Source organism: Synechococcus sp. A15-44, from assembly GCF_014280115.1.
Taxonomy (GTDB): Bacteria; Cyanobacteriota; Cyanobacteriia; order PCC-6307; family Cyanobiaceae; genus Parasynechococcus.
In genome coordinates, this window is record NZ_CP047938.1 from 2,240,507 (window position 1) to 2,465,304 (window position 224,798).

Here is a 224,798-nt window from a genome sequence, read left to right on the forward strand (position 1 = left end):
CGATTCCGGCTGGGACCAAAACGAAGAGCGCTCCCGCCGCATGGCTCGTTTCCGTGCCGGCGAAGCCAGGGATGAGCGACGCCCCGACTTTGGCTCCAGACGGACGGATCGAGAGGAACAACGCCGTGGCAGCCGTCCCATGGGGCGGCCTGAGCGTCCTTCAGACGAACGCGCTCCTTCAGGAGCCGAGGATGCCGCCTTCGCCCCCAGCCGCAGTTCAGCGCCGAGCAGTTCGGCCCCGAACCGGGGACGCCCCAGCGCCAACCCGAACGCCGCGAGCGACTCCAGGCGATCAGCTGAGCCGCCCCTGGCGTCGAACCGGCCCAGCAGCAACCGCCAACCCCCCCGCAGCTTGCGGCCCTCGTCCGGCAGACCACGGGACAACAGCTCACGCTTCGACGACTGAGCCAGTTGCCTCGCTCGCTGCTGATCCTGCTCGCCAGCCTGGCGCTGGTGGGCTGCAACGGTCGTAGTGAACGGGCGGGTGGTGGCTTGCTCGCCACCAGTCAGCAGGCCCCAGCCCTGAGTGGCAGTGGTGAGTGGCTGGCGGTCGTCAGCGATCGCGGCGGCCGACCCACGGTGCAGCTGCGCCGCCTGAGCGACGGATCGGTTGTCTCCGTTCCCCAGCTGAGCCGACATCAGCCCCACAGCTCGCCCTCCCTGAGCTGGAACGGCCGTTACCTAGCAGCGATCACCCAGCGGGGGCGCCGCCGACTCGCGGTGGTGACCGACCGCATGAACGGACGCATGCATCCCCTGCCGCTGCCGGGGGGGAGAGACCCGGTGCAGCTCAGTCTGGCGCCGGATGCCCAGCAGATCGCCCTGCAGGTGACGGATCAGGGGAGGTGGCGCGTGGAACTGCTGGATCTGAGTGATCTGCTCGAGCCGGACCGTCCTCCGGGACAGAGCCTCTCCACACCGGCGCTGTCGTCAGAGCCATGATCCGCGTCGCTCTGCTTTTCAGCCTGGTGTTGGTGAGCGGGTGCAGCAGCCCCAGGCCCACTCCCCGGCCCGACCTCAACGGCCTGCTGCGTCAATCCGTGAACAGCCGGCGGGGTCCCTCCCTGGGGGGACGCTGGCTGGCCAGCCTGGGCCAACGCAATGGGCGGGAGCGGGTCGAACTGATCGACCTGCGCAGCCGCAGCCCCGTCCCGTTGCCGGGCCTCAGCCGTGCTGATGCCCAACCGATCAGCGTCAGCGTCAGTGCCGATGGACAACGCCTGGCCGTGGTCCAGCAACGGGAGGACCGCACGGAACTGGTGCTCTACCGGCGCAACGTCGGGGCGACGCAACGGCTGCCCCTGGACCCACCGGGTGTACCCCGCAGCGTCAGCCTGGATGGCTCGGGCCGGCGGCTGGCGGTGCAGGTGAGCCGCAACGGACGCTGGGATGTGGATCTGATCCGCCTGCCCTGATCAGGGCAGCAGCCCTGCCCAGTGCAGAAAGGTGTCACCGCTGAGCACCTCGATCAGCAGCACCGCCACAAAGCCCACCATGGCGAAGCGTCCATTCACCCGCTCGGCATAGCCACTCCAGCCGAAGGCAGGCACATCGTTGGTGGTGGCGGACGTCTCCGGAACGAACGTGGTGTCAGGGGTCTCGCTGGTGGAGGTCATCCGGCCGGTTCAAGAACGCCCGAAGTCATAGCTGGTCGCCGGGATCAGCCGCCAGTCGTGATCACCGCTGAGCTCCAGAACGGTGTCATGGAAGTCCTTCAGGGTTGGCCGGTGACCCACGCTGATGAACGCCACCTCCCGATCCCGCAAAAGGGAATAAAGGCGGGATTCGGTCTCGACATCCAGGGCACTGGTGGCTTCATCAAGCACCACGACCTTGGGCGAATTGAGCAGCAGCCGCGCAAAGGCCAGTCGCTGCTGTTCACCCAGAGAGAGCAGCCGCGGCCAGTCCTGCTTGATGTCGAGGTCGGGATAGCGCTGCAGAAGTTTGCCCAACATCACCTGATCCAAAACAGCCCGTAGCTGTTCATCGCTGAAACGGGCCTGATCGAGGGGATAACAAAGCTGTTCGCGCAGAGATCCCAGTGCCATGTAGGGCTTCTGAGGGATGAAAAGAAGATCGCCCTGCCCCGGGGAATAAACGGTGCCCGTCGGCGAGCCCCACAGACCACTCACCACCCGCAGCAGAGACGTCTTGCCACAGCCAGAGGGTCCCACCACCAACAGCCCCTCAGCGTTGCCCAGGGAAAAACTGAGGTCGCGCACCAGCACGTTGTCGGTACGCGGTGTTTTGACCGTCACCCCCTGCAGCGCCAGGCGCTCAGAGGGCACGATCCGCGGCACGTAATCACTCCACTCCTCCGGATCGAGGTTGGAGATGTTGGATTGAAAGCCTTCAAGCCGGTTGATGGATGCCGAGAACCGGGCCAGGGCTTCGATGTTGTAAATGATGAAAAACAACGATCCCTCAACCAGGTTGTAGGCGACGTTCGCCTGGGCGAAGCCGCCGTAATCCATCTCACCGGCGAGAATCGGTGCAGCAAGGATCAGATAGGGGATGAAATTGCTGGCGTAAATGCTGGAGCGCTGCAGCACCCGCAGCAGCACTTCCCAGACAATCAGCAGATTGAAGTTTTCAACGACGGTGGCCAGGCGACGCGTCACCTCCTTGGCTTCCTGCTGCTCACCGGCGTAGAAGGCAATCGACTCGGCGTTGTCACGCACCCGTACGAGGCCATAGCGGTAATCCGCTTCAAAACGCAGTTGGAAATTGTTCAACCGCACCAACTTGCGGCCAGCCACAATCATCAGGACAGACACCCCGGATGCATAGGCCAGAAGGGCAAAGGTGAGCCCCTCACTCACCGAATAAAGGATGAGGATGTTGAGGGAAAAGGTGAGGATCGAATCAAAAATATTCAGCGCAAAACCAAGGGCCTGTGCCGTGAAATCACGCACATCCTCGGAAATACGTTGATCGGGGTTATCAACATTGGTGGCCGCTTCATCATTGGGATTGAGCACGTAATAGGCCCGATCCCGCAGGTAATCGTCCACCAGGCTCAGCGACAACCATTCGCGCCAGAACAGCCCAAGTTTCTGGGTGAAATAAAACTGCAGGCTGCGAATCGGCAGTGCCACAGCAAAACAGGCGCCGTAGATCCAAAGGTTGCGATACGACGCATCGCCATCCCTGGCGATCAACGCATTGGTCAGATCCCTGGCGAGGAATGTGATGCCGGCGTTGATGCCATTCACGCTCAACAGCATCAGGATGATCAGGCCGAGAAACAGCCAAGGCAACCAGCGTCGATGCCTGAGTTGGCCCCGCACGGAGGCAAACACCACAGCTCCCAGCACGAACAGGGCACTGATGCCCGCCCCCCATCCACGGGACCAGAGCATGGCCAGGGACGACTGGACGCCCCCGAGGTACTGGCCGGACAACTCCGGAAACAGCCAAGACAGGCCGTTCATCAAGCCGGTGACCAGGAACAGCACGATCCCGGCCACACAGAAGAGCAGGCTCACCAGCAGTCCAAGGAACTGCCAGCCGTTGTCTTCGGTGTAGGGGAAGAAGTAGGGCTGCGAAAGCCGACGCAGCTTGGCGGCCTGATTGCGCAGGTTCTGAAGCTGGTTGGTCATACCACTGCTGAACTGTGCTCAGTCTGGCTGCCACCGCGCCGCTTCGCCGCTGACCTCAACCGGGAGGCCACGCCAGAGGACGTCCACCGATCACGTGCACATGGAGGTGAAAGACCGTCTGGCCAGCACCGGCGCCACTGTTGATCACCGTGCGGAAATCGTCCAGACCCTCCTGTTTGGCCACGCGGGCAGCAACCAGCAAGAGGTGGCCCAGCAGGGCCGCATCCTCAGCAGCACCGGAGCGCAGACTCTCGATCGGCTTGCGCGGAATCACCAGCACATGAACGGGTGCCTGGGGCGCGACATCGCGAAAGGCCAGACACTGCTCATCGCTGTAGACCTCATCGCACGGGATCTCTCCACGAAGGATCTTCCCGAAGATCGTGTCGTCTGCCATGGGGCTTGAGAACGAAGGAACAGCCGGACCGGTGTGACAGCAGGGGCATGAATCTCCTGCATCACCCTCCACAGAATGCTGGCACGTTGTCTCAGTGCATCCCTGCAAGGCCTGGAGGCCAGACCGGTGGTGGTTGAGGTGGATCTGGCCCCAGGACTGCCGGGCGTCCAGCTGGTGGGTCTGCCGGACAAGGCCATTCAGGAATCACGGGAGCGGGTGCGCTCCGCCCTGCGCAACAGCGGCTTCCGCGGCCCCCTGGTCCGCGTGGTGATCAACCTGGCGCCCGCCGATCTACGCAAGGAAGGTCCCTCTTTTGATCTGCCGATCGCCCTGGGCCTTTTGGCGGCCAGCGGGCAGCTCGACCGCCCCCAGTTGGAGGGCCTCTGGTGTGCGGGTGAACTGGGCCTCGACGGCAGCCTCAGACCCTGTCGCGGGGTGATCGCCCTCGCCGACCAGGCCAATCAGCAACAGGCCCGGGCCCTTGTGGTCCCTCCCGACAATGCCCGTGAAGCCAGCCTGATTGGGGGGCTGCCGATCCGCACCGCACCCAACCTGCGGGCGCTGGTTCAGCAACTCAAAGGCGAGAAACCCTGGCCTGTGATCGCTGGCAACAGCTCCCGATCAAGCAAGCGCATCGTCAACCCGGAGCCCTGGGCCTGCCTGGACAACAACCTGGCCTCAAGGGCCCTGGCCCTCTCGGCCGCAGGCGGACACCATCTCCTGCTCGTGGGTCCCCCAGGCTGCGGCAAGACCCGCCTGGCCCATCAACTGCCCCGCCTACTGCCGGCTCTGAACCGAAAGGAAGCGCTCACCATCACGCGCATCCACTCCGTCGCCGGCCATCTGCGTGGCATCGAGCAACTCCAACGGCAGCGCCCCTTTCGATCACCGCACCACAGCTGCTCAGCAGCCGCCTTGCTGGGGGGTGGACGCTCGCCCCGTCCTGGGGAACTCAGCCTGGCCCACGGGGGTGTGCTCTTTCTCGATGAACTGGCGGAATTTCCGCGAACGGTGCTGGATCAGTTGCGGCAGCCGCTCGAGGACGGCGCTGTGCAGATCAGCCGTGCCCAACAAAGCACGATCTTCCCAGCCTTGATCACCTTGGTGGCCGCCACCAATCCCTGCCCCTGCGGCTGGCATGGCGACCGCGACCATGGCTGTCGCTGCAGCATCAGCCAGCGTCAGCGCTACTGGCAGCGACTCTCCGGCCCGCTCTTGGATCGGCTCGATCTACAACTGCGGCTGGAACGGCGCTCCGCCAAGGAGTTGGCAGCGGTGCTGAAGCAGCCCAGCCCAACGCAAGCTTCAGCGTCCTGGTGCACCCCCGCACAAATTGAACGAGCCCGGCAGCGGATGCAGAGGCGCAATCCCGGTGGAGACAGCAACGGGCGGCTCTCGGCAGCAGCGCTACGGCAGAGCGGAGCCATCGAAGCGGCGGCACTCGAGCTCTGGGAACAGCTGATCAACCAGCGCGGCTTGAGCACGCGCAGCAGCCTTCAACTGTTGCGCGTGGCGCGCACCATTGCCGATCTCAACGACCGGGCCAGCGTCGATCGAAACGCCGTGGCGGAAGCAAGTTGCTTCCGCTGCACAGATCTGCTCAAGCAGCCTGGTGCTCAGTAGTCGCGAGCACGCTTGTCGGGCGTATCCCGGTAGGGCTGGGTGCCGATCGGCGGGGGCTGGAGATGGCGGTCGTTGAACGAACCCAGGGCATGGGTCATCGCTTCACCGAACCACTGGAACCACTGAACGACCGTTGTTTTCATCACATCCTCCGGGATCTGTCTTCAGTGTGAAATCACTGACAGAGGACGACAACAGGTGTTTTCACCGGTTCTGCGCCAACTCAGTAAGAAGGAGCCACGGAACTCTCAGGCTGTTCAGAGACCGCCGGTGCAGGGCTCGGGCTGGAACCCGCCCCTGGTGCACTAGCCCGATAAACGTAGAGATGGCCGAGGCTCTTCTTGCCATAGGCCCGTCGCTTCAAGGTCCAGCCCGGCTCAAGCTTGAGCTGAACAAAGCCGCTGGCGGCACCACCGGCCCGGGCCACGAGCATGGTCGGTTGGGAGGGATTCTTGGTGGGCGTGGCCAGCAACTCAATATCCCGACCGGTGTTCACAACGCTGAGCCGGTAGCGGGTGCCAAGGTCGTCACCACCGATCCGCAGGGAATAGCCGTTGCCGTCGATGTAGCGGTTGCAGACTCCAGTGAAGTCAAACGTGGACAACAAGGGATCCACCATCGCCGGTGATCCCGCGGCCACAGCGAAGCAGGGGCGTTTTGTGGTGCGCTGCTCGTAGATGTTCAACTGCGAACGCTCGCCCTGACCGATCGGGGCTGACACCAAGACGAAATTGCTCAACTCCACGGGCACCGCGGTGAACAGCGAACCCTGGGCCAGGGCCACAGGTGCAGAGGTCGCTGCGAGAGCGAGGCCGGCAGCAGCCACGGTTCGAAAGCGTGCCATCACGTCCATGGAGGAACTGAGCGGATCGTAAAAGTGATGCCTGAATCGGTCGCCCCCGATCAGGCCGGTTTGTTCAGGCGAATGGCGAACAGAAGGGTCCCCACAGTGCCAGGGGCCGCCAAGGCCAGGATCCAGCTGGTGGTTTTGACCCCGAGGTCGGGATCGCCGTAGGCCAGTTCAAAGACACAACCGGTGCTAGCGATACCCAGAACACAGGCGAGGGCCAGAAAGACGCCGGCCAGGGGTTTCATCGGCATAACTCAGGCGACGCTCCGCACATCTTGGCGCTCGAAGCCCTTCTCCTTGAGCTCCTTCTGCAGACCGTCTTCATCGGTGACGCGATCGACGAACAACACGCCATTGAGATGATCCATCTCGTGCTGAATGCAACGGGCCATCAGGCCATCGGCCTTCATCTTGCGGGGCCGACCCATCTCATCGCGGAAGCTCAGTTCAATCGCGGTGGGGCGCACCACATCGAGATACACCCCAGGGATGCTGAGACAGCCCTCTTCGTAGGTGTCGAGCCCGGCGCTGGCCGCCGTGATCTCCGGATTGATCAGCACCAGGGGTGGCGTGGCTGCATTTTCAAGGTCGAGATCAATCACCAGCAGCTGCTGGTGAATCCCCACCTGGGGAGCCGCCAGGCCAATGCCCTTGGCGGTGTACATGCTGCGGAGCATGTCGCGGGCCAGCTCCCGCACCTGCTCGTTCACCTTGCCGATACGGCGCGCGGGCTGCCGCAACACCTCATCGCCCAGGGTGTGAATCTCCAGCGGCGGGGTTTCCAGGGCCGTCTTGGGCACCAGCATCGTGTCCCGCGACTTATCGGCCTGACGGGCCAACTCTGCAAAGCTTCCTGCCAAGACCAACGCCGCGTTGATACAGCATGGTAAGCGGCCTGAATCAGCCGTTATGGGAGCCGCTCCGTTATCCGCGCAACATGCCGTCGGCCGTTTGCCGGGTCTCAAGGAACCGGCCCTGGTCAGTGGCCCCGATGCAACACTGTGGCTGATCTGGCTGGAACAGCGCCCCCAGGAGCGCGGCCGCACCACTGCCTTGATCCGGCGTTTCGGTGATTCCGAGGCAGAACCACAGGAACTGACGCCGGCCCCCAGCAACCTGCGCAGCCGCGTGCATGACTACGGCGGCGGGGTGCTCGCCACCGCGGTGGAGCAGGACAGGCTGATCCTGGCCTGGATCGAGCGCGGCTGCCTCTGGCGTCAGGACTGGCGCCTGCCGCAGACCAGCCCCCAGCAACCCACCCCCCTGGCTGCACCCCAACGGCTCAGCAGGGAAGGGGACTGGGAGCTGGCGGATGGCGTGCTCGATCTGCCCAGGCAGCGCTGGATCGGCATCCGTGAAATCGAAGGCCGTGACGAGCTGGTGAGCCTGACGCTGAACGCAACGGATCAAACGCCGCTGCTGCTGCACCAGCCGACGGACTTTGCCGGCTATGGCTGCTTGAGCCCCGATGGCCAGCGCTTCGCCTGGGTGGAGTGGCAGCAACCCGCCATGCCCTGGGACAGCAGCCGTCTCTGGTGCGCGGAGTTCAGCGACACGGGCGGGCTGGTCGAGCCCCGTCAGCTGGCCGGAGGCGATGGCATCTCAGTGTTTCAACCCCAATGGCTGCCCGACGGGCAGTTGCTTGTGGCGGAGGACAGCTCCGGTTGGTGGAACCTGATGCTCCAGCCCAGTGCCGACGCCGCCTGGGAGAGGCCCTGGCCGATGGCTGCCGAAACGGCCATGCCCCAGTGGATCTATGGGATGAGCACCACGGCCTGGGATGGCGAGCAACTGGTCGCCGCCGTCTGCAGCCGCGGGGCGTGGTCGTTGCAACGGCTCAGCTTGGATGGAGCGGTGCAGCCGTTGCCGCAACCGTTTGATGACCTTGCGGGATTAAGCGCCTGCAATGGCCGCGCCGTGGCCGTGGCCAGCAACAGCACCAGCGTGGCCGGGCTGCTGGAAATCGATTTGCGGCCGGCCACCCCGATCTGGAGCCATAGCCCCGCCACCACGTCACCGTTGTCGGTTGAGGCGATCAGCGTGGCCGAACCGCTGTGGTTCAACGGGCACCAGGGTGAACGCACCCATGCCTGGTACTACCCCCCCAGCGGCAAACCACCAGGGCCGGCGCCGCTGCTGGTGAAAAGCCACAGCGGACCAACGGCCATGGCTCGCCGCGGCCTCAGCCTGGCGATTCAGTACTGGACCTCCCGGGGTTGGGGCGTGGTGGATGTGAATTACGGCGGCTCAACGGGGTTTGGCCGGGACTACCGGGAGCGCCTCAACGGGGGCTGGGGCCTGGTGGATGTGGCCGACTGCGCCGCCGCAGCGCAGGCCCTGATCGAGGCCGGTCGCGCCAATCCCGGCCAGATCGCCATCGAAGGCGGCAGTGCCGGCGGCTTCACCACCCTGGCGGCACTTTGCTTCACCGAGGTGTTCAGGGCGGGCGCCTGCCGCTATGCGGTGTGTGATCTCACCGCCATGGCTGAAGACACGCACAGATTCGAAGCGCGCTACCTGGATGGCTTGGTGGGGGAATGGCCCGCAGCGCGTGCGTTGTATGAGCAGCGGTCGCCGCTGCTGCATGCCGATCAAATCCGCTGTCCGGTGCTGTTCTTCCAGGGTTTGCAAGACAAGGTGGTGCCTCCAGAGCAGACCGAACGCATGGCCGAGGCCCTGCGCAGCAACGGCATCCCGGTGGAGGTGCGGCTGTTCGAGGAGGAAGGCCACGGCTTCCGCAGCCAAGCCACCCAGATCGAGGTGCTCAAGCAAACCGAGGCCTTTTTCAGGCGGAAATTGGGGTTAACAGACGGTTACAAAGCACACAACCCCGTTCAGCAGATGTGATGGATTGAGCGAGCAGCCAGCAGGAACCATCAACCTGTGCTCCACGGAACCCATCAAGAAGCGGTAAGCCTGAAAAGCTGACCGCTGTTTCGAAGCACTGATGCGGATCCTGCGTTATCGCGGGTTGTTCCCCTGCGGCAACGCGAGGCCGCAGCAAGCAACGATCAGCTGGCGGCCTGAGCCAGCTCAGCTGTGCTCGCGCAGGAAGGAGACCGTGGAAGCGAGCTCTTCGCTGAAGCGGTCGATCTCTTCAAAAGTGCTGGTGAAGCTCAGGCTGGCCCGCGCTGAAGCCGTCACGTCGTACATGCGGTGCAGGGGCTGACAGCAGTGGTGACCACTGCGGATGCAGATTCCGGAGGCATCGATCAGAGCGGCAATGTCGTTGGCATGGACGCCGTCCACGAGGAATGTGGCCAGGGCACCACGCTCAGGCTGCTGATCCGGCGTCGGGCCCAGGACCCGCACACCATCAATGGCCTGCAACCGGGTGAACAGATGCCGGGTGAGCTGCGCCTCCCAGGCCTGAATCGCCTCCAGACCCACTGCCTGCAGGTAGCGGATCGCAGCACCCATGCCCACCGCCTCACCAATGGCGGGGGTTCCCGCTTCGAACTTGTGGGGCAACACCGCCCAGGTGCTGTGATCCAGGTAAACGTCCTGAATCATCTCCCCGCCTCCCAGGAAGGGAGGCATCGCCTCCAGCAGCGACTCCCGCGCCCAAAGGAAACCCATGCCGGTGGGGCCACAGAGCTTGTGGGAGGAGCCGACGAGAAAGTCGGCGTCTATGGCCGCCACATCAATCGGCTTGTGGGCCAGGCTCTGGCAGGCATCCACGAGCACACAGGCGCCAACGGCATGGGCTGCGGGGATCACCTGATCCAAGGGATTGCAGCAACCGAGGGAATTGCTGATGTGCACCAGGCTCACCAGTCGGGTGCGCTCGTTGAGCTGGGCCCGGAAATCCTCCAGATCCAGCTCACCGGATTCGGTGATGCCCACATGGCGAAGCACGCAGCCGGTGCGCTGCGCCAACAGCTGCCAGGGCACCAGGTTGCTGTGGTGCTCCATCACCGTGAGGAGAATTTCGTCCCCCTCCTTGAGGCTGGCGTCCCCCCAGGTGCGCGCCACCAGATTGATGGCTTCGCTGGCATTGCGGGTGAAGACAATCTCGCGGGAACTGGCCGCACCCACGAAGGCCGCCGTCGTGCTGCGGGCCGCCTCAAAGGCATCGGTGGCACGGGCACTGAGCTGGTGCGCACCGCGATGCACGTTGGCGTTGTCGCAGCTGTAGTACTGCTGCAGCGCTTCGAGCACCTGACGGGGCTTCTGGCTGGTGGCAGCGTGATCGAGATAAATCAGCGGGTGGCCATCCGGAGCCAACTGCTCGAGAATCGGGAAATCAGCACGATATCGAGACGATAAATCCACGAAATCAGCACTGGATCGTGCTTCGGCGATCGTCATGGGGCGAGGCTCTCCATCACGCGCTCCAGGGGGCGCCACGCCTGCGCGGCAGCAGGTAGCTGGGCGATCACCTCCTGGCAGGCCCCGCGCAGCAGCAGCGCCGTTGCATCCGCCGCAGCGATGCCCCGGCTCTGGAGATAGAACAGCTCATCGTCCTGAAGCTGCGACACGGTGGCGCCGTGGGCGCAGCGCACATCGTCCGCCACGATCTCCAGCTCGGGCTTGGTGTCCACCCGGGCCCGATCAGACAGCAGCAGGTTGCGGCTCAATTGGGCGGCGTTGGTGCGCTGAGCATCGCGGGGAACACTGATGGCGCCGTTAAAAATTGCGTGGGACTGGCCGCCGGCCAGGCATTTCTGCAACTGATCCAGCTCCCCCTCCGGCCCGTCGAAGCGCACCGCGGTGTGGGTGGCCAGCTGCTGCTCGGCGCCAGTGACGGCCAGAGCTTTAAGCACGGTCTCTGCCTGGCCATCCACCTGCACCACCCGGGGCTCCACCCGTCCCAGATTCCAGCCCTGAACCACCGAAGTGAGGGCATAGGAGCTGCGGGGCTCCTGCTCCACAGCCAAATGGGCCATCAGCGATGACGCGCCATCCGCCGTCGCCAGCACGCCATGGCGCAGTTGGGCCTCCTGCCCCAGATGCACTTCCAGCACATGGCTGTGGGCCGACGCCCCCTCAGCCAGCAGCACCTGCATCAACTCAAGCTCAGCTTTTTCCTCCAACAGCAGCAGCACCCGCGTGGCGTTCAACCCCGCACCCGCCGCCAGCACCAGCTCCAACGGGCCAACCCGTCCCCGCACCCTGAGGGCCAGGATCTGTTGGGCTTTGGCATGGTTGAACTCCACGGGCCAGACCTGGGCACAACCGCAGCGATCCAGGGTGTGGCCAAGGGCTTGCTCCAGCTCTTCGGCATTCAGCGCCGTGATTCCTTCCGGAAGCATCTGGCCGGCCAGGGGATCATCAAAACCATTGAGCACCAGACGGGTCACCCCGTCCAGGCTGGCCGGCAAAGATGTGGACAGTGGCGAGGCACTGGCCGGCAATTCGGAGACCTCCGCAAGCCGTTTGAGGTCGGTGAGGCGCCAGGGCTCCTGGCGGCGATTGGGCAGACCAAGCTGTTCAAGCGCGGCTCGACCGCGCTCCTGCACTGGCGCCAGCACACTGCTCGCCATGGTCAAGCGGCTCCTTGAGCGGCCAGCTCCTGATCCACCCAGTCGTATCCCGTCTGCTCCAGCTCAAGGGCCAGCTCCCGTCCACCGGTGCGCAGGATCCGGCCTGCCGCCATCACATGCACATAGTCCGGGGTGATCTCGTCGAGAAGACGTTGGTAATGGGTGATCAGCAGCGTGGCGTTGTCTTCCGTCGCCAGCTGGTTCACACCACCGGCCACGATGCGCAGGGCATCGATATCCAGGCCGGAATCGGTTTCATCCAGGATCGCCACCACGGGCTCCAGCAGCGCCATCTGCAGAATCTCGTTGCGCTTTTTCTCGCCCCCGGAGAAGCCTTCATTCACGCTGCGCTCAAGGAAGGCAGGGTCCATCTGCACCACCTTGAGCTTGTCGTGCACGTGATCCTCAAAGGCAAAGGTGTCGAGTTCCTCTTCCCCCTGTTTTTCGCGCCGGGCGTTGGTGGACACCCGCAGGAATTCCAGGTTGCTGACGCCAGGGATTTCAACGGGGTACTGGAATCCGAGGAACACCCCCAGACGGGCCCGCTCTTCAGGCTCCAGCTCAAACAGATCCTGGCCGCGATAACGAACGCTGCCGCCCGTGACCCGGTAGGCCGGATGCCCGGCCAACACCTTGGAGAGCGTGCTCTTTCCACTGCCATTGCGACCCATCACGGCATGGACTTCACCAGCCCTCACCTGCAGATTCACGCCCTTGAGGATGGGCTTGTCCTCGACGGAGGCATGCAGGTCTTGGATGTCGAGCAGCAGCTCAGCGTCAGGGCGAATCACGGAAGGCGTCGTTAAAAAACAGAGACAAGGTGGGGGAGGGAATCAGCCCACGGACCCCTCAAGTTTGAGAGCCAGCAATTTGTCGGCCTCAGCGGCAAACTCCATCGGCAGCTGATTGAAAACGTCACGGCAGAAGCCGCTGACCATCATTGAGACGGCCTCTTCAAACCCGATGCCACGGCTCTGCAGGTAGAAGAGCTGGTCTTCGGAGATGCGACAGGTGCTGGCCTCGTGCTCGATGGCTGCCTGCGGCTGCTGAGAACGGATGTAGGGATAGGTGTTCGCGGCGGCTTGATCGCCGATCAGCATCGAATCGCACTGGCTGTAGTTGCGGGCGCCCTTGGCATTGGGCCCCATCTGCACAAGACCGCGGTAGCTGTTGCTGGATCGGCCTGCACTGATGCCCTTGCTCACAATCGTGGAGCGGGTGCGCGGTCCGACATGGACCATCTTGGTGCCGGTGTCGGCCTGCTGGCAGTTGTTGGTGAGGGCAACGGAATAGAACTCACCCACCGAGTCAGCACCCTGGAGCACGCAACTGGGGTACTTCCAGGTGATGGCAGAACCGGTCTCCACCTGGGTCCAGCTGATGCGGCTGCGATCACCGCGGCACTGACCGCGCTTGGTGACGAAGTTGTAGATGCCGCCGACGCCGTTTTCATCACCGGCATACCAGTTCTGAACCGTGGAATATTTGATTGAGGCGTCGTCGAGGGCCACCAGTTCCACCACCGCCGCATGCAGCTGGTTGGTGTCGAACATCGGTGCCGTGCAGCCTTCGAGATAACTCACCGAGGCACCCTCTTCAGCCACGATCAAGGTGCGCTCGAACTGTCCGGTGTCGCCGGAATTGATCCGGAAGTAGGTGGAGAGCTCCATCGGGCACTCAACGCCCTTCGGAATGAAGACGAAGGATCCGTCGCTGAACACCGCTGAGTTCAGAGCGGCGAAATAGTTGTCGTTGCTGGAGACAACCGTGCCGAGGTAGCGCTCGATCAGCTCGGGATGCTCCTTGACCGCCTCACTGAAGGAGCAGAACACCACCCCGTGTTCGGCCAGCTTTTCCTTGTAGGTGGTGGCAATCGAAACGCTGTCGAAAACAGCGTCCACCGCCACGTTGCTGAGGCGCTTCTGCTCGCTCAGCGGGATGCCGAGCTTGTCGAAGGTCTCCAGCAGCTTCGGATCCACCTCATCGAGGCTGGCCTTCTTCTCCTGCTGCTTGGGAGCCGCGTAATAAACGATGTCTTGGTAATCGATCTCGGGATAACCCAGAGCAGCCCAGTCGGGCTCTTCGAGGGTGAGCCAGTGGCGAAACGCCTTGAGCCGGAACTGCAGCAGGAAATCCGGCTCCTCTTTCTTGGCCGAGATCAGGCGAACGACCTCTTCACTGAGACCCTTGGCGATCTTGTCGGTCTCGATCTCGGTGACGAAGCCGTACTTGTACGGCTGGCTAACGAGATCCCGTGTGGAGGTACTGGTCATTCAGCTCAGCCGGCGGTGGCGTTAATCGTTTCGGTGGTGATGGTCTGCGTCTTCTCAGGGCAAGCGAAGGGGTTGTCCTCGGTGAGGAAGAGCATGCAGTGGCATTCCTTGCGCTCGCGCATCGGAACGCAGGGGCAGTTCCAGAAGGCCTGGGAGACCTCGGCCTCCTTGTCTTCGTAATGGCGGCAAGGGCACAGCGCTCCGCCCAGATCGTCCTTGTGACGCGCCAGACCCTTCAGAACAACAGCGGTGACGCTGGGGTCAGCACAGAAATACGTGCCGGTGCGCTGGGCGTAGGTTTCAGCGAACTTGCGGATGACCTCCAGGCTTTCTGCTGTCGGCTCTTGAGGGGCGTCGGACATGGAAGTGGAGGGAGCGGCGAATTACGAAACCCCGCGGTTTCCTTTCTGGAAGCCTAAGCCAACAGGCCTCCGGTCAGCGGGCTCCCCATTGTGACCCTCAACACGGCCAACATGACGTGGCAATTCGATGGCATCGTGTGGGGAGGTTTCGCCTCCTCATGAGCGCCTCGGCCCCCGCCAGCACCCGCGACGCCGTGCTCTCCCTGCTGCTGGAGCGCGGGGAGGAGGACGCTGGCACCCTTGCCGATGCCGTGGGCATTTCGGTTCAGGCCATGCGGCGGCACCTGCGCTCCCTCGCCGGCAGCGGCCTGGTCTGCGCCAGCAGCAATGCCAGCGGCCCAGGTCGACCCAGCAACCGCTGGTGCCTCACCGACGAAGGACGGGCCCAGTTCCCCGACGGCAGCGGCCGCTTCGCCCTTGGCCTGCTGGATTCGATGCGCAGCCATCTCCCCGAAGCGACCGTGCGCCAGCTGCTCAATCAGCAGGCGGAGTCGAAGGCCAGCCAGTACCGGCAAAGCCTTGGCGAAGCCTCCCTGGAGGCTCGCCTCGAACACCTGGCACGGCTGCGGCGCGACGAGGGCTATGTGACCGTCTGCAGCCGGGACGACGACGGCGTGAGTTGGCGGCTCGAGGAGGCCCACTGTTCGGTGCAGCGCATTGCTGAAGAATTTCCTGCGGTCTGCGACCAGGAATTGCTGCTGATTCGCCGCACCCTGCCGGACTGCCGGGTGGAACGGGTGCATTGGCGGCTCGAGGGCGGCCACGCCTGCGGCTTCCGCATCACTCCCTTGGCGCAGGGCTGATGGCCATCGACCGCGCCGCGATTGAACGCATCGACTCCACCCTGCTGCCCCAGCTCGATCGCCATCACCTGCGGGTGCTGAGCCACTGCCTGGACAGCTTTCAATCCATGGCCGCTCCAGGGAGCACTGGAGCAATCCCCGACGAAAATCAACGGCGCCGCTGGTGCCAGCAGCAACCCGTGGTCGCTGACGATCCGGCATTCCTCGACACCTTGCTGCTGCAGCTCAATGCTGCCGCCGATCAGCTGGAACAACTGGCGCTTGAGCTGGGCAAGCCTCCATTGGCGCTGACCCTCGACGATCTGATCAGCGCCGCCGAAGCCCGCTGCCGTGGCTGACATGACCGTCGGGGGTGGCCTGGCTGCCGTGACTGACCTGGTCGGGCTGCCATCATCACTTCACTTCCTCAACGCCGGCAATGCTTGAGATCTCGGACGCCCTCAGCTTCTTTCGTCTGAGCTGTGGCCGCTGGACCTCACAGCGCAGCCAGCACCACCTGCTGCATCGCCGCGCCGAAGCCGGCGCCTCCTTCATCGTTGTGGAGGAACTGCTCAAGGGCGACGAACGCCTTGCGGAGATCGCCGAACGCAACAACGCCAGCGTTGAGCAGATCGTGGGGGGCTGCTGGGTGCGCTGGAGCGGATCGATGGCCTGGGATCGGGCCGGTGAATCCCACGAAGACCAGACCATGTTCGGACTGATCCCCGAAGACGAAACGGGACGACGGGGACTGCTGCTGCGGGATCGCGGTTACGCCGAGAAAGCGCCGGTGGCGGGTCAGTTCCGCATGGATGACGAAAACGGCCTGATCCTCACGACCGACTACGAAATGATGAGCTCCCTGGAGCGCTTCTGGTTCGCCAGCGAGAACGTGCGGCTGCGCACCAGCACGGTGCAGGGGCTCTCCAACAACGCCTCCTTCTGCATCGAGACCCGGCAGCTGGACGATGTTGATCAGCCCAGCCCAGCCATAGCTACGAGTGGGGCCGCCCTCGCTCCCTTCGGCTGGTAAGCGGAAGTACTTAGAGAAAGTATTACGGCATGTAATCGCTGCAACAGCAGCTGAAGAGCACAAGACCCATCACTTCTACGATCGCGGGCAGTGGATGCTGTAGCTCGCGTGGCCATTCCTCTTCTGGAGTACGCACCGACCACCCAAAACGCTCGGGTGGCCGCGCTGCGGATCAAGTCCGACGACTCACCTCGGGCCAACTCCATGGACATCGCCATGGATCCGGACAACCTGAGGACGGCGATCGAAAGTGCGTATCGCCAGATCTATTTCCATGCTTTCAAGTCCGACCGGGACGTGAACCTGGAATCCCAGCTCAAGAACGGTCAGATCACCGTTCGCGACTTCGTGCGTGGCCTCTGCCTGTCGGACACCTTCAAGCGCAGCTTCTATGGCATGAACAGCAACTACAAGGTGGTGCGCCACCTTGTGGAGAAGCTGCTGGGCCGCAAGAGCAACAAGTCTGAGGAGATCGCCTGGTCGATCGTGATTGCAACCAAGGGCGTTGAAGGCCTCGTGGATGTCCTGCTGGACAGCAGCGAGTACCTCGATGCCTTCGGCTACGACACGGTTCCCTCGCAGCGCAACCGGGTCCTGCCTGGTCGTGACCTGGGAGACACTCCCTTCAACATCACGAGCCCCCGCTACGACGAGTACTACCGCGGCATCCTGGGCTTCCCCCAGATCGTTTACGCCGGTGGCCCCGCCAAGAAGGTTCCCGCCCGTGCCAAGCGCATGCGTGGCGGCTTCCCTCAGGATTACCTCCCCTGGGTGGCAGAAATGGCCAATGCCCGTGGCTCCGCACCCAGCGGCAACGCCGACATGGACTACATGTCGAAGGTGCCCTACCGCAGCATCGGTCGCTGAATCCGGCCCCAAACAACTTCAAAAAAGCGGGGCTTCGGCTCCGCTTTTTTTGTTTCTCTGACTGTGATCCCCGGGATCGACGTACGCCCAGTGGTCAGCATCCACTGACCCTTGGCCGCTTCACGCTTCGAAAAGGAATTTTTCGGATCACAATGATCCCGAACGAAACCTGGAGTTTTTAGACGTGTCCCAAACCCTGTCATCCCTGGCACGTCTCACCCTTCGTCAACTGCGTCAGATCGCCAGCGACCTAGGGGTGCCGCTCTACAGCCGCAAAAGCAAGGAGACCCTGGTCGACGAGGTTGCCCAGCGTCAGCAAAAGCGTGGTGGAGATCTGAAGGCCATCGAGGCGGAACTCAACGCGCCGGCCATGGGCAGCAGCGACACCCGCGTGGTGTTCCTGCCTCGCGACCCCCAGTGGGCCTACGTGTTCTGGGAAATTTCCGACGCCGATCGCAAGGTGGCCCAGAAGGACGGCGCCAGCCGACTTTGCCTGCGCCTGGCTGACGTAACCGGCATGCAAGACGGCCATGCCCATCCCCACACCCTCCAGGAAGTCCCCGTCGACAGTCACAGCACCGAGTGGTATCTGCCCGTACCCCTCTGTGACAGGGATTACCGGGTGGAGTTGGGCTATCGCATCGGCGCCAGCTGGATGTCTCTGGCCTTCTCTTCCGTGGCCCGCGTGCCCGCTCTTCACCCGAGCGAGCAGATCCTTGATCAGTTCGTGCCCTTCAGCCTCGATGCAGCACCGGCTGAATCCGCTCCAGCTCCCGTCGCGCCGATCGAGTCGAGCAACAGTGGCCTGCACGAGCGGCTCTACCAAAGCGCCACGGTTCAGTTCCGCCGCCGTCGGGTTGGCTCGGAAGAATTCCAGGAGGGCTTTGACGTTTCCGGCGACAGCAGTGGCTTGAACGACTCGGGGGCTGGCCTCTGGGCCAGCGGCCGCAACGAGTCTGGCCTTGGTGGCGTGGCTCCCCGCCAACGCTCCTTCTGGCTGGTGGCTGACGCCCAACTGATCGTCTACGGCGCCACCGACCCTTCCGCTCGCCTGACCATCGGTGGCGAAGAAGTGCCTCTCTCCACCGACGGTACTTTCCGAATTCAGGTGCCGTTCAGGGATGGCGAGCAGATGTATGCCATCGAAGCCACGGCCTCCGATGGAGAGCAGAAGCGCAACATCACGCTCAACTTCAAGCGTGAGACCCCTGAAGACAACAGCAACCCTGCCAGCGAAGCCCGCGCCGAGTGGTTCTGAACCCTTCCGATTCCAAAGCACCAGCAACCCTGCGCTGGTTCGTGGCCATCACCCCCCTCGCGGGGGCGATGGTCTTTCCATTGGTGGTGCCTTTGGTGATGGCCCGGGTGGGCATCGGAGCCGGTGTGGGCGTCGCCCTTGTTCTGAGTGGACTTTGGTTTGTGGCGATGCTGAAGACATCGGAGATGCCCCACTGACGATCGGGGAACTCTGATCAAGGCAGGCTCTTGGTCTCGATGCTGAAGAACACGCTGGGATGGGTAGCTGCGGCACTTGTCTGCGGTGGCTGCAGCCAGGCGGGCATGGTCGTGGGCACAGCTCCGGCAGGGCTGGCAATGCCCGAGCAGATCAATGTGGTCTTCAATCACAACCCCAGATCGCGTTACCGCTCACCCCTGACAGGGGAATGGCGCGATGGTGACGACATGGAGGCATGGCTGATTGAAGCCATTGATGGCGCCAACGAGGAAGTTCTGGTGGCTGTTCAAGAGCTCAGTCTTCCAAAGATTGCCCAAGCGTTGATCGCTGCACAACAGCGAGGCGTTCACGTTGCCGTGGTGCTGGAAAACAATTACCGCCAGGCCTGGAGTGAGCAACGACCCAGCCGGTTGAACAAACGGGAACGACAGCGCTGGCATCAGTTGAACCGCTTGGCCGACAGCGATCGCAACGGCACCACCACTGCGGACGAAGCAGTCCAAGGTGATGCCGTAGCGCTACTCCAAGCAGCGAACATTCCACTGATTGACGACACCGAAGACGGCAGCAGCGGCAGCGGCCTGATGCACCACAAGTTTCTGGTGATCGACCAAACCACAGTGATTACAGGCAGCGCCAATCTCACCAGTTCTGGCCTTCATGGTGATGCGGGCCGGCCATCCAGCCGCGGCAATGTGAATCACCTTCTGCGGATCAGCAGCCCTGAGCTGGCCCTGGTGTTCCGCCAGGAATTCGTCCAGATGTGGGGCGATGGCCCCGGCGGCAAGCAGGACAGTCGCTTTGGCCTGCAGAAGGCAAAAGGGAGCGTGCAAACCGTGCAGGTAGGCAACATCCACGTGGATGTGCTGTTTTCACCCCATCCCAGGAGGGATAGCAATCACGGGCTCAACTTGTTGGCAGAGCAGCTGAAAGCCGCAAAAAAGAGCCTTGATATGGCCCTGTTTGTGTTTTCCGCGCAGCAACTCACCAACGTGCTGCAGGAGAAGGTCGAACAAGGCGTGGAGATCCGGCTGGTCGCCGATCCTGGGTTTGCGAGCCGCCCCTTCTCTGAGGTGCTCGATCTGCTGGGGGTGAGCCTTCCAGATCACACCTGCAAGGTGGAAGCGGGTAATCAGCCGTTGGATCAAGCCCTCAAAGGCGTCGGCACTCCCCGGCTTGCCCGTGGCGACAAACTGCACCACAAGTTCGCTGTGATCGATAACAAGACCGTGATCACGGGATCATTCAATTGGTCGCCTTCAGCAGCACACACCAACGATGAAACCCTGCTGGTGATCCACTCACCGCAACTCGCCAAACACTTCACCCGTGAGATGGATCGACTTTGGGAGAGCGCTGAACTGGGGATCACACCACACATCCAACGCAAACTTGAGCGTCAAAAGATTCGATGCGGAGACGGAGCAACGAGACGGTAAGGAGAACTGGCTTAGCCTTAAACTCAAGCAAGCGCAAGAACATGTAGTGGCTGGTTTTGGAGGCGCAGCAGATGGCAAAGCAGGAAAATCAACTAAAAAGCCGCAACTGAACTTTCAGAAATGGTTCAACCAAGCCATTTATTCTCACAAGACAGGCCGGCTCAGAGAAGCCGAAGTGATTTACAAAAAAATGATCACCGCAGGAACATCTGATCCTGCAGTTTTTTGCAATCTTGGAATCCTTTGCAAGAACAGCGGCCGAATTAACGAAGCCCTGGAACACTATGAACAAGCTCTGAAATTCGAGCCTGAAGACCCCCAAATTTACAGCAACATCGGAAATCTATACCGGGACATCGGAAAGCTTGATCAAGCCCTGAAATTCACACTGAAATCACTCGACCTTGATCACGAGTCATCTACTGTCCAGATGAATCTCGGCAGTATTTACAGAGACCTCGGAGAAACAGACGAAGCGCTAACAGCCACCATCAAGGCCATTGAATGCGATGAAGGCAACATCGAAGCGCTGCAGAACCTGAAAAACCTTGCCAGTGACATCAAGGTCAACATATTCAACAGAGACTCCGCCAAACAAGCCTACGGAAAGCTTCTCAAGTGCAATGACTTTTCCCATCGCAAAATCGGCCAACTCTTTATACAAGTCCACCTCGAAGACATCCAATCGGCCGCAGGTTCAAACCCAATCATCTCAGACCAAAATCAGGCCTTTCATCGCCTCGCATCAGACTGGAGGTTCAGAACAGCGCTGACCTTACTGATCCCAACCCACAAGGAGACAGAGGAATTCCTCACACGCCTAAGAAAAGAATTCCTGGCGCACATCAAAAACCACAGCTCCACACCCCCAGAGCTCAAACCCCTGCTGGAGGCGCTTGCGACACAATGCTTCCTCAACGAATACGTCTATTGGCAATCAGATGAGGAGCGACAATGGATCGATGATCTGATTAAAGACACAAGGAAAAGCAAAAAAGCCTTCAATCAAACCTTGCCCATGATTGGCTGTTATCGACCTATCCACGGCATCACCACAAAAGAAGCAATCAACTCATATCCCATCAACAGCGATGAGAGCGAAGCCTTCATCAACACCCAATTCAATGAGTTCGAAACAGAGCAGGACATCAAAGCCCGCCTCGGCCGTAGCCAGACAATAACCAATGAGGTATCACTCAACGTACAACAGATGTACGAAGAAAATCCCTACCCTCGATACAAACACGCAGACCATACTCACCCGCTTTTTGCAAAACCAACAGCTCAGTTCATCTCCTTAGAGACAACCATTGAAAATCCCTCCTTCTGCAATGAACTCTCAAAACCCAACTCCAGCCCAAAGATCTTGATCGCCGGATGCGGAACGGGCAACCAAATCATTAACGCCAGTCGCTATAAAAATGCGCAAATCACGGCAATTGATATCAGCACCAACAGCCTGGCCTACGCAGCAAGAAAAGTTCAGGAGGCCAACATGCGTAATGCTCGGCTCCAGCAACTGGACATCCTGGATGCCAATCAGCTTCAAGACATCTACGACGTGATTGAGTGCAGCGGGGTGCTGCATCACATGCAAAACCCCGCCGAGGGCCTAGCAGCACTGAACAGCAAACTCAAGCCGGGAGGCTATTTCAAGATTGGTCTATACAGCAAACTTGCCAGACAGAAAGTCTCTGCAGCACGAAAACTGATCAAAAACCTGGGCATTCAAAGCACACCAGAAGGCATCAGAGATTTTCGCAAGCAAGTGTTTGACGATGATCAGCACGAACTAAAAGATTTATCTGAACTTGCGAGTGACTTCTATTCGCTCTCCGAGTGTCGCGACCTTTGCTTTCACGTTCAGGAGCATCAGTTCACCACCGAGACCCTGGAAAAACTTTTAGAGGCCGAGCACTTGGCATTTTGCGGATTCATGCTTCCGAAATCCATCAAAGCTGCTTACCAGCACTGCTTCCCCGAAGACTCCAATGGCACCTCACTCAGCAACTGGGGTGAATTCGAGAGCAACAATCCATCAACTTTTCAAAGCATGTATCAATTCTGGGCCTACAAACCTTTGTAGGAAGATTCGCGAAGGCAAACGAAGACCAAAGCAACCAATGACAAAACCACCTATTGCTATCAACGAACTGAAACGAATGATTTTTCTGGCCTGAGACGAGCAGATCATTCGGAGGCTTTCATCATCAAGGCATCGTCCAGTACTTCGCTGATTGATCGTCCAAACGATTGATTGGCTCAACTGCACAAAAGAACGCCAGACTGGTTTCATGACATCCACGATCACGCGCGTCCTGCTGCTGCTCGCCATGGCCAGTCCCGCGACCGCGGCTGAGCCCTACGAGCCCTGGCCCACCAAGGATCAACTCAGCAGCATTGAACAGGCCGCCTATGCCTGCTCCCGCGACAACTCAACGCAAGCCTGCAGGCTGGTGCGTCAGCTCGCTGACCCTTTGATGGATCACTCCAGGTTGCCGGGGCTCTGCAAAGACGTGCTGTGGTCCCTGATGGATGAAGCCAAGGTTGCCAACAGCAACGACTTTCGCCGTAAGGACGCCATCACAAACACCGCCCGGCGGATCCCAAGGGTTTGCGCCGAGCCGGTAATGAAAAAGGGAAAGCCCAAATCGCGTCAGGCCTGAGCCTGACGGGCATCAATCAAAGTCGAAACTGAACCGCTGGCCCTGCATCAGGGTGGCCACCTCACCGCGAACGGCATCCAAGAGCGCAACGCTGACGTCGGGGTGCTTCTTGATTTCGTCCACAAACATCTGCACGTCGGCAGCGGTCAGTCCGTGGTTTGTGATTCTGGAATCCACCTTGCCGCGAAACGTCTCGAGAAGACTGAGTTGATCAGCGTCGAGTGGCTTGGAACCGGGATGGGTGACGTCCATCGAAGAAACAGAAGCGATCAGTGGGATGTCTCCGAATCGCCGAGCAGGTCGAGCAGGGTCTCGGATGTGGCGATCATGTCGCCCATGCTGAGTTCGCTTTCCTGACCAGCAATTTCGGAGGCCAACTCACACGCGGTGGAGGAGTAGCCCGAGACATCACAACTGTTGGACAATCTCAAGATGGCATTGGAAAACTTGCCGCGCAGGCATTCTTCCGAACCTGACTGATTGATTACAGCATTGGCAGCAGTCACAGCCTCCTGAGAGGCCTCCGGCAGGGGAAGGGCCCGTTTCCAGCTTTGCGATGCGTCCACTGAGGTGGATGTGCAAGCTGTGCCGACGATCAACAGCAGCAGCAGGCGATGCATGGTCGTCGCAATAGGTGCGGGTCAGAGGGTAGCGGCGTCAACTGGTCGCGACCGACGCCATGCAAATGGATTTCCATGTTTAGGTTCCGCATACAGACCCCTCCGTCGTGATGACCACCTCGGCCCCTGCGGAATCGACCCAACGCCAGGTGCCCCTGGCCACCCCTTTCACCGACCAAAAGCCAGGGACCTCCGGCCTGCGCAAGAGCAGTCGCCAGTTCGAGGAGCCCCATTACCTGGAGAGTTTCATTGAGGCGTCGCTTCGCACGCTGCCGGGCGTGCAGGGCGGCACCTTGGTGGTGGGGGGAGACGGCCGTTACGGCAACCGCCGTGCCATCGACGTGATCCTGCGGATGGGCGCGGCCCACGGCCTCAGCAAGGTGATCGTCACCACCAGCGGAATCCTCTCCACGCCTGCCGCCTCCAATCTGATCCGGCAGCGCCAGGCCATCGGCGGCATCATCCTTTCCGCCAGCCACAACCCGGGTGGTGAGAACGGTGACTTCGGCGTCAAGGTCAACGGCGCCAACGGTGGCCCCACCCCCGCCGCCTTCACCGATGCGGTCTTCGAGTGCACCAAGACCCTGGAGCAATACACGATTGTTGAGGCTCCAGAAATCCCACTGGATGCCCCTGGTCTGCACAGCATCGGCGCGATGCAGGTGGAGGTGATCGACGGCGTCGACGATTTCGTCGACTTGATGCAGGAGCTGTTCAACTTCGATCAGATCCGCGATCTGCTTCGCAGCGACTTCACCCTGGCCTTTGACGCCATGCATGCCGTCACCGGGCCCTATGCCACTCGCTTGTTCGAGGGGCTGCTGGGGGCACCGGCGGGGAGCGTGCGCAATGGCACGCCTTTGGAAGACTTCGGCAACGGTCACCCCGACCCCAACCTCACCTACGCCCACGAGCTGGCGGAGCTGCTGCTCGAGAGCGACGACTACCGCTTCGGGGCTGCCTGCGACGGCGATGGGGATCGCAACATGATCCTGGGCCAGCGCTGTTTCGTGAATCCCAGCGACAGCCTGGCGGTGCTGACCGCCAACGCCACGCTGGCTCCGGCTTATGCCGACGGCCTGGCAGGGGTGGCCCGATCGATGCCGACCAGCGCTGCTGTGGATGTGGTGGCCAAGGAACTGGGCATGGACTGCTTCGAAACGCCCACGGGCTGGAAGTTCTTCGGCAACCTGCTGGACGCCGGCAAGATCACCCTCTGCGGGGAAGAGAGCTTCGGCACCGGCAGCAACCACGTGCGGGAAAAGGACGGGCTCTGGGCCGTGCTGTTCTGGCTGCAGATCCTGGCCGTGCGCCGCTGCAGCGTGGCCGAGATCATGGAGGAGCACTGGAAGCGCTTCGGACGCCACTACTACTCGCGGCACGACTACGAAGCCGTCGCCAGCGACGCCGCCCATGGCCTCTACGACCGCCTCGAATCCATGCTGCCCAGCCTGGTGGGCCAAGCCTTTGCCGGACGCAAGATCAGCACAGCGGATAACTTCAGCTACACCGATCCGGTTGATGGTTCCGTGACAACAGGCCAGGGTCTGCGCATTCTTTTGGACGACGGCAGCCGGGTGGTGGTGCGCCTCTCTGGCACAGGCACCAAAGGCGCCACAATTCGCGTCTACCTGGAGAGCTACGTGCCCAGCAGCGGTGACCTGAACCAGGATCCCCAGGTCGCCCTGGCGGACATGATCAGTGCCATCAACGACCTGGCGGAGATCAAGCAACGCACGGGCATGGACCAACCCACCGTGATCACCTGAACCCGGACCATCACGTCTGACATGCCAAAGCCACCCCTCGGGGTGGCTTTTTGCTGGCTCTTGTGGATCCCTCAGGGACGACGGCCGCGGTGAGCCTTGCTGTGCCGATAGGCAGGATCGGTGGCCTCCTCCTGCAGCTGGCGCATCGTCTCAATCGCAAAGCCCCCCAGGCCTCCCGAGCTGATCACCATCAGATAAAAGAGGCGCAAACGGCCCAGCGCGATCTCGGCCGGGCTGTTGTCAATCAGCACCTTGAGGAAATAGGCCACAGCAAGACCAAGACCGGCACCTATGGCCACTGCAATCAACACACGCATGCCACTGAAGGGCTTGCGCTGATTCACCTCAGAGTTCAACTCAACCATCAGCTCGGTTGCGGGGTGGGGGTAGGACCGTCCTCAGGAGGCTTGGCATCGGCCTCGCCCAGCAACGTCTTCATCACCACGTAGAAGACAGGCACCACAAGGGTGGAGAGGAAGGTAGCCACCAACAGACCACCGAACACCACCAGACCCAGGGACGACTGACTCTGGGCACCCGCACCACTGGCCAGCATCAGCGGCAGGAAGCCGGTGAGGGAGGAGATCGCCGTCATCAGAATCGGCCGCAAACGCGACTTGGCGGAGAACTTGGCGGCCTCAAGGGCCGACTCCCCTTCGCCCATCTTCTGGTTGGCCAGGTCGACGATCAGAATCGCGTTGCCGCCCGCCAGACCGATCAGCATCACAAGACCCACCTGGGCGTAGATGTTGAGCACCTGACCGGCCGCCCCAAGGAACACCAGGGCGCCAAGCAGGGCCGTTGGCACCGTCAACAGGATGATGATCGGATCGGTGTAGCTCTCGTACTGAGCCGACAGCACCAGGAACACCGCCAAGATGCCAAGGGCAAAGATCACCACCGCCAGGGATCCAGCTTTCACTTCTTCGCGGGAGATACCGGTCCAGTCGAAACCAAGACCCTGGTAACTACCAGCGTTGAAGATCTGCTTCATCGCCCCGATTGCCTGTCCTGAGCTGTTGCCCTCCTTGGGAGTGCCCTCGATCTTGATCGAGCGGTAAAGGTTGAAGTGAGGGATGACGCTGGGGCCCACCGTTTGCCTCACGGTGAAGAATTCCGAGAGGGGAATCTGTTCACCCTTGGCATTGGCCACATAAATGGCTGACAGCCGCTGTGGGGTGGCCCGGCTCACCTCATCGGCCTGCACATAAACCCTGCGCACCTTGCCCTCCTGGAAGGTGTCGTTGACGTAAGCACCACCGAAGTTGACGCTGAAGGCCGACATGGCTGAGCCGAAATCAACCCCGAGCGATGCCATCTGCTCCCGGTCGACATCGATCTTGTACTGAGGCGCCTGGGGCGAGAACAGCGAATACACCCGATTGAGGATGGGATCGCTGTTGCCGGCCTGCATGATCTGCTGGGCCGTGCCGAAGAACTCATTCAGCGAATAGACACCGCTGCTCTGATCCAGCAGTTGGAACTCAAAACCACCACCGGTGCCGTAGCCGGGAATCGACGGGGGCTCAACCACGAAGACCCGACCGGCATCAATGGCGCCGTACATCTTGGCGTTGAGACGCTTCACCACAGCACCCACCGTGTGGTCCTTGCCGGGACGTTCGTCCCAGTGCTTCATGCCGATGAAGAACAGGCCCTTGTTGGGCGCGTTGCCATCAAGGCTGGCACCGCTGAACAGGGCCGCTGATGCGATGTCCTCCTCCGAGCGCAACACCTCAGCCACCTGACGGTTGATCGCCAGGGTTTTCTCGTTGGAGACGCCGTCAGGAGCCTGCACGAAACCAATGGCATAGCCCTGGTCTTCGATCGGCACGAATCCACCGGGAATTCTGGTGAAGGCGAATCCCGTCAGCAGAATGCCGGCCGCCAGGGCCGCCATCACGATTGGACGGGCTTTGAGCACGGCGTCGAGGATCGACGCGTAGCGCTTCTCAAAGCCGCCATACAAACGGTTGAAGTTGGTGAAGATCACCGGAGTGAAGAAGCCAACACCACCTCCGATGGCGGTGAACAACACCACCGGGATCGGATTGGAAACGATCACGCCTGTGGTGATCACACCCACCGCAGCACCACCGGCGGTGAAGGGTAGACGCAAGGGCAGGCCAGTGATCTTGCCGGCGATGAAGCCGATCACTGCGCCGATCACAGTTGGAATCAACGCTGCTGCGGCTCCATTGCCGGCACTGAGCAGGCCATAGATGAAACCAAGCACCACACCGGCGGTGGCGTACTGGTTGCGGCTGAGCTCCTTGGTCTCGCGAGACAACAGCAGGGCCGAGAGCATCGGCGAGAAGGTGAGGGCGTTGAAGGTGGAGATGCCGATCGAGAAAAGAATCGTGGCGGCGAACTGCTTGTAAATCGTTCCGGTGGCTCCCGGGAAGAACAGCACCGGCAGGAACACCGCCATCTTCACCAGGGAGGTGGCGATCACAGCGCCGAACAACTCGTCCATGGTTTCCATGGCCGCCTGCACCGACGTCATCCCCTCCGCCTTCTTGGCGGAGGTGTCTTCCACCACCGTGATGGCGTCGTCCACCACCAGACCGGTGGCCAGCACAAGACCGAACAGGGTGAGCTGGTTGAGCGAGAAACCGAAGGCCAGCACCAGGGCGAAGGTGCCGATCAAGGCCACCGGAATCGCAATGGCCGGAACCAACGTGGCTTTCCAGTTCTGTAGGAACAGGAAGAGGATCAGCACCACCAGAATCACTGCGTCCCGAAGGGAGTTGGTCACCCCTTTGATCGACTGGTTGATGAAGTCGGTGGTGTCGTAAATCTTCTGGACCCCGAGGCCCACCGGCAGGGTTTGCTCGAACTCATTCAGCACCTCCTTGACGCCATTGGAGACCTCGATGGCATTACTTCCGGAGAGCTGGTAGATCGCGATGCCGACCGATGGTGTGCCTTTGAGATCCATGGCATCAATGCCGTAGGTCTCACCACCGAGCTCAACGCGGCCCACATCCTTGAGCCGCACCAAGCCACCGGCATCAGTGGTTCTGAGAATGATCTTCTCGAACTCCTGGGTGCTGGTCAGACGACCCTGCAGCTGCACCGTGAAGGTGTATTCCTGACCCTCAGGGGCAGGGGCGCCGCCGATCTTGCCGGCAGGCACCAGACGGTTCTGACTGCGCAGCTGATTGACCACATCGGTGGCCGTGAGGTTGTTGGCGGTCAGCTTCTCGGGATCCAGCCAGAGGCGGAAGGCGATCTTGCGGTTACCGAAGTAGGTGACATCGCCGACGCCCTTCACCCGTTTGACGTTGTCGGTGAGGTTCTTGTCGAGATAACCGCTGATCGTCTCCACCGAGTATTCGGTTTTGGCGGGGTCTTCGTTGACGAAGTTGTAAACGAGCAGGATCGAGTTGGAGGCCTTGTTCACCGTCACACCCGACTTACGCACCTCCTCCGGCAGCTGAGGTTCCGCCAGGGAAACGCGGTTCTGCACGTTCACCTGGTTGATGTTGCCGTCGGTGCCACTGTCGAACGACACCGAGATCGAGCTCACACCATCCGACGAGCTGTTGGAGGTGATGAAGTCCATGTTCTCCACCCCGTTGATCTGCTGCTCGAGCACGGAGGTGACCCCCTGCTCAACGGCAACGGCGTCAGCGCCCACGTAGGTGGCCTGCACCTTCACCGTTGGAGGTGCAATGTCGGGAAGGTTTTCAATCGGAAGGATCGGAATCGCGATCAAACCAACGATCACGATCAGCAGGCTGCAGACCGTGCTGAGAACCGGCCGGGTGATGAAGTTATTGGAAGCAGACATCGATCAACCTCAATTCGCCTGGGCGGGCTGCACCTGAACGGGCATGCCGTGTTTCAGGTTGAGCAGATTGGTGGTGGCCACCATCTGATTGGCTTCGAGGCCTTTGGTGATCGGATACAGCTGGTTCTCCAATTCGCCCACCGTGACCGGCGTCTGCAGGGCGAACTTGGCATCTGCTGGCAATTTGCCAGCCTTGATTCCCTTCTCCAGCTTCTCGAGATCAGCCTTGCCCGGATTTTCTTTGAGCTCCTCAAAGCTGCCGAGGCGGAAGACGAAGCTCTGACCCGAGGTCTGAGTGACTGCGGCGAAGGGAACGGCCAGTTGTTGTTCAGCCTTGATCTGCACCCGCGTGCGCAGACGCTGGCCATCCATCAGTTGACCATCGGTGTTCTGGAAGACCGCCTTCACCAACAATCCCTGGGTCTGCTTGTTGATCCGGGGATCAATCGAGCCGACTTGCCCGGTAGCGATCACATCCTCACTGCCTGGAGCACTGAGCAACACCGGCTGCCCCAGGGCCAGACGCGTTGAGAACACCGCCGGCACCTCCACACGGGCCTCCAGTTCGTTGTTCTGCACCAGGCTGGTGAACACCTGGCCCTGCCGAATCACATCGCCCACCTTCACATTCACGTCAGCGACCGTGCCGGCAGAAGGTGAGGTGAGATTGCTGTAGTCCAGCTCCGCCTTGGCGGAGATGTATTGGGTGCGGTAGCGATCCAATTCCTTCTGTGACGCAGCTCCGGTCTCGGCCAGGTAGACGTAACGCTCGTAATTGGCTTTGGCGGTGTCAGCTTTGGCTTTTTTCTCAACCTGATCGAGCACCACCAACAGCTGACCGGGCGCAACTTCATCACCCTGGCTGATCTTGAGTTGCTCAATTCGACCCCCGGATTGAGCAGCGAGCTCGACCAGGTTGCTGGCCTCCAAGGTGCTGACTGTGTCGACACCCTCAGTGAATTCAGCCAACTGGGTGGAGACGGCCTGCACCTTCGGCGGCGGCGGCTTCGGTGCTTCGCTCTTGCAGGAACTGACCGTGATCAGAGCCGCGAGGGTGAGCAGGAGTCGCTGCGGATGACGCACGGCAAAAAGGCTTTTGCGGGATTATGCAGTGTTCGTGAAAGCCTTGCCGCGAAGGTTGGCAAGTCTGAAAGCAGGCACGCCTAAAAACGTTCGATTCGGACCAGCTCCAGCGCCACGTCGCCAGGTCAGGGACACTGGGTCAACGCCAATTGTTCGTTGAGCCAGGACCTCTTCGCTTTTCACGGTGAGCAGCAACGGCGGCGGCTGGCCCCCCTGGCCGATCGCATGCGCCCGCGAACGCTGGAGGAATTTGAAGGGCAGAGCGGGATCCTGGCCGACGGACGGCTCCTGCGCCGTGCCATCAAGGCCGATCGGGTCGGCAACTTGATCCTGCATGGCCCACCCGGGGTCGGCAAAACCACCCTCGCGCGGATCATTGCCAACCACACCCGCGCTCATTTCAGCAGCCTCAATGCCGTACTGGCGGGCGTGAAGGATCTACGAATCGAAGTGGATGCTGCACGCCAACGCCTTGAACGGCATGGCTTGCGCACGATCCTGTTCATCGACGAGGTGCACCGCTTCAACAGCGCTCAGCAGGATGCGCTGTTGCCTTGGGTGGAAAACGGCACCGTCACCCTGATCGGTGCCACCACAGAAAACCCCTACTTCGAAGTCAACAAGGCGCTGGTCAGCCGCTCACGGCTCTTTCGTTTACTGCCACTGGAGCCGGAGGATTTGCAACGGCTGCTGCAACGCGCCCTTGCAGACGACGAGCGGGGCTACGGCGACCGCGCCATCGCCATCAGCAGGGATGCCGCCAACCACCTCGTTGATGTGGCGGGAGGAGACGCCCGCAGCCTGCTCAATGCCCTTGAGCTGGCGGTGGAGAGTTCGGAGCCCGATGGCGACGGCGTGATTCAGATCAACCTGGCCATCGCCGAGGAATCCATCCAGCAACGGGCTGTGCTCTACGACAAGCACGGCGATGCCCACTACGACACAATCAGCGCCTTCATCAAATCGCTGCGGGGCTCCGATGCCGATGCGGCGCTGTTCTGGCTGGCGCGGATGGTGGAAGCCGGTGAGAACCCCCGCTTCATTTTTCGGCGCATGCTGATTGCCGCGGGGGAAGACATCGGCCTCGCCGACCCGCAGGCCATCGTTGTGGTTGAAGCCTGTGCCGCGGCCTTCGAACGGGTGGGGCTGCCCGAGGGCCTCTATCCCTTGGCCCAGGCCGCGTTGTACCTGGCGGGCACCGAAAAGAGCAACAGCGTTCTGGGCTTCTTTGATGCCCTCAAAACCGTGCGCGATGCGCAAAAACAGGACGTGCCCGGGCATTTGCGCGATGCCAACCGGGATGGAGCCGCCTTCGGCGATGGTGTGGGCTACCGCTACCCCCATGCCTACGCCGAACACTGGGTGGAGCAGCAATACCTCCCCACACCCCTGCAAGGCGAGGTGTTCTGGCAGCCCGGCCAGCTCGGTTGGGAAGGCGAACGGCGCGAGCGGATGGCCGAACGCCGGGCGGCCCAACTCGCCGCAGCCGCAGAACTGGCGGCCGACCAGCCCTTGCTGCTCAGCAGCGGACCCGATCGTCCCGGCGTAGACCGATGGGTGCAGCGCCAACTGGGGCAGGAAGGAGAACGGCTGCAGCGCCTGCGCGAGCGACTCTGGCGAGAGATCCCCTGGACCCGTCGAGATCGAGTGCTGCTGCTGGGGATGCGCTCGCTGATCTGGGCCCTCGATCCATTGAGGGCCGCCCCGGAAGGAGGCGTCACCGTGCTTTGCGACAACGAAGCCGACCGGCGCCGGCTGGCAGCACAGATGGATCTGCTCGAGCCGGAGCATCGGCCAGAGCTGCTGACCGGCAACCTCGACGCACTGCCCGCACTCCAGGCCTTCGATTGGATCGCAGGACGCCTCGCCGCTGCCGACCTGCAAGGGAAGAACTGGACAGGACTGCTGGAGGCCATCAACCAACATTCCGAGCCGACAACAGGCTTACGGCTGCTGGTCAGCCGCGCCGAACTGGGGCCCGCTGGTGCATTGCGACAAGACGGCGATCCCAAAGAGCTGTTCAGCGATCTTGTGGCTCAGGAACAGCAGTGGCTTGAGCGGCAGCAGCGGCCGGAGGAATTATTGAAGAACGCCGGCTGGCAGCTCCGTTGTGAGGAGTGGCTGGAACATCTCACGCTTCCAGGGGGCACGGAACTGGCTGAGCGATGGCTGACCGAAGGTTCGCCCTACCGGCAGGCCATGGGGGAGATCAGCACGGACGTGATGAAGGAATTGCGCCGGTCACTGAACAGCCTTGGAGAGGGTGGTTTACGACTGCCAATGCGCCATCAATTGATCATTGGCGAGCGAAACACGCCATAAAAAAGCCCCGGCCGTAGCCGGGGCTGAGGCGCAGAGCTCAGGAGCTGATCACCAGAGGGGACGGGCGGGAGCGACGCGAGGTGCGGGCTCGGGCAGCGCGGAGTTGGCCTGAACGCAGGCGGGCAGGAACACGTACCAGGACAACAGGGAGGTGCACTGGGCGTCGCCTTCACACTTGTCGGGAGCACAGACGTTCTGGATGCCGTCGTAGGTGCCGCAGGTATCAGCCAGGCGGAAGTCCACGGGCAGCTCGGCCATGATGCCGGCGGAAGAGATTTCACCGTCGATGGAGTCGGCGATGATCGCGGAACGCAAGGCCACCACAGAGGTGGACTTCATCTTCCAGTAAGGGAAGTAGGAGCGGGTCTGGTCCTTCAGGAACTTGACGCCGTCGTCGGAGTACAGGAAGCGGTGCACGCCGATGATGTCAACGGCGTAGGTCTTGGTCATGCCTTCCTGGATCTCTTCAGCGGTCCAGCCGGAGTTGTTGATGCCTTCCAGCAGGGCACGATCGGTGATGTCACCGGTGCTGAGGAAGGTTTTGAATTCAGAAGAAGTGGTGGTCCACACGGCGCCGCCGGTGTTCCAGCGAACGGGGCGGGAGGTGCCTGCTTCAGCAGGAACGGCCAGAGCGGCGAGGGATGCACCAGCCAGCAGGCCAGCAGCGAGACGAGAAAACACGGGACGAAAATAAGCACGTCAATAAAAAATTAGCCCCCTCAATAAGGAACGCCGACATCACTCAATTGCTTAAGAATTGGGAAACATTGGGAGAACTAGCTTCCGACAAAAGAGACGCGTGAGACTCGACAATTCAACTCGATCTGGACCAGCTCGAAACAAAAAACCAGGGAGTTTTAACCGAACTGGGCCACCTACAAAGCATGGATAGGCTGAAAAGCATCTCGCCGGGGAGGGCCACCTGAAACCCAGCACTTGAGATCAGTTCGTCCTAACGAGGAATCAAAAGCAGAACGCTCTGATCACTTCAAAGAGATGCGTTGCCAGCCATCTGGGCAATGGCCGGTCTCGGCCTGGCCTGCTGATTTCCGATCACCTCGGCAGTGGTGCATCCGCAGCCGACCACGGGAGCGCTCCACCTCCGCCAGATAGGCCTCTGTGCCGTGATGGGGATCAAGCCACAGCCGGGTCCGAACAGCATCGCGATTCACCGTTGCCTGGAACTGCGACCCGGACGACAGGCCCAAATCCTGAAGCGAGCCTGCGAATTCACCCCAGTAATGGCGCGTCATCTGCGCAAGGGCGAACTCTTTCAGCAGGGTTTCGGCCTCGCTGCGTTGATGCAGGGTGACCTCGCGCTGCATCAGCCGCCGGCTGAGATTCGCCTGCGATGACTGAGGAACAGCGTGATCCAACGAGAAACCATCTCGCGGAGCAACAAGTGCGCTCAAGCCCATGACCAAAAGGCCGAGAGCCGCCAGGGAGCGTGCGATTTGCTCGACCTGGATCCGCAACGCCATACCCCAACAGCTGCTGGTTGATTGCAACGTAGGCCGCACGGACAGTCTTGTCCTGAGGGCCGTACGCTGCCGCTACTGACCAAACCCTTTTCGTGAGCCTGCAAATCGGCGACGCCGCCCCCGACTTCACCCTTCCCGATCAAAACGGTGATTCCATCAGCCTCGCTTCACTGCGCGGAAAGAAGGTTGTTCTGTACTTCTATCCCAAGGACGACACCCCGGGCTGCACCAAAGAAGCCTGCAACTTCCGCGATCGCTGGGAGCAACTGAAAGCCAACAACATCACCGTTCTGGGCATCAGCAAGGACGGAGCCACATCCCACAACAAATTCATCAACAAGCACGAACTTCCCTTCACCCTGCTCACCGATGAGGAGCCCTGTGCTGTGGCCAGCCTCTATGAAAGCTATGGGCTGAAGAAGTTCATGGGGCGCGAATACATGGGCATGATGCGCCACACCTTCCTGATCGATGAAGAAGGAAAACTCGAGCGTATTTATCTCAAAGTTAAAGCGGCCACCATGGCCGACACGCTGATCAGCGATCTCGGGCTGAGCTGAGCCCAGCACCAAGGCTCAGCAGTGCTTGCAATTGAAGATCACCCTCCAGCTGCAACAAATCAGTTGCACCGGACCAGTGTTTCTTCAACAGGGCAGCGTCACCACCGCAGATCCACAGCAAGCCTTGGGCATGCTGCTGAGCCGCCGCAATGGAGGCCAACATCGCCTCAAGCACACCGCGCTGCATGGCGGCCACGGTTTGTGTTGGGAAAACCTCTTGCAGAGCGGCGTTGTCGAGGTCATCAGGGGTTGATGGCAAGCCAAGAGTTCCCTCGGCCATGGCCTGGAGCTGGAGCCGATAGCCCGGGATCAGCTGGCCGCCTCCAAAACAACCGTCCGCCGTTACCCGGGTGAGGCTCAACACGGTGCCGGCATCCACCAACAGCAAGCCCCTGGAACAGTCGAGCTGTTGCTCCTGACTGCAGCGCCAGGCCATCCAAGCCCCGAGAGCTCGGTCCACCCCCAACCAAGGAGGAGCCTTGGGCAAGGGCACATCCTCCAAACAAATGCGCAGATCCTGATAGGCCATGAGCGACTCGGGGACCGGCCCCACCGCCGCCCAGACCGGAGGCTCAGTCCCGATGCGACCAGGGTCGGGAGGACCGTGCTCAATGCGGACAGTGTTGCCCTGCCGCTGCGCCCAATGCCAACGGCTGTTGCCGATCAGCAGGGCGCGGCCGACGTCCCGTGCAGACCCCGTCACTCAGATGCCTTCACCCATCAGCCCTTCGTTGGCCTCCTGGGGCACATGAATTCCACATTCCTGCTTCAACCCACCGAAGCGGGTGTCGCGGCCACTCAGATCTCCCACATCAGGGCCACTGGAATGCCAGTCACCAACGGTGGAATAGCCCTGCTCGAACAACGGATGCTGGGGGAGATTGTTGGATTGCATGTAGTAGTAGACATCCCGCTGCGTCCACTCGAGCAAAGGCCTGAGAGACCAACGCTCCCGAATCGGATCCAACGCGGTCATCGAGCGGCGGTGATCGGTCTGGCCACGCCGCACGCCGCTAGCCCAGCAGCGCGTCTCCAGGTCGTTGAGGACTCGCTCCAGGGGTTCAACTTTGCGGATCCGGTGATAAGTCTCCAGATCGTCCACATGACCGGATTCCCAAAGCCGCCCGTGCAGGGCCTCCATTCGAGCCGGAGACATCTCGCTCTGACTCACCACCAGACGAATCCTGAGCTGCTGGGTGAGTTGATCGGCGTAGGCGTAGGTCTCGGGAGGCAGATAACCGGTATCGATCCAGATCACCGGCACAGCATCACCGCCGGGGAGGGAGCTAAGCATGTGCAGCAGCACCGCCGATTGAATTCCGAAACTCGTCGTGAGGGCAAAGTGCTCACCGAACTGATCCAGTCCCCAGGCCAGACGCTGCTGCGGCTCCATCGACTCCAGCAGCTTGCGCCCTTCGAGCAACTCGTTTTGCACCGCCATGGGCACCATTGCGTCGGTAGCCTCCGTCATCAAGACATCCTCCCCTGTCATGGGACCGGGCGTGCTTCCTATCGTCTGAAGATCAGCAGACCCTTTCATGCGTTCACCCTCGTCCCCGTCGGATGCCGCGGTGATCGTTGGCGGTGGATTCGGAGGACTGTTCACTGCACTCGCACTCCAGCGACGACAGCCCAGCTGCCCCATCGTTCTGATCGAACCGCGGGATCACTTCCTCTTCCAACCGCTGCTGTACGAACTGCTCAGCGATGAACTTCAAAGCTGGGAGGTGGCACCTCGCTATGCCCAACTGCTGAACAACGGCATCTGCTGGATCCAAGACAGCGTTGCTGGCGTCGATCAAACCAGCCAAAGCATCGAACTGGCCTCAGGAGACCGCTTGGGATGGTCACAACTGGTGCTGGCGACGGGCTCGAAAGCCAATGATTTCGGCATTCCAGGCGTCAAGGAACACAGCTCCGGCTTCCGTGACCTCAGCGATGTGAGCCGCCTCAAGCAATGGCTCAACACCCTGCACCAGCAACGGGGTGAAACGGCCGGGCTGATCATTGTTGGCGCGGGACCCACCGGCGTGGAACTGGCCTGCAAGCTGGCGGATCTGATCGACGGTGCCGCCAGCGTTCGCCTGGTGGAGATGGGCGATGAAATCCTTCCCGGCAGCACAGCGTTCAATCGCGAGCGGGCCCAGGCAGCACTGGAACGCAAAGGTGTGGCGGTCCAGCTGAACACCAGCGTGCGAGAGGTGACCTCCAGCACTGCTGTTCTTGCCGACGGTGCTGTTCTGCCTCACGCAGGACTGATCTGGACCGCAGGAAGCAGTCCCACCATCCCCGCCATCTCACCCACACCTGTGCTGGAACGGGGGCGCCTGGCCGTTGACGACGACCTGCGCCTGGTGGGCAGCGACAACATCTTTGCTCTGGGGGACCTCTCCGCCCGGCCAGGCAGCCCATGGCCCGCCAGCGCCCAGGTGGCGATGCAACAGGGCGATGCCACTGCCGCAGCCATCGCGCAGCTGCGGATGGAGCAAGAGCCACAACCCTTCCAGTTCGAGGACCGCGGCGAAATGCTCAGCCTTGGTGTCGGTGAGGCCACCCTCACCGGCATGGGACTCACCCTGGCTGGCCCCTTGGCCTTCCAGCTGCGACGAGCCACCTATCTCACTCGCCTGCCAGGCCTCTCTCTGGGTCTGCGCTCAGCAGGCGCCTGGTTGTTGAACCGTTGAAGCAATCCCACCTCGGCGGGCGTTGCCGTGGTCTGCGCCCCAGCCAGCAACGCCAGCTGGACCGCTTGAGCCATCGCCGTCATCCCGAAGACTGCGGCGCCGATCTGCTGAGCCTCGAACGCTTGGCCCACCTGGTGCTGGATCTGGAGATGGCATTGCACCTGGTGCTGGACGGCCGTGGCCTCTGCCGCCTGCTCTGGCTGGGGCCTCTCACCGGCAGCGATTCGCTGTTGCAGCACCTACCGGCGACGCCGCGGCGGAGCAGCGGGGGATGGCGACTGATCAGCTGCCCCTTCGCCCGCAAAGGGCTGCACTCAGATCCCCGCGACGCCGTGGTCGCCCTCGACATCGCCCCTCGACACTGGCTGCGCTTTGCACCGTGCCCAGCCGCGGATGGAGCTCGCCCTGCCGAGCTGTTGATCCCGGACCCGACGCAAGCCAATGGCTGGAGGGAGTTTGAACAGGGGGACCTGCGGGACCTTTGCACCCTCACACCGGACGAACCCCATCACCAAAGCATCAACGCCGCGGCCGGAGACGAGCGGGTGCTTCTGCTCACCCTCACCAGCGGTGATCAGCAGCGCGACCAGCGGGATCTGGCCGAGCTGGAAGGCCTGGTGCGCAGTGCCGGTGCCGAGCCAGTGGCCCGGACCAGCCAGCGCCGTGGCCAAACCAATCCCCAGACGCTCTGGGGTTCCGGAAAACTGCAGGAAGCTGCCCTCGAGATCCGCCGCTGCCAGGCCTCCCTTGTCATTACCGACAGGGAGCTCACCCCCGTGCAGGCCCGCAATCTGGAACGGCTGCTCAGCTGCCCGGTCTCCGACCGCAGTGAGCTGATCCTCGACATCTTTGCCCAGCGGGCCGGCAGTGCTGCAGGGCGACTTCAGGTGGAACTGGCTCAGCTGCGCTACCGGCTGCCGCGCCTGCTGGGACGGGGCAGCAGCCTGTCGCGACAGGGCGGCGGCATCGGCACGCGCGGCCCGGGGGAAACACAACTGGAAAAGGACCGTCGGGCCATCAGCCGACGCATCGAACGGCTGCTGCGGGATCAACGCCAACTGCAATCCCACCGCAGCCGCTTGCGGGATCAGCGGCGTGGTCTGCCGCGGGTGGCGCTTGTGGGTTACACCAACGCGGGCAAATCCAGCCTGCTCAATGCCTTGTGCGGCAAACGGGCCAGTGATCGCGTCCTGGCGGAGAACAAACTGTTCGCAACCCTGGACCCCACCACCCGAAAACTCGACCTGCCCTGCCCTGGGGCACGCCCCGAACGGTTGCTGCTCACTGACACGGTGGGCTTCATCCGCGATCTCCCCGCCCCATTGGTGGAAGCCTTCCGCGCCACGCTGGAGGAGGCGCTGGATGCCGATGTGCTGCTGTTGGTGGTCGACCTTGCGGACCCCGACTGGCAAGGCCACCTGGACACCGTGCATCGCCTACTCGATGAGCTCAGCAGCACCGCTCTGCGCCGGGTGATCGCCAATCAGATCGACCGTTGTGAGGCGTCTGAGATCGAGATGATTCATCAGCGGGAACCCGATGCCCTGTTTCTCTCAGCGGTGCGGGGGGATGGGCTGCAGGGCCTCAAGCAATGGCTGCGCGAGCAATTTTTTGATCCCGGGTCAGAATCGCCGCAATTAAGAACCGGCGACTCGCCGCCATGGCCGAGCTGAGCAGCGCTCTTCAGAATCCTCAGGCGTTGATCACCATGGCCGTGCTGGGGCTGGCGGTGGTGCTGTTCATCACTGGAGTCATTGCCCCGGAGCTCACGGGCCTGCTGAGCCTGAGCCTGCTGATCGCCACCGGGGTGCTCAATCCCCAGGAGGCTTTGGCGGGGTTCGGGAGTCCGGCACTGATCACCCTGCTGGGCCTGTTCCCGGTCTCCGCTGCACTGTTCAAAAGCGGTGCCCTGGATCGCCTCAGGGCTTTGATCGCCTCGGAGCGGATCCGCTCCTCGCGCCGTCTGATCGCCCTGATGGCCTTCGTGATCGCCCCCGTATCGGGGGTTGTTCCCAACACACCCGTGGTGGCATCGCTGCTGCCCGTGGTCGAGGGCTGGTGCCAAAGGCGCGGCATTTCGCCATCCCGGGTGCTGTTGCCCTTGTCCTTTTCAACGGTTCTGGGGGGCACCCTGACCCTGCTGGGCAGCTCGGTGAACCTTTTGGTGAGCGACATCAGCCAACAACTGGGCTATGGCTCCCTTGATCTGTTCAGCTTCACCCTGATCAGCCTGCCGGTCTGGCTGGCTGGGGCCATTTACCTGGTGATGGCTCCCCGCGTCCTATTACCGGACCGTGGTGCCAGCAGTGACGACCTCGGAGGCAACCCCAGGGACAGCAGCTACTGCACGGAAGTACGCATCCCTTCAAACTCTGAATTGGTGGGCCGCTCTCTCCGGAACAGTCGACTGCAACGTCGCTTTGATGTTGACGTGCTGGAGCTGCAGCGTGGAGGGGAACGGCTGCTCCCCCCCCTGGCGGACCGTCGGCTTGAGGCTGGCGATCATCTGCTCTTGCGTGTCACCCGCCCAGATCTGCTGCGTCTCCAGCAAGATCACACGGTTCAACTCACCACCCAGGGCCAGAACGCGGGTTTCAGCTTGAACAGCGAAGAGGCCAGCGGTCAGAAAACCGTGGAGGTGTTGTTGCCGGCTGGCTCCACCCTGGCCGGCGCCAGCCTGCGGGAATTGCGGTTCCGGCAACGCCACAACGCCACGGTTCTCGCCCTTCGCCGCGGCCAGGAAACGGTCCAGGAACGCCTGGGCCAGGTGATCCTGCGAGAGGGCGATGTGCTCCTGCTGCAGGCACCGATCGATTCCATCCGCGGCCTGCAAGCCAGCAACGATCTTCTAGTGCTGGATCGGCTTGAGGATGATCTCCCCACAGTGCGGCGCAAGCCCGTGGCCATCAGCATCGCGATCGCCATGCTGGTGCTGCCAAGCCTGACCCCCATCCCCCTGGTAGCGGCGGTGCTCCTTGCCACGGTGAGCGTGGTCGCCACCGGCTGCCTTCGCCTTGGTGAACTGCAGCGTTCGATCCGGCTGGACGTGATTCTGTTGCTGGGATCCCTCACCAGTTTCAGCGTTGCCATGCAGAGCACAGGCCTCGCCGATGCCCTCGCCCTGGTGCTCCAGCAGGGGCTGGCGGGCTGGCCGAGCTATGCCGCTTTGATGGTGGTCTTCATCGGCACCACGCTGCTCACCCAGGTGATGAGCAATGCCGCCTCGGTGGCCCTGCTGGCGCCTGTCGCGGTGCAACTGGCCCCGTCCCTGCAGCTGTCTCCCACCGCCCTGCTGATCACAGTGCTGTTCGGTGCCAGTCAGTCGTTTCTCACCCCAGTGGGATATCAAACCAATCTGATGGTGTTTGGTCCAGGCCGTTATCGCTTTCTCGACGTCACCCGCTACGGAATTGGCCTGACGCTGATCATGACCATCCTCGTGCCGGCCTTGATCCTCTGGCATTACGGCGGATCCTGAACAACACTGGTCAGATCTCGCGCGCTCCTGTGCCGATCGGAAGGGCCATCGAACGCAGCCAGGGCTGGCATCGTCGGCTCACGGTTCCCCAGTTCACCGTGGTGACTGGATTGCTGGTGGTGCTGATCGGCACACTGCTGCTGGCCACTCCGCTGTGCTCCTCCAGCCGCGTGGGGCTTTGGGAAGCTCTGTTCACGGCCACATCAGCCATCACCGTGACGGGCCTGTCGATCATCGACATCGGCACCGATCTCACGACCTTTGGCCAGGTGGTGCTGGCCCTGATGATCCTGGCGGGGGGCCTTGGCTTGATGGCCATCACCACGTTTCTCCAGGGCTTTGTGGTGCAGGGAACAGCCCTGCGCCGCCGACTGGATCGGGGTCAGGCCCTGGATGAATTCGGCGTTGGCGGCGTCGGGCGCACGTTTCGTGGCATTGCCCTGACGGCGACGCTGGTGATCCTTGTGGGGGCTGTGATCCTGTATCACTTCGGCTTCGATGACATCCCCAACCAGGGCGAACGCCTCTGGGCTGCGGTGTTTCACAGCATCTCGGCCTACAACAACGCTGGATTCGGACTCTGGAGCGACAGCCTCGAGCGCTACCGCAGCAATGGGGTTGTGAATGCCGTGGTGATGCTGCTGATCGTGGCCGGCGGCCTGGGGTGGCGGGTCACCAGCGATCTGACCACGCAACTGCTGCGCAGACGGCGAAGCCGGCGGCGGCTGAGCCTACACTCCCGCCTGGTGCTGCGCACCACCCTGCTCTTAATCGTCTTCGGGGCAGGGGGGCTGGCCCTGACGGAATGGTTGAACCAGGGGGAGATCTTCGCGGGCATGCCCTGGTCTGAACGCTGGCTCACAGCCCTGTTCAAATCCGTCACGGCACGCACAGCCGGCTTCAGCACCCTTCCGCTCTCGCTCGACACCGTCACCGAATCGAGCCTGCTGTTGCTGATGGTGCTGATGTTCATCGGGGCCAGCCCAGGCGGCACAGGTGGCGGGATCAAAACCACCACCGTGGCCGCCTTGATGGCGGCCACCCGCTCCACCCTGCGGGGCCGGGAGGTGGTGGTGATCCGCAACAGAAGCATCAGCGACAAGGTCGTGCTGAGGGCCGTGGGCATCACGGTGGGCTCCCTGCTGTTCGTGATGGCCATGGCAATGCTGATCAGCATCGCCAGCAATTTGAACGGGAAGGATTCATTCACCTTTATGGAAATGCTGTTCACCTGCATCTCCGCTTTTGCCACGGTGGGGCTTGATCTGGGAGTCACCGTCGAACTCCCCCGTTTCGGCCAGGCGGTGCTGATGGTGGGAATGTTTGTGGGACGGCTGGGGATCCTGTTGCTGCTGAGTGCGATCTGGGAAGCGATGACGCAGGAACAAATCCAGATGAATCGCCAGAATCGAGTCGGTTACCCCAGCGAGGATCTGTATGTCTGAGCGCGATCAGCGGGGGAGGCAGGGATGAAGGAGTGGTGGCAGTGGAGCCCGGCCCAGGGCAGCGAAAGACTCGGCTTCGCGATCATCGGCGTGGGCCGTTTCGGCATCGCCGTTTGCCGGGAACTGCTTCAGAACGGAGCGGATGTGCTGGCCGTTGACCGCTCTGAGCGGGCGGTAGATGAACTGCGTCAGGTGGAGCCCAGCGTGGAGGCCCGCGTCGTGGACTGCACCGACGAAGAGGCCCTGCGCGAGGCCGGCGTGCTCGACATGGGCACCGTGGTGGTGGCGATCAGCGAACCGATCGAGGCCAGCATCACCGCCACCTTGATCGCCAAAGACAGCGAAGGCAGCCGCGTGCGACAAGTGATCGCGAGGGCAACGAGCGATCTCCACGAAAAAATGCTGAAACGGGTGGGGGCCGACCGGGTGATCTTCCCCTCGCGCATGCAGGGCGAGCGCCTCGGCCTTGAACTGGTGCGCCCCAACCTGATGGAGCGGCTGGCCCTGGATGAACAGCACTGCATCGAGGAGATCAAGGTTCCGGAACCCTTTGTGGGGCGGTCGCTCCGGGATCTGAATCTGCGCAAGAACTTCAGGGTGAACGTGCTGGCGGCAGGAGCGCAAAGCAGCCTGATGGTGAATCCACCGGCATCCCACGTGCTGGAGGAGGGGCACCTGCTGGTGGTGATGGGACTGGTGGACGACCTGCAACGGCTCCCCAAAAACTGAGCCGATGCACTGCCTAGGGCTCATGAGCGGAACCAGCGCTGACGGTGTTGATGCCGTGCTGGCGCGCTTCGATGGCTCACTTCAACATCCGAAGTGGGCCCTGCTTCGCCACCACCATCAGCCCTATCCAGCTCAACTGCAGCGGCAGGTGGTGGCCGCCGGCCAGGGCGCACCGATGCCGGCAGCCCTCTGGCTGGAGCTAGCGGAAGCCATCACTGAGGTGCAAGCCGAGGCGGCCCTAGCCTGCGACCCCGATGCCAAAGCTGAGCTGATCGGCTGCCATGGCCAGACCGTCTGGCACCGTCCGCCGGCCCGAGGAGCACGGGGGGCCAGCTGGCAAATGCTGCAGGCACCGCTGCTCGCCCAGCTCCTGCAACGCCCAATCATCCATGACTTCCGCGCTGCTGATCTGGCCCTTGGGGGGCAGGGAGCACCGCTCGTGCCTCGGGCCGATGCGGCACTGCTGGGGAACACGCAGGGCTGGCGGGCACTGCTGAACCTGGGCGGCATTGCCAACCTCACCCTCATCCCCCCCTGCGGTGGAGTGGATCGGCATGCCGCGATCTTGGGATGGGACTGCGGCCCCGCCAACAGCCTGATTGACCTGGGCATGCGCCAGTTCACCAATGGCGCCCAAAGCTTCGACAAGGGTGGAGCGATGGCAGCTCAGGGCCATGCGGATGAGGGCTGGATCCAGCGCTGGCTCCAGGAGGAGTACTTCCAGCTGGCACCACCGAAATCCACGGGACGGGAGTGTTTCGGACAGGACGACCTCAACCGGCGGCTACTTCAGCTCTGTGGAGCCTCAGCGGCAGATGCAATCGCCACCCTGACGGCCTTTTCCGCCGCTGTGGTTGCCCAGGATCTGACACGTCTGCGCCAGAGCGTTGGGATCGCACCGATCGAACTGATCACAGCCGGAGGTGGCAGCCAAAACCCAGTGTTGATCGATGAGCTGCGGCGGCGCTGCCGAGGCGCACAAATCGATGCGAGCAGCAGTCTGGGGGTGCCGACGGAAGCCAGAGAAGCGCTGGTCTTCGCGTTGCTGGCCTGGTGGCACCACAGGGGGCATCCCGGCAATGTGCCAGCCGTCACCGGAGCCTCTCGGGAGACCGTGCTCGGCACGCGGGTGGAGCCGGCCTAACCGGGCCGGTGCAGGCGCAGGCGCCGGGGGGCGCCCCGCAGACGGCGGGGCTGCTGTGATTCCAGGGCAGACCGCAGGCGCTCCTCGCGGGTCGGCGCCGGTGCGGACGCCTCCAACTCCTGCTCGTGGCGCTGAACTCCCTGCTGAATCAGCACCCTCGCCATGTTGCTCACCGTGCGGGATTCCAGCTCCGCCATCGCCGTGAGACGCGCGCAGAGATCCTCAGGCAGAACCACCTGAATTCTCGGGGACTTGGGCTTCCCGCTGGATGAGGTCTGACGGGTGGGCACGACCGGATCCCCTGGAAGAGGCTCTGCTACTAAAAAGTGTACAGAGATGGTCAAGGGTAGTATCCATGACTATGGTGGGGGCATTGGTCCTCCTCGGAGTACCCCATGACCCAAGCCACACCTCGCTCCCGTCGCAGCCCAGCCGGCACCCGCGCTCGGTCCCGACGCCCCCGTCGCAGCGCTGAAAACAGCGACGTGCTGGTGTCAGCCGTCATCAGCACCTATCTGCTCACCCACCTGCACCACGTGTTGCAACGGGCCGAATACGGCGCTTCCCAGGAAGGGCGCAGCACCCAGGCCGCCAACTACGCCCAACTGCGCAAGGTGCTCTGCATGGACGCCCGCAGCATGAAGGACGCCTCGGCCCTGGGGCAGCACGATGACGGCATCGAACAAGCTGCCTGACAAGACTCCCGGTGCTGAATAGCGTTTGAGCAGTTGCTCAGATCGCGATGGCTTCCAACGCTGCATCGCTGTACGCCCGAATCAGCAGCAATCCGGAGCAGACCCAGGCCCTGTTCCGTCAGGCGCTGCAGGATCCCAACGGCGCCATGGCCAGCATCTGCAGTCTGGGCGACCAGCTGGGGCTACCCGTCACGGCCCAGGAGGTGCGCGAGCATCTGGCCAGCCTCGACGATGAAGAAAGCCAGCGCTGGCTGGTTAAGGCGAGAGGCGGTCTTTGAACTCGAGAGCGTCAGACGTCAGAGATGCCTGGGGCTCGGCGCGCTCCCGACGTTCATAACCACCACCACCGGCCCAACTGAAGAAAAGCAGATAACTCACGATCGCCAGGCCTGCGGCCACCACAAGCGCGGCCAACTGCTCCAGTTTCAGCATGGCGACCAGCCTCCGGAAACCTTCACCAGTTTGCCGACAGGGATGATGGGGGGCATCATGCCTTCGGCCGGTGCTGCGACTCGAAAACGTCAGCAAGATCTACCCCACGGGGGAAGTGCTCCGTGCCGTCACCTGGGAGGTGAAGCCCGGTGACAGGATCGGGCTGGTGGGGGTGAACGGCGCCGGCAAGTCCACCCAGATGCGTCTGATCGCCGGACACGAAGAGCCCACCAGCGGCCAGGTGGTTCGGCAGGGGGAGCCCCGCATCGCCTATCTCCAGCAGGAATTCGATGTGGACCTGGAGCGCACCGTGCGCCAGGAACTGTTTCAAGCCTTCGGCGAAGCAGCCGAGGTCATGAACCAGCAGCAGCAGGTGGAAGAGGCGATGGGCTCCGAACGGGCTGCGGAGGATCCCGACCATCTGGACCAGCTGATCCAAGAACTTGGAAAGCTGCAAAGCCGTTTCGAAGCACTGCATGGCTACGAACTCGATGCCCGCATCGACAAGCTCCTGCCCACGATCGGCTTCACCCCGGAGGGCGCTGAGCTGCAGGTGAAGGACTATTCCGGGGGCTGGCAGATGCGGATCGCCCTGGGAAAAATCCTGCTGCAGGAACCGGATCTTCTGCTGCTCGACGAACCCACCAACCATCTGGATGTCGAGACCATCCAGTGGCTGGAGAACTACCTGCTGGAGCAGAGCGCAGCCCTTGTGGTGATCAGCCACGACCGCACCTTCCTCGACCGGGTCTGCAATCAGATCGTCTCCACCGAACGGGGGGTGTCCCGCAGCTACCTCGGCAACTACACCGCCCACCTGGAGCAGAAGCAACTGGAGCGGGAGGCCACACAGTCGGCCTTCGAACGGCAGCAGAAGGAAATCGCCACGCAACAGGCCTACATCGATCGCTTCCGCGCCAGTGCTACCCGCAGCACCCAGGCCAAAAGCCGTGAGAAGCAGCTGGACAAGGTGGAACGGGTGGAGGCACCGATCGAATCCGTGGCCGGGCCGAGTTTTCAGTTCCCGCCTGCCCCGCGTTCCGGAGCGCAGGTTGCCCTGATCGACAACGTCACCCACAGCTATGGAGACAAAATCCTGTTCCTGGGGGCTGAGCTGGAGGTGGAGCGGGGTGACCGCATTGCCTTCGTCGGCCCCAATGGTGCGGGCAAGTCCACCCTGCTGCGCCTGGTGATGGGGGTTGAAACCCCCGATGAAGGCAGTGCCCGGCTTGGGGAGCACAACGTGATTGCGGGGTACTTCGAACAGAACCAGGCCGAAGCCCTGGATCTGTCCAAAACCGTGATCGACACGATGTACGAAGCGGTTCCCGACTGGACCCAGACTCAGGTTCGTTCGCTACTGGGCAGTTTCTGCTTCAGCAACGACACGGTGTTCAAGGAAGTCGGGAAGCTCAGCGGCGGCGAGAAAGCCCGCCTGGCCCTGGCCCTGATGCTGCTCACCCCCTGCAATCTGCTGGTCCTGGATGAGCCCACCAATCACCTCGACATCCCCGCCAAACAGATGCTCGAGGATGCCTTGATGGCCTACGAGGGAGCAGCGCTGCTGGTCTCCCACGACCGCTATTTCATCTCCCGCGTCGCCAACCGCATCGTGGAACTGCGGGACGGAGAGCTGGTGATGTATCGGGGGGATTACAGCTATTACCTCGAGAAAAAAGAGGAAGAAAGCGCAGCTGCCAAGGAGAAAGAACTGGCTGCAGAACGGGAAGCCAAGCGGAAGGCCAACAAGGAGAAGCAGAAGGCACGCGACGCCCGCCGTAAAAAGGCGGCCTGACTGGCATCAGACGACGGCAACCAAAACTTCACACAGGTTTAGGCAGGAAGACTTATTTCTCTTTACCTGCTGTTTTCATCTGCATAGGCTGACAAAACCGACCCTCCAGCCCCGATGAGCATGGTTCCCGGCCCCGGCAACAGCGAACCCGTTGGCGGTTCAACAGCACCCGGTCCGGCACCCCATGAACAGACCTGGGACGCCGTGGAAACCTATTTCCAGTGCATCACCACCTGTTCGCTCGACGATGGAGACTGCATCACCCAATGCGTCGAACAACTGAGGGACGCCGACGACGCCTGAGCCGAAAGCTTCAGCCAGGGGCCAAGGCCGACAAATCCACGGGCTTGACGTTGATCGAGACCCGCTCCTGAGCTCGCTGCACCTCAAGCACAACCGTGGCACCGACACCACGGCGTTCAATGGCACTGACCACCGCAGCTGGGCCAGCAACCGTCTGGCCATCGAAGCGAAGAATCACATCATCCACCTTGAGCCCGGCGCGGTCCGCCGGCCCCCCAGGTTGAACAGCGCGAATCACCGCACCTGGCGGCACCGGGGAGGTGGGGGTGGGCCGGGGCACCGGCGACAGACGGATGCCGATCACCGGATGACGGGCCTTGCCACTGGCCACCAGCTGCTGGGCAATGGTTCGAGCCCGATTGATCGGAATGGCAAAACCCAGACCCGCCCCAGGCCCTGAGCGCACCAAGGTGTTGATGCCGATCACCTCACCGTCGGCATTGAGCAGCGGCCCACCCGAATTACCAGGATTGATGGCCGCGTCGGTCTGAATCAGGTCAAGACGTTTGCCAGAAATTCCCAACTGAGCAACGTTGCGGTTGAGGTTGCTGATGATTCCCAGAGTCACTGTGCTGTCCAGGCCAAAGGGATTGCCCACGGCAATCGCCCAGTCGCCCACGCTGAGCCGGTCGGAATCCCCCAGATCTGCCACCGGCCAGGGCCCGGAGCCCTCCAGGCGCACCACCGCGAGATCGGTGAGGCTGTCTTTGCCCACCACTCGGGCAGGCACCCTCCTGCCATCGGAGAGGTCCACGGTGAGTTGATCCGCCCCCTCCACCACATGGGCATTGGTGAGCAACAGGCCCTTGGCATCGAAGATCACTCCACTGCCTTGGCCACGGTGCACCCTGGAGCGCGGGGCTGTGGCGCGTGGGATGCCGAAGAAGTGGCGAAACAAAGGGTCCTGCATCAAGGCCGGCGGCACACCCGCAACACTGGACTGATTGACAGTCCGCGCTGTCTCCAAGCTCACCACTGCCGGACCACTGCGCTTCACAGCGGCAGCCACAAACGAGCCGCGACGGATCTCCGGGCGCGCCACGGCTTGCTGAGAGCCAACGATCAAGGGAAGCGACGACACGCCGGCCACCAGCAATCCCCCCGCCAGAGCAGAGGCGACAAGCGAGCGGGACGGGGAGTTGACCACAGCTTCAGGGCGATCGGCTGCTTCAACGCTACGCAGAGCAGATCCGAAAACAGCCACGTTCCGTGTCAAAGCTGTGACCACATGCGACCGGGGTCCCGATAGCGTGAGAATGCAGATATTCAGATGGGTCGGAGGGTCATGCTCGGTTCGCTGTTTCCCCTCATCTACGGAGCGCTGTTCGTAGCCCTGTTGTGGCAGGCCTTCCGCGTGATGAGCAAGGGTTTCCGCGCTGCCAGCGGTCCGATCAACAGCGCGCCCAGCAAAGCTTCGAACGACCGCACAGGCCAGGTCACCGTCCACCCAGAACTTCTGGACAGCGAGGGACGGATCACGGAAGAGGCCCTACTGACGGTGCGCTTCGGCGGTGACGATGACGAAGCCTCGACGGCCGCGGGACCCGGCACTGAATAAATTGGGCGCTTGAAGTCGACAGGGGTCGCCTGAGTGGATCAGAGAACACGCATCGTTGCCGCGGTCATCAAAGGCCTCAAGCTGCCCCCACGGTTTCGGCTTCGGCTGATGAAGGAAGACCCCGTCCGCCTGGAATTGAGCCTGACTCCGGCCTACGGCAAGGACCCCATCACCGTGGGACTTGTGGAATCTCTTGATCTGGTGGCCCGGCGTGACCGGGAAGGCCGGATCCCCCGCGACCTTCAGGGCACCTGGGACTGGACCGTCCGCCACGGTCAGGTGAGCACCGGAGGCTGGAATCCTTATCTCAAGGAAGCCCTGCAGACCATGTTCGAAACCGGTCTCCCGGCCATCGTGTTTGAAGAACTCACCGGCGAGGAGTACCACCCCGTGGATGGGACCCGCCACGTGCGCTGATCCGGCACGGGTTTTCTGTAAAGGCGTGCGAATGAATGCAGCAATGCCAATGGCAAGGGGGCTAGACCGGAATAACTCCGGCCTTTAAGAAAGTCTTTATGGCCTCCCTTGTCGTTTCCATCGGCCCGCTGGTGCGGCTGTTGGCGGCCGTCGGCGCCATCAGCAGCCTGGTGCTGTTCGGCCTGATGAATCTCATCCCGTGAATCGAGCGGCAACACCGCGTTGAGCCAGTTCCCGATCGACACCCTGTTGGAGCAGATCTGTTCTGCGGTCCGCCCAGGGGAAACGGTTCTGCTCCAGGCACCGCCCGGGGCGGGCAAGACCACACGGGTACCCCTGGCGCTGATCGGAGCCCTGACGGAAGGCCAGGGCGTTCTTGAAGAACATCAGAAAATCTGGATGATCGAGCCTCGGAGACTGGCCACCAAAGCGGCCGCTGCCCGTCTTGCCGAAAGCCTTGGAGAAGACATCGGCGCGCGCATCGGTTATGCCGTGCGCGGGGAACAGAAGCGATCCAATCGCACCAGGTGGAGGTGATCACCGACGGCCTCTTCATGCGGCGCTTGCAGAGCGATCCGTCGCTCGATGGGGTGGGGTGCGTGATCTTCGATGAATTTCATGAGCGGGGGCGGGACGCGGACCTATCCCTCGCCTTGCTGCGCGAGGCGAGGCCTCTACTGAATCCAGATCTCGCCGTGATCTTGATGTCGGCCACGCTGGATCTATCCGATCTGAGGGAACGGCTGCCCGAAGCGACGGTGCTGGAAAGCCCGGGCCGCTGCTACCCGGTGGACACGCACCACCAACCACCACGGCCGGACGAACCCCTGCCAAAGCAGGTGCTGCGCGCCATCGAGCAACACGCCCTCGACCAACCGCAGGGCAGCGGTGTGCTGGTCTTCTTGCCGGGGCTGGCGGAGATTGAACGCTGCAGGAAGATCCTGACAGCCGCCCCGTCCCTGCAGAACTGGAAGATTCAGGCGCTGCACGGTCAACTGCCCTTGCAGCAGCAGAGTTCAGCCCTGCAGCGCTGCGACCCCAACCAGGACGGAAGCATCATCCTGGCCAGCGCCATTGCCGAGAGCTCCCTCACGATTGATGGGGTGCGCCTGGTGATTGACAGCGGCCTCAGCCGTCAACTGCGCTACGACCCCAACACCCGCATGGAGGGCCTGGAGACCACCGTCTCCAGCCTGGCCAGTGCAGAGCAGCGCCGGGGCCGGGCAGGCCGGCAATGCCCAGGCCGCTGCATCCGCCTCTGGTCACCAGCAGAGCAACAGCGGCGCCCCTCCTTTCACCCCCCTGAACTGCTGCTGGCAGATCCCCAACCCGTGCTGATGGAACTGGCCCAATGGGGGGCTGGACTGGGGGAACAGCTGCCGTGGCTGGACCCTCCCCCCTCAGCAGCCATGCAAGAGGGACAGCACGGCCTGCAACAGCTCGGCCTGCTGGAGCACGACGGCCGGATCAGCGAGCGGGGGCGGCTGATCGGCGGCCTCGGCGTTCACCCTCGTCTCGGCATGCTGCTACTGGAGGCCCATGAACAGGGCGCCCCCCAGCTGGGCTGTGACCTGGCGGCCATCCTCAGCGAACGGGATCCCTTTGATCGCCGCCAGATCGGCAGCGATCTCGAGGCCCGGCTCAACAGCATCCAGCGCCATCCATCTCTGCGAACGCTCAGCCAGCAGCTTCGCCGCCAACTGAAGCGACTGGGGGCCTCACCCCAGGAGCGAGACGCCTCCGTCAATGCGGGCGATCTGATCCTGGCGGCCTTTCCGGAATGGCTGGCGCAACAGCGTCCAGGCCAGGTCGGTCGCTATCAGCTGCGTCAGGGCCGCGGAGCCACCCTACTGCCCTGGGATCCGCTCCAGGGCAGTCCAGCCCTGGCCGTCGCCAAGGTCGACATGGGCGGCCGGGACACGCAGATCCAGATGGCCGTGGCCCTGAGCCAAAGCACCCTGGAGAGCATCGCTGAGCGGGACGGCCACTGGCAGGACGAGGCCAGCTGGGATCCCGAACGCCAGCGGGTCCGTGCCGAACGCCAGCTCAAACTGGGGGGCATTGGTGGTGCGCCGAACGCCACAACCTTCGCCAGCTGCAGCGCTGTGCCGCACCCTGCTGATCGAGCAGCTGAAGAAGGATGCCAGCCTTGATGCCCTGCCCTGGACGGGCAATAGCGATCAGCTGCGCCAACGGCTGGCATGGATGCACCAACAAGTGGGCGTCCCCTGGCCTGATCGCGATCTAACAACCCTGCTGGAGCAAGCCGACACCTGGCTGGGTCCAAGCCTGGAGGGCTGCCTGGGCTGGAGCGACATCACCGCAACAGCCTTGGAAGAAGCACTCTGGGGCGATCTGGATTGGAGCTTTAGGCAACAGCTTGATGAACTGCTGCCGCGCCGCATCCCGATCGCCTCCGGCCGGCAAGCCACGCTGCTTTACACCGCCGACGAAGTGATCCTCGCCGTGAAATTGCAGGAGATGTTCGGATCTGACGACGGTCCTCACGTGCTGAATGGCCGAATCCCCGTCACGCTGGAGCTGCTCTCACCAGCCGGACGCCCCCTGCAACGCACCCGCGACCTCAAAGGCTTCTGGGAAGGCAGCTACAAGGAGGTGCGCCGGGACATGCGAGGCCGCTACCCCAAGCACCCCTGGCCCGAAGACCCCCGCCAGGCGCTGCCGACGGCCCGGACCAAGCGCAAATCAAATGCTCAGCAATCCTGACCAGAAAAAGCCCGGCGCGTAGCCGTTAACACACTCAACAAAACTCCAACCTTTGTTACATTGGCCCCACAACCAACCGGTTCAACCCATGTCTGACAACGCACGCTTCGGTTTCGTCAACTTCGCTGAGACCTGGAACGGTCGTCTGGCCATGCTGGGCATCGTGATCGGCCTCGGCACCGAGCTCCTGACCGGCCAAGGCATCCTGTCCCAGATCGGCCTCGGCTGATTTCCGCTCCGCGGATTCGCAGAACCCCTCGGCTCGCCCGGGGGGTTTTTTGTTGCCTCTCCACCAGCCACCGCTGATGCAGCACAGTGAGGGGGATTCCGCTGTGGCAGTCGTTGGCACCGCTTTACGTTCAGAACAGACGTGATGGATCAAGGCTGCTCAGCAGCGCCTTGGTGATCTGCACGATTGGTGCCACCCAGATCCACCAGCACTGGGGCGTTCTGCTGACCAGCATCTCGGCCGTTGTCTGCATCTACTGGGGTTACGCCTACAGCCGCCTTGAGCGTTGATCGTCTTCCGACCTATTCCGTTGCTGAGCTGAACACAGCCATCGGCAGCCTGCTGGAACGCGGCTTTGCGCCGCGTTTTTTGCTGGAGGCCACGGTCTCCCGGCCTCAACTCAAAAAGGGCCACCTCTGGCTCACCCTCACCGACGGCTCCGCCAGCATTTCCGGTGTGGTGTGGGCTTCGAAGCTGGCCCAATTGAGCTATCAACCCAAAGACGGTGACGGCGTCACCGTGGTGGGCAAGCTCAATTTCTGGGCAGCACGAGCCAGCCTCACCGTTCAGGCGCTGGATATCCGGCCAAGCCTCAGCACGGTGCTGCGCGACTTTGAACGGGTGCGGCAACTGCTGGAACAGGAGGGGTTGATCGACCCAAGCCATCAGAGGCCGCTTCCGAGACAACCCGCCTCGATCGCGGTGCTCACCAGCGTGCCCAGTTCCGCCCTGGCCGACATGCTCCGCACTGCGGCGGAACGCTGGCCCATGACGCAGCTGATCGTGGTGCCAATTCCAGTGCAGGGTTCCGTGGCACCGACGATCATCAGCACCCTGGAAGCCTTGGCCGAGCGCACAGATGAGTTGGGACTGGACGCTTTGGTGCTCGCCCGCGGCGGTGGCAGCCGGGAAGACCTGGCGGTGTTCGACAACGAAGCGCTTTGTCGCCTCCTGGCGAACTACCCCATACCGGTGGTGACAGGCCTGGGACATGAGGATGATCTCACCGTCGCCGATCTGGTGGCAGACCATCGTGCAGCCACGCCCACGGCAGCGATCGTGGCCTTGCTGCCCGACCGCGAGGCGGAACGCCAGGGACTGGCGCAGCGGCAAAGCCGATTGAAAGACGCGCTGCTGGGGAGAATCTTTCGCGAACGTCAGCGCCTTCAGGATCGAGACGTAGCCCTTCAGCAACAGTCTCCACTGGAAAAGATCAAACGCCAACGCCAGGCACTGGCTCAAAGGCACCAATTGCTCAAGGCACTATCACCGGAACGCTGGCTGAAACGCGGCTTGGCTCTGATCAGCAACAGCGCAGGCGACCCCATTTCAGACCTGGAATCCGTCAAGATCGGTGATCAGCTCAACATTCGAATGAGCAACGGAAGCCTTGAAGCTCGAGTCGATCAGATCCAGCCCAGTGCACCCACCACCTCCTCCTGATGAGCAAGCGCCAAGTCAAGAAAGAGCAACGCGATCGCATCGAAGCGTGGCGAAAGGATGCCGAGACACTGAGCTACGAAGAAGCCATGCAGGCTTTGGACCTGCTGCTTGCTGAACTACAGAACGACAGTGTTCCGTTGGCGGACTTGCAGCAAAAAGTGCTCCATGGCGAGGTGTATCTGAACCGATGTCAGAGCCTGCTCGAAAGCGTGGAGCAGTCGATTGTCGAGCTTGATCCCACAACTCTCAAAGCCACAACCGATGCGTAAAGCCCTGCCTTGGATCTATCTGCTTCTGGCTGTGTTGGGAGCGATCCTGCCCTGGAAGGCCAACCTGGAATTCATCGCCGAAAGCGGTGGACAGGCCTTTGATTTGGCACGATTCATCGCCGATGCCAGCAGCACAGCCGCATCACGCTCCTTAAGCGCTGATCTGCTGGTAGGGGCCAGTGCCGTCACGCTGTGGATCTGCGTGGAAGGACCACGTCAGAAGATCAAAGGCTGGTGGCTGGCCATCCCCCTGAGCTTCGGTGTGGCCTTTGCCTGCGCTGCTCCGTTTTTCTTGTTCCTGCGGGAACGACAGCTTCAGGCTCAGGAATCGGAATCCACATCCTGAGCCACCACGTCAATGATGAGATCACTAGCAGGTGCAGACGGGGCTGCCGCACTGGCCGGGCTGGCTCCCGCACTGGCGTAGGGCGTGCCGCAGACGGCACAGACTGCAGCCCCCTTCAGACCCGTGGCACCGCAGGCAGTACAGCTGATCATCCGGGACTGCAAAAGCTTCCAACCAATCCAACCAAGACCGGAAAGGATCAAAGGAAGCGCCAAAAGAGCCAGCAACACGCCACCGGCGAGATCAAGCAAGAGACGACCTGCAGCGGTTGGCAGCAGCAGGAGCAACACAACTCCGATCCACAACACTGCTGGTGATCGATTCATGGGCTTCAACGGAAGAGGTCCGTTGAATCAGCTTCGCAGAGTTAAATCAAAGTTCAAGGCGCCGCGCTGTTCGGTTCCCCGAGCTGGTGTTTCGCAAAACGAACTGCGGCCAATTCCACACTCAAGCACTGGCCAAAATAAAGAATCACACCCACCAACCAAACCCAAAGCGTTAACACCAAAACGCCACCAATCACGCCATAGGCCTGATAGCGATTACCCAGAGAAACAATACTCAAACTCAGAATTTTATTGAGAAAGGCGAGACCGAATCCAATCAACAACGCGCCAGGAATGAGTGGAATTGCAGGAACACGACGACTGGGCAACACCACCTGAAGCAACCAAGCCATAAAGGACAAGATCAACGCGGGAACAAGAATCCGCCCGAGAGGAAGAATGGGACTGGAGCGCACGATCCCCATTAAGCCAGGAACGACGCCATCCAATAAGCCAAGAATGCCCTCAGGAAGCTGCCCAATGCTGAGCACCAACTGTTGAAAAACGATCAAAACAGATATGGCAAAAACCGTCAGGAAGGCTTCAACACGTGCTCTACAAAACTGTCCAACCTGTTGCCTCCAAGACAAACCGATTGATGGCTCGGGCAGAATCTCAGACCACAAGCGATCAGCTCCACGCTGGAGCGTTAAATAAGCATTACTGGCCGTTAGAAGCAAAACGACAACACCGAGGATTCCAGCGCCAAAGCCTTGATCCACCAACCCACGCAAGGTGGAATCCACGAGGCTGGTTGCTGACGGTGGTAAGACCTGCGTCACCGAGGCCAACACATTATCCACACTATCCGTTTTGCCAAACACCCTTGCGGCAACAGACAACGCAATCAGAAGCAGCGGAAAGAACGACTGAAGAACGAAATATGCAAAAGCAGCACTTAAATCAACACACTCAGCATTATTCCAACGCTGACAAGCCTTCCAAATCTGGCCACTTAAACGTCGAACTAGTGAACGTCTTGGCACAGATGAGCGCAAAAGACTACTAAAACCTTACAACAAAAAAGCCACCTCCTGGAGAGGTGGCTTCTTCGTGGGTGGTGATGGTGATCGCTTCAGCAATCAGCACATCATCAACCTATTTGGAGAATGTTTTACCTGGCATCGAGCTATTTTCTCAGGGGGCTACCCCCCAAATATCGTCGCCGCTGATGCGTTTCACAACCGAGTTCGGGATGGATCGGAGTGGGACCACACCGCCATGGACACCAGGATAGATCAACATTCTCAAGGGATGAACCCTGAGAACTGCATAGGATCTGCAACTAAAGCTGCACGTCTGAATCAAACAAAGAAATGAGTCTTCAGGCAAGAACCAAAATGTTGGTCAAGCCCTCGGTCTATTAGTACTCCTCCGCTGCATCCATTACTGGACTTCCACGTAGAGCCTATCAACGGGTGTTCTTCCCGTGACCTTACTGGGTTACCCCATGGGAACACTCATCTTGAGGTGGGCTTCCCACTTAGATGCTTTCAGCGGTTATCCACTCCGCACATGGCTACCCAGCGTTTACCGTTGGCACGATAACTGGTACACCAGAGGTGCGTTCCTCCCGGTCCTCTCGTACTAGGGAGAAATCCTCTCAATGTTCCTGCGCGTACACCGGATATGGACCGAACTGTCTCACGACGTTCTGAACCCAGCTCGCGTACCGCTTTAATGGGCGAACAGCCCAACCCTTGGGACCGACTTCAGCCCCAGGTTGCGATGAGCCGACATCGAGGTGCCAAACCTCCCCGTCGATGTGAACTCTTGGGGGAGATCAGCCTGTTATCCCTAGAGTAACTTTTATCCGTTGAGCGACGGCCCTTCCACTCAGAACCGTCGGATCACTAAAACCGACTTTCGTCCCTGTTCGACTTGTAGGTCTCACAGTCAAGCTTCCTTCTGCTTTTGCACTCGTCAGCTGATTTCCAACCAGCCTGAGGAAACCTTTGTGCGCCTCCGTTACCTTTTAGGAGGCGACCGCCCCAGTCAAACTGCCCACCTGATACTGTCCGCTCCCCGGATAACGGGTGAACGTTAGAACCCTAGCTCTGAAAGAGTGGTATCTCACCAGTGACTAACTCATAGCCGCAACCATGAGATCAACGTCTCCCACCTATCCTGCGCATTCAGAGCCCGGGCACAATACCAAGCTACAGTAAAGCTTCATAGGGTCTTTCTGTCCAGGTGTACGTAGTCCGCATCTTCACAGACAATTCTATTTCGCCGAGCCTCTCTCCGAGACAGCGCCCTGATCGTTACGCCTTTCGTGCGGGTCGGAACTTACCCGACAAGGAATTTCGCTACCTTAGGACCGTTATAGTTACGGCCGCCGTTCACCGGGGCTTCAGTCGCCAGCTTCGCTTACGCTGACCGGCTTCCTTAACCTTCCGGCACTGGGCAGGCGTCAGCCCCCATACATCGTCTTGCGACTTAGCGGAGACCTGTGTTTTTGGTAAACAGTCGCCAGGGCCTCTTCACTGCGACCACCTTGCGGTGGCACCCCTTCTCCCGAAGTTACGGGGCCATTTTGCCGAGTTCCTTAGAGAGAGTTACCTCGCGCACCTCGGTATTCTCTACCACCCCACCTGTGTCGGTTTCGGGTACTGGCAGTCATGCCTTAACGGGTGTAGAGCTTTTCTTGGAAGCTTGACGTCACCAACTTCGCTGCCGTAGCAGCTCGTACTCACGCCTCAGCTCGGAACGTTTTCACCGCTCCTCAACGCCTCGAACGCTTGAACCAGTAACCAACATCTGGCTTGGCTAGCCTTCTCCGTCCCTCTTCCCAAAACATGACCGGTACAGGAATGTTGACCTGTTATCCATCGACTACGCCTTTCGGCCTCGCCTTAGGTCCAGACTAACCCTCCGCGGACGAGCCTGCCGGAGGAACCCTTAGGGTTTCGGTGCATGGGATTCTCACCCATGTTTTCGCTACTCAAGCCGACATTCTCACTTCTATGCAGTCCACGCCCGCTCACGCTAACGCTTCGCCCCACATAGAACGCTCCCCTACCATAAAAATCCGCAGCTTCGGTACAACACTTAGCCCCGTTCATTTTCGGCGCAGGATCGCTCGACCAGTGAGCTATTACGCACTCCTTTGAGGATGGCTGCTTCTAGGCAAACCTCCTGGTTGTCTATGCAATCCCACCTCCTTTATCACTTAGTGTTGATTTGGGGACCTTAGCTGGCGGTCTGGGCTGTTTCCCTCTCGACCATGGAGCTTATCCCCCACAGTCTGACTGCCTCGCTACACACAGGGTATTCAGAGTTCATCTCGATTTGGTACCGCTCTCGCAGCCCGCACCGAAATGGTGGCTTTACCCCCCTGCTGGAGCACGAGACGCTACGCCTCAACGTATTTCGGGGAGAACCAGCTAGCTCCGGGTTCGATTGGCATTTCACCCCTAACCACAGCTCATCCGCTGACTTTTCAACGTCAGTCGGTTCGGACCTCCACTTGGTATCACCCAAGCTTCATCCTGGCCATGGTTAGATCACCCGGGTTCGGGTCTATAAACACTGACAAACGCCCTATTCAGACTCGCTTTCGCTATGGCTCCACCATTTCCGGTTTAACCCGCCAGTGCCTATAAGTCGCCGGCTCATTCTTCAACAGGCACACGGTCACCCTATAAGTAGGGCTCCCATTGCTTGTAGGCTCACGGTTTCATGTTCTATTTCACTCCCCTCCCGGGGTTCTTTTCACCTTTCCCTCGCGGTACTGTTTCGCTATCGGTCACACAGTAGTACTTAGCCTTACGAGGTGGTCCTCGCGGATTCACACGGAATTTCACGTGCTCCGTGCTACTCGGGATACAGCTAGCTCAGTTCAGTTTTCGGTTACGGGGCTTTCACCCTCTGTGGCGTGCCATTCAAGCACTTCTCCTAACTTCCCTGATACACGTTGCTGTCCCACAACCCCGATACTCGAAAGTATCGGTTTAGGCTCTTCCCCGTTCGCTCGCCGCTACTTAGGGAGTCGTTTTTACTTTCCTTTCCTCCAGCTACTAAGATGTTTCAGTTCGCTGGGTTGGCTCGTGCCAGCCTATGGATTCAGCTGGCCGTATTAAGGGTTGCCCCATTCGGAAATTCCCGGATCAAAGCGTGCTTCCAGCTCCCCGAGACTTATCGCAGGTAACCACGTCCTTCATCGCCTCTGTGTGCCAAGGTATCCACCGTGAGCCCTTTGTAGCTTGACCAATTAACCTCTTGAACGCTTACCGCCGTTGAAAGCAGATTTTCAAGTTTTTATTGCTAAAAACAAGATCAAACTCTGATTGGCTCGACACCAATCAAAGAACGCTCAAGAGTCTCGGCTCTTGCTCAAAAGAATTTTCATTGTTCTAGATCCAATCTCCCTTTCAGAAGATCAGATTCAAAACAATGCATCTGTAAGATGCTTTGTTTTTCCAGACTCACCTATGCAGTTGTCAAGGTTCTGCTAGAACTTCAAATCAAATCATCAATTGCTTGATCATTTGATCCGAGCCCAGCATCTTATCAACCAAATTCAAGGCTTTAACCTAAAACTTGGAATGACAGGAAGCTGGGGTCATCCAGCGGACACATCTAAATCACACTCCAATCGAGCTCAACTCCAAAAAATTGGAGATGGGAATCAAGTTCGGTCAGTGGAGGTTAGGAGACTCGAACTCCTGACATCCTGCTTGCAAAGCAGGCGCTCTACCAACTGAGCTAAACCCCCAACACCGAATGGGCCATCCTGGACTTGAACCAGGGACCTCACCCTTATCAGGGGTGCGCTCTAACCACCTGAGCTAATGGCCCAGGAGTCTCATCCCTTTTGGGGTGTGACCTAGACAAAGTTTAGGAACTGAAAATCTCCATCAAGCAATCAACATTGCTGCTGATCCATGACTTCAAAGCTGAGGTACCGATCGACCTAAGGTGACAGGATTTCGGCCTAAGAATAAAAGCACTCAGGCATCAAAATCATTGTGTTGTCTCCCTGTTAGGAGGTGATCCATCCGCACCTTCCGGTACGGATACCTTGTTACGACTTCACCCCAGTCATCAGCCCCACCTTCGACGTCCTCCTCCACAAGGGTTGGAGTAACGGCTTCGGGCGTGGCCAACTTCCATGGTGTGACGGGCGGTGTGTACAAGGCCCGGGAACGTATTCACCGCAGTATGCTGACCTGCGATTACTAGCGATTCCGCCTTCACGTAGGCGAGTTGCAGCCTACGATCTGAACTGAGCCACGGTTTATGGGATTTGCTTGTCCTCGCGAACTTGCTGCCCTTTGTCCGTAGCATTGTAGTACGTGTGTAGCCCAGGATGTAAGGGGCATGATGACTTGACGTCATCCACACCTTCCTCCGGTTTATCACCGGCAGTCTCTCTAGAGTGCCCAACTAAATGCTGGCAACTAAAGACGTGGGTTGCGCTCGTTGCGGGACTTAACCCAACATCTCACGACACGAGCTGACGACAGCCATGCACCACCTGTCACTGCGTTCCCGAAGGCACTCTCCTGTTTCCAAGAGATTCGCAGGATGTCAAACCCTGGTAAGGTTCTTCGCGTTGCATCGAATTAAACCACATACTCCACCGCTTGTGCGGGCCCCCGTCAATTCCTTTGAGTTTCACACTTGCGTGCGTACTCCCCAGGCGGAACACTTAACGCGTTGGCTACGACACCGAGGGGGTCGATTCCCCCGACACCTAGTGTTCATCGTTTACGGCCAGGACTACAGGGGTATCTAATCCCTTTCGCTCCCCTGGCTTTCGTCCATGAGCGTCAGTGATGGCCCAGCAGAGCGCCTTCGCCACTGGTGTTCTTCCCGATATCTACGCATTTCACCGCTACACCGGGAATTCCCTCTGCCCCTACCACACTCAAGCCCAACAGTTTCCACTGCCATGATGGAGTTAAGCTCCACTTTTTAACAGCAGACTTGAAGGGCCGCCTGCGGACGCTTTACGCCCAATAATTCCGGATAACGCTTGCCACTCCCGTATTACCGCGGCTGCTGGCACGGAATTAGCCGTGGCTTATTCATCAAGTACCGTCAGATCTTCTTCCTTGATAAAAGAGGTTTACAGCCCAGAGGCCTTCATCCCTCACGCGGCGTTGCTCCGTCAGGCTTTCGCCCATTGCGGAAAATTCCCCACTGCTGCCTCCCGTAGGAGTCTGGGCCGTGTCTCAGTCCCAGTGTGGCTGATCATCCTCTCAGACCAGCTACTGATCGATGCCTTGGTGAGCCATTACCTACACCAACTAGCTAATCAGACGCGAGCTCATCCTCAGGCGAAATTCATTTCACCTCGCGGCATATGGGGTATTAGCAGCCGTTTCCAGCTGTTGTCCCCCTCCTGAGGGCAGATTCTCACGCGTTACTCACCCGTCCGCCACTAACCCGAAGGTTCGTTCGACTTGCATGTGTTAAGCACGCCGCCAGCGTTCATCCTGAGCCAGGATCAAACTCTCCGTTGTAGATCATTTCCTCTTAGACGTTCTCACGTCCTCAAAATGATTTGCGTCACCCATTACTCAGTGAAAACTGGCAACAGTTGAGGCCTCCTTTCGCTGACACAAAAGGGTTCTTAAGAGTGCATCTCTAGATTTCTCTGTCAATGACTTTCCGGGATCTCAGATCCGGTTGTTGCTCCACAATTCGCACACCGGCAACAAGAGAGCTCGTGAAAACCCTCCCGTTGCAGCGAATTGCTTCTTCGCAACGAAATTTTTTGACGGGACCTCACACCTTCATCGCTCTTTCATTCGAACCCTCACCTCACCTCGCGGTTCGGCTCAGATCCAAACGCGATAAAAGCGTCAGTTCCTAAACTTTTCAATTGTCCAGGTGCGACCAAACCTCTCTTCACTCCCTCTCAGGAGATCGGTTGGTTGGTCATCGCGGCCTCTCGCGACCGCTTGATGAACTTACAACACCGTGGGATCGCTCCCTTCTGGTCTCGTAAGTCGCCTCAGACACATCAAGACTTTCGCCTCAAGCGCTTCAGCCTGCACAGCAGCCTCTCGGCTCCCGCGCAGTCCAAAAACATAACCCACTGAGCCCTCTTCTCGCAATAGCAACGCTTCAGGGCTGCAACAGGGCTTCCCCCCAAGGAAGGAAACGGGCGAGTTGAGCCCATGAACCGGCCGCCAGCATGGGAAAACCCACGTCGGCCACGTCCTGTCCGGGCGAGAGCTGGGCTGGATCCTCCGCCAACCAACGAATCGGACAACCGAGTTCGTCGAGCACCAACCAGGCTGCTGCCAAATCCCAAATCTTGGGTGTGGCTTCCAAAGCAGCGATGGTCTGCCCCATCGCCACGCTCACCAAATTGAGGCTGGCGACGCCAAGCAACCGAATCTTCCCGGGAAACCGCTGATCGGGCTTGCGTTGCAACACGCGAATCGAGCGGCTGCACAACGACACGCAGGCACTGGTGGCCATCGCGCGGGTCTCCGCCGTGAGCGGTTCGTTGTTGCGGGTCGCGCCGCGACCCCTGAGGGCGACAAAGCGTTGCCCCAGTGCTGGCACATCCAAAAACACCTCGCTGGGACGGCCGTCCACAAAGCGGGCCACGGAAATGGCCCAGTAGGGAATGCCAGCCGAAAAGTTGGTGGTCCCATCCAGGGGGTCCACCACCCAATAGGCCCGCGTGGTCGGGATTGTTTTGGATCCCTCCTCGCTCAGAACCCCCTCCCCCGGAGCAATGCTGGCGAAACCTTCGACGAGAGCCGCATCACTCCAACGATCACAGTCGGTGATCAAGGAACCATCCGGCTTCACATCGGAGCTGATCTGACCAAAATCCTGGAGTTGGCGGGCTCGAATGCGATCGAGCAACACATGGACGGAGCTCAGCTGTTCGTCACTGAGCACCAACGTCACCACAGAGGCTGAACAGGACTGGTCTCAGTCTGATCTATCGCGGCCCCTTGGGCGACGACGGCGGGACATGCGCTCTTGAGCGGCGTTGGCTCGATAGGAATGGGTTGCTGTTCTGGTTCCGGCTTGGTGGAGGGCAGCGATCCCGCATTGCACGCAACCAGAGCATCCAGCCCCGTCCGACGCCTCAACTCAAACAAGCTGATGTTGTAATCGCGAATCGACCTGGCATAACTCAACTCGGCATTAGTGAGATCGCGCTGGTTCTCGACCACCTCCCGCTGCGTGGTCACACCCGCCTGCACCCGCAGATTCGCCAGGCGCAAGGATTCCCGCGAGGACAACACCTCGCTGGCATTGGTTTCGATGTTCTGAATGGCTGTGCGCTGCTGGATAAAACTTTGCTCGACCCCAAAGCGGATTTGATCGCGCAGGGTGGCGAAGTTGAAGCGGCCCTCGTCCGCCGCTTGCTTGGAGCGACGGTATTCAGCCCGGGCACGACCGCCATCAAACAGGCGCCAGCTGGCTGTCAAGGCGGTGCTGTTCTGAACGCCGTAGCGGAAATCGCCCATATCGATATCACCGATGGAGGGCTGACCGCTCTGACCCTCGGTGCGCGACGCCGTCGTGGAATTGACGAAACTAAGCACCGGCTGTACCGCAGCCAACGATGCATTGGCCTGGCTGTTGCGAATGGAGATTTCAAGGATCAGCTGGTCCAACTCCTCGCGGAAGTTGTAAGCAGCCACGATGCTCTCCTCCAAGGAGGGTTCCCAGAGACCCAAGGGACGCGCTGGAGTCGCCGCCGTCGGGGTCACGTCTTGGGGCAAATCGAGCAACTGAGCCAATTGGCGTCGTGCCGTGCTCTGCTCGCCGAGACCGGAGGTGAGCAGGTTGCGGTCGCGAGCGAGCTGGGTTTCCTGCTCGAGCACATCCAGCTTGGTGTTCACACCGGCGTTGAAGCGAGCCCTGGCATCCCGGAGGCTCACCAGGGAAGCCTGAACCCCGGCCTGGCCAACCCGCACCACTTCATCGGCTTGCTGAAGATCGAAATAAGCCCTGGCTGCGTTCAGCCGAAGATCGCGCAGGGCAATCAAATAGGAATCGCGTGCCTGTTCAAATTGATCCCGAGCAATGGCGATCTGAGGGACACGGGATGGATTGATCAGATCCCAGCGCACCTGAAGGCTCACATTCGCGCGCCATTCACGGCCATAGCTCTCGTTGAAGCCATCGCGGCGCACCGGGCGGGTGATCTCTTGACCGGTAAGAGGGTTGGTTTGCCCCGTTGACTTTTGAACGATTCGGTCGGGAACGAAATCGGGGTTTTGGTAGGTGTAGGACTTGAAGTATTCCGGCAACCCGCTGGCCGACAGATCAACGGTGGGGTACCAGGAAGCGATCGCTGCTCTCAGGGTGGACTTGGCCTGATCCACCTGGCTTGCCGCCGCCTTGAGCGAGGGACTGTTGAACTCCGCCAGCTGCAGTGCCTCCTCCAGGGTGAGCGGCCGCAGCTCATGAATCCGCACCTGAGAAGGTGCGTCGGGCAGGGCCAGGCTTGGGGGAGCCGTCAAGGGAACCAGAACGGGCGGCAAGGCGTCGATGGCCGGAGGCAGGACGGATGGATCCGCTTGGGGTCGCGCCCCCTTTAACTCGATCGCGTCAGGAAGAGTGGTTTGGTCCACCAGGGCTGATTCAGGCGCCGCTGCGTCCCGACTCAGGGCTGGGGAGACACCGGCGGAGGCAACGCCCGCAACGAGACAGATACCCGCGGTGATCCGACGCACAGCAAAACAAGGCTTTGGCGGAGCTTAGGGAGTTTTTCCTACGACACCAAGAACAGAGGCCACGATGTCAGCCGCCCCATGCACGATCCGAATAGGGACCGGCAACTGCGCGGCCAGGGCTTCCAGGGTCATGTCATCGAGAAAGACGGGCTGCCCCTGACGGAGCATCACCGAGGGCAGCAGAAGCTCATCGCCCAACGCTTGGTCCTGCAGTCCACTGAGCAGATCCTGCCCTGTCAGCAGACCTGTCACCACCTGCTCCTGGCCCCAGTAGGGACTCGGCAGCCCGATCAGGTGAAAGTCGACGCCATCGACGGCATTGAGCCGATCAGCCACCGGCTGCAACGCCTGCGCCACGATCTGACCCACCACCCAGCTGCATCGGCGTGGTTGAGGAATGGAGTCGGGCAAAGCTTGGGTGGCGGCATCCAGGGATTCGAGAAAGGCTCGGATGCTGCCGACGCCGTTTTCCTGTTGCGGCAGATCCTCGTAATCGTCCCGTGGGGGCAACGGCAGCCCCGCCATCAAATACCACTCATCGGAAAGCCAGGCGAAGCGCGTGCCCAAGGACGCCTGGAAGCGTTCTTGCATCGGTTCCACCTGGGCAATCACCCGCTGGGCACAGGCAGGATCCACCGGCACAAGCCCGTCATCAGCGGGCCGGAACCGGGTTAAGCCAACGGGAACGACGGCCGCCGACAACACAGCAGGCCAGGAACCGCCCGCAAAGCTGGCCAGGTCGGAGAGGGTTCGCTCCAAGGCCGGGCCGTCATTGAGCCCCGGGCACACCACCACCTGGGCATGGATCTGCAGATCGCGCTGATCAAACCAGGCGAGCTGATCCATCACCTGGGCAGCACGGGGATTCACCAGCAGACGGGAGCGCAGCTCGGGATCCGTGGCATGCACCGAGACAAACAAGGGAGACAAGCGCTGCTCCTCAATCCGCTGCCAGTCGGCCTCGCCCAGGTTGGTGAGGGTCAGATAAGAGCCATAGAGAAAGCTGAGCCGGTAGTCGTCGTCCTTCAGATAGAGGCTGTCGCGCCGCCCTGGGGGCTGCTGATCGATGAAACAGAAGGGACAGTTGTTGTTGCACTGGCGCAAGCCATCAAACAGAGCCTCGGTGAAAGCCAGCCCAAGGCCGTCATCGGCATCTTTTTCCAGCTCCACCCGATGCAGCGCACCCTTGGCATCACGCACCTCAAGGCAAAGCTCCTCCTCCACGCACAAATAGCGGTAATCGATCAGGTCGCGTGGGCGAATGCCATTGATGCTGAGCAACTGATCGCCCGGCTCAAAACCCAGCTCCTCCCCAATCGAGCCAGCCTCGACCGACGCCACCACCGCCGGCTGCGGCTGACGACCACTGCTATTTGGATCCAGGGCTGCAACAGCAACCCCTGCGGATGGCTCATTCCACACAAGCCGGCTTCATCTGAACTCAGTGTGCGCCGTGAACGCCCCACCAGACCAGGAGAAGCAGACCAAACAGCATCCGGTAAGCGACGAAGACCCAGGTGCTATTGCGCTGCAGGAACTTCAGCAACCAATCGATCGCCAGCCACGACACCACTGCAGCCGAACCAATTCCGACCAGCAACGGCAGGGGACCGTTGCCAGAGCTAGCGGCCAGAGCGTCCTTGAGCTCCACCACACCCGCGATGGTGATGGCGGGAATGCCCAAAAGAAAGGAAAAGCGGGCCGCATCAGCACGCTGCCAACCGTCGAACAGGGCCGCCGTGAGGGTGCTGCCGGAACGCGAGACCCCCGGGATCAAAGCGAGGGCCTGGGCCAGCCCCACCAGCAGGCCATCGCGGCCTGAAACCCCTGGAAGCTGCTTGCGCCGTGCGCCGACCCGTTCAGCCAAGGCCAGCAGCAACGCCATCACAATTGAAACGATGGCAATCGAAGGAACACTGCGCAGGGGTGACTGCTCGTAGCCCTGGGCCCAGGCGAACTTGATCCCTAATCCGATCAGCAAGATCGGCAAAGTGCCCACCACAATGGCGAAGCCGAGACGCGCCTCGGGTTCACGCCACTGGCCATTGCGAAAAGCGCGGCTGATGCCCCGCAGCACCTGGCTGAGATCAGTGCGGAAATAGGCAATAACGGCAACGATGCTTCCCAGCTGAATGGCGGCGGTCACGGAGACACCCGGATCGCCCCAACCCAAGAGCTCAGGAACCACCTTCAGGTGGGCGGTGCTGCTGATTGGCAGAAATTCAGTGAGTCCCTGGACCACCCCCAACACCAGATCACGCCAGCAGGCCTCAAGCAGGGTGAGGGATGCAGAGGGTTCCGCCATCAACGTGGAAGTATCGCCCCGACGGTATCCCAGGCAAGCAAAGCGGGCATGTCAGCCGCGTCACTTGATGATGTCTTCTAAGGTTCCGTGACTTTCTTCACAAAGGGCATTTGATCGGCGGCACCTGGCAAACATCAGCCCCCGATCGGTCGTGGTCCTTTCCCGTGGCCCGCATCGCCGCAGCCATGGTGGTGCTTCCGGTGTTCCTGCAAGCCCCCTGGGTGAGGCTGGATCCGTTCTCAGCCACCTTGTTCACTGGAGTTCTGATTGCAGCCGGACTGGTGATGCATCAGAGCCGCTCCCAGGCAACATCCGACCTGGGTTCCCTGCTGGTGGGTTTCAGTGGCAGCTGGCTGGCAGGGTGCATTTTCTGGGGTTGGCTGCGGGCCCATCCCGTTCTGCACTTGCCGGTGGAAGCCTTCGCCGTGCCCGTGGCCTTGGGCGGCCTGCAGGGGCGCTGGCGCCTGGCGGCCACGTTCTATTTGTCATCCCTGGTGGGCACAGCTTGCACCGACCTAGCCATGGCAGCCACCGGCGTGATGCAGTTCTGGCCCGCAGTGGTGACGGCTTCCCTCGATCAAGCACCGCTTCTGCTGCATCAAGCGGGAACCCATCTGCTCCAGCCGCTGCCTTTGTTCACCCTTGTGATCTCAGCGATCCTCGTTCTTTTGGCTGGACGTCGCCTGAGCAGGAACAGCGGCGGTTTCACCGGTGATGCAGGATCCATGGCCGCTGCCGTTTTGATCACCACCCTTTGGGTGGATGGCTTGTTCTTGCTCTCAGCCTTGCTGCAGCCCGGGCTGAGTGGCCTGATCGAGTGAAACGAACTGCAAAAGCTGCCCCGGTTCAAGGGCTTGAACGGCTCAACGACTTGTAGTCTTCCTGAGCCGGCACTGCCGGTCGACCCGTTCCGACCCCTGATCGAGAGTTGAGATGAAGCGGCTTCTGAGCTGGCTGACCGGCGCACTGGTGATGGCAAGCCTGATGGCAGGTCTCGTGCTTCCGAGCAGCGTCTACGCCGACGACGACCTTCGCAACAAGTATTCCGGCAATGAGATCCGCAACATTGCGGACGACAAGATTGCCGCACGGGACGGCAAGGTGGATTTGAACAATTCCTCCGTGCGCCGTTTCCAGCAGTTCCCCGGGATGTACCCGACCATGGCCGGCAAGATCGTGCTGGGTGGCCCTTACGACAGCGTTGACGACGTGCTGTCTCTTGATCTGACTGAGCGTCAGCAGGAGCTGTTCGCGAAGTACCGCGACAACTTCACCGTCACCCCTCCCTCCATTGCTCTGAACGAGGGCGACGACCGCATCAACGACGGCCAATACCGCTGATTCCTGATCCCGTCACACTGGTTGTGACTGCTTGAACCGCCGGACCACCGGCGGTTTTTTTGTCCCCGTGATGACCCAGCCCCGCAGCTCTGATCCCATCCCCTCAGGTCCCTGGGACGTGGTGGTGATCGGTGCCGGGGCTGCTGGCTTGATGACCTGCCTTGATCTGCCGCCAGAGTTGAAGGTGTTGCTGCTCAACCGCAACACGGGACGGCGTTCCTCCAGCCGCTGGGCCCAGGGGGGCATCGCCGCGGTGACCCGCAAGGAGGACAGCGCCGACAGCCATGCGGAGGACACCGTTCTGGCTGGAGCCGGCCTTTGCGATGGCGATGCGGTGCGGCTGTTGGTGCAGGAGGCACCCCATTGCGTGGAGCGCCTGGAGCAACTGGGCATGGCCTTCGACCGGGATCACGACGGCCTGGCAACCACCCTGGAAGCAGCCCACAGCCACAGACGAGTGCTGCATGTGCAGGACCGCACGGGGCGAGCCCTGGTGGATGTGCTGCGAGATCGTGTAGAGCAACGGCCAGGCTTGCTGCACCGCCGCGGCGTGCGCGTAACGCAGCTGCTGGTGCGCGATGGGCGCTGTTGCGGCGTGCAGGTGCTGGATGGGGCGCATCTTCACGGCATCGAAGCCCGCGCCGTGGTGCTGGCCAGCGGCGGCGGGGGCCATCTCTTCGCCAACACCACCAACCCAGCCCAGGCCTGTGGCGAAGGCATCGCCCTCGCCTGGCAGGCGGGCGCAGCCGTGGAGGATCTGGAATTTGTTCAGTTCCATCCAACGGCCATCCGCCTGGATGACGCCCCCTGCTTCCTGATCTCCGAAGCCGTTCGCGGAGAGGGGGGCGTGCTGGTGGATGCCCTCGGGGGGAGCCCTGTGGCCCACCTGCCCCAACGCGACCTCTCACCGCGGGACCAGGTGAGCCGGGCCTTGATGCAGGCCATGCAGCGGCAGCAGGTGAAACAGATGTGGCTCGACTTTGCCGCCATCCCGCGGGAGCAAGCGGAGCGACGCTTCCCAACAATCCTGGACCGCTGCGACGAACTCGGACTGAATCCATTGGAACGGCCCATCCCCGTGGCCCCAGCCGCCCACTACTGGATGGGAGGGGTGGCCACAGACCTGCAGGCCGCCACCACACTGCCGGGGCTCTATGCCGTGGGAGAAGTGGCCTGCACAGGCCTACACGGCGCCAACCGACTGGCCAGCAACTCCCTGATGGAATGCCTGGTGTTCGCCCATCGCCTCAAAGAGATCGAGCTCGGCCCCGTCCCAGCGACCCTCGCCAGCGACACAACACAACCGCTTGCCTTGGACCTCGACGGCTGCAGCAGTTCGCACTTGATCGACGCCATCGAGCAGCTGCGGCAGCTCTGCTGGCGACGGGCGGGGGTGGAACGATCCGCCGCCGGACTGCGCCGGGCCATCGGCAACGTGAAAGCCGACGAACAACATCTGGAGCAGCAGGCACTGCTCCAGGCCCTGCTACGGCAAGACCCCTGTGCCCCCAGGCTGTTGGCCGAAAGCAGCCGACGCGATCTGAACCTGTTGCTGGATCTCCACCACAGGTTGTTGACCAGCCGTCTGATGCTGGAGGCCTGCCTGTTTCGCGGAGAAAGCCGGGGGGGCCACTTCCGCAGTGATGCACCGGCGCCCCTGCCGCAATGGCGCCAGCATTCGCGGCAGCAGCGGCAGCGGGGCATCCTCACCCGCGCCGTGCGCCCCTAAGGGCGCTCTGGATTCAGAAATCGGTGTCGCCCTTGTAGCCGCTGAGCTCAGCAAGGGTGTCGAGCCCTTTCACTCCAGAATCGATGCTGCCGTTGATCTCCCAGCTGGGGAATCCCTCCAATCCCTTGCTGCGGCAGAGATCAGCCTGGTTGTTCTCACCGTCCGGCGCACACTCCACCACATTCAGCTGATCCGAGGCCTGCTTGCCGAACAGCTCCTTCTGTTCGTGGCAGTGGGGGCACCAGTAGGCGGAATACATCACGGCGCCGCTGCTGGTGAGGTGCTCAGCCAAGGCGATCGCCGCTGGACTGCTTTCGGTGGTGACGACGGGTGCAACGCCGGATCCGCTGGCCACAGCGTCGGGCCGGTTTGGATCCACCACCGACGCCCAAATCAAGCCCCCCAGTAGCACCGCCAGGGCCAGAAGCACGCCGCGGAACAGCAGCTGACCGAAGTCGTCCCAACCACCACCAACGACGGACAGCACAAACAGGGCGAGGGACAGCGCAGCGGAAAGAACGCAGAAAAAACAGAAAGCCTGGATTTTGAGCAGCATCACCCCCAACAGCACACCGCTGAAGACGGCCATACCGAGGGACACGGTGAACAGCCCCCACCAGGTGCGACGGGACAAGTCACCCTTGTTCTCTTGCAGCCCTGGCAACAGGGGCAGCAGCGCCATCAGCAGCACAGCGCCATAGGCCAGCACCCCCACCAACGAGAGCGGAATCCCGGCGAACACCGTGCCCCAGGCGCTGTTAAGCACCTTGTCGCAACCGTCGGCTCCCATCGGACAGGTGAGGTTGCCGAGCAGACCCCAGCGCTTCAGCGTGATCGAACCGGTGTCGATCAGCCCAGCGGTGGCCAGCACCGCCATGGCGATGCGGGCCCACTTAGCGCCGGAATCCTGACGGCGACGGCTGACGAGACGGGTGGTGCCCATCCTTGAACTTCAAGTGATCGGATTCTGTCAGTTCCGGCGTGATCAGGCCGCTTCGTAGGCTGATCTTTGGCCTGACGGCGACGTGATGACAAGCACCCCGACGAAACCGACGGTCGCCTTCGCCCACCTGGGCTGCGAGAAGAATCGGGTGGACACCGAACACATGGTGGGGCTGCTGGCGGAAGCGGGCTACGGCGTCAGCACCGATGAACGGGATGCCGCCGTGGTGGTGGTGAACACCTGCAGCTTCATCCAGGACGCCCGCGAAGAATCGGTGCGCACCCTGGTGGGACTGGCGGAACAGGGCAAGGAATTGATCATCGCGGGATGCCTGGCCCAACATTTCCAGGAGGAGTTGCTGGAATCGATCCCCGAGGCCAAAGCCATCGTGGGAACCGGCGACTACCAGCACATCGTGGATGTGTTGCAGCGGGTGGAAGCGGGGGAGCGGGTGAACCAGGTCAGCGCCGTTCCCACCTTTGTGGGTGACGAACACCTTCCACGCCAACGCACCACCGACCAGGCGGTGGCCTTCCTCAAGGTGGCTGAAGGCTGCGACTACCGCTGCGCCTTCTGCATCATTCCGAAACTGCGAGGTGATCAGCGCAGTCGACCGATCGAATCCATCGTGGCCGAAGCCCACCAACTGGCGGAACAGGGGGTGCAGGAGCTGATCCTGATCAGCCAGATCACCACCAACTACGGCCTTGACCTCTACGGCAAACCCAAGCTGGCGGAACTGCTACGAGCCCTTGGCGACGTGGAGATCCCCTGGATCCGGGTGCATTACGCCTATCCCACCGGGCTGACCCCTGATGTTCTGGCGGCCTACCGGGAGGTGCCCAATGTGGTGCCTTATCTGGATCTGCCGTTGCAGCACAGCCATCCGGAGGTGCTGCGGGCGATGAACCGCCCCTGGCAGGCGGATGTGAACGACCGCCTGCTGGATCAGATCCGCGACCAACTCCCCGATGCGGTGCTACGCACCACGTTGATCGTGGGGTTCCCCGGCGAAACCGAAGAGCACTTCCAGCACCTGATGGGCTTCCTCGAGCGCCAACGCTTCGATCATGTGGGGGTGTTCACCTTCTCTCCGGAGGACGGCACAGCAGCGGCGGACCTGCCCGATCGCGTCGATCCCGAGGTAGCCCAAGCCCGCAAGGATGCCCTGATGGCTCTGCAACAACCCATTTCGGAGGAACGCAACAGCCGCTGGGTGGGGCGCACTGTTGACGTGCTGATCGAACAACACAGCCCGCAAACCGGCGAGATGATCGGGCGCTGCGCCCGCTTTGCGCCCGAAGTGGATGGTGAAGTGCGGGTGCAACCCGGCGCCGATGGTCAACAGGCAGCGCCGGGCAGCCTGGTGCCGGTGGAGATCACCGGGGCTGACATTTACGACCTCAGCGGGAGGATTGTTGGTGCCCGCGCCATGGTGGCCGCAGCGAGACGCCAGGGTTGACCCTTCTCAAACTGCGGGCCGAACAGCAACGCCAGCTTTTTCTGATCGCCTCCGGCGTGAGCACGGCGGGGTCTTTTGCCGGCATCACCGCCAAGGGCTGGATTCTGATGAAAGGGGGTGTGGACCCTTTCGTGTTGGCATTGAACTTCGCCGCGCTTTCACTTCCAACCTTGCTGGTGAGTGGTCCAGCGGGGGTGCGCACCGACCGGGTGGGTTGTGAACGGGTGCTGGTGCAGGCGCAATGGGCACTGCTGACTGCCTCTGGCCTGGGGGCCCTGGCGATTCCCCTCTTGGAGGGCACAGCCCAGGTGCTGCTGCTGCTCTGCAGCACCCTGCTGGTGGGCATCGCCGGTGCCTATGAGTTGACGGCACGCAACAAGTACTGCTCGATCCTGGTGGAGCGGCCGGAACAGCTGGCGGGCTACCTCACCAGCTTTTCGGTGGTCTTCAACGTTGGCAAGCTGGTCGGCCCCCCCATCGGCGGGTTGTTGCTGGCGGCCACTGGCCCGGCCTGGGCTCTGGGCATTGATGCGGCCAGCTATTTGCTGCCAATCGCCAGTGTGATTTTCTTGCTCAACCCGAATCGGGATCGGGAAGTGCGCAGCAGCAGCGAGCAAGACGCCAGCCTGCTCAACGCCTGGCAGCACTGCGGTGGCACCCTTCAAGGGGTTCTCAGCTTCACCGCTGTGCTGTGTCTGATCGGGTTCTATCACCCGGGACTGGCCCCATTGATCGCCTTCGATCAACTGGGGCCCAATCCCACGGATCTGGGGCTGTTCACCAGCGTGCTGGCGGGCGGCAGCATCGTGGGAGGGCTAGTGCTGCAACGCAACAGCCAGCGTTTCTGCCGGCGACCTTTCCTCACTCTCGGGGGTTTTGGCTTGATTACCGCAGTGGCCCAGATGGGAATGGCCCGTACTCCAGGGCCTGTGTTCAGTCTGGCCATGGCCTTTCTGATCGGCGCCGGCACAGCCGGACTGCTGAGCAGCTGCAACCTGATCAGTCAGATCGGATCACCGCAAGTGATGCGAGGCCGGATGGCTGGGCTCAGCCAGATCGCCTTCTTGGGCGGAGGCGGGCTCAGTGGGTTAATCGTTGCCCTGATGGTGATGTTCACCAATCTCTCCACTGCTTTCGCCGTCACGGGTGGCCTCAGCGCTGCTGTGGCTGTGCTCTGGATACGAAAGCGAGGAGCGAAGAGGTTGGAACCGCTCAGATGAGCTTGATTCCCTTCAGCAGCTTGGTGAGCACAAAAGCCGTCACTAGACCGGAACCAACCAGGCCGAGATAGATGCCGACGCCCATGTGCAAGTACGGAGGTGACCACCATTAGATCAGACACCGGCCTGAGTTCAGGCCATTGCGCTTAGGGTTTGTGAACAGCTGATACCGATTGAGAGGTATCTCCAGCCGGGCTGACCGGACGTCCATCCATCAACGCCCGACGCCATGCGCACGCTTTTCATTTATCCCGAGTTCCCAAAGACCTTCTGGAGTTACGAAAAGATTCTCGAACTGGTGAATCGCAAAGTGCTGCTGCCTCCATTGGGGATGGTCACCGTGGCAGCACTTCTCCCTCAGGACTGGGAGATGAAGCTGGTGGACCGGAACGTGCGGGAGGTGACGGACGAGGAGTGGAACTGGGCCGAGCTGATCATTATTTCGGGAATGATCGTCCAGAAGGACGACATGGCTGTGCAGATCAGTAAGGCCAAGCAGAGAGGCCTTGCTGTGGCCGTTGGTGGCCCCTTCGCAAGCTCCACACCGGATGCACCGGAACTGGATCTGGCGGATTTCAAGATCCTTGATGAAGGGGAAATCACCCTGCCGATGTTCCTTGATGCCCTGGAACGGGGAGAGACCTCTGGTCGCTTCACCGCCGAGGGAGACAAGCCAGACGTCACCGCCACCCCGATTCCACGCTTCGATCTGCTGCAACTCGAGGCCTATGACTCGATGAGCGTGCAGTTCTCACGGGGCTGCCCCTTCAACTGCGAGTTCTGCGACATCATCGTTCTCTACGGCCGCAAGCCCCGCACCAAGACCCCCGAACAGCTGGTGGCAGAGCTGCAATATCTGCACGACCTGGGCTGGCGGCGCTCGATCTTTCTGGTGGACGACAACTTCATCGGCAACAAGCGCAACGCCAAGTTGCTGCTGCCGCAGATCCGCACCTGGCAGGAGGAGAGGGGCTACCCCTTCAGCTTCTCCACTGAAGCCTCCGTGGATCTGGCCGACGACGAGGAAATGATGCGGATGATGCACGACGCGCGCTTCGAAAGCGTCTTTCTGGGCATCGAAACCCCGGACGAAGCGAGTTTGGAAACGGCTCGCAAAGTGCAGAACACGCGCAACCCACTGGATGCCGCCGTGGATCGGATCACCGCCAACGGAATCCGCGTGATGGCGGGTTTCATTATCGGTTTCGACGGCGAGAAGGATGGCGCAGGCCACCGCATCGTGGACTTTGTCACCCGCACCGGTATCCCCGCCGCGATGATGGGCATGTTGCAGGCCCTGCCCAAAACAGCCCTTTGGGCACGGCTGGAGCGGGAAGGTCGCTTGATTCAGGGGGAAGACGCCGCCAAGGGCGTGAACCAGACCAACCTGCTCAACTTCAAACCCACCCGACCGATCCGCGACATCGCCAACGAGTACGTGGACGCGTTCTGCGCGCTGTACGAACCCAACGCCTACATGGACCGGGTTTACAGCTATTACCTGAAGATGGGCGCACCCCGCTGGAAAGCCGCGGCCAAACTGCCGAGCCTGGTGGACCTCAAGGCGCTGAGCATCGTGGTGTGGCGGCAGGGCATCAAGCGCAACACCCGCACCCGTTTCTGGCGTTACCTGTTTGGCATGGCCCGCAACAACCCCGCCCTGGTTGAACAGTTCCTATCGGTGCTGGCCCACAACGAGCACTTCCTCGAATACCGCTCGATCGTTCAGCAGGAAATCCGCGAACAGCTGGAATCACTGCCCCCCGAAGAACCCACAGCAGCCAAAGAACTGCAGCCGGCCTGATCCTCAGTCCTGCACATATAACGTGCCGTCACGCAGGCACTGCTCAGCCTTCTGCAACTCCCGCCCCAAATAAAGGGCATGGTCGAGGCGACTGACTGGGTGTGGGGCTTCCCCTTCCGTGAGCTGGATGCCCATCTGTTTGGCCGTACTGCCGCGGTAAACCGCTGAAGGGCGCCGAGGAGCATTGCCCCCGTCGCACCGCAACACCTCACCGGTCTCGGAATCTCGGGCCAACCCCTTGTCATCAATGGTGTTGCCGTAGTGCTCAAGCACCAGTTCGGCCGCATCACGATCCAGCTTGATCAAGAAATAGCCACTGGGATCCAGAGCGATGAACCGCTGGGACAGGCGCTGATCAAGAGCATCCATCGCCGCAGCGGTGGATGCCGGTGCTTCCGGGGTTGTGGTCATGCCTTCAACCTACAAAGCCAAGGCCGGAGGTTCTGCTTTGAAGGGCAGCTCCGCGTTGATCGCCTCGATTTCCTCCAGCATCAAGCCATTCACCTTGGGCAACCAGGCGCGGATCAACTGATCCATCTGAGGCTGATACCAGCGGTGCAGGCTGGCGTGGGGACGGGCCACAAAGCCTCTCCGGCGTTTGTGGCTGCCACCAGCTCCAGGGTCAAAGCTGACGATGCCGTTGGCCAGGGCCCATTCGATCGGAGCGTAATAACAGACTTCGAAGTGAAGACAATCGATCTCCTCGTGGCTGCCCCAGTAGCGGCCCCAGAGCTGTCGGCCGTCCTGCACGCACATCGACATCGCCACCGGATCTCGCGGGTCACCTCGATGGGCAGAAAAAAGCACCAGCTGATCGCGGTGCAGCTGTGCCAAGGCTTCAAAGAAGCCCTCTTCCAGATACTTGCTGCCCCACGGTCCCCAGCGAGCACAGTGCTGCTCGTAGAAACGATGCATGGATTGCAACAGCGGCAGATCCAGCTGATCGCCGCTGAGGGGGGTCACGGTGATCCCGGCCTTGGCCACAGCCTTGCGTTCCCGCTTGATGTTGCGGCGCTGGTTGGCATTGAAACCCTTGAGATAATCCTCAAACGTCTGGTCGTCGCCGCGGCTCCACAGGCTCTGCTGGTTCAGCCAGGTGGCACAGCCGGCGGCCTCCGCCAGAGGCCGCCACTGCGGATCCACGTAGAGGAAATTGCAGCTGAGGATCCCGTTCTGTTCGCAGAAGCGATCGATCGCCCGCAGCAACTCCCGGGTGAGCAGAGCTTCATCTTCGCCAGATCGCACATGGAAGCGGTAGCCCAGCACTGGGCTGACCGGACTCATGCCCAGGAGCTTGGGGTAGTAGAGCAGCCCCAGATCCGCCGCCAGACGGGCAAAGGTCTGGTCGAACACAAACTCGCCATAGCTGTGGCCCTTCAGGAACAGCGGAGCCACCGCAATCGGGATGTCATCACGCCAGAGGGCCAGATGCAGGGGCTGCCAGCCCTGCTCGGGAATGATGCTGCCAGAGCTTTCCAAGGCCTCCAGCCAGCTCCACCGGTAAAAGGGGATCGCTGCGTCTCCGACCAGGCTGTTCCACTGCTGCTCCGGGATTTCTCTGATGGAGCGATGCCAGCGGGCCGTGAGTGACGTCATTGCGACGGTGCCTTTGGCCTAGGTGCGACGACCTTAACCAGATCGGATCCGTCGGTAGCGAACCAGCCACTCACCGTCCCCGAGATCCTCAGCGCCATCGGACTGCCAAGCACCCGGTTGCGCCAAGGCAGCTGGCAACGGCACATCGGTGCAAGGCAACCAACTGAAGCGGCCGCCCAAAAGCTGGGGCACCAAGGTGAGCTGGAGGGCATCGACGCAATCGGCTTGCAACAGATCGGCGCTGAGCTGGGCGCCACCCAGAAGCACCAGACGCTGAATCCCAGCCGCTCCAAGCGCCTTGAGCCGCTCCGGCCAGGTTGGTGCCAAAGGGAACCAACGATCAAAACCTTGATCCACAGGTTCAGGAGCCAGCAGCCAACGTTGAAGCGGCTGATCAAAAAACCGCCAGGTGCTTGAGAACTCGGGGGATCGGCTCACCACCACAGCGGCCGGCTGCTCTGCGCGCCCCTCGCTTCGGCGTTGCTCAAGCAGCTGAGGGCTGCGGATCAGGCAGGTGCACTGATGGGCCCGCAGGGTTCCGGCACCGATCAAGCAGGCATCCCCCCAGGCGAGCGCCTGCTCCAGGGCACGCCGATCTCCCTCACCCCCCAGCTGGGCGGCACCGCCTTCATGGGGAGCAAGGCGGCCATCGAGACTGATGGCCAACACCAGCCGCACGAAGGGTCGAGAAGGAGTGGGGCGTGTGGGAGTGGGGCGGTGGGGCATCAAGCCGTCGATCAGACGGCAGCCACGGCATCAAGGGCAGCTGGGGACATCTCCAGTTGCGGTGCTTCGGCGTAAACCTCGGCCGCATTGTTCGGGCTCTCCTGCAGCCGCACCTTGTGCAAGCTGGCGCCGATGGCCTTGATCGGGCTGGAGAGACGATCAGCGATGTGCAAGGCAATGTTCTCAGCCGTGGGCACGCACTCCTCGAAAAAGGGCACGTCCTTGTTGAGGAAGGTGTGGTCGAAGGGCTCAACCACCAGATCATCCACGAGGCGCTGCAGCGCGGAGAGGTCGCAGACCATCCCGGTGCGGGGATCAATCTCACCACGCACGGTCACGTCCACCAGGTAGTTGTGGCCATGGCCGTGGGGACGTGCGCACTTGCCGTAGATCGCTTCGTTCTCTTCCTGACTGAGTTCCGGACGGGCCAGTCGGTGAGCGGCGGCGAAGTGAGTGCGGATGGTGAGGAAGGCGTCCATGGGATGTCCGAGATAGTCGGCCCAAAGGCCCGGTTGTTCGTAGAGGCGCAGCGCCGTGATCGGCAGATGAGGGCTGAGGCGCTGCCAGATCACCCGCACCAGGGCCTCGGTGGTGGGGAGGCACCCTTCAGGGGTGGCAACGTCAAATTCCGGCCAGGCCTCATTGAGGAAGCGGAAATCGAGCTGGCCCGTCACCTCGTTGCGGATGGCGTGCTTCACCTCCGAGAGGTTGAGCACCATGCCGTCGGCGTCCAGACCACCAGCCATGGAGACAATCAACTCATAGTTGTGCCCATGGCCAGGAGCCAAAGCGCAGGGCCCGAAACGGGCGGCATTGTCATCGGCGGACAGTTCTGGCAGCCAATAGCGATGGCTGGCACTAAAACAGGCCCTCCGGGTGATGACACAACCACGACCTTGGCCGTGCCGTGCTTGTGACTTCGTTTCAGTCATGTGACGTTCCGGCCGCGAGGCATCCTAATGAGCTAATGCCGTTTCCGAGTCATGGCGGATTCCACCCCCACCCTCAAGCAGCGTCTTGCCGGGCGCAGCCTCTATCTGGTGGGAATGATGGGCAGCGGCAAGACGAGCACGGGCCGCCCCCTGGCCGAACGCCTGGGCTACGGCTTTGTGGATGCCGATGCCGTGATCGAACAGGCGGCGGGCTGCAGCATCCCGGACATCTTTGATCGGGATGGCGAAGCGGGCTTCCGCAGCCTGGAAAGCCAGGTGCTCAGTGCGATCAGTCAGCGCCACTCGCTGGTGGTGGCCACAGGTGGCGGTGTGGTGACCCAGCCGGAGAACTGGGGAATGCTCCACAGCGGCATCGTGATCTGGCTCGATGTGGTGCCCGATCAGTTGCTGCAGCGGCTGAACGCTGACAGCACCGTGCGCCCGTTGCTGCAAACCGCCGATCCAGAGGCGGCTCTGAACGCGCTGTTGAACGAGCGTCGTCCCCTCTATGCCGAGGCCGATCTGACGGTGGTGATCAACGACGAAACCCCAGAGGCCGTGGCCGACGGAATCCTGCAACTGGTGCCAAGCCTGCTGAAGGATCCGACCCAACGCCGAAACGACTGAATCTCAAGCGGTGGGCGGCTCCAACCGCACCGCAAACCACTGCAAGGTCACCCCGGGGCTGATCTCCAGATCACAGGCCGTATCGATCAACCGCTGCGCCGCTGCATCGACATCCGGTTGATCTGCCAGATCGGCCGGCAACTGATCGAGGCTGCGCAACCAACCGCTCAGCCATGTCAACGTGTCGGCAGCGCTGAGCAGCTGCTCCGGCTTGCCGGGCTCCAGCACCACATAGTCATCAAGGGCACGGATCAGGGGATCAGACATGGAACGGCGGTTGTGGATGCTGCTGATCAGCCTCACCATCCTGCTCAGTGGCGGCCCCGCCGGGGCCCAGACAGGTCTTGAGCAGCGGTTGAACAGTTGGCCCGACTGGAGCCTGCCGGCACCATTGCCGCGGCCCTCAAATCGGGACGACCTGATTTACCCCGACTGGTTTGCCGGGCTTTGGCAGGTGGAGAGCATTGATCTCGATGCCCCAAACGATCCACCGCTGCTGCATCAAGCACGATTTCAAGCCGACCGGCGCGGTCGACTGGTCGGCGATCGCAGCTTCAACGCCACAGCCATCGGTCGAGCCCTGCTTGGCGAGCAACTGCTGAAGGTGGAAGAAGACCCCGACTCCGCCAACCGCCAGATTGCCCGACTCAAGGGAGATCTCTATCTCGAGACCACGGTGACGGGCCGCCGCCAGGAGAGCCCGAGCACCGACACCTTCCTGGCCGATGAATTGGTGCTGCAGATCCTGCATGCGCCCGGACCGCCGCGGCTGAGCCGGATCGAAACCCTGAGCCGCTACAACCGCTGCGGCAAGGACATCTGCGCCGAGCAATGGCAAGGGCGCTACGCCTCGCCGGGCGAGAGCCTGCGGGATCAGGCCATCGCCCAGCACCACTACCGATTGCGCTTCACACCTCTTCCAGGGTCCGCTCCATCAATTTGAGTTCGATCTGGTCGCGCCACTGGAACAGGGGCTGCAGTTTGGGGTGATCGCTCAGCCCAGGCACGCCCTTGCCGGCCAGGGCCGAACCCGCAGAAGAGGGGAAGCGAAGCAGCGACAACTGAGCGGCAACGGCAATGTCGGCCAGGGTCATGCTGTCGCCCACCAACCAAGGGCTGGTCTGCACGGATGAGGCCAACTGCTCCAGGCTGGCCAGCAGCTCGGTGCGCTCCTTCTGGTTGACCAGTTCAGTGATATTGCTGACCCAACCGCCAGGGATCACGCCCATCACCGAACGCACGGGGTCGGGCAGATCGTCGGGCAGCAGAGCAACCCGAAGCTCGGGGTCCAGTGCCGCGGCCTGCACCAAAGAGGAGCGACCCGCCATGGCCAGGGTGGTGTCGGCCCAATCCTCCAGCAGATGCACCTGGGCAGCCTGGCGCGGATCGGTGGGAATCAGGGCAGGATCCGGCTCCCGCTGATCCAGATGCAGCGCAATGGCGCTGGAGTCGGCAATGACCTGATCCCCATCCACCAGCACGGGCACCTGCCGTTGGCCGGACAGCCGGAACACAGCCACCTGGCCGACACCGGGGGTCACCTCCACGGTGCGGAAACTCAGCCCCTTGGCCTGCAACACCATCCGCACCTTGAGACAAAACGCGGAATGGCGGAATTGATGCAGCTCCAACATGTCCAAAACAGCCATGGGCCCGGCAGAGTAGCCAGCAGATTTGCAAGCACGCCAGAACCATGCGGGAGTTTTTCCTCAACGTCTCCCGTTACCCCCGTTACTTGATCGCCTTCACCCTCGGGGTGATGAACTCCGTCGCCGAACCCCTGGCCGCACGCCGGAGCAATCCCGTCACGGCCGTGGCCTTGATCGGCGCCTTGATCAGCGGTGGAATCAGCCTCACCTTGGTGCTGCGTGCCATGGTGAATTCAGCACCGATGGCGTGATGGCACAGGGGCGTCGAGTGGAGCGGGTGGCAGCCCTGATCCGCAAAGAAGTCAGCGAACTGATGATCAACGGCATCCGTGATGAACGGGTGCACCAAGGCATGGTGAGCATCACCGAAGTGGAGGTGTCCGGCGATCTGCAGCACTGCAAGATCTTCGTGAGCGTGTTTGGGGAAGCTCAGGAGCGCGACCAGGTGCTCGAGGGGCTCCAGGCCGCCAGCGGCTTCCTGCGGGGAGAACTGGGGCGGCGGCTGCAGATGCGACGCGCCCCCGAAGTGGTGTTCCAGCTGGATCGGGGTCTGGAACGCGGCACCTCCGTTCTGGGACTGCTGAATCGCCTCGAAGACGAGCGGCAGCAGCGGGGCGAGATTCCACCCGGGAGTGATCAACAGCCAGGCAGTGATGAACAGCCGGCCCGCTAACAGCCTGCGGCGCCGCGTAGCGGAACTGCTGGTGGTGCGGGCCAGTGGTCATCTGAGCGACCAACAGCGTCGCTACCCGCAGTGGGAGCTTCCAAACAGCGAACTGCAGCGCCTGCTGCGGGATGGTGTTGGTGGAGTGATCCTGCTAGGGGGCAGCGCTGTTGAGCTGCAACAACGCACCCAGCAACTGCAGGGCTGGAGTGAGCAGCGGTTGCTGGTCTGCGCGGACGTTGAAGAGGGCGTTGGCCAGCGCTTCGAAGGGGCCAGCTGGCTGGTGCCGCCCCTGGCCCTCGGGCGACTCCACCAGCGGGAGCCCGAGCTGGCCCTGGATTTGAGTGAGCGCTATGGCCGCTGCACCGGCGAACAGGCCCGCCGCTGTGGCCTGAACTGGGTGTTGGGGCCGGTGTGCGACGTCAACAACAACCCCGCCAACCCTGTGATCAATGTGCGGGCTTGGGGCGAAGATCCCAACACTGCCAGTGCCCTGGCGGTGGCGTTCCAGCGGGGGCTCAAGAAAGCGGGGGTGCTCGGATGCGCCAAGCACTTTCCCGGCCACGGCGACACCAGCAGCGACTCCCATCTGGACCTGCCGGTGCTGCCCCACAGCCGCGAACGGCTGGCGCAGATCGAACTTCCGCCCTTTCAGGCCGCCATTACCGCCGGCGTGGAGAGCGTGATGACGGCCCATCTGGTGCTGCCGGAATTGGATCCGCAGCAGCCCGCCACCCTCTCCAAAGCCGTGCTCACCGATTTGCTGCGGCGCCAGATGAGGTTCAACGGGCTGGTGGTAACCGATGCCCTTGTGATGGAAGCGATCAGCGCACGGCACGGCGCCGCCGAAGCAGCTGTGCTGGCCTTTGAAGCAGGGGCCGACCTGATCCTGATGCCGGCCGATGCGGATGCCGCCATCGATGGTCTCTGCGACGGTTTCAGCAGTGGAAGGCTGTGCCTCGAGAGGTTGGACGAGAGCCTGCAGCGCCGGGCCCACGCCCTGGCATCGATCCCCACCAGCACAGCTTCAAGTCCGATCGTCAGCGCAGACGAGCAAGCCCTTGAGGCTGATCTGGTGCGTCACAGCATCACGGTCGGCGAAGCAAAGGTTCTTCCACAAGCAGGAATCAACCTGGTGCGCGTGGATGCCATGGTGCCCAGCGCAGCCGCCCTCAGCGGCTGGTCCCCGGCCTTGCGCACTCCTGAAGCACAAGGATTTCGCTCAATCGTGCTTCATGGCGAAGGGCTATCGCCCTGGAGCGGCCAAGCGGACGCGCCCCTGGCGATGGACCGCCTCGGCGATGGAGCGGTGCTGCTGCAGCTGTTCCTGCGGGGTAACCCCTTCCGCGCCGGACGGGATGCCCAAGAACCCTGGGCCGCAGCGATCCAGCAACTGATCGCCCTCAACCGGCTGGCCGGAGTCGTGGTCTACGGCAGCCCTTACCTCTGGGACAGCCTGAAGCCCCTTCTGCCCGGCAGCTGCCCTGCCGCCTATTCCGCCGGCCAAATGCAGGAAGCCCAACGCCAGGTGCTCACCGAACTGTTCCCCAACGCGACGCCGACCGGCAACAGCGGTGCGTTCACCGACTGACCACCACCAACCAACCGCACTGGCCAACCGCACTTAACCTCGCGCCAACCTCAAGCCGGCCGGCCATGCTCAGCCTCTCGATGATCGTGCGGGATGAAGAGGCGCGTCTCGGGGAGTGCCTACGCTCCGTACAGGGCTTCGCCGACGAGATGGTGGTGGTGGACACCGGCTCCACCGATGCCACGGTGGCCATCGCCGAAGCGGCCGGAACCCGGGTTGAGCAGATTCCCTGGCCGGGGGACTTCGCCCCAGCCCGCAACCAGGCCCTGGAGTTTCTCAAGGGCGACTGGGTGCTGGTGCTGGACGCCGATGAACAACTGCGCCCCGAGGCCATCCCCGCACTCAAAGCCCTGATGGCCCAGCCCGATGTGCTGGTGATCAACCTGCTGCGTTACGAGGTGGGGGCTGCCATGGCTCCCTATTCCAGCGTCAGTCGTCTGTTCCGCCGCCACCCCTCGATCCGGTGGAGCCGGCCATACCACTCGATGATCGATGACAGCGTTCGCACCCTGCTGGACGCCGAACCCCAATGGCGCATCGCCGATTGCAGTGAGCCGGCAATCCTCCATGACGGCTACCGACCGGAACTACTGGCGGGCAGCGACAAGGCCGATCGGCTGCGGCAGGCCATGGAGGCTGATCTGCAGGAGCGTCCCGGTGATCCCTACGCCAGCGCCAAGCTCGGGGGGCTGTTGATCAGTGAGGGCAAGAACGAAGACGCCATTCCCTTGCTGCAAACCGGCCTGAAGCAGTGCAGTTCAGCCGGTGCCGAACGCTATGAACTGCTGCTGCACCTGGGATTGGCCCTGACCCCCAGTGATCCCGACAAGGCGGTGAGCTGCTACCGGCAGGCCCTGGAGATTCCGCTGGACACTCGGGTGAGTCTTGGAGCCCGCCTCAACCTGGCGGCTCGACTGATGGACCAGGGCAACCTGGAAGAAGCGATCAGCCTCACCCAAACCGCCGCCCAGCGGGCGCCGGAAGTGGCCCTCGCCTGGTACAACCTGGGGCTGATGCAACGGCGCCGCGGCGACCTCGCCGCGGCCCTGGAGGCGTACGGGCGCGCCCTCACCCTGGATCCCAACAACGCTGAGTGCCATCAGAACAATGCCGTGGCCCAGTTGTTGGGCGGCAACATCGACGCAGCTCGCGGCAGCTTCATCCGCGCCATCAACCTGCTTCAGGCTCAGGGAAACGCTGACGCTGCTCAGCAGCTGCGCGAAAGGGTGGAGGGGGTGGTGAAGCTGGACGGGGAGGCTGTCGCTTGAGCCAGCCCTTGCAAAGCCGAACGGTGGTCGTCACCCGCGCGGCCGACCAGCAGGGAGCCGCGCGCCAGCTGCTGGAGCAGCGGGGGGCGACGGTGCTGGATCTCCCTGCCCTGGTGATCGGACCACCCGACCACTGGGGTCCTCTGGATGACGCCCTCGAGGACTTGGAGAGCTTTCACTGGCTGGTGTTCTCCAGCGCCAATGGCGTGCAGGCCGTGGAACAGAGGCTGCAACGCCTCGGCCGTTGCCTGGCCAGACGCCCCGCCAGTCTCAAGATTGCCGCGGTGGGCCGCAAAACGGCGCAGGTGCTGGACGACCTTGGGGCGGCCGCTGATTTCGTGCCTCCGAGCTTCGTGGCCGATAGCTTGATCGATCACTTCCCGGTGTCGGGCTGGGGTCTCAAGATGCTCCTTCCACGGGTGCAGAGCGGTGGTCGCACCCTGCTGGCGGACGCCTTCGGTGAAGCCGGGGTGCGTGTGGTGGAAGTGGCGGCCTATGAGTCCGGCTGCCCCGCCACGATGCCGGAGCCCACAGCGACCGCCCTGGAGGGAGGTGACGTTGATGCCATCGCCTTCAGCAGCGGCAAGACAGCGGAGCACACCGCGCAGCTGCTGGAACAGCGCTTCGGTCCAGGCTGGGCTGAACGGTTGGAGGGGGTGAAGCTGGTTTCAATCGGCCCCCAGACCAGTCGCAGCTGCCGCCAATGCTTCGGCCGGGTGGATGCTGAGGCCGACCCCCACGATCTCGAAGGGTTAGCCGAAGCCTGCGCTCAGGCGATGCAGAAGGGATCCTGAGGCTCATCGTTCAGCGCGAAGCGAATGCAACCGCGCTCCACATCAATACTGAGCACCGACCATCCAGTCGGCAGCAACAGCGGAGCATCCGCACCGCAGCGGCCCTCTGCGCCCACACAGATCACACCGCTGCCGTTGGGGGTGGTCACGATGGCTCGTTTCTGATCTCCCACCAACAAAACGCCAGTCAGGGCAAGGCCAGTCGTGGGGTCCTGAGCATCCGCAGCCTCCACACCAACAAGAGGAGCAAAGGGATCCGCCCGGCCGCCGGGGGCAGCCTGCTGCACCTCCTCAGCCGAAGGCAGAGGGGTCAGGCCAATCGGCGGGGCCTGAACCTCTGAGGTTTCCGGAAGCGGCTCAGGTTTCACTGGAACCGATGGCAGCGCCGTGGCCGTTGGCGTTTCGCCACCACAGCCCCCCACGACCACCAACACGGCAACGGGGGCAAGCCAATGCTTAGCCGCCTGCTTCCACCAGGTCACGGAAACGGTCAAGATTCGCCTGAAGCTCCTTGGTCACGATGCCCCCCAGGATGCTGGGTTCCATAAGCGGTGCCAAGACCCTCGGCAATTCGTAGGTCACGCTCAACTTGACCACAGTGCGGTCGTCGGCTTCGGGATAAAAGCGAACGGCACCCTTGGTGGGCAGGCCACCCACTGATTCCCAGTGCAGTTGTTGGGCTTCAACCCGCTGGGTGATCCGGGCCTTCCAGCTGAAGCGAAAGCCCTGTGCCGCCAAAGTCCAATCGGTGAGATCAGGGTCGTCGAGGGGTTTGACCGACTCAATCCAGCGCATCCAACGGGGCATCGCTTCGAGATCACTCCAGACCTCCCAGACCTTGGCGGCCGGGGCCTGCACCTCGGAGGTGACCGTGTGTTCGAGCCAGCGTCCCATCAGGCCACCGCCGCATTGGTGGCCAGCTTCACCGGCTGATCGAGGATGGCCGCCGCCGCCAGATGACCGCTCATCGTGGCCCCCTCCATCGAATCGATGTAGTCCTGACGGGTGTAGCTGCCGGCCAGGAAGAAATTACGGATCGGCGTGCGCTGCTCCGGGCGGTAGGGCTCCATGCCCGGGGCTTCGCGGTACAACGACTGCGCCAGTTTCACCACGTTGCTCCAAGTGAGCTTGAGATTGCGGGCCGAGGGGAACAGCTCGCGCACCTGACGGTCGGTGTGGGCCACGATCTCATCAACCGACTTGGGAATCCAGGGATCACCAGGGGTGAGCACGCATTGGAGCAAAGAGCCCTCTCCCTCCTTGCGGTAATCCTCCGGACTGGCCAGGGCGAGATCGGCAAAACAGCTGAAATCGGCATCAGCCGTGTACAGCAGGTTGTTGAGCCCCGTGGGTGTCGCCACATCCCGGCGCTGGGCGTCCTGGGCATCTCCCAGCTCGGTCACCCAGCCGTCGTAGCGGAGCTGAACCGTGGCCACGGGTACAGCCTCCAGCTGATGAATCGCCTTGAACTGGGGGTAACGGTTCCAGGCCTCGGGCAGCAGTTTCTGAATCCCGGGCACGTCACAGGCGGCCAGGTAGGCGTCAGCCTCAACACGAATGTCTCCTTCGGGCGTTCCCAGCTGCAGGCCAGTGATCTCAGGGGTGTCACCCTCGCTGTAGTCCACCTGCTTCACCCGATGACGCAGATGCAACTTGCCTCCACGCTGCTGGATGTAGTCGAGGATCGGACCCGTGAGCCAGCGATGGGGTGATCCCTTCAGCAGATTGAGCTTGGAGGCTTCCGTCTTGGCCGCAAACATCATGAAGATGGTGAGCATGCAGCGGGCGGAGATGGCCTCGCAGTCGATGAAGCCCAGGGCATAGGCAATGGGATTCCACATCCGCCGGATGCTTTCGGGGCTGCCGCCATGGCCCACAAACCAGTCCTGGAAACTGACGGAGTCGAGGGCTCGGATGGTGTGCATCGCCCCCTCGTAATCCACCAGACCCCGCACGATCGGACTCGTGCCCAGGGCCAGGGCATTGCGCAGCTTGTCGATCCAGCTGAGCTGCGGTGTGGTGAAGAAGGCCTTGAGGCCGTTGAAGGGTGCGCCGATGGGGAAGCGGAAATCCAGCTCCCGCAGATCGCCCCCCTTGTTCACGAACAGGTGCGTGTGCTGCTTGGGCAGAAGGTTCTCGAACGCTCCCACCTTGCGCATCAGAGCGAAGAGGTTGGCGTAATTGAAGAAGAAGACGTGCAACCCCATCTCGATGTGGTTACCGCCCTCATCCACCCAGCTGCCCACCTTGCCGCCCATAAAGGGACGGGCTTCGTAGAGATTCACCTCATGGCCCGCATCCACGAGGTCCACTGCAGCGGAGAGGCCGGCGAGGCCGGAACCAACGATCGCGACCCGCACATGATCTGGTCAACTAAGGCGACTCTATGTATGAGCGTTCATAGAGTGAGAGCGCGAGCCTGCGTTGACCATGACTTCCACCCCCGATACCTCGCCGGCCCATACCGCCAAAGACGGCAAGGGCATCCTGATCACCGAACCGGCGATGCAGCAGCTGGCGAAGCTGTGTGGCGAACAGGGTGAGAACCAGGTGCTGCGCGTCGGGGTGAGGTCCGGGGGTTGCAGCGGCATGAGCTACACGATGGATTTCGTGCCCGCCTCAGACACCCTCGACGACGACGAGACCTACGAATACATGGCGGCTGATGGTCAGAGCTTCCGGGTGATCTGTGATCCCAAAAGCCTGCTCTACATCTACGGAATGCAGCTGGACTTCAGCACGGCTCTGATCGGTGGTGGCTTCAACTTCACCAACCCCAACGCCAGCCAGACCTGTGGCTGCGGCAGTTCCTTCGCCGTGTGAGCGAAGCCACGTGGGAATCTGAGGGGAGATCACTGCCCTCTCCCTAATTGATGGAGACTTCCCAGGACAGCCTGTTTGAGCAGGCCATGGCCCGATATCAGGCCGGCGCCGCGGCCGAAGAGGTTCTCCCTGATTTCGCCCGCATCGTTGAAGCCGCTCCTCGCCAGTCGGCGGGCTGGACCTGCCTGGCCTGGCTGCAGCTTCTTTGCGACCAACCAGAGGAGGCGCTGCGGTCGGCACGTTTCGCTGTGAGACTCAACGGCCAGGACCCCCAGGCCAGGATCAACCTGAGCCTGGCGTTGCTGGAAACCCAATCCAAGGGCGTGCGTGACCACATCCAGGTGGTCCAGCAGGTGATGACCCTGGCCCCAGAGGTGTCCGGCGAACTCAAGGCCTCGATCGCCGACGGGCTTGAACGCAAACCCGGCTGGAAGGCCCTCGAGAAAGTGAAAGCCTGGCTTGAGCTCTGATCACAACGGACGCGCTGCATGACAGCCACCTGGACCATCACCCGTCTGCCGTCCCAGGTTCGCGTGCGGCCTCCAGCGGATCGTTCGGCTCAATTGCGGCAGGAACGCCTGGCCAGCGAAGCGCGACGCTTGCAACTGGCCAGACGCGCCAACGGCATTCCGGATCCGAGCACCTGGATGTGGTGATGGGCAGCCCAGCAATGGCACGCATCCTGCTGCTGAGCAATGGCCACGGTGAAGACCTCTCCGGCGCCCTGCTGGCCCAGGAGCTTCAGCAGCAGGGCCACAACGTGCAGGCGCTTCCGCTGGTGGGCCTTGGCAGCGCCTACCAAAAAGCCGGGGTGCCGCTGCTGGGACGCAGCCATGAATTCAGCACCGGCGGTATTGGCTACACCAGCCTTCGCGGCCGCCTCACCGAGATCGCTCAAGGGCAAGTGCTGTATCTGCTCCGACGCCTGATGCGTCTGATGCGGTACCGGCGTCGCTTCGATCTGATCCTGGTGGTGGGAGATGTGATCCCTGTGATCGCGGCATGGCTCAGCCAACGCCCGGTGGCGACCTACCTAGTGGCCTACTCCAGCCACTACGAAGGGAGGCTGCGCCTGCCCTGGCCCTGCGCCGCTCTATTGAAAAACCAGCGATTTAAAGCGGTGTACAGCCGCGATCAATGCACCGCCGAAGACCTCAGCAGACAACTGCAACGGCCGGTGACCTTCCTGGGCAATCCGTTCATGGATTCGGTGCTCACAGCGGCCACCCCACCGCCCAGCAGCACGCCACGCATCGGTCTGCTGCCCGGCAGCCGCCGACCGGAACTGGAACAGAACCTGCAGCTGTTGCTGCGGCTGATCGAGCTGCTGCCCAGCACAGTTCGCTGCAACGTGGATCTGGCCTTGGTGCCCAGCCTCGATGACGACAGCTTGCGGCGGCTGAGCGAACGATGCGGTTGGCACTTGAAAAACAGCGTGCTACAGCGTGAGGGAGCCCGGGGGATCAACGTTCGCCGCGGGGCCTTCCGAGCTGTGCTGCAGCACAGTGATCTGGTGATCGGCATGGCAGGTACGGCCATCGAGCAGGCCGTTGGCCTGGCCAAACCGGTGCTGCAGCTGCCGGGACAAGGCCCACAATTCACAGCTGCATTCGCTGAAGCCCAACGGCGCCTGCTCGGGCCCACTGTGTTCTGCGCCCACGGGGAGAGTGGCAGCCATGAGGCTTTGAAAGGAACAGCGGAGCTGGCCATGGCTCTGCTTGAACGTGCGCGACGGGATCCTGACTTGCAACAGCAATGCCGAGAGGAGGCCAAATGGCGCCTCGGAGAAGCGGGCGGTGGCCTGAGAATGGCGGCAGCCATTTGCTCACTTCTTGCATGAGTGCGCCGCCTGAACCGGCCTGGAAACGCTGGCTTGACCGCCTGCTGATGGTGAACGTGCTGCTGGTGTTTATCGGCGCAGGGGTCTTCGCCGTTGCCGTGGTGCAACAGGGCCAAGGCCATGACTGGCTGATGGACCAGGTTCAGCTGCTGTGGCAACCCCTGTTCGCCCCAGCCATCAGCCTGCTGATCATGGCGGCCCTGGTGAGCGGCATCTTCAGCTGGTGGCAGCGGCGAGTGCTGAAGCCAGATCGGGGTAGCGGAAGCTGAAGTTCAGGGCGTCAAGCCGCTCCGAAGCAACCTGCTGGCCCTCCAACACCACCTTGGCGCCGTCCCCCAGAAGCACCTGAAGTACTGGAGCAGGCACCGGCAACAAACTCGGACGGCCCAGGCTCCGGCCAAGCTGCTTGCAGAAGGCCGTCATCGAGACGGGCTCGGGAGCCACGGCATTGATCACGCCACTCCAGCTCTCGTCGGTGAGGGATTGAAGGATCAGGGCACAGAGGTCAGTGCGGTGGATCCAACTCATCCACTGCCGGCCACTGCCGATCGGACCGCCAAACCCTGTGCGAAACACCGGAAGCATTTTTCCGAGTGCGCCGCCGTCGGCAGCCAGCACGATACCGATCCGCAGGGTGACCTTCCGAACCGCAGACGGCACCGCCTCAGCCGCCGCTTCCCAGCGCTCACACAAGCTCGCAAGGAAGTCGTCGCCAGGGGTGCTCGATTCAAGAAAACGCTTGTCCAGGCTGGAGCCATAGAAGCCGATGGCCGAGGCATTCACCAGCAGCTTCGGTGGCGTTGAACAGGCATCAATCGCCTTCACCAACTGAGAGGTCGTCTCCAGACGGCTGGTTTCAAGCAGCTGCCGGTGGGTCGGGGTCCAACGCTTCTCGGCAATCGGTTCGCCCGCCAGGTTGACCACCGCATCGGCCTGGTTCAGGGCGTCCAACAGGCCGGCGTCGGTCCAGGTGCTGCTGCTGGCAGGGTCGAACTGCATCCAGATCAGTCGCCCATCCGCCCGTTCAGCGTCGTAGCCGCGGGCCAAGCGGCGGCTCACCACTGTGAGCTGGTGCCCGGCCTGAAGCAGGAGCGGCAGGAGCTCACGGCCAACAAAACCTGTGCAGCCAAACAGCAGCAGACGCATGAAAGCGGGGGTGGTGCGGCTGGGAGGCTAAGGGGGTTCGTGGGCGATTGGTTTTAGCCTGGTGCCATCACCGTCCCCTGTCATGGCCGAATCCGACGCCGCTGCCCCCGCCAAGGCCAAGCCTGCTGCGCTGCGCAAAGGTGCCTTGGTCAAGGTGAACAGAGCCGCCTACAGCTCCAGCCTTGAGGCTGGAGCCAGCGATCCCACAGCACCCGACTACATCTTTGAAGGTCCCGGCGAGCTGCTGGTGGTGAAGGGGGACTACGGCCAGGTGCGCTGGAACCGTCCGGTGCCCGATGTGTGGCTGCGGATGGATCAGCTGGAAGCCTGCTCCTGATCCTGATCTTGGCTGGAGGCAGGCTCCAGGGCCTCCTCCACGGCTGTGACGGCCGCTGGAACTGACGTGATGGCGGCGGGGATGCGCCAAACAGCCCCAGAGAGCACACCGCTGAGATCCCCCAGCGCCGCCAACACAGGATTTGAAACGCTGGCCCCATCAGCAGCGGCGGCGGCCTGCCAGGGGTTCCACCCCGCCAGGTTGACCACACTGCGGTAGGCCGCTGGCCAGGGGTTATCGGGCAACAGCCGTTGCAGCGCCTCGAACTGCTCCGCTGCCTGCGCCGGACGGTTGTCCAGCACCGCCAGCAGGGCAAGGGTCCAACGCGGTTTCACGGCCTGGGGATCCTGCGCCAAGGCCGCCAAGGCCTCAGAACGCACCGGATCCCGGTAGCTGAAATGGCCATCGAGCATGTGCTCCTGCCCCACCGCAGCAAACACCGGATCCAGCCCCACCGGCCCTGCCGCCAGGCCAGCGGCAAGATCGGGGAAGCGCTGCGCGAAGGAAGGGCCTGCAATCGGATGAGTAGCGCGGCGGCGCCAGAGGGAATAACTCCCGCCCTTGGGGCGCTCAAATTGATGCACCGGCTCGAACACACCGCTGCTGCGCACGGCTTGATCCAACCGTCGCGCCGCTTTGCGCACCGATCCCTGGTTCCCTTCCGCCAACACCACCCATTCCGTCCGTGCCAGCACAGGCCCACGGTCCTGTTGGCTGCCCCCCAGCTGCCGGCCAACGGTCTGCCCCCCGTGGCGACGGCCATAGAAGCTGACGTTGTGCTGGTTGAGATCGGAGGTGCTGGGCACCACGATCAACGTGGCAGGAGGACTGCTGGGATCCGCACCGCCGGCGGCCTCCACCAGCGCCTCCACCGGGCCACGGGGCCGGTCGTCAAAGCGATGCAGCTGATGGGCCCAGCCCGCCGGCACACAGGCCAACAGACCAGCACCGAAAAGGGGCCACACCAGCCTCGAACGCCTGGCCTCGAACCAATGGCCCCATTGCCACCAGCCTCGGGCCAGGAGCAACAGCAGGGAGGGCAGCAGGGGAGAGATGTAGCGGTCGCCTTTGTTGGGGCTCAGCGTGGTGAGCACCCAGGCCGCCACCAGATTGAGCAGGAGCCAGCGCCAGGACCAGGCGTGGTCGCTGGAGGGCTGCCGGCGCTGCCAGCACCAAAGCAGCAGCCCGGACAAGCCCACCACCAGAAGTACCGTGCCGAGCTGCTCCGGCAACAGGCGGGGGTACCACAGCCAACTGGCCAGGCTGAAGACCCCAGGATCGCCTTCCCGGGCCGCCGACTCGAACACGGCTCGGTTGGTGCCGCCGAGGCTGGTAATCCAGTTGTGACGCAACCAGGGGCCGATCAGGACCGCCGTGAGCAGGGGCAGCAGCGAAGCCTGACGCAACCAAGGACCACCCCGTTGCAACGCGATTCCCGCAGCCCAGAGTCCCGCAGGAACCAGCACCAGCAGGGCGCTCTGCTTGACCAGCACCGCAGCGATGGCTGCCAGGGTGCAACCCCAGGCCTGCCCCCAGCGTCCTCCGGTCTGAGGGTCACACCAGACCCCGAGACGCCAGATCGCCAGGCTGCAACTGGCCACCAGGGCCATCTCCAGCACGTAATCCGTGCGCAGATCCAGAAAGGCCGGCGTCAATGCCGCCAACAGGCAGGCGATCAAGGCAAGGCCATCCCCCTGCAGCCGCCGCCCCCAACCCGCCATCACCACCAGGAGCAACCCGTGCCAGACACTCAGGCTCCAGGCCGCTTGCTCCGGGGCATCACCACTCAGGGCCATCACGCTGCCGTTCACCAGCGAGGCCAGGGGCGGAATCTTCGGCGACAGATCCAGCAGCGCCTGCCAACCCTGCCACCCGCCACCGGGAAGCAAGCCCAAGGCGCGGCCATGATCCATGGCGCTGTTGAGGTAATCAGCCTGATCCCAGGCGGGGACGCCGGTCTGGAGCGTCCACCAGAGCCGATCCACCAGGGTTGAGAGCACCCAGATCAGGGCAACCGAAGCCCAGAAACGCCAGCGCTGCTTCACACGATCTCCAAGCGACGCCGTTCATCCTGGAGCCGCTTGCGTCGCTGCTTGGCCTCCCGCAGCATCTCGCGACCATCGTGGAGATATCCATCCACGTAACCCATGGTGTAGCGCTCCAGTTCGGCCAGAGCGTCTTCCACTTCGGAAAGACAGTGATACAGGCTCAGCCCGAAGCCACGGGCCGAGGCCGGTGTGGGCACCGACTGGAACAGTTGCTTGACCTTGTCCATCCGACGTCCACTCGCCTCGAGATAACTGCAGAACGCCTCCATCAGCTCGTCGTCGTAGGGGTCTGCTGACAGTGCCTTGAGTTGCTTGGGGAAGGGATTGATCACCTCACCGAGCATGCGATCGATCGGGGCATAAACCCGCCGCAGCCACTCCACCAGGGCATCGTCAGCGGCCACAGCACGATCGTGGGCACGGCTGGCCCGGCGCAGGTCCGTCGGCGATGCCGCTCGGCCCGGCTGTGGCCGCGTGCGATCGAATGCCTTACGGCGCTCGGTATCCCCGAGAACTTCCCAAGCGGCATTGAGGGCCAGCATCTGCTGGTCGTCGCCACCGGCATCGGGATGGTGCTGCTTCACCAGCTGGCGGTAGGCCGCCTTGATCTCAGCATTGCTGGCGGTGCTGCTGACACCGAGCACGGCGTAGGGGTCGCTCACAGCTGACCATCCCTCCGGGCGGGAAGCTGCGAAGCAGCACTGAACATCGGGGTTGAGAGGTAGCGCTCGCCATAACTAGCCAGCATCACCACCAGGCGTTTGCCCGCCATCGCGGAGTCTTGGCCCACCCGCAGGGCCGCCGCCATGGCCGCACCACTGCTGATGCCGCAGAGCAGACCTTCCTCACGGGCCAGGCGCCGGCCCACCTGCATCGCCTCCTCATCGCTCACCGTGAGGATCGAATCAATCCGATCGAGTTCCAGCACCGCAGGAACAAAACCAGCTCCAATCCCCTGGATGCGATGGGCCCCCGGGGGCTTTCCAGACAGCACAGCACTGGCCTCGGGCTCAACGGCAATCACCTGAAGCTGCGGCTGGCGTTGTTTCAAAAGACGGGCACAGCCGGTGATGGTGCCGCCGGTGCCCACCCCCGCCACAAAGGCATCGATCTGACCCTCGGTATCGCGCCAGATCTCCTCGGCGGTGGTGCGTTCATGCACGGCTGGATTGGCGGGGTTATCGAACTGCTGAAGCAGATAGGCGTTGGGAATCTCCGCCACCAACTCCTTGGCCAGCGCGATGGCCCCATTCATCCCCTGGGCACCATCGGTGAGCTGCAACTCGGCGCCGTAGGCCCGCAGCATCGCGCGACGCTCGGTGCTCATCGTGTCCGGCATGGTGAGAATCAGCCGGTAGCCCCGGGCCGCCGCCACCATGGCCAAGGCAATTCCGGTGTTGCCACTGGTGGGTTCCACCAGCACGGTTTGCCCAGGAACAATCGTGCCCGCCTGCTCCGCCTCTAGCACCATCGCGCTGGCGATGCGATCTTTCACCGAGGCGGATGGATTGAAGCTCTCCAACTTGGCCAGGATCTCGGCCTGGCAGCCGCAGGCCTGGGGCAATCGGTTCAACCGCACGAGGGGCGTGCCACCGATCAAGGCCGTGATGTCAGGAGCAATGCTCATGGCTGCAGCTTGCCCGCAGATCGACCATAAAAAAAGCCCTCCGCAAAGGAGGGCTTGGTGTGTGAGGAAGGTTGTTCTGAAGGCCCAACCGAAGTCGGGGCAAATGATCAGAACTTGAAGGTGGTCTGAACCAGGCCACCGAGGACGCCAAGGGACTTGTAGTTGCCGTTGTCAGCCTGGGTGTCGTCACCGAAGGGACGGCTCAGCCAGTACACAGCAGGGGTGATCTGGATGTTGTCAGTCACCTGGAAGCTGTACCAGAGCTCCATGGCGTAACCGCCGTCAGCAACGAAGCCGTCTTCGACCTCGTAGACGAACTGGGGCTGACCCACGGCATAACCCAGGGCGTTGCCTTCGAGGAAGACATCGTTCCAGGTCAGACCCACCATCCAGCTGGCCATGGACCGCTTGTTGGTGTTGTCATCCCAGGCATCGTTGCCAGTCAGGTAGGAGCTACCGACACCAGCGCTGATGGAAGGCATCCAGCCGGACTCTTCAGGACGCCAGAAGGCATGGGCAGACCAGCTGTGGCTGTCGGCGTTGGTGCGCTCGCCGTCAGCGACGGTGCAAGGGGTGCCGAACTTGCCGCCAGCGGCGTACTCAGTTGCGGTACGGAACTTGGCACCGCACTGGCCGTAGCGATAACCGGCGGCCAAGCCCCACTGCTTGTTGCCGTAGGCAATCTGCGTGGTGATATTGCCTTCCGAGTTGTCGGTCATGAAGCCACCCGTGTTGGGGTTGCTGTCATTGGCCTCACCGGAGTCGGCAACATAGTTAGCAGCCACGGTGAAGTAGGGGTTGCCCTTCTCCACTTGCTTCTTGTTGCTGTAGATGGCACCGAAGCCACCGCCGGTCTCCTTGTTCCAGACGCCGGGGGTACCCAGGGAACCACCGAAGAAATCAAGGATCTTGCTACCGCCCTTGCCGTAAGCACTGGCCTTGTAGCCCATCATCTCGGTGTTCCGGGTCAGAGGACCGACCTGGACTTTGAAGCTGTCGCCGAGGGGGAAGCGATAGTAGAGACGATCAATCTCGACGCTGTTGCCACCGGGGGCAGCGGTGTCGAGCTTGTTCATGGGAACGCCGTTGCCGTCCCACACGCTGCTGTCGCCCATGTTGCCGGCGCGCAGACGGGTGTACAGCAGGTCCTTGCCGCTGAAGGAGGTCTTCAGGCCAAGACGCAGGTCGTAGCTGAAGGAGAAGGCGCCGTAACGAGCGTTGTAATCAGAACGCTTGCGATTGCGGACCCGATCCTCATCAGAGGTGTCTCTGTAGTTATCGCCAATCGCGTTGGTAGCACCAGCGACCCAGACGGTTTTGGCCTTGAGCTTGGTGGTGGTGGAGAACTGGGTGGCTTCCAGTTCGCCCACGCGGGCCTCGAGGCCGTCAACGCGACCCTTGAGGATGGCCAGCTCGGTTTCGAATTCCTTGAGCAGACGACGCAGCTCGTCGGTCACTTCAGTGATCCGGTCGAGGCAAGCGTTCAGCAGGGCGGCCGCTTCATAGCGGGTCATGGCACGGTTGCCACGGAAGGTGCCGTTGGGGTAACCGGCGACGCAGCCGTAGGTCTCCACCAGGTTGGCCAAAGCCTGATAGGCCCAGTCGGTGGGGTAGACGTCAGAGAACTGGGTGACGCTGGTGACCTGATCAGCGGAAGCCGCGTAATCAGAGACGCCGTTGATGTTCAGCTCGGCGGCATTGGCGCCGGTGGCCAGAAGGCCAAGGGCGGCAGGAGCCACCAGCAGTTGCTGGAAAAGCTTCATTTTGGGTTCTCACACCAAGAGAAATTGCCGGCAAGACATGCCAGCGGACCAACGCTATTGGCACGAGATCACCATGCCGATAACAGCAACCCAAGGGTTGTTTATGTATCGGTTAAGACCATTCATCTCTCGCTTGAGTCCAATAAAAAAGCTCTCCACCGAGGTGGAGAGCCGAAGGATCTGAAGAGGATGAAACCCCAGAAGGGGCCTCAAACCAAGAATCAGAACTTGAACTGGGTCTTGATCAGACCGCTCATGGCGTTGAGGCCATCGGAGTCCTGGGAAGGGAAGGGCTTCGCCAGGTAGGTGATGGCAGGAGTCACGCTGATGTTGTCGGTGACCTGGAACTTGTAGAAGAACTCCCAGGCGTAGCCGGCACCATCGCCATCGGTGTCGAAGGTGGGCTGACCAACAGCCATGCCGAGGGAGTTGCCTTCCAGGAAGGCATCAGCCCACTCGAGGCCCACATACCAGGAGGCGCTGTCGTAGTCATCGCCACCTGCTTCGGCGTAGGTAGCACCAACGCCAGCGCTGACGGAAGGAATGAAGCCTGACTCTTCAGGCATCCACCAGGCGCTCAGGCCCCAGGAGTTGGTTTGACCACCAAGACCTGAGATCAGGACGCCAGCAGGGTTGGCGTTGCCGATGTAGAGCTTGTCAGAGTTGCCGGAAGCCTTGGTGTAGGCAGCAGCGATACCCCAGTTCTCAGGTGCGTAAGCGATCTGAGTGGTGGCGCTGAAGTCAGCAGCGTCGGTGCCGATACCGCCACCGATCAGCTCACCGTCGTCGTTGACACAAGTGCTGGAGTTGGGGCAGCTCTTGTTGCCGTTGATCGACAGGTAGCTGGTGGAGATGCTGAAGTCATCAGACTTCCAGTACACACCAGCACCAGCGCCGAGAGCCAGGTTGTAAGCACCAGGGGCGCCGGCGTAGGTGAAGAAGTCGTACGTCATGGCAGACGGGTAGGCGCTAGGCCACACCGGCAGCATGTCGTCCATACGAACAACGGGGCCACCAACCACGGTGAAGTTCTCACCGATGGGGAAGCTGTAGTACAGGCGGTTGACCTTGACGTCGTTCTCGGAGTTGAAGCCGTACTCCTGAGCGAACAGGCCGTAGGTGCCGGCTCCACCGAACACGTTGTCCATGTTGCCCGCACGCAGACGGGTGTAGAGCAGGTCCTTACCGGTGAAGCTGGTCTCCAGGTTCAGCGCCAGGTTGTAGCTGAAGGAGGTACCGCCGCTAGCAGCTGCGGCCGCATCGCTGCCTTCACCGTGAAACTTGGCTGCGCCGAAGACCCAGTCAGCCTTACCTTTCAGCTTGGTGGTGGTGGAGAACTGGGTGGCTTCCAGTTCGCCCACGCGGGCCTCGAGGCCGTCAACGCGACCCTTGAGGATGGCCAGCTCGGTTTCGAATTCCTTGAGCAGACGACGCAGCTCGTCGGTCACTTCAGTGATCCGGTCGAGGCAAGCGTTCAGCAGGGCGGCCGCTTCATAGCGGGTCATGGCACGGTTGCCACGGAAGGTGCCGTTGGGGTAACCGGCGACGCAGCCGTAGGTCTCCACCAGGTTGGCCAAAGCCTGATAGGCCCAGTCGGTGGGGTAGACGTCAGAGAACTGGGTGACGCTGGTGACCTGATCAGCGGAAGCCGCGTAATCAGAGACGCCGTTGATGTTCAGCTCGGCGGCATTGGCGCCGGTGGCCAGAAGGCCAAGGGCGGCAGGAGCCACCAGCAGTTGCTGGAAAAGCTTCATGGGATTCCTCACACAGGAAATAGGCGCAACTACGCCATTTCCAAATTTTGCGGGCTGCTCATCGGCCCACCAACGCCGCGTGTGCCGGTCCCTACATCGACATGTATCAGTGGATACCGTTTCGGGGGCGAGGCACTCCCAAATAAACGATGCCCCCGCCCGGACATCCGGGCGGGGGCTCTCGCCGGGTCCGCTTTTGCCGCGGAACCGGATGATCAGTCAGAAGGCGCCGTTCAGCCGGCGTTCTCCGCGATCAGCAGACCCTGGATCAAACAACTGGGAATCATGGACACCTCCTCCTGAAGGGTTGTGAATGCCGGCAACGCCTTCGGAGTTGTGCCCACTTCCCGAAGGAAGCACTCACTTCTCCACGCCGCTGCATCCTGAACACCAGGACCATACTCAGTTTTTGATGTGAAGAGGGGCCCCCATGCGCTCCGGCTCAGCTCCTGACGCAGCACCCTGGATCGCATTGGTGGCGCTCGGCATAGTCGCTGCCGTGCTGGCCCTGATCGGCCTCGGCGATCTCCCCTTGCGGGACTTCGATGAAGCCACCGTGGCCCAGGTGGCCCTCGAACTTCGCCACGGCCTCGGGGAAGCCCCGTTGCTACCCACCCTCTGGGACAAGCCCTATCTCAACAAGGCACCTGGTCTGCACAGCCTGATCGCCCTCGTGATCGGCGCCACAACGCAGCCCGACCAGCTCCCCTCGGAGTGGACGATCCGTCTGGCACCCGCCTTGCTGTCGTGCCTGGTGGTGCCCCTTGGAGGCTGGCTGCAATGGACGCTGCGGCCGGGAGATCGCTCCAGCGCCCTCGCCACCAGCGTGATTCTGCTGACACTGTTGCCGGTGGCCCGGCACGGACGTCTGGCCATGCTGGATGGAACCCAGCTGTCGGCCATGGCTTTGCTTTGGCTGGCCCTGATGAAGCTCAACGGCAGCCGAACCAGTGCACTCTGGGGGGGCGTCGCCGGCCTGATGGCCAGCGCCATGCTGCTGCTCAAAGCCCCGTTGCTGGTGCCCGCGGCGGTGGCCGCTGTTGTGGCCCTGGCCTGGAGCCAGGAATGGAAATCCTGGCCCAACAAGTCGGCAGCCCTGATCGGGATGCTGCTGGGCCTGGCGCCGGGAATCGGCTGGCATCTCTGGCATGCCCACATCCGAGGCAGCGAAGCGCTCTGGCTCTGGGGCGGCGATGGCGCTGGGCGGGTTCTTCTGGATGCTGGCGAAGGCAGTGATCTGGGCTGGAGGGTCCCGCTGATCGAAGTGCTGGAGGGGGGCTGGCCCTGGCTGCCGCTGCTGCCCTTCGCCCTGGCCTGGGCCTGGCGATGGCGTCAAAGCCGCTGGGGCCGCTGGTCCTTGGCCTCCCTGCTCACCCTGGCCGGGGCCATTCTTCCGCTGCGCACCCAGCTCCCCTGGTACAGCCACCCGCTCTGGCTGCCGATTGCTCTTCTTTGTGCTCCGCTGCTGGCCTGGCTGGTGGAGCAACCCTTGTCATCCAAACGTGCACCTGAGAGCCCCAATCCCCCCTGCCGCTGGCTGCTGTCGCGGCTTCCAATGTTCTGGTGCGGGCTCGGACTGCTGCTCCTGCTGCTTTGGCTGAGCAGCTTCACCAGCATCGGCAGCAGCCTTGTGCCCTACCGCGACCTGGCGGTTGTGCTGGGCCTTGGCTGGTGTGGCGGCGGATGGTGGCTGCGCTCTGGCGCACCACAGCGACGACGCCTGGGGGTGATCAGCCTCAGCTGCGGCAATGTGGCAGCGCTGGCCCTGCTGTTTCACTCCCCCCTGTGGTTGTGGGAGCTCAACGAAACCTGGCCCGTGCAACCGGTGGCAGCCCTGGCCAGAGCCAACCCTGGAGGCGAGATCAGGCTGAAGGGTTACGACGAGCGTCCCAGTCTCAACTGGTATGCCGAACAACGCATTCAGCGCTACGAAGGTGGCGCGGGTCTCCGTCTCAGCGACAAACCGCAGGAGAACTGCGTCACCGAAGGCCAAGCGGGGCGATGGACCCTGGCCAACTGTCGGTAGCCTGAGCCCGACTGGAGCGCACTGTGTCGTCCACCGCGGAACGTGAAGGACCGACAAGCCACAGCGGCCTGTCCATCGTGCTGCCCACATTCAATGAGGGTGGTTCCATCCGCCAGGTGATCGAGTCCCTGCTGCACCTGGGGACGGATCATCCGCTCGAAATCCTGATCGTCGATGACGATTCCCGCGATGGCACCCCTGATCTGGTTCGTGCCCTGGCCCGCCAGGACCCCAGGATCCGGATCATCCAACGGGTGGGACGCTCCGGACTGGCCAGCGCCATCAAAGAAGGGCTGATCGCAGCCCTGTATCCCACCGCTGTTGTGATGGACAGCGATGGCCAGCACGAACCGACCTCCGTGGGCGAAGCCGTGCAGCTCCTGGATCACGAGGGACTGGACCTTGTGGCCGGGAGCCGCTTCCTCGACCGCTCCGAAATCCGAGGCCTCAGTGATCGACGCACCGATGGCTCCACCCTCGCCAACCGTCTCGCCCGTTGGAGCCTCCCAAGCTCCTACCGGCACCTGACCGATTGCATGAGTGGCTTCATCGTGCTGCGCCTCAACCACTGCCTGCCGCTGGTGCGGCAAGTGGACGTCAACGGCTTCAAATTTTTCTACGAACTCCTGGCCATCAGCCGCGGCCGCCTGCAGGTGGGAGAAATTCCGCTGAGCTTTCAGCCGCGGCTGCATGGCAGCTCCAAGCTCGATCTCGCCATCCTTTGGGACTTCATCGTGTCCCTGATTCACACCGCAACCCTGCGGCTGTTGCCGCGTCGGGCCATCAGCTTCGGGCTTGTGGGCGCCTCAGGCGTGGTGGTGCAGCTGCTGTCCACAGCACTGCTGATGGGCCTGTTCAACCTGGCGTTTCAGCAAGCGCTTCCGGTGGCCGTGATCACAGCAGCAAGCTCGAACTATCTGGTGAACAACGCCCTCACCTTCCGAGACCGACGCCAAAGCGGTCGACAGTTGATCCGAGGGTTACTGAAATTCCTGCTGGTGGCTTCCCTGCCGGCCCTTGCCAACGTTGGCCTTGCAACCAGTTTTTACACCCTGATCCAGGCCCATGCGCTCTGGGCCCAGCTGGCGGGCATTGTTGTCGTCTACGTCTGGAACTATGCGGCGTCATCCCGCTTTGTCTGGAACAGTCCTTAAGCTGACCTGGCTGCCGATCGGCGTGGGAATCCTGCTGCGGCTGGTGCAGGTTTGGATGCCGGTGCTGGGGGTTCACAGCTGGCGGCAGGCCGACACCGCGGCCATGGCGAGGCATTTCCTCCAGGAAGGCACACCGATCTGGCTGCCGCAGGTCGACTGGGGCGGTGCGAGTGCCGGCTTCGTGGAGTCGGAATTTCCCCTCTACCCCTTTCTGGTAAGCCGCCTCTACGGCCTGATCGGCGTGCAGGAGTGGCTGGGCCGCGGTCTGTCGGTGTTCTGCAGCGCCTTGACCATCTGGCTGGTGATGCGCCTGGGCCGGCGTTGGTTCAACCCCGAAGCCGGCTGGTGGGCGGGCCTGGCCTTTGCCATCGCACCTTTGGGGGTGTATTTCGGGCGCGCCTTTCAGGCCGAAGCCCTGTTGCTGCTCTGTGCCGCAGGGGCCCTGGAGAGCCTGAGCCTCTGGCGTGAGCGACGCTTGCCCTGGGCCCTTGCCCTGAGCTGGGTGTGCCTCACCAGTGCTGGCCTGATCAAGGTAATTCCACTGCTCTGGTTGGGGCTACCGCTGCTGATGGTGCAGCTCAGCTCCAACCCTCAAGGCCAGGCCCCAGCCCTGCAGACCCTGCCGAGCCGCGTGCTTCGTCAGCTGGGGCGTCCGGGCTTCTGGCTTTACATCGGCAGCAGCCTGATGGCGATCGCCGGCTGGTACTGGCATGCCCATCAACTGGGACAGGCCAGTGGACTGAGCTTCGGGTTCTGGGGCTCGGGCGCCGATCGCAGCAGCCTCAGTCTTCTGCTGGACCTCAACGGCTGGATCAACCTGCTGGTGCGGGTGAGCCTGCGTCTCCTGGCGCTGGTGGGAGTGCCGTTTCTGCTGATCGGTCTCAGGGCGAGCTGGCGCAGCGGCGGCGGGCAGATCGCGATCAGCGGCTTGGTGGGGGTGCTGCTCTGCACAATCGCCACCATGCGCTCGAGCACGATTCACGAGTACTACCAGCTGCCGCTGCTGCTGTTCAGTTCCCCACTGATCGGCTTGGGCTGGCAGACCTGGCACCAGCGGCGGCCCCGCTGGCAGCCTCGGCTGTTGATCGGCCTTGCCCTGGTGGTGAGCCTCACGGTGCTCTCCCTGGATTACTGGGCGGTGGAGCATCGCCAGCGAGACGCATGGATGCCATTGGCCCTCACCATCCGCAGGGATCTGCCCGGCGAGGCTCGGATTGTGAGTGTCACCAGCACCGACCCAACCCTGCTCAACCTGGCCCGCCGTCAGGGCTGGCTGATCTCCAGCAAACAACTGACGCCGGAGCGACTGCAGCGCTGGAAACGGGCTGGAGCCAGCCATCTGGCCGGCAGCTTCCTATGGGACAAGACCTACCGGCCAATGCCGAAGCGGCGGCAACTGCGTCTGCGGGAGATGGTGGAGGCAAGCCCCCGTGCCTGGGTGGACGCTGGCAGCCAGACCTATCTGATTCCGATCGATGACCTCCAGCCTCAGCGCTGACGCCCGGCCATCTCAGCCGCGGGGCTGTCCTCCGCTGCTGCTGGCGCTTTGCGCAGGGCTGGGCCTGCTGCTCTGGGGCGTTGCGGCGACACGCCATGGCCTGCTCCAGAGCAATGCCTACGACCTGGGGCTGTTCGATCAATGGGCCTGGCTGATCGGATCGGGAATGGCACCGATCTCCTCGATGGAGCAGGTGCATGTGCTGGCCGACCATGGGGCCTGGATGCTCTATCTGGCCGGTGCGGCCTATCGGATCCTGCCCAGCATCCATTGGCTCCTGGCCAGTCAGGCCCTGGCGCTGAGTTGCACCGCACTGCCGGTTTGGTGGCTTGCGAAGCAGGCTGGCTTGGGCGCTCGGCAGTGCTGGCTGGCCTGCGGCCTCTGGTGGCTGCAGCCGGTGGTGTTCAACGCCGCACTGTTCGATTTCCACCCCGAGACCTGGGTGATGCCGGCCTTCGCCCTGGCGCTCTGGGCCGAGCGCGCAGGCCGCCCCCGGCTCTGGTTTGGCTTGCTGCTGCTGATGCTGGGCTGCCGCGATGGCTTGCTGCTGATCACAGCGGGCATGGCCGTCGATCTTGCCTGGCGGCGGCGGTGGCGGTGGAGTCTTGCTGCGGGCGGCCTCAGCATTGGCTGGCTGCTGATGCTCAGCCGTTGGCTTTATCCACTGCTCCGGGATGGTGAAGGCCCCAAGGCCGCATCGCGAATGTTCAACCATTTGAACGGCGATCCCCTAACGGTTCTCAGTGGCCTGGATTGGGCCGGAGGAGCGGAATATCTGCTGCTGCTTTGCCTGCCCTGCATCGCGCTGTGGCGTCGGGCCTCCCTCAGCACGTTGCTGATCGGACTGCCGTTGGTGCTGGTGAATCTGCTCTCGGCATCCACCAGCTACCGCACCCTGGTGCATCACTACAGCCTGCCCCTGGCGTTGGTGGCCGTGGTGGCCTGCATTGATGCCCTGCGGGGGCAACCCCAACCCCAGCGGGGCTTTCCCTGGATGCTGTGCTGGGCCATGGCCTGTTGGCTGGCGCTGGCCAAGCCCTGGTTCTTCTCCGGGCCCTACCTGACCCGAGTGCCCCAGCTGCAAGAGGTTAATGAGGCCCAGGCTCTGATCCAACCGCAAGACGCCGTGCTCACCACCAGTTACCTGGTGCCACAGCTCAGCCAGCGCACCAGCATCGGCTTTCCCAAGAACAAGCAGAGTCCAACCCACAAGACTGGGCCATGGAACGTGCTGCTGCTCAATCCCAATGACCCGGGCTGGGGGTCAAGCCAACGGGTTCAGGAGAGGTTGCTTATTCAAGCCAAGGACAGGAACTGGAACTGCCAGAGCTGGCCGTCGGGTCTGGAGCTGTGTCGGGCACCTGCCGCTGCAGAACAACAGCCCCGCCGTGGCAATGCACCAAGCGATAGTCGCCCGACGCCTTGAGCTTCCGCAGTTCCCGCTGAATGCGCTGCTGTTTGTTGCGGGATCCCTTGAACACTGGAGCCAACGGAGTGTGATAGCCGGGCAGGGCCACCACCCAATCCACGGGTTGGATATCTCCATCGCGATCGCGGTATTGAACATGCCGAGGGAAACGAATCGCCGCCTCCCGTTGGGCCAACAACGGCAGCAAAGGCGTGTCGGCAGCAACGCTGGCATCCGATGGAATCAGCGCCACGGCCTGTGAAGCCGCCTTTCGGCGGTTCAGCATTTGCTGAGGAGACACGTACGCCCAAGGGGAAAAGCTGTCGGGGATGACGGCCGAGAGGGTGCGGTGGGGGTTCCCCACCAGCGTGAGCACAAGGCCAAGCGACAGGGCCGCGGTCCAACAACGGCGCAGCCAGGGCTTCGACCAGGCCTCCGGGTGGCGTTGCCACCAGAGCACAGCACCGAGATAGAGCCCGGGCACCAGAGCCAGCACGTAGCGCAGGGTGACGGACAAGGCCGATCGCCCTTGGGAGAGCAAAGCAATCAACAGCGGTGCCAGCATCAGCAAAGCGGCATCCACCGAGAACAGGGGCACCAGCACCAGCGGCAGGCTCAACGCCAGCACAAAGCCGAGGGTTGCCCCCGGCGGCGACACCAATGCTTCGAGCAACGCCAAAGGCTGGCGCAGCATGGCCCAAAGCACAGAAACCGTTCCCCCCGACGGGTCATCCACCAGATGGCCGAACTTCTCCTTGAGAAAGCGATCCGACAACGAGGAGTCCACCATCGGCTGAATCCAACCGGTGACCAACACGACCCAGGCGAAGGACACCCCCATCAGCAAGGCGCCGGTGATGCGTTGGTCGGGACGGCGCACCAAGGCCCAGAGGCCAAGGGAAAACAACAGCAAGCCACTGTCTTCTCGCACCAACAGCAACAGAGCGCCGAACAGCCACACCCGCCAACGGCAGCCATCGAGGAGCCCTCCCACCACGAGAAAGGCCAACAGGGGCAGCCAAACCAGATCATGAAAGTTCTCGAGAGCCGGGCCAATCACCGCACCACTGAGGAAGTAGGCCAGGGTGATCCGTTCAGCCAGGGGCCGCGGAAGGCGGGAGTCAGCCAATCGCCACAGCACCAGACCTGCGGCAGTGAGCAAGCCCACCTGAAGCAACGGCAGCGCCCACATCCCGAACACAGCCACAAGGGGGGCCATCAGCACGGTTAAGACGTTGGCGTGCTGCCCCAGGTGCAAGTAATCGATGGACGGGAGACCATCGCCGACCACCACCGCCCCCGACAACACCGATGAGAGGCTGCTTTCAAAGGGGCGACCCTGCGCTGTCGCCCAGAGCTCCTGCAGAAACAGGGCTTGGTCATAGGTGGCGCTGAGGCTGAACAGCCGCCAGGCCTGCAGCCCAAAACAGATCAGGACAAACAGACCTGCCATCGCCAACACCTTGCGTGGCCAACGGGTTGGGGAGGACGCATCTATGCCGCTGGGTCGACGCATGCAGCCGTCCTTGAAGGATTTTGGGCAGGTTACGGAGCGTGCTGCACGGGGCCAAGCAGCACGCGCGTGCGCAACAACAACAGATAAATGGAGGCGTAGAGCACCAGCTCACCCCACTCCTGATCCCGATTGAGGATCAACTCGGAGAAAGTGCGCGTCGCAATGCAGAACGCCAGCGCAGAAACCGCCAGAAACAGCGGCCAGCTGTAGACAGCGGGAGTGAGGGCCCGAACCACGGGCGCCATCGATTCAGAACAGTGTTTTGTGAGCGCTTGCATCCAGCGCGGCGCCAGAACCACAACAGCCAAAACCCCAAGGGTCGCCAGGAAGGTGCCCAGATCCAGTCGTTCCTGAAACCAGCCGATGTTGTGCAGAGTCGTCTCGTTCTGCGCGTTGATCTCGTTCAACAAGGGCGGGGTCCGCCAGCTGAAGATCACCTGGCCCCAGGCGAGCTCCTCCATCAAGACCAGGGCCAGACATACCGCGCCGCCCTGGAACAGCCGACCGGGGCTGCATTCCTGCAAACGCGCATTCAAGTCGGAGCCGATCAACCAGGCCGTCCGGCTGGCGAGCACCAGCACCAGCACCTGGCTCCACTCCACCAGGCCACCCTCGCCAAACACCAGATTTTTGTAGGCGTCACGGTCCGGCGAGCCGGTCTTCAAACCGACGACCAGCAGAACCACAAGGATCAGCAGGCCCCACACCGCACGGGTGCGGCTCTGATGGGCCCTCGGATCGGCAACCGACAGCAACCGCAACAGCGCCTGAGAACGGGTGGCCCAGACCGCCAGTCCCGTGCTCACCCCCGCCACAACACCCCAACCGAGATCAGGTTGGGAACCACCAGAGGCAGACATCACCAGCTGCACGGCCACCGTCAACAGCGACGCACCCGCCACCACCAGGAACAATGCAGCGATGGCTGTCTTGAGGGCGCGACCCCGTGTGTAGATCACAGCCACCAGCCCATCCCTTGCGCGAAGCGCAGGTTAAGCAGAGGTTTAGAACCGAACTCTGAGACCGGGGTTCACCCTCCGCACGAGCCAACCGTGATTCAGCAACCCAATGCAGCGGATCCAGGCCAGATCGGAATCATTCCGCTGACGCCACGATCGATCCGAACACTGCTGATGGCCATCACCGCATTTTTTTTGGTGGCCCACAGCGTCGTGCAAGTGGGCATTTACGGCTTCGGGGCGGAGAAGCATTGGCTCGACAGCCTCAACATGGACCGCGAACTCAACCTGCCCACCCTGTTCAGCAGCGCGCTGTTGCTGATGGCGGCCCTGTTGATGCAACGACTGGGGCAGAGCAGCGATCGCATCGCTGCCCAGGACTGGCGTTTGCTGTCGAAGATTTTCATCTTTCTGGCACTCGACGAAGCCCTTCAGATCCACGAGATCCTGATCATTCCAGGGCTCAGGCGCCAGGTGCACCCCGCTCTGGCATCCACCTGGGTGGTGCCCTACGCCGTGCTCGCCCTCATCCTGCTGTGGCGCTTTCGCCGCTTCCTCGGCTCAATCTCCCGAGCAACGGCATCACGGTTGCTGCGATCAGGGGCCGTCTACATCGGCGGTGCCATCGGCATAGAGATGATCGGCAGCTTCGCCGTTCGATCGAATCTGATCCGACTGCATAGCCCCTGGTATGGCGCCATTACAGGCCTGGAGGAAGCGTTGGAACTGCTTGGCATCGTTCTGCTCATCGATGCACTGTTGCGAGCGCTGCTCGATCAACGCAACGGCCTCGATCTCACCTTGCGTCTGGGACCTGATTCAGACAGCAACTGAACCAAAAAAAAACCGCCCTGTTGGGCGGTTGAAGGAACAATCGGCCTTGCGATCAGAGGGCGTTACCACGGGGCAGAACCTCTTCAGGGAAGACGAAGTTTTCGTGCGGCTGGTCAGCCGGTGCCATCCAGGCACGCAGACCTTCATTCAGAAGGATGTTCTTGGTGTAGAAGGTCTCGAATTCGGGATCTTCTGCAGCGCGGATTTCCTGAGACACGAAGTCGTAGGCGCGCAGGTTGAGGGCCAGGCCGATGATGCCGATGGAGCTGGTCCACAGGCCCATCACAGGCACGAACAGCATGAAGAAGTGCAGCCAGCGCTTGTTGGAGAAGGCGATACCGAAGATCTGACTCCAGAAGCGGTTGGCGGTGACCATGGAATAGGTCTCTTCTTCCTGAGTGGGCTCGAACGCCTTGAAGGTGTTGGCCTGCTCACCGTCCTCAAACAGGGTGTTTTCCACGGTGGCGCCGTGAATGGCGCAGAGGAGTGCACCGCCGAGGATGCCGGCGACGCCCATCATATGGAAGGGGTTCAGGGTCCAGTTGTGGAAGCCCTGGAGGAAGAGAAGGAAGCGGAAGATCGCAGCCACACCGAAGGAGGGCGCGAAGAACCAGCTGCTCTGGCCGAGGGGGTACATCAGGAAGACGCTGACGAACACCGCGATCGGACCGGAGAAGGCGATGGCGTTGTAGGGGCGGATGCCGACCAGACGAGCGATCTCGAACTGACGGAGCATGAAGCCGATCAGTGCGAAGGCGCCGTGCAGGGCCACGAAGGCCCAGAGGCCGCCGAGCTGACACCAGCGAACGAAGTCGCCCTGGGCTTCAGGGCCCCAGAGCAGCAGCAGGCTGTGACCCATCGCATCAGCGGGGGTGGACACAGCAGCGGTCAGGAAGTTGCAACCTTCCAGGTACGAGGAGGCAATGCCGTGGGTGTACCAGGAGGTGACAAAGGTGGTGCCTGTCAGCCAGCCACCGATGGCCAGGTAGGCCGTTGGGAGGAGAAGGATGCCGGACCAGCCGACAAAAACGAAGCGGTCGCGCTTGAGCCAGTCATCGAGGACGTCAAACCATCCCCGCTGTGGCGCGCGTCCTACAGCGATCGTCATGAGAGGTGCTTCATGATCCGTTACACGGCCGAGCCTAGGGGGGTGATCACCGAAATGGGGCGGCTCCCCACACCCTTTTCGAGGGGATGAGTAGAAATGCGCATTTTTGGACCGACGGGATGCCGGTCCCTCCGCGAAGATGACGCATCGCTTCTTTCCAACGCTGTGTACGTCATCGAACTGGCCCTGCGCATGAGTCCTGTCCCGGTGTCTGTTCAGCGCAAGGAGCATGCAGATGCCGATGCGCTGTATCAGCAGATCCGTCAGGCCCTCGAGAACGGCCAACCGCGGCTGCTGGAGCTCACCTGCGAGAAAGTGGAAGGCAAGAAAGTAACGCTGCTGGTCAGTGAGGTTCTTGCCGTTCAGCTTTATGAGAAAGCTTCGGCAGCGGGTGGCAGCAAGCGTCCCGGCTTTTCCTTTGATTCCTGACACCTCGACCGCCGAACTGAGCGTTGAGGCCGTTAACCACCGCTGGCCGAACGGCCAACAGGCCCTCAACTGCTGCAACCTGGTCATTCCGGGCCCAGGCCTCTGGATGCTGGTGGGCAGCAACGGCAGCGGCAAAAGCACCCTGTTCCGCCTGATTGCAGGACTGCTCGAACCTCAGAGCGGACGCATCGCCTGCCGCACCAAAACGGCCCTGGTGTTTCAGAACCCAGACCATCAGCTGCTGCTCCCCAGTTGCGGCAGCGATCTGATGCTGGGCATGGACCCTGAAGGGCCCCAGCAGCACCGCCTAAGCACCGTGCGCGACCTGCTGAGCCAGCTTGGCCTCGCCCAACTGGAGAAGCGGCCAATTCACAGCCTCAGCGGCGGCCAGAAACAACGCCTGGCCATTGCCGGAGCCCTGGCCAGTGACGCCGGGCTCCTGCTGCTCGATGAGCCGACCGCCCTGCTGGACCCTGAGAGCCAGACAACGGTGCTGACCACCGTGCAACGGCTTTGCAAAGACCCCGTGAAGCCGATCACGGCGCTGTGGATCACCCACAGGCTTGGGGAATTGGCCTTCGCCGATGGCGCCGCTCGCATGCAAAACGGTCGGATTGGACCATGGACCCGAGGGCCAGAACTGCAACGGCGCTTGCAGGCGGGCACATTCGAGGGGTAAGTTCTTCGGGTCTCATTCCTCGGTAGCTCAGCGGTAGAGCGGTCGACTGTTAATCGATTGGTCGCAGGTTCGAATCCCGCCCGGGGAGCTTTAAAGCCACAGCTCACGCTGTGGCTTTTTTATTGACGAAAAGAGGAATTTCGTGACGGGTGATTGCCCGAAGCGGAAGACTTCCTAAACAGACACGGGCGGAAGACAAGCAAAAAAACCTCCAGATCGCTGCTCCTGCAAGCGATCTGCGACAACCAAGCCCCTAACGATCTCTTTGCTGAAAATCTGCAGACAGTTGAAAAGCTTGAGAGAATCCGTTCAGCGTTAATCCCTGCAGACAAGCGCTCGTTATTTCTCCAGCCGAATTGCCGCCGAACCGATGAAGCCCTGCATCCTGCTAATCGAAGATGACCAGGACATGCGCGACCTGGTCAGCGGCCATCTGGAGCACAGCGGCTTCGATGTGCAGCGCGCCGACGATGGCATCAAAGGCCAGGCCCTCGCGCTGCAATACACCCCGGATCTGATCCTGCTGGATCTGATGCTGCCAAAAGTGGATGGCCTCACCCTGTGTCAGCGCCTGCGGCGCGACGACCGCACCGCCGGGATTCCGATCCTGATGCTCACGGCTCTCGGCGGCACCAAAGACAAGGTGAGCGGTTTCAATTCCGGTGCAGACGATTACCTGACCAAACCCTTCGACCTTGAGGAGCTTCAGGCGAGGGTCAAAGCCAAAGCTCTGCTGCGTCGCAGTGACCGAGCTCCCGTTGGATCCACCAACCACAACGAAATCCTCAGCTACGGGCCTCTCACCCTGGTGCCAGAGCGCTTTGAAGCCATCTGGTTCGATGAACCCGTGCGGCTCACGCATCTGGAGTTCGAACTGCTCCATTGCCTGCTGCAGCGTCATGGTCAGACCGTTGCTCCCTCGTTGATCCTCAAAGAGGTGTGGGGCTACGAACCCGATGACGACATCGAGACCATTCGCGTGCACGTCAGGCACCTGCGCACCAAATTGGAACCCGATCCGCGCAAGCCACGCTTCATCAAGACGGTGTACGGAGCGGGCTACTGCCTCGAGCTGCCCACCAGCGCCCAGATGGATGGTCTGGAGGACGTGGTGGCCATGGCCCGAGAAGAGCGCAAGCAGCAAGGCGATCGAGCCTCGGCCTGATCGCCGCAGACGGCCTAGGAGGCTGCTGAAAAAGCCAGCCGGCTGCGAGAGGATGGAGCAACGGCATTGATTTGATGCGCGGCCAGCAGGAACGCACCGGTCCCCTGTTCTCGTACATCTCCACAGAAGACCGGATCCCGGCCTCTCATCCGTTGCGCCAAGTGCGGCGGCTGGCGGATCAGGCCCTCGATCGGCTCAACCCCACCTTCTGCCAGCTCTACCCAGAGGGTGGTCGCCCGTCGATTCCCCCGGAGCAGCAGCTTCTCGCCCTGTTGCTACAGGCGATCTACGGCATTCGCTCTGAGCGGATGCTGATGGAGCAGCTCGACTACAACCTGCTGTTCCGCTGGTTTGTGGGGCTCAACCCGGACGATCCGGTCTGGCACCCGACCACATTCACCCTTACATCGGCCGCAGGCCGATCGTGCCGGAGGCACTAGAACCGCGACCGGCTGCTCAATGAGGAGCTGATGGCCAAGTTTTTGGAGCTGTTGCTGGCTGCACCTGAGGTCAAGCCATTACTGAGTTTGGAGCACTTCTCAGTGGATGGCACCTTGCTGAGAGCCTGGGCGTCTCACAGCTCGTTAGAGCGGATCGATGGTCTTGACGACGGGCCGCCGCCACCCAGTGGTGGCAATGGTTTTGGTGGTGCTCCAACCACTGGCAAGAAGCGCGCCAAAGGCGACTTCCGCGGCCTGCTGCTCTCCAACCAAACCCACCGCTCCGCAAGCGACGACGAGGCCCGGTTGTTCAAGAAAGCCCCGGGCGTCGGCGCTTTCCTGAGCTTCATGGGCCATTGCGTCATGGAGAACCGCAACGGCCTGGTGGTCGCCAGTGAAGTCAGCCAGGCCACAGGCAGAGCGGAGCGTGAGGCAGCGCTGCGCATGGCCCGTTCGCTCCGTGGTGCGCACCAGAAAACCTTGGGTGCCGACAAGGGTTACGACACCAGGGAGTTCGTGGCCGATCTGCGCATCAACGGCATCACTCCGCACGTTGCCCAGAACATCACTCGCAGCGGTGGATCGGCGATCGATGGCCGCACGTCCCGCCACCAGGGGTACGCCCAATCGATCAACTCCCGCAAGCGAATCGAGCAGGTGTTTGGCTGGATCAAACAGTCAGCAGGGTTGAGGCAACTCAAAGCTCGCGGCCGATCAAAGGTGGGAGCGGTGTTCCGGTTGCATGTCGTGGCCTACAACCTGATCCGCATCAGCAATCTGCTCAGAACCCAGACGGTGATGGCATGAGGGTGGCAACAGGAGACAAAAGGCACCGTCCACCAGTCTCCGAACCCTGTCTTGATGGCTCTCCAAGCAACGGGTCAGCCCATTGCTGGCCATCAACCTGATTGATGCCGTGGAAAAGGATCACGAATCGACCAAGACCAAGAGGACTGCTTCTCCTCGCTTTTTCAGCAGCCTCCTAGGAGACGGATGGCGTGAGGTCGAGCAACGCCACCTCCCATGCCAAACGGGGCTGAACGAAACAAAGCAGTTGGCCGCGCAACGTGTCCAAGCGCTTGAGCCTTGCCGCGGAACTGCCGGAGCGCCAGAGCCGGTGTTGCCACCAGCCAATCAGCCACAGCTGCTGCTCGCCATCGAGGGCTTCGCAGAGATCGCGTGCCAAGGCAAGTGCCTCCATGGGAGTGGCGGGAAGCGAATCGAGGCGCTGAACCAACTCCTCAGGCAGACCAGCCAGGCTGCGGCGATGGTCGATCAGGGCGCCTGGAGACCCGGCAGCCAAGGCCAGAAGTTCCGGAGCATCTTGAGAGGTTGCACCGGTGCGCTCGAGCACCTGAGCCATGGCCTCGGGGTTGAGCCGAAGGAAACGGATCAACTGACAGCGGGAGCGAATTGTGCTGAGCAACCGCTCGGGGGCTGAGGTCAACAGAATCAGCACCCCATGGCCGGGTTCCTCCAGCGTTTTCAACAGGGCATTGGCCGCCGCTTCCGCCATCGCCTCAGCAGCCTCAATCACAACCATCCCGCGCTTCGCCTCCACCGGCTGCCGGGCCAGACAGCGTCCGATGTCGCGGATCTGCTCCAAGCGCAACTGGGGCGGAGTGCGGCGGCTGAGCCCCGCCTCCTCGGCTTCGGCGCGGGTCAGCAAACGGCCCTGATGCTGATAAGTGGGTTCCACCCAGAGCAGGTCGGGGTGATTGCGTTCCAGCAGGCGTCGGCGTTCCCGGGCCGAGGGCTGACCATCGGCGAGCAGTCCCTCCAGAAAACGCACCGCCGCCAACTGACGCCCCACCCCTTCAGGGCCGGCAAAGAGATAGGCCGGGGCCACACGGCCCTGGGCCAGGGCCGCCGAAAGCAGATCAACGGCGAGGGGCTGGCCGATCAGATCCCCAAACAGAGCGCTCAAGCCAGATGCTCCTGAAGCTGACGTTCCAGAGCAGCACGAACGGCGCTGGCTGACTGATCTGCAGCGACGGCGCACCAGGAGCGCTGCTGGGCCAACGCGGCAAAACCCTGTGCAACCCGCTCCAGAAATGCGGCGCCCTCGGCTTCGATGCGGTCCTCTTTGTCCCCGAGACGGCGCTGCAGGCTCTCTTGAACGGAAAGGCGCAGCCAGAGGGTGAGATCGGGCTGCAGCCCCGTGGTGGCGATCCGTTCGAGCCGCTGAATCAAGTCCTGATCCAACCCACGGCCATAGCCTTGATAGGCAAGGGTTGATCCCGAGAAACGATCGCTGATCACCCAATCACCACGTTCCAGCGCAGGACGGATCAGCGTTTCAACATGCTGAGCCCGATCGGCGGCATACAGCAACAATTCAGCGGTGGGAGCTGGTGCCTCCTGGTCTGCCGTGTGCAGCAGGAGTTCACGGATCGAGCGCCCCAGAGGAGTGCCTCCGGGCTCACGGGTGCAGACCACAGCAGCACCCTTCGGCATCAGACCGCTGTTGGGCAACCACTCGACCAGATGCTGGATCTGCGTGGTCTTGCCGCAGCCATCGATGCCCTCCAGAACAATGAAGCGACCTGTCATGGCAAGCGAAGAGCCAGGGCATTGAGCACCACCGTGATCGAACTCAGGGCCATCAACAGCGCCGCCAACGGGGGCGACAGCAGCACCCCATGGCTGGGGAGCAAGGCACCGGCGGCCACCGGAAGAACAATCAGGTTGTAACCGAAGGCCCAGAACAGGTTCTGCCGCACCTTCACCAGGGTGCGGCGCGCCAGGCTGAGGGCTTCGGGCAAGTTGTCGAGCCGATCGCCTAGCAACACCAGACCAGCGGAGTCCTGCGCAATCTGGGTTCCAGTGCCAATGGCAATCCCAAGATCAGCCGCGGCCAGGGCCGGCGCATCATTGATGCCATCGCCCACCATGGCCACCCGCTCGGCCTGCCGCAGCTGCTCGAGGCGCTGCAGCTTCTGCTCCGGCAGCATCTGCCAGCCCAGATCCTTGGCGGCAAAGCCCAGCTGCTGACCAAGGCGCTGCACAGCCGCCTGCCGATCACCACTGAACACCGAAAGCGCCAGACCGTGAGAACGCAGGCGTTGCAACGCCGGGGCAACATCCGGGCGCAGCTGATCCTCGATCTGCACCAGGCCCACCAGGACAGCTCCCACAGCAACAGCCACCACCGAGCCTTCAGCGGTAGAGAGCCAGTCCTGGGCGGCGGGGGCGATGGCAACACCCTGCTCCTCCAACCAGTCGGGCTTGCCAGCACGCACCTGAGCCGATGCACCGTCCACGTGGCCCTCTAGGCCCTGGCCGGAGACGGTGCGAACGTCCTCACAGTCCAGAAGCGCGAGCTCCCGGCGCTGGGCCTCCTGCAGCAGGGCGTAGGCCAAGGGATGGCGGCTGCTTTGCTCCAGGCTGGCCGCGAGCTGCAACAAATGATCCGGGTCATTCCCGTACACATCGGTCACGAGGGGACGACCCAAGGTGAGGGTGCCGGTCTTGTCGAAGACCACATGGTCCAAACCGGCGGCTGTTTCGATCACATCACCACCGCGGAACAGCCAGCCGCGCCGTGCTGCCAAGCCGGTGGCCACCGTGATCACAGTGGGGGTCGCCAGACCCAGGGCACAGGGACAGGCGACCACCAGAACGGCGATTGACAGTTGCAGGGCCAGACCCATCGGGGTGCTGGCTCCACTGCCCAAGCCGCCGTGATGCATCCCATGGCCATGGTCCATCCCATGGGACATCGCATGGGTCATGGGCATCCCAGGGGCTGACGCCTGCAGAACCTCAGGCCAGTGTTCAGCGCCGAACAACCACCAGAACAGAAAGGTGGCGAGGGCCAGGCCGATCACGCCATAGCAAAAACGGCCTGCCACACGATCGGCCAGGCCCTGGATGGGGGCCCGACGGGCCTGGGCCTGTTCCACCAGGCGAATGATCCGGGCCAGGGCGGTTTCGGTACCGACACGGGTGACCTTCAGCACCAGGGTTGACTCCAGATTGAGGCTGCCGGAGGACAACTCCGTGCCGGGCTCCGCCTGCAGTGGCAAGGGCTCACCGGTGAGGCTGGACACATCAACGGCCGAGGCCCCCTCCAGCACCACCCCATCCACCGGAATGCGGTCACCGGCCAGCAACTGCACGGTTTCACCGGGCCTGAGAGCACCAACGCGCACCTCACGAATCGCCCCGTCGCTCAACAGCAGGCGCGCCGTGTCCGGCTGGAGCTCAGCCAGTTGCTGCAGGGCCTGACCGGTCCGGAAACGGGCCCGTTCCTCGAGGAAACGTCCCAGCAGGACGAATCCCAGCAACATCACCGGTTCATTGAAAAAGCAGGGCCAACCCACCTGGGGCCAAACCAAGGCCACCAGGCTGGCCACATAGGCACTGCTCACCCCCAGGCCCACGAGGGAATCCATGCTGGGGGCCCCTGCGCGAGCAGCCGCAACACCACCCACCAGGATCGGACGGCCCGGCCCCAGCAGAGCCACCGTGGCCAACGTGGCATGGAAAGGCAGGCTGCCGATCAGAGGCAGCGACAAATGCCCTGCCTCGCTGACATGCCCCAGCACCGACAGCAACAGCAGCACCAGGGCCACCATCAGCTGTCGCCATTGCTGCCACCAGCCCGGCAGCGCCTGCCCGGCAGCCGCCGCTCCGATCGGGGCATCCAGGGAACGCTCCTTGGCCGGAAAGCCTCTGTCTGCCAGGGCTTTCAAGACACCATCCACATCACTCTCACCGGCAGTGAGATCGAGCCAGGCCGAGCGGCTGACCAGATTCACATCGGCGCGCTGAACACCGGGCTGATCCAGCAGGGTGGTTTCCACAGCGCGGACGCAACCGCCGCATTTCATCCCTTCCACATCCAGGACGACGGTCTGAACCGAAGGGCTCACAGGTGTTTACGCAACAGGGATCTTTACGAGCAGGCTAGGTCGGGCTCCGGTCCCGTCAGGATGGGGGTCCGTCCGCCGGAGCGCCGTGCCCCGCAGCAACCGCAACGACAACTTCATTGACAAGAGCTTCACGGTGATGGCGGACCTGATCGTCAAGCTGTTGCCGATCAATGCCCGCTCCAAGGAGGCCTACGTCTATTACCGGGATGGCCTCTCCGCCCAGAACGATGGCGACTATGCCGAAGCGCTGGAGAACTACGAGGAGGCCCTGAAGCTTGAGGAGAACTCCACCGACCGGAGCGAAACCCTCAAGAACATGGCCATCATCTACATGTCCAACGGCGAGGAGGAGCGGGCGATCGAGACCTACCGCAAGGCACTCGAGGAAAACCCGAACCAGCCCTCCTGCCTGAAGAACATGGGACTGATCTACGAGAAGTGGGGCCGCATCGCTGAGGAAGGCGGTGAGCAGGACGCAGCGGATCGCTGGTTTGACCAGGCCGCTGACGTCTGGACCCAGGCCGTGCGCCTCAATCCCGGCGGTTATCTCGATATCGAGAACTGGCTGAAGTCCACGGGCCGCAGCAACGTGGACGTTTACTTCTGAATCAGTCCTGGTCGGGCTGCACGGCATCACCGAGCCCCAGCACTAGGGCCTCGGTGACGCTGTCGGCCTCCAGAAGAGCAAGATCCAAACCCGAAGCCAGATCGCCCAGGCCACTGCCCCGGGGGACGACGGCCCGCTGGAAGCCCAGCCGGGCCGCTTCCTGCAGCCGAAGCTCCAGCTGACCCACAGGGCGCAACTGCCCCCCCAACCCAAGCTCGCCAATCAAGACCGTGCCCGCAGGCAGGGTGAGATCTCTGAAGCTGGCAACTACCGCTGCAGCGACCCCCAGATCCGCCGCAGGCTCCTCCACCTCTAGGCCACCGGCCACGGCCAGATAGCAGTCGAAGCGGGAGAGCGGCAGTCCCATGTGCTTCTCCAGCACCGCGAGGATCTGGTGCAGACGGTTGGTGCCGATCCCAGTCGCCGTGCGTCGCGGACTGGCATAGCTGGTGACGTTCACCAAGGCCTGCAGATCCACCACCAACGAGCGCGTGCCCTCACAGGCCACGATTGTGGCGACACCGGAGGCGCGGGCATCGCTGAGGAACAGCTCACTGGGGTTGCCCACCTCGGCCAAGCCACCGCTTTGCATCTCAAACAAACCCAACTCATGGGTGGCACCGAAGCGGTTCTTGACGGCCCGCAGCAGGCGATGACTGGCGAAGCGGTCTCCCTCGAAGGTGAGCACCGCATCCACGAGGTGTTCCAACACCTTCGGGCCGGCCAACATGCCTTCTTTGGTGACGTGGCCCACCAACAACAACGAGATGTTCTGGCGTTTCGCCAGCCGTTGCAGGGCAGCCGCACATTCACGCACCTGACCGACGGACCCCGGCGCACTGGTGAGGTTGGCGTCATGCAACGCCTGAATGCTGTCGATGATCGCCACAGCGGGGCGCAGGGCCTCCAGCTCCTCCAGCACCAGTTCCAGATCGGTTTCGGCCAGCAACTGCAGCTCCGAAGCCCCCCCGGCAAGCCGCTGCCAGCGCAGCTTCACCTGCTGGGCTGATTCCTCAGCACTCACATAGAGCACGGATGCACTGGCCGCCATCGCTGAGGCGCTCTGCAGCAGCAATGTGCTCTTGCCAATGCCCGGATCGCCCCCCACGAGCACCAGCGAACCGGGGACCAGACCACCACCCAGAACGCGGTCAAATTCCGCCGACCCGGTGGCCAGACGCTGCAGCGGCTGATCCTCCAGCGAAGCCATGGCCGTGGAGCGTCGCGGGGCAGCGGCCTGCTCCGGATCTGGAGCACTGCGGCGGCGACGGCCATCGTCGGCGGGCTGGGATTGCTCCACCAGCGAATTCCAGCTTCCGCACTCCGGGCAACGGCCGAAAAACTGTCGGGCACGGGCTCCACAGACCTGACAGATGAAAACAGCGGTGGATTTGGGCACTGCGAACTGTGAAGAAAGTTGCCGTTGAATGAACAGACCGGGGGGCTGCCCTTTTATTTGTGGCGAGAATTGACTAACGCCTCGGTGCCCATGACGGCCACGGCTCCCACCAAGGAAACGATCCTCGTGGTCGACGACGAGGCATCAATCCGACGGATCCTGGAAACCCGTCTATCCATGATCGGATACAACGTCGTAACCGCCTGCGACGGCACCGAAGCCCTGGAATTGTTCCCCACCTGCACGCCCGATCTGGTGGTGCTGGACGTGATGATGCCAAAGCTGGACGGCTATGGCGTCTGCCAGGAGCTGCGCAAGGAATCCGACGTTCCCATCGTGATGCTGACGGCCCTCGGCGACGTGGCTGACCGCATCACCGGGCTTGAGCTCGGTGCCGATGACTATGTGGTGAAGCCCTTCAGCCCGAAGGAGCTGGAAGCCCGCATCCGCTGCGTGCTGCGCCGGGTCGAGAAGGAGCAGGTGGCGGGCATTCCCAACTCCGGCGTCATCCAGGTCAGCGACCTGCGCATCGACACCAACAAACGCCAGGTGTTCCGCGGCGATGAACGCATCCGCCTAACGGGGATGGAATTCAGCCTGTTGGAACTGCTGGTGAGCCGTTCCGGCGAGCCGTTCAACCGCGGCGAAATCCTCAAAGAGGTGTGGGGCTACACCCCGGAGCGCCATGTGGACACCCGGGTGGTGGATGTTCATATCTCCCGTCTGCGCTCCAAATTGGAGGATGATCCTGCCAATCCCGAGTTGATCCTCACAGCTCGGGGCACCGGCTACCTGTTCCAGCGCATCGTCGATTCCGTTGCCTCCGAAGGACCCTGATCCCACCCCGGCCCCTCAGCCGCGGCATAAAACAAACCGTCCTCGGGCGATCCGTCGCCTGGTGATTTGGTATCGGCGCAATGCCGCCGTCACAACCATCGTTGATGGCGCTGCCAGCTCAGCAACGGCCGCGGGTTCGATGGCCGGCAACGTGGCCGAAACCGTTGTCTCCGGAGCAGGCACGGTGGCCAGCAGCGTGCTCCAACCGCTGGGGTTTGATCCCCTGCGCTGGCTGCAGGGGGGCACCGATGCCGATGAGATCGACGATGCAGAGCGGCTCTGGGTGGCCGTGGATGGCATGGGCGGTGACCATGCGCCGGGGCCGATCCTGGAGGGATGCCTGGACGCCATTGACCGGCTGCCGCTGAAGATCCGCTTCGTGGGGGAGATCGACCGGGTGATGGCTGCCGCCACCAGCCTCGGGCTACGCGAAGCCTTGGAAATTGCGCGTGCGGCAGGACATCTGGACCTGGTGGCCAGTGGGCCCTCCATCGGCATGGATGACGAAGCCACGGCGGTGCGGCGCAAACGGGACGCCAGCATCAATGTGGCCATGGACCTCGTGAAGAAAGGCGAGGCCGAGGCGGTGTACTCCGCCGGCAATTCCGGGGCGGTGATGGCCTCGGCGATTTTTCGGCTGGGACGGCTCAAGGGCATCGACCGCCCCGCCATCGGCGCCCTGTTCCCCACCAAGGATCCAGGCAAGCCGGTGTTGGTGCTCGATGTGGGCGCCAACATGGACTGCAAGCCCACCTACTTGCACCAGTTCGCCCTGCTGGGGAACATCTACAGCCGGGATGTGCTGCAGGTGAAACGGCCACGCATCGGCCTGCTGAACATTGGCGAGGAGGAGTGCAAAGGGAACGATCTCTCCTTGAAGACCCACGAATTGCTGCGGGACGAATCCAGGCTCCACTTCGCCGGCAACTGCGAAGGCCGGGATGTGCTTTCGGGCGACTTCGATGTGGTGGTCTGTGATGGATTCACCGGGAATGTGCTGCTGAAATTCCTGGAGTCCGTGGGCAGTGTTCTGCTGGGGGTGCTGCGGGCGGAATTGCCCCGGGGACGTCGAGGCAAGGTGGGATCCGCGTTTCTGCGCAGCAACCTGAAACGCATCAAAAAGCGGCTCGACCATGCCGAACACGGTGGTGCCCTGCTTCTGGGCGTGAACGGCATTTCCGTGATCGGCCACGGCAGCAGCAAGGCCCTCTCGGTGGTCAGCGCCCTGCGCATTGCCCACTCCGCAGCAAGCCATGGGGTGATGGACGATCTCGCCACGCTGCAACAGGGTTGTGATTGACTGACGCGACGTCAATCAACCTCCGTCTTGGTCGAGCCGCTCAGCACAACCAGGGGGGTGTTGTTCCGAGGGTCTGGCAGCGCGACGCCCAGCCGTTCGATCAGCAACGCCGAGCTCGGCGAGAGGGTGGAAACCAGCGACGAATGGATTCGGACGCGCACCGGGATTGCCGCGCGACGGGTGGTCAACAGCGATGAATCCCTCGCCGAACTCAGCGGACTAGCGGCTGAACGGGCACTGGACATGGCCGGTTGGTCTGCCGACAGCCTGGATCTGATCCTGTTGGCCACCTCCACCCCAGACGACCTGTTCGGTTCGGCGCCACGCCTGCAGGCTCGTCTCGGTGCCACCAATGCCGTGGCCTTTGATCTCACCGCTGCCTGCAGTGGATTTCTGTTCGCCGTTGTCACCGCTGCCCAGTACCTGCGCAGTGGGGCGATGCGCCGGGTCCTCGTGGTGGGGGCCGATCAACTGAGTCGCTGGGTGAACTGGGACGATCGACGCTCCTGTGTTTTGTTCGGTGATGCGGCCGGCGCCGTGGTGCTGGAGGCTTCAGAGAATGGCCAGGACCATCTCGAAGGCTTCCTGCTGCGCTCCGATGGCAGCCGCGGCGGGGTGCTGCAGCTGCCCCAGGTGAACCAACGCCAGCCCCTTGTGGGAGATGCCAGCCATCAGTGCGGCGGCTTCGAGCCGATTCAGATGAACGGGCAGGAGGTTTACAAATTCGCAGTGCGCGAAGTGCCGGCCATTCTCGAGAAACTGCTTGCCCAGGGGGGCATCAATGCAGATGCACTCGACTGGCTGCTGCTGCATCAGGCCAACCAACGCATCCTCGATGCGGTGGGGGATCGCTTCTCGGTGCCCTCCGAGAAGGTGCTCAGCAACCTGGCCCACTACGGAAACACATCGGCAGCCACCATCCCCCTGATGCTGGATGAAGCCGTGCGCGATGGACGCATCCAACCCGGCCACCGCATCGCCAGCAGTGGATTCGGTGCAGGATTGAGCTGGGGTGCAGCCCTCTTCCGCTGGAGCGGGCCCGCCTAATCTCCGGCACGGTCTGCAGAACACAGCAATGGCGATCGCCTGGGTCTTTCCCGGTCAGGGCTCTCAAAAGGTGGGCATGGCAGAAGCGCTGCTCAGCGTCGAAGGCAGCCGAGAGCGTTTCGCCATGGCCTCCGAGCTGCTCGGGCGCGACCTGCTGGCGATCTGCCAGGGGGAAAGCGGCGGAGGTGATGGGCCGGATGACCTCAACGACACCCGCAACACCCAGCCCGCCCTGTTCGTGATCGAATCGGTGCTGGCCGACAACCTTCAGCAGCAGGGCCGCGAGCCTGCGCTGGTGGCCGGCCACAGCCTGGGCGAGCTGGTTGCTCTGTACAGCGCAGGGGTGTTTGGGCTGGAGATCGGTCTGCAGTTGATGAAAACCCGCTCAGAACTGATGGCAAACGCCGGGGGCGGCGCAATGACTGCCGTGATCGGCTTCGATCGCGCTCAACTGGACGACCTGGTGGCCGCCACGGACGGCGTCAGCATCGCCAACGACAACAGCGATGCCCAGGTGGTGATCTCTGGCTCTCCAGAGGCCGTGGAACGCGTGAGTGGAGCCCTGAAATGCAAGCGCGCCATCCCTCTGGCCGTCTCCGGAGCCTTCCACTCCCCGTTCATGGCGGAGGCGGCTGAGCGCTTCGCCGCCGCGCTGGACAACGTGCCCTTCCTGGATGCCCGCGTTCCGGTGCTCAGCAACAGCGCCGCCAGCGCCAGCACCAGCGCGGAGGAGCTCAAACTGCGCCTGAAGCAGCAGATGACCACCGGCGTGCGCTGGCGCGAAACCATGGCGGCCATGACCGACAGCGGGGTGGACACCCTGGTGGAAATCGGTCCGGGCAACGTGCTCGGTGGCCTGGCCAAACGCAACATGAGCGGTGTCACCACCGCCCAGATCTCCGGGGCTGGAGACCTCGGACAGTGAGTCAGTCCAGCCTCGTCCGCACCCCCAAGCCCAGCCTCACCTACCGGCTGGTCAGCAGCCTTCTGGTGTTCCCGGTCTTCCGCTTGCTGTTCCGCGGATCGACCTCCGGCAACAACCGAGTGCCCATGCAAGGGCCCCTTGTGGTGGTGGCCAACCATGGTTCGCACCTGGACCCGCCCTTGCTGGGCCATGCCCTGGGGCGCCCCGTGGCCTTCATGGCCAAGGCGGAACTGTTCAGCATCCCGCTGCTGGGGCGTTTGATCCGGGCCTGTGGTGCTTACCCCGTGCGGCGGGGTGCCAGCGATCGCGAAGCGATCCGCACCGCAACGGCTCGACTCGAAGAAGGCTGGGCAACGGGGGTGTTTCTGGACGGCACCCGACAGAACGACGGCCGGATCAACAACCCACTCCCCGGAGCGGCCCTGCTCGCGGCTCGCACGGGAGCCCCGCTGCTGCCGGTGGCCATCTGCAACAGCCACCGCGCCTTGGGCAGCGGGCGCAGCTGGCCGCGCCTGGTGCCGATTCAGCTTCGCATCGGCGACCCCATCCCAGCCCCGGCCAGTCGCCGCAGGCCTGATCTGGATGCCACCACTGCTCTGCTACAGGAACGCATCAACGCTCTGCTGGATCAGGGTCCGCAGCATCCCTGAGGTCGCGACCGGTCATCACCCACGCCACCGCACGAAGCCAATCACTCCATTGCTTGAGGCGTCCCTCCTGGGTGCAGTCCTCGCGGCAGGCGACGGGAACGCCGGTGAGCTGAATTCCGCGGCTGCCGGCCACCACCTGGCCCACCGCCATGGAGCGGGGCAGGTGGTCTTCGCTGGTCACGAGCAGAACATGGCGGACACCATCCGCCTGCAGCTCATCCACCACAGACGTGAAATTGCTGAGGGTGTCACGGGCCCGGTAATCCAGGGTGACGCGGGCGGGATTGAAACGCTCCTCACTGAGCATCCATTCGGCGTACTCACGGTTGCTGCCCCCGCTCACCAGCAGGGGTAGGTCGAGCTGACGTGCCAACCGGGCACCCATTCGTTCCCGGTCCACATCTCCCCCGAGCACCAGCACCAGCTGGGGGGGGCTGCGAACCAACAGAGCCCGCCGATAGGGCGACAGCGGGCCGGGCCCCAACAGCCAGGCCATCAAACCAGCTCCCAGCAGTAGCCCTGTACGCACGCCCGCCATCAGACCTGTCCAACAGGTGAGGTGGGGTAGATCGGCAGCACCTCAGCCCAGGGCATCGCTGCGCAGGCAGCATGGCTGCGCTGCAACAGCTGCAGGAGCCGCGCCACATCCGCTTCCACGTCCAGCTGCACCTCAACAGCAGGCTGGGGCGATGCCCCCTGAGGCAGCAAGGTCGGCAGGCTGAGTTCGTGCACCTGCCCGGTCGTGATCTGGTACTGACCACCCACCACCCCGCGCCGGGGCAACTCCTGGGTGATCCAGAACGGTTCCCCCTGCATGGCTTGGGGCAGTTGCCGCTCCAGGCGTGGGGCCATCAGGGCATAGCTGCTCACCCCAAGCAGGGGGCAATCCAGCTGTTGCGCCAGGGTGCGAGCCATCACCACCGTGAGGCGGGTGCCGGTGAAGCCGCCGGGTCCCGTCGCGACGGCAAGGCCCTGCAACTGGGGCCAACGCTCCGGCGGGAGGAGCCCCTGAACCCGCGAAATCAAGCTGTTGGAGAGGCCCCGGCCATCCGGATGGACCTGCACCAAGGGCTCTGGCCCAGGCTGCTGGTGATCCAGCAGCGCCATGCCGAAGCAGTCGGAACAGCTGTGCAGGGCGAGCAGCAGCGGCGGAGCCGTCATCGGGGCAGCTCCTGTCCAGGACGGCAACGCTGCCACCGGCCTGGATCCGCCTTGAAGCTGGAGCAGGAGCGCACATCCCACTCAATCCCGGCCTGGCCATCGGGGAGATCCATCACCGACACGTGGATACGGGGCGCGTCTGGCTCAAAATCCGGGGCCTGGGCTAGATGCGGAACACCATGCTGACGCTCAACTGCGTGATAGGCCTGACAACGGTCGACCCAGCTGCAATCCACGCAGATGCACATGCCTCCCAAGGCCGTTCACTCCCCCCATTCTGATGGCCCAAGGCTCCGGCAACGCATTGCTTGACCAGCTGCGAGAGCGACTGGCGCCAGACCAGTGGCCTCTCCCCCTGGCACGGCTTCCGGAGGGCACGGCGCTGGTGGGCGGCGCCGTGCGGGATGGCTTGCTGGACCGTCTCCAGGAACAGCCGGATCTTGACCTGGTGGTCCCATCGGATGCCATCGCTCTGACCAAGGCCCTGGCCCAGGAGCTCCATGGCACGTGTGTGGTGCTGGACGCGGAACGGAGCATTGCTCGGCTGGTGCTTGGGGGCTGGACGGTCGACATCGCCCGACAGGACGGAGACCGCATCGAAGACGACCTCTGGCGGCGCGACTACCGGCTCAATGCCATCGCCGTGTCGCTCCAGCCCTGGGGAGAGCTGTGGGACCCCACAGGGGGACTGAGCGACCTCCAGCAGGGCTGCCTGACCGCCGTCTCGGAAGCCAACCTCATCGACGACCCTCTGCGGTTGCTGAGGGGATTGCGGCTGATGGCGGAAATCCCTCTCACCATCTCCAACCAGACCATGGCTTGGATTGAGCGCCACGCTGCACGGCTTCCGGAAGCGGCACCGGAGCGGATCCTGGCGGAGCTGCAGCGCCTGGTGCGGGGCGAACACGCTGACGCCGCGATGGCAGCCCTCACAAGCCTGCCGTTGCTGCATCCCTGGGCGGCCGGAGGCCAACCTCCCACGCCCGGCAACATCGATGGCCTGACCAGCGAGGAAGCCGCAGCAGGAGTGCCCTTGGCTCGACTGACGGCCCTGGTGAGCGATGAGGGGCTCAGCCAACTCCGCGCCAGTCGCGCCCTGCGCCAGCGCTGCAAACGGCTGCGGAGCTGGCAGCACCGCACCGGCCAGGCACCGGACGCGCTACCCGAGAGCGATCGACTGCAATTGCACGAGGAGCTGGAGGGGGATCTCCCCGCCCTGGCCCTGCAACTGCCCATGCCCGAAAAAGAAATCTGGCTGCGTCGGTGGCGCAACGCCGAGGACCCTCTGTTCCACCCCAGAACCCCGGTCGACGGCAATGGCCTGCTCACGGCCCTGGAGATCGAACCCGGCCCCCGTCTCGGACGCCTGCTGCATCATCTGAAGCTTGAACATGCCTTTGGACGCATCCAGACCCCAAGCGAGGCACTGAAGGAGGCCCAACATTTCTTGACCCGTAAAGCGAGGCTCTGTGATTAACTTTCTTGGTGTCAATGATGACGGTCAGACACCGACAGATCGCATTTCCTTTCCTTCATGAGCATCCGCCTGTACATCGGCAACCTGCCGCAGACCTTTGAAGAACAGGAGCTGGTGGCTCTGCTCAAGTCGGTGGGAGAAGGGATTCGGTTCAAGTCGGTTCTCGACCGCGAAACCGGTGCATGCCGCGGTTTCGGCTTCGCCAACGTGGACGATCCGAAACTGGCCGACGCCGTGATCGAAGCTCTCAACGGCAAGGAGTTCGGTGGCAGTGCCCTGCGGGTCGAGCGCTCCGAGCGTCGCGACAACAATGCTGGCGGCAACCGTCGTGGAGCCCCCAATGCAGCCGGCCAGCCTCAAGTGGCCCGCAAGGCTGTGAACAAGGTGGTCCACAGCGATGCGAAGAGCGAAGGCGCTCCTGACCCCCGCTGGGCCGGCGAACTGTCCAAACTCAAGGATCTGCTGGCCAACCAGAAGACGGCGGTTTGATCCGTCGATGATCTGATCGAGGGATAAAGAAGTTCAACTTCACCCCTGCCGGTCATACCGGCAGGGATTTTTAACGTGACTGAGCCAACAGGAATGAACGGGGCAGATCAAGCAGCTTGTTCACCTTGGCCACATAGGCACGGTGATTGAACACGTCGTAATCGACCCGTTCAATTTCATCCAGGATGCCGCGGTACAACCGCAACGACGTCCACACCGGCCAGCGCGCATCGGCGGACAGCCAACGGACCCCGGCTTCGGAGCGAGCAAACCAATCGCGAGCCCGCTCCAGCTGGAAGCGCATCAGCGCACGCCAGGCGTTATTAAGGGTTCCGGCCATCAACTCCTCCTCGGAATAACCGAACCGCTCGAGATCTTCCTGGGGCAGATAGATACGGCCACGGCCCCGGTCTTCCCCCACATCCCGAAGGATGTTGGTGAGTTGGTTTGCGATCCCAAGGGCGACGGCGGCATCGGACGTGTCCGGACAGTCGCTCCAGGGGGCTGAGGTGTAGGCCTGGTCGACGCCCATCACCCCCTGGGTCATCAGGCCAACGGTGCCTGCCACGCGATAGCAGTAGAGCTTGAGGTCTTCAAAGCGGGGGTAGCGGGTCCAGGTGAGGTCCATCCGCTGGCCCTCGATCATGTCGAGGTAAGGCTGAATGCCCTGGGGGAAGCGCTCCAGGGTGTCGACCATCACCGCATCCAGGTCGTCCTCCACCCGACCATCAAAGAGAGCACGGGTCTTTTCCTCCCAACGGTCGAGCCGCTCTGCAAGCTCCTCCACCGGACGCGCCTGAGCCTCCGGGCTGTCCATCAACTCATCCGTGCGCCGGCACCACACATAGATCGCCCAGATGGCACGCCGCTTCTCCGGAGGGAGAAGCAAAGTGCCGATATAGAACGTCTTGGCCCACTCGGCGGTCTCCCGACGGCAAGCCTCAAAGGCTGCGTCGAGATCCGGGGAGGCGAGGGGCATGGCTCAGGCCGTCACAGGCTCACTGGAAGAGGTCGATGATGCCAGCTGACCTGTCTTGCGGTCCACCGCACCGGCGCAGAGCTTGCCACTAAGAACAGCACCCTCCATCGAGGCGAGATAGCGCTGCATCGTGTAGTCGCCCGCGAGGAAGAAGTTCTTGATCGGGGTGGTTTGATCCGGACGCAGCTCCTGGCAGCCGGGCGTCGTCTTGTAGACGGACAAGGGCGTCTTCACGACCTTGTATTTGCGCAGGGTGGCGGGGTTGTCGCCACTGAAGTGCAACGGGAACAGCTTCTTGAGCTCGCCCATGGTGGCCTCAATGATCTCCTCATCGGGGCGGCCGATCCAGTCTTTGGCAGGAGCAAAAACCAGCTCAAGCATCGACTTGTCGGGGTCTTCGTACTCCTTGCAGGTGATGCTCATATCGGCATACACGCTGAGCAGGGGGGAGCGGCTGAACAGCAGATGGTCGATATCGGTGAGCTTGCGATCGAACCAAAGGTGCAGGTTGATCACAGGGACACCCCGGAGGCCATCCAACTTCTGGAACACCTCCATCTGCTTCCAGGGCTCGGGCAGCAGCAGCTTGAAGGGATCCACCGGCAAGGCACTGACGTAGGCATCAGCGGTGAGATCGAAGCTCTCCTTGCCCTTCACGCCACCGATGTGGAAGGCCGCCACCGAACCATCGGCATTGAGCTTGATCTCACGCAGGGGGCTGTCGAGGTGCACTTCACCTCCCAGTGATTCGATGTGCTCAACCACCGGCTGGCAGAGGCGCTCCGGCGGTGCACCATCCAGGAACGCCATCTTGGAGCCGTTCTTCTCCTGCAGGAAGCGGTTCAGGGCCGTGAGCACCACGGTGGCGGAGATCTCATCGGGATCGATGAAATTCAGCGCCTTGCTCATCGCCAAGAACACTTCATCGTTCACCCGTTCGGGAATGTTGTGGACCCGCAGCCACTCGGTCCAGGAGTATTTGTCGCACTCCTCGACGTACCCCTGACCCCGGAGCATGGCGGGGAGCAGTCCCAGGCCGAAGCTGATCTTTTCCGGCCAGGTGAGCATGTCGTTGTTGCCCAGAATCGCCGCCACACCGTTCACGGGTGCCGGCAGGTCGGGGAAATCAAAGCGGCTGTAGGTGCCTGGTTCGTCCTGCTGGTTGAAGATCATCGAATGGCTCTTCCACTGCAGCCTGTCTTCGATGTTCAGCTCTTTAAATAGCTGCAGCATGTTCGGGTAGGCCCCGAAGAAAATGTGCAGGCCGGTCTCATACCAGTCGCCGTCCTCGTCTTTCCAGGCCGCCACCTTGCCGCCGAGAACATCCCTTGCTTCCACAACGATGGGGGTGTGGCCGGCATCCGCCAGGTATTTGGCACAGGAGAGTCCAGCAAGACCAGCTCCGGCAATAGCGACGCGCATGCGGCCGTCTCAAAAGTGAAACCAACCTTAAAAGGGCTTGACCCCCGTTCGCTTCTTAAAGTCGTGTCAGCTTTCCCGTGGGCGCGTCTTGGCTGACACCCTTCTCAAGTGCACCACCCGCCACGTGCGCCTGTTCACAGCAGCACTTCAAGAGGAGGATCTGGTTCCTTCGGATGACCAACTGACCTTGGATCTGGATCCCGACAACGAATTTCTCTGGGATGCCGCCAGCCTCGCCAAGGTGCAGGGACGCTTCGAGGAACTGGTGGATGCCGCAGCCGGTGGCGAACTGAGTGACTACACCCTGCGCCGCATCGGTACAGACCTGGAGGGATTCATCCGGCAACTGCTCCAGGCCGGAGAACTCAGCTACAACCCGGATGGCCGCGTGCAGAACTTCTCCATGGGCCTGCCCCGCACTCCAGAACTGTTGTGACCGGCTCGCGCTACGACCGCGGCGGCCGCCGACCGCGTGATGGCCGCTACGACCGCGGTGAGCGGGACCTCTATGACGCTCCACCCCGAGGCGGATACGGCCGTCCTCCCGGCCCGCCACCAGGTGGTGGAGGCGGCCAGGGCGGCTTTCAATTCAGCACCCTCACCGTGGCCGTCTTGGCAGGAGTTCTCGTGGTGGGAATCGGTATCGGCAGCGCTGTCACCAGCACCACCACGGGAGACCAGGGAAACATCGCCAGCTCCCAGCAACTGGACATGGCCGTTCCCGACCCGGAGTTCTGCCGCCAGTGGGGGGCGAGCGCCTTCGTCATGGACATCGAGATGTACACGACGCTCAACCCCTCCAGCAGCTTTGTGACCCAGCCAACCCTGCAACCGGGTTGTGTGATCCGTCGGGAGAACTGGTCTGTGCTGCGCAAGGAGGGGGCCATCACCGCCGAGCAGGAGCGTGAGTGCAAACAGCGGATGAACACTTTTGCCTACATCGGCTCCGTTCGGGACAAGCCCGTGGTGCGCTGCGTCTACCAAACCGATATCAGTGAGAACAAATTCCTCACCCGAGGCGTCGCCGACGACACGGTGGGCGTGACACCCGAGGCCGATCAGTTCTGAACCAGTTGCTCCCCGATCGCTTCAGGCACGACCTTCGCTGCCTGACGAATCGGGCTGTCAGCGCTGGCAAAGACGGGCAGAACGTCATTGCGGAAGGCCACCGAGGCGCGTGAGCAGTAGCGGGCGGGATGGGTGATCAACTTGAGCTGGCGTCTCACCTGCAGATCAGCCACCTGGGGCCGGTGAATCGTTCCCGCCGATAACTCCCGCTCGATCGACACCACGGGAACAAAGGCGGCTCCCAGGCCCGCCTGAACGGCATTCTTGATGGCTTCCAGCGAATTCAGCTCCATGTCGATGCGCAGGCGCTGCACATCCAGGCCGGAGCGCGCCAGAAGCTGGTCGACCATCTTCCGGGTGGTGGATTGCGCATCGAGGCAGACGAAGCCCAGGCGATACAGGTCTTCCTTGGTGAGTTCAGCCAGTCGGGCCAAGGGGTGCTTCACCGGCAGCACCAGCGCCAGCTCATCACTGGCGTAGGGCACCACCTGCAGCAGTTCATTGAGTTCCGCCGGCAATTCACCACCGATGATCGCCAGGTCGATCTGACCGTTGGCCACACTCCAGCCCGTGCGTCTGGTGCTGTGGACCTGGAGCTGCACGGAAACGTCCGGATATTTCTGGCGGAACAGACCGATCATCCGGGGCATCAAATAGGTGCCGGTGGTCTGGCTTGCCCCCACGATCAGGGATCCACCTTTGAGGTTGTGGAGATCATCCAGGGCCCGACAGGCTTCATGGCACTGGCTGAGGATCCGGTCGCAGTAACTCAGCAGCAGATGACCGGCCTCAGTGAGCTGCGCCTTGCGCCCGCCGCGATCAAACAGCGAAACCTCCAACTGCTTCTCCAGGTTCTGGATCTGAAGGCTGACGGCGGGCTGGGTGACGTAAAGACTGTCGGCGGCTTTCTTGAAGCTGCCCTCACTGACAATCGCGCGAAGGATCCGCAGCTGGTCGAGGGTGAACGGCAGATCTGCCACCGCGGAACACCCGGAGGAACACCAGAAATTTAGGACCGCCACGTCCGACAGCCAGAATCACGCCCTTCCAACGCAGCCGCCATGGCCTCCACCCACCACAGCAGCGTCGTGATGCTGGTGCTGCTGATCCTGTTTGCCGTAATTCACAGCGGTGGTGCTGCCCTGCGCAGCCGGGCTGAGGCCGTGATCGGAGCACGGGCCTGGCGCCTGATCTTCGCGGCAGCCAGCATTCCCTCGGCCGTGGTGGTGATCGGATGGTTCCTGGCCCATCGCTACGACGGGATGCGGCTGTGGAATCTCCAGGGCGTGCCTGGGGTGATTCCGCTCGTGTGGATCGGAACCGCCATCAGTTTTCTCTTCCTCTATCCAGCCACCTACAACCTGCTGGAGATCCCGGCGGTGCTGAAACCGCAGGTGCGTCTTTACGCCACGGGGATCATCCGTATCAGCCGCCATCCCCAGGCCATCGGGCAAATCCTCTGGTGCCTCACCCATGCCCTCTGGATCGGCAGCAGCTTCATGCTGGTGACCTGCGTGGGCCTGATCGGCCATCACCTCTTCGCCGTCTGGCATGGCGACCGGCGCCTGAAGGCCCGCTTCGGCGAAGCCTTTGACGAGCTCAAGGCCAGCACCTCAATCGTGCCTTTCGCAGCGGTGCTGGATGGACGCCAGCAGTTGCAGTGGCAGGAATTCGTTCGACCGGCACAACTGGGCATCGCCATCGCCGTCGGCGTGTTCTGGTGGGCCCATCGCTTCATTCCGACGGCTGCCGAGTTGATGCGCAATTCAGCACTCCAGAACCTGCTGGGCTGAGCTGCCTACACTCGCTTCAACCTCCTTTTTGCGGATGCCCTCGGCCGAGGAACTCGCCTGGCTCATTCCGGTTCTGCCCCTGTTCGGCGCAGTGCTGACCGGGTTGGGATTGATCAGCTTCAACCGCACGATCAATCGGTTGCGCAAACCCGTTGCGCTGCTGTTGATCTCCTGCGTTGGCGCAGCTGCGGCCCTCAGCTACAGCATCCTGTTCAACCAGCTCAATGGCGCCCCGCCCGTTGAGCATCTGTTCGTATGGGCCAGCGCAGGCAACTTCGTTCTGCCGATGGGCTACGTGGTGGATCCACTCGGGGCGGTGATGCTGGCGCTGGTCACCACCATCGCCCTGCTGGTGCTGGTGTATTCCCACGGCTACATGGCCCATGACAAGGGCTATGTGCGCTTTTTCACGTACCTGGCGCTGTTCAGCAGCTCCATGCTGGGTCTGATCATCAGCCCCAATCTTCTGGAGATCTACGTCTTCTGGGAGCTGGTGGGCATGTGTTCCTACCTGCTGGTGGGCTTCTGGTACGACCGCGACGGTGCCGCCCACGCCGCTCAGAAGGCTTTTGTGGTGAACCGGGTTGGTGACTTCGGCCTGCTGCTGGGCATCCTTGGCCTGTTCTGGGCCACCGGAAGCTTCGATTTCCAGGGAATCGCCGATGGTCTGCAGAACGGCCTGGCCGCCGGAACGGTGGCCCCATGGGCAGCGCTGCTGCTCTGCCTGCTGGTGTTCATGGGTCCGATGGCCAAGTCGGCCCAGTTCCCTCTCCACGTTTGGCTGCCCGATGCCATGGAGGGCCCGACGCCGATTTCAGCGCTGATTCACGCCGCAACGATGGTGGCCGCAGGGGTGTTCCTGGTGGCCCGCCTTGATCCCCTCTACGCCCAGTTCCCCATCGTTCAAACCGTGATCGCCGTCGTTGGCACGATCACCTGCTTCCTGGGGGCTTCCATTGCCCTCACCCAGATGGACCTCAAGAAGGGTCTGGCCTACAGCACCGTCTCCCAGCTCGGCTACATGATGCTGGCGATGGGTTGCGGTGCCCCGGTTGCCGGCATCTTCCACCTGGTGACCCATGCCTTCTTCAAGGCCATGCTGTTCCTGGGATCGGGCTCCGTCATCCATGCCATGGAAGAGGTAGTGGGTCACGAGCCCGTGCTTGCCCAGGACATGCGCCTGATGGGCGGCCTGCGCAAAAAGATGCCCGTCACCTCGATCACCTTCTTCATCGGCTGCATCGCCATCAGTGGCATTCCGCCCCTGGCCGGCTTCTGGAGCAAGGACGAAATTCTTGGCCAGGCCTTCAACAGCTACCCACTGCTCTGGGTGGTGGGCTTCCTGACGGCGGGGATGACGGCCTTCTACATGTTCCGGCTCTACTTCCTCACCTTTGAAGGGGAATTCCGTGGCAATGACACCGCCATGCAGGCCCAGCTGCTGACCGCCGCTGGCAAGGATCCTTCCGAGCACCACGCCCATGGCGGCAGCGTGCACGAATCGGCCTGGCCGATGGCGGCCCCCTTGGCGGTGCTGGCGGTGCCATCGGTGCTGATCGGTCTGCTGGGAACGCCCTGGAACAGCCGTTTTGCGGGCCTTCTCAATCCGGAAGAAGCCCTCGAGATGGCCGAACAGTTCAGCTGGGGCGAGTTTCTCCCCCTGGCGGGCGCCTCCGTGGCCATCTCCGTTGCCGGCATCAGCCTGGCTGTTCTGGCCTATGCCCTGCGTCGGATTGATCTGGGGCAGCTGGTGGCCGGCCGCTTCCCGGCGGTCAATGCCTTCCTCGCCAACAAGTGGTATCTCGATGTGTTGAACGAAAAGCTGTTCGTTCGCGGCAGCCGCAAACTGGCACGGGAGGTGCTCGAGGTGGACGCCAAAGTGGTGGATGGCGTGGTCAACCTCACCGGACTGCTCACCCTGGGCAGCGGCGAAGGTCTCAAATATCTCGAGACCGGACGGGCCCAGTTCTATGCCCTGATTGTGTTTGCCGGCGTGATCGGCCTGGTGCTGCTATTCGGCGTGATCGGCGGACCAATCGCATAGGCCCATCGCCCATGTGTGTCATCGCCTATCGAGGTGATGACACAGCGGCCATGATTTCTACGATCCATCCAGTGAGGATCGGATCAGCGTGTTCGAATTCGCAGTCGCCGGACTCAGCGATCCGGTGCAGGCCACAGTTCCATGGCTGAGCCTGTCGATCCTGGTGCCGATTGTGGGTGCCCTGCTGGTGCCGCTGGTTCCAGACAAAGGCGAGGGCAAACAGGTGCGCTGGTACGCCCTGATCGTGACGCTGATCACCTTCCTGATCACCGTCGCGGCCTACCTCACCGGCTATGACCCCAGCCTCAGTGGTCTGCAGCTGTCCGAACGGGTGAGCTGGCTGCCGGATCTTGGCCTCACCTGGGCGGTGGGAGCCGACGGGCTCTCAATGCCGTTGATCCTGCTCACCAGCTTCATCACCAGCCTGGCCTGCCTGGCGGCATGGCCGGTGAGTTTCAAACCGCGGCTGTTTTATTTCCTGCTGCTGGCCATGGACGGCGGCCAGATCGCCGTCTTCGCCGTGCAGGACATGCTTCTGTTCTTCCTGGCCTGGGAGCTGGAACTGATCCCGGTGTATCTGCTGCTGGCCATCTGGGGCGGCAAGAAACGCCAGTACGCCGCAACCAAATTCATCCTCTACACCGCCGGCAGCTCCCTGTTCATCCTGTTGGCCGCCCTGGCCATGGGCTTCTTCGGCGGCGGCACCCCCAGTTTTGAGTACACCGCTCTCGCAGCCAAAGACTTCGGCACGGGCTTTCAACTGCTCTGCTACGCCGGGCTGCTGATCGCCTTCGGCGTAAAGCTGCCGATCGTGCCCCTGCACACCTGGCTGCCGGATGCCCATGGCGAAGCAACGGCACCGGTGCACATGCTGTTGGCCGGCATCCTGCTGAAGATGGGCGGCTATGCCCTGCTGCGCTTCAACTGTGAACTGCTGCCAGCGGCGCACTCTCAGTTCGCCCCACTGCTGATCGTGCTGGGGGTGGTGAACATCATTTACGCCGCCCTCACCTCCTTCGCCCAGCGCAACCTCAAGCGAAAGATCGCCTACAGCTCGATCAGCCACATGGGCTTCGTGCTGATCGGCGTGGGCAGCTTCAGTGCCCTGGGAACCAGTGGCGCCATGCTGCAGATGATCAGCCACGGCTTGATTGGCGCCAGCTTGTTCTTCCTCGTGGGTGCCACCTACGACCGCACCCACACGCTTCAGCTGGATGAGATGGGAGGCATCGGCCAGAAGATGCGCATCATGTTCGCGCTCTGGACGGTGTGTGCCCTCGCCTCCCTGGCCCTGCCCGGCATGAGCGGGTTCGTGAGCGAACTGATGGTGTTCGCTGGTTTCGCCACGGATGAGGCCTACACCCTGCCCTTCCGCGTGGTGATCTGCGGACTGGCCGCCGTCGGCGTGATCCTCACACCGATCTATCTGCTCTCGATGCTTCGCGAGATCTTCTTCGGCAAGGAAAAAGAGGAGCTCGTATCCCACACCAACCTGGTGGATGCGGAGCCGCGCGAGGTGTACATCATCGGCTGCCTGCTGGTGCCGATCATCGGAATCGGGCTCTACCCCAAGCTGATGACCGACAGCTACCGCAGCTCGATTGAAGCCCTAGTGAACCGAAACCTGGGTGCGATGGAACAGGTGATCTCACCAACGGCCCCCCTGATTCGAGGTCAGGCGCCCGTTCCAGCAGTCATCCAAGCCCCCGCCGTAGGCGCGTCATAAATCACGTATCGATTCCGATTCATTCCCGGCCAACCGTCCGTAAGTTCCAGGGGAACGCTCCCCTGCCATGCGTCAGATCAACTTCGGCCTGATCTTCAGCTTCGGCCTGATCACGGTGTTCTTCACCCTGGCGAACACCAGCCCCACGACGGTTCACGTGTTGCCCGGTGTGGAGTACACCCTGCCTTTGGCGGGTCTGCTGCTGCTGGCAGCGGGGTTGGGAGCCGTGTCGGCCTGGTTCTTCGCCGCCTGGACCGGGATGCTCAACAACGTTGAACAGTTCAGCAAAGCGAACGAATACGAAGCACAGCAGGTGCGGATCCAGGAACTGGAGACGGACCTCAGCCGCTACCGCTCCACCGTTGAAACCCAGCTGGGCCTGCTGCCTGCCACCACCGTCAGCGCGACCAGTGCCGAGAGCAACGACAACGACCAGGCAGAGGTCTCCGACGCCAGCAGCGCGGCCTGAGGCAGCACTGGCGACACCGGTTGAGGACCGATACCTTGCCGGGAAAGGGTGAATTGACTTGCTCCAGGTGGCCCCCAACGACGGCGCTGATGCTGGAGCCCGCCTTGCGATTCGGCTGCTGCAGGACGCAGCGGAGCGGGGCGATCTCGATCCCTGGGATGTGGATGTGATTGCCGTCATCGACGGCTTTCTGGATCAACTCCGGCAACGCATCGAAGTTCCCGGGCAGGTGGCAGCCGCCCTGGCCGGAAGGGGCGGCAGCTACGAACGGGACCTGGCTGACAGCAGCGAAGCCTTCCTAGCCGCCTCCGTGCTGGTGGGTCTTAAGGCGGAAATGCTTGAAACCAGCATGTTGCCGCCGCCGCCCGAAGTCGAAGATCACTTCGATGCCGACTTCGATGAGCAAGGCTGGCTGGATCCGGCCTTTGATCTGCCCCGACGGCCGGAACGTCATCTGCAGCGGCGACCCGTGGCACCCCCGCCCTTGCGTCGGCCCGTCACCCTCGGGGAGCTGATCGAACAGCTGGAAACAATTGCCGAGCAGCTGGAATCTGACGAGCTCGAGGCACGCCGCCGCAAACGGCAGAAGCGCTACAGCAACCATGAAGCCATCGCCCAGGTGGCCGGACTGGCCCACCGCGAAAAGCTGCCGGAAACAACCGCAGCACTGGGCGTCTTTCTGAACGGTTGGGAAACCGCCCTGGACTGGGTGGGCTTCGATCAACTGGTGGATCAGTGGGAGATGGCCGCCGCCGCGGACCTGGACCGTGACCGGGTCGGGGTGTTCTGGGCCCTGCTGTTTCTCTCCTCCCAGGGCCAGGTTGAGCTGGAGCAGGAGGGTTGGCTCCACGGTCCCCTGCGGCTGAAATTCATCCCAGCGAGTGGCACTGCAACGCAACTGCCAATCCGCAGCCTTCAGGTGCCAGATCCGTCGCCGACCCGGACGGTCGTGGCGGCCTAAGACAGGGGCTATGGTCGTGGCCTTGTTTTGACCGGACCAAACGCCAATGAAGGCGATGATTCTGGCGGCTGGTAAAGGGACGCGGGTCCAACCGATCACTCATGTGATCCCCAAGCCGATGATTCCGATCCTGCAGAAGCCGGTGATGGAATTTCTGCTGGAACTGCTCAAGGAGCACGGTTTCACCGAAGTGATGGTGAACGTCTCCCACTTAGCCGAAGAGATTGAAAATTACTTCCGGGATGGCCAGCGTTTCGGGGTTGAAATTGCCTACAGCTTTGAAGGACGGATTGAAGACGGCGAACTGATCGGCAGTGCCCTGGGGTCTGCAGGCGGACTCAAAAAAATCCAGGATTTCCAGCATTTCTTCGACGACACCTTCGTGGTGCTCTGCGGCGATGCGCTGATCGACCTTGATCTCAGCGAAGCAGTACGCCTGCACAAAGAGAAGGGTGCGATCGCCAGCCTCGTCACCAAACGGGTCCCCAAGGATCAGGTGAGCAGCTATGGCGTTGTGGTCACCGATGATCAGGACAGAATTTCAAGCTTCCAGGAAAAGCCCAGCGTCGACGAAGCCCTCAGCGATACGATCAACACCGGCATTTACATCTTCGAGCCGGAGATCTTCGAACACATCCCTTCGGGTCAGTCCTTCGACATCGGCTCGGATCTGTTCCCGAAACTGGCCGAGCTCGGTGCACCGTTCTATGCCATCCCGATGGATTTCGAATGGGTGGATATCGGCAAGGTTCCCGACTACTGGCAAGCCATCCGCAGCGTGTTGATGGGTGACGTCCGTCAAGTGGGCATCCCCGGCAAGGAGGTGCGTCCCGGGGTGTACACCGGCCTGAATGTGGCCGCCAACTGGGACAAGATCAACGTCAGTGGCCCCGTCTATGTGGGCGGCATGACCAAGATCGAAGACGGCGCAACCATCGTTGGGCCCACGATGATCGGCCCCAGCTGCCACATCTGTGAGGGTGCCACCGTCGATAACTCGATCATCTTCGACTACTCGCGCATCGGACCCGGCGTGCAGCTGCTCGAGAAGCTGGTGTTCGGCCGCTACTGCGTGGGCAAGGACGGTGATCACTTCGACCTGCAGGAAGCCTCACTCGACTGGCTGATCACCGATGCCCGTCGTCAGGACCTGGTGGAGCCTTCCCCGCAGCAGAAAGCCATGGCGGAACTGCTCGGCACCGACCTCACCCAGGCAGCGAGCTGAGTCCGGCGCGATCCAGGATCAACGGGATACGCTCCTCGGCCTTGATCGCCATCAGATGAACGCCATGAACGATGCCGAGATAGCGCTTCACCTGTTCAGCGGCGATGGCCACACCCTCCATGGCGGGATTCTCGGCGCACTCCAGCCGATGGATCAACGCATCGGGGATGCAGGCTCCCGGCACAACGCGGTTAATGAACCGGGCATTCTTGGCTGACTTCAGCAGAAACACGCCAGCGAGCACAGGCAGACCCAGGGGACCGGCCAGTTCGTGCTGGAAGCGCTCTAGCGCTTCAGGGTCCATCACCATCTGGGTTTGAACGAAGCGAGCTCCCGCCGCCTGCTTGCGCTGCAACCGGCGCTGGAGACCGCTCCAGCTCCTCGATTGTGGGTCTGCGGCACACCCGGCAAACAGCGTGGTCGCCCCATCCGGCAGGGTGCCTTGCACGGGATCCACACCCCGATTGAGGGCGTCCACCTGCTGCAGAAGCTTCACCGACTCGAACTCATTCACCGGCCGAGCATCCGCCTGATCGCCCGCCCGCACTGGATCACCTGTGAGACACAACAGGTTGCGGATCCCCAAGGCATGGGCCCCGAGCAGGTCGGCCTGGAGGGCGATGCGATTGCGGTCCCGGCAGGCCATCTGCAAGACCGGCTCCAGACCGGCATCAAGCAGCAACTTGCAGGAGGCCAGGCTGCTCATCCGCATCACGGCCCGACTGCCATCGGTCACATTCACCGCATGGACACGGCCTTGCAGCGATGCGGCCATGGCCAACATGTGGGAGGAGTCGGCTCCGCGGGGAGGCATCACCTCGGCCGTGAGCACCTGATCCCCGGCCTCAATTGCGCGCTGCAGCGCCGTGCTCAAATCTCGTTCCATTTCACCGGCCCACTATGCAGGATCAGACCGGTCGTCCGGACTAGCATGACCCCAATGGTGGTCGCCCATGTCCTCCCTCGACGGTACCGATCCTCTGGAGATCTCCCTCTCTGCCAGGGAGATCGAGATCATCGAGCTCGTGGCCGAAGGACTGACCAATCAGGAAATCGCTGACCGTCTCACCATCAGCAAACGAACGGTGGACAACCATGTAAGCAACGTGTTCACCAAAACCGGTTCGAAGAACCGGGTGGCACTGCTCAATTGGGCCATGGACAACGGCAAGATCTGCCGGGACGGCTTCAACTGTTGCGTCCTTCCAGAACACGATCCCCCCTCAACCTGATCGTGGAGCTGACAGGCTCCGGCAGGCTTTGCAGGGAGGTGGGCCCCACAGGGATCTGAAACAACGTGGCATATTCCAGGCACGCCTCCACGCTGGATCCCGCGAAACGAAGCATTCCAGTTGTGTCGTACAGACCCACCACTGGAAGGAGCCACCAATCAGAACTCCTCAAAGCTAAAGGAAATCTGAAGACAAATCCAGTCCGGTCTTAAGGCCAGCCAAAACGTCGACGCTGCTCCTCGGGCCAGAACTGAACCGGATGCTGGGCCAGCACCGCATTGCTCCAGCGCGATTCCCCGGTGACCTCCTCGCCACACCAGGGCGGAATCAGCAAATCCGCCTGGGCCGATGCCAGCTCCACCTCCGCCAGCACCAAGGGGGCATTCTCGCCCTGAAAACAATCCACAACCCAGTCACCACCGGGGCAATCCAGGGCGTAGCGGACTTTGTCCAGGCGGTGCGGCGCCAGATCCCAGAGGGCTTCGGCGTCCGCCACGGGAATCGGGTATTCGAACTCGTGGCGCACCAGACCAACAGCATCAGCCGCCGCCTTCAGGGTGAGCCAGGCCTGATCCGACCCGCGCAGGCGCATCCGCACCGTCACACCGTCGGCACTGGCGGCCAGATAGCCCTGACGAAGCTGCTGTGCGGGGCCAGCACTGCTGCGCCAGGCGTCCGAGCGCACCAGAAAGCGCCGTTCAATCTCGAGGGCCATGGCTCAATTCTGCGAGGGCTGCGCCGCATGCAGACTTCCTGCCCAGTGCAGCTTGTGGGACAGGGTTCGGTAATACGACGGGCTTTGATTGAGCAGCACCATCAAGGCATGGTGGCGAGCCTGCTGAACAACACAGCACTCCCCGGGCTCCAGCACCGTGCAGCCCACACCGTCCTTCCACAGCTTGATGCGGTGATCCCCAGCCCCCAGGGGCCAGATCGCCAACCTGGCCCGGGGCGGCACCACCAGCGTTCGGCTGGAGAGGCTCATCGGGCAGATCGGGGCGACGATGATGGCATCGATGCCGGGGTGAAGGATCGGTCCCCCTGCCGCCAGGGCGTATCCGGTGGACCCCGTCGGGGTGGAGAGGATCAGGCCGTCACCACGCACCTGGTCGATCACTTCCCCATCAATCTCGAGCTCCAGGGTGCAGGTGGGCGAAATCTCATCGCGGTAGGCCCGCAGGTAGAAGTCGTTGAAGGCCCAGTGATGCTCTTCATCGTCTTCGAGATCCGGCTGTTGCAACGGACCCGGAGAGGCCGCACGGTCCTCGGCAGAGCGGCGATCCACCATCGCCTGAAGCATCATGCGCCGTTCGATCGCGAACTGATCGTCCTGAAGGCGCTGCCAGATCTGATCGCCGCGCAACACGCGCCGGTCATGGGTGAGAAAACCCAGATGGCCTCCCACATTGATGCTGAGGATCGGGATGTCATGCACCGCCAGGTGGCGGGCAGCTCCCAGCACCGTGCCATCTCCCCCCAGCACCAAGGCCAGGTCGGGCATCGAATCCTCAACAGCCAGCAGGCCAGGGAAAGGGTTCACCCGCTGCCCAGACATCGCGGTAACCACATGGGAGCCGAGAGCTTTCAGCTCCTTGGCACATTGCCGGGCTTCACGCTGGGCAGGCTGGCTGTCGGCCCGATAGATCACCCAGACCCGATCGAGACGCATGACCCAGGTGTGCGGGGGTTACCAGCGCAGCAGGTTGAACTGCTCCATGTCGACGGTAACGCGATTGCGATAAAGCGACAGCAGGATCGCCAGACCGACAGCCGCCTCAGCAGCGGCCACCGTGATCACGAACACGGCGAAGACCTGGCCGCGAATCAGATCACCATCCACGAAGGAGGAGAAGGCCATCAGGTTGATGTTCACGGCATTGAGCATCAGCTCAATGCTCATCAGCACGCGCACCGCATTGCGGCTGTTGATCAAACCCCAGACGCCGATACAGAAGAGCATCGCGGCCACCAGGAGGTAGGCCTGCAGGGAGGGAAGCGTGGCAAGGAAATCGCTCATCAGTCCGCTCGATTCATCAGCAGGGGAGTACGGGCCTTCTCAATCAGGCCTTGATCGGCCACCTCACCGGTGACCACATCCGTGGCCAGCACATCACGACGGGCCAAGACGATGGCGCCGATCATGGCCATCAGCAGCAGCACGGATGCCACCTCGAAGGGCAAGAGGTAATCGGTGAACAGGTGTTCACCGATGCGGGCTGTGGCCTCTTCACCCACAGCGGCAGGACCGGGCAGCGACCAGGGGGTGGTGACCACAACACGAACCAGCAACGCCAGCAAACCGGCGCAGACGCCGGCGGACACCACACGGCGCGTGGTGAGGTTGGCGATGGCCTTGAGGTCTTCCCGCTTGTTCACGAGCATGATCGCGAACAGGATCAACACGTTGATCGCACCCACATACACCAGGATCTGGGCCATGGCCACGAAACTGGCGTTCAGCAGCAGGTAGAGCCCTGCAACGGCAGTGAACACCCCGCCCAGCAGGAAGGCGGAATAAACGATGTTGCTGAGCAGCACCACACCCAGGGCGCCGATCACCACAACGGCGGACAGCACCAGAAAACAGATCAGCTCGGTGGTTGTCGCGATGGTCATGCGTCGCCCTCCTTGGCCTCACTGGAGGATTGTCCCTCATTCTTGGCAGCAGACTTGGCTGGAGGGGTGAGGGTCTCCAACACCTGAGACGGCAGCTGACCAGCCCGGGGACGATCGGCAGCGACACCGTGGGGATCCATCTCGCCCGCCGGCAGATAGGCGAGCTCCCGCAAAGGAACCACTGAGGGGTCTGTGGTGACGCTGGTGGGAAGGCGTCCGAGGGCAACGTTGTCGTAGTTAAGGCTGTGGCGATCAAAAGCCGCCAGCTCGTACTCCTCCGTCATCGAGAGGCAGTTGGTGGGGCAGTACTCCACGCAGTTGCCACAGAAAATGCAGACACCGAAGTCGATGGAGTAATTGCGCAGCTCTTTCTTCTTCGTGGCTTTGTTCATCACCCAATCGACCACCGGGAGGTTGATCGGGCAGACCCGCACGCACACCTCACATGCGATGCACTTATCGAATTCGTAGTGAATCCGGCCCCGATAACGCTCGGAGGGAATGAGCTTCTCGTAGGGGTACTGCACCGTGACGGGACGGCGCTGCATGTGGTCGAAGGTGACCGAAAAGCCTTGGGCCAGATTCCGGGCTGCATCGACTGCATCCCGGGTGTAATCACCGACCTGTTTGAGGAAGCCGAACATGGTCTGAAGGGGAGAGAACGAAGCGGAGCCGGGAGCGTAGAAATCGTAGGTAGGAAAACCTAGCCGCCGAATGCAACGGGGAATGCGAGCTTGAGGGCTGCTGTCACCAGAAGGTTCACCAGGGAAAGAGGCAGGAGGAACTTCCAGCCCAGATCGAGCAGCTGGTCAATGCGCACGCGGGGGGTGGTCCAGCGCAGCAGGATCGCCACAAACACCAGCAGATAGGCCTTGAGCACCGTCATCACGATGCCAACGGTGCCCGTGATCACCTGCACCACGGGGGCATCAATGGGCTGGTTCAACCAGCCGGCCAGCCACTCCACAGGGATCGGGAAGCCCCAACCACCCAGATACAGAACGCTGACCAGGACGGCCGAGAGCACCAGGTTGATGTAACCCGCCAGATAGAAAAGGGCGAACTTCATGCCCGCGTACTCGGTCTGATAGCCGGCCACCAGCTCCTCCTCAGCCTCGGGAAGGTCGAAGGGAAGCCGCTCACACTCGGCCAGGGCACAGATCCAGAAAATCAGGAAGCCCACCGGCTGACGCCAGATGTTCCAGCTCAAGATGCCGGCACCGGTCTGCTGATCAACGATGTCGACCGTGCTCAGCGAGTTGGTCATCATCACGATGGCCAGCACCGCCAGAGCCAGGGGAATCTCATAGCTGATCGATTGAGCCGCGGCCCGCAGCCCACCGAGCAGCGAGTACTTGTTGTTGGAGGCATAGCCGCTCATCAACAAGCCGATCGGCTGGATGCTGCTGAAGGCGATCCAGAGGAAGATCCCCACGCCCACATTGCTGATCAGCAGGTTCTGGCCGAAAGGAATGATCAGCCAGGAGATGATCACCGGCACCACCACCAGCACCGGGCCGAGGGTGAAGAGCAGGCTGTCGGCCCGCGCCGGGATGATGTCTTCCTTGACGAGCAGCTTGAGGCCGTCAGCCAGGGGCTGAAGCACGCCCAGGGCACCGGCGTACTCCGGACCGATTCGCTGCTGGACAGCGGCGGAAATCTTGCGTTCCAGCCACACCGAAACCAGCACACCCACCACTGCAGCCACAAGAACGAGCAACATCGGCAGCGGCAGCCAAAGCAGCCTCGCCACCTCCGGGGAGAAGCCAAACCCTTGCAGGGCCTGGCTAAAGCTCAATTCCAGGTCCAGTCCCGGACTCACCATGGTGTCGACGGAAGTGAGTGCAACTTAGGCGGCCGGAGCCGAGACGCGCTCCTCAATGGGCATCCAGGAGCGTGGCTGGGATCCGGAGTAGATCTGCGAAGGCCGGAAAATCCGGTTCGCCCCGAGCTGCTCCCGCCAATGGGCCAGCCAGCCGGCAACCCTGGCAATGGCGAAGACCGGCGTGAACAGATCCCTGGGAATGCCGAGCTTGCGGTACACCAGGCCCGAATAGAAATCGACATTGGGATAGATGCCTTTGGGGCCGAGGCGGGATGCTGCTTCTGCTTCGATCGCCCGGGCCACGTCGTAGAGGTCGTCATGGCCGAAGCTGGCGAACATCTCCTCCACCAGGGCCTGCAAAATCACGGCACGGGGATCCTTCACCTTGTATTCCCGGTGGCCGAAGCCCATGATTTTGCGCTTGGCCGCGATGGCCTCATCCAGGAAAGCGCCAGCATTCTCAGGACTGCCCACCTGCTCGAGCATGGCGAGGACGTCTTCATTGGCGCCGCCGTGGAGTGGGCCCGCCAGGGTGCCGACGGCTGAAGCCACCACGGCGTAGGGGTCGGTGAGGGTGCTCGCGGTGACCCGAGCACTGAAGGTACTGGCGTTGAGGCTGTGCTCGGCATGGAGCATCAGGCAGCGATCAAAGATCCGCGCCGCGAGGGGATCCGGCTCACGTTCGGTGAGCATGTAGAGGAAATTGGCGGAGTAGGCCAGGTCATCCCGGGGCTGAATGGGGTCCTGGCCTTTGCGGATCAGCTGAAAGGCCGCCACCATCGTGGGGATCTTGGCGATCAGCCGCACCACCGCGTCATAGATGTACTGCGGGTCGTCAATCGCCCGACGCGAATAGAACAGCCCCAGGGAAGCGGCACTGGACTGCAGCGCGTCCATCGGGTGGCCGCTGGCCGGAAAGCACTTCATCATGTCCCGCACCCGAAAGCTGACCCGACGGTGCATCTGCACCGCGTGCTCAAACTCCGCCAGCTGGTCGCGGCTGGGCAGCTCTCCCCAGATCAGCAGATAAGCCGTTTCCAGAAAGCTGCTGTTGGCCGCCAGATCTTGCATCGGATAGCCGCGATAGGTGAGCAGCCCCTGCTCTCCATCGATGTCGCAGATCGCCGACTGGGTGGCCGGCACGCCATCCAAACCTGGACGCAGTTCGATCCCGGTCCGCGCATGGCGCAGGTCGCCTGTGTGCTGCTGGGCCACCGCCTGATTGCCTCTAACAGCAACCTAAATCGTCAATCAACAGTGCTGGCCGAAGCAAGGCCTTCAACTGCCACTGGCCCGCGGAACGACACAGCTGAATCACGCCAGCTTTCTTCAGCACCAGGGCACCCGGGTCACAGCCCAGAAGACCGCAGGCCAGATTGCCAAGATCCGGCTCATGACCGACCAAACCAAGCCGTTCATCAAAGGCGGTCATAAGCATGTTGAGGGCCCCTCCCGGCTGGAGCCGTTCATCCACCGCAAGCTCAGAAGCGAGCCCTGCCTCCAACGCCAGTTCCGCCGTTTGCAGAGCCCGGCGATAAGGGCTGGACAGCAAGCGATCCAACCGCAGCCCCCGTTGCACCAGGGCCGCCATTACCCGCTGGGTTCGCTGACGGCCAGCGGCGGTCAGGGGTCGATCCGGATGGTCCTGGCCCGCATGGCGGGGTTCAGCGATGCCATGCCGCAACAGAACCAGGTCAGCCGAGTTCGAGCCGGGCATGCAACGGAATCTCGGTACTGCCTTGCTCCTGACGATCAACGTCGACGGCCACCGCAAGGCCGCGGACCTGATCCTGAAGCGGCCGCCCCGCCATCACCTGCAGCAGGGCCCAGGGCCGCCATTGCCCCAACAGTGCGCGGGCCGGCTCATCCGCCAGCAGGAGGGCCTGCGCCGGCTGGGAGGACGCTGTGAGCTCCTTCCATTGGTTCAAGCGGGGCTGGAGGGCACGCCCGTTCTGGCGCTGCGCCAGCGCCATCAAGGACTCGCCCCACCAGTTCAGCGCAGACGAGCGAACCTGAGCCACGGCCAATTGAGCGTCCACCCCAGGCTGGCGTCCCCGCTGGCGCACCAGCCGCGTCCACACGCTCAACACCTCGCCATCGCCCTCCAGCTCAGAACGGGTCAGGCCCTGCTCCTGCAGACGTGCATCCACCGCATCCCTGGCGGGGCTTTGCGGGCGGGTGGCCAGCAGCCAGCCCTCGGGTTGGTCCTGCCAGAGGAGAGGGCCAGCATCAGCCCCCACAACAGCATCGGCCGCCGGCTGGTCCGCCAGGTGCTGCTTCAGCAACGGAGCGAACCATTGGGCCAGCGGATGGCTTTCGCTGGGATCCAACAATCGGGCCGGACTCTGCAGCTGAGCCAGCCAGCGGGCATGGCCGCCCGCCGACGCCGTCAGATCCGTGAGCCCAGGCCAGGGGTCGGTACCAAGGGCTTGCCGGAACCCAAGGCGCCCATCCACCGCCAGGGTGGATCCCTCCGGTCGCAGTGATGCCACGAGTCTGCTCAGATCGTCCCGTTGAGCCACCAGCTCAGGCAGCTGCAGCCAATGCTCAAGGGCATGGGGAGATGCCGTGAGCAGAGCCACGCCTTCGCCGAGCTCAGCCACCTGACGCTGCAGGCGTTGATCCCCCAGCTGATGCTGATCCGGAAGCTGGGAGACATCGAGGGCCTGCTCCAGCACACCCCGACCTGAGGCCACCAGCAGCAGATCGTCGTCAATCAAGGCCGTGGCCAGGGGTTGGGGGTCATGCCCCACCAACGCCCCCTGGCCGCTGATCACACCGATGCCGCGGTAACTGCTGATCTGCAGGTCTGTGCCCGCCAGGCTGCGGGTCTGCCAGAACCGTTGCAGAAAGCGCCGGGCGCCGTCGTCATCCCGACTGGTCAAAGCCAACACCCAACCGGTGTTGGGATCCCCATCGGTGAGGGTGAGACTGACCTCCTCACCAAGCCAGGGCTCCAGCTCAAGCCCGAACTGGAGGCCCGCCAAGGCAAAGACGCCTTCGCGCCACTGCCGGGCGCCATCACGGGCATCGCGGCGTTGGGAGGCAGGGGCAACGGCCTGGGCGTAGGCAGGCAACCGTCCTGGATCGGCCAACCAATGGATGGAGAGGTCAGCATCCCGGGGCACAAACCGGGCCGCCCGAGGCAGATGCAACGGCTGCTCCGCCAACTGCAGGGGGCTCTGGCGGTTCATGGTCCAGAGCAGGCCAGCGGCCAGCAAAATCAGCGACAACAGCACAGCGCCGGCAGCGCTGAGGAAGGGGCGGGCCTTCATGGGCCGGCGGTCTCGGGTCGCCTCATCTTTGTCCATCACCGCAGAATGGCGCCATGGGCCAATCCCAACAACCACAACCAATCCAAGCCTCTGAACTGCAGCAATGGCTGCAAAGCGAGCGACCTTCACCGCAACTGGTGGATGTGCGCGAGGAGGCTGAGCTTGCGATCGCTACCTTCCCAGGGGCGGTGCTGCACCGCCCCCTGAGCCAATCCAATGCATGGCTTGGAACACTGCAGGCCGACCTCAACCCCGATCAACCCGTCGTGGTGGTCTGCCATGCCGGCGTGCGCAGCTACCACTTCGGGCTGTGGCTGCTGGACCAACCCTGGGGCCTTGAGGTGTGGAACCTTGAGGGAGGCATTGATGCCTGGAGCCTTCAGGTGGATCCCAGCGTTCCCCGCTACTGATGAGCAAGCCCCTGTCCCTTCGGCAAGAACAGGTGCTTCAGGCGACAGTGCACCACTACGTCGACACGATGGAACCGGTGGGCAGCCGCACCCTGGTGCAACGCTTCGGCATTCCCGCCAGCTCCGCCACCGTTCGCTCCGCCATGGGGGCGCTTGAGCGCCGCGGCCTGTTGCATCAACCGCACACGTCCGCTGGACGCGTTCCCAGTCCGATGGGATACCGGCATTACGTGAATGCGCTGCTGCCGGAACCCGGCATCGCCGTTCAACACCTGGAACGGGAGCTCACCGGCCTCAGCCTCCGTTGGGCCGGTTTGGACGACCTGCTGATGCATCTGGCCCGGCGGCTGACGGATTTCACCGGCCTGATGAGCCTGATCACCCAACCGCAGCAGGAGAACCGCCAACTGGAGACAATCCGCCTGGTGCCCAGTGGTGATCGACTGCTGGTGATGCTGGTGGAAGCCAATGGCCGTGCCAGCCACCTCAACCTGCGTCTGCCCCACGGGGCTGAAGCCGAACTCACCGCAATGGAACGCTGGGCGTCAGCCCAGCTCGAGCAGGGGGACCTGAACTGGGAGGCACTGCCCAGGCAGCTCCAACGCAGCGGCGCTGTGCTGCGCAACGCCCTGGACCAACCAACCCCCGCCAACTCCACACAGGTGGTGTTGCATGGCCTCTCAAGGCTGGTGAGCGAACCGGAATTTGAAACCACCTCCAGCCTTCGGCCGCTGCTGGAGCTGATTGATGACCAACCCGCCACCTTGATCAGCCGCGGTGAATCCGCACGGGTGTGGATCGGCGACGAACATCCGCAGCCAGCCCTGGAGGCCTGCGCCGTGGTTCAGGCCCCCTACCGCTGCAACGAGGGGATGGGCCACGTGGCCCTGGTGGGCCCGATGCGGATGGCCTATGCCACGGCACGGGCCGCCGTGCAGCGGGTGGCCCGCCACCTGGAATTGCTGCTGGCCTGAAGCCCAAGCATCAGAGCTGATCCCCCAGCTTCTCCGCCACGGTGTTGACGTCCTTGTCGCCGCGGCCGGAGCAGTTGATCACCACTTCCATGCCATCGGCCAAGGTGGGGCAAAGCTGCTCAAGCCAGGCGAAGGCGTGGGCGGTTTCCAGGGCCGGAATGATGCCCTCAAGTTCACTCACCAGGCGCAGGGCATCGAGGGCCTGTTGGTCGGTGACTGCGGCGTACTCAGCACGCCCGATCTCCCGCAGGTAGCTGTGCTCCGGCCCCACTCCGGGGTAATCGAGACCTGCACTGATGGAGTGGGCCTCCATCACCTGGCCATCGCCGTCCTGCAGCAGCAGGCTCATGGCGCCGTGCAGCACACCGGCACGCCCCTCGGTGATCGTTGCGGCGTGGCGACCGCTGGCCACACCATCGCCAGCCGCCTCAACCCCGATCAGCCGCACGGAGGTGTCCTGAACGAAGGGGTGGAACAGGCCCATGGCATTGGAGCCACCGCCAACGCAGGCCATCAGCACGTCAGGCAGCCGGCCGAAGGCGTCCTGACACTGCTGCTTGGACTCCTCACCGATCACGGCATGGAAATCCCTCACCAACATCGGATAGGGGTGCGGACCAGCGACGGATCCAAGGATGTAGTGGGTGGTCTCGACGTTGGTCACCCAGTCGCGGATCGCTTCACTGGTGGCGTCCTTGAGGGTGGCGGTGCCGGCCGTCACCGGTTGCACCGTGGCGCCCAGCAGGCGCATACGGAACACATTGAGGGCCTGACGGCGCATGTCTTCAGCGCCCATGTAGATCACGCACTCCAGACCAAAGCGGGCACAGACCGTGGCCGTGGCGACGCCGTGCTGTCCCGCACCGGTCTCAGCAATGATCCGCTTCTTGCCCATGCGCAGGGCCAGCAGGGCCTGCCCTAGGGCGTTGTTGATCTTGTGGGCACCGGTGTGATTCAGGTCTTCCCGCTTCAGCCAGATGCGGGGACCACCGTCGGCACGGCGGTAGTGGGCGGTGAGACGCTCAGCCTCATACAACGGTGTCGCCCGGCCGACGTAGTTCTTCAGCAGACGGTTGAGCTCGGCGGTGAAGGCGGGATCGTTCCAGGCCTGGGCTGCTGCTTGCTCCAGTTCCGCCAAGGCCGGCATCAGGGTCTCGGGCACATACTGGCCGCCAAAACGTCCAAAGCGACCATGGGCTCCGGGGCGCACCGCTGGCTGCAGGCTGAAGGGATCCGGAGTACTGGCGTTGGGCAGGGTGCTGGTCACGGATCCACGGCGGAGCGTCGGCTCAGCGTAAGCAGGCGGTCACGCCATGGGGCGCCTGAATGGGCGGTCATCGACAATGCAATGCGGTTGCGACGGGTGGATGCCGAAGGGAGGCTGGCAGGAATTCAGCAGTGCCGAAAGCTTGCAGCGACCGAGCGGGCCTGCGGCGGAGCCCACGGCGAAGGCGCAGCAAATGGTGCGGGTGCAGCCCACCCGCGGCGGCAAAGGCGGCAAAACCGTCACGGTGATCCGGGGCCTGGAGCTGGATGCTGCGGGTTTCAAGGCGCTGCTGAAGAAGCTCAAGACACGGATCGGCAGTGGCGGTACCGCCAAGGACGGCGTGATCGAACTGCAAGGGGATCAGGTGGATCTGGCGCTCGAGTTGCTCAGCAAGGAGGGATACCGGCCGAAACGGGCTGGAAGGTAGGGGATAATGGCCGTCAATTCATGCTGAAGCCATGACCGCCAGCCAGACCTACGGAGAACTCACCAACAAGGGTGCGTCCACCAACATCGCCTGGCATGAGGCCTCAGTGGGCCGCGACGAGCGTTCAAAGCAACGCGGACATCGCAGCGCCATTCTTTGGTTCACCGGACTCTCTGGCTCCGGCAAGAGCACCCTGGCCAATGCCGTCAATGCAGCCCTGTTTGAAAGAGGACTGGCCACCTACGTGCTGGATGGCGACAACATTCGCCATGGCCTCTGCAAAGACCTGGGCTTCTCCGATGCCGACCGAGAAGAAAATATCCGCCGCATTGGCGAAGTTGCCAAATTGTTTCTCGATGCCGGGGTGATCGTTCTAACCGCATTTGTCTCCCCTTTCCGTGCTGACCGGGACAAAGCCAGGGAGCTTGTGAGCGACGGAGACTTCCTCGAGGTGTTCTGCGCCGCCGATCTCGAGGTTTGCGAATCCCGCGACCCCAAAGGCCTTTACGCCAAGGCACGGGCAGGCCAGATCAAGGAATTCACAGGCATCTCCAGTCCCTACGAAGCACCGGAGAATCCAGAATTAAAAATCGATACAGGCAAGCAAGAGCTGGGGCAATCTGTAGAGCTCGTCATCAAAGCCCTACAAGAAAACAGCGTCATCTGACAGGAATCAAAATCAACAATGCTTGTATCTCTTAAACACCAATTCATCTTTTTTCTAACCCCAAATGTGCGACAACAAGCATCAAAAATCACCTTGCAAAACATTGCGAAATCAGGATCACCTCAACAAAACTTGGCAAACATATTAAGCTTAAAAACTTCACATAATTAGAGTCGCTCTTGAAAAAAGAATGCAATGTCGACAATTTTAAAAAAATATGCACTGCTAGACATCCCATAGAGAAAATAATTAGTTAGTATACCTATAGAAACCGCCCAAGACTCAAAACTCGAAGGCCTGATAGATACTTGAGAAATACCGATTTCAGAAGTTTTTGCGCAGAGAAATGCAACACTCTGCGCTAAATTTTTACGCGCAAGAAAGTGGCATTTATTACGTTGACTACGTAGTACCAATCGAACATTTGACAAGACTTGAAAACTTCTTTGGCGACACACTAGGATTAAACTCAAAATTACCTCGAAAAAATACCTCTAAAGCTAGTCCTAAGGAATACATTTTAGAATACATAGAAATAGCAACAGCTGAGTTTCGGAAAGCCAGCAAAGATTTCGTCAAAAGCGTCGAAAAATACAATGAAACCCTAGACTGTTATAATAATTCGCAGCATCAGCAAATCATTAATGTCACCAGTATCGCCTAGAACTCACTCGATCAACCATTAAACAAATGCCAAAAACATTACATTTTCTACACATCGGCAAAACTGGAGGGAGCGCAATTAAAGAAGCATTAAAGAGAAATATCAAAAACCAAGAGATCTACAAAAATGAAAACAAAATCAAGGATAACATTCCATACGATATCAAAAATATTAATAATAAATTCGAATTTATCATACTTCATGGCCACAACACATCTTTGACACAGGTACCTGAATCTGATAGTTTCTTCTTTTGCATACGAGACCCTCTATCTAGATATGTAAGCGGATTTTACAGTAGACAAAGAGAGGGAAGGCCCCGCTATAATATGCCGTGGAATGTCAAAGAAAAAAAAGCATTTCAATACTTTGAATCTCCAAACGACTTAGGTGAAGCCCTCAGCTCAACAGACCTAAAATCTAAACAGAGGGCAAAACAAGCGATGAAAGGCATAATGCATATCAAGAATTCGCTATCAAAGTGGATAATCGATCAAAATTATTTTGACTCCCGTCGGAGAGACTTGCTGTATATTTTAGAACAAAAAACATTGACCAATGATTTCGAGGAATTAATCAGACGAATTGATTTTCACGAAAACATTAAGCTATCAAATGACAAGTCTTTAACACATCAATCGAGTACAATAAAAAGTGAAATCAAGTTAAGCCCACTTGCAATTAGCAACTTGAGAAAACATTACGCAAAAGATTACGCATTATATGAGCATTTTGTAAAAATCAAACAACTTATTGATCTCTGAGCTGGCTCCTCCAATTCTCGGTCAATACATATATTCAATAAGCCATGATAAAGTTGAACAAAAGCATAATCTAACATGGGTCCCGATTTTATTTGCCTTGGAGCGCAGAAAGCTGGGACTGGATGGCTTTCGCAATGCCTCCAAAGGCATCCCGGCTTATGGAATCCCGGACACAAAGAGTTTCATTTTTTTGACAGAGCTGAAATGAGCACTGAGCTCAACCAATTGGCAGCAACACCTCGAAAAGTTGTGCTAAGAAAGCTCGAAAATAGCTCATTAGATATCAACCCATCTCTGCAAGAATCCATTTTAAAATCCAAAATTATCACGTTTGAACAATATACAGATCTCTTTGGCAACGCACCATCGTCTAAGAAAAACTTGGGAGATAACGCCAAGATATGGAGCAATGAAAGTTGAGATGATTGCCCAAATGAGTGAGCTTCTCCCCAATACCAAATATTTGTATATCGTCAGAGAGCCAGTTAGTAGAGCATTAAGCTCTTTAAGAATGTGGATTGAACATGGACTTAAAAGCAATGAATCACAAGAGGTAATTATTGCTCGGTGGATGAAAAATCAGCTTGACAGAGGGCGCTACAGTAAAAATGTTACCAATATAAATCAACATTTAAAGGAGGGCGAAAAAATCAAGTACCTGCCATTCGGTCCTATCAAATCCTCTCCAATTTCTGCGAATGGTTGAAGAACATATAGATATCCCCTCATCAGACTACGATGAAATATTCACTAATGCTTATCATCAAACAAATAAAACCGTTGAAATTCCAGACTCCGCAATATCGTTTACAAAAGAAGAATTAAGCGAAGAAGCTAACTTTTTACGCAACTTTTTTGGCAATGATTTCACATCAAGCTGTTCTTGATTCTAAAGTGTTTTATCAGATTCTAGAAGCAATATTCGAATCTATTATCTACTAATCTCACTCTTTGCATGATCCGCCAGGGTTTTGATGCAACTGGCCACCGGCACCGCCAACAGCAGACCCAGCAGATCCCCCACGCCATAGAGGGCGCCCACCCGGGCCCCAATGGGCAAGGAAATCAGCAGCCAGGCCGGTTGCAACCCCACGATGCTGCCCATCAGCCGCGGTTGGATCACCTGATCCACGATCTGACCGACCACGATCGCCGCGGCAAGCAGCTCAAAGCCTGTGCGGGGGTCCTGAACCGCCAGCACCGCACTCACCGAGACAATCGACACCGCACTGGCGTAGGGCACCAGGGTGGTGAAGCCGATCAGCACGGCGAACAAGACGCCGTAGGGAATGTTCAGGGCGGTGAAGACCAGAAGCTGGCCAGCACTGAGGATCAGCGCCAGCAGCACCTGGCCGGCGAAATAGCCGCGGAAGGTGCGCTCAAGGGTCGTTTGCACCAGACCCCGCCAGCGGTCGGGCAGCCAACGAGCCAGACCGTCGACGATCGAATCGGCCCCAAGCAGCAGAAACACCGCGAGCACCACCACGATCACCACATTGATCGTGGTGCCCAGCGTGGCCCCCAGCAGTACCAACAGCCGCTGACTCAACTGCGTCGCCAGACGGCTGAACTGGGACACCAGATCGCTGCTGAGATCAGCAAAATCCGCGGGCAAGCCATGGTCCACAGCCCAAAGCTGACCCCGATCGATCCACTGTTCTGCCGCCGTGAGCAGGGACGGCGAAGCACTGATCAATTGACTGAGCTGTTCAATCAAAAGCGGCACCAGGGCCACAGCCGCCCAGACCAGCAGCCCAAGGGTCACCAGCACCACACTCACGATCGCCCAAGGGCGAGGCAGACCCCGTTGCGCGAGCCAGCGGCAGGGCAGGTCCAACAAAAAGGCGATCAAGGCCGCGGTGAGGAACAGCCCGGGGAATGGGGCGAACTGCACCAGCAAACGCTTCAGCACAAAGGCGTTTAAGCCCAGCACCGGCAGCAGAAGACCGAGTCTCAACCAGGCTGGCCAGGGCGTCATCGTTTCGATGACGCGAATCGATCAGTGCTGCTCAAGGGAAGCCGGCTTGGAAGCGGAACTGACGTAATGGCACCAAAAACTGAGCCAGGCGGCAATCCCGAGGAACTTGAAACCCTCTTCAAAGATCTGCACCGTCTCGTAGGAATTCGGCCAGAGCCCCTGCAGGGCATCGGTCAGAACCGACAGGCCCAACAGGACAACGGAGACCAAAAAGGTGTCGCCACCGAAGCGACGCAGTGGGCCACGGAAGCGGAACAACAGCAGCCCGGTGAAAAAGGCGTAGGTGATGTAGAGGAACGCCTCGCCGAGGTAGCGATCATGCACCAGGAACATGTCGTCGAGGCAGAGCCAGAGCGAGAAACCGCCCCCACAGAAGGCGAATTGACGGTTCACAACGGAGCCCTGGATCTGCCGGGTGGACGCCGCAAACAAGGCAATAGCCGCCGACGCCATCCAAAGCAGATAGCCCACGCTTGAGAGAAACCCTTCTCCTAGAGGGGCCTTGCAGGACTGGGCCAAGTCCTTCAGCACCATCTTGGCGCTGATGCCCTCCGAGGCGCTCCAGACCAGGGCGACCACATAAACGATGGCCGCAGGCACCACCGACCAAAGCAGCGTGGAACGCAGGGTGGAACGAACGGGAACAGTCATGAAGTCATCTGGGAGAGGTAATCCGTGCTGCCCAGATCAACCAGGCGCGCATCCTTGGCGACGACAGCATCGTGGAGGCTGCTGCGGTAGTCCTCAAGTTTCTGGGCCAGGCCAGCATCGGCCACAGAAAGGATCTGCGCCGCCAGCAAGCCGGCATTGAGGCCTCCACCGATGGCGACCGTGGCCACCGGAATCCCCCCCGGCATCTGCACGATCGAGTGGAGGGAATCGACCCCGGACAGCGCCCGGCTTTTCACCGGGACGCCGATCACGGGCAGCGTGGTGAGGGCCGCCACCATGCCGGGGAGATGGGCCGCCCCACCGGCACCGGCGACGATCACCCCAAACCCCTGGTCCCGGGCCGCTTGAGCGAAGTTCACCATCTCCAAGGGAGTGCGGTGGGCCGAGAGCACCCGAACCTCCACCTCCACCCCCAACTCGCGCAGGATGGCGGCGGCGGGTTCCATGGTGGGCAGGTCAGAGTCACTGCCCATCACAACGGCAACACGGGGAAGCACTGGCGGCACAACGCAGAGGGGCAAGACTGCCATCGTCTCCCCCCATGGCTGCCGAAGCCAGTGTTGCGTTGATGCACCGGATCACCAACGTTCGACTGCCGGGTCCTCTGTCTGGGGACGGAGACCAGCTCTATGCCCTTGGCCTGGACGACCAGGGGCTGATCTGCCGCATCGAGGCGATGGGCACCGAAGCGCAACAAGAGGCGCAACAAACCGATGCGGACTGGAACGGCGACTGGCTCAGCCCCCGGGGTGTTGATTTACAGATCAACGGCGGCTTGGGGCTGGCCTTCCCGGAGCTGAGCGCGGCGGATCTACCGCGGTTGGAAGAGCTCCTCGAGCTGTTGTGGCGCGATGGGGTCGAAGCCATCGCCCCGACCCTGGTGACCTGCGGCATCGCGCCGCTGCGCCAGGCCCTGGCCGTGCTGCGGCAGGCGCGGGACCTGCATCAACCCGGCCGTTGCCGCCTGCTGGGGGCCCATCTGGAGGGCCCCTTTCTGGCCGAAGCCCGCCGCGGTGCCCATCCCCGTGAACACCTGGCCAGCCCCAGCCTGGAGGCTCTCGAGAAACGAATCGGTGGATTCGAAACCGAGATTGCCCTGGTGACCCTGGCCCCCGAACTGGAGGGAGCCGCTGCAGTGATCGGGCGACTGCGGGAGCTGGGCATCAACGTGGCCCTGGGCCACAGCGCCGCCAATGCCGAACAGGCCAGCACCGGGTTCGATCAGGGGGTGGCCATGCTCACCCATGCCTTCAATGCCATGCCGGGGTTGCACCACCGGGCGCCGGGCCCTCTCGGTGAGGCCTGCCGGCGCGGAGGAATTGCCCTGGGGCTGATCGCCGATGGCGTGCACGTGCACCCCACGATGGCGGTGCTGCTGCAACGGCTGGCTCCGGAACAGACGGTGCTGGTGAGCGATGCGCTGGCCCCCTACGGCCTGGCCGACGGCGAACACCGCTGGGATGAGCGGGTGCTGCTGGTGGAGAACGGCACCTGCCGCCTCGAGGACGGCACCCTGGCGGGGGTGACCCTGCCGCAGCTGGAGGGGGTCAAACGACTCGCCCGCTGGAGTAACGCCCCCAGTGCTGCGATCTGGAGCGCCACGGTGGCGCCGAGGCGGGTGATCGGCGATGCAACGGGATGCATGGACGCCCTGATCGGACGGCCACTGACGCAGCTGCTGCGCTGGCGCGAAGAAGAGGGTGATCTGCACTGGGCCTGCGCTGCTTAGGATCCCGCCGACGCAAACCCTTCCGCCATGGCCCCCGATCAGCTGCTGGAGCAGAAACAGGCCGAGAAGAAGGAGGTGAAGGGCTACTTCGAAACCACGGGTTTCGACCGCTGGAACCGCATCTACAGCGACAGCGATGACGTGAACAAGGTGCAGCGCAACATCCGCATCGGTCACCAGAAGACCGTGGATGAAGTGCTGGCCTGGATCAAGGAGAGCGGTGAACTCAGCCAGGCGAGCTTCTGCGACGCGGGCTGCGGGGTGGGCAGCCTGAGCCTGCCGCTGGCGGCGATGGGGGCCGGTTCCATCAGCGCCAGCGACATTTCCGAGGCCATGGCCCAGGAAGCCGATCGCCGGGCCCGCGAGGCCGGCCTCGACATGGCCAAGCTGAACTTCTTCGCCAGCGATCTGGAAAGCCTGAGCGGCTCGTTCCACACGGTGTGTTGCCTGGATGTGTTCATCCATTACCCCCAGCAACCGGCGGAGGAGATGGTGAAACACCTCTGCAGCCTTACCGAAGAGCGGCTGATCGTGAGCTTTGCTCCCTACACGCCTCTGCTGGCGCTGCTGAAGGGCATCGGCCAGCTGTTTCCCGGCCCCAGCAAAACCACCCGGGCCTACACCCTTAAGGAAGACGGCATCGTGAAAGCAGCGGAAGCCTGCGGCTTCAAGCTGGTGCGGCGCAGCCTGAACAAAGCCCCCTTCTACTTCTCGCGTTTGATCGAATTCCGCAAAGCTTGACCACATCGGAGCATCCCTCCCCCAGATGAGGGAGGGTTCAACACCCATTACCTCCCTCAGATGAGGGAGATTCGGATCAAACCAGGCTGGTGAAATCCGACAGGCTGAAATCGACGTTGCCGCCAATGATGGAGTCGAACTCAGGAGCTCGACCGATCACCTCGGCGTAACTCGCCCCCTGGCGAAACAGATCTTCGGCGGCTTCCACCAGGCTGGCTTCGCCTTCCGCATCGTTGCTGAGGGCCCAGAACATCATTCCGCCCAACCCCATCTCCTCCACGTAGGCCGCCTTACCGGCAATGGTGGCGGTGGTTTCCATCGAACTCGATTCATCTCCGTCGTAGAGGAACGCCGCCTTGTTGTCGTCGTCCCAGTAGAGGTTGCGGGTTCCCGTGACGACGTCGTTGAGGACATCTTTGTAGTCGTAGACGCCCGCCTCAAACGAACCGATGGCATCACGGCCGGAGCCGGGCTGCTGGTAGCCGAAGGTTCCGCCGTCGGAGACGTTCCCCCAGGCACGGGTGTAAGCCGGGGCCCCCATCACAACCTTGCTCAGCTTAATCCCCGCGTTCTCGAACACGTCGACCGCGCCCGTGACGTCGTAGTTGTTGGCATCACCGGTCATGGCCGCCTGATGGCCCGTGACGTTCTCCCAACCGCCGTGGAAGTCGTAGGTCATGACGTTGTAAAAGTCGACGTAAGGGTCGATGCCTTCGAGATTGAGCTTGGCCAGTTTCTCTTCGCCACCAGCCGTGGCGATCGACACCTCAAAGTCACGCCCGGTGCGGGCGGAAAGATCATCGAGGGCGGTGCGCAGATCCCGCAGCACCAACTCAAAGTTGGCCCCATCGCTGGCGGAGACTGCATTGCCCGCTTCACCACCGCCTCCCGGGTATTCCCAGTCGAAATCGACCACGTTGAAGAAGTCGTAGGTCTCGAAAATGCGCACGGTCTCGCTGACGAACTTGTCGCGACCCTCCTGTGTGGCGTAAGCAGTGCTGAACTCATCGGACAGCGTCCAGCCACCGAGGGCAAAGCCGAGATTCACTTCCGGATTGAGTTCCTTGAAGCGACGCAACTGCTCAAAGTTGCCGGCATCGTTCGTGCCAACACCGTTCCAACCCACGGGAACCGATGTCACCGTGATGGTGTCACCGTTCTGGCTGACGGCGTAGCGCCCTGAGTTTTCGTAGATGTCGAGCAGCTCCGATGCCATGGCGGCGTAGTCAACGGAGCTGAAGGTGCGGCTGACTTGATCGGCCTCGGTGAAACGCTTCTGCAGGGCCGCGAATTCGTCGAACAGAGTGATCGATCCATCCGCCTTCACATCAAAGAAGCTGTAATTCATATGGGTCATCGACTGGCCGTCGACGTCCGACAGATTCACGTCACGGCTATAGATGCCCCACTCCTCGAAATAGGTCACCACCCGCTTGTCTGTGGTGCCATTCGGACGTTCGTAGTCGATGGTGACGGTGCCACCCTCCGTGACTGGGCTGCCTTCAGCAACCGTGCTGTCTTCCGTGGTCGTGGTGTCTTCAGCCACCGTGGCCTCCGCATCTGGAGTACCCACAGCGTCAGTGGCGTCCGGTTGCGGAGAAGCGTCAGGCTGATCAACCACAGACGACTCAGCCTCAGCCTCGGACTCCGGCTGTGACACCTCAACGCTTGTGGCGGCGAGATCAAACACCTGATTCGGATCAGTGTGGTCTCCGGAGCCCTGGTAATAAGAGCTCTGGGACGAGCCCGCTGCCAGGGGAGCCGACCAGGACTTGGGAGCAAGGGTGATGGCGTAACGGCCATCGTCAAGGAGCGTGTTGGTGAACTCGAAATTGCTGACGCTCTTCAACGGCGCCTCGGAAACAAAACTCACCGTCCAGTTCGTGCCGACTGACGCGCCAGTGGTGTTCGACACCGTGACATTTCCAGCGAAGGTACCCGACCAGCCATCCGTGATGGTGGCCGACACCACCAAGCCCGAAGCACCGGGTTCAACCTCATCCGTCGCCTCCGGATCGCTAGGCATATCGGACTCCATGTCCATCTCTGGATCCATCTGCATCGATCCGTCGTCGCCCATGGAATGGCTGTCGTGGGGTGGCTGCTCATTCACCGCCGCATCACCGGACTGAGTCTGGAAACCATCCGTCAGCTCACCGTCAGGAGCTGCGGGAGTCAGCAGGTCGGTTCGGTCCCTGAGCGTCAACGACTCGACCGAGCGACCAAAGGGGATCTCGAGGTTGTCTTCGACAATCTGGTCGAAGTGAAACTCCAGGCTGGCCCCAGGGATGGCATCCAGGTTGGTGTTCTGGAAGATGAAGGTCTGCCCGGTGGGCTCGGTCGAAATGACCAAATCGGCACCGTCCTGCATCACCGAAAGACGCTCGCGGGTGCCGTAATAGAGAAAGCTGATCTTGTCGGTGGCCGGATCAAAGTCGGTGATGGTTTCGACCTTGCCGTACTCGTGCGAACGGATGTAGGTGGTGTTGGGATCCCTCTCGCCAACGCCCAACTCCCACGACACAACGCCACCCAGGTCCTGACGCAGGTGTTCGTTACCAACGACGCCGTAGTCCTCAAGGGCCAACTGGTCGTAGGTCACCCCCACGAGGGTCAACTTCTGGGCGTCGTTCCAGGGGCTCAGAAACGTGACGTAGCCCTCTTCCGTTTTGCCGAGAATCAAATTGTGAACCGACTGTCCTCCAAATTCCAGACGATCGATGCCAGGACGGAAGTCGGTGACCTCCCCTGAATAGACATCCACTTCGAAGACGCGTGCTGGCGCATCGGTCGTCGGTGCTTGAGCCTCAGGCTGGGTCTCAAGCTCAGGTTCGGGTTGAGGATCCGAAACAGGCTCGAGGTCAGACTCCAGCTCCGGCTCGTCAGAAGGCTCCTGTTCAGAGCTCGAATCATCAACAGCTGAATCAACAAAAAACATCTCGTCCGTCAATGTTCCGCTGTTGGGGAGATCCACGCTGACAGCGTTGAAACTCAGGCTTAAGGAACCACCAGCGGGAATGGACGCACCCCAACTCGGAGGGCGAACGGTCACCTCATAGGTGCCATCCCCCAGATCAACAACGTCAAAGGTGGACGACCACACCTGCACATCTTTTTGCGTGGTGCGAAAGGTATAGGACCAATCGCTGAGAGAGCTTTCGCCGAAGTTGGTGAGGGTCAACTGACCTGACATTCCTCCCCAATAGAGGCTGCCGGACACAGATGCTTGAAGCGCCAAAACAGCAATATTCAACTCGCTTTAAAACCTAAAAACCCAAGACACACTGTCCCTTAAAAGCCACTGAAAAAGACCCAAGAGATTGATGCAAATACGACCAAATATGAATCCAGTTGCATATCATTTGCAATTCAACATCCCTGCAGCGAGGGATTGCCACAGCTCAGGGAATCCCCCAATCGGGGGGAAGAGAAGACTCCAGGGCCAATCCATCTGCCACCAGCCTCCAGGCATGCAATCGATAGCCCCCATCCCCGGGGGTTGCGATGGCTGAAATCTCGCGATGAGGCAAATACAACGGATCCCCCAGCAACGGACTGCCCAGCTGCGCCAGATGAATGCGGATCTGATGCGGCCGGCCGGTGGTGATCGTCACCTGCAAGCGATCGCCCTCTGCCGTGCGTTCCAACAGCTCCAGCTCCGAGTGGGCTGAGAGCCGTTTGCGAATCGGCGCATCATCGAGCGGTTCCGGCCCCCAGATCCAGCCCAGGAGCGGGTGGGGCCGTTCCACCACATCACGGCTCAGCGTCAAACACTGCCCCAACTCCAACCCCGGCACCCGGCGGCTCCAGGCCTGATACACCTTGCGGCAACCGCCGTTAGGCCGGAACTGCTTCGACCAAAGGGCGCGGGTGTGCGGCGTGCGGGCACACACCTGTAGGCCGGAGGTGAACCGCCCCAGGCGGTGCACCGGCCGCGCACCGGTGGGTTCGAGCAAGGCCGTGAGTGTGTGGCGCAGGAAGCCACCACCGGGCATCACCGGCAAACCGGAAGGCTTGTTGATCACCAACAGGTCACCGTCGTCGTGGATCGTCTCCCACTGGTCAGGGATCGCCTCCTCCAGCCAGGGCGGACGCCGCCAACCAAGAGTCTCGCCGCCCTGCAGCACTCGATCGCCAGTGAGAAGCACTCCGTTCCAATCCAGCTCACCGGCAGCGATCCGCTGCTGCCACACCACCCCATTGGAGTGGCGGTAGCGATCCGCCAGCCAATCACTCACCAAGGTGCCGGCATCCGCTGGCGGCACCTTGTCGCGGTAGGTCCAGCCGTGGTTGAGCGCAGCCTCGCGCCAGCCAGCCCTCAAGTCACCAGACGGTGCTCCAGGGCATAGCGCACCAATTCCGTGCGGCTGGAGGTGCCCGTCTTGTTGAACAACCGGCTCACGTACTTCTCCACGTTGCGGATCGACGTCTCCAGCTGCCGGGCAATCTCCTTGTTCATCAATCCTTCCGCCACCAGCTGCAGCACACTCGCCTCCCGAGGCGTGAAGCTGTGCACCACCGGCTCGGTGGAGGGCAACGCTTCGGCCTGGGCCAGCAGCGAACGGATCTCGGTGATCTGCTTGGCCATCTGGCCCATATCGGTATCCGCAAAACGCGCCGCCTCCTGCAGCAGCCGTTGCTGGCGCTGGGCCACGTTGCGCACCCGTGCCACCAGCTCATCGGGATCGAACGGCTTGGGGATGTAGTCATCCACCCCGGCCAGATAGCCCTGGGTGCGGTCCGCCGTCATGCCCTTGGCGGTGAGGAAGATCACCGGGGTGCCGCCGAGCCGTTCATCGGCGCGCAGCTTCTGCAGCAGGCCATAACCATCCAGCCGCGGCATCATCACGTCGCTGATCACCACATCCGGCAGCATCTGCTGGGCCTTGGCGAAGCCTTCCTCCCCGTCCACCGCGGTGGTCACCTCAAAGCCTTCGTCTTCCAGGTAGGCCTGCACCGCCGTGCGCAGACCAGGCTCGTCGTCCACCAGCAACAGGCGCGGGGCGGGCGCCGCGGCCTCTTCAGATTCAGCGGTGGGGGTGGGCGCGTCGCTCATGGCTGGAATCGCTCTGGCCGCAATGTATGGAGAGCGGCCTCAACGGGCCAGTGCGGGTAACTGCTCCTGCTGTTCGGGAATCAGGGTGGAAAAGCCCAGATCCAGGGCCTTCTGACGCAACGTGGCAGGGTCGGTTCCCGCCACCTCCGGCACACAGGCCGCCCACCACACCAGGTGATCTTCGCGGTTCACGTCCGTGATCGGACCGCCGGGATTGAGGGTGCGCACGTAGACCATCGACGGCGTGCGTTTCACCCGCAAGGGCGTCTCGGTGGAGCAATTAACGCTCTCGACGTAGACGTTCAGATCTGATGCCGACTCCTCCCACAGCTGATAACTGCGGGTATCGGGATTGGACGAGGCTGGTTTCACTGCGTAGATCCCGATCGACAGGGTGCCGACGGGGGCCGGGCGTTCGATCAGCACCTTGAGATCGGCTGGCCGCGACCGCCGCATCCGCTCCAGCACCTGCTCACGATCGAAGCCGCAGACGGGCTGCGTCCAGATCAGCCCGCCCAGGCCCAGCAGAGCCATCGGCAATCGCAGACCCATGCCTGTGCTGTTCGCAATGCAGCACCATGATCGCAACATCTGCCTGCAGCGTCCTGAGCGGCTCGGCTCTCGCCTTTGATTTCCAGGCCACCACCCCCTGTGCGGCCGAGGTGGTGGAGGCGATGGCGCCCTTCTGGAGTACGGACTGGGGCAATCCCTCCAGCCGCCAGCATCGGATTGGCCTCAGCGCCTCTGCCGCCGTGAAAGTGGCGCGGCGCCAGCTGGCGGAGGCGGTGGGGGTGAAGCCGGAACGGCTGGTGTTCACCAGTGGCGCCACCGAAGCCAACAACCTGGCCCTGCTGGGCCATGCCCGCGCACTGGGCAAGGCGCATCTGATCAGCGTGGCCACCGAACACCACGCCGTGCTCGATCCGCTCCAGCAACTGCAACGGGAAGGCTTCAGCGTCACCCTGCTGACCCCAGACCCCGACGGACTGATCAGCCCCGAGCAGTTGGAGGAAGCAATCACCCCCGAAACGCGGCTGGTGAGCGTGATGGCAGCCAACAACGAAATCGGCGTGCTCCAGCCGCTCGAGCAACTGGGAGCGGTTTGCCGCCGCCATGGCATCACCCTGCACAGCGATGGGGCCCAGGCCTTCGGGACGCTGCCGCTCAACCCTGATTCCCTGGGTGTTGATCTGCTCAGCCTCAGTGCCCACAAGCTCTACGGACCCAAGGGCATCGGCGCCCTGGTGCTGCGGGAGGGCATCGCCATCGAACCGCTGCAGTGGGGGGGCGGTCAGGAAGCGGGGCTGCGGGCCGGCACCCTGCCCACCGCCTTGATCGTGGGCTTTGCCGCTGCCGCCCGCCTCGCACTGCAAGAGCAGGAGCAGCGCAACAGCCGACTGCAGCAGCTGCGCGATCAGCTGTGGGAGGGCCTGCAGCAGCGCCTCCCGGACGTGCTGCTCAATGGGGCCCTGCAGCCGCGCTTGCCCCACAACCTCAACATCAGTCTGCCCGGGGTGAACGGCAGCCGCCTGCACCGGGCCCTGCGCCCCCAGCTGGCCTGCAGCAGTGGCTCCGCCTGCAGCAACGGTGCCCCGTCCCACGTGCTGCAAGCGATCGGTCGCTCGCGGGCTGAAGCCGAAGCCTCCCTGCGGCTGAGCCTGGGGCGCGAGACCACAGCAGCCGAGGTGGAGCAGGCCATCACTGCGATCACCGACGCCGCAGCTGCCGCCGGGTTCATGAGCGGCAGCTAAGCAGCGGCCAGACGCTGGGCCACGCGCCACTTGGCACTGCGGCTGCGGGGGTTGGCCTCCTCCTCCTGCTCGGTGGCCACCACCGGCTTGCGGGTGATCCGTTGTAAGCGCTCATCCCGCAGGAACGCAGTCTTGACGCGGCGGTCTTCCAGGGAATGAAAACTGATGATGCCCAACAGGCCCTCGGGCTCCAGCCAGTCGGGAGCCTCTTGCAGCAGGCGATCCAACACCCCCAGCTCATCGTTCACGGCAATCCGCAGGGCCTGGAAGGTGCGGGTGGCGGGATGAATCCGCCCGCGACGCGCTTTGGGGGGATAGCAGCCCGCCACGGCATAGGCCAAGGCGGCCGTGCCGTCATAGGCGCCTCTCTCCTTGATGTCGGCTTTGATCCGCCGGGCGATGCGACGGGAGAGCCGCTCCTCTCCATACCCATAGATCAGATCCGCCAGCTCGCTCTCCTCGAGGCGATCGATCAGCTCAGCCGCGGTCTCCCCCTCACCACTGGCGTTCATGCGCATGTCCAAGGGACCATCGAGGCGAAAACTGAAGCCCCGCGCCGCCACATCCAACTGGGGGCTGCTCACCCCCAGATCAGCCAGCACCATCACGGCGGGCTCGGGCGGCGCATAGTCGGCAAAGTTGGTGGCCACGATCGAGACGCGATCGCCGAAGGGGGCCAGACGCTCCGCCGCCGCTGTCCGGGCCGTGGCGTCCTGGTCCAGGCCGATCAAGCGCAGGCCGGGATGCTGTTCCAACAGCAGGGCGCTATGACCGCCGCCACCGAGGGTGGCATCGATCAACAGTCCATCCGGACGCGGGATCTGCCGGGCCGCATCCAGCACCGCATCGGCCAGCACGGGCACATGGCTGAAGGGGGGCACAAGCCACAGGCGAAGACTCCTTAAGATCTACTCATCGATCGGACCACCGCTCCCATGACGCAGCTGGAAACGCGCACGGAGCCCATGGTGGTGAACTTCGGGCCCCACCACCCCTCCATGCACGGGGTGCTGCGGCTCGTGGTCACCCTCGATGGTGAGGATGTGGTCGACTGCGAACCGGTGATCGGTTACCTCCATCGCGGCATGGAGAAGATCGCCGAGAACCGCACGAACGTGATGTTCGTGCCCTACGTGAGCCGCATGGACTACGCGGCTGGGATGTTCTACGAGGCGATCGTGGTGAACGCCCCGGAAAAACTGGCGGACATCCCGGTGCCCAAGCGGGCCAGCTACATCCGGGTGTTGATGCTGGAACTCAACCGCATCGCCAACCACCTGCTCTGGCTTGGACCCTTCCTGGCGGACGTAGGAGCCCAGACGCCGTTCTTCTACATCTTCCGCGAGCGGGAGATGATCTACGACCTCTGGGAAGCCGCCACCGGCCAGCGGCTGATCAACAACAACTATTTCCGCATCGGCGGCGTCGCCGCTGATCTGCCCTGGGGCTGGCTGGAGAAGTGCCGCGATTTCTGCGACTGGTTCGGCCCCAAGATCGATGAGTACGAAAAGCTGATCACCAACAACCCGATCTTCCGACGCCGGATTGAGGGCCTGGGAACGATCGAGAAGCAGGACGCCATCAACTGGAGCCTCTCCGGCCCAATGCTGCGCGCCTCCGGTGTGCCCTGGGATCTGCGCAAGGTGGATCACTACGAGTGCTACGACGACTTCGACTGGCAGGTGGCCTGGGAGAAGGAAGGCGACTGCTACGCCCGCTATCGCGTGCGCATCGAAGAAATGCGCCAGTCGCTGAAGATCCTGCGCCAGGCCTGCGACATGATCCCCGGCGGCCCCACCGAAAACCTCGAGGCCAAGCGCCTCAACGAAGGCAAGGGCAGCGACGTCGCTGGCTTCGACTTCCAGTACGTGGCCAAGAAGGTGGCCCCCACCTTCAAGATCCCGAACGGAGAGCTCTACACGCGATTGGAATCAGGCAAAGGCGAGATCGGTGTGTTCATCCAAGGCAACAACGACGTCACCCCCTGGCGTTTCAAGATCCGCGCTGCCGACAGCAACAATCTGCAGATCCTTCCCCACATCCTCAAGGGACACAAGGTGGCCGACATCATGGCCATCCTCGGTTCCATCGACGTGATCATGGGATCCGTGGATCGCTGATCTCTGAACCGTTTCCTGCGGCGGTTGCAACGTGCGGGCTTTCTGTTGCCTGCGACCCTGACCGGCGCCTTATGGCTCAAGGGACTGCATCCCGGACTACCCGGCCTGAGCTGCCCGCTGCGCACCCTGACGGGCGTGCCCTGCCCCACCTGCTTTCTCACCCGCGCAACGGCGGCAGCCCTCAGCGGTGATCTGAGCCAATCATTGCAATGGCATCTTTTTGGCCCCATGGCCGCCCTGGGGCTGTTGGTTTGGAGTGTGTTGGCCCTCCAGCAACGGCGGATCATCCCCAAGGGCCTGCCCCTCTGGCCCCTTCCCGTCGTTGGTGGAGCGTTGATCAGCTACTGGCTGCTGCGCCTGAGCACCAACAGCTGGCCCAGCGGCTGAGCGCTAGCGCAACAGGCCGCGCTCGTAGGCCACGTTCTGGAGGAAGAAGCTGGCCATGGGGATCACCACAAAGCCCCCCAGACCACAGGTCAGCAACGCCAGTAGCCCCACAACGATGCCCGTCAACACCTCAAGCCCCACAAAGCTCAAGCCGTTCTCCGAGCGGTAAACCACCTGAAACGAGTGAGAAAAGGCTTCACCGATGGTCATGTCGGTCACGAAGATGCGATTCACGAACACCGGCGTCACCAAGGCCACGGCAATGCCGGGAAGGATGCAAAGCAGAAAGCCAATGGTGGTGACCAGCGAAAAGAAAAGCCCTGCCAGGACGTAACGCCACCATCGGCCTCTCAGCAACTGAGCGGCCGCAGAAATGGTCACCACCTCACCGCGCTCGTAATAGAGGGCAGGAACAGCCACCAGCAACACCGACAACAGGCTGGCCAGGATGGAGACAGGCAACTGAACCAGTTGGGCGAGCACCGCTGCGAGCCCCAGCGCCGCATCACTGCTGCCGACGATCGCCGACACCACAATGATGATCAGGCTGTACACCAAAACAGCCAGCAGCGACAGCACAATCGAGCCCACCCAGCTCACCAGCACCACCGGGATGTGCTGCAGGAAGGCCTGCCAGGCCTTCTGAATGGACGGAGGCTCGAAGGCGATTGGCGCAGCCATGATTCGGGCGGAATTTCTGTCAGGGTGACAGTCGGCACCGGCTTGAACAACACATCGCCATGACCTCTGCCCCCTGGCTGGAGCTGAGCCGAACCGTGCGCTTCAGCGACACCGACGCCGCCGGCGTGGTGCACTTTCAGCAGCTGCTGGGCTGGTGCCACCAGGCCTGGGAGGAAAGCCTCGAACGCTTTGGCCTACCGGCGGGTTCAGTCTTCCCCAGCGGCCGCGGAGAACAACCAAGCGTGGCCTTACCGATCGTGCATTGCCATGCCGATTTCCGCGCCCCGTTGCAGATGGGCGACACGGTGCTGATCCGCCTGGAACCGGAACGGCTCGATCCCAGCAGTTTTGCGGTAAGCAGCCAGGTGCTGCTGGACGACCAGCTGGTCGCCAGTGGCTGCCTGCGCCATGTCGCCATCGACGCCAACACCCGGCGCCGCTGTGCCCTGCCCGATGGCGTGGACCGTTGGCTGGAAGCGTCAAGCCTCGGCCGCATCCAGCCGCTCTAACCACTCCCGCCAGCGCTGGCGCTGCCATTTCCCCAGCGCCGAAGGGGCCAGGTCGGGGCACAACACCCAACGCCGTGGCGTGTCCGCAGGCGGCCAAGGCCGAGTGAGGGCCTTAAGCCGCTGCAGCACCGCAGTGTCAGAGCTGCCCACCAGGGCCACCAGCCGCTGCCCCCACTCCGGATCGTCCACACCAAGGAGGAGCACAGCGTTCACCGGGAGCGATGCCGCCTGCAGCGCCGCCATCAACCGCTCCTCCAGCTGCTCGGGGAACACGGTTTCCCCGCCGGAATGAATGGCGCCATCGATACGACCCACGATCTGAAGGCCTGGGGCCAAGCTGGCCCGATCCCCGGAGCGCCACCAGCCATCGGCATCCGTCAGCGGTTCCCAGCGATCCGGCTGATCCGCCCGCCATCGGCCCAAGGCCAAACGATCGGTGCGCAGCTCCAGGGCCCCATCAGCGGCCAGACGCAGCTCCACATCGACCAGCGGATCACCACACCCCGGCTCGCCGGCCAGAAAGCGGGCCGGCGGCAACGCCGCCACCATCGCCGCCGTCTCCGTTGACCCGAAACAGGGCGCCAGCGGCAGCTTCAAGGCACGCGCCTGATCCGCCAACGGAGCCGAGAGAGCAGCACCACCGATCCAGATCAACTGCAGCTGCTGCAGAAAGGCCACCCCGTCGGGATGGGCCAGCAGACGCGCCAATTGCGTGGGCACCAACGACAGCACGCCAGGGTTCGTCCCCCAGGCGGGCAGGGCCTGGCAAAACGCCAGCAATTCAGTGGGGGTTTTCATCAACCCCGGCGCCAGTGGCTGATACCCCGCGCCCCAGCAGCGGGCGCGCCACCAGGGCATCAAACCACTCACGTGGGCCAGCGGCAGTGGATTGAGCAGCAGGGTGGACGCGGGGTCAAGACCGATCCCCATCAACCACTGGGCTGAAGCAGCGGCCGAACGGTCCAGATGCAGCGAGGGCTGGGCGCAGCAACGGCTGCCGCCCCTGCTGCCACCGCTGCGCACCACCACTCCCGGGCCCGGCGGCAGCTGATCGATTGGGGCCGCTTCCGCCTCAGGCGACAGGGGCACCCACTGCCCGGCCGCCAGCCCCTGCTCCAGCCGCTCGAGCTCGCTCATGCCGCCGCGGCCCATACCTGCTCTGGATCGTTGGAGAACAGCGGCCCCGATGGCGTCCAGCCTGGGGCCAAGCCTGGAGCCGCCGGCGTGGGTCCCTGGGCCTGAAGCCCGGCCAGATGCTCGAGCCAACGCCGGCCGATGCCGGTTTCGAACGCGGTGCTCAACATCCGTTGGGGCACCCCCGCCTTCAGTTCCCGCAACAGCAGGCGGGGATCGCCCTCCAGCGCAGGCCGCCGCACCTGCCAGCCGCTCCAACTGCGCCGCAGCTCAGGCTGCTGGTGGAGGGATTCATCGAGGGCCACCGGCCCCAGCGCCGCCAACTGCTCCAGACCGGCTTGATCTTCCACCGCCAGCGGCTGCTCCAACCAGTCCAGACGCGGGTCATCGCGCAACCGCTGCATCCAGGCCTGGGCCGTGCTGCGGTCCCAGCCGCCGTTGGCATCCAGGCGCAAGCGGGCCGTGGGCGGCAGCCACTGGAGCAGCTGCTCGAGCAGCTGACACTCCAGGCCACCCGGCGCCGTGGCCACCTTCCACTTGAAGGTGCAGCTCTCCAGGCCACCCATCGATGCCGCAGCAGCCTCCAGGGCCGCAGGCATCGCCTCGGCAGCCGGTAACAACAGCGCCGGGGCAGGAGCCTTCAGCCAGCCCTGGGGCGAAGCAGCGCCCACCACACCCTGCAGCTCCGCCAGCGCCGCACCAACACCAAACCCCACCGGCCCTGGGGCCTCCCGCAACACAGCCTCCAACTGAGCCTGAGGAAGCTCGTGCGGCAGCGCAGCGAGAGCCTGCTCACAGGCCATGAACTGCTGCGGCTGCAGCGGAGCCACTTCGCCCCAGCCCACGGCCCCCTGATCGTCATCCAACCGCAGCAACCAGCCACAGCGCTCCCGCAGCTCGCCGGCTGCCGTGCGCAGCGGCTGCAGCAGGGCAAAGCGGAAGCGGCGACGCTGCAGCCGGAGCGTCATCCGCCGGTCCAGACGCGCGCCAGAGCCAGGCCCGCACTCAGCCCCAGACCATTCCAGCCCTGGAAGCGCAGGGCCAGAAACTTGCTGCCGCTGATCAGCTCCGGCCTGTCGTGGTGGCGCTGGAGCAGACGCATCAGCTGCACACCGGCAGGAAGGCCGAGAGCGCTCAACAACACCGTCGGAGGCCAGTCCCCATGCAGCACGGGCACCCACTCCAACGCCAGCGTCAAGGCCACGAACCAGGGCACCAAGGCTGCCGCCCGGGCCGTGCCCAGACGCACCACCGGCGAGCGTTTGCCATGGGCAGCGTCCTCCTCCACCTGATGGAAGTGGGAGCAGAACAACACCAGGGTGGTCGCCAGGGCAGGACCTGCCCCCAAAATCCAGGCCGTGCCCCAAGGAATCGATGCTGCCCCCCGGGGCTGCAGCACCACGAGGGCCGCTGCGGTGGCAAACGGTCCAAAGGCCAGCCAGCACAGGGGCTCACCCAGGCCGCGGTAGCCCAGGCGGAACGGAGGGCCCTGGTACACATAACCCAGGCCGCAGCAGACCAACACCAGGGCCAGCACGGCCCCGCTGCTGCTCCAGGCCAACCCGGCCATCACCAGCAAGCCCAGCACCAGCGCAGCAGTCGCCCCCTGGGCGACACGGTCCCGGCGGCCGGTGAGGTTCACCACGGAATGGGGCTTACCGGTGGCATCCACACCCGTGGCCGCATCAAAAACATCGTTGCTGAGGTTTTCCCAAAGCAACAGCAGGATGGCCGCCAACACAAAGCCTCCCAGCTGCAGCCATCGCAGCGAGCCCGCCACCCCGAACTGCCATCCAGCCGCCAGCAGCACAGGCATCACGGCAACGGAATACATCGGCCACTTGATCGCTGCCTTCCACAAACGGCGCCGATCGGCGTAACGGGATGCGACAGCCTGCGGCTCAGACATGAACAGAACCCGTTCCCGCAGGGCGAAGACCCATACATTTGAGCAGTAACCCTGGCCGGAAACGCCGCGGATGTCGGCTGATTGTTGTTTCAGCACCCTCCTCTCCGCTGCCCAGCGGGGTTGGTTGGCCTGTGACGGCGATGAAGCGCTGCTCAGCCTGGCCCTGCCGATCGAAGGGATCGATCCGCTTCTGGCCTTGCCGCAGCTGGCGGAACAGGAAAGCCTGCAGGTGCTGTGGGACAGCGCCCCGGGGCTCTGCCTGGCCGCTGCAGGGCCCTGCCAGGAACTGGAGCTGGCGGGCAGCCGTCGCTTTGAGCAGGCCCAGCGCTTCGCCGACCTCTGCCTGAGCCGGCTGCACGACACAGCACCGGACAGCCCAGCCCATGCGCGGCCTCGGGTGCTGCTGCGCTTCCGCTTCTTCGATCAGGTGAGTGAGCGCCGCCGCAGTGAAGCGGTGGTGCCATCGGTGCAGGCGGTGCTGCCCCGTTGGCAGCTCAGCCGTCAGGGACGCCGGGGCTGGCTGCGGCTGAATGGGGTCGTGAGCAGTGCAGCGGACTGCCGCGAGCTGGCGGAACAGCTCTGGCTCAAGCACGAACAGCTGCTCAAGACGCCGGCCACGCCAACCCGGCTCACGCCCCAGGCGCTGGTGGCGGCGTCAGAACCGGAAACCTGGCGGCAGCGCTACGCCACAGCCCTCACCCGCGGCATTGATCTGGTCAACAGCGGCGAGCTGCACAAACTGGTGCTGGCGGTGCGGCACCGCATCGTTCTGGCCGACAGCTTCGACCCCCTGCCGCTGTTGAAACGGCTGCGGCGGCAACAGGCCGGCAGCTGCCGCTTCCTCTGGCAGCGCCATGCCGGGGATGCCTTCTTCGGTGCCTCACCGGAACGGCTGCTCAGCCTGCGCGCCGGATGGCTGCGCAGTGATGCCCTGGCCGGCACGGCGGGGCAGGGAGATTCCGGGGCGCAGCTGCTGCGCTCCGATAAAGACCGCCGCGAACACGAACTGGTGGTGGAAACCATCACCGACCAACTGCGCCGCAACGGGTTGACCCCCCGCCGCCGCCGCCAACCCCAACTGGCCCGCCACGGCAACCTCACCCACCTGCACACCCCGATCACAGCGGAAACCCATGGTCAGCCCGTGCTGGCGCTGGCCGAACAGCTGCACCCCACCCCCGCCGTTGCCGGGTTGCCGCGCCGCGACGCAATGGCCTGGTTGCGAACCCTCGAACCGTTTGAACGGGGCAGTTATGCGGCTCCCATCGGTTGGATCGACAGCGCCGGTGATGCGGAACTGCGGGTGGCGATCCGCTGCGGCCATGCCCGCGGCTGCGAGCTGGACCTCACCGCCGGCGCCGGCCTGGTGCGGGGGTCCGTTGCCGAGCGCGAGCTGCAGGAAGTGGGGTTGAAGCTGGCGGTGCTGGCCGACCAGCTGGAACTTCAGACCAGCGCGCGCAACCGCTCGATCGTCTGATCCGCCAGAGGCTGGTTCATCAACCGCTCCACTTCCCGCACCCCCGTGGGGCTGGTGACGTTGATTTCGCTGAGCATGCCGCCGATCACGTCGATGCCGACGAAGAACAATCCCTCCGCCCGCAGCGCCGGGGCCAGAGCAGCGCAGATCTGACGTTCCCGCTCGGTGAGTTCCGTGGCTTCCGCCTGGCCGCCCACGGCCAGATTGCTGCGGAATTCTCCGGCTGACGGGCGACGGTTGATCGCCCCCAGGGGATCGCCATCCACCAGCAGGATGCGCTTGTCCCCCTCGCTTACGGACGGCAGAAAGGCCTGGGCCATCACCGGCAGGCGTCCCTGCTCCGTCACCAGTTCCAGCAGGGCCTTCAAGCCCGGCGCCTGGCCGTTGACCCGAATCACCCCCAGGCCGGCACGCCCCCCCAGGGGTTTGAGCACGATCTCCTGCTGCTCCTGGGCAAACAACAGCAGTTCGGACACCCGCCCTGCCACCAGTGTGGGGGCCATCCAACGGCTGAAGCGCAAGGCCCCCAGCTTTTCGTTCCAGCTGCGCAGCGCACTGGGGCGATTGAGCACCCGCACCCCAGCCCGCTCCGCCACCTCCAGCAGATGGGTGGCATAGAGATACGCCTCATCCACCGGCGGGTCCTTGCGCATCCAGATCACGTCAAATCCAGCCAGGGCCTGACGCTCCGCCACCCCAACCGTGATCCAGGGTTCCGGCGTCACCGGCAAGGCAATCGCGAGGGGTTCATCGCCCCGCGCAATCAGATCGGAGGGCGTGCAGGCCCACACCTCATCGCCGGCGCGATGGGCGGCCTGCATCAGTGCAGCGGAGGAATCCTTGGCTGGATTGATCTGCCCCAGCGGATCCAGAACGAACAGCTGGCGCATTGATCAGGCCTTCAGCAGCGCATCAAGCTCACCGGCACGATCCAGAGCGTGGAGGTCATCGCAACCGCCGATGTGGCGGTCATCGATGTACACCTGCGGAACACTGCGGCGACCATCACCCCGGGCCGCCATGGCATCCCGAGCGGGCTCATCCCCATCCACGCTGTGTTCGGTGTAGCTCACGCCCTTGCGGTCCAGGAGCCCCTTGGCGCGGACGCAGAACGGGCAGGTGCGCCAGGTGTAGATCTCAACCTTGGCCATTGCGTTGGTGATGCCAGTGGTCGGATCCTATGCAGCAACTGCGCTGATAGCGTCAGAGGCTGATCAGGACCGAGTCCTTGCTGGATCTCACCGACTTCAAACGCGACCTCTCCGAGCTCACTGACCGCCTGGGCCATGCCCAGGACTGTCTTTGACGTCCCTGCACTGAACGCAAGGCAACAGGATCTCGAACAACTCGCGGCCCAGCCCGATTTCTGGGATGACCAGCAGAACGCCCAGAAGCAGATGCGGCGTCTGGATGAGGTGAAGGCCCAGCTGTCTCAGCTCGCCGGATGGCGCGGTGCGGTCGATGACGCCCAGGCCACCCTTGAGCTCTACGAACTGGAGCCCGATGAGGATCTGCTCCAAGAAGCTCAGAACGGGCTGAACCAGTTGCGTCAGGGGCTGGACCGCTGGGAACTGGAGCGCCTGCTCAGCGGCGAATACGACAAAGAGGGTGCCGTGCTCAGCATCAATGCGGGGGCCGGCGGAACAGACGCCCAGGACTGGGCCCAGATGCTGCTGCGCATGTACACCCGCTGGGCGGAAGACCACGGCATGAAGGTGACCGTGGATGAACTCTCCGAAGGGGAGGAAGCCGGGATCAAGAGCTGCACGATCGAGATCGAAGGGCGCTACGCCTACGGCTACCTGCGCAACGAAAAGGGCACCCATCGCCTGGTGCGCATCTCACCGTTCAACGCCAACGACAAGCGCCAGACCAGCTTTGCCGGTGTGGAGGTGATGCCCAAGATCGAGGAGGAGGTCAAGCTCGATATCCCTGAAAAGGACCTGGAGATCACCACCAGCCGCTCGGGCGGCGCGGGTGGCCAGAACGTGAACAAGGTGGAAACGGCTGTGCGGATTCTGCACATCCCAACCGGTCTATTTGTGCGCTGCACCCAGGAGCGCTCCCAGCTCCAGAACAAGGAGAAAGCGATGGCGTTGCTGATGGCCAAGCTGCTGGTGATCGCCCAGGAGCAACGGGCGGCCGAAATCGCCGACATCCGTGGCGACATTGTGGAAGCGGCCTGGGGCAACCAGATCCGCAACTACGTGTTTCAGCCGTACCAAATGGTGAAAGACCTGCGCACCAACGAAGAAACCAACGATGTGCAAGCGGTGATGGATGGGGCCCTCGACCCGTTCATCAACGCCTCTTTGCGCCAGGGTGTCGACAGTCCCGGCGCCGATGCCGATTCCTGATCCCATGGCCAGCGAGAGCACCCCACCGCCGAGCTTCGTCAAACAGGCCATGCGCAACATGGTGCGCAAGGGCAGCAAGAGCCTGTTTCACTTCGGCCTCACCGCCATGGGATTCCTCGGCTTCATCACCCTCGTGGCTTGGCTGGGGCGTCCGACCCTGCCGGGTTAGGCATGGAGCTCGACCTCGCACTGGATCGGGAGGGGGTGACACTGCAAGCCTCCGACAGGTCCGACCTGCTCGATGAGACGGTCTGGCTCCAGCAGTTGGACCATTGGCTGAGCTGCCTATGCGGGGATTCGAGCCTGGACTGCCCGAGCCTGGTGCGCTCAGCGCAGGAGCTAAGCCTGGGACTGCGCTTCACCGATGACGCCAGCATTGCCGAGTTGAACAGCGCCTGGCGCCAGAAAACAGGCCCAACGGATGTGTTGTCGTTTGCCGCCCTCGACGACCCCGGCGACTGGATGGAGGGCCCCAGCATCGAACTGGGAGACATCGTGGTTTCCCTGGAGACCGCCCGGCGTCAGGCCCAGGAGCAGGGCCACAGCCTCGAGCGGGAACTGCGCTGGCTGGTGAGCCATGGCCTGCTGCACCTGCTGGGCTGGGACCATCCCGATGACAACAGCCTTGCCGCAATGCTCGCCCTGCAGGAAAGGCTACTTGGGGATGGGTGGTCTGGACAACCCGGGTAGTCTTCGAGAAGCGGGCACATGACCTGCGGAGTAAGAGTTCCGTTCCGATGACCACCGAATCGCCCCGGACACCATCCGCAGACGCAGCTTCGGAGGAGGTGGCCATGGTGCCCAACGCCATGCGACGACGGGGCAGCTGGCGCATCGCCGGCGATCTGCCGGCGAGCTTTCGCTATGCCGCCCAGGGCCTCGGCTACGCCTTCCTCACCCAGCGCAACTTCCGCATCCACGTGGTGACGGGGCTGGTGGTGTTTGGGCTGGCCACTTGGCTGCAACTGGATCTGATCCGCCTGGCCGTGCTGGTGCTTACGGTGGCTGCCGTTCTGGTGTTAGAGCTGCTGAACACAGCCATGGAAGCGGTGGTGGATCTGGCCATTGGCCGGCGCTATCACCCCTTGGCCCGCATCGCCAAAGACTGTGCTGCTGCCGCCGTGCTGACGGCCGCCATCAGCTCCTTGCTGATCGCTCTGTTTCTCCTGCTCCCGCCGCTCCTGCTCCGCCTGGGGCTCTGACTCCCGATTCGCAGATGCTGCTGGTCATCGACAACTACGACAGCTTCACCTTCAACCTGGTGCAGTACTTCGGTGAGCTCGCGGCTCAGCATCCGGTGGCAGCCGATCTGCAGGTGCATCGCAACGACGCCATCAGCCTCGAGCAAATCCGTGCCCTGAAGCCCGACGCGATCCTGCTCTCTCCAGGCCCCGGCGACCCGGATCAATCGGGCGTCTGCCTCGACATCCTCAAAGAGCTTTCCGCAACGGTGCCCACCCTGGGGGTGTGCCTGGGCCATCAGGCCATCGCCCAGGTGTACGGCGGCCGGGTGGTGCGCGCCCAGCAGCAGATGCACGGGAAAACCTCCCCCGTGCTGCACAAGGGCGAGGGCGTGTTCGCTGGACTGCCCCAACCGCTGACGGCCACCCGCTACCACTCCCTGATCGCCGAACGCGACACCCTGCCGGACTGCCTCGAGGTGACCGCCTGGCTCGAGGACGGCACCATCATGGGCCTGCGGCACCAGGAGCATCAGCACCTGCAGGGGGTGCAGTTCCACCCCGAAAGCGTGCTCACCGATCAAGGCCACCAACTGCTGGCCAATTTCCTGCGGGAAGCTGAGGGATAACGCTGTTAGCGTCCGAAAGACGTTCAACCCCTCCCATGTCCGTCCTGCGTTCCGCTGTGACCGCCGCTGCAGGCCTGGCACTCAGCCTCACGTCGTCGGCCTTAGCGGGCGCTGGGGTGTCGATCAGCAGCTACGGGCAACGGGCATTGCTGATCCAGGGGGGCGGCCAGTCGGTGCTGCTCAACCCCTACAAGGCCGTGGGTTGCGCTGCAGGGCTTCCTGAACCCCGGCTAACGGCCGGTGTTGTTCTGGCCAATTCCGAACTCTCCGATGAAGGAGCCCGCGACGTGGCCGGCGGCCGCTTTCTCGCCCAGCCCGGGTCGTATCGCATCGGCGGCCTGAGCCTCGAGGGCTTTGCCAATCCCCACGACCGCGTGGGCGGACGCCGCTTTGGCAACGCCACCCTGTGGCGCTGGCAGCAGGGGGGGCTCAGCTTTGCCCATCTCGGTGCCACCGCTGGAGAGCTCACGGCTGCCGACCGGGTGCTGTTGGGCAACCCCGATGTGCTGATCATCGGCGTTGGCGGCGGCAGCAAGATCTACAACGCCGAAGAAGCCGCGGCGGTGGTGAATCAGTTGAACCCCAAGCGCGTGATTCCGGTGCAGTACGTCAATGGCGACGCACCTGAAAGCTGTGATCAAGAAGGTGTGCAGCCCTTCCTCGATGCGATGGGCAGCACCTCAGTGCGCCAAGTGGGCCGGACCCAAACTCTGCCGGGCAACCTCGACGACACCACCGTGATCACAGTGATGCAGTGATCAGCACATTCAGCTGATCTCTGTCCCAACCCGCCAGCACAGCCAACATCAACAAAACCCGGGCTTTCTGGGCATTGAGGCTGCCGGCGGGCAGCAATCCGAGCCGTTGATCCTTGGAATGGTGGTGGACGGGCCCCGACCCGCAACGGTTGGCCCGCAGCATCAACGGCCGCGGTCCAGCCCACGCCTCCAACACCCGACATTCGCCAACCGACAACTGGCCAGCACCCGTGCCAGTGAACACCAGGCCCGCAACACCGGCATTGAGACAGGCGCTGAGCAGGAGCGGCTCGGGCTCCACACACCCGAAGATGATCGGCACCTGGGGCCAATGCTCCGGTAAAGCGAGATCAGCAAAGGGCACTTGCCGAGATCCGCTCGCCGTTGGCAGATGAACCCCAACATCGTCCACCCAGCCCAACGGCCCGCGTCCGGGACTGGCGAACGCCCCCACCCCCTGGGTGGCCAGCTTGGTGACCCACTGGGCGGCATGGATCTGGCCATCCATCACCACCAGCACGCCCTGACCGCGGGCTTCGGGGCTCAAGGCCACCTGCACCGCTTGCAACAAATTCAACGGCCCATCGGCACTGAGGGCCGTGGCCGGCCGCATCGCACCCACCAGCACCACAGGCCGGGGATCATCGATCAACAGCTGCAGCAACCAGGCGGTTTCCTCCAGCGTGTTGGTGCCATGGGTGATCACCACCCCAGCCAGCTCGGGGTCTGCCGCAAAGGCAGCACGAATGCGCCCCACCAGCGCGCGCCAATGGGCAAACAGCAGATCAGCGCTGTCGACATTGGCCACCTGCTCCACCGAAATCGCCGCCAGCTCCTGCAGCTGCGGCACCGCCGCAAGCAGGGCATCACCCCCGAGCACACCCGCGGTGTAGTTGTTCAGCGTTGCGCTGTTCTCTGCACAGCCGGCAATGGTGCCGCCGGTGGCCAGCAGCAGCAGGCGGTTCATTGCTCCAGGGGGAGGAACGCCTCCATGAAGCGCTGCATCTGGCTGGTGGTGCCGATACTCACCCGGAAGCAGCCATCAATCAGGGGCTTGCCCGCCATCGAACGCACCAGGATTCCCGCCTCGCGCAACGTTGCATCCACCTCTGCCACCGGGCGCTGGGGCCAGATCAGCAGATAGTTGCCGCCATCACAGTGGTGCCGAACCCCCGCGTCCCGCAACGCCTGCAGGGTCCAGTCGCGAGCCCGCAGCACCTCGGCCACATAGGCATCCACGTAGGACTGATCGGCCAAGGCAGCGAACGCCGCGGCCACGGCCACGCTGTTGACGTCGTAGGGCCCCGTGACGCGGCTGACCCGATCGACCACATCGGCGTGGCCGATGGCAAAGCCGATGCGCAGCCCCGCCAGACCGGCCGTTTTGGCCAGAGAGCGGAACACCAGCAGATTCGGTGTGGCCGTGAAATCTGCGCTCGGCAGCACGCTGTCTCCGGTGAAGGCCTCATAGAGCTCATCCACCACCACCAAGGTGCCCGGGGCTGAGGCCGCCAAGGCGACCACCTGATCGGCTGGCAAGCGCGTGCCGGTGGGGTTGTTGGGGTTGCAGATCAACAGCAACCTCGGCGCTCGAGCCGCCAATGCCTCCTGAATGGCCGACAACGGGAAGTCGAACTTCTCCCCTTCGTAGGGGATCGCCTCGATCGTCATGCCCTGCATCCCGGCGCAGGGGGTGTAGTACCCGAAGGTGGGCGCTGTGGTCAGCAACGTCTCACCGGCATCGCCATAGGCCTGAAACACCGCATGAATGGCGGCATCCACACCGTTGAACAAGCCCACCTGATCCGGCTTCAATCCAGGCCGGCAGCCGGTTTCCTCCAGGTTCTGGAGCACCGCTTCCCGCAGGCCGTCGTACTCCGGATACACGGCAATTTCTTCGGTGCTGAAGTTGCGCAAGGCCTGGGCCACCAAGGGGCTGGGGCCAATCGTGTTCTCGTTGAAATCCAGCCGCAGCATCTGGCGGCGGCCCTCCAACGGCGCGCTGTAGGCCTTGAGCTGCTCGACGGCGACGCGGGCAGAGGGCGGAGCTGGAGATTTGTCAAGAGACATCAGTAGACCATTGAAGCGTGCAGGCCTCGAGGCGCATAAAGGTTGAAACCATTCAGCGGCAATGGCCCAGAAAAGAAGTCCAGGGCAAGCCTGCCTAAAATAGTCAATTGAGATCCGTGACTGCCACGCAGGTCAAAACCACAACCAGACACGGTCACCAGTCAAAGCAACCAAATATTTCGGAACAAAAGCAACCATGAGAAAGCTAATAATTCACGTTGGTCCTGGAAAATGCGGGTCATCAAGCATACAAGAACACTTCAAATCCAATGAGCGAGATTATTCCTTGCAAAGCGCATCTTTCCTTCAATTAAATGCGAATTGGATAGGAAAAGCAAGCAAAATTAATGATTTTCCCGAAGAAAGTCCAGAAACCAATCGGGTCAAAAACAGGGCCTCAAGCCATCAAACCTTAATCCTCAGCCACGAATACCTATTTCAAAAACCAAGAGCGGTATCCACGATTTCCAAAAAACTCGAGCAATATTTTCAAGAAATAATCATTATTGGCTACTCGCGAAGACAGTCCGAACACATTAAGTCTTCTTTCAACCAATGGATCTTCAGATCAAGAGAAAGACTTCTTGAATCCTACAACTGCCTCGAAGAACACGGGATCAATCCCACCTTGTTTACCAGCCTCGAACGATACTTAATTGCAGGCGCACTTACAGATTTTCGAAGCACAAGACAACTTTCAGGCGATTTAATTCTCAATTGGCACAAAAGATACAGCCGCCTTGATGAATTGATAAAAAACACCAATGCCACCATCAAGTGCGGCGTCATACCCATACCAAAAGCAGCCAGCCCCAATTCTTTAGTAAAGGACTTTCACTTGAAAGCCGACCTTCAACCAATAAATTCAAGAAAGAATCAACAAGAGATTCAGGCCAATCCACAATTCAACCAAACATTAGTAGAGGCTGTCAGCAACTTTCAGCTCCTCAATGAAATCAAACTTGTAGAACCTCACAAAAAAAACAAAGAGCTAGCAGCCATTTCGCAAGCCTTGACGACCAAAAGCAAAAATAAAACCACCTTCGAAACGCAACTCGAATGCTACATAGACTCATTTTTTTGGAATTCAAATAAGAAATTCTGCGAAAAATACGATTTACCTACCGCATCCTTCGAGCCAAGAGAAATCCTCACCAAATCGATTATCCGACACTTGGTAAAAACCGAACAAATAAAGCGCCAACACGATCCCGAAATCCTTATCGAGACTTACCAAGCGATGAATGCCGAGCTCGCTCAAGCATGCATGAAGCTGATTGAGTCGAAGACTTAATTACATGCGATCCAGGGTGGCGATGCCCAGCAGTCCCAGCCCCAGTCTGAGGGTGTCGGCCGTCAAACGGCAGAGGGCCAGGCGGGATGCCAGCGCTTCAGGATCGGCCTTGAGCACCGGCACCTGGTCGTAGAAACGGTTGAACACCTGGCTGAGCTCGAACAGATAGCTGCACAAGCGGTTGGGCAGCAGCTCCTCCTCCACCTCAGCGATCACGGCATCGAACTTGAGCAGCTCCCGCACCAGGGCCCACTCCTGGGGCTCGCTGAAGTTCAGTTGGGCATTGGTGGCCGCAAGGTCTCCCCCCTTGCGGGCGATGCCGGCGATGCGCACCACGGCGTAGAGCAGATAGGGCGCCGTGTTGCCCTGCAGCGCCAGCATCCGATCGAAGGAGAACTGGTAATTGGTGATCCGGTTCTGGCTGAGGTCGGCGTATTTCACCGCCGCCAAACCCACGGTGCCCGCCACATGCTGGACGAACTGCTCCGACTCGCTGCGCTCCTCCTCCTTCAGGCGTGAACGCAGATCGGTTTCGGCGCGCTCGACGGCTTCATCGAGCAGATCCCGCAGACGCACGGTGTCTCCCGCACGGGTCTTGAGCTTCTTGCCGTCCTCCCCCTGCACCAGGCCAAAGGGCACGTGCTCGAGCCGCGCACCGTCCGGGATCCAGCCGGCCCGTTCGGCCACCTGGAACACCCCGGCGAAATGGTTCGCCTGGCCGGCATCGGTGACGTACACCACGCGGCGGGCACCATCCCCTTCCGGAGCCGCACCAAAGCGATAGCGGATCGCCGCCAGATCAGTGGTGGCGTAGTTGAAGCCGCCATCGCTCTTCTGCACGATCACCGGCAGGGGCTTGCCGTCCTTGCCCTGCACACCCTCCAGGAACACGCACTGGGCACCGTCATCAGTGACCAGCAGCTCTGCGTCCTTCAAGCCATCAATCACCGCCGGCAAGAAGGGGTTGTAAAACGACTCGCCGCGTTCGCTCAGGCGGATGTCGAGCCGGTCGTAGATCTTCTGGAACTCGCGCCGCGACTGGTCGCAGAGCAGGCCCCAAGCCTTGAGCGACACCGGATCGCCCCCCTGCAGCTTCACCACCTCGTCGCGGGAGGTGGACTGGAAAGCTTCATCGTCATCGAAGCGCTTCTTGGCCTCGCGGTAGAAGGCCACGAGGTCTCCCAGATCCACCGCATCGGCGGTCTCCAGCGCTTCCGGCGCCACCTGCTTGAGATGCGTAATCAACATGCCGAACTGGGTACCCCAGTCGCCCACGTGATTGAGGCGCAGCACCGGATGACCGCGGAACTCCAGCACCCGCGCCAGCGAGTCGCCAATGATCGTGGAGCGCAGATGCCCCACATGCATCTCCTTGGCGATGTTGGGGCTGGAAAAATCCACCACCACCGGTGCCGCGTTGCTGACCGCCGGCACGCCGAGCCGCTCGTCCCCCAACCGTGCCGACACCTCCGCCGCCAGCCGCTCCGGGCGAATCGTGAGGTTGATGAAACCAGGCCCGGCGATCTGCGGCTCCAGGCAGAGGTCGGTGAAGGCGGGATCGGCCTGCAGCTGTTCCACGATCGCCGTGGCGATCTGCCGGGGGGCCTGCTTCAAGGGCTTGGCCAAGGGCAGCGCACCGTTGGCCTGGAAGTCGCCGAATTCCGGCTTGCTGGCGGGAGCCAACTGGGGATCCAGCCCCGCATCAGCTTCCGGGAAAGCCCGTTGCATCGCCGCCCGCAGCTGGGCATCCAGGGACTGGGACAGGCTGAGCATGGGCAGTGCGTGGCCGGGGGAATCCGGCTCTGATCATCCCTCTTCAGGTGAAACGCATGCTCAGGTCCAGCCAGCGGCTGCGGGTGACGGGCGCACTGGTGGAGATCAGATCGATACCCGTGGCGGCGTAGGCCGGCAACTGCTCCGGCTGGATGCCCGAGGCCTCCAGCACCACCCCACCGATGCTGCTGTCGCGCAGACGCGGCACCAGTTGCCTGAGCTGCTCGGGGCTGAACTCATCGAGCAGCACCCCATTGGCGCCCGCCTGCACCGCCTCCAGCGCCTGGGCCTCCGTCTCCGCTTCCACAATCACGGCCGTGGGCCAAGGGGCCTGGGCGCGCACGGCGTCGATGGCCGCCGTGATGCCCCCCGCCCAGGCGATGTGGTTCTCCTTGAGCATGGCTGCGTCATCCAGCCCCATGCGGTGGTTGGTGCCGCCGCCGCAGCGCACCGCGTATTTCTCCAGCAGGCGAAGCCCAGGGGTGGTCTTGCGGGTGTCGGCCAGGCGCACACCGGTGCCCTCAAGCTGGGCCACCAATGCAGCGGTGGCGGTGGCGATGCCCGAAAGCCGCATGGCCAGGTTCAAGGCGGTGCGTTCCCCCGCCACCAAGGCCGTGGCCGGACCCTGCAGCTCCAGCAGGCAGTCCCCGGCCTCGACGGCGTCGCCGTCCTGCCGCAGCAAACGGACGCTCACCCCGGGATCCAGCCGCTGGAACAAGCGCTGCACCAACGGGCCACCACAGAAGCGGCCGGGCTGTTTGGCCATCCAATGGGCCTGACCCTGCTGGCCCTTCAGCGCAGGGGCCGTCAGATCGCCGCGGCCGATGTCTTCCGCCAGCCAGGCCTCCAAGGCAGCGGTGAGTGCCGGGGATTGCCAGTCCAAACCGTTCCAGACGTCCGCTGAACCTATTTTCCGATGCAGAAGCGCGAAAACACCCGATCCAGCACCGCTTCGGTGAGTTCTTCCCCGGTGATCTCCCCCAGCGCGCGGATCGCCTCCCGCAGATCGATCGTCCAGAAGTCCCAGGGCAGCTGCTGGGCCGCCACCTCCTGGCTGCGGGCCAGGGCTTCAGCGGCTCGGGCGGCCAGATCACGTTGGCGTTGGTTCAACGCCAACAGCACCCCTTCGGTTCCTGCAGCACCACAACGCTCCAGCAGGGCCTGCACCAGGTCCGCTTCCCCCGTGCCCTTCAAGGCCGACAACTGAACGTCCACCGGCTGGGGGAACGCCCCCGCAGGGAGATCCGCTTTGTTGGCCACCAGGATCCTGGGGATCTGCTCGGGAATGCGCGCCAGCAAGGCGGCGTCTTCAGCGGTCCAGCCCGCATGGCCGTCGAGCACCAACAGCACCACATCCGCCGTGGCCAGAGCTTCCTCGCTGCGGGCAATCCCCAGCTGCTCCACCGCGTCATCGGTGCTGCGGATGCCGGCAGTGTCGAGCAGGGTGATCGGCACCCCTTCCAGCACGATCTCGCTCTCCAGCAGATCTCTGGTGGTGCCCGGCAGATCGGTCACGATCGCCCGCTCACGGCGGCTGAGCCGATTGAGCAGGGAACTTTTTCCCACGTTGGGGCGACCCACCAGGGCCACGCGCAGGCCCTGGCGCAGGGCATCGCCCCGCTCGCCATCGCGCACCAACTGCTGAAGCTCCAGACGCACGGCTTGTAGCTGCTGCAGCAAGGCCACGCCATCGAGGGGGGGCAGATCCTCCTCGAAATCCACCCGAGCCTCCAGTTCGGTGAGCTGATCGAGCAGCCGTTCCCGCAGCGCCGTGATCTGGGCCTGAATGCCGCCATCGAGGCCCGCCATGGCCAACTCGGCCGCCCGGCGGCTGCGGGCCGCCACCAGCTCACTCACCGCCTCGGCACGGGTGAGATCGAGCCGGCCGTTGAGCACGGCCCGCTGGCTGAACTCGCCCGGCTGGGCCCGCCGCACTCCCGGCTGCCGCAGCACCTGTTCGAGCACCCGCTGCACGGCGATCACCCCGCCATGGCAGTGGATCTCCACCACGTCCTCACCGGTGAAGCTACGGGGCCCGCGCATCAGCAGCAGCAGCACCTCATCGAGACGACGGCCCTCGCCATTCATCACATGGCCGTACACCACCCTGTGCGATCCCCACTCCTGCCGGCCCGGGCAGTGCACCACGCTGCGCCCCGTCGCTTCCGCAGCCGGCCCGGAGAGACGAATCACGGCGATCCCGCCCTGCCCTGGGGCCACGGCGGTGGCCACGGCCGCAATCGTGTCGGTGCTGGGCACAGCAGTCGCCGCTGGTGATCCATACCTAGGATCCGGCCGATTTCTGCTGGGTTCATGCGCCGGTTGCTGCGCCTCAGTCGCATCCGGATGCGCCGCGGGGTCCTCTGGTTGTGGAGACAGGAAGGCACCCCAGGCCAACGGGCCCGTGGCCTCGCCGCTGGCGTGTTCTGCGGCTGCTACCCCTTCTTCGGGCTGCAGATCTTCCTCAGCGTGGGTGTGGCCAGCGTGGTGCGTGGCAACCACCTGCTCGCCGCCGCAGGAACCCTGGTGAGCAATCCCCTCACCTATCTGCCCCTCTACTGGTTCAACTATCTGGTGGGCTGTCGGCTGCTGGGCCCAGGCCAAGGCGGGATCAACCTTTCGGAGCTCAATCGCAGCAGCCTGTGGGCCCAGGGTTGGGAGTTCAGCCAGCGCATCCTGCTCGGCTCCACCGTTGTCGGAATGGTGTTGGCGCTGGTGAGCGGCTGGATGGCCTACCGCCTGTTTCTGCGACGTGAAGCCCGTGCCGTGATGAGCCGAAGCAGCTAGCTCGTGCCCACCCGGGCAATCCCGATCACATCCGCCATCGAGCGGATCTGGTCCATGGTGCGGCTGAGCTGATCGGCACCTTCCAGCTCAACCCGCAGATCAATGCGGGCCGGCTTGCCCGCGGCAGTGGTCACCCGGGCATCACTGACGTTGATGGCCCCATCGGAGAGACGCAGCAAGATGTCTTTGAGGATGCCAACGCGATCAATCACTTCGATCCGTAACTGCACTGGGAAGCGCTGTTTCTCCTGTTCGGCATGGGCGGTGTTCCAACGCACGGGGAGCCGCCGTTCCCGCGGGATTGTCTCCACGTTGGAGCAGTCCTGCCGATGAATGGTGATGCCGTGATTGCCGAGGGCCACCGTGCCCACGATCAACTCGCCCGGCAACGGACTGCAGCAGCCACCGAGGCGATAGTCCAAGCCCTCCAGCCCCAGGATCGCCCCTTCACCTCCGGAACGGTTCGGCGCCAGATCCCGCGATGGCAGCAGCGCCGCGGCCACGTCTTCGTTGCTGGGTGGGGCCTGCTGCTGTTCCGCCAGCAAACGCATCTCCTCCCGCAAACGGTTGAGCGCCTGCTGCAGCGTGACGTCTCCGAACCCCAGTGAAGCCAGCAGGTCTTCGGTGGTGGGCACATTGCAGCGCTGCGCCACCCGCTGCATCGCCTCACTGTTGAGCAGGGCATCGAAGCCATCACGGCCCAGCTCCCGCTCCAGCAGATCCTTGCCCCGTTCAATCGTTTCGTCACGGTGGCTGCGCTTGTACCACTGGCGAATGCGGTTGCGGGCCGTCGGCGTGGCAACGAAGTTCAGCCAATCGAGGCTGGGATGGGCCGTTTTGCTGGTGAGCACCTGAACGAAATCACCGTTCTGCAGCGGTGTTGCCAAAGGGCAGAGCCGATCGTTGATGCGAACGCCATGGCAGTGATTGCCCACCTCGGAGTGGATGAGATAGGCGAAGTCGACGGCGGTTGCCCCCTTGCGCAAACCGAGCACATCACCCTTTGGGGTGAACACAAACACCTCTTCGTCGAAGAGGTCTTCCTTGATCGAAGAGAGGTAGTCGTTGTGATCGTCGTTGCCGCCTTCCTGTTGCCAATCCACCAGCTGCCGCAGCCAGTTGAACCGCTCGGCATCACTGCTGCTGCTGGCCGGTGAGCCGCCTTCCTTGTATTTCCAGTGGGCCGCAATCCCGAATTCGGCCACATGGTGCATCTCCAGCGTGCGGATCTGCACTTCGATCGGGCGATGGCGACCGATCACGGCGGTGTGCAGGGATTGGTACCCGTTGGGTTTCGGCAACCCGATGTAGTCCTTGAAGCGACCGGGAATCGGACGGAAGGTGTCGTGAACCACCGCGAGGGCGCGGAAGCAGCTCTCGACATTGGGGGTGAGGATCCGCAACGCCGCCACGTCGTAGATCTCGTGGAACTCCTTCTGCTGGCGCTGCATCTTGCTCCAGATGCCAAACAGATGTTTGGGACGACCACTCACCTCGCAGTGCTCTAGGCCGGCCCGTTCCAGCCGTTCGTTCAAAAGACCCACCGTGACGCCGAGTCGCTGCTCCCGCTCACTGCGCTTGGTGGCCACCTCCTCCTGAATCTCCCGGAACGCCTCAGGTTCCAGCAATTTGAAGGCCAGATCCTCCAGCTCCCACTTGAAGCGGCCGATACCGAGCCGGTTGGCGAGGGGGGCATAGATCTCGCGGGTTTCGCGGGCAATCCGCTGACGCTTCTCCTCCTTCAACGCACCCAGGGTGCGCATGTTGTGCAAGCGATCCGCAAGCTTCACCAACACCACACGGATGTCACTGGCCATCGCCAGGAACATCCGGCGCAGGTTCTCTGCCTGAGCTTCCGTGCGGTCGTTGAAGTGGATGCCGCCGAGCTTGGTGACCCCCTCCACCAATTCACGCACCTCGGAACCGAAGTGCAGCTCGATCTGATCGGGGGTGACGTCGGTGTCTTCGACCACGTCGTGGAGGAAGCCCGCGGCGATCACCGGAGCGCTGGCGCCGATGTCCCGCAACAGATCAGCCACCGCCACCGGATGGACGATGTAAGGGTCTCCACTGGCCCTGAACTGGCCTTCATGGAGCTGGAAGCCGAAATCGAAGGCCGACACCAGCAAGGCCTCGGCATCGGTGGGGCAGCTCTGGCCAATGCCGGGCGGCACATTGGCGATGCACTCCCGCAACCACTCAGGCAGAGCGATGCCGTAATCGTCCGGATGACGGACGGGATGGCGCCGTACTTCGGGCAACGCGCAGCGCACCTTGGCCGAACCCGTGCTGGTTCGGGGCTCTTTGGGTGTGGAGGCAGCGTTGAGCATCCGACCCATCGGGTCAATCCATGGTATTCAGTGCAGGACCCCCTGTCGCTCCAGCCGCACTGTTCATGGGCCGGCCTGTTCTGGAACTCGAACAGCTGCGGTTGCGCTACCCCGGCAGTGAACACTGGACGCTGGATGGGCTGGATTTGAGCCTCGAGCCGGGAGAGACCCTTGCCTTGGTGGGATCTTCAGGCTGCGGCAAAAGCACAGTGGCGCGGGCCGTGATGCAGCTGCTGCCCCAGGGAACGGTCTGCGAAGGACGGCTGGCCTTGACCGGCCAGGATCCACGCCAGCTGAGGCGACCGCAGTTGCGGCAGCTGCGGGGCGAAGCCGTCGGGCTGGTGTTCCAGGACCCGATGACGCGGATGAATCCGCTGATGAGCGTGGGCGGTCATCTGATCGACACCCTCAGGGCCCACCGGCCTCACACCAGCGCCGCGGCTCACCAGGAACGGGCCCACGAACTGCTGGAACGGGTGGGCATTGGGGCCAACCGCTTCCGCGCCTACCCCCATGAGCTCAGTGGTGGGATGCGACAGCGCCTGGCCATCGCCCTGGCGATTGCCCTGGAACCACCGCTGCTGATCGCCGACGAACCCACCACCAGCCTGGATGTGGCGGTAGCCGGACAAGTGATGGCCGAACTCAGCGGCCTCTGCCAGGAACTGGGCAGCGCCCTGCTGCTGATCAGCCACGACCTGGCCATGGCCGCCCGCTGGTGCGAGCGCATGGCCATGCTCGACGGCGGACGCAAGGTGGAGGACGGCCCCAGCCATCAATTGCTCACCCGGCCGCGGTCGCCGGTGGGGCAACGGCTGGTGGCCTCCGCCCGGGCCCGGGAAGGCGGACGCTCACCGGCACGTCCCGACAACAACAGGGTGCTGCGGGTGGAGGAGATGCGCTGCTGGCATGCTGTGGGTGGAGCACCTTGGGCACCCCTCTGGCTGAAGGCGGTGGATGGCGTGAGTTTCGAGCTCAGGGCCGGCGAAAGCCTGGGGGTGGTGGGGGCCTCCGGCTGTGGCAAAAGCACCCTCTGCCGGGCCTTGATGGGGCTCAATCCCATCCGCGGCGGCCGGGTCGACCTGCTCGGCCATGACATGCTGAGCCTGCGTGGAGAGGCGCTGCGAGCAGCTCGGCGGGGCCTCCAGATGGTGTTTCAGGATCCTCTGGCCTGCCTCAATCCCGCCCTGCAGGTGGCCGATGCCATCGCCGATCCGTTGCTGATTCATGGCCTCTGCTCCAAAGCGACAGCGCGGGAGGAAGCCCGCCGCCTGCTGGAAGGGGTCGGCCTCAGCCCGGCCGAGCAGTTTCAAGATCGCCTGCCGAAGCAGCTCTCCGGCGGCCAGCAGCAGCGGGTGGCCATCGCCCGGGCCCTGGCCTTGAAGCCCAAGGTGCTGATCTGCGATGAGAGCGTCAGCATGCTTGATGCGGAGGTGCAGGCGGATGTGCTGGCGCTGCTGCGGGAGCTGCAGCAGGAGCTGGGGCTGGCGATCGTGTTCATCACCCACGACCTCTCGGTGGCCAGTGGTTTCTGCCACCGGGTGATGGTGCTGGACCAAGGAAAAGTGGTGGAAGAGGGGCCAGGGGACCGGATCTTCAGTGCACCTCAGGCGCCGATCAGCCGGATCCTCGTGGAGGCTTGTCCAAGGCTTCCGCGTTGAGCTCAGGCGGTCTTCGGAAGATCAACCACAATCAGGCGCCGGCGGAGGGATGGGGGAAGCACCTCGCGACGCACGGAACGAATCAGCGCGGAAACCCAAGTTCTGCGGCAACACACCCGTATGACCATCGATGGGCACGTGGATTTTTCGCCATCAAAAGGCGGATTCAGCACTTGTCCAGCTCCCCAGAGATCCTGTAACCAGACTTGCTCGCTCCACCGGCGCTGCATCTCATCAATTGGAATTGGAGGAAGCGCGCCGCCGCAACACCCCCAGCAACTTCTCCATCACCGTTGGCAGGGGTGCTTCAAACACCATCCGCTCTCGGGTGATCGGATGATCCAGCCCCAACTGCACGGCATGCAGGGCCTGGCCCGGCAGCTCGATCGGCAATTTGCGGCAGCGGCTGTAGGTGGGGTCCCCCACCACGGGGTGATTCATGTGGGCGCAGTGAACACGGATCTGATGGGTCCGCCCGGTGTCGAGCTTGAAGCGCAGCAGGGAGTAGTCGCCGAGACGCTCCACCAGGGTCCAGTGGGTGCAGGCGTACCGGCCGTTTTCGCTGCTCACCACCGCGTACTTCTTGCGATCCGCCGGATGACGGCCAATGGCGCCGACGATGGTGCCCGAGTCGCCGCCGGGCACGCCATGGACGACGGCGAAGTATTCACGGGAGGCGATCCGTTTCTGGATCTGCACCTGCAGCCGCACCAGCGCCTCCTGGCTCTTGGCGATCACGATGCAACCGGTGGTGTCTTTATCAAGACGGTGCACGATCCCCGGCCGCAGCTTGCCGCTGATACCGGGCAGGTCCGGGCAGTGATGCAGCAGGCCATTCACCAGGGTGCCGTCCTTGTTGCCCGGCGCCGGATGCACCGTGAGTCCGGCTGGCTTGTTGAGCACGATCAGATGGTCGTCCTCAAACAGCACATCCAGATCCATCGGCTCCGGCTTGAGGTAAGGCAGGGGTTCCGGCGGCGGCATCCAGAGCTGCACCTCATCGCCCTGGCGCAGGGGGGTTTTGGCCTTGCCGGTCTTGCCGTTGACGCGCACGTAGCCCGCGTCGATGAACTTCTGAATCCGAGCCCGGCTCTGCTCCTTGCGCTGGCTCACCAACCAACGGTCCAGCCGCATCGGCAACGGCTTGGGATAGGCCAGCGTCAGTAGCTCTCCCTCCCCTTCACCAAACCGATCCGTGAAGCTCTCCTCCGGCAACGGAGGACGTTTCCACTGCGGACTCATGCCGGCAGCTCCAGGGCGATGCTGCCGAGGGCCGACTTGCGGAAATCATCCAGAAGCCGCTGGGCCATGCGCGCCGTCTCACCGGAGGTGTGGCGGGCAGCTGCAGCATCCAACCAGAGGGCGGGGTCTGCCGTTTCACCGCTCAGGGGGATGCCGTAACGCTCCTGCAGCAGAGGAATCGTCACCCCAGCGGCAGCCTGCGATTCCACATCCAGCAGCAACTGCAGGAAGGCCTGGGCCACCAGCTCACCGTCGTAGGCGGCCTGGCCGATGTCGTCGCACAAGGCGAGCCGCAGGGCCGCCTGCTGGTCGTCAAGCCGAGGGGGCAGCACGCCAGGGGCATCCAGGAGATCGAGGTCTTGCCCCAGACGCACCCAGCGCAGGGTTCGCGTCACGCCGGCCCGCCGGGCACTGGCCACCACCTTCTGCCGCACCAGACGATTGATCAGGGCCGACTTGCCCACGTTGGGAAAGCCCAGGGTGAGCGCCCGCACGGGCCTGGGCCGCATGCCCCGGTTGCGGCGGCGTTCGTTGAGCTGATCCCCGGCTCGGATCGCAGCCTGCTGCACCTGCTTCACGCCGGTGCCGGCCTTGGCATCACACCAGACCGTTCTCTGCCCCTGGGCCTTGAACCAGGCCTCCCAGGCCTCCTTCGCCGCCGCAGTGACCATGTCGCGCCGGTTGATCACCAAAAGATGTTGCTTGCCCTTCAACCATCGGTTCAGATGGGGGTGGCCCGTGGCCAGAGGGATGCGGGCATCACGCACCTCAATCACCAGATCCACCTTGTCGAGATGGCGCTTGAGCTGCTGCTCCGCCTTGGCGATGTGACCGGGATACCACTGGATCGTTGGGGTGCTCACAAAGGCAAAAGCACAGAACAGACAGCCAGGCGGAACAGATTCACTTTGAACGCGCTGGCGTGATTGCCATTCACACGGGTTAATCTCACCCCGTTTTCTTACCGCACGACACAACCCTATGGCGAAGCGTTCCCTGGCCAGCCTCAACGCCGGCGACCTGAGCGGCAAACGCGTTCTCGTGCGGGTTGACTTCAACGTGCCCCTGAACGACGCCGGTGCCATCACCGACGACACCCGCATCCGTGCTGCCCTGCCCACGATCAACGACCTGATCGGCAAGGGCGCCAAGGTGATCCTGTCCGCCCACTTCGGCCGTCCCAAGGGTCAGGTGAATGACGCGATGCGTCTCACCCCCGTGGCCGCGCGCCTGAGCGAGCTGCTGGGCAAACCCGTGGCCAAGACCGACAGCTGCATCGGCCCCGACGCCGAAGCCAAGGTGGGCGCCATGGCCAATGGCGATGTGGTGCTGCTGGAGAACGTGCGCTTCTTTGCTGAGGAAGAGAAGAACGAGCCTGGCTTCGCTGAGAAGCTCGCGAGCCTGGCTGAGGTTTATGTGAACGATGCCTTCGGCGCTGCCCACCGCGCCCACGCCTCCACCGAAGGCGTGACCAAGTTCCTCAAGCCCGCAGTGGCCGGCTTCCTGATGGAGAAAGAGCTTCAGTACCTGCAGGGTGCTGTGGATGAGCCCAAGCGCCCCCTCGCTGCCATCGTGGGCGGATCCAAGGTGAGCTCCAAGATCGGCGTGCTCGAAGCGCTGATGGACAAGTGCGACAAGATCCTTGTCGGCGGCGGCATGATTTTCACCTTCTACAAGGCCCGCGGCCTGGCCGTCGGCAAGAGCCTGGTGGAAGAAGACAAGCTGGAACTGGCCAAGGAGCTGGAGGCCAAGGCCAAGGCCAAAGGTGTCGAACTGCTGCTTCCCACCGACGTGGTGCTCGCCGACAACTTCGCCCCTGACGCCAACAGCCAGACCGCACCTGTGACCGCCATCCCCGACGGCTGGATGGGTCTCGACATCGGCCCCGACTCGATCAAGGTGTTCCAGGAGGCCCTGGCCGACTGTCAGACCGTGATCTGGAACGGCCCCATGGGCGTGTTCGAGTTCGACAAGCTCGCTGCCGGCACCAACGCCATCGCCACGACCCTGGCCGACCTGAGCGGCAAGGGCTGCTGCACGATCATCGGTGGCGGTGACTCCGTGGCAGCCGTGGAGAAGGCTGGCCTGGCCGAGAAGATGTCCCACATCTCCACCGGCGGCGGTGCAAGCCTCGAACTGCTGGAAGGCAAGGTGCTACCCGGTGTGGCTGCCCTCGACGCCGCCTGATCAGCGGCTCAAGCCTTGAGCTTCCGGCCTTTGGCATCGTGCTTTTTCCCAGTGCGCGCCGGAAGCCCCAACTGATTCCGAACCTTGTTCATGTAAGCCCGGTAGTCCTTTTTGAGGAACTTCCGGGCTTTTTTCATCTCCCGACGGCACGCCTTCAGCGCATCTGCAGATGCTGCCGTGTCGATGCAACGCTGCTGTCTCTGCAAGAGATCCAAACGACGCTGGTAGTTGTCCTTGGCCCAGGTCTTGCGAGCCTGGAACAACACCTGGCTCTGCTCCGCAGACAGGTCCCGCCCTGCTGCTGCCGATGAAGCCGTTGTGATTACCGGTGCCGCCAATAGGGATGCGAAAGCAAGGGAAACGGTGAAGATGCGCATCGTTCAGGCCATCGGGATGAATCCATTCTGGAGTGATCCGTCAATCAGGATCTAATTGCTTCGCCGTGAGTCATGACCAGATGTGACCTGAGCCTGGGCTTCGTGGGGCTGGGGGCTCTCGGCTTGCCCATGGCGATCAACCTGCACCGCGCCGGCTTCCGGCTCAGGGTGCACACCCGCAGCCGCAGCGCCGAAACCAGCGCGGAGCTCGAGGGTGCGATTCGGTGTTCCAGCCCAGCCGACACCAGCACTGGTGTGGATGTGCTGCTGCTCTGCGTCAGCGACGATGCAGCCGTTGAGGAGGTGCTGTTCGGAGCCAACGGAGCCGCATCACAGCTGGGCGATGGCAGCGTGGTGCTGGATTGCTCCACAATTGCTCCCGCCACAGCCCAACGGTGTGCGGAGCGCCTGGCCCACCAGGAGGTTCACTATCTGGATGCCCCCGTCACCGGCGGCACGGAAGGGGCCCAACGCGGCAGCCTCACGGTGCTGGTGGGGGGAGCCAGCGATCTTCTTGAGCGGGTTCGGCCCATCCTCGAGGTGATTGGCGGCTCCATTCATCACTTCGGTGGCGTGGGGCGAGGGCAGCAGGTGAAAGCGGTGAACCAGGTGCTGGTGGCGGGCAGCTATGCCGCTGTGGCGGAGGCGGTGGCTCTGGGCCAGCGTCTGGAGCTGCCCATGCCCCAGGTGATCGATGCCCTCAAGAATGGTGCAGCCGGCTCCTGGGCTCTCGACCATCGCAGCACCGCCATGCTGGAGGCCAGCTATCCCCTCGGCTTCCGGCTCAGCCTGCATCGCAAGGATCTCGGCATCGCCCTTGATGCAGCCAAGGCCGTCCAGCTGGATCTCCCCGTCACCACTCTGGTGGAACAGCTGGAACTCGATCTGATCAACAGCGGACATGGCGATGAGGACGTGTCCGCCCTGCACCGCTGGAACCAAACAAGGAAGCGGAGCTAGTAGCTGCTGACCACGCGCACCCGCTTGGTGGCCGTCACCACCCCATCGGGATGCACCAGCATTACGGCCCACGTCTGCGAACCGGGTTGCTGCGGTGCCTGAACGCTCTTGAACAAGCCACCGCCTCCTTGGGGTGCCAGCGGCAGGTTGGGGCGGATCTGAGCCGACAGCTGCTCATCGGAAAGGTCGATCAAACCGCCTGCTACCAGCGCCTGGCCCAGCGGCTCTTCAACAATCAAGTCGACGTCGTAACGGCTGCCGGTGAGCACCACGTCGGGGATGGCGACCTTGACGGCCAACGGACGCTCACCGCTGCGCAGCAAGGACTGCTGAGCCAGCAGTTCCTGGTCAACGAGCTGGCCCTTATCCAGACGAATCGCTATCTGTTCGCTGGCCTCAAGGGAATAGCTGAGCCCCTGGGATTCGGCGGCACCACGCACGCGCAGGCTGAGGGTTGGACGGCCATCTGGTGTGGGTGCGGCAGGCTCCACCTGCCAGGTGACCTCAGGAAAATCCTCCTGGAAACGCTCCAGGCGCTGGGCCAACACGGGCTGCAGCTCAACGCTGGCCAGCGTGTCGAATGCCGAAGAGCTGCCGTTATTCAATGCCGTTTGCAAGCGATCGCTGAAACGTTCCACCGCACTGCCCCCACGTCCGGGCTGCTCGAGGGCATGGACCGGAGACAACACCAACGCCATGGCCGACACGAGCGTGACTCCCAGGAAACGACGCACGGGCCGGACCACAACAACCCAATTAAGTTAGGCCCGTTGTGCGGTGACGGCCGACGCGATGACCCGGCTTCTGATCGCCGCCAGCGGCACCGGCGGCCATCTCTTCCCCGCTCTGGCAGTTGCAGAAGCCGTTGAAAACCATTGGCCTGTGCGCTGGGTGGGGGTGCCCGATCGGCTCGAAACACGGCTGGTGCCGGAACGCTTTGGTCTGGTGTGCGTGAACGCCGGCGGACTGCAGGGCCGCGGGCTCACCAAGCTGCTGCAGTTGCTGCGCCTGTTGCTGGCAAGCGTCAGCGTGCGGCGGGTGATCCGCCGGAACGCCATCGATGTGGTGTTCACCACCGGCGGTTACATCGCCGCCCCCGCGATCCTGGCGGCGCGTTGGTGCGGGATTCCCGTGGTGCTGCATGAATCCAATGCCATACCAGGGCGGGTCACCCGACTGCTGGGTCGCTTCTGCAGCACGGTGGCCATCGGCCTCCCCGCTGCCGCCAAGCGCATCCCCGGCAGCCAGCCGGTGCTGACGGGCACGCCGGTGCGTTCCAGCTTTCTGGTCCCACAACCCCTGCCGAGCTGGGTCCCCTCCGGCAAGGGGCCGCTGCTGGTGGTGATGGGTGGCAGTCAAGGCGCCGTTGGATTGAACAGGATGGTGCGTGCAGCGGTGCCGGCCCTGTTGCAGCAGGGCTGCCGTGTGGTGCACCTCACCGGCGACAACGATCCCGACATCGGGCAACTGCAACACCCAAACCTGGTGGAACGGCGCTTCAGTGATGAGATTCCCGGGCTGCTGCAACATGCCGACCTGGCCATCAGCCGAGCCGGTGCCGGAAGCCTGAGTGAACTCGCCGTCTGCGGAACACCAAGCGTGCTGGTGCCCTTCCCCCAGGCGGCAGACCGCCATCAAGATGCAAACGCCGCCTGTGCCGCATCGTTTGGAGCGGCTGTGATCGTGCATCAGCATGAGCCGGATCAGCCCGCATTGCTGAACACCGTGCAACGGCTCTTAGCCATAAGGCTGGGGAAATCCGATGCAGGATCCGACCCCCTCACGCAGATGCGTGAAGGGATGGATGCTCTTGCGGAACGGGATGCCGAAAGCCAACTGGCGGCCTTGCTTCAAACACTGGCGGCCTGAGTCAAGCCAGAGGGCTGCGCTGCAACTCCTCACGCAAGGCCCGCACGATGCGGCGGTTGTTGCGGCGGGATTGCAATCCGATCCGCAACCAGGACTCGCCGAGACCCTCAAAGCTGCGGCAGTCCCGCAACAGGATGCGATCGCTCCGTTCCAGGGCTTCTCTGAGCGGGACCAACGATCCCGCACCAGCAATCAGCAGAAAATTGGCACTGGAGGGCATGGGGCACAGGCCCGGCACAGCGGCCAGCTGTCGTTGCATCCAGGCCCCCTCTGTAGCCGTCCAGTGCTGGACCCGGCGGCACCAGCGCTGATAACGCCCAAGGGGAAGCAACACCTGCTCAGTCATGGCAGCAGCAAAGCCATTCACCGGCCAGGGATCGCGCCACCCCCGCCAACGATTGAGGCGATCTGGGTGCGCAATGGCATAGCCAACGCGCAAACCCGCCATCCCCAACAACTTGGTGAGGCTGCGGATCACCACCAGGTTGGGATGGTGCTCCACCAGCGGAATCAACGACTGCTGCTCGCCGTCGGGCACGAGCGGCAGGAAGGCCTCATCGCAGATCACCAACCCATGGGTCGCCAGCAGGGGTTCCAGCGACGCACGGCTCCAGAGCTGGCCCGTGGGGTTGTGGGGATTGCAGATCCAGGCCACCGGCGCCGCCATCGAGGGATGCTCCAGTGGGCCGGGGTGATCCCAGCGCAACACCACGGGGACATCGATCGATGGGGCGTTCCAACACTGCAGAGCCCGGCGGTAGTCGGCAAACCCAGGCGCCAGCAAACCACTGACGCCTACGTCGGCCGCATCGCGGGCCGCCCAGGTGAACAACTCGGCCGCGCCATTGCCGGGTAGAACAGCATCCGGATCGATGCCATGAATGCCCGCCATGGCCTGGCGAAGGGATGTCTGGGCCCGATCGGGATAGTCGCGGATGGCAGTCCGGGGCATGCGGAAGCCGCGGGGGCTCCAGGGGGCCAAGGAGGCACTGGCATCCAGTAGCTGCGAGGGCCGGCAGTTCAATCTTGAGGCAGCTGCTTGGCGATTACCCCCATGGCGCAGGTCGACGCCCATCCCGACTCCCGATACAACGCAGAGACATCTCCAGCGTGGCCCACTGCCGATGCAAGCCCGACTGCTGCTGTTAACACTGCTGCTCGCCGCGCCACTGACGGCACGGGCGGACGATCTGATTGTTTTGCTGGAGCAAGGCAGTTGTCCGGACTGTCGGCTCGCGGATGTGGATCTGGTGCACGCCGACCTGCAGGACGCTGATCTGCGGCGGGCCCAATTGCAACGGGCCAACCTCGGACAAGCGCTACTGGACGGGGCTGACCTAAGGGGGGCGGATCTCAGTTTCACAAGCCTTAGGGGCGCCTCATTACGCGGGGCCGACCTAACTGGATCCCGTCTGTATGGCACAGATCTGAGAGATGCTGATCTAAGCGGAGCACTCCTCAACACCCAGGCCCTTGTAAAAGCCCACTGGCGGGGGGCACAGGGGGTCGCTCTGGGCTCACGCAGTCACGCGGGGCTGCACAACGCAGGAGTAAAAGCCTTTCAACTTGGTCGTTGGTCTGAAGCGGAAAAACTTTTCGGCGATGCGATTCGCAGCAACCCCAATGAACCCTTCAGCTGGGTGGCAAGGGGCATCTGCCGCACCGAACTAGCCAAGGACGAATATGCCGCAGCTGATTTCAACTTTGCAGCATCATTGCATCGAACTCGAGGGGATGAAGAGTGGGCGAATCAACTAATGATTGCAGCGGAGAGAGTTAGCAAACGACGCTTTAAAAACAACGCGCCAAGAGAAGCAAATAAAGGCATCGGAAGCCAACTCCTACAAGGCGGAATAACCACATTACGGATGATCATTCCGATTGCGACCAAGGCACTTACACCAATGGGACTTGGAATCTAGAGGCCGCTCATTACCTGTCTAGCAGCAGGAAGATTAGGACTGTACCCATACCCATAACTACCGCCTTGCGTGTCATCGATAATGCGTGGCGTAACAAGAATAACCAATTCGTTTTTCTTGCGATCACCAGATGAGCTGCGGAAGAACTGTCCTATCAAAGGAATATCACCAAGAATAGGCCATTTCGTCACCGCTTGTATATCAGCATCTGAAATCACACCTGTCAAGATTAAAGTCTGACCATCGCGTACTCGGATTTTTCCGGTATCAAGCGTGCGACTATTTATAGTAGAAATGTTACCACAATTAGCGATCGATTCCGGAACTCCAATAGCAGCAGATATTTCTGGAGACAACGAAAATGTGACAAACCCATTATCATCAATCTTGTCTACCCTTGCTCCAAATGTCAAACCAGAATTGCTAAAAATTGGCTGACAAAAGCTATTGCCATTCTGATCTTGTTGAACTTTATAAGACGTTACAAGCCTCGTTCCGACTGACACTAGAGCTTCATTTGAACGTTCTCGAGCTACAAGACCGTCACTTGAGATTGGAATACCATCAGACCCGCGCATGACCTCGGCCCCCTCCTGAAGAATCAACGTGGGACTCGCCAAAACCTTGGTCGAAGATGACTGGATTTGAGCCGTCAAAAAGTCAAAAAACTGATTGGATGGGTATCGGAAACGAGTAGGAGGAGTAAATGTAACTTTCCCTTCTTCATCGATCTCACTAATGCCAGGCTGCAAAGGATTAGAGTAGGTTCCAAAATCAGGGCGATAAGGCCCTCTCTTAACTCCGCCACCAGGCCCCACACGGGTTTTTGAGCCACCAAACGGAAATGATGAACTTGGCCTATCAATGAAGCCTGCGCCACCTGCAAGGGCCCCTGTACCTGGAATAGGCGTTGTCCCCTCTGCAGCGCTATAGCGTCCAGGCAGACCACCAGCCTCGTTGCCCGGTGGCTTATAAGCCCCAAAATTCGCAAGAAGTTGACCATTGTTACTCACAATGAACGCATTTCCACTACGAAATGCAAAACTATTATTGATCTGAGAATCATTTGATAATGCAATATCCAAAATCTTGACGCTTAATGCAACTTGCCTTTGGCGTAAATCTATCTGCCTGAGATAACCCTCAGCGACAGCAACAACCCTAGAAGTGCCAACCAACGTCACAGTTGACAGTCGAGAATCGGTTGTCACAACAAGACCCCTGAGTGGCCCCACAGAGGCACCAAAACTATCACTTTGTAATTTTGTTGAATTTGTTTGTGATGTCTGATTGCTAAGTTGCGATGTTCCTGATGATGCCGCCTCTCCTGTAGTTGTCGTAATGGTATTTGTGAGATTGAAGGTTGCACCGAGGTTACCCAGATACTCAGCAGCAGAGGGAGCACTCACCTGATTCAGACGAATCACCTTGGAAATCTGGGGCCCAAAGGTTTTTGATGCAGCTGCTTTGCCAACCAGTAGCATGCGGCCTTCCAACTTGGCTTGCAAGCCACTGGCTAACAGCACACCATTCAGAGCTCGGGCATAGCTTTCATTCTTGAAAGCCATCGTCACCCTTCTGACAGAGGGCTCGCCAACTGAACTACTTTCGACCGGATCTTCTCCAACGAAAAGAAAGCCGTAACCACCCTGTCGGGCCAAGGCCATCAAGACGTCTTTGGCAGAAGCATTATTCAGCATGAGCGTTACTGGCGGCCCACTCAGATTCACGTAGCTGCGGTTCTGCAACACCATCGTTCCGACCGCCATATCACCTAGTGGCGGGGCAACTGCACGCGGTCGAATGGGTGGAACCACCGTTGGCTGCGCAACGCGGCCAGGCCGACTCAAGTCAAGCCGGCCACTCGTCAAGGCCGTTGTTTGGATCGGCAAGCGCGCAAATGAAACGATGAGGCTGTTGCCATCCACGCGAATCATTGGATCTGGCAAGGACGTCCCCTGCGAAGCCTTCACAACAAGCTCTAACCCCCCTTGCCCCTGAGCGCTGAGGCGGATTGATTTGAGGCCAGCTTCTGCCAACTCAACTTCCTGAGATCGACGGAGCGACAACGGAGCCGAAGCTCGCAATTGACCACTCCACTGCGTTGGGGAACTGCTTTGGCTTACGACGCGCGCATCAGCCAAAACACCATCGACGACTACATCCACACGGTCACCCAAACGGCGCAGTTTCAACACAACAGGTGATTGAGCTACCACCTTTGGAGCTGCGACAAACGCATACAGCCCAAGGCTGGGGGCAGCGAGCCCCCATGCCATTGCTAGAGGCAGCATGCGTCGAATCATCAAGCTCCTCACACCGCCTGTTGTCTACCAAAGGGTTCTTAGCGGATGGTATCGATCGCTATCGCCATGCACCAGCCTCAAGATGGTGACGGCTTAGCGACATTCGCCGGCGAATTGGCGACAGGAGCCAAGTCATAAAAACTCAGCTTCAAGGTGAGCTGGGTGCGAGCGGCTTCAGACTCAACTGAATCAGCAGCTTTTTTATCGACCACAGCCTTGAGTTCAAGTTCACTGCTTTCAACCAGCAACTCCAAAGCCTCCATCCGTTGCAAGAAGGTTTGCAATCCGCCAAATGAACCGCTCACTTCAAGCGCAACAGACGATTTGCGATAACCAAGGGCTTGCAATGGATCTTGCGGAGGTTCAGCCTTCTGATTCGCCTTTGATCGTCTGTTGTTCTGCCGGGATTGCCCTTGTTGGGGTGGTGGCGTTTTGAGCGGTTCGTAGCGCTGCATCTGCACGCCCGAAGCCACAGCCTGCTGATTCAACAGCGCCAGAAAGGTCTGCACCTTGTCACGCCCTGCCAGCAAACCCACCAACAAAGCTTGCTTCTCTTCAGCCATCCGCAGTTCAGTCTCAGCCTGGTTGAGCTGACGTTCCAAAACGGGAGCACTGCGCTGAAGACTGAGCAAGGTGTCTCGCCTCTCCTCCAAACCTTGCACCGTTTGCAGGAGAGGTCTCACCCCCAACACCACAACCGCAGCACTCACCAGAACACCAAGCCCAAGGGGCAAGCCCACCAACAAGCGTCCCCGTGTGAGCCATGGCTGGCTTGACGTTGTCAACAGGTTGGTCATGGCAACAACCCCTCGCCTTGCAGCAACTCCAAGCGCTGGGCCAAACCCTCGGCACCAAGGCCACGCAAGTGTTCCGGCGTGGGTTTCATGGCTGGATCGAGCTTGGCCTCGAGGCTGAAGGCAATTCGTCCCTGTTTGTCGACCTGAGCTTTCACAACAGTTGTTCCATCGAGGAGCATGCCCGGCAGGGCTTCAAGATTGAGATCCAAAGCATTGATCCGCTGAAAGGCATCCGTTCCTTGGGATTCCCCCTTGATCAGCAGTTTGGAAGGATTGGCGTCGACCGACAGAAGGCGCAGCCCCTGAGGCGTGACCCGTCGTAATTGCTCCAACAAGGCCGACCCCGAGCGCACCGCCACCAACTGCTCGGCGATGGATTGCGTCTGCTGCTCCAGGCTGGACCGGCGCGATGTCATGGCACGGAGCCGTGCCTTGGCATCACCCACACGCCTCTCCACAGGATTGAGTGCATCGACCTCGGACTGCACCAGCTGCTGACGACGCTGGAGAGCCAACAGGGTGAGCACGACCAGCGTCACCAACACCACAGCGCCCATGCCGCCCTTAAGAAGCAGGGAGAGTGGCGACGGAACAGGCGCCGGATCCAACGGCAAGCCGAGCTCAAGCCGGCGTTGCTGCAACAAATCCGGCTTGGGCCAGTCCTGACGGGACGTCATCGCTCCTCCTGCTGCAGCGCCAGCAGCGCCAACTGCTGCAGAGGGGACAGCACACCGGTCACATCTCCGGCGGCGCCCTGATCCGATGGTTCAGCCCATGTGGGTAAGGGCTGGTTCAAACAGCACTCCCCCCTCTCCTCGTCGACGAGTGGCATCCAATCGTCAACCTGTACGGTCGGAACCGACAACCACCAGCCCAGTGCAGATGGTGTATCGACCAAGGCCTGCCAGGCAGCAACACAGGCCCGAACCTCGCGCTGGCAGGCCAGAGGGTCGAGCTGCTCAAGCGCATGGTCCACTTCGGGAACCCCCTGGCGAAACAACAGCAAACGCAGGCTCTTCTCCTCCTCCACCAGCCAGGCCATATCGCCCTCCCACGTCTGCGTGAGCTGATGCAAGGCCCGCTGGGCAGCCGTCAGCAGCCAATCAACGCGCCTCAGCGGTACGTCCGCAAGGTCAGCAACCTCGCTCCAGCCCTGAATCAACGACCGCGGCACACCCACCACAGCCAAAGCATCCTGCGCCGGCGAGGCGGTGATGAAACTCTCCGCCAGATCAAACGGCAGGTCGACAGCCTGCAACGACTGGGGCAACAGACCAGGCGAACCTTCCGATCCATAGCCGTCGACCACGCACCAGGCAGCTGCGTTCATAGGCAGGCAAAGCACAAGTTCTGCGCCTGGACAATCGCAATCAAAGATCAGATCAGCCATCAACTCGCCAATGGCTTCCCGTTGCAGCGGCACACCTTCACGGCACACACCATCGGGCCAATCCACTAGGCGTTGCTGCCAACGGCCACCCTGATCCCAACAACAGACCAAGCCTGTGTTGTTCACCGCGATCAACACCGGCTTGACATCAACCAGCCGTCGCCAAGCCAAGCTCAATGCCGTGAGTTGAGGCAGCTCACTTAGAGCAGGCAGTGGCACACAACGCTTCCCACTGTATTCATGCTATCGACGATCAACACGTTTAATCACTCCACTCAGGAGACATTCAGAGGCACAACATCAAGCCGGTGAGGGAGCTTCGATGCATCGAGTTCAGTCCTGCCAGGGCAAACCGCTGCCAGACGCTTCCGCAATGGTGCGCAGGCCATGGCGATCCAGCTGCAGCAGCAGACCGTCCAGAATCCGCGGCACCAGATCCGGACCCTGAAAAATCCAGCCGGTATAAAGCTGCACCAGGGAAGCCCCTGCGGTGATGCGCTCCCAGGCAACTTGCGCAGAATCAATCCCACCCACACCGATCAACGGCAATGCAGGGCCCGCACTGGCCCGCAAACGACGGATCACTTCCTGGGCCCGCTGGCGCAGGGGGGCACCGCTGAGGCCACCGGCCTCCTCCGCCAGGGTGCGGCCGGTCTGCGGCAGACGCCGTTGCTCCAGGCCCAGCCGATTGAGACTGGTGTTGACCGCGATCACACCTGCCAACCCCTCCTCAAAAGCCAGACGTGCCACCGCATCAATCGATTCATCGTCCAGATCCGGCGCGATCTTCACCAGCAGAGGAGGGCAGGCCGGCAGCCGTCGCAGCCGTTCCACCAGACGCCGTAACTGCGCTGTGTCCTGCAGATCCCGCAGGCCGGGGGTGTTGGGGGAGCTGACATTGATCACCGCATAGTCCGCCAACGGGGACAACAACTCCAAGGAAGCGGCGTAGTCGTCCGGAGCCTGCTCCAGGGCGGTGATCTTGGATTTGCCAACGTTGATGCCCAGCACCGCTGGCCGGCGGCCGGGGGGATCCAATCGTTGGCGCTCCAGGGTTTTCAACAAGGCCTTGGCCCCATCGTTGTTGAATCCCATCCGGTTCAACGCGGCCTGCTCCTCCGCCAAACGAAACAGACGTGGTTTCGGGTTGCCCGGCTGGCCATGCCAGGTGACCGTGCCCACTTCGGCGAAGCCAAAGCCAAAGCGATCCCAGATGCCAGCCGCCACCCCGTTTTTGTCGAATCCCGCCGCCAAACCCACCGGATTGGGGAACCGGCAGCCAAACAACACCTGCTCCAGGCGCAGATCACGCCGTTGCAGATCCGCCGCCACGCCATCCAGCACCGTGGACACCCCAGGCCAACGGCGCCGCAGGCTCGCTTGACCCAACGCCGTGAGTGCTGTGCGCGACAGCTGTTCAGCATCCAGGCCGTCGTCTCGCGCCAAGACCGGGCCCAACCAACGCTGGTAAAAGGCACCGCTGCTGAGCGGTCCGGCCGAAGAGGACGGCGACATGCTCGGGCTCAGGACTGTTCTGATCCTGCCTCGCGACGTTCCAGGGTCCAGCGGCCCTCCGCCTGGGGCTGAACAATCCAATCCCTCCAGATCCAGCTCTCCCGCTTGGTTTCCAGCTGTTTCATCGGCTTTTCCACCAGCTGCGCCAGCTCCAACAACGACAGGCTGTAGCCACCCTGCGCCAACCGATCGGCCAGCTCCAAGCGCGACAAAAGCTGGAGCAGAGGCTTGGGGGCCACCTCGGTTGGGGCCTCAGTTGCAGCCTCTGTTGCGGCTTTGGTGGAGGCCAGCTCGGAGGATCCCTGCTTCAGAACCAAGTTCGGCTGGGCGTTATGGGAGAACGCCACAGCGATGCGATCCACCCGTTCGTTGTCTGGATCACCGCTGTGACCTTTGACATAGCTCAGGGGGACGTCGTCCAGTCGGGCGGCATCGAGGGCCTTCCAGAGGTCCTGATTGAGCACAGGCTTGCCAGCAGCTGTTTTCCAGCCTTTGCGCTTCCAACCTTTGATCCAGGAGCCCAGGCCATCAATCAGGTACTTGCTGTCGGTACGCAGGGTGAGATCCGGATGACGGGGCAGCTGCTCAAGCCGTTGCAACACCTCCAACGCGGCCTGCAGTTCCATGCGGTTGTTGGTGGTGTCGGGCGCATGGCCACCGAATTCCTCAACACTGCCGTCTTCGAAGCGCAGCAACGCTCCCCAACCTCCTGGACCTGGGTTGCCGCTGCAGGCACCATCCGTCGCTGCAGCCACGACCCGTCCCCGTCCTTCCGCCATTGATCAGCCCCAACACTGTTCGGTACAACACGGTTTCTGGCGTCACCGTGGATGAGCCGAACCTACCTGCGGGCTGCCGGTCTGACTGCCGTAGGGCTCCTGAGCGCTGGCCTGCCGCAGGAGGGCGCAGCACGGGCGTTGTTTGACAGCGCTGCCATCCCGCAGGAGCGCTTTGCTGTTCTCGCCCAACCGATTGGCAGGGCCCAGTGGAAACTGCTCGTACTGGAACAGATCAAGCCCCAACCGCGCTGCTGGAGGGCACGCCAGGACGGACTGGTGGAGCCCAGCCTGAATCGCTTCAACTTCAGCGGCATCTGCAAGCGCTACCTGGACAGCAATGGCTACTCGCTGCGCAGCGGTGGCCAAGACCTTGGAACCCGCTTTCGCTTCCGGCTCAAGCCATCCGGAGCATCGCTGAGGCTCGAGGCCCTCGACCCCCAGCAACGGGCACCGATCCTGGTGGGTCAGGCCCGAATTCCCAGACGCGATCTCAATGGGTTTGTACGGCTGCAGCTGGAGCCAGGCTGGGCCTTGGAACGCCGTACCTACCAGAAACGCCAGCTGAACCACCTGTATTTCGCCCACCAGGAACCGGTGAACCGGCTGCTCGCTCTGGCCAGCCGCCGCGGCCAACGCTCAGGTTTCAGCCGACTGGGAACCCCGATGCCCCCGATCGCACCACCGCCTCTGCCCTCTGAAGGAGCAACACCGCGACGCACAACACACCGACGCACAACTCGCCTCGCCAGCAATGCTCCGATCCGGCTGCAGGTGATCCCTTACCGCCGTTGAGGACCGACCGTCACAGTGCCAGTTGAGAGGGCGACCAGACAGGGGCTGACAACGGAATTCCTGCCCTTACTTTGATCTTGTGTGAGGAGTGCCGAACGCCTCTTCAGGGTCGAAACAAGGACAGACTCCTGAACGTGTTCCTCTCGACAAAAGCTCCGCCTTTGGCGGGGCTTTTTTTTATTGGCCGGAAATAAAAACCAAAAAACCGGTCCTCGAAAGGACCGGTCGCTGACTGAAAACAGGGAGGAGAGGGACAAGCCCTCTCCCAAGGCGATCACTTAAGGGTGACCTTGCCGCCTGCTTCTTCGATGGCCTTCTTGGCAGCCTCGGCGTCGTCCTTGGAGACACCTTCCTTGACGGCCTTGGGAGCAGCCTCGACCAGAGCCTTGGCGTCGCCCAGACCCAGACCGGTGACCTCACGGACAGCCTTGAGGACCTTGATCTTGGCGGAAGCGTCGAAGCCTTCCAGGATCACATCGAATTCGGTCTGCTCTTCAGCGGCTTCGCCACCGCCACCAGCAGCGCCAGGGGCAGCCATTACAACACCAGCAGATGCTGCGGCGGACACACCGAAGGCCTCTTCGATCTGCTTGACCAGCTCGGAAGCTTCAAGCAGGGAGAGGGATTTCAGCGATTCGAGAATTTCGTCGGTTTTTGCAGACATGGTTTTGAAAGGGGAAGCAACAGATCAATGAACAGTGGTCTCGGCAGGGCCGAATCAGCCTTCGCCGCCTTCGGCGTGCTGCTTGAGCGCCCTGGCCATACCAGAGGGAACCTCGTTGATGCCCACAGCGACCTTTGTGGCCACGGCGTTGATGGCACCGGCGATCTGAGCCATGAGCTGCTCCTTGGAGGGGAGATCGGCGATGGCTTTGATCTCGTCCTGAGACAGGAGCTTGCCTTCGAAAAGGCCGCCCTTGGTCTCGGACTTCTTGAGTTCCTTCTGGAAGGTCTGAACGGCCTTCACACCGGCACCAACATCGCCCTTCACCAGGACGAAGGCGTTGGTTCCGGTCAGCAGGGAATCGAGGCTGGCCCAGTTGCTGTCACCATCAATGGCACGGCGCATCAAGGTGTTTTTGGTCACCTTGCAAACGCTGTCGCTGGCCCGCAGACGATCCCGCAGGTCAGACATTTCCTTGATGGACAGGCCCTTGAAATCAAGGACAAGTGCCAGTTCGGCGTCGGCGAGGAGCTCTTTGAGCTCTCCGACGATCTGCTGCTTGTTCTCCAGCGTGCGGCCCATAGGGATTGGATCGGATCAAAGGAACAAGCTGGGCACACGGCCGATCGAGCCTTCAAAAGGAAGACGAGGCCGCGTGCCGATCCAATCCCGAATGGGACAAAACCGTGTCGCGTCTGCCTCGGCAGGGATTACATCAACGGGAATGACTGACGTCATGCCCAGGGACTTCCTGCTGTCTCTGGCCGGGCGCGTGCCCGATTTGGCTTTCGCCAATCATTAAGTGTAGAGGAGAGCCTGATCAGCTCCCCTGCTCGATGTCCTGCAGGGCAGAGAAATCGACTTCAACAGAAGGACCCATGGTGGAGGTCACATACAGGGACTTCCAGTAACGGCCCTTAGCACCGCTGGGCTTGTTGCGGTCGATGGTTTCCTGCAGGGTCTTGAGGTTCTGCAGCAGGGCCTCGGCGCTGAAGCTGGCCTTGCCGAAGCGGACGTGAACGATGCCGGTGCGGTCGGCACGGAATTCCAGTTTGCCGGCCTTGAATTCCTTGATCGCAGCCTCGAGGTCCGTGGTGACGGTGCCTGCCTTGGGGTTGGGCATCAAGCCACGGGGGCCGAGAACCCGACCCAGCTTGGCCACCTTGGGCATCATGTCGGGGGTGGCAATCAACAGGTCGAAATCCATTTCGCCCTTGCTGATGCTTTCCACCAGGTCTTCTTCACCGGCGAGTTCGGCACCGGCAGCTTTGGCTTCAGCCACCTTTTCACCGCGGGTCACCACAGCGATGCGCACGGTCTGACCGGTGCCGTTAGGCAGAGCCACGGTGGTGCGCAGCTGCTGGTCGGTGTATTTCGGATCGATGCCGAGGCGCACATGGGCCTCCATCGTCTCGTCGAATTTCGCGTTGGCGTTGTCCTTCACCAGGGCAATCGCCTCGAAGGGTGCGTAGGCACGATCCTCGATCTTGCCGGCCAGGCTGGCCAGGCGCTTGGAGATTTTGGGCATGTTCAGGGTTGGGGTTCAGACGACATCAGGGATGCCTCCCCCGAATGGGTTGGAGAAGCGATGCAGCGACGTCAGTCGCTGATGGAAACGCCCATGTTGCGGGCGGTGCCTTCGATGATCCGCATGGCGGACTCAACGCTGGTGCAGTTGAGGTCAGGGAGTTTGGTCTTAGCGATCTCTTCGAGCTGAGCTCGAGTGATCGATCCAACACTGCCCTTGGCGGACTCACCGGATCCCTTTTGGATCTTTGCGGCCTTGGTGATCAGCACCGACGCCGGAGGCGTCTTGGTGATGAAGGTGAAGCTGCGGTCTTCAAAGACCGAGATCTCCACCGGAATCACATAACCGGCCTTGTCCTGCGTCCGAGCGTTGTACTCCTTGCAGAACATCATGATGTTCACACCGTGCTGACCGAGGGCAGGGCCCACCGGCGGCGCGGGGTTGGCTTTGCCGGCATCTAGGGCCAGCTTGATCACAGCTACGACTTTCTTGGCCATCGGCTGGGTGGTTTGGACAGCTGCGGATCACCAGACCCGAGGGTCGGCTGCGGCGGAATGGTTGCCCACTCCCAAGGCCGCCCTCCGCAGGGAGACGGCCGCCGCAAGGGTCAGTTCTGTTTGCTGATCTGGGAAAACTCCAGTTCCACCGGGGTCTCTCGACCAAAGATGGAGAGCAGGGCCTTGAGCTTGTTGCGCTCGCCAGACACCTCGATCACTTCGCCCTGGAAGTCCTTGAACGGACCAGCCGTCACCAGGATCTGATCGCCTTCGGTGAGATCCACCTTGACGACGGTCTTCTTCTCGGCAGCCCGCTTGAAGATGCGGTCCACCTCAGAGCGGCTCAGAGGCCGGGGCTTGATGTGACCACGCGCCTTCCCGGTGGCACGCCGGTCTTCAGCACCGACGAAATTGATCACGTTCGGGGTGCTCCGCACCGCCATCATCGTGTCCTCATCCAGCACCATCCGCACCAGCACATAACCGGGGAAGACCTTCTCCTCGGTGGACTGACGGGTGCCGTCCTTCTTCAGCTTGACGGCAGGGGTCTGGGGAATCTCGATTTCGAGAATTCGGTTGCTCACACCGAGGGTGACGGCCCGCTGCTCCAGGGTGGCCTTGACCTTCTTCTCGCAGCTGGAGGCCACCTGAACGGCGTACCAACGGGCGATGGCCGTATTGGCGACAGCTGCCGCAGGCAAGGTGCCGTCGTCCCCCTCATTCGGGGCCGGCAGATCAAGCACCTCAGGGGCGTCCGGTGTGGTCAGGTCGTCGGGCACGGCGAGAAAGGTGATATCGAGTCAGCGGAACACCTGGGACGAAGCCCACCCAAAGAATCGACTGACAGCCGCGATGGTGGCGGCCGAAAGGCTGACCATCAGGATCACAGCGATGGATTCGCTGAACAGTTGCTGGCGGCTGGGCCAGACCACGAGTTTCAGCTCATCAACCGTGTCCGCCAGAAAACCACCGGATTTGGTGGAATCGGCAGCGGCTTTTGAGCCGTCGGAAGTGGTGGTGTCCTCAGAGATGGGGCTGGTCACGGGGATGGGACCGGAAGTTGACAACGGTGCCGGTAGGCACTTCGCCAAACAGACACCCTACCGGATGCCCTCAAACCCCCACCGGATCGAACACGAGAGCATCCGCGCCAGCCTCCCCCAGCTTCACCGTCACACCACTGGCTCCGGCGAAGCGCTCCTCGAGCAGCAGCGTGGAGAGCGGATTTTCCAACTGACGCCGCAACACCCGACGCAGGGGCCTCGCCCCGTACTCCGGTTCGTGGCCCTGACGGGCCATGGCCTCAGCGACCGCATCGTCCACGAGCAGAGCCAGACCCTGCTCGGCCAACAGGGCCGCAAGATCTTTCAACTGCAGCTGAACAATCCGCACCAGATCGGAGACCTCCAAGGGACGGAAACGAATCACCTCATCGATGCGGTTGAGGAATTCAGGCCGGAACTGGCTGGCGAGCGCTGCATCCACCTGCTGTTGCAGGGCTGAGTCATCGGTGGATCCCGAGCGGGCATGTTCAAGGATCGCCGGGCTGGCCAGATTGCTGGTCATCACAACCACGGTGTGGCGGAAATCGACGGTGCGGCCCTGGGAATCGGTGAGCCGGCCGTCATCCAGCACCTGCAGCAGCAGGTTGAACACATCGGGATGGGCCTTCTCCACTTCATCAAGGAGAAGCACCGCATAGGGACGACGGCGCACGGCCTCCGTGAGTTGCCCCCCTTCCTCGTAGCCGACGTAGCCAGGGGGAGCACCGATCAGCCGAGCCACGGCATTCCGCTCCATGAACTCACTCATGTCGAGGCGAACCAGGGCCTCCTCTTCATCGAAGAGCGACCCCGCCAACGCCTTCGCCAGCTCGGTCTTGCCGACGCCGGTCGGCCCCAGGAACAGGAACGATCCCACCGGACGACGGGGATCCTTCATGCCGGCTCTGGCCCGGCGGATAGCAGCGGCAACGGCCGTCACCGCCTCGCCCTGACCAATCACCCGTTCGGCGAGATGGGCGTCCAGATCCAGGAGTTTGCGCCGCTCACCCGCCAACAGACGCTGCACGGGGATCCCGGTCCAACGGGCCACCAGATCCGCGATGTCACCGGCCTCCACCTGCTCGCGCAACAGGGCCGTCCCAGCCGACTGTGCCTCCGCCTGGGATGCCTCCAGTTCATCCCGGCGCTGCTGCACCCGGTGCAGCTGGTCGTACTGGAGGCGGGCCGCTTCTTCGAGGTCACCATCCCGCTCGGCCTCAGCGATGGCGTGCCGCAGGTCTTCGTCCTGCTGGAGCAGCTGGCCGAGCTCCTCCAGCTGACCGCGCTCCTCCTGCCAGCGCCGCCGCAGATCATCCAGTCGCGTGGACACTTCAAGCCGGTTGCGCTGGAGCTGAATCCGCTCCGCTTCAGGGGCCTGCTCAGCGGCGAGCAGGGCCAGTTCAACGCGACGCAGATCCGCCTCGGCCTCCTCCACCACCTGCGGCTTGGAGGTGACCTCCATCTTCAGTTGCGCCGCCGCTTCATCGATCAGATCAATGGCTTTGTCCGGCAGGCAGCGATCGCTGATGTAGCGGTCGGCGAGACGGTTGGCGGTCTGAATGGCCTCATCGGTGATGCTGACGCCGTGGTGCAGCTCGTAGCGCTCCTTCAGGCCGCGCAGAATTTCGAGGCTCAGCTCCAGATCCGGCTCGCGGATCACCACCTGCTGGAAGCGACGGTTGAGGGCCGGATCCTTTTCCACCGTGAGCCGGTAATCCTCCGGCGTGGTGGCACCGATGCAGCGCAGATCGCCACGGGCGAGGGCAGGTTTCAACAGGCTGCCGGCATCGGTGCTGCTGCGATCACTGCCGACAACGGTGTGCAGCTCATCGATGAACAACACCACCCCGGAATCGGAACCACTCACCTCCTCGAGAACCGAGCGCAGGCGTTCCTCGAACTGACCTCGGAACTTGGCACCGGCAATCAAAGCCCCGAGATCCAGCGCTACAAGCCGCAGACCCTGCAGCGACTCCGGCACTTCACCCGCCACGATCCGCTGCGCCAGCAGCTCAGCAATCGCTGTTTTGCCAACACCGGGTTCACCGATGAGCACAGGATTGTTCTTGCTCCGGCGCGAGAGCACCTTGATCAGGTTGCGAATTTCAGAATCGCGACCGATCACTGGATCCAGGTTGCCGGCCTCCGCTTCTTCGGTGAGATCCCGTCCATAGGACTCCAAGGCCGTGGGGGGCTCCGGCAAGGGGGCCTCAGGGGCGGGCGGCTGGGGGGTAACAGGGGCGACAGGCTCTGGCCCGCGCACCGCACGGGAGGAGGAGGGAACGCGCGCCACCCGTTCACGGCGGGGCGATTCCTGCTGCAGCTCCGGCTGAGCCCGCGGCATTGACCGCTCCTGGGGTGGAACGGAAGCCCCAGCACGTTGGTCCATGCCCGGTTGGATGAGCTGCTCCAGGGCATCGGCCGACAAACCAAAGCCGGCAAACAGATCAGCGCCGATGCGCGGATCGGCACCAATGGCCATCAGCACCTCCGGCAGATCGATGACGTCAGCACTCCAGCGCCGACGGATGGCATCAGCCGAATCGAGCAGCTGTTCCAGGTCATCACCGATGAAGAGCTCAGCGCCTCGCCCGGAGGGCTGATCGGCCAGCTCATCCTCCAAGCGATCCAAAAGCGCATCGATGGGGAGGGGCAAACGCTCCACCAGGCGGCGGCAGGCGGGATCGGTGAACAGCACCTGGATCAGGTGCTCCACATCCAACTGCCCATGGCGCCAGCGACGGGCAACGTCCTGACCACTGAGCAGCAGATCCCAGGCCGCGTCGCTGAAGCGATCCGGCTCGTGGGTGAGGCTGCCGTTCAACGCTGGCGATGAAGTCATCCGGTTCTTCAGGCGTGGGCTTTGGAGGACATCTCGATCAATTCCACCTTGTAGCCATCCGGATCTTCAACAAAGGCGATGACCGTGGTGCCGTGCTTCATCGGACCAGGCTCCCGCACCACACGACCGCCCTTATCGGCAATGCCGGCACAGGTGCTGTGAATGTCCTCCACCCCCAGCGCGATGTGGCCATAGGCATCACCCAGGGTGTAGCTGTCGGTGTCCCAGTTGTGGGTGAGTTCCAGGACCGTGTGGTCCTTCTCCGACCCGTAACCGACAAACGCCAGGGTGAAGCGGCCACTGGGGTAGTCCTTGCGACGCAGAAGCTGCATGCCCAGGACTTCGGTGTAAAAGCCCAGAGACCGGTCCAGATCAGCGACCCGGAGCATGGTGTGAAGCATCCGCATGGGTGTATGTCGAGGAGCTTGAACCTGCCGTCATTCTGGTCAGGTATGACCCGTCACAACACGAGAGAGAGGGGCGACCCATAAGATCCCCGGGTTAAGCGTCCGTCCCAACGTGATCGATTCCCTCGACCTCGTCATCGACACCATCGTGGCCCGAGAGGTGCTCGATTCCCGCGGCAACCCCACGGTTGAAGCCGAGGTGCTGCTCGAAGGAGGTGCCATGGGACGGGCCATCGTTCCCAGTGGTGCCAGCACCGGTGCCCACGAAGCCCACGAACTGCGTGACGGCGGCGATCGCTACATGGGCAAGGGTGTGGGCCAGGCCGTGAACCACATCGAAGAGCGGATCGCACCGGCCCTCTGCGGCCTTTCCGCTCTGGATCAGGCGGCTGTGGACGCCGCGATGCTGGAGCTGGACGGAAGCGACAACAAATCCAACCTGGGAGCCAACGCGATCCTGGCGGTAAGCATGGCCACCGCCCGCGCTGCTGCCAACGGGCTGGGGATTCCCCTCTACCGCTACCTCGGCGGCCCGATGGCCAACCTGCTGCCGGTGCCGTTGATGAACGTGATCAACGGTGGCGCCCATGCCGCCAACAGCCTGGACTTCCAGGAATTCATGCTGGTGCCCCATGGGGCTCCGAGCTTCCGCGAAGCCCTGCGGATGGGCACCGAGGTGTTCCACACGCTCAAGAAACTGCTCAGCGACAAGGGCATGAGCACCGCCGTGGGCGACGAAGGTGGCTTCGCACCGGATCTGGGCAATGTGGAAGCCGGTGAAATCCTGGTGGAAGCGATCAGCAAGGCGGGCTACAAGCCCGGCGAGCAGATCTCCCTGGCCCTGGACGTGGCCAGCACCGAATTCTTCGAGAACGGCCGTTATGCCTTCGATGGCGGCAGCTACACCAGCGCCGAGATGGTGGGCCAACTCGAGCAACTGGTGGAGAAATTCCCGATCGTTTCGATCGAAGACGGCCTGGCCGAAGACGACTGGGATGGCTGGAAGCTGCTGACCGAGCGCCTCGGCGGCAAGGTGCAGCTGGTGGGTGACGACCTGTTCGTGACCAACACCAAGCGGCTTCAACAGGGCATCGACAGCGCCACGGCCAACTCGATCCTGATCAAGGTGAACCAGATCGGTTCGCTCACCGAAACCCTCCAGGCCATCGACCTGGCAGGCCGCTCCGGTTACACCAGCGTGATCAGCCACCGCAGTGGCGAAACCGAAGACACCACCATCGCCGACCTCTCCGTCGCCACCCGCTCCGGACAGATCAAGACCGGCTCCCTCAGCCGCAGCGAGCGGGTCGCCAAGTACAACCAGCTGCTTCGCATCGAAGACGAGCTGGGCAGCCAGGCCGTCTACGCCGGTGCTGTTGGCCAGGGCCCCCGCGGCAAGGCCTGATCCCAGGCCCCCGACGAACGTTCAACGGTTGGAACCGGGCAACTGCTCCAACCGTTGATCACGACGAATCTTGACCTGCATTCGGAACCAGCCCAAGCCCACCGGGAAAGCAGCAGCAGCCGGAAGAAGCGACCAGAGCGGGCGGGCACTGGCACCCACAATGGCGGTGGCCAAAGCCAAGCATCCGAGCAACACCGATTGGCCGATCGATTGCTGGGCCAGGGCCATCCGGCGGAACTGACTGTCCGATTCGCCCAGCCGCACCTGGAGCTGAAGATCCCCCTGCTCCAGGCGTTCCAGACTTTCATCCAAGCGCCGCGGGAAGGCCGCAGCGCGGCTGCTGAGGGCCCCGACCTGACGGCCGAGTTCGTTGAACAGATCGTTGCTGCCGGAGCCGCTGGAGGTCATGAGTGGAAGGAGATAAGGCTTGGCGATCGCCACCAAGCTAAAAGCGGGATCAAGGCTGCGGCCAACACCCTCGAAGGTGGACAACGCCCGCATCACGAAGATCAGCTCAACCGGTAGACGAAAGGGCTGGCCATAGACCAGGTCGTAGAGATCGCCTGAGAGTTTGTCGATCACGTTGGCCGTGAAGGGTGGGGTGAGGGCCTCCTGCAGCATCAGCCGCACGAGACGGCGCACCGGACCCACATCAATGCCACCAGAGATCACCCCAGCCGCCTGCATCTCCTCCACCAATGCCGCTGAATCCCTCGCAGCAGCAGCGCGAACCATGGCTCCCAGACGTCGACGCAGGCCGTCTGACAACAGCCCCATCATCCCGAAGTCGTAGTAGATGAGCGCTCCATCACTCGCCACGGCGAGGTTGCCGGGATGGGGGTCGGCATGAAAGAAACCAAACCTCACCAACTGCTTGAGATAACTGGCCGCACCCACCTCAGCCACCGCGGCCGGATCAACGCCGGCTTCGAGCAACGCCTCACGGTCATTGACCTTGATGCCGGGCAGGTAGTCGAGGCACAGCACACGGCGCGTGCTCAACTCCCAAACCACACCGGGGATCCTGATGCGTTCGTCATCCAGAAATTGCTGACGGAAACGAGCGGCGTACTGCGCCTCAACGCGGAAATCGAGCTCACGCAGGAGCACACGTCGACATTCCCGTGCCATCGCCGGCCAATCACGACCACGCCCCCAACTGGGATTGCGTTGCAGCACAGCTGCCACCTGCTGCATCACCTCCAGATCAAGGCGAAACAGGCGATCGAGCCCAGGGCGCTGCACCTTGAGCACCACCTGCCGGCCACTGCGCAGGCTGGCGCGATGCACCTGGGCCAGCGAGGCAGCCCCCAGGGGCTCGGGATCGAGATCGATCACCTCGGCACAGCGCGGCCCCAGCTCTCGCTCGAGCACGGTCTGCACCTGATCAAAACTGAAGGCCGGAACGCTGTCCTGCAGCGCTGCCAGTTCGGCCACCCAGCCCGCGGGGAGGATGTCTGGGCGGGCGGAGAGCAGTTGCCCCAGCTTGATGAAGGCGGAGCCCAGAGACAGCAACTCAGCCGTCAACCAACGGGCTCGCTGTTGCTGACGGCGCGCACGACGCTCGGCGGTGACACCGCCGCGATAGGTCCAGGACTGGCCATCCCACCAAAGCAACAGCAGCAGCGTCAGGACAGCGCGCCAGATGCGGAGCGCTCGCAGCAGTCCGAGCATCAGGGGCGTGCCTCGATCGCTTGGCTCAGATCAGCCACCTTGGCCCGAAGACGATCGATCACCGCCTGTGGGTTGTCCGATGGTTCCGAGGCCGACGCCCCATCTGTGCTCACTGTGGCCTGATCACCCCGTTCAATCCGTTCCGCCTCGGCACGCACCTCGTCCTGAAACAGATCCCATTCCTGGCGCAGCCGTTGCGGAGCGTCTTGCGCCAGCACCGCCAACTCGGCGGCCGCGTCCGCAAAGCCGTGACCAAGGCGCGCACTGATGCGGTTCACCGTGGCGCGAATCAAGGCCTCCGACGAGCCCATGGACCGATTGCAGACAGCTTCAACTGTGGCAGATCCAACCGGAGATCAGGGCTGAGGCGGGGTCACGGGCTCAATGGCTTCGAAAAAGGCTTCCGCTCCAGGCGGCAGCACAACAGGTTCCAGCTCAGCCACCAACACCGGTGAATCACCGCCAGGAACAACCACAGCAGGAATCACCTCGATGAACTCCTCAGGAAGCACCAGGGAATCGGCATTACTGTCATCAAGCTCGGAGGCAATGGTTTGGGGGTCCGACCAGGCTGGGGCCGTCCACACGGGGGTTTGGGCGTCTGCAGCGCCAGATTGGGTTTGGGCGTCTCCTCGACCGCTGGCTGGGCCGCTGGCTGGGCCGCTTGCTGGGCCGCTTGCTGGGCCGGTCGGCTTGCAGCCTGTAGGGCTGTGACATCCACTTGCAGGAATAAATCATCGTCACTGAACCGAGCCCGAATCTCCTGCAGAGAATCCCCTGGAAACACGATCGATGTGAAGGCCTCAGGGACAGGGTCCTCAGCATTGGTCTGCAGCGTCAGCACCCGCTCGGTGATGCCGTAACCAAGGGCGAAACAACAACCAGCCTCCAGTGGCCCCACCCAGAAACGTGTCTTAGCCTCAACGGGAGCGTCAGAGGAGCTGGTATCATGAATTACATACCCCAAACTTACTCAAGCTTGACCTATCTTCTAATATAAAATAGAAAAAGCTGGTTAGTATTTAGAGCCTTCCATTAGGCAATCGTCACCTCGAAAACAATAAATTAGGCAATAAACATAAAGTCAATTCACAGGCGCGCCAAAGGCTTGGCTCAAGCAAACAAAAGAAGAATCAGAAGTCACCTCCCAAACACTCCCATGTTAATATAAATAGGCTTACCTTGAAATATCAAGCAATACAATATAGAGTCGAGAAGGCCTCTTAAATCCAATTAGTGGCGATTGTAAACAGCGAATTAGGCATTGTCTTCTTGTGCACCGCGAAAGTGGCAAGCACATCCCTAGAAAAAGCCTTAGAAAATCTTTCCGGCTCTGAGAGAATACCGGGAGGCAAGCACATGGGCTTACGCAATTTTACCAAAAAAAGTCTTCCCATGCTGGAGCACAAGTACCCTCACGCAAAATTTACTAGCTTTTGCATCGTTAGAGAACCTTTGGAAAGACTTAACTCATGGTGGAGATACCGAGCACGACTGCATGCCGAACATAAAAACAGTACGGCCGGAATGCCATTTATAGAATTCGTCGAAAGCCACTTAGAATACCTTAATGGCAATAAAACATCCGCAAAAAGCAATGTCCAGTTCAGCCCCCAGACAAAGTGGGTACTAGATAGTCGCAATAAATATGTCACCGACAAAGTATTTGCGGTGGAAAAATTTGAGGAGGTGGAAGAATTCCTGCAATCGCGAACCAGCGAAGTCGTTCGAATTCGACGCAGGAACGTATCTCCAATGCAAGATAACAGCGATATTTCAAGTATTCAGGGCAAACTTCTCGAGGACCTAAAACGATCTCTGGACTTGGATTACAAAATTCATGAATTGGCTTTAAGATCGCCTGATTCAGTCAAGCAATTCTTAGATAATTTCCCGAATGAGGTTGAAAATTCAACGCAAAAGTTCTTCTAAACGGAAATATGGCAGATCCAGTCGGAGATCAGGGCTGAGGAGGGGTCACGGGCTCAATGACTTCGAAGAAGGCTTCCGCACCAGGAGGCAGCACCACAGGTTCCGGCTCAACCACCAACATCGGTGAATCACCGTCAGGAACAACCACAGCCGGCATCGCCTCGATGGACTCCTCAGGAAGCACCAGGGAATCGGCGTTGCTGTCATCAAGCTCGGGTTCAGGCTCCTGGGCAGATGAAGGGGCGGGTCCGTTGTCGTCCTCCATCTCTGGGGCAATGGTTTGGGGGTCCGACCAGGCTGGGGCCGTCCACACGGGGGGTTCGGGCGTCTGCAGCGCCACATCGGGTTTAGGCGTCTCCTTGACCACTGGCTGGGCCGCTTGCTGGGCCGGTCGGCTTGCAGCCTCGGCGGCTTCTAGGGCTGTGACATCCACTTGCAGGGATGGATCATCGTCACTGAACCGGGCCCGAATCTCCTGCAGGGAATCCCCTGGAAACGCGAGCGGTGTGAAGGCCTCAGGGACAGGATCCTGAGCATTGGTCTGCAGCGTCAGCACCCGCTCGGTGATGCCGTAACCAAGGGCGAAACAACAACCAGCCACCAGAGGGGCCAACCAGAAACGTGCCTTGGCCTCAACGAGAGCGTCAGGGGAGCTGGAATTGTCCACAGAGGGATCTGACGGAGACTCTGATTGTGACAGGGATTCAGGACAGAAGCTTCAGGTGGTGTAGTCGACTGGTACGAGTCCGTAACGTGCCACTCTCGAAGGACCATCAGAACCGTGGCAAAGGCGGGAAGTTTGCTGAGAGTTCGCATCCACCTGCAAGACAAGTTCAAGTCTCTCTGCCTGAAACGTTCATAGAGGCACTCGATGCGTATGGACGAGAGCACGGCACAGGACGTGGCAGAAGCATCGTGAAATTGCTTGAGGGTGTACTAACACCTAGTTCGCCTCCAGACCCCCTTCCCGTCGCTCAGAGAGACCTTGTGAGGTTGGAGTTAGTCAAGAGTAGTAACCCCCTCTATCAAAAGTTCCGTCGCAGCCACTACATCCCTGACAGAGGGACGATGGGACAACAACTCCAGTACCTGATCTTCTACGAATCTGAGGTCGTTGGAATCATTGGTGGTGCTTCCGCAGTCTTTGCCAATCAGGCACGGGACGAGTTCTTTGGTCTTGCGGAGGAGGCGGAAGTCAAAAAACATCAACTCAATAGCATCGTCAACAACAATGTTTTTCGCCTTGAGTATCCCGCACCAAATCTAGCAACGATTGTTCTCTCCATCTGGAGAAAACGGATAATGGAGGACTGGGAAAAACTATATGGAGTTCCGATAGCAGGGTTCGAGACCTTTGTCGTCGAAGAACGTTTATGGAATGGAAAGACCAGAAATGGTGCTTGTTATAGCGCTGATAACTGGGAAATGGTTGGTATCACCCGTGGATATGGAAAAACCAATGCTCGCGGCCGTGAGATCAAAGACAAAACCCTTCGGTCCAAGAAATTGGTCTACTACCTTCGGATCAAAGGGAGAGAACTTTGTGATTCCTATGCAGCTGCGTGGAACGATCTTGATCTCAAAAGAGATCTACGCAAGAGGCGAGATCAGATTTTGAGTGATCCACTGGATATCGTGCTTGATGTCATAAGAGGCATTTAACGTTAAAATAATATGGAATGCATTCATTTTACAAGTCTTGAGTTCCAGAATTCTCTATCAATAATCTTTGCTCGAGGTCTAAATGGTGCATAAAAGTGCGTTATAATAAAAAGATAAACTTCATGTCATGAGAATTAATCCGCTATTGAGTACAATTTTTTTGTGTAATCCAAAATGTGCCAGCACCTCTATCGAGAATTTGTTAGATCAAGATCAAGCAACAATAGTCTTCAATGGAGTGCCTCGACCGCCAGTCGGAGTTGGTCTTAAACACGTCAATGCAGAGTTCACAAAGTCGAAGATACTTCCATTTGTCAATTCTATATATCCCGACATACAGTTCACAAAATTCTGTGTTATTCGAGAACCCTTGGACCACTTATTTTCATGGTGGAAATACAGAACTAAGCTTGCAATTAACTCGCCAATGAGCACCAAAAAGATTCAGTTTGCTGATTTCATTCAACGATATATTGACTTCAGGGAAGGCGATAATTCCGCCCCAGCATATGTCAAGGTTAGGGGACAATCCGAATTTGTCCTTGACGAAAACCAAAAAGTCTTTACAGACAAGGTATTCACCTTGGACAGAATAGATTTAGTCGAAAGGTTCATTTCCGATAGAGCGGGCAAGAACCTCTCTTTAGACATGCACAATAGATCGCCATCAGCAGTCGAAAGTTCTAAGAGTTTAGAAAGTAAATTAACTGAAAAATTGCGGAAGTTTCTTTCGGATGACGATGAAATTTACAAGCTGGCATCAATATCACCAGATAAAGTCAAAAGCAGTTTTGAATTTCACAGGTAATCGCAAGGCAGAAACATTCGACCTTATAGGTGCCATTTACTTTTTATTTTTAAGTTTATAGTATTTTGTCGTTTTAAAGAATATCCACCTTAAACAACTTAGATCTCAAATGAGATCTCTGCAAGAGGAGAGATCAGATAGAAGAGAAATCAGATGTTGAGTGATCCGCTGGACATCGTGCTTGATGTCATACGAGGAGAGACCTGACGGGGAGACACAGAGGCAACTAAGTGTGGATCCACCGTCACCACTGCGTTACCCCCTCAAAAGACTCCGCCCAAATCTATTGGAAATACTGACGTTTTTGGGTTAAGTGGTGTAGTCGGCGTTGATGCGCACGTACTGATCCGACAGGTCACATCCCCAGGCCTGACCAGAGCCGGAACCATGCCCCAGGCCGAGGCGAATCGGAACATGCTCCTGCCTCAGAACGTTGCTGGCTGCAGCGCGATCAAAGGCCACGGGTTGACCAGCCGCCATCAATTGATGGGGACCAATCCAAAGAGCAACCGCATCCGGATCGAAAGACACACCGGAGCGACCCGCGGCCGCCACGATCCGCCCCCAGTTCGGATCCCGGCCATGGACTGCGGTCTTCACCAGGGACGAACCACAGACCGTGCGCGCCACCTGCAACGCCGCGGCCTCGTCAACCGCACCCTCCACCTGCACTTCGATCAGACAGGTCGCCCCTTCGCCATCCCGGGCAATGGCCTGAGCCAGCTGTTGCATGGCCTGGGTGAGGCCCTGTTCCAGAACGGCATGGTGCTGTTGGGCCAGCGGTGGGCCTGCCGCGAAGGCCAGCACGGTGTCGTTGGTGCTGGTGTCTCCGTCCACGGTGATGGCGTTGAAGGAACGCTGCACCGCACGTCGCACCATCTCCTGCCAAACGCCGGCATCGACGCCGGCATCACAACTGAAGAAGCCGAGCATCGTGGCCATGTCGGGATGAATCATTCCCGAGCCTTTGGCCATCCCTCCGATGCGCACCCGGCGCCCCTCCAGTTCCAGTTCAAGCGCCACCTGCTTGTCCACCAGATCGGTGGTGAGGATGGCGTTGGCCGCAGCATCACCCCCCGCGTCATCCAAGGCCTCCACCAAAGGAGCCAACCCGGCCAGAAGGGTGGGCATCGGAATCGGCACACCAATCACTCCGGTGGAGCAGATCAACACCGACTCCGCATCGACGCCAAGCTGATCGGCCAGCACCTGGGTGGCGCGCTGGCTGTCGACCAGACCGCGATCGCCGGTGCAGGCATTGGCCTGACCGGAGTTGATCAACACGGCACGGGCCTGGCCGGCAGTACTGGCAAGGCGATCACGGCAGAGATCAACACAGGCCGCCCGCACCACGGAGGTGGTGAAGGTGCCGGCACAAACGGCCGTCACCGGTGCCAACACCAGCGCCAGATCAGGCTTACCCGAGGGCTTCAGGCCGGCCACGATGCCAGCGGCCTGGAACCCATTCGGTGCCGTCACACCACCCTGGATCGGTTGCCAAGAAGAGGCCATCGCCACCGCTGATCCGCCGCGAGACACTGGGTGCATCCTGCTCCCACACCATGGCGCCTGGCGAGCCGTTCTCGCAACGACGCATCGGACTCACGGGCGGGATCGCAAGCGGCAAGAGCAGCGTGGGCCATTGGTTGGCGCAGCAAGGTCTGCCGGTGTTGGATGCGGATCAATTCGCCCGAGAGGCCCTCGCACCCGGTCGCCCGGCCACGACCAGCGTGATGCAGCGGTACGGCACTGCAGTCCAGGCTGAAGGGGGCGCAGCCGTCGACCGCGCTGCCCTGGGTCGGATCGTGTTCCAGGACCCCGCGGAACGGCAGTGGCTCGAGCAACTGGTTCACCCGATCGTGCGGGAGCGCTTCGATCAAGCACTCAGCCTCCATGCCAAGACACCTGCCGTTGTGCTGATGATTCCGCTGTTGTTCGAGGCGGGGCTGGAGTTGCTCTGCAGCGAAATCTGGCTGGTCGACTGCGATGAATCCCAGCAGCTCGGGCGCTTGATCGCGCGGGACGGGCTGAGCCCTGCAGCCGCTCAAGCCCGCATTGCCGCCCAATGGCCCCTGAGCCGGAAACGCGGCTTGGCGGACCAGGTGATTTCTAATCGAGGCCAACCCGGCTCTTGGCAAGCCCAGGCCTTGGGGCTGCTGAACCAACCTCAGAACAACTGACCAGGGTTCAAGACATCCCCCCTCTTGTCCACAATGCAGCTGAGCGCAACAACGACCCATGCATTTGGCATCACTGGCCTGGCTGTCCCTGATGTCCGGGGGACTGATGTTGACGTCCCCTGCAATGGCGCAGGAGGACCCGCTGGCGCCCAAACGCGCCATCAACCTTGCACGCAGCAGTGCCGCCGCAGCGAATGGCGGGCTGCGGTTGTATCACCCCGCCAGCTGCATGTTCAAAAACCCGACCGACAACCCCTGCCTGGCTCAACAGGATGCCAACGGCTTCGAGTTCAAGTTCCAGGGAGGCCCTCCAGGCTGGGAGGTGCTTGGGCTTCCCGCCACGGTCGAATCGATGGTGTTGGTTTCCCCCGATGGAAAGTCGGTGATTCAGGAGCAGCATCAGGCGATCGGGGCTGGATCCAACGAGGGCGAATTTTTGAATTGATCAACCATTCCGCCCGAAGTCGGCACGGAACCACTTGGTGATCACCCATTTGTGGCCCGCCTGCACCGGCAGGGCCTCATGCAGCGTGAAGGGGTTGGGAGTGCCATCGGCCTGGAGGTTGTTCCAGGCCAACGCCATGCCTGGCACCGGCGAAAAGGAGCGGCCCAGGCGGCGGAACAACGTCTCTCCACCCCGCTCAACAGGGTTGAGATAAACCATCACCGTCCAGGTGCGTTGGCCGCCGCTGTCGGTGTGGGTGGTGTATTCCTCCGTCCCCGGCGAGAACCAATCCGTGTGTTCCTTGAAGTATTCGCCGGGGTCGTAGCGCTGCCCCTGAATCGGTTCCGAGAGGCGCGGATCCACGCCGAACAAGGCCGCAAAGCGCTGATCCAGGCTCGCCGCCAGCTGGGGATTGTTCTGGCGCAAGTGACAGGTGCGACTGGTGCGGTAATCGCTGCTGCCGCGGGTCACCGTTGACGGCTGCAGTGACCCATTGATGGCGTCGATCACCTGCTCGCATTCCTCGTGGCTGAGCAGCCCCGGCAGCTCATAGACCTGGGCCAGAGAGGTATCCAGCCGCCAGGCGCGAGGCCGGTGCTCCGGCCGGGTGAGGGGGGCCTCGAACCAGGCGAGCCAATCGGGGGTGGACGCCTGGAGAACCGCGGCTATCGCCTCTCGCGCGAAACCCTGCTCGAGGGCCCGCTGCATCAACCCTTCAGGATCACAGCCGCGATCCCGGTTCTTCAGCAGCCACTCCTTCCATGCGTCGGGAATGGCTACCGCTCCGCTCATCAACCCTTGAGCTTCTTGCTCAGAATCTGGTTGGCGAGCTTGGGATCCGCCTTGCCACCGGTCTTCTTCATCAACTGGCCAACGAAGAAGCCTTGCAGTTTGTTCTTGCCACCGCGGAAGGCCTCCACTTCATCGGGATGGGCTGCGAGCAGTTCATCAACGATGGCGGCGATGGCAGCAGGGTCGCTGATCATGCCCAAACCGCGCTCATCAACAATGGCCTTGGGGGAGCCTCCTTTTTCGAGCAACTCCGGAAGGATTTCCTTGGCGATCTTGCCGCTGATTTTGCCGCCGTCGATCAGTTTCACCATTTCGGCGAGCTGCTCCGGCCGGAAGGGCAGTTCGGCATAGCTGAGCCGGTTGCTGTTCACATGGGCGGCGATGTCGCCGGTGATCCAGTTCGCCGCAAGCTTGGCGTCAGCGCCAGCGCCCACAACCGCCTCGAAGTAGTCGGCCATCGGCCGCTCATCGGTGAGCACCCGCGCGTCGTACTGGGAGAGGCCCAGCTCATCGGCGTAGCGATGCCGCTTGGCGGCCGGCAGCTCCGGCAATTCAGCGCGCCAGGACTCCCGCTGATCGGCACTCACCTCGATCGGACCGAGGTCGGGATCCGGGAAGTAGCGGTAATCGCTGGCCCCTTCCTTGCTGCGCATGCTCTTGGTGAGCTGCTTGCCCTCATCCCAGAGACGGGTTTCCTGAACGATCGGCTCGCCTGTCTCGTAGGCCTTGATCTGGCGTTTGATCTCGTAATCGCAGGCCTTTTGGATCGCCGAGAAGGAGTTCATGTTCTTGATCTCCACCTTCGTGCCGAAGGGCGCATCCGGCCCCCGACGCACGGAGATGTTGACGTCGCAACGCAGGGATCCCTCCTGCATGTTGCCGTCACTCACCCCCAGATACCGCATGATCCGGCGGATCTCCGAGGCGTACTCCGCCGCTTCACGGCCGGTGCGCAGGTCCGGCTTGCTGACGATTTCCGCCAGGGCCACACCGGCCCGGTTGTAATCCACGAGCGAATGGGTGGATCCCGCCAGGCGGTCACTGCCGGCATGCACCAACTTGCCGGCGTCCTCCTCCATGTGCAGACGCTCGATGCCGATTTTCTTGAGATAGGTGTCCTTTCCCTTCTCCGCCACTTCCACCTCAATCCAGCCCTCCTCAGCGATCGGCTGGTCGTACTGGGAGATCTGATAGTTCTTTGGGAGATCGGGGTAGAAGTACTGCTTGCGGTCGAACTTGCTGTGTTCAGCGATGTTGAGGTTCAGCGCCATCGCTGCCTTCACCGCATACTCGAGCACCTTCTGGTTCAGCACCGGCAGGGTGCCGGGCAGACCGCACACCACCGGGTCGATGTGGGTGTTGGGGTCATCACCAAAGGTGGTGGACGCCGCCGTGAAAATTTTGCTGTCCGTTCCCAGCTGCACGTGGGTCTCGAGACCGATCACGGCCTCCCAGGCCGGTTGGGTTGCTGCGTCGGCCATGCGCCCGTGATGTGAAGCAGATCCCGGGATCCTATGGAATCAGGATGAAGCCCTCTCCTGACAGCATGACCAGCAAGGGCCTTTCTTGCGCATGACTGCCGCCTCTGCCTCAGCCGTCTGTGTTTTGGGCGGGGGACTGATGGGCCTCGCCGTTGCCCACCAACTGGCACGCCGAAACCAAACGGTTCTGGTGATCAGCCGCCGCCGCAGCGAAGCGGCAGGCTTCGTGGCTGCAGGGATGCTGGCGCCCCATGCCGAAGGCTTGAGCGGCAACCTGTTGGAGCTGGGTCAAGCCAGCCTCGCGCTGATCCCCCGCTGGGTGGCGCAGATCGAGGCGGACAGCGGCCTGAGCTGCGGCCTGCGCACCAGCGGCATCGTGGTGCCGTT

Annotated in this window: 230 protein-coding genes, 3 tRNA genes, 3 rRNA genes and 3 pseudogenes (2 of these 239 running past the window's edge); 117 read left to right on the plus strand and 122 right to left on the minus strand. The window is 62.1% G+C overall.

The features are described from left to right. The 3 genes in view from SynA1544_RS12590 to SynA1544_RS12600 are tightly spaced (at most 5 nt apart) and all read left to right on the plus strand, a layout consistent with a single transcriptional unit that may run on beyond the window. Positions 1–406, plus strand: the final stretch of a protein-coding gene (locus SynA1544_RS12590) for a Ycf66 family protein (protein ID WP_186514022.1). 527 nt of this gene lie to the left of the window's left edge; 406 of the gene's 933 nt are visible here — the last part of the coding sequence; the start codon falls outside the window, past its left edge; its stop codon occupies positions 404–406. A 5-nt stretch (positions 407–411) separates the two neighbouring features. Continuing rightward, on the plus strand, positions 412–942 hold the full coding sequence (locus SynA1544_RS12595; RefSeq protein ID WP_186514023.1) for a hypothetical protein: 531 nt from the start codon (positions 412–414) through the stop codon (positions 940–942). Further along, the gene (locus tag SynA1544_RS12600; protein ID WP_186514024.1) at positions 939–1,415 is read left to right on the plus strand and encodes a hypothetical protein; all 477 of its coding nucleotides are present in this window, start codon (positions 939–941) and stop codon (positions 1,413–1,415) included. Before SynA1544_RS12595 ends, SynA1544_RS12600 begins: the two co-directional genes overlap by 4 nt. On the opposite strand, the gene SynA1544_RS12605 is transcribed toward SynA1544_RS12600, so the two are convergent. Genes SynA1544_RS12605 through SynA1544_RS12615 form a run of 3 tightly spaced genes read right to left on the minus strand, consistent with a single transcriptional unit; the run spans position 1,416 to position 3,999 of the window. Further along, positions 1,416–1,616: a chlorophyll a/b-binding protein gene (locus tag SynA1544_RS12605; protein ID WP_186514025.1), complete on the minus strand. Its 201-nt coding sequence runs from the start codon at positions 1,614–1,616 to the stop codon at positions 1,416–1,418. It lies immediately after the preceding gene. Between the two features lie 9 nt (positions 1,617–1,625). Next, entirely contained in the window at positions 1,626–3,602 is a 1,977-nt protein-coding gene (locus tag SynA1544_RS12610) for an ABC transporter ATP-binding protein/permease (protein WP_186514026.1), read from the minus strand. A 55-nt stretch (positions 3,603–3,657) separates the two neighbouring features. Continuing rightward, positions 3,658–3,999 carry a histidine triad nucleotide-binding protein gene (locus tag SynA1544_RS12615; RefSeq protein WP_115131770.1) on the minus strand — a complete coding sequence of 114 codons (342 nt, stop codon included), beginning with the start codon at positions 3,997–3,999 and terminating at the stop codon, positions 3,658–3,660. 75 nt (positions 4,000–4,074) lie between these two features. Between SynA1544_RS12615 and SynA1544_RS12620 the strand changes: the two genes are divergently transcribed. Next, entirely contained in the window at positions 4,075–5,622 is a 1,548-nt protein-coding gene (locus SynA1544_RS12620; RefSeq protein WP_186514027.1) for a YifB family Mg chelatase-like AAA ATPase, read from the plus strand. Here the strand turns inward: SynA1544_RS12620 and SynA1544_RS12625 are convergent. From SynA1544_RS12625 to def, 4 genes are all read right to left on the minus strand, one after another. After that, positions 5,616–5,765, minus strand: a complete 150-nt coding sequence (locus SynA1544_RS12625; protein WP_006851286.1) for a hypothetical protein — start codon at positions 5,763–5,765, stop codon at positions 5,616–5,618. The genes SynA1544_RS12620 and SynA1544_RS12625 overlap by 7 nt on opposite strands. A gap of 80 nt (positions 5,766–5,845) precedes the next feature. Beyond that, entirely contained in the window at positions 5,846–6,475 is a 630-nt protein-coding gene (locus SynA1544_RS12630) for a DUF3747 domain-containing protein (RefSeq protein ID WP_186514028.1), read from the minus strand. A 50-nt stretch (positions 6,476–6,525) separates the two neighbouring features. Next, positions 6,526–6,723: a hypothetical protein gene (locus SynA1544_RS12635; protein ID WP_006850702.1), complete on the minus strand. Its 198-nt coding sequence runs from the start codon at positions 6,721–6,723 to the stop codon at positions 6,526–6,528. Between the two features lie 3 nt (positions 6,724–6,726). Continuing rightward, the gene (gene def / locus SynA1544_RS12640) at positions 6,727–7,332 is read right to left on the minus strand and encodes a peptide deformylase (protein WP_115009393.1); all 606 of its coding nucleotides are present in this window, start codon (positions 7,330–7,332) and stop codon (positions 6,727–6,729) included. A 49-nt stretch (positions 7,333–7,381) separates the two neighbouring features. On the opposite strand from def, the gene SynA1544_RS12645 reads away from it, so the two are divergent. Then, positions 7,382–9,319: a prolyl oligopeptidase family serine peptidase gene (locus tag SynA1544_RS12645; protein ID WP_186514029.1), complete on the plus strand. Its 1,938-nt coding sequence runs from the start codon at positions 7,382–7,384 to the stop codon at positions 9,317–9,319. Positions 9,320–9,505: 186 nt separating this feature from the next. Here the strand turns inward: SynA1544_RS12645 and SynA1544_RS12650 are convergent, their stop codons facing one another. From SynA1544_RS12650 to SynA1544_RS12670, 5 genes are read right to left on the minus strand one after another with little or no spacing between them, the layout of a single operon-like run. Further along, positions 9,506–10,783 (minus strand): SufS family cysteine desulfurase, encoded by a 1,278-nt coding sequence (locus tag SynA1544_RS12650; RefSeq protein WP_186514030.1) that lies wholly within the window; start codon positions 10,781–10,783, stop codon positions 9,506–9,508. Next, positions 10,780–11,958 (minus strand): SufD family Fe-S cluster assembly protein, encoded by a 1,179-nt coding sequence (locus SynA1544_RS12655; protein ID WP_186514031.1) that lies wholly within the window; start codon positions 11,956–11,958, stop codon positions 10,780–10,782. Before SynA1544_RS12655 ends, SynA1544_RS12650 begins: the two co-directional genes overlap by 4 nt. Positions 11,959–11,960: 2 nt before the next feature. Beyond that, complete coding sequence (sufC, locus tag SynA1544_RS12660) at positions 11,961–12,749, minus strand: Fe-S cluster assembly ATPase SufC (protein ID WP_115080608.1); 789 nt, start codon at positions 12,747–12,749, stop codon at positions 11,961–11,963. 42 nt (positions 12,750–12,791) lie between these two features. Further along, entirely contained in the window at positions 12,792–14,231 is a 1,440-nt protein-coding gene (gene sufB / locus SynA1544_RS12665; RefSeq protein WP_114988686.1) for a Fe-S cluster assembly protein SufB, read from the minus strand. 5 nt (positions 14,232–14,236) lie between these two features. Then, a complete protein-coding gene (locus tag SynA1544_RS12670) occupies positions 14,237–14,593 on the minus strand; it encodes a ferredoxin-thioredoxin reductase catalytic domain-containing protein (RefSeq protein ID WP_038553034.1) in 357 nt (118 codons plus the stop codon). Positions 14,594–14,751: 158 nt separating this feature from the next. Between SynA1544_RS12670 and SynA1544_RS12675 the strand changes: the two genes are divergently transcribed. The 9 genes from SynA1544_RS12675 to SynA1544_RS12715 all read left to right on the plus strand — a co-directional run bounded on the left by SynA1544_RS12675 (position 14,752) and on the right by SynA1544_RS12715 (position 22,836). Next, positions 14,752–15,396: a metalloregulator ArsR/SmtB family transcription factor gene (locus tag SynA1544_RS12675; RefSeq protein WP_186514032.1), complete on the plus strand. Its 645-nt coding sequence runs from the start codon at positions 14,752–14,754 to the stop codon at positions 15,394–15,396. Beyond that, positions 15,396–15,734 (plus strand): hypothetical protein, encoded by a 339-nt coding sequence (locus SynA1544_RS12680; protein ID WP_186514033.1) that lies wholly within the window; start codon positions 15,396–15,398, stop codon positions 15,732–15,734. Before SynA1544_RS12675 ends, SynA1544_RS12680 begins: the two co-directional genes overlap by 1 nt. An 80-nt stretch (positions 15,735–15,814) precedes the next feature. Further along, positions 15,815–16,408 carry a phycobiliprotein lyase gene (locus tag SynA1544_RS12685; protein ID WP_186496094.1) on the plus strand — a complete coding sequence of 198 codons (594 nt, stop codon included), beginning with the start codon at positions 15,815–15,817 and terminating at the stop codon, positions 16,406–16,408. Between the two features lie 108 nt (positions 16,409–16,516). Continuing rightward, on the plus strand, positions 16,517–17,275 hold the full coding sequence (locus SynA1544_RS12690; protein ID WP_186514034.1) for a phycobilisome rod-core linker polypeptide: 759 nt from the start codon (positions 16,517–16,519) through the stop codon (positions 17,273–17,275). Positions 17,276–17,459: 184 nt separating this feature from the next. Further along, the gene (locus tag SynA1544_RS12695) at positions 17,460–18,533 is read left to right on the plus strand and encodes a DUF4912 domain-containing protein (RefSeq protein WP_186514035.1); all 1,074 of its coding nucleotides are present in this window, start codon (positions 17,460–17,462) and stop codon (positions 18,531–18,533) included. Further along, positions 18,524–18,730 carry a hypothetical protein gene (locus tag SynA1544_RS12700; protein WP_115080616.1) on the plus strand — a complete coding sequence of 69 codons (207 nt, stop codon included), beginning with the start codon at positions 18,524–18,526 and terminating at the stop codon, positions 18,728–18,730. The genes SynA1544_RS12695 and SynA1544_RS12700 overlap by 10 nt, the downstream gene beginning before the upstream one ends. A gap of 39 nt (positions 18,731–18,769) precedes the next feature. Further along, positions 18,770–20,170 carry a phosphatidylserine/phosphatidylglycerophosphate/cardiolipin synthase family protein gene (locus SynA1544_RS12705; RefSeq protein WP_186514036.1) on the plus strand — a complete coding sequence of 467 codons (1,401 nt, stop codon included), beginning with the start codon at positions 18,770–18,772 and terminating at the stop codon, positions 20,168–20,170. Further along, positions 20,124–22,256 (plus strand): tetratricopeptide repeat protein, encoded by a 2,133-nt coding sequence (locus tag SynA1544_RS12710; RefSeq protein WP_255477640.1) that lies wholly within the window; start codon positions 20,124–20,126, stop codon positions 22,254–22,256. Before SynA1544_RS12705 ends, SynA1544_RS12710 begins: the two co-directional genes overlap by 47 nt. Before the next feature lie 208 nt (positions 22,257–22,464). Then, positions 22,465–22,836, plus strand: a complete 372-nt coding sequence (locus SynA1544_RS12715) for a hypothetical protein (RefSeq protein WP_186514037.1) — start codon at positions 22,465–22,467, stop codon at positions 22,834–22,836. A gap of 12 nt (positions 22,837–22,848) precedes the next feature. Here the strand turns inward: SynA1544_RS12715 and SynA1544_RS12720 are convergent, their stop codons facing one another. Together SynA1544_RS12720 and SynA1544_RS12725 are read right to left on the minus strand one after the other, a co-directional pair. Beyond that, complete coding sequence (locus SynA1544_RS12720; RefSeq protein WP_186496112.1) at positions 22,849–23,088, minus strand: hypothetical protein; 240 nt, start codon at positions 23,086–23,088, stop codon at positions 22,849–22,851. 17 nt (positions 23,089–23,105) lie between these two features. Continuing rightward, positions 23,106–23,456 carry a hypothetical protein gene (locus SynA1544_RS12725; protein ID WP_186514038.1) on the minus strand — a complete coding sequence of 117 codons (351 nt, stop codon included), beginning with the start codon at positions 23,454–23,456 and terminating at the stop codon, positions 23,106–23,108. Positions 23,457–23,566: 110 nt separating this feature from the next. On the opposite strand from SynA1544_RS12725, the gene SynA1544_RS12730 reads away from it, so the two are divergent. Continuing rightward, entirely contained in the window at positions 23,567–25,225 is a 1,659-nt protein-coding gene (locus SynA1544_RS12730) for an alpha-D-glucose phosphate-specific phosphoglucomutase (protein WP_186514039.1), read from the plus strand. A 71-nt stretch (positions 25,226–25,296) separates the two neighbouring features. Here the strand turns inward: SynA1544_RS12730 and SynA1544_RS12735 are convergent, their stop codons facing one another. Genes SynA1544_RS12735 through SynA1544_RS12745 form a run of 3 tightly spaced genes read right to left on the minus strand, consistent with a single transcriptional unit; the run spans position 25,297 to position 30,104 of the window. Beyond that, on the minus strand, positions 25,297–25,590 hold the full coding sequence (locus SynA1544_RS12735) for a hypothetical protein (protein WP_186514040.1): 294 nt from the start codon (positions 25,588–25,590) through the stop codon (positions 25,297–25,299). Beyond that, entirely contained in the window at positions 25,590–29,021 is a 3,432-nt protein-coding gene (locus SynA1544_RS12740; protein WP_186514041.1) for an efflux RND transporter permease subunit, read from the minus strand. The genes SynA1544_RS12735 and SynA1544_RS12740 overlap by 1 nt, the downstream gene beginning before the upstream one ends. Positions 29,022–29,030: 9 nt before the next feature. After that, complete coding sequence (locus SynA1544_RS12745) at positions 29,031–30,104, minus strand: efflux RND transporter periplasmic adaptor subunit (protein ID WP_186514042.1); 1,074 nt, start codon at positions 30,102–30,104, stop codon at positions 29,031–29,033. Between the two features lie 156 nt (positions 30,105–30,260). Between SynA1544_RS12745 and SynA1544_RS12750 the strand changes: the two genes are divergently transcribed. Further along, positions 30,261–32,426, plus strand: a complete 2,166-nt coding sequence (locus SynA1544_RS12750) for an AAA family ATPase (RefSeq protein ID WP_186514043.1) — start codon at positions 30,261–30,263, stop codon at positions 32,424–32,426. 48 nt (positions 32,427–32,474) lie between these two features. On the opposite strand, the gene SynA1544_RS12755 is transcribed toward SynA1544_RS12750, so the two are convergent. Further along, on the minus strand, positions 32,475–33,107 hold the full coding sequence (locus SynA1544_RS12755; RefSeq protein ID WP_186514044.1) for a protein phosphatase: 633 nt from the start codon (positions 33,105–33,107) through the stop codon (positions 32,475–32,477). A 302-nt stretch (positions 33,108–33,409) separates the two neighbouring features. Continuing rightward, positions 33,410–33,907, minus strand: a complete 498-nt coding sequence (locus tag SynA1544_RS12760; RefSeq protein WP_186514045.1) for a thymidylate synthase — start codon at positions 33,905–33,907, stop codon at positions 33,410–33,412. Positions 33,908–33,999: 92 nt separating this feature from the next. Between SynA1544_RS12760 and bcp the strand changes: the two genes are divergently transcribed. Further along, the gene (gene bcp, locus SynA1544_RS12765) at positions 34,000–34,467 is read left to right on the plus strand and encodes a thioredoxin-dependent thiol peroxidase (protein ID WP_186514046.1); all 468 of its coding nucleotides are present in this window, start codon (positions 34,000–34,002) and stop codon (positions 34,465–34,467) included. Here bcp and SynA1544_RS12770 read toward each other — a convergent pair. Continuing rightward, positions 34,445–35,170, minus strand: coding sequence for a type III pantothenate kinase (locus tag SynA1544_RS12770; protein ID WP_186514047.1), 726 nt, complete (start codon positions 35,168–35,170; stop codon positions 34,445–34,447). The two genes, bcp and SynA1544_RS12770, sit on opposite strands and share 23 nt — an antisense overlap. Next, positions 35,171–35,938, minus strand: coding sequence for a phosphoadenylyl-sulfate reductase (locus tag SynA1544_RS12775; protein WP_186514048.1), 768 nt, complete (start codon positions 35,936–35,938; stop codon positions 35,171–35,173). A gap of 67 nt (positions 35,939–36,005) precedes the next feature. Here SynA1544_RS12775 and SynA1544_RS12780 point away from each other — a divergent pair, with 67 nt between their 5' ends. Genes SynA1544_RS12780 through SynA1544_RS12805 form a run of 6 tightly spaced genes read left to right on the plus strand, consistent with a single transcriptional unit; the run spans position 36,006 to position 43,947 of the window. Next, entirely contained in the window at positions 36,006–37,151 is a 1,146-nt protein-coding gene (locus tag SynA1544_RS12780) for an NAD(P)/FAD-dependent oxidoreductase (RefSeq protein ID WP_186514049.1), read from the plus strand. Continuing rightward, positions 37,148–38,824, plus strand: coding sequence for a GTPase HflX (gene hflX / locus SynA1544_RS12785; RefSeq protein ID WP_186514050.1), 1,677 nt, complete (start codon positions 37,148–37,150; stop codon positions 38,822–38,824). The genes SynA1544_RS12780 and hflX overlap by 4 nt, the downstream gene beginning before the upstream one ends. Further along, positions 38,812–40,629 (plus strand): SLC13 family permease, encoded by a 1,818-nt coding sequence (locus SynA1544_RS12790; protein WP_186514051.1) that lies wholly within the window; start codon positions 38,812–38,814, stop codon positions 40,627–40,629. Before hflX ends, SynA1544_RS12790 begins: the two co-directional genes overlap by 13 nt. 29 nt (positions 40,630–40,658) lie before the next feature. After that, positions 40,659–42,074, plus strand: a complete 1,416-nt coding sequence (locus SynA1544_RS12795) for a TrkH family potassium uptake protein (RefSeq protein ID WP_186514052.1) — start codon at positions 40,659–40,661, stop codon at positions 42,072–42,074. A gap of 24 nt (positions 42,075–42,098) precedes the next feature. Further along, complete coding sequence (locus SynA1544_RS12800) at positions 42,099–42,803, plus strand: TrkA family potassium uptake protein (RefSeq protein WP_186514053.1); 705 nt, start codon at positions 42,099–42,101, stop codon at positions 42,801–42,803. Between the two features lie 4 nt (positions 42,804–42,807). Beyond that, positions 42,808–43,947 carry an anhydro-N-acetylmuramic acid kinase gene (locus SynA1544_RS12805; protein ID WP_186514054.1) on the plus strand — a complete coding sequence of 380 codons (1,140 nt, stop codon included), beginning with the start codon at positions 42,808–42,810 and terminating at the stop codon, positions 43,945–43,947. On the opposite strand, the gene SynA1544_RS12810 is transcribed toward SynA1544_RS12805, so the two are convergent. Further along, the gene (locus tag SynA1544_RS12810) at positions 43,944–44,237 is read right to left on the minus strand and encodes a hypothetical protein (protein WP_011365246.1); all 294 of its coding nucleotides are present in this window, start codon (positions 44,235–44,237) and stop codon (positions 43,944–43,946) included. The genes SynA1544_RS12805 and SynA1544_RS12810 overlap by 4 nt on opposite strands. Positions 44,238–44,342: 105 nt before the next feature. Between SynA1544_RS12810 and SynA1544_RS12815 the strand changes: the two genes are divergently transcribed. Beyond that, positions 44,343–44,642 (plus strand): hypothetical protein, encoded by a 300-nt coding sequence (locus SynA1544_RS12815; RefSeq protein WP_114988706.1) that lies wholly within the window; start codon positions 44,343–44,345, stop codon positions 44,640–44,642. Between the two features lie 47 nt (positions 44,643–44,689). Then, the gene (locus SynA1544_RS12820) at positions 44,690–44,920 is read left to right on the plus strand and encodes a hypothetical protein (RefSeq protein ID WP_186514055.1); all 231 of its coding nucleotides are present in this window, start codon (positions 44,690–44,692) and stop codon (positions 44,918–44,920) included. Here the strand turns inward: SynA1544_RS12820 and SynA1544_RS12825 are convergent. Beyond that, on the minus strand, positions 44,898–45,074 hold the full coding sequence (locus tag SynA1544_RS12825; protein ID WP_186514056.1) for a hypothetical protein: 177 nt from the start codon (positions 45,072–45,074) through the stop codon (positions 44,898–44,900). The two genes, SynA1544_RS12820 and SynA1544_RS12825, sit on opposite strands and share 23 nt — an antisense overlap. A 70-nt stretch (positions 45,075–45,144) precedes the next feature. Here SynA1544_RS12825 and abc-f point away from each other — a divergent pair, with 70 nt between their 5' ends. Beyond that, a complete protein-coding gene (gene abc-f, locus SynA1544_RS12830; protein ID WP_186514057.1) occupies positions 45,145–46,869 on the plus strand; it encodes a ribosomal protection-like ABC-F family protein in 1,725 nt (574 codons plus the stop codon). Between the two features lie 114 nt (positions 46,870–46,983). Then, positions 46,984–47,172, plus strand: coding sequence for a hypothetical protein (locus SynA1544_RS12835; protein ID WP_006849805.1), 189 nt, complete (start codon positions 46,984–46,986; stop codon positions 47,170–47,172). 10 nt (positions 47,173–47,182) lie between these two features. Here the strand turns inward: SynA1544_RS12835 and SynA1544_RS12840 are convergent, their stop codons facing one another. Then, positions 47,183–48,355 carry a trypsin-like peptidase domain-containing protein gene (locus tag SynA1544_RS12840; RefSeq protein WP_370594115.1) on the minus strand — a complete coding sequence of 391 codons (1,173 nt, stop codon included), beginning with the start codon at positions 48,353–48,355 and terminating at the stop codon, positions 47,183–47,185. Positions 48,356–48,457: 102 nt separating this feature from the next. Here SynA1544_RS12840 and SynA1544_RS12845 point away from each other — a divergent pair, with 102 nt between their 5' ends. From SynA1544_RS12845 to SynA1544_RS12880, 8 genes and pseudogenes are all read left to right on the plus strand, one after another. Beyond that, positions 48,458–48,730, plus strand: coding sequence for a DUF2973 domain-containing protein (locus SynA1544_RS12845; protein ID WP_186514059.1), 273 nt, complete (start codon positions 48,458–48,460; stop codon positions 48,728–48,730). 33 nt (positions 48,731–48,763) lie between these two features. Further along, positions 48,764–49,147, plus strand: coding sequence for a hypothetical protein (locus SynA1544_RS12850; protein WP_006851931.1), 384 nt, complete (start codon positions 48,764–48,766; stop codon positions 49,145–49,147). 222 nt (positions 49,148–49,369) lie between these two features. Further along, positions 49,370–51,874: pseudogene (gene hrpB / locus SynA1544_RS12855) on the plus strand (ATP-dependent helicase HrpB). 88 nt (positions 51,875–51,962) lie between these two features. Continuing rightward, positions 51,963–52,103: a chlorophyll a/b-binding protein gene (locus SynA1544_RS12860; RefSeq protein WP_011365253.1), complete on the plus strand. Its 141-nt coding sequence runs from the start codon at positions 51,963–51,965 to the stop codon at positions 52,101–52,103. A gap of 113 nt (positions 52,104–52,216) precedes the next feature. Further along, a complete protein-coding gene (locus tag SynA1544_RS12865) occupies positions 52,217–52,393 on the plus strand; it encodes a hypothetical protein (protein WP_170950480.1) in 177 nt (58 codons plus the stop codon). Next, positions 52,383–53,546, plus strand: a complete 1,164-nt coding sequence (gene xseA, locus SynA1544_RS12870) for an exodeoxyribonuclease VII large subunit (protein ID WP_186514060.1) — start codon at positions 52,383–52,385, stop codon at positions 53,544–53,546. Before SynA1544_RS12865 ends, xseA begins: the two co-directional genes overlap by 11 nt. Further along, positions 53,546–53,815, plus strand: a complete 270-nt coding sequence (xseB, locus tag SynA1544_RS12875) for an exodeoxyribonuclease VII small subunit (RefSeq protein ID WP_186514061.1) — start codon at positions 53,546–53,548, stop codon at positions 53,813–53,815. Before xseA ends, xseB begins: the two co-directional genes overlap by 1 nt. After that, the gene (locus tag SynA1544_RS12880) at positions 53,808–54,161 is read left to right on the plus strand and encodes a DUF2834 domain-containing protein (RefSeq protein WP_115009326.1); all 354 of its coding nucleotides are present in this window, start codon (positions 53,808–53,810) and stop codon (positions 54,159–54,161) included. The genes xseB and SynA1544_RS12880 overlap by 8 nt, the downstream gene beginning before the upstream one ends. Here the strand turns inward: SynA1544_RS12880 and SynA1544_RS12885 are convergent. The 11 genes from SynA1544_RS12885 to SynA1544_RS12935 form a co-directional block, all read right to left on the minus strand. Then, a complete protein-coding gene (locus SynA1544_RS12885; RefSeq protein WP_186514062.1) occupies positions 54,137–54,487 on the minus strand; it encodes a hypothetical protein in 351 nt (116 codons plus the stop codon). The genes SynA1544_RS12880 and SynA1544_RS12885 overlap by 25 nt on opposite strands. A 53-nt stretch (positions 54,488–54,540) precedes the next feature. Continuing rightward, positions 54,541–55,473 (minus strand): YihY/virulence factor BrkB family protein, encoded by a 933-nt coding sequence (locus tag SynA1544_RS12890; RefSeq protein WP_186514063.1) that lies wholly within the window; start codon positions 55,471–55,473, stop codon positions 54,541–54,543. Between the two features lie 130 nt (positions 55,474–55,603). After that, positions 55,604–55,720, minus strand: a 5S ribosomal RNA gene (rrf, locus tag SynA1544_RS12895). 110 nt (positions 55,721–55,830) lie between these two features. Then, positions 55,831–58,698, minus strand: a 23S ribosomal RNA gene (locus SynA1544_RS12900). 433 nt (positions 58,699–59,131) lie between these two features. Beyond that, positions 59,132–59,204, minus strand: a tRNA-Ala gene (locus tag SynA1544_RS12905). A gap of 9 nt (positions 59,205–59,213) precedes the next feature. Further along, positions 59,214–59,287, minus strand: a tRNA-Ile gene (locus tag SynA1544_RS12910). Between the two features lie 184 nt (positions 59,288–59,471). Next, a 16S ribosomal RNA gene (locus SynA1544_RS12915) occupies positions 59,472–60,957 on the minus strand. Together the 16S, 23S and 5S rRNA genes with 2 tRNA genes alongside form the textbook arrangement of a ribosomal RNA operon. Before the next feature lie 607 nt (positions 60,958–61,564). After that, on the minus strand, positions 61,565–62,368 hold the full coding sequence (locus tag SynA1544_RS12920) for an inositol monophosphatase family protein (RefSeq protein ID WP_186514064.1): 804 nt from the start codon (positions 62,366–62,368) through the stop codon (positions 61,565–61,567). Then, positions 62,362–64,149, minus strand: a complete 1,788-nt coding sequence (locus tag SynA1544_RS12925) for a TolC family protein (RefSeq protein ID WP_186514065.1) — start codon at positions 64,147–64,149, stop codon at positions 62,362–62,364. The genes SynA1544_RS12920 and SynA1544_RS12925 overlap by 7 nt, the downstream gene beginning before the upstream one ends. A 24-nt stretch (positions 64,150–64,173) precedes the next feature. After that, complete coding sequence (locus SynA1544_RS12930) at positions 64,174–65,571, minus strand: TIGR03279 family radical SAM protein (RefSeq protein WP_186514066.1); 1,398 nt, start codon at positions 65,569–65,571, stop codon at positions 64,174–64,176. 19 nt (positions 65,572–65,590) lie between these two features. Next, positions 65,591–66,454, minus strand: a complete 864-nt coding sequence (locus SynA1544_RS12935; protein ID WP_186514067.1) for an undecaprenyl-diphosphate phosphatase — start codon at positions 66,452–66,454, stop codon at positions 65,591–65,593. A gap of 110 nt (positions 66,455–66,564) precedes the next feature. Here SynA1544_RS12935 and SynA1544_RS12940 point away from each other — a divergent pair, with 110 nt between their 5' ends. The 3 genes from SynA1544_RS12940 to nadB all read left to right on the plus strand — a co-directional run bounded on the left by SynA1544_RS12940 (position 66,565) and on the right by nadB (position 69,524). Next, a complete protein-coding gene (locus tag SynA1544_RS12940) occupies positions 66,565–67,275 on the plus strand; it encodes a DUF3120 domain-containing protein (protein ID WP_186514068.1) in 711 nt (236 codons plus the stop codon). A 112-nt stretch (positions 67,276–67,387) separates the two neighbouring features. Continuing rightward, entirely contained in the window at positions 67,388–67,795 is a 408-nt protein-coding gene (gene psbU, locus SynA1544_RS12945) for a photosystem II complex extrinsic protein PsbU (protein WP_186509252.1), read from the plus strand. 70 nt (positions 67,796–67,865) lie between these two features. Then, entirely contained in the window at positions 67,866–69,524 is a 1,659-nt protein-coding gene (gene nadB / locus SynA1544_RS12950; protein ID WP_186515583.1) for an L-aspartate oxidase, read from the plus strand. A gap of 13 nt (positions 69,525–69,537) precedes the next feature. Here the strand turns inward: nadB and SynA1544_RS12955 are convergent, their stop codons facing one another. Then, positions 69,538–70,467 (minus strand): vitamin K epoxide reductase family protein, encoded by a 930-nt coding sequence (locus tag SynA1544_RS12955; protein WP_186514069.1) that lies wholly within the window; start codon positions 70,465–70,467, stop codon positions 69,538–69,540. 85 nt (positions 70,468–70,552) lie between these two features. Here SynA1544_RS12955 and rimO point away from each other — a divergent pair, with 85 nt between their 5' ends. Further along, complete coding sequence (gene rimO, locus SynA1544_RS12960) at positions 70,553–71,929, plus strand: 30S ribosomal protein S12 methylthiotransferase RimO (protein ID WP_186514070.1); 1,377 nt, start codon at positions 70,553–70,555, stop codon at positions 71,927–71,929. After that, positions 71,926–73,149, plus strand: a complete 1,224-nt coding sequence (locus SynA1544_RS12965) for an MFS transporter (RefSeq protein WP_186514071.1) — start codon at positions 71,926–71,928, stop codon at positions 73,147–73,149. Before rimO ends, SynA1544_RS12965 begins: the two co-directional genes overlap by 4 nt. On the opposite strand, the gene SynA1544_RS12970 is transcribed toward SynA1544_RS12965, so the two are convergent. Further along, positions 73,142–73,234, minus strand: coding sequence for a hypothetical protein (locus SynA1544_RS12970; RefSeq protein ID WP_011365270.1), 93 nt, complete (start codon positions 73,232–73,234; stop codon positions 73,142–73,144). The two genes, SynA1544_RS12965 and SynA1544_RS12970, sit on opposite strands and share 8 nt — an antisense overlap. Before the next feature lie 144 nt (positions 73,235–73,378). On the opposite strand from SynA1544_RS12970, the gene SynA1544_RS12975 reads away from it, so the two are divergent. Continuing rightward, on the plus strand, positions 73,379–74,953 hold the full coding sequence (locus tag SynA1544_RS12975) for a B12-binding domain-containing radical SAM protein (protein WP_186514072.1): 1,575 nt from the start codon (positions 73,379–73,381) through the stop codon (positions 74,951–74,953). 3 nt (positions 74,954–74,956) lie between these two features. Here the strand turns inward: SynA1544_RS12975 and SynA1544_RS12980 are convergent, their stop codons facing one another. The 4 genes from SynA1544_RS12980 to SynA1544_RS12995 are packed head-to-tail and all read right to left on the minus strand — an operon-like array spanning position 74,957 to position 78,207. Continuing rightward, complete coding sequence (locus tag SynA1544_RS12980; protein ID WP_186514073.1) at positions 74,957–75,364, minus strand: DUF4346 domain-containing protein; 408 nt, start codon at positions 75,362–75,364, stop codon at positions 74,957–74,959. A 9-nt stretch (positions 75,365–75,373) separates the two neighbouring features. After that, entirely contained in the window at positions 75,374–76,549 is a 1,176-nt protein-coding gene (locus SynA1544_RS12985) for a GNAT family N-acetyltransferase (RefSeq protein ID WP_186514074.1), read from the minus strand. A 33-nt stretch (positions 76,550–76,582) separates the two neighbouring features. Next, entirely contained in the window at positions 76,583–77,275 is a 693-nt protein-coding gene (locus tag SynA1544_RS12990; protein WP_186514075.1) for a dihydrofolate reductase family protein, read from the minus strand. An 11-nt stretch (positions 77,276–77,286) separates the two neighbouring features. Then, positions 77,287–78,207, minus strand: coding sequence for a 6-carboxytetrahydropterin synthase (locus tag SynA1544_RS12995; RefSeq protein WP_186514076.1), 921 nt, complete (start codon positions 78,205–78,207; stop codon positions 77,287–77,289). 51 nt (positions 78,208–78,258) lie between these two features. On the opposite strand from SynA1544_RS12995, the gene SynA1544_RS13000 reads away from it, so the two are divergent. Further along, positions 78,259–78,834 (plus strand): shikimate kinase, encoded by a 576-nt coding sequence (locus SynA1544_RS13000; RefSeq protein ID WP_186514077.1) that lies wholly within the window; start codon positions 78,259–78,261, stop codon positions 78,832–78,834. Between the two features lie 3 nt (positions 78,835–78,837). On the opposite strand, the gene SynA1544_RS13005 is transcribed toward SynA1544_RS13000, so the two are convergent. After that, complete coding sequence (locus tag SynA1544_RS13005) at positions 78,838–79,101, minus strand: chlororespiratory reduction protein 7 (RefSeq protein WP_115009308.1); 264 nt, start codon at positions 79,099–79,101, stop codon at positions 78,838–78,840. Between SynA1544_RS13005 and SynA1544_RS13010 the strand changes: the two genes are divergently transcribed. Then, complete coding sequence (locus SynA1544_RS13010) at positions 79,100–79,777, plus strand: DUF6816 family protein (protein WP_186514078.1); 678 nt, start codon at positions 79,100–79,102, stop codon at positions 79,775–79,777. The genes SynA1544_RS13005 and SynA1544_RS13010 overlap by 2 nt on opposite strands. Here SynA1544_RS13010 and SynA1544_RS13015 read toward each other — a convergent pair. After that, a complete protein-coding gene (locus tag SynA1544_RS13015) occupies positions 79,743–80,468 on the minus strand; it encodes a glutathione S-transferase family protein (RefSeq protein WP_186498206.1) in 726 nt (241 codons plus the stop codon). The genes SynA1544_RS13010 and SynA1544_RS13015 overlap by 35 nt on opposite strands. Before the next feature lie 59 nt (positions 80,469–80,527). Between SynA1544_RS13015 and SynA1544_RS13020 the strand changes: the two genes are divergently transcribed. The 5 genes from SynA1544_RS13020 (at position 80,528) to SynA1544_RS13040 (ending at position 84,800) form a co-directional block, all read left to right on the plus strand. Continuing rightward, complete coding sequence (locus SynA1544_RS13020; RefSeq protein WP_006850467.1) at positions 80,528–80,734, plus strand: DUF751 family protein; 207 nt, start codon at positions 80,528–80,530, stop codon at positions 80,732–80,734. Next, entirely contained in the window at positions 80,734–81,156 is a 423-nt protein-coding gene (gene rbfA / locus SynA1544_RS13025; protein ID WP_115080513.1) for a 30S ribosome-binding factor RbfA, read from the plus strand. Before SynA1544_RS13020 ends, rbfA begins: the two co-directional genes overlap by 1 nt. Next, positions 81,137–82,738, plus strand: coding sequence for a glycoside hydrolase family 3 N-terminal domain-containing protein (locus tag SynA1544_RS13030; RefSeq protein ID WP_186514079.1), 1,602 nt, complete (start codon positions 81,137–81,139; stop codon positions 82,736–82,738). The genes rbfA and SynA1544_RS13030 overlap by 20 nt, the downstream gene beginning before the upstream one ends. Before the next feature lie 65 nt (positions 82,739–82,803). After that, positions 82,804–84,006, plus strand: coding sequence for a glycosyltransferase family 2 protein (locus SynA1544_RS13035; protein WP_186514080.1), 1,203 nt, complete (start codon positions 82,804–82,806; stop codon positions 84,004–84,006). Further along, a complete protein-coding gene (locus tag SynA1544_RS13040) occupies positions 84,003–84,800 on the plus strand; it encodes a uroporphyrinogen-III synthase (protein ID WP_186514081.1) in 798 nt (265 codons plus the stop codon). The genes SynA1544_RS13035 and SynA1544_RS13040 overlap by 4 nt, the downstream gene beginning before the upstream one ends. On the opposite strand, the gene SynA1544_RS13045 is transcribed toward SynA1544_RS13040, so the two are convergent. Genes SynA1544_RS13045 through zds form a run of 3 tightly spaced genes read right to left on the minus strand, consistent with a single transcriptional unit; the run spans position 84,776 to position 87,160 of the window. Continuing rightward, positions 84,776–85,294: a hypothetical protein gene (locus SynA1544_RS13045; protein ID WP_186514082.1), complete on the minus strand. Its 519-nt coding sequence runs from the start codon at positions 85,292–85,294 to the stop codon at positions 84,776–84,778. The genes SynA1544_RS13040 and SynA1544_RS13045 overlap by 25 nt on opposite strands. Next, positions 85,257–85,694: an SRPBCC family protein gene (locus SynA1544_RS13050; RefSeq protein ID WP_115009301.1), complete on the minus strand. Its 438-nt coding sequence runs from the start codon at positions 85,692–85,694 to the stop codon at positions 85,257–85,259. Before SynA1544_RS13050 ends, SynA1544_RS13045 begins: the two co-directional genes overlap by 38 nt. Continuing rightward, on the minus strand, positions 85,694–87,160 hold the full coding sequence (gene zds / locus SynA1544_RS13055; protein ID WP_186514083.1) for a 9,9'-di-cis-zeta-carotene desaturase: 1,467 nt from the start codon (positions 87,158–87,160) through the stop codon (positions 85,694–85,696). Before zds ends, SynA1544_RS13050 begins: the two co-directional genes overlap by 1 nt. A 70-nt stretch (positions 87,161–87,230) precedes the next feature. Here zds and SynA1544_RS13060 point away from each other — a divergent pair, with 70 nt between their 5' ends. From SynA1544_RS13060 to SynA1544_RS13080, 5 genes are read left to right on the plus strand one after another with little or no spacing between them, the layout of a single operon-like run. Beyond that, positions 87,231–87,623 carry an iron-sulfur cluster assembly accessory protein gene (locus SynA1544_RS13060; protein WP_186514084.1) on the plus strand — a complete coding sequence of 131 codons (393 nt, stop codon included), beginning with the start codon at positions 87,231–87,233 and terminating at the stop codon, positions 87,621–87,623. Positions 87,624–87,673: 50 nt separating this feature from the next. Further along, positions 87,674–88,093, plus strand: coding sequence for a hypothetical protein (locus tag SynA1544_RS13065; protein ID WP_115080526.1), 420 nt, complete (start codon positions 87,674–87,676; stop codon positions 88,091–88,093). 18 nt (positions 88,094–88,111) lie between these two features. Then, positions 88,112–88,279 (plus strand): hypothetical protein, encoded by a 168-nt coding sequence (locus SynA1544_RS13070; RefSeq protein WP_170950923.1) that lies wholly within the window; start codon positions 88,112–88,114, stop codon positions 88,277–88,279. 14 nt (positions 88,280–88,293) lie between these two features. Next, complete coding sequence (locus SynA1544_RS13075; protein ID WP_186515584.1) at positions 88,294–89,463, plus strand: lipid-A-disaccharide synthase-related protein; 1,170 nt, start codon at positions 88,294–88,296, stop codon at positions 89,461–89,463. Continuing rightward, the gene (locus tag SynA1544_RS13080) at positions 89,460–89,732 is read left to right on the plus strand and encodes a hypothetical protein (protein WP_115160820.1); all 273 of its coding nucleotides are present in this window, start codon (positions 89,460–89,462) and stop codon (positions 89,730–89,732) included. Before SynA1544_RS13075 ends, SynA1544_RS13080 begins: the two co-directional genes overlap by 4 nt. On the opposite strand, the gene SynA1544_RS13085 is transcribed toward SynA1544_RS13080, so the two are convergent. Then, positions 89,680–90,609 carry a TIGR01777 family oxidoreductase gene (locus SynA1544_RS13085; protein WP_186514085.1) on the minus strand — a complete coding sequence of 310 codons (930 nt, stop codon included), beginning with the start codon at positions 90,607–90,609 and terminating at the stop codon, positions 89,680–89,682. The two genes, SynA1544_RS13080 and SynA1544_RS13085, sit on opposite strands and share 53 nt — an antisense overlap. Before the next feature lie 82 nt (positions 90,610–90,691). Here SynA1544_RS13085 and SynA1544_RS13090 point away from each other — a divergent pair, with 82 nt between their 5' ends. After that, the gene (locus SynA1544_RS13090) at positions 90,692–90,946 is read left to right on the plus strand and encodes an NAD(P)H-quinone oxidoreductase subunit O (RefSeq protein WP_006850906.1); all 255 of its coding nucleotides are present in this window, start codon (positions 90,692–90,694) and stop codon (positions 90,944–90,946) included. On the opposite strand, the gene SynA1544_RS13095 is transcribed toward SynA1544_RS13090, so the two are convergent. From SynA1544_RS13095 to SynA1544_RS13115, 5 genes are all read right to left on the minus strand, one after another. Continuing rightward, positions 90,925–92,991, minus strand: coding sequence for a phospholipid carrier-dependent glycosyltransferase (locus SynA1544_RS13095; RefSeq protein WP_186514086.1), 2,067 nt, complete (start codon positions 92,989–92,991; stop codon positions 90,925–90,927). The two genes, SynA1544_RS13090 and SynA1544_RS13095, sit on opposite strands and share 22 nt — an antisense overlap. Beyond that, the gene (locus SynA1544_RS13100) at positions 92,988–93,656 is read right to left on the minus strand and encodes a J domain-containing protein (RefSeq protein ID WP_186514087.1); all 669 of its coding nucleotides are present in this window, start codon (positions 93,654–93,656) and stop codon (positions 92,988–92,990) included. Before SynA1544_RS13100 ends, SynA1544_RS13095 begins: the two co-directional genes overlap by 4 nt. After that, positions 93,653–94,621 (minus strand): cysteine synthase A, encoded by a 969-nt coding sequence (gene cysK, locus SynA1544_RS13105; protein WP_186514088.1) that lies wholly within the window; start codon positions 94,619–94,621, stop codon positions 93,653–93,655. Before cysK ends, SynA1544_RS13100 begins: the two co-directional genes overlap by 4 nt. A gap of 107 nt (positions 94,622–94,728) precedes the next feature. Then, positions 94,729–96,384: an iron uptake porin gene (locus SynA1544_RS13110; protein ID WP_186514089.1), complete on the minus strand. Its 1,656-nt coding sequence runs from the start codon at positions 96,382–96,384 to the stop codon at positions 94,729–94,731. A gap of 221 nt (positions 96,385–96,605) precedes the next feature. Continuing rightward, positions 96,606–98,138: an iron uptake porin gene (locus SynA1544_RS13115; RefSeq protein ID WP_186514090.1), complete on the minus strand. Its 1,533-nt coding sequence runs from the start codon at positions 98,136–98,138 to the stop codon at positions 96,606–96,608. Positions 98,139–98,568: 430 nt separating this feature from the next. On the opposite strand from SynA1544_RS13115, the gene SynA1544_RS13120 reads away from it, so the two are divergent. Genes SynA1544_RS13120 through SynA1544_RS13135 form a run of 4 tightly spaced genes read left to right on the plus strand, consistent with a single transcriptional unit; the run spans position 98,569 to position 104,242 of the window. After that, on the plus strand, positions 98,569–100,164 hold the full coding sequence (locus SynA1544_RS13120; RefSeq protein ID WP_186514091.1) for a glycosyltransferase family 39 protein: 1,596 nt from the start codon (positions 98,569–98,571) through the stop codon (positions 100,162–100,164). A gap of 23 nt (positions 100,165–100,187) precedes the next feature. Then, positions 100,188–101,318: a glycosyltransferase family 2 protein gene (locus tag SynA1544_RS13125; RefSeq protein WP_186514092.1), complete on the plus strand. Its 1,131-nt coding sequence runs from the start codon at positions 100,188–100,190 to the stop codon at positions 101,316–101,318. After that, entirely contained in the window at positions 101,299–102,816 is a 1,518-nt protein-coding gene (locus tag SynA1544_RS13130; protein WP_255477642.1) for a glycosyltransferase family 39 protein, read from the plus strand. Before SynA1544_RS13125 ends, SynA1544_RS13130 begins: the two co-directional genes overlap by 20 nt. Beyond that, the gene (locus SynA1544_RS13135; protein WP_186514093.1) at positions 102,794–104,242 is read left to right on the plus strand and encodes a DUF2079 domain-containing protein; all 1,449 of its coding nucleotides are present in this window, start codon (positions 102,794–102,796) and stop codon (positions 104,240–104,242) included. The genes SynA1544_RS13130 and SynA1544_RS13135 overlap by 23 nt, the downstream gene beginning before the upstream one ends. 7 nt (positions 104,243–104,249) lie before the next feature. Here SynA1544_RS13135 and SynA1544_RS13140 read toward each other — a convergent pair. Further along, positions 104,250–105,740: pseudogene (locus SynA1544_RS13140) on the minus strand (DUF2079 domain-containing protein); the annotation flags it as partial. 29 nt (positions 105,741–105,769) lie between these two features. Next, on the minus strand, positions 105,770–106,705 hold the full coding sequence (locus SynA1544_RS13145; protein WP_186514094.1) for a hypothetical protein: 936 nt from the start codon (positions 106,703–106,705) through the stop codon (positions 105,770–105,772). A gap of 87 nt (positions 106,706–106,792) precedes the next feature. Between SynA1544_RS13145 and SynA1544_RS13150 the strand changes: the two genes are divergently transcribed. After that, positions 106,793–107,533: a hypothetical protein gene (locus tag SynA1544_RS13150; protein ID WP_255477643.1), complete on the plus strand. Its 741-nt coding sequence runs from the start codon at positions 106,793–106,795 to the stop codon at positions 107,531–107,533. 52 nt (positions 107,534–107,585) lie between these two features. Here the strand turns inward: SynA1544_RS13150 and psbD are convergent, their stop codons facing one another. After that, complete coding sequence (gene psbD, locus SynA1544_RS13155) at positions 107,586–108,641, minus strand: photosystem II D2 protein (photosystem q(a) protein) (protein ID WP_006851499.1); 1,056 nt, start codon at positions 108,639–108,641, stop codon at positions 107,586–107,588. Between the two features lie 165 nt (positions 108,642–108,806). On the opposite strand from psbD, the gene SynA1544_RS13160 reads away from it, so the two are divergent. The 5 genes and pseudogenes from SynA1544_RS13160 (at position 108,807) to SynA1544_RS13180 (ending at position 112,161) form a co-directional block, all read left to right on the plus strand. Further along, positions 108,807–109,070 (plus strand): hypothetical protein, encoded by a 264-nt coding sequence (locus SynA1544_RS13160; RefSeq protein ID WP_114987520.1) that lies wholly within the window; start codon positions 108,807–108,809, stop codon positions 109,068–109,070. Then, a complete protein-coding gene (locus SynA1544_RS13165; RefSeq protein WP_370594073.1) occupies positions 109,012–109,749 on the plus strand; it encodes an ABC transporter ATP-binding protein in 738 nt (245 codons plus the stop codon). Before SynA1544_RS13160 ends, SynA1544_RS13165 begins: the two co-directional genes overlap by 59 nt. Before the next feature lie 16 nt (positions 109,750–109,765). Further along, positions 109,766–109,837: transfer RNA gene (locus SynA1544_RS13170), tRNA-Asn, on the plus strand. Positions 109,838–110,119: 282 nt separating this feature from the next. Then, positions 110,120–110,914: a response regulator transcription factor gene (locus tag SynA1544_RS13175; RefSeq protein WP_186514095.1), complete on the plus strand. Its 795-nt coding sequence runs from the start codon at positions 110,120–110,122 to the stop codon at positions 110,912–110,914. Between the two features lie 74 nt (positions 110,915–110,988). After that, a pseudogene (locus SynA1544_RS13180) lies at positions 110,989–112,161 on the plus strand (IS5 family transposase). Between the two features lie 175 nt (positions 112,162–112,336). Here SynA1544_RS13180 and holB read toward each other — a convergent pair. The 3 genes from holB to SynA1544_RS13195 are packed head-to-tail and all read right to left on the minus strand — an operon-like array spanning position 112,337 to position 116,231. Further along, positions 112,337–113,281 carry a DNA polymerase III subunit delta' gene (holB, locus tag SynA1544_RS13185; RefSeq protein ID WP_186514096.1) on the minus strand — a complete coding sequence of 315 codons (945 nt, stop codon included), beginning with the start codon at positions 113,279–113,281 and terminating at the stop codon, positions 112,337–112,339. Further along, complete coding sequence (gene tmk, locus SynA1544_RS13190; RefSeq protein WP_186514097.1) at positions 113,278–113,907, minus strand: dTMP kinase; 630 nt, start codon at positions 113,905–113,907, stop codon at positions 113,278–113,280. Before tmk ends, holB begins: the two co-directional genes overlap by 4 nt. After that, a complete protein-coding gene (locus SynA1544_RS13195) occupies positions 113,904–116,231 on the minus strand; it encodes a cation-translocating P-type ATPase (protein WP_186514098.1) in 2,328 nt (775 codons plus the stop codon). Before SynA1544_RS13195 ends, tmk begins: the two co-directional genes overlap by 4 nt. A gap of 85 nt (positions 116,232–116,316) precedes the next feature. Between SynA1544_RS13195 and SynA1544_RS13200 the strand changes: the two genes are divergently transcribed. Further along, positions 116,317–116,838 carry a photosystem I assembly protein Ycf3 gene (locus SynA1544_RS13200; protein ID WP_006849793.1) on the plus strand — a complete coding sequence of 174 codons (522 nt, stop codon included), beginning with the start codon at positions 116,317–116,319 and terminating at the stop codon, positions 116,836–116,838. 1 nt (position 116,839) lies between these two features. Here SynA1544_RS13200 and radA read toward each other — a convergent pair whose 3' ends face one another. Beyond that, positions 116,840–118,237, minus strand: a complete 1,398-nt coding sequence (gene radA, locus SynA1544_RS13205) for a DNA repair protein RadA (protein ID WP_186514099.1) — start codon at positions 118,235–118,237, stop codon at positions 116,840–116,842. A gap of 90 nt (positions 118,238–118,327) precedes the next feature. Here radA and rpaB point away from each other — a divergent pair, with 90 nt between their 5' ends. Genes rpaB through SynA1544_RS13230 form a run of 5 tightly spaced genes read left to right on the plus strand, consistent with a single transcriptional unit; the run spans position 118,328 to position 122,996 of the window. After that, complete coding sequence (gene rpaB, locus SynA1544_RS13210) at positions 118,328–119,074, plus strand: response regulator transcription factor RpaB (protein WP_025362545.1); 747 nt, start codon at positions 118,328–118,330, stop codon at positions 119,072–119,074. Then, a complete protein-coding gene (gene plsX, locus SynA1544_RS13215; protein ID WP_186514100.1) occupies positions 119,055–120,374 on the plus strand; it encodes a phosphate acyltransferase PlsX in 1,320 nt (439 codons plus the stop codon). The genes rpaB and plsX overlap by 20 nt, the downstream gene beginning before the upstream one ends. 27 nt (positions 120,375–120,401) lie before the next feature. Then, the gene (locus tag SynA1544_RS13220; RefSeq protein WP_186514101.1) at positions 120,402–121,421 is read left to right on the plus strand and encodes a beta-ketoacyl-ACP synthase III; all 1,020 of its coding nucleotides are present in this window, start codon (positions 120,402–120,404) and stop codon (positions 121,419–121,421) included. 28 nt (positions 121,422–121,449) lie between these two features. After that, positions 121,450–122,346, plus strand: a complete 897-nt coding sequence (gene fabD, locus SynA1544_RS13225; RefSeq protein ID WP_186514102.1) for an ACP S-malonyltransferase — start codon at positions 121,450–121,452, stop codon at positions 122,344–122,346. After that, a complete protein-coding gene (locus SynA1544_RS13230) occupies positions 122,343–122,996 on the plus strand; it encodes a 1-acyl-sn-glycerol-3-phosphate acyltransferase (protein WP_115081170.1) in 654 nt (217 codons plus the stop codon). Before fabD ends, SynA1544_RS13230 begins: the two co-directional genes overlap by 4 nt. Here the strand turns inward: SynA1544_RS13230 and SynA1544_RS13235 are convergent. From SynA1544_RS13235 to SynA1544_RS13245, 3 genes are read right to left on the minus strand one after another with little or no spacing between them, the layout of a single operon-like run. Then, on the minus strand, positions 122,959–123,534 hold the full coding sequence (locus SynA1544_RS13235; RefSeq protein WP_186514103.1) for a YdcF family protein: 576 nt from the start codon (positions 123,532–123,534) through the stop codon (positions 122,959–122,961). The two genes, SynA1544_RS13230 and SynA1544_RS13235, sit on opposite strands and share 38 nt — an antisense overlap. Continuing rightward, on the minus strand, positions 123,534–124,157 hold the full coding sequence (gene tsaB / locus SynA1544_RS13240; protein WP_186514104.1) for a tRNA (adenosine(37)-N6)-threonylcarbamoyltransferase complex dimerization subunit type 1 TsaB: 624 nt from the start codon (positions 124,155–124,157) through the stop codon (positions 123,534–123,536). The genes SynA1544_RS13235 and tsaB overlap by 1 nt, the downstream gene beginning before the upstream one ends. After that, positions 124,154–124,405, minus strand: a complete 252-nt coding sequence (locus tag SynA1544_RS13245; RefSeq protein ID WP_115131232.1) for a Ycf34 family protein — start codon at positions 124,403–124,405, stop codon at positions 124,154–124,156. Before SynA1544_RS13245 ends, tsaB begins: the two co-directional genes overlap by 4 nt. Before the next feature lie 32 nt (positions 124,406–124,437). On the opposite strand from SynA1544_RS13245, the gene SynA1544_RS13250 reads away from it, so the two are divergent. Together SynA1544_RS13250 and SynA1544_RS13255 are read left to right on the plus strand one after the other, a co-directional pair. Continuing rightward, a complete protein-coding gene (locus SynA1544_RS13250) occupies positions 124,438–125,634 on the plus strand; it encodes a CCA tRNA nucleotidyltransferase (protein WP_186514105.1) in 1,197 nt (398 codons plus the stop codon). A gap of 57 nt (positions 125,635–125,691) precedes the next feature. After that, positions 125,692–126,123, plus strand: a complete 432-nt coding sequence (locus SynA1544_RS13255; RefSeq protein ID WP_186514106.1) for an RNA-binding protein — start codon at positions 125,692–125,694, stop codon at positions 126,121–126,123. A gap of 70 nt (positions 126,124–126,193) precedes the next feature. On the opposite strand, the gene SynA1544_RS13260 is transcribed toward SynA1544_RS13255, so the two are convergent. Both SynA1544_RS13260 and pds read right to left on the minus strand, forming a co-directional pair. Beyond that, complete coding sequence (locus SynA1544_RS13260) at positions 126,194–127,102, minus strand: phytoene synthase (protein ID WP_186493980.1); 909 nt, start codon at positions 127,100–127,102, stop codon at positions 126,194–126,196. Positions 127,103–127,105: 3 nt separating this feature from the next. Then, on the minus strand, positions 127,106–128,524 hold the full coding sequence (pds, locus tag SynA1544_RS13265; protein WP_186514107.1) for a 15-cis-phytoene desaturase: 1,419 nt from the start codon (positions 128,522–128,524) through the stop codon (positions 127,106–127,108). Between the two features lie 88 nt (positions 128,525–128,612). On the opposite strand from pds, the gene SynA1544_RS13270 reads away from it, so the two are divergent. Next, positions 128,613–128,960: an NAD(P)H-quinone oxidoreductase subunit M gene (locus tag SynA1544_RS13270; protein WP_186514108.1), complete on the plus strand. Its 348-nt coding sequence runs from the start codon at positions 128,613–128,615 to the stop codon at positions 128,958–128,960. Then, entirely contained in the window at positions 128,957–129,592 is a 636-nt protein-coding gene (locus SynA1544_RS13275; protein WP_186514109.1) for a DUF3172 domain-containing protein, read from the plus strand. The genes SynA1544_RS13270 and SynA1544_RS13275 overlap by 4 nt, the downstream gene beginning before the upstream one ends. Here the strand turns inward: SynA1544_RS13275 and SynA1544_RS13280 are convergent. After that, positions 129,583–130,572, minus strand: coding sequence for a LysR family transcriptional regulator (locus tag SynA1544_RS13280; RefSeq protein WP_114987555.1), 990 nt, complete (start codon positions 130,570–130,572; stop codon positions 129,583–129,585). The two genes, SynA1544_RS13275 and SynA1544_RS13280, sit on opposite strands and share 10 nt — an antisense overlap. Before the next feature lie 81 nt (positions 130,573–130,653). On the opposite strand from SynA1544_RS13280, the gene SynA1544_RS13285 reads away from it, so the two are divergent. From SynA1544_RS13285 to SynA1544_RS13310, 6 genes are all read left to right on the plus strand, one after another. Beyond that, positions 130,654–131,385 (plus strand): NnrU family protein, encoded by a 732-nt coding sequence (locus SynA1544_RS13285; protein WP_115160862.1) that lies wholly within the window; start codon positions 130,654–130,656, stop codon positions 131,383–131,385. 34 nt (positions 131,386–131,419) lie between these two features. After that, positions 131,420–133,429, plus strand: coding sequence for an NAD(P)H-quinone oxidoreductase subunit 5 (locus SynA1544_RS13290; protein WP_186514110.1), 2,010 nt, complete (start codon positions 131,420–131,422; stop codon positions 133,427–133,429). A gap of 88 nt (positions 133,430–133,517) precedes the next feature. Then, positions 133,518–135,155: an NAD(P)H-quinone oxidoreductase subunit 4 gene (locus SynA1544_RS13295; protein ID WP_115081180.1), complete on the plus strand. Its 1,638-nt coding sequence runs from the start codon at positions 133,518–133,520 to the stop codon at positions 135,153–135,155. 67 nt (positions 135,156–135,222) lie between these two features. After that, positions 135,223–135,624 carry a lipopolysaccharide assembly protein LapA domain-containing protein gene (locus tag SynA1544_RS13300; RefSeq protein WP_186514111.1) on the plus strand — a complete coding sequence of 134 codons (402 nt, stop codon included), beginning with the start codon at positions 135,223–135,225 and terminating at the stop codon, positions 135,622–135,624. 58 nt (positions 135,625–135,682) lie between these two features. Further along, the gene (locus SynA1544_RS13305; RefSeq protein ID WP_186514112.1) at positions 135,683–136,585 is read left to right on the plus strand and encodes a segregation/condensation protein A; all 903 of its coding nucleotides are present in this window, start codon (positions 135,683–135,685) and stop codon (positions 136,583–136,585) included. A gap of 46 nt (positions 136,586–136,631) precedes the next feature. Then, complete coding sequence (locus SynA1544_RS13310; RefSeq protein ID WP_186514113.1) at positions 136,632–137,810, plus strand: NDP-sugar synthase; 1,179 nt, start codon at positions 136,632–136,634, stop codon at positions 137,808–137,810. On the opposite strand, the gene SynA1544_RS13315 is transcribed toward SynA1544_RS13310, so the two are convergent. Then, positions 137,791–138,696 (minus strand): methylenetetrahydrofolate reductase, encoded by a 906-nt coding sequence (locus SynA1544_RS13315; RefSeq protein WP_186514114.1) that lies wholly within the window; start codon positions 138,694–138,696, stop codon positions 137,791–137,793. The genes SynA1544_RS13310 and SynA1544_RS13315 overlap by 20 nt on opposite strands. 67 nt (positions 138,697–138,763) lie before the next feature. Here SynA1544_RS13315 and SynA1544_RS13320 point away from each other — a divergent pair, with 67 nt between their 5' ends. Further along, on the plus strand, positions 138,764–139,042 hold the full coding sequence (locus SynA1544_RS13320) for a helix-turn-helix transcriptional regulator (protein ID WP_186514115.1): 279 nt from the start codon (positions 138,764–138,766) through the stop codon (positions 139,040–139,042). Between the two features lie 208 nt (positions 139,043–139,250). On the opposite strand, the gene SynA1544_RS13325 is transcribed toward SynA1544_RS13320, so the two are convergent. From SynA1544_RS13325 to SynA1544_RS13365, 9 genes are read right to left on the minus strand one after another with little or no spacing between them, the layout of a single operon-like run. Continuing rightward, complete coding sequence (locus tag SynA1544_RS13325; RefSeq protein ID WP_186514116.1) at positions 139,251–139,757, minus strand: CYTH domain-containing protein; 507 nt, start codon at positions 139,755–139,757, stop codon at positions 139,251–139,253. 3 nt (positions 139,758–139,760) lie between these two features. Then, on the minus strand, positions 139,761–140,711 hold the full coding sequence (locus tag SynA1544_RS13330; RefSeq protein WP_186514117.1) for an NAD(+) kinase: 951 nt from the start codon (positions 140,709–140,711) through the stop codon (positions 139,761–139,763). A gap of 18 nt (positions 140,712–140,729) precedes the next feature. Beyond that, positions 140,730–141,059, minus strand: coding sequence for an NADH-quinone oxidoreductase subunit NuoK (gene nuoK, locus SynA1544_RS13335; protein WP_038552705.1), 330 nt, complete (start codon positions 141,057–141,059; stop codon positions 140,730–140,732). After that, a complete protein-coding gene (locus tag SynA1544_RS13340) occupies positions 141,059–141,658 on the minus strand; it encodes an NADH-quinone oxidoreductase subunit J (protein WP_038552703.1) in 600 nt (199 codons plus the stop codon). The genes nuoK and SynA1544_RS13340 overlap by 1 nt, the downstream gene beginning before the upstream one ends. Continuing rightward, positions 141,655–142,302, minus strand: coding sequence for an NAD(P)H-quinone oxidoreductase subunit I (gene ndhI / locus SynA1544_RS13345; RefSeq protein ID WP_186514118.1), 648 nt, complete (start codon positions 142,300–142,302; stop codon positions 141,655–141,657). Before ndhI ends, SynA1544_RS13340 begins: the two co-directional genes overlap by 4 nt. A 59-nt stretch (positions 142,303–142,361) precedes the next feature. Then, the gene (nuoH, locus tag SynA1544_RS13350) at positions 142,362–143,480 is read right to left on the minus strand and encodes an NADH-quinone oxidoreductase subunit NuoH (protein ID WP_186515588.1); all 1,119 of its coding nucleotides are present in this window, start codon (positions 143,478–143,480) and stop codon (positions 142,362–142,364) included. A 27-nt stretch (positions 143,481–143,507) separates the two neighbouring features. Next, the gene (locus SynA1544_RS13355) at positions 143,508–144,698 is read right to left on the minus strand and encodes a citrate synthase (RefSeq protein ID WP_186514119.1); all 1,191 of its coding nucleotides are present in this window, start codon (positions 144,696–144,698) and stop codon (positions 143,508–143,510) included. Between the two features lie 13 nt (positions 144,699–144,711). Next, a complete protein-coding gene (gene sixA / locus SynA1544_RS13360) occupies positions 144,712–145,200 on the minus strand; it encodes a phosphohistidine phosphatase SixA (protein WP_186514120.1) in 489 nt (162 codons plus the stop codon). Further along, entirely contained in the window at positions 145,178–146,758 is a 1,581-nt protein-coding gene (locus SynA1544_RS13365; RefSeq protein ID WP_255477644.1) for a DUF3352 domain-containing protein, read from the minus strand. Before SynA1544_RS13365 ends, sixA begins: the two co-directional genes overlap by 23 nt. A gap of 53 nt (positions 146,759–146,811) precedes the next feature. On the opposite strand from SynA1544_RS13365, the gene SynA1544_RS13370 reads away from it, so the two are divergent. Next, entirely contained in the window at positions 146,812–147,168 is a 357-nt protein-coding gene (locus SynA1544_RS13370) for a rhodanese-like domain-containing protein (protein WP_186514122.1), read from the plus strand. After that, entirely contained in the window at positions 147,168–148,142 is a 975-nt protein-coding gene (locus tag SynA1544_RS13375; RefSeq protein ID WP_186514123.1) for a heat-inducible transcriptional repressor HrcA, read from the plus strand. Before SynA1544_RS13370 ends, SynA1544_RS13375 begins: the two co-directional genes overlap by 1 nt. A gap of 10 nt (positions 148,143–148,152) precedes the next feature. Here SynA1544_RS13375 and trpB read toward each other — a convergent pair whose 3' ends face one another. Continuing rightward, complete coding sequence (gene trpB / locus SynA1544_RS13380) at positions 148,153–149,409, minus strand: tryptophan synthase subunit beta (RefSeq protein WP_186514124.1); 1,257 nt, start codon at positions 149,407–149,409, stop codon at positions 148,153–148,155. Positions 149,410–149,509: 100 nt separating this feature from the next. Here trpB and SynA1544_RS13385 point away from each other — a divergent pair, with 100 nt between their 5' ends. The 6 genes from SynA1544_RS13385 to SynA1544_RS13410 all read left to right on the plus strand — a co-directional run bounded on the left by SynA1544_RS13385 (position 149,510) and on the right by SynA1544_RS13410 (position 152,818). Further along, positions 149,510–149,836: a translation initiation factor gene (locus tag SynA1544_RS13385; protein ID WP_186514125.1), complete on the plus strand. Its 327-nt coding sequence runs from the start codon at positions 149,510–149,512 to the stop codon at positions 149,834–149,836. Positions 149,837–149,867: 31 nt separating this feature from the next. Continuing rightward, positions 149,868–150,503 carry an adenylyl-sulfate kinase gene (gene cysC / locus SynA1544_RS13390; RefSeq protein ID WP_186514126.1) on the plus strand — a complete coding sequence of 212 codons (636 nt, stop codon included), beginning with the start codon at positions 149,868–149,870 and terminating at the stop codon, positions 150,501–150,503. Positions 150,504–151,193: 690 nt separating this feature from the next. After that, positions 151,194–151,931, plus strand: coding sequence for a sulfotransferase family 2 domain-containing protein (locus SynA1544_RS13395; RefSeq protein ID WP_186514127.1), 738 nt, complete (start codon positions 151,194–151,196; stop codon positions 151,929–151,931). 75 nt (positions 151,932–152,006) lie between these two features. Beyond that, a complete protein-coding gene (locus SynA1544_RS13400) occupies positions 152,007–152,351 on the plus strand; it encodes a hypothetical protein (protein ID WP_186514128.1) in 345 nt (114 codons plus the stop codon). Then, positions 152,341–152,637, plus strand: a complete 297-nt coding sequence (locus SynA1544_RS13405; RefSeq protein ID WP_186514129.1) for a sulfotransferase domain-containing protein — start codon at positions 152,341–152,343, stop codon at positions 152,635–152,637. Before SynA1544_RS13400 ends, SynA1544_RS13405 begins: the two co-directional genes overlap by 11 nt. Continuing rightward, complete coding sequence (locus SynA1544_RS13410; RefSeq protein WP_186514130.1) at positions 152,630–152,818, plus strand: hypothetical protein; 189 nt, start codon at positions 152,630–152,632, stop codon at positions 152,816–152,818. The genes SynA1544_RS13405 and SynA1544_RS13410 overlap by 8 nt, the downstream gene beginning before the upstream one ends. A gap of 44 nt (positions 152,819–152,862) precedes the next feature. On the opposite strand, the gene SynA1544_RS13415 is transcribed toward SynA1544_RS13410, so the two are convergent. From SynA1544_RS13415 to purE, 3 genes are read right to left on the minus strand one after another with little or no spacing between them, the layout of a single operon-like run. Then, the gene (locus tag SynA1544_RS13415) at positions 152,863–153,909 is read right to left on the minus strand and encodes an AI-2E family transporter (protein WP_186514131.1); all 1,047 of its coding nucleotides are present in this window, start codon (positions 153,907–153,909) and stop codon (positions 152,863–152,865) included. A gap of 21 nt (positions 153,910–153,930) precedes the next feature. Beyond that, positions 153,931–154,560 (minus strand): oxidoreductase, encoded by a 630-nt coding sequence (locus tag SynA1544_RS13420; protein ID WP_186514132.1) that lies wholly within the window; start codon positions 154,558–154,560, stop codon positions 153,931–153,933. Next, positions 154,557–155,111 carry a 5-(carboxyamino)imidazole ribonucleotide mutase gene (gene purE / locus SynA1544_RS13425; protein WP_186514133.1) on the minus strand — a complete coding sequence of 185 codons (555 nt, stop codon included), beginning with the start codon at positions 155,109–155,111 and terminating at the stop codon, positions 154,557–154,559. Before purE ends, SynA1544_RS13420 begins: the two co-directional genes overlap by 4 nt. Positions 155,112–155,122: 11 nt before the next feature. Between purE and SynA1544_RS13430 the strand changes: the two genes are divergently transcribed. Together SynA1544_RS13430 and bchM are read left to right on the plus strand one after the other, a co-directional pair. Further along, positions 155,123–156,310 (plus strand): N-acetylglucosamine-6-phosphate deacetylase, encoded by a 1,188-nt coding sequence (locus SynA1544_RS13430; RefSeq protein ID WP_255477645.1) that lies wholly within the window; start codon positions 155,123–155,125, stop codon positions 156,308–156,310. A 27-nt stretch (positions 156,311–156,337) separates the two neighbouring features. After that, on the plus strand, positions 156,338–157,051 hold the full coding sequence (gene bchM, locus SynA1544_RS13435; RefSeq protein WP_186514134.1) for a magnesium protoporphyrin IX methyltransferase: 714 nt from the start codon (positions 156,338–156,340) through the stop codon (positions 157,049–157,051). 76 nt (positions 157,052–157,127) lie between these two features. Here the strand turns inward: bchM and SynA1544_RS13440 are convergent, their stop codons facing one another. The 4 genes from SynA1544_RS13440 to SynA1544_RS13455 all read right to left on the minus strand — a co-directional run bounded on the left by SynA1544_RS13440 (position 157,128) and on the right by SynA1544_RS13455 (position 162,659). Beyond that, the gene (locus SynA1544_RS13440; protein WP_186514135.1) at positions 157,128–160,244 is read right to left on the minus strand and encodes a glycosyl hydrolase family 18 protein; all 3,117 of its coding nucleotides are present in this window, start codon (positions 160,242–160,244) and stop codon (positions 157,128–157,130) included. Between the two features lie 208 nt (positions 160,245–160,452). Then, positions 160,453–161,373: an RNA pseudouridine synthase gene (locus tag SynA1544_RS13445; protein ID WP_186514136.1), complete on the minus strand. Its 921-nt coding sequence runs from the start codon at positions 161,371–161,373 to the stop codon at positions 160,453–160,455. Then, entirely contained in the window at positions 161,370–162,107 is a 738-nt protein-coding gene (locus tag SynA1544_RS13450; protein ID WP_115081200.1) for a response regulator transcription factor, read from the minus strand. The genes SynA1544_RS13445 and SynA1544_RS13450 overlap by 4 nt, the downstream gene beginning before the upstream one ends. A gap of 39 nt (positions 162,108–162,146) precedes the next feature. Further along, positions 162,147–162,659, minus strand: a complete 513-nt coding sequence (locus tag SynA1544_RS13455; protein WP_186514137.1) for a hypothetical protein — start codon at positions 162,657–162,659, stop codon at positions 162,147–162,149. Between the two features lie 26 nt (positions 162,660–162,685). On the opposite strand from SynA1544_RS13455, the gene SynA1544_RS13460 reads away from it, so the two are divergent. Then, complete coding sequence (locus tag SynA1544_RS13460) at positions 162,686–163,858, plus strand: cysteine desulfurase family protein (RefSeq protein WP_186514138.1); 1,173 nt, start codon at positions 162,686–162,688, stop codon at positions 163,856–163,858. Here the strand turns inward: SynA1544_RS13460 and rsmH are convergent. Next, a complete protein-coding gene (gene rsmH / locus SynA1544_RS13465; RefSeq protein WP_186514139.1) occupies positions 163,855–164,739 on the minus strand; it encodes a 16S rRNA (cytosine(1402)-N(4))-methyltransferase RsmH in 885 nt (294 codons plus the stop codon). The two genes, SynA1544_RS13460 and rsmH, sit on opposite strands and share 4 nt — an antisense overlap. A 54-nt stretch (positions 164,740–164,793) precedes the next feature. Between rsmH and SynA1544_RS13470 the strand changes: the two genes are divergently transcribed. Together SynA1544_RS13470 and SynA1544_RS13475 are read left to right on the plus strand one after the other, a co-directional pair. Continuing rightward, on the plus strand, positions 164,794–165,978 hold the full coding sequence (locus SynA1544_RS13470) for an NAD(P)H-quinone oxidoreductase subunit H (RefSeq protein WP_186514140.1): 1,185 nt from the start codon (positions 164,794–164,796) through the stop codon (positions 165,976–165,978). Positions 165,979–166,023: 45 nt separating this feature from the next. Beyond that, a complete protein-coding gene (locus tag SynA1544_RS13475) occupies positions 166,024–166,365 on the plus strand; it encodes a DUF2752 domain-containing protein (protein ID WP_370594074.1) in 342 nt (113 codons plus the stop codon). Between the two features lie 3 nt (positions 166,366–166,368). On the opposite strand, the gene SynA1544_RS13480 is transcribed toward SynA1544_RS13475, so the two are convergent. Further along, entirely contained in the window at positions 166,369–167,046 is a 678-nt protein-coding gene (locus SynA1544_RS13480; protein ID WP_186514142.1) for a hypothetical protein, read from the minus strand. Positions 167,047–167,105: 59 nt separating this feature from the next. Here SynA1544_RS13480 and SynA1544_RS13485 point away from each other — a divergent pair, with 59 nt between their 5' ends. Continuing rightward, on the plus strand, positions 167,106–167,555 hold the full coding sequence (locus SynA1544_RS13485) for a thioesterase family protein (protein WP_186514143.1): 450 nt from the start codon (positions 167,106–167,108) through the stop codon (positions 167,553–167,555). Here the strand turns inward: SynA1544_RS13485 and SynA1544_RS13490 are convergent. Genes SynA1544_RS13490 through menA form a run of 3 tightly spaced genes read right to left on the minus strand, consistent with a single transcriptional unit; the run spans position 167,526 to position 170,598 of the window. After that, entirely contained in the window at positions 167,526–168,692 is a 1,167-nt protein-coding gene (locus SynA1544_RS13490) for an AMP-binding protein (RefSeq protein ID WP_186514144.1), read from the minus strand. The two genes, SynA1544_RS13485 and SynA1544_RS13490, sit on opposite strands and share 30 nt — an antisense overlap. Further along, the gene (gene menC / locus SynA1544_RS13495) at positions 168,689–169,657 is read right to left on the minus strand and encodes an o-succinylbenzoate synthase (RefSeq protein WP_186514145.1); all 969 of its coding nucleotides are present in this window, start codon (positions 169,655–169,657) and stop codon (positions 168,689–168,691) included. The genes SynA1544_RS13490 and menC overlap by 4 nt, the downstream gene beginning before the upstream one ends. Further along, the gene (gene menA, locus SynA1544_RS13500; RefSeq protein ID WP_186515590.1) at positions 169,654–170,598 is read right to left on the minus strand and encodes a 2-carboxy-1,4-naphthoquinone phytyltransferase; all 945 of its coding nucleotides are present in this window, start codon (positions 170,596–170,598) and stop codon (positions 169,654–169,656) included. The genes menC and menA overlap by 4 nt, the downstream gene beginning before the upstream one ends. A 70-nt stretch (positions 170,599–170,668) precedes the next feature. Between menA and SynA1544_RS13505 the strand changes: the two genes are divergently transcribed. Beyond that, positions 170,669–172,075 (plus strand): isochorismate synthase MenF, encoded by a 1,407-nt coding sequence (locus tag SynA1544_RS13505; protein WP_186514146.1) that lies wholly within the window; start codon positions 170,669–170,671, stop codon positions 172,073–172,075. Here the strand turns inward: SynA1544_RS13505 and gshB are convergent. Both gshB and grxC read right to left on the minus strand, forming a co-directional pair. Continuing rightward, complete coding sequence (gene gshB, locus SynA1544_RS13510) at positions 172,042–172,965, minus strand: glutathione synthase (RefSeq protein WP_186514147.1); 924 nt, start codon at positions 172,963–172,965, stop codon at positions 172,042–172,044. The genes SynA1544_RS13505 and gshB overlap by 34 nt on opposite strands. Positions 172,966–172,968: 3 nt before the next feature. Continuing rightward, a complete protein-coding gene (gene grxC, locus SynA1544_RS13515; RefSeq protein ID WP_038552616.1) occupies positions 172,969–173,226 on the minus strand; it encodes a glutaredoxin 3 in 258 nt (85 codons plus the stop codon). A gap of 77 nt (positions 173,227–173,303) precedes the next feature. Between grxC and prfB the strand changes: the two genes are divergently transcribed. The 6 genes from prfB (at position 173,304) to SynA1544_RS13545 (ending at position 177,000) form a co-directional block, all read left to right on the plus strand. Further along, positions 173,304–174,432 (plus strand): peptide chain release factor 2 gene (gene prfB, locus SynA1544_RS13520; RefSeq protein ID WP_222930159.1). Its coding sequence is split into 2 segments (ribosomal slippage): positions 173,304–173,378 and positions 173,380–174,432, totalling 1,128 coding nucleotides; the frame shifts between segments, so codons are not numbered across the junction. Next, positions 174,419–174,601, plus strand: coding sequence for a DUF3285 domain-containing protein (locus tag SynA1544_RS13525; protein ID WP_006851191.1), 183 nt, complete (start codon positions 174,419–174,421; stop codon positions 174,599–174,601). The genes prfB and SynA1544_RS13525 overlap by 14 nt, the downstream gene beginning before the upstream one ends. Before the next feature lie 2 nt (positions 174,602–174,603). Beyond that, entirely contained in the window at positions 174,604–175,122 is a 519-nt protein-coding gene (gene ybeY / locus SynA1544_RS13530) for an rRNA maturation RNase YbeY (protein WP_186514148.1), read from the plus strand. Between the two features lie 104 nt (positions 175,123–175,226). Next, entirely contained in the window at positions 175,227–175,634 is a 408-nt protein-coding gene (locus SynA1544_RS13535; RefSeq protein ID WP_255477807.1) for a diacylglycerol kinase family protein, read from the plus strand. A gap of 14 nt (positions 175,635–175,648) precedes the next feature. After that, complete coding sequence (locus tag SynA1544_RS13540) at positions 175,649–176,242, plus strand: aminodeoxychorismate/anthranilate synthase component II (RefSeq protein ID WP_186514150.1); 594 nt, start codon at positions 175,649–175,651, stop codon at positions 176,240–176,242. A gap of 35 nt (positions 176,243–176,277) precedes the next feature. Next, the gene (locus tag SynA1544_RS13545; protein ID WP_186514151.1) at positions 176,278–177,000 is read left to right on the plus strand and encodes an MBL fold metallo-hydrolase; all 723 of its coding nucleotides are present in this window, start codon (positions 176,278–176,280) and stop codon (positions 176,998–177,000) included. Here the strand turns inward: SynA1544_RS13545 and SynA1544_RS13550 are convergent. Both SynA1544_RS13550 and SynA1544_RS13555 read right to left on the minus strand, forming a co-directional pair. Next, the gene (locus SynA1544_RS13550) at positions 176,984–177,967 is read right to left on the minus strand and encodes an asparaginase (protein ID WP_186514152.1); all 984 of its coding nucleotides are present in this window, start codon (positions 177,965–177,967) and stop codon (positions 176,984–176,986) included. The two genes, SynA1544_RS13545 and SynA1544_RS13550, sit on opposite strands and share 17 nt — an antisense overlap. Then, entirely contained in the window at positions 177,964–179,070 is a 1,107-nt protein-coding gene (locus SynA1544_RS13555; protein WP_186514153.1) for a histidinol-phosphate transaminase, read from the minus strand. Before SynA1544_RS13555 ends, SynA1544_RS13550 begins: the two co-directional genes overlap by 4 nt. Before the next feature lie 286 nt (positions 179,071–179,356). Here SynA1544_RS13555 and SynA1544_RS13560 point away from each other — a divergent pair, with 286 nt between their 5' ends. Beyond that, positions 179,357–180,364: a hypothetical protein gene (locus SynA1544_RS13560; protein WP_186514155.1), complete on the plus strand. Its 1,008-nt coding sequence runs from the start codon at positions 179,357–179,359 to the stop codon at positions 180,362–180,364. On the opposite strand, the gene argS is transcribed toward SynA1544_RS13560, so the two are convergent. The 3 genes from argS to mnmE are packed head-to-tail and all read right to left on the minus strand — an operon-like array spanning position 180,365 to position 184,396. Further along, a complete protein-coding gene (gene argS, locus SynA1544_RS13565; RefSeq protein WP_186514156.1) occupies positions 180,365–182,137 on the minus strand; it encodes an arginine--tRNA ligase in 1,773 nt (590 codons plus the stop codon). Between the two features lie 43 nt (positions 182,138–182,180). Continuing rightward, positions 182,181–183,020: a carboxylating nicotinate-nucleotide diphosphorylase gene (nadC, locus tag SynA1544_RS13570; RefSeq protein ID WP_186514158.1), complete on the minus strand. Its 840-nt coding sequence runs from the start codon at positions 183,018–183,020 to the stop codon at positions 182,181–182,183. Between the two features lie 23 nt (positions 183,021–183,043). Next, positions 183,044–184,396, minus strand: a complete 1,353-nt coding sequence (gene mnmE / locus SynA1544_RS13575; RefSeq protein WP_186514160.1) for a tRNA uridine-5-carboxymethylaminomethyl(34) synthesis GTPase MnmE — start codon at positions 184,394–184,396, stop codon at positions 183,044–183,046. Positions 184,397–184,450: 54 nt separating this feature from the next. Between mnmE and SynA1544_RS13580 the strand changes: the two genes are divergently transcribed. Then, on the plus strand, positions 184,451–184,924 hold the full coding sequence (locus SynA1544_RS13580; RefSeq protein ID WP_186514162.1) for a DUF2062 domain-containing protein: 474 nt from the start codon (positions 184,451–184,453) through the stop codon (positions 184,922–184,924). On the opposite strand, the gene SynA1544_RS13585 is transcribed toward SynA1544_RS13580, so the two are convergent. After that, positions 184,921–187,254: a bifunctional (p)ppGpp synthetase/guanosine-3',5'-bis(diphosphate) 3'-pyrophosphohydrolase gene (locus SynA1544_RS13585; RefSeq protein WP_186515592.1), complete on the minus strand. Its 2,334-nt coding sequence runs from the start codon at positions 187,252–187,254 to the stop codon at positions 184,921–184,923. The two genes, SynA1544_RS13580 and SynA1544_RS13585, sit on opposite strands and share 4 nt — an antisense overlap. A 20-nt stretch (positions 187,255–187,274) precedes the next feature. Here SynA1544_RS13585 and SynA1544_RS13590 point away from each other — a divergent pair, with 20 nt between their 5' ends. Continuing rightward, on the plus strand, positions 187,275–188,915 hold the full coding sequence (locus tag SynA1544_RS13590; protein ID WP_186514164.1) for an ABC transporter ATP-binding protein: 1,641 nt from the start codon (positions 187,275–187,277) through the stop codon (positions 188,913–188,915). Between the two features lie 234 nt (positions 188,916–189,149). On the opposite strand, the gene SynA1544_RS13595 is transcribed toward SynA1544_RS13590, so the two are convergent. After that, positions 189,150–190,157, minus strand: coding sequence for an RluA family pseudouridine synthase (locus tag SynA1544_RS13595; RefSeq protein WP_186514166.1), 1,008 nt, complete (start codon positions 190,155–190,157; stop codon positions 189,150–189,152). After that, positions 190,154–191,020: a ribosome biogenesis GTPase YlqF gene (ylqF, locus tag SynA1544_RS13600; protein ID WP_186514168.1), complete on the minus strand. Its 867-nt coding sequence runs from the start codon at positions 191,018–191,020 to the stop codon at positions 190,154–190,156. The genes SynA1544_RS13595 and ylqF overlap by 4 nt, the downstream gene beginning before the upstream one ends. Positions 191,021–191,138: 118 nt before the next feature. Here ylqF and pgk point away from each other — a divergent pair, with 118 nt between their 5' ends. Further along, a complete protein-coding gene (gene pgk, locus SynA1544_RS13605; protein ID WP_186514170.1) occupies positions 191,139–192,344 on the plus strand; it encodes a phosphoglycerate kinase in 1,206 nt (401 codons plus the stop codon). 8 nt (positions 192,345–192,352) lie between these two features. Here pgk and SynA1544_RS13610 read toward each other — a convergent pair whose 3' ends face one another. Next, positions 192,353–192,721: a hypothetical protein gene (locus SynA1544_RS13610; RefSeq protein ID WP_186514176.1), complete on the minus strand. Its 369-nt coding sequence runs from the start codon at positions 192,719–192,721 to the stop codon at positions 192,353–192,355. A gap of 72 nt (positions 192,722–192,793) precedes the next feature. On the opposite strand from SynA1544_RS13610, the gene SynA1544_RS13615 reads away from it, so the two are divergent. Further along, positions 192,794–193,681, plus strand: a complete 888-nt coding sequence (locus SynA1544_RS13615; RefSeq protein WP_186514177.1) for an NAD(P)-dependent oxidoreductase — start codon at positions 192,794–192,796, stop codon at positions 193,679–193,681. On the opposite strand, the gene SynA1544_RS13620 is transcribed toward SynA1544_RS13615, so the two are convergent. Further along, positions 193,678–194,415: a hypothetical protein gene (locus tag SynA1544_RS13620; protein WP_255477646.1), complete on the minus strand. Its 738-nt coding sequence runs from the start codon at positions 194,413–194,415 to the stop codon at positions 193,678–193,680. The genes SynA1544_RS13615 and SynA1544_RS13620 overlap by 4 nt on opposite strands. A 58-nt stretch (positions 194,416–194,473) precedes the next feature. On the opposite strand from SynA1544_RS13620, the gene SynA1544_RS13625 reads away from it, so the two are divergent. After that, positions 194,474–195,550 (plus strand): glycosyltransferase, encoded by a 1,077-nt coding sequence (locus tag SynA1544_RS13625; RefSeq protein WP_186514179.1) that lies wholly within the window; start codon positions 194,474–194,476, stop codon positions 195,548–195,550. Position 195,551: 1 nt separating this feature from the next. On the opposite strand, the gene SynA1544_RS13630 is transcribed toward SynA1544_RS13625, so the two are convergent. Next, positions 195,552–196,625, minus strand: coding sequence for an aminotransferase class I/II-fold pyridoxal phosphate-dependent enzyme (locus tag SynA1544_RS13630; protein WP_186514181.1), 1,074 nt, complete (start codon positions 196,623–196,625; stop codon positions 195,552–195,554). Between the two features lie 49 nt (positions 196,626–196,674). Here SynA1544_RS13630 and SynA1544_RS13635 point away from each other — a divergent pair, with 49 nt between their 5' ends. Further along, complete coding sequence (locus SynA1544_RS13635; RefSeq protein WP_186514183.1) at positions 196,675–197,472, plus strand: pentapeptide repeat-containing protein; 798 nt, start codon at positions 196,675–196,677, stop codon at positions 197,470–197,472. Here SynA1544_RS13635 and SynA1544_RS13640 read toward each other — a convergent pair. The 6 genes from SynA1544_RS13640 to rnhA form a co-directional block, all read right to left on the minus strand. Continuing rightward, positions 197,469–199,241, minus strand: coding sequence for a type II secretion system protein GspD (locus SynA1544_RS13640; RefSeq protein WP_370594075.1), 1,773 nt, complete (start codon positions 199,239–199,241; stop codon positions 197,469–197,471). The genes SynA1544_RS13635 and SynA1544_RS13640 overlap by 4 nt on opposite strands. 614 nt (positions 199,242–199,855) lie before the next feature. After that, positions 199,856–200,341, minus strand: coding sequence for a hypothetical protein (locus tag SynA1544_RS13645; protein ID WP_186514186.1), 486 nt, complete (start codon positions 200,339–200,341; stop codon positions 199,856–199,858). Between the two features lie 230 nt (positions 200,342–200,571). Continuing rightward, a complete protein-coding gene (locus SynA1544_RS13650; protein ID WP_186514188.1) occupies positions 200,572–201,252 on the minus strand; it encodes a PilN domain-containing protein in 681 nt (226 codons plus the stop codon). Beyond that, the gene (locus SynA1544_RS13655; protein WP_186514190.1) at positions 201,249–202,184 is read right to left on the minus strand and encodes a hypothetical protein; all 936 of its coding nucleotides are present in this window, start codon (positions 202,182–202,184) and stop codon (positions 201,249–201,251) included. Before SynA1544_RS13655 ends, SynA1544_RS13650 begins: the two co-directional genes overlap by 4 nt. A gap of 114 nt (positions 202,185–202,298) precedes the next feature. Then, the gene (locus SynA1544_RS13660; protein WP_186514192.1) at positions 202,299–203,480 is read right to left on the minus strand and encodes a quinone-dependent dihydroorotate dehydrogenase; all 1,182 of its coding nucleotides are present in this window, start codon (positions 203,478–203,480) and stop codon (positions 202,299–202,301) included. An 8-nt stretch (positions 203,481–203,488) separates the two neighbouring features. Continuing rightward, complete coding sequence (gene rnhA / locus SynA1544_RS13665; protein WP_186514194.1) at positions 203,489–204,259, minus strand: ribonuclease HI; 771 nt, start codon at positions 204,257–204,259, stop codon at positions 203,489–203,491. A gap of 51 nt (positions 204,260–204,310) precedes the next feature. Here rnhA and SynA1544_RS13670 point away from each other — a divergent pair, with 51 nt between their 5' ends. Continuing rightward, positions 204,311–205,051 carry a DUF3747 domain-containing protein gene (locus SynA1544_RS13670; protein WP_186514195.1) on the plus strand — a complete coding sequence of 247 codons (741 nt, stop codon included), beginning with the start codon at positions 204,311–204,313 and terminating at the stop codon, positions 205,049–205,051. A 274-nt stretch (positions 205,052–205,325) separates the two neighbouring features. On the opposite strand, the gene rplL is transcribed toward SynA1544_RS13670, so the two are convergent. The 8 genes from rplL to gloA all read right to left on the minus strand — a co-directional run bounded on the left by rplL (position 205,326) and on the right by gloA (position 212,032). Next, entirely contained in the window at positions 205,326–205,715 is a 390-nt protein-coding gene (gene rplL / locus SynA1544_RS13675; RefSeq protein ID WP_186514197.1) for a 50S ribosomal protein L7/L12, read from the minus strand. Positions 205,716–205,769: 54 nt separating this feature from the next. Beyond that, the gene (rplJ, locus tag SynA1544_RS13680; RefSeq protein WP_006851480.1) at positions 205,770–206,297 is read right to left on the minus strand and encodes a 50S ribosomal protein L10; all 528 of its coding nucleotides are present in this window, start codon (positions 206,295–206,297) and stop codon (positions 205,770–205,772) included. A gap of 238 nt (positions 206,298–206,535) precedes the next feature. Then, a complete protein-coding gene (rplA, locus tag SynA1544_RS13685; RefSeq protein ID WP_186514199.1) occupies positions 206,536–207,243 on the minus strand; it encodes a 50S ribosomal protein L1 in 708 nt (235 codons plus the stop codon). A gap of 71 nt (positions 207,244–207,314) precedes the next feature. Then, a complete protein-coding gene (gene rplK / locus SynA1544_RS13690) occupies positions 207,315–207,740 on the minus strand; it encodes a 50S ribosomal protein L11 (RefSeq protein ID WP_115081253.1) in 426 nt (141 codons plus the stop codon). 110 nt (positions 207,741–207,850) lie between these two features. Next, positions 207,851–208,519, minus strand: a complete 669-nt coding sequence (gene nusG / locus SynA1544_RS13695; RefSeq protein ID WP_186514200.1) for a transcription termination/antitermination protein NusG — start codon at positions 208,517–208,519, stop codon at positions 207,851–207,853. Between the two features lie 21 nt (positions 208,520–208,540). Further along, a complete protein-coding gene (gene secE, locus SynA1544_RS13700) occupies positions 208,541–208,783 on the minus strand; it encodes a preprotein translocase subunit SecE (protein ID WP_006850159.1) in 243 nt (80 codons plus the stop codon). A 70-nt stretch (positions 208,784–208,853) separates the two neighbouring features. Further along, a complete protein-coding gene (locus SynA1544_RS13705; protein ID WP_186514202.1) occupies positions 208,854–211,625 on the minus strand; it encodes an ATP-dependent Clp protease ATP-binding subunit in 2,772 nt (923 codons plus the stop codon). Positions 211,626–211,633: 8 nt separating this feature from the next. After that, a complete protein-coding gene (gene gloA / locus SynA1544_RS13710) occupies positions 211,634–212,032 on the minus strand; it encodes a lactoylglutathione lyase (protein WP_186514204.1) in 399 nt (132 codons plus the stop codon). Between the two features lie 112 nt (positions 212,033–212,144). Between gloA and eno the strand changes: the two genes are divergently transcribed. Then, positions 212,145–213,437, plus strand: coding sequence for a phosphopyruvate hydratase (gene eno, locus SynA1544_RS13715; RefSeq protein WP_186514206.1), 1,293 nt, complete (start codon positions 212,145–212,147; stop codon positions 213,435–213,437). Positions 213,438–213,458: 21 nt separating this feature from the next. On the opposite strand, the gene SynA1544_RS13720 is transcribed toward eno, so the two are convergent. Genes SynA1544_RS13720 through SynA1544_RS13730 form a run of 3 tightly spaced genes read right to left on the minus strand, consistent with a single transcriptional unit; the run spans position 213,459 to position 215,698 of the window. Beyond that, positions 213,459–215,111, minus strand: a complete 1,653-nt coding sequence (locus SynA1544_RS13720; RefSeq protein ID WP_186514208.1) for an AarF/ABC1/UbiB kinase family protein — start codon at positions 215,109–215,111, stop codon at positions 213,459–213,461. Next, on the minus strand, positions 215,111–215,422 hold the full coding sequence (locus SynA1544_RS13725) for a hypothetical protein (protein ID WP_186514210.1): 312 nt from the start codon (positions 215,420–215,422) through the stop codon (positions 215,111–215,113). The genes SynA1544_RS13720 and SynA1544_RS13725 overlap by 1 nt, the downstream gene beginning before the upstream one ends. A gap of 45 nt (positions 215,423–215,467) precedes the next feature. Further along, on the minus strand, positions 215,468–215,698 hold the full coding sequence (locus SynA1544_RS13730; RefSeq protein ID WP_186514212.1) for a hypothetical protein: 231 nt from the start codon (positions 215,696–215,698) through the stop codon (positions 215,468–215,470). 649 nt (positions 215,699–216,347) lie between these two features. On the opposite strand from SynA1544_RS13730, the gene SynA1544_RS13735 reads away from it, so the two are divergent. Further along, on the plus strand, positions 216,348–217,043 hold the full coding sequence (locus SynA1544_RS13735; RefSeq protein WP_186514213.1) for a sulfotransferase family 2 domain-containing protein: 696 nt from the start codon (positions 216,348–216,350) through the stop codon (positions 217,041–217,043). Between the two features lie 28 nt (positions 217,044–217,071). Here the strand turns inward: SynA1544_RS13735 and SynA1544_RS13740 are convergent, their stop codons facing one another. Further along, on the minus strand, positions 217,072–217,710 hold the full coding sequence (locus SynA1544_RS13740; protein WP_186514215.1) for a hypothetical protein: 639 nt from the start codon (positions 217,708–217,710) through the stop codon (positions 217,072–217,074). 320 nt (positions 217,711–218,030) lie between these two features. Here SynA1544_RS13740 and SynA1544_RS13745 point away from each other — a divergent pair, with 320 nt between their 5' ends. Together SynA1544_RS13745 and SynA1544_RS13750 are read left to right on the plus strand one after the other, a co-directional pair. Further along, the gene (locus SynA1544_RS13745; RefSeq protein WP_255477809.1) at positions 218,031–218,705 is read left to right on the plus strand and encodes a Druantia anti-phage system protein DruA; all 675 of its coding nucleotides are present in this window, start codon (positions 218,031–218,033) and stop codon (positions 218,703–218,705) included. 238 nt (positions 218,706–218,943) lie between these two features. Beyond that, on the plus strand, positions 218,944–219,513 hold the full coding sequence (locus SynA1544_RS13750; protein ID WP_186514219.1) for a hypothetical protein: 570 nt from the start codon (positions 218,944–218,946) through the stop codon (positions 219,511–219,513). A gap of 309 nt (positions 219,514–219,822) precedes the next feature. Here the strand turns inward: SynA1544_RS13750 and argJ are convergent, their stop codons facing one another. Further along, positions 219,823–221,025, minus strand: a complete 1,203-nt coding sequence (gene argJ, locus SynA1544_RS13755; protein WP_186514220.1) for a bifunctional glutamate N-acetyltransferase/amino-acid acetyltransferase ArgJ — start codon at positions 221,023–221,025, stop codon at positions 219,823–219,825. 50 nt (positions 221,026–221,075) lie between these two features. Between argJ and coaE the strand changes: the two genes are divergently transcribed. Both coaE and SynA1544_RS13765 read left to right on the plus strand, forming a co-directional pair. Continuing rightward, positions 221,076–221,693 (plus strand): dephospho-CoA kinase, encoded by a 618-nt coding sequence (gene coaE / locus SynA1544_RS13760; protein WP_186514222.1) that lies wholly within the window; start codon positions 221,076–221,078, stop codon positions 221,691–221,693. 58 nt (positions 221,694–221,751) lie between these two features. Next, the gene (locus tag SynA1544_RS13765; RefSeq protein WP_186514223.1) at positions 221,752–222,138 is read left to right on the plus strand and encodes a transcriptional regulator; all 387 of its coding nucleotides are present in this window, start codon (positions 221,752–221,754) and stop codon (positions 222,136–222,138) included. On the opposite strand, the gene SynA1544_RS13770 is transcribed toward SynA1544_RS13765, so the two are convergent. Both SynA1544_RS13770 and gatB read right to left on the minus strand, forming a co-directional pair. Further along, the gene (locus SynA1544_RS13770; protein WP_186514225.1) at positions 222,139–222,930 is read right to left on the minus strand and encodes a 2OG-Fe(II) oxygenase; all 792 of its coding nucleotides are present in this window, start codon (positions 222,928–222,930) and stop codon (positions 222,139–222,141) included. Then, positions 222,930–224,411, minus strand: a complete 1,482-nt coding sequence (gatB, locus tag SynA1544_RS13775; RefSeq protein WP_186514226.1) for an Asp-tRNA(Asn)/Glu-tRNA(Gln) amidotransferase subunit GatB — start codon at positions 224,409–224,411, stop codon at positions 222,930–222,932. The genes SynA1544_RS13770 and gatB overlap by 1 nt, the downstream gene beginning before the upstream one ends. Positions 224,412–224,502: 91 nt before the next feature. On the opposite strand from gatB, the gene SynA1544_RS13780 reads away from it, so the two are divergent. Next, positions 224,503–224,798, plus strand: the 5' portion of a protein-coding gene (locus SynA1544_RS13780; protein ID WP_186514228.1) for an FAD-dependent oxidoreductase. The gene runs 817 nt beyond the window's last position; only the first 296 of its 1,113 coding nucleotides appear in the window; its start codon is at positions 224,503–224,505; its stop codon lies beyond the right edge, outside the window.

Coding starts and splice junctions, on each gene's coding strand:
- SynA1544_RS12600 (WP_186514024.1), top strand. CDS start 939: ATGATCCGCGTCGCTCTGCTTTTCAGCCTGGTGTTGGTGAGCGGGTGC.
- SynA1544_RS12605 (WP_186514025.1), bottom strand. CDS start 1,616: ATGACCTCCACCAGCGAGACCCCTGACACCACGTTCGTTCCGGAGACG.
- SynA1544_RS12610 (WP_186514026.1), bottom strand. CDS start 3,602: ATGACCAACCAGCTTCAGAACCTGCGCAATCAGGCCGCCAAGCTGCGT.
- SynA1544_RS12615 (WP_115131770.1), bottom strand. CDS start 3,999: ATGGCAGACGACACGATCTTCGGGAAGATCCTTCGTGGAGAGATCCCG.
- SynA1544_RS12620 (WP_186514027.1), top strand. CDS start 4,075: ATGCTGGCACGTTGTCTCAGTGCATCCCTGCAAGGCCTGGAGGCCAGA.
- SynA1544_RS12625 (WP_006851286.1), bottom strand. CDS start 5,765: ATGAAAACAACGGTCGTTCAGTGGTTCCAGTGGTTCGGTGAAGCGATG.
- SynA1544_RS12630 (WP_186514028.1), bottom strand. CDS start 6,475: ATGGACGTGATGGCACGCTTTCGAACCGTGGCTGCTGCCGGCCTCGCT.
- SynA1544_RS12635 (WP_006850702.1), bottom strand. CDS start 6,723: ATGCCGATGAAACCCCTGGCCGGCGTCTTTCTGGCCCTCGCCTGTGTT.
- SynA1544_RS12645 (WP_186514029.1), top strand. CDS start 7,382: ATGGGAGCCGCTCCGTTATCCGCGCAACATGCCGTCGGCCGTTTGCCG.
- SynA1544_RS12650 (WP_186514030.1), bottom strand. CDS start 10,783: ATGACGATCGCCGAAGCACGATCCAGTGCTGATTTCGTGGATTTATCG.
- SynA1544_RS12655 (WP_186514031.1), bottom strand. CDS start 11,958: ATGGCGAGCAGTGTGCTGGCGCCAGTGCAGGAGCGCGGTCGAGCCGCG.
- sufB (WP_114988686.1), bottom strand. CDS start 14,231: ATGACCAGTACCTCCACACGGGATCTCGTTAGCCAGCCGTACAAGTAC.
- SynA1544_RS12670 (WP_038553034.1), bottom strand. CDS start 14,593: ATGTCCGACGCCCCTCAAGAGCCGACAGCAGAAAGCCTGGAGGTCATC.
- SynA1544_RS12675 (WP_186514032.1), top strand. CDS start 14,752: ATGAGCGCCTCGGCCCCCGCCAGCACCCGCGACGCCGTGCTCTCCCTG.
- SynA1544_RS12680 (WP_186514033.1), top strand. CDS start 15,396: ATGGCCATCGACCGCGCCGCGATTGAACGCATCGACTCCACCCTGCTG.
- SynA1544_RS12685 (WP_186496094.1), top strand. CDS start 15,815: ATGCTTGAGATCTCGGACGCCCTCAGCTTCTTTCGTCTGAGCTGTGGC.
- SynA1544_RS12705 (WP_186514036.1), top strand. CDS start 18,770: ATGCTGAAGAACACGCTGGGATGGGTAGCTGCGGCACTTGTCTGCGGT.
- SynA1544_RS12715 (WP_186514037.1), top strand. CDS start 22,465: ATGACATCCACGATCACGCGCGTCCTGCTGCTGCTCGCCATGGCCAGT.
- SynA1544_RS12720 (WP_186496112.1), bottom strand. CDS start 23,088: ATGGACGTCACCCATCCCGGTTCCAAGCCACTCGACGCTGATCAACTC.
- SynA1544_RS12725 (WP_186514038.1), bottom strand. CDS start 23,456: ATGCATCGCCTGCTGCTGCTGTTGATCGTCGGCACAGCTTGCACATCC.
- SynA1544_RS12730 (WP_186514039.1), top strand. CDS start 23,567: ATGACCACCTCGGCCCCTGCGGAATCGACCCAACGCCAGGTGCCCCTG.
- SynA1544_RS12735 (WP_186514040.1), bottom strand. CDS start 25,590: ATGGTTGAGTTGAACTCTGAGGTGAATCAGCGCAAGCCCTTCAGTGGC.
- SynA1544_RS12740 (WP_186514041.1), bottom strand. CDS start 29,021: ATGTCTGCTTCCAATAACTTCATCACCCGGCCGGTTCTCAGCACGGTC.
- SynA1544_RS12760 (WP_186514045.1), bottom strand. CDS start 33,907: ATGGCGTTGCGGATCCAGGTCGAGCAAATCGCACGCTCCCTGGCGGCT.
- SynA1544_RS12775 (WP_186514048.1), bottom strand. CDS start 35,938: ATGACGGAGGCTACCGACGCAATGGTGCCCATGGCGGTGCAAAACGAG.
- SynA1544_RS12780 (WP_186514049.1), top strand. CDS start 36,006: ATGCGTTCACCCTCGTCCCCGTCGGATGCCGCGGTGATCGTTGGCGGT.
- SynA1544_RS12790 (WP_186514051.1), top strand. CDS start 38,812: ATGGCCGAGCTGAGCAGCGCTCTTCAGAATCCTCAGGCGTTGATCACC.
- SynA1544_RS12800 (WP_186514053.1), top strand. CDS start 42,099: ATGAAGGAGTGGTGGCAGTGGAGCCCGGCCCAGGGCAGCGAAAGACTC.
- SynA1544_RS12805 (WP_186514054.1), top strand. CDS start 42,808: ATGCACTGCCTAGGGCTCATGAGCGGAACCAGCGCTGACGGTGTTGAT.
- SynA1544_RS12815 (WP_114988706.1), top strand. CDS start 44,343: ATGACCCAAGCCACACCTCGCTCCCGTCGCAGCCCAGCCGGCACCCGC.
- SynA1544_RS12820 (WP_186514055.1), top strand. CDS start 44,690: ATGGCTTCCAACGCTGCATCGCTGTACGCCCGAATCAGCAGCAATCCG.
- SynA1544_RS12825 (WP_186514056.1), bottom strand. CDS start 45,074: ATGCTGAAACTGGAGCAGTTGGCCGCGCTTGTGGTGGCCGCAGGCCTG.
- SynA1544_RS12835 (WP_006849805.1), top strand. CDS start 46,984: ATGAGCATGGTTCCCGGCCCCGGCAACAGCGAACCCGTTGGCGGTTCA.
- SynA1544_RS12845 (WP_186514059.1), top strand. CDS start 48,458: ATGCTCGGTTCGCTGTTTCCCCTCATCTACGGAGCGCTGTTCGTAGCC.
- SynA1544_RS12860 (WP_011365253.1), top strand. CDS start 51,963: ATGTCTGACAACGCACGCTTCGGTTTCGTCAACTTCGCTGAGACCTGG.
- xseB (WP_186514061.1), top strand. CDS start 53,546: ATGAGCAAGCGCCAAGTCAAGAAAGAGCAACGCGATCGCATCGAAGCG.
- SynA1544_RS12880 (WP_115009326.1), top strand. CDS start 53,808: ATGCGTAAAGCCCTGCCTTGGATCTATCTGCTTCTGGCTGTGTTGGGA.
- SynA1544_RS12885 (WP_186514062.1), bottom strand. CDS start 54,487: ATGAATCGATCACCAGCAGTGTTGTGGATCGGAGTTGTGTTGCTCCTG.
- SynA1544_RS12935 (WP_186514067.1), bottom strand. CDS start 66,454: ATGGCGGAACCCTCTGCATCCCTCACCCTGCTTGAGGCCTGCTGGCGT.
- psbU (WP_186509252.1), top strand. CDS start 67,388: ATGAAGCGGCTTCTGAGCTGGCTGACCGGCGCACTGGTGATGGCAAGC.
- nadB (WP_186515583.1), top strand. CDS start 67,866: ATGACCCAGCCCCGCAGCTCTGATCCCATCCCCTCAGGTCCCTGGGAC.
- SynA1544_RS12955 (WP_186514069.1), bottom strand. CDS start 70,467: ATGGGCACCACCCGTCTCGTCAGCCGTCGCCGTCAGGATTCCGGCGCT.
- rimO (WP_186514070.1), top strand. CDS start 70,553: ATGACAAGCACCCCGACGAAACCGACGGTCGCCTTCGCCCACCTGGGC.
- SynA1544_RS12970 (WP_011365270.1), bottom strand. CDS start 73,234: ATGGGCGTCGGCATCTATCTCGGCCTGGTTGGTTCCGGTCTAGTGACG.
- SynA1544_RS12975 (WP_186514072.1), top strand. CDS start 73,379: ATGCGCACGCTTTTCATTTATCCCGAGTTCCCAAAGACCTTCTGGAGT.
- SynA1544_RS12980 (WP_186514073.1), bottom strand. CDS start 75,364: ATGACCACAACCCCGGAAGCACCGGCATCCACCGCTGCGGCGATGGAT.
- SynA1544_RS12985 (WP_186514074.1), bottom strand. CDS start 76,549: ATGACGTCACTCACGGCCCGCTGGCATCGCTCCATCAGAGAAATCCCG.
- SynA1544_RS12990 (WP_186514075.1), bottom strand. CDS start 77,275: ATGCCCCACCGCCCCACTCCCACACGCCCCACTCCTTCTCGACCCTTC.
- SynA1544_RS12995 (WP_186514076.1), bottom strand. CDS start 78,207: ATGACTGAAACGAAGTCACAAGCACGGCACGGCCAAGGTCGTGGTTGT.
- SynA1544_RS13000 (WP_186514077.1), top strand. CDS start 78,259: ATGGCGGATTCCACCCCCACCCTCAAGCAGCGTCTTGCCGGGCGCAGC.
- SynA1544_RS13010 (WP_186514078.1), top strand. CDS start 79,100: ATGGAACGGCGGTTGTGGATGCTGCTGATCAGCCTCACCATCCTGCTC.
- SynA1544_RS13005 (WP_115009308.1), bottom strand. CDS start 79,101: ATGTCTGATCCCCTGATCCGTGCCCTTGATGACTATGTGGTGCTGGAG.
- SynA1544_RS13015 (WP_186498206.1), bottom strand. CDS start 80,468: ATGTTGGAGCTGCATCAATTCCGCCATTCCGCGTTTTGTCTCAAGGTG.
- SynA1544_RS13020 (WP_006850467.1), top strand. CDS start 80,528: ATGCGGGAGTTTTTCCTCAACGTCTCCCGTTACCCCCGTTACTTGATC.
- rbfA (WP_115080513.1), top strand. CDS start 80,734: ATGGCACAGGGGCGTCGAGTGGAGCGGGTGGCAGCCCTGATCCGCAAA.
- SynA1544_RS13030 (WP_186514079.1), top strand. CDS start 81,137: ATGAACAGCCGGCCCGCTAACAGCCTGCGGCGCCGCGTAGCGGAACTG.
- SynA1544_RS13035 (WP_186514080.1), top strand. CDS start 82,804: ATGCTCAGCCTCTCGATGATCGTGCGGGATGAAGAGGCGCGTCTCGGG.
- SynA1544_RS13050 (WP_115009301.1), bottom strand. CDS start 85,694: ATGGGACGCTGGCTCGAACACACGGTCACCTCCGAGGTGCAGGCCCCG.
- SynA1544_RS13060 (WP_186514084.1), top strand. CDS start 87,231: ATGACTTCCACCCCCGATACCTCGCCGGCCCATACCGCCAAAGACGGC.
- SynA1544_RS13065 (WP_115080526.1), top strand. CDS start 87,674: ATGGAGACTTCCCAGGACAGCCTGTTTGAGCAGGCCATGGCCCGATAT.
- SynA1544_RS13070 (WP_170950923.1), top strand. CDS start 88,112: ATGACAGCCACCTGGACCATCACCCGTCTGCCGTCCCAGGTTCGCGTG.
- SynA1544_RS13075 (WP_186515584.1), top strand. CDS start 88,294: ATGGCACGCATCCTGCTGCTGAGCAATGGCCACGGTGAAGACCTCTCC.
- SynA1544_RS13080 (WP_115160820.1), top strand. CDS start 89,460: ATGAGTGCGCCGCCTGAACCGGCCTGGAAACGCTGGCTTGACCGCCTG.
- SynA1544_RS13085 (WP_186514085.1), bottom strand. CDS start 90,609: ATGCGTCTGCTGCTGTTTGGCTGCACAGGTTTTGTTGGCCGTGAGCTC.
- SynA1544_RS13090 (WP_006850906.1), top strand. CDS start 90,692: ATGGCCGAATCCGACGCCGCTGCCCCCGCCAAGGCCAAGCCTGCTGCG.
- cysK (WP_186514088.1), bottom strand. CDS start 94,621: ATGAGCATTGCTCCTGACATCACGGCCTTGATCGGTGGCACGCCCCTC.
- SynA1544_RS13110 (WP_186514089.1), bottom strand. CDS start 96,384: ATGAAGCTTTTCCAGCAACTGCTGGTGGCTCCTGCCGCCCTTGGCCTT.
- SynA1544_RS13115 (WP_186514090.1), bottom strand. CDS start 98,138: ATGAAGCTTTTCCAGCAACTGCTGGTGGCTCCTGCCGCCCTTGGCCTT.
- SynA1544_RS13120 (WP_186514091.1), top strand. CDS start 98,569: ATGCGCTCCGGCTCAGCTCCTGACGCAGCACCCTGGATCGCATTGGTG.
- SynA1544_RS13135 (WP_186514093.1), top strand. CDS start 102,794: ATGACCTCCAGCCTCAGCGCTGACGCCCGGCCATCTCAGCCGCGGGGC.
- psbD (WP_006851499.1), bottom strand. CDS start 108,641: ATGACGATCGCTGTAGGACGCGCGCCACAGCGGGGATGGTTTGACGTC.
- SynA1544_RS13165 (WP_370594073.1), top strand. CDS start 109,012: ATGAGAAAGCTTCGGCAGCGGGTGGCAGCAAGCGTCCCGGCTTTTCCT.
- SynA1544_RS13175 (WP_186514095.1), top strand. CDS start 110,120: ATGAAGCCCTGCATCCTGCTAATCGAAGATGACCAGGACATGCGCGAC.
- tmk (WP_186514097.1), bottom strand. CDS start 113,907: ATGACAGGTCGCTTCATTGTTCTGGAGGGCATCGATGGCTGCGGCAAG.
- rpaB (WP_025362545.1), top strand. CDS start 118,328: ATGACGGCCACGGCTCCCACCAAGGAAACGATCCTCGTGGTCGACGAC.
- fabD (WP_186514102.1), top strand. CDS start 121,450: ATGGCGATCGCCTGGGTCTTTCCCGGTCAGGGCTCTCAAAAGGTGGGC.
- SynA1544_RS13235 (WP_186514103.1), bottom strand. CDS start 123,534: ATGGCGGGCGTGCGTACAGGGCTACTGCTGGGAGCTGGTTTGATGGCC.
- tsaB (WP_186514104.1), bottom strand. CDS start 124,157: ATGACGGCTCCGCCGCTGCTGCTCGCCCTGCACAGCTGTTCCGACTGC.
- SynA1544_RS13245 (WP_115131232.1), bottom strand. CDS start 124,405: ATGTGCATCTGCGTGGATTGCAGCTGGGTCGACCGTTGTCAGGCCTAT.
- SynA1544_RS13250 (WP_186514105.1), top strand. CDS start 124,438: ATGGCCCAAGGCTCCGGCAACGCATTGCTTGACCAGCTGCGAGAGCGA.
- SynA1544_RS13255 (WP_186514106.1), top strand. CDS start 125,692: ATGAGCATCCGCCTGTACATCGGCAACCTGCCGCAGACCTTTGAAGAA.
- SynA1544_RS13260 (WP_186493980.1), bottom strand. CDS start 127,102: ATGCCCCTCGCCTCCCCGGATCTCGACGCAGCCTTTGAGGCTTGCCGT.
- pds (WP_186514107.1), bottom strand. CDS start 128,524: ATGCGCGTCGCTATTGCCGGAGCTGGTCTTGCTGGACTCTCCTGTGCC.
- SynA1544_RS13285 (WP_115160862.1), top strand. CDS start 130,654: ATGGCCTCCACCCACCACAGCAGCGTCGTGATGCTGGTGCTGCTGATC.
- SynA1544_RS13290 (WP_186514110.1), top strand. CDS start 131,420: ATGCCCTCGGCCGAGGAACTCGCCTGGCTCATTCCGGTTCTGCCCCTG.
- SynA1544_RS13300 (WP_186514111.1), top strand. CDS start 135,223: ATGCGTCAGATCAACTTCGGCCTGATCTTCAGCTTCGGCCTGATCACG.
- SynA1544_RS13310 (WP_186514113.1), top strand. CDS start 136,632: ATGAAGGCGATGATTCTGGCGGCTGGTAAAGGGACGCGGGTCCAACCG.
- SynA1544_RS13315 (WP_186514114.1), bottom strand. CDS start 138,696: ATGGAACGAGATTTGAGCACGGCGCTGCAGCGCGCAATTGAGGCCGGG.
- SynA1544_RS13320 (WP_186514115.1), top strand. CDS start 138,764: ATGTCCTCCCTCGACGGTACCGATCCTCTGGAGATCTCCCTCTCTGCC.
- SynA1544_RS13325 (WP_186514116.1), bottom strand. CDS start 139,757: ATGGCCCTCGAGATTGAACGGCGCTTTCTGGTGCGCTCGGACGCCTGG.
- SynA1544_RS13330 (WP_186514117.1), bottom strand. CDS start 140,711: ATGCGTCTCGATCGGGTCTGGGTGATCTATCGGGCCGACAGCCAGCCT.
- nuoK (WP_038552705.1), bottom strand. CDS start 141,059: ATGAGCGATTTCCTTGCCACGCTTCCCTCCCTGCAGGCCTACCTCCTG.
- SynA1544_RS13340 (WP_038552703.1), bottom strand. CDS start 141,658: ATGACCATCGCGACAACCACCGAGCTGATCTGTTTTCTGGTGCTGTCC.
- ndhI (WP_186514118.1), bottom strand. CDS start 142,302: ATGTTCGGCTTCCTCAAACAGGTCGGTGATTACACCCGGGATGCAGTC.
- sixA (WP_186514120.1), bottom strand. CDS start 145,200: ATGCCCGGCTCGAACTCGGCTGACCTGGTTCTGTTGCGGCATGGCATC.
- SynA1544_RS13365 (WP_255477644.1), bottom strand. CDS start 146,758: ATGAAGGCCCGCCCCTTCCTCAGCGCTGCCGGCGCTGTGCTGTTGTCG.
- SynA1544_RS13370 (WP_186514122.1), top strand. CDS start 146,812: ATGGGCCAATCCCAACAACCACAACCAATCCAAGCCTCTGAACTGCAG.
- SynA1544_RS13375 (WP_186514123.1), top strand. CDS start 147,168: ATGAGCAAGCCCCTGTCCCTTCGGCAAGAACAGGTGCTTCAGGCGACA.
- SynA1544_RS13385 (WP_186514125.1), top strand. CDS start 149,510: ATGCCGAAGGGAGGCTGGCAGGAATTCAGCAGTGCCGAAAGCTTGCAG.
- cysC (WP_186514126.1), top strand. CDS start 149,868: ATGACCGCCAGCCAGACCTACGGAGAACTCACCAACAAGGGTGCGTCC.
- SynA1544_RS13395 (WP_186514127.1), top strand. CDS start 151,194: ATGCCAAAAACATTACATTTTCTACACATCGGCAAAACTGGAGGGAGC.
- SynA1544_RS13400 (WP_186514128.1), top strand. CDS start 152,007: ATGGGTCCCGATTTTATTTGCCTTGGAGCGCAGAAAGCTGGGACTGGA.
- SynA1544_RS13405 (WP_186514129.1), top strand. CDS start 152,341: ATGAAAGTTGAGATGATTGCCCAAATGAGTGAGCTTCTCCCCAATACC.
- SynA1544_RS13410 (WP_186514130.1), top strand. CDS start 152,630: ATGGTTGAAGAACATATAGATATCCCCTCATCAGACTACGATGAAATA.
- SynA1544_RS13415 (WP_186514131.1), bottom strand. CDS start 153,909: ATGACGCCCTGGCCAGCCTGGTTGAGACTCGGTCTTCTGCTGCCGGTG.
- SynA1544_RS13420 (WP_186514132.1), bottom strand. CDS start 154,560: ATGACTGTTCCCGTTCGTTCCACCCTGCGTTCCACGCTGCTTTGGTCG.
- purE (WP_186514133.1), bottom strand. CDS start 155,111: ATGGCAGTCTTGCCCCTCTGCGTTGTGCCGCCAGTGCTTCCCCGTGTT.
- SynA1544_RS13430 (WP_255477645.1), top strand. CDS start 155,123: ATGGCTGCCGAAGCCAGTGTTGCGTTGATGCACCGGATCACCAACGTT.
- bchM (WP_186514134.1), top strand. CDS start 156,338: ATGGCCCCCGATCAGCTGCTGGAGCAGAAACAGGCCGAGAAGAAGGAG.
- SynA1544_RS13440 (WP_186514135.1), bottom strand. CDS start 160,244: ATGTCAGGTCAGTTGACCCTCACCAACTTCGGCGAAAGCTCTCTCAGC.
- SynA1544_RS13450 (WP_115081200.1), bottom strand. CDS start 162,107: ATGAGCGACGCGCCCACCCCCACCGCTGAATCTGAAGAGGCCGCGGCG.
- SynA1544_RS13455 (WP_186514137.1), bottom strand. CDS start 162,659: ATGGGTCTGCGATTGCCGATGGCTCTGCTGGGCCTGGGCGGGCTGATC.
- SynA1544_RS13460 (WP_186514138.1), top strand. CDS start 162,686: ATGATCGCAACATCTGCCTGCAGCGTCCTGAGCGGCTCGGCTCTCGCC.
- SynA1544_RS13470 (WP_186514140.1), top strand. CDS start 164,794: ATGACGCAGCTGGAAACGCGCACGGAGCCCATGGTGGTGAACTTCGGG.
- SynA1544_RS13480 (WP_186514142.1), bottom strand. CDS start 167,046: ATGGCTGCGCCAATCGCCTTCGAGCCTCCGTCCATTCAGAAGGCCTGG.
- SynA1544_RS13485 (WP_186514143.1), top strand. CDS start 167,106: ATGACCTCTGCCCCCTGGCTGGAGCTGAGCCGAACCGTGCGCTTCAGC.
- SynA1544_RS13490 (WP_186514144.1), bottom strand. CDS start 168,692: ATGAGCGAGCTCGAGCGGCTGGAGCAGGGGCTGGCGGCCGGGCAGTGG.
- menC (WP_186514145.1), bottom strand. CDS start 169,657: ATGACGCTCCGGCTGCAGCGTCGCCGCTTCCGCTTTGCCCTGCTGCAG.
- menA (WP_186515590.1), bottom strand. CDS start 170,598: ATGTCTGAGCCGCAGGCTGTCGCATCCCGTTACGCCGATCGGCGCCGT.
- SynA1544_RS13505 (WP_186514146.1), top strand. CDS start 170,669: ATGTCGGCTGATTGTTGTTTCAGCACCCTCCTCTCCGCTGCCCAGCGG.
- gshB (WP_186514147.1), bottom strand. CDS start 172,965: ATGCGCCAGCTGTTCGTTCTGGATCCGCTGGGGCAGATCAATCCAGCC.
- grxC (WP_038552616.1), bottom strand. CDS start 173,226: ATGGCCAAGGTTGAGATCTACACCTGGCGCACCTGCCCGTTCTGCGTC.
- SynA1544_RS13525 (WP_006851191.1), top strand. CDS start 174,419: ATGCCGATTCCTGATCCCATGGCCAGCGAGAGCACCCCACCGCCGAGC.
- ybeY (WP_186514148.1), top strand. CDS start 174,604: ATGGAGCTCGACCTCGCACTGGATCGGGAGGGGGTGACACTGCAAGCC.
- SynA1544_RS13535 (WP_255477807.1), top strand. CDS start 175,227: ATGGTGCCCAACGCCATGCGACGACGGGGCAGCTGGCGCATCGCCGGC.
- SynA1544_RS13540 (WP_186514150.1), top strand. CDS start 175,649: ATGCTGCTGGTCATCGACAACTACGACAGCTTCACCTTCAACCTGGTG.
- SynA1544_RS13545 (WP_186514151.1), top strand. CDS start 176,278: ATGTCCGTCCTGCGTTCCGCTGTGACCGCCGCTGCAGGCCTGGCACTC.
- SynA1544_RS13550 (WP_186514152.1), bottom strand. CDS start 177,967: ATGAACCGCCTGCTGCTGCTGGCCACCGGCGGCACCATTGCCGGCTGT.
- SynA1544_RS13555 (WP_186514153.1), bottom strand. CDS start 179,070: ATGTCTCTTGACAAATCTCCAGCTCCGCCCTCTGCCCGCGTCGCCGTC.
- argS (WP_186514156.1), bottom strand. CDS start 182,137: ATGCTCAGCCTGTCCCAGTCCCTGGATGCCCAGCTGCGGGCGGCGATG.
- SynA1544_RS13580 (WP_186514162.1), top strand. CDS start 184,451: ATGCGCCGGTTGCTGCGCCTCAGTCGCATCCGGATGCGCCGCGGGGTC.
- SynA1544_RS13585 (WP_186515592.1), bottom strand. CDS start 187,254: ATGCTCAACGCTGCCTCCACACCCAAAGAGCCCCGAACCAGCACGGGT.
- SynA1544_RS13590 (WP_186514164.1), top strand. CDS start 187,275: ATGGTATTCAGTGCAGGACCCCCTGTCGCTCCAGCCGCACTGTTCATG.
- SynA1544_RS13595 (WP_186514166.1), bottom strand. CDS start 190,157: ATGAGTCCGCAGTGGAAACGTCCTCCGTTGCCGGAGGAGAGCTTCACG.
- pgk (WP_186514170.1), top strand. CDS start 191,139: ATGGCGAAGCGTTCCCTGGCCAGCCTCAACGCCGGCGACCTGAGCGGC.
- SynA1544_RS13610 (WP_186514176.1), bottom strand. CDS start 192,721: ATGCGCATCTTCACCGTTTCCCTTGCTTTCGCATCCCTATTGGCGGCA.
- SynA1544_RS13615 (WP_186514177.1), top strand. CDS start 192,794: ATGACCAGATGTGACCTGAGCCTGGGCTTCGTGGGGCTGGGGGCTCTC.
- SynA1544_RS13625 (WP_186514179.1), top strand. CDS start 194,474: ATGACCCGGCTTCTGATCGCCGCCAGCGGCACCGGCGGCCATCTCTTC.
- SynA1544_RS13630 (WP_186514181.1), bottom strand. CDS start 196,625: ATGGGCGTCGACCTGCGCCATGGGGGTAATCGCCAAGCAGCTGCCTCA.
- SynA1544_RS13635 (WP_186514183.1), top strand. CDS start 196,675: ATGCAAGCCCGACTGCTGCTGTTAACACTGCTGCTCGCCGCGCCACTG.
- SynA1544_RS13640 (WP_370594075.1), bottom strand. CDS start 199,241: ATGGCGGTCGGAACGATGGTGTTGCAGAACCGCAGCTACGTGAATCTG.
- SynA1544_RS13645 (WP_186514186.1), bottom strand. CDS start 200,341: ATGGCTGAAGAGAAGCAAGCTTTGTTGGTGGGTTTGCTGGCAGGGCGT.
- SynA1544_RS13650 (WP_186514188.1), bottom strand. CDS start 201,252: ATGACGTCCCGTCAGGACTGGCCCAAGCCGGATTTGTTGCAGCAACGC.
- SynA1544_RS13660 (WP_186514192.1), bottom strand. CDS start 203,480: ATGTCGCCGTCCTCTTCGGCCGGACCGCTCAGCAGCGGTGCCTTTTAC.
- rnhA (WP_186514194.1), bottom strand. CDS start 204,259: ATGGCGGAAGGACGGGGACGGGTCGTGGCTGCAGCGACGGATGGTGCC.
- SynA1544_RS13670 (WP_186514195.1), top strand. CDS start 204,311: ATGAGCCGAACCTACCTGCGGGCTGCCGGTCTGACTGCCGTAGGGCTC.
- rplL (WP_186514197.1), bottom strand. CDS start 205,715: ATGTCTGCAAAAACCGACGAAATTCTCGAATCGCTGAAATCCCTCTCC.
- rplJ (WP_006851480.1), bottom strand. CDS start 206,297: ATGGGCCGCACGCTGGAGAACAAGCAGCAGATCGTCGGAGAGCTCAAA.
- rplA (WP_186514199.1), bottom strand. CDS start 207,243: ATGCCCAAAATCTCCAAGCGCCTGGCCAGCCTGGCCGGCAAGATCGAG.
- rplK (WP_115081253.1), bottom strand. CDS start 207,740: ATGGCCAAGAAAGTCGTAGCTGTGATCAAGCTGGCCCTAGATGCCGGC.
- SynA1544_RS13705 (WP_186514202.1), bottom strand. CDS start 211,625: ATGACTTCATCGCCAGCGTTGAACGGCAGCCTCACCCACGAGCCGGAT.
- gloA (WP_186514204.1), bottom strand. CDS start 212,032: ATGCGGATGCTTCACACCATGCTCCGGGTCGCTGATCTGGACCGGTCT.
- SynA1544_RS13720 (WP_186514208.1), bottom strand. CDS start 215,111: ATGCTCGGACTGCTGCGAGCGCTCCGCATCTGGCGCGCTGTCCTGACG.
- SynA1544_RS13725 (WP_186514210.1), bottom strand. CDS start 215,422: ATGGGCTCGTCGGAGGCCTTGATTCGCGCCACGGTGAACCGCATCAGT.
- argJ (WP_186514220.1), bottom strand. CDS start 221,025: ATGGCCTCTTCTTGGCAACCGATCCAGGGTGGTGTGACGGCACCGAAT.
- coaE (WP_186514222.1), top strand. CDS start 221,076: ATGGCGCCTGGCGAGCCGTTCTCGCAACGACGCATCGGACTCACGGGC.
- SynA1544_RS13765 (WP_186514223.1), top strand. CDS start 221,752: ATGCATTTGGCATCACTGGCCTGGCTGTCCCTGATGTCCGGGGGACTG.
- SynA1544_RS13770 (WP_186514225.1), bottom strand. CDS start 222,930: ATGAGCGGAGCGGTAGCCATTCCCGACGCATGGAAGGAGTGGCTGCTG.
- gatB (WP_186514226.1), bottom strand. CDS start 224,411: ATGGCCGACGCAGCAACCCAACCGGCCTGGGAGGCCGTGATCGGTCTC.